This is a genomic window from Flavivirga rizhaonensis, assembly GCF_004791695.1.
Taxonomy (GTDB): domain Bacteria; phylum Bacteroidota; class Bacteroidia; order Flavobacteriales; family Flavobacteriaceae; genus Flavivirga; species Flavivirga rizhaonensis.
In genome coordinates this window covers 1-197,078 of record NZ_SRSO01000006.1, presented here as the reverse complement: position 1 = coordinate 197,078, position 197,078 = coordinate 1, and the positions used below count along the sequence as shown (strand labels likewise).

General features: G+C 33.0%; 182 protein-coding genes, 1 tRNA gene, 1 pseudogene and 2 riboswitches. Of the genes and pseudogenes, 54 read left to right on the top strand and 130 right to left on the bottom strand.

Annotated elements, in window-relative coordinates:
* Positions 1-105: pseudogene (locus EM932_RS21485) on the top strand (ISAon1 family transposase); the annotation flags it as partial.
* Between the two features lie 442 nt (positions 106-547).
* Here the strand turns inward: EM932_RS21485 and EM932_RS06390 are convergent.
* The 27 genes from EM932_RS06390 to EM932_RS20850 all read right to left on the bottom strand — a co-directional run bounded on the left by EM932_RS06390 (position 548) and on the right by EM932_RS20850 (position 24,943).
* The gene (locus EM932_RS06390; protein WP_135876344.1) at positions 548-4,537 is read right to left on the bottom strand and encodes an nSTAND3 domain-containing NTPase; all 3,990 of its coding nucleotides are present in this window, start codon (positions 4,535-4,537) and stop codon (positions 548-550) included.
* 279 nt (positions 4,538-4,816) lie between these two features.
* Complete coding sequence (locus EM932_RS06385) at positions 4,817-5,599, bottom strand: hypothetical protein (protein ID WP_211344261.1); 783 nt, start codon at positions 5,597-5,599, stop codon at positions 4,817-4,819.
* Between the two features lie 84 nt (positions 5,600-5,683).
* Complete coding sequence (locus tag EM932_RS06380) at positions 5,684-6,883, bottom strand: 5'-methylthioadenosine/S-adenosylhomocysteine nucleosidase family protein (RefSeq protein ID WP_135876342.1); 1,200 nt, start codon at positions 6,881-6,883, stop codon at positions 5,684-5,686.
* Positions 6,873-11,630, bottom strand: coding sequence for a hypothetical protein (locus tag EM932_RS06375; RefSeq protein WP_135876341.1), 4,758 nt, complete (start codon positions 11,628-11,630; stop codon positions 6,873-6,875). The genes EM932_RS06380 and EM932_RS06375 overlap by 11 nt, the downstream gene beginning before the upstream one ends.
* Before the next feature lie 241 nt (positions 11,631-11,871).
* Positions 11,872-12,384, bottom strand: coding sequence for a D-Ala-D-Ala carboxypeptidase family metallohydrolase (locus EM932_RS06370; protein WP_135876340.1), 513 nt, complete (start codon positions 12,382-12,384; stop codon positions 11,872-11,874).
* A 149-nt stretch (positions 12,385-12,533) separates the two neighbouring features.
* Positions 12,534-12,839 carry a hypothetical protein gene (locus EM932_RS06365; RefSeq protein ID WP_246040934.1) on the bottom strand — a complete coding sequence of 102 codons (306 nt, stop codon included), beginning with the start codon at positions 12,837-12,839 and terminating at the stop codon, positions 12,534-12,536.
* A 36-nt stretch (positions 12,840-12,875) separates the two neighbouring features.
* Positions 12,876-13,301, bottom strand: coding sequence for a hypothetical protein (locus tag EM932_RS06360; protein ID WP_135876338.1), 426 nt, complete (start codon positions 13,299-13,301; stop codon positions 12,876-12,878).
* Positions 13,302-13,721, bottom strand: coding sequence for a hypothetical protein (locus tag EM932_RS06355; RefSeq protein ID WP_135876337.1), 420 nt, complete (start codon positions 13,719-13,721; stop codon positions 13,302-13,304). It lies immediately after the preceding gene.
* Positions 13,722-13,979: 258 nt separating this feature from the next.
* On the bottom strand, positions 13,980-14,303 hold the full coding sequence (locus EM932_RS06350) for a hypothetical protein (RefSeq protein ID WP_135876336.1): 324 nt from the start codon (positions 14,301-14,303) through the stop codon (positions 13,980-13,982).
* Positions 14,300-14,548, bottom strand: a complete 249-nt coding sequence (locus EM932_RS06345) for a hypothetical protein (RefSeq protein ID WP_135876335.1) — start codon at positions 14,546-14,548, stop codon at positions 14,300-14,302. The genes EM932_RS06350 and EM932_RS06345 overlap by 4 nt, the downstream gene beginning before the upstream one ends.
* Before the next feature lie 2 nt (positions 14,549-14,550).
* On the bottom strand, positions 14,551-15,033 hold the full coding sequence (locus EM932_RS06340; RefSeq protein ID WP_135876334.1) for a peptidoglycan-binding domain-containing protein: 483 nt from the start codon (positions 15,031-15,033) through the stop codon (positions 14,551-14,553).
* Positions 15,030-15,506: a peptidoglycan-binding domain-containing protein gene (locus EM932_RS06335; RefSeq protein ID WP_135876333.1), complete on the bottom strand. Its 477-nt coding sequence runs from the start codon at positions 15,504-15,506 to the stop codon at positions 15,030-15,032. Before EM932_RS06335 ends, EM932_RS06340 begins: the two co-directional genes overlap by 4 nt.
* Positions 15,507-15,515: 9 nt before the next feature.
* The gene (locus tag EM932_RS06330; RefSeq protein WP_170179742.1) at positions 15,516-16,043 is read right to left on the bottom strand and encodes a hypothetical protein; all 528 of its coding nucleotides are present in this window, start codon (positions 16,041-16,043) and stop codon (positions 15,516-15,518) included.
* Between the two features lie 10 nt (positions 16,044-16,053).
* A complete protein-coding gene (locus EM932_RS06325; RefSeq protein WP_135876332.1) occupies positions 16,054-16,548 on the bottom strand; it encodes a hypothetical protein in 495 nt (164 codons plus the stop codon).
* Positions 16,545-17,000 carry a hypothetical protein gene (locus EM932_RS06320; protein ID WP_135876331.1) on the bottom strand — a complete coding sequence of 152 codons (456 nt, stop codon included), beginning with the start codon at positions 16,998-17,000 and terminating at the stop codon, positions 16,545-16,547. The genes EM932_RS06325 and EM932_RS06320 overlap by 4 nt, the downstream gene beginning before the upstream one ends.
* On the bottom strand, positions 17,001-17,186 hold the full coding sequence (locus tag EM932_RS06315; protein WP_135876330.1) for a hypothetical protein: 186 nt from the start codon (positions 17,184-17,186) through the stop codon (positions 17,001-17,003).
* A 1-nt stretch (position 17,187) separates the two neighbouring features.
* On the bottom strand, positions 17,188-17,679 hold the full coding sequence (locus EM932_RS06310; RefSeq protein ID WP_135876329.1) for an N-acetylmuramoyl-L-alanine amidase: 492 nt from the start codon (positions 17,677-17,679) through the stop codon (positions 17,188-17,190).
* 15 nt (positions 17,680-17,694) lie between these two features.
* Positions 17,695-18,129 (bottom strand): TIGR02594 family protein, encoded by a 435-nt coding sequence (locus EM932_RS06305; RefSeq protein WP_135876328.1) that lies wholly within the window; start codon positions 18,127-18,129, stop codon positions 17,695-17,697.
* Positions 18,126-20,252 carry a YncE family protein gene (locus tag EM932_RS06300; RefSeq protein WP_170179741.1) on the bottom strand — a complete coding sequence of 709 codons (2,127 nt, stop codon included), beginning with the start codon at positions 20,250-20,252 and terminating at the stop codon, positions 18,126-18,128. The genes EM932_RS06305 and EM932_RS06300 overlap by 4 nt, the downstream gene beginning before the upstream one ends.
* Entirely contained in the window at positions 20,245-21,003 is a 759-nt protein-coding gene (locus EM932_RS06295; protein ID WP_135876326.1) for a hypothetical protein, read from the bottom strand. The genes EM932_RS06300 and EM932_RS06295 overlap by 8 nt, the downstream gene beginning before the upstream one ends.
* Complete coding sequence (locus tag EM932_RS06290) at positions 21,003-21,470, bottom strand: hypothetical protein (RefSeq protein WP_135876325.1); 468 nt, start codon at positions 21,468-21,470, stop codon at positions 21,003-21,005. The genes EM932_RS06295 and EM932_RS06290 overlap by 1 nt, the downstream gene beginning before the upstream one ends.
* A gap of 10 nt (positions 21,471-21,480) precedes the next feature.
* The gene (locus EM932_RS21305; RefSeq protein WP_262709942.1) at positions 21,481-21,612 is read right to left on the bottom strand and encodes a hypothetical protein; all 132 of its coding nucleotides are present in this window, start codon (positions 21,610-21,612) and stop codon (positions 21,481-21,483) included.
* 58 nt (positions 21,613-21,670) lie between these two features.
* Positions 21,671-22,426, bottom strand: coding sequence for a hypothetical protein (locus EM932_RS06280; protein WP_135876323.1), 756 nt, complete (start codon positions 22,424-22,426; stop codon positions 21,671-21,673).
* Position 22,427: 1 nt separating this feature from the next.
* Positions 22,428-23,060 (bottom strand): hypothetical protein, encoded by a 633-nt coding sequence (locus EM932_RS06275; protein ID WP_135876322.1) that lies wholly within the window; start codon positions 23,058-23,060, stop codon positions 22,428-22,430.
* Positions 23,050-23,691: a hypothetical protein gene (locus EM932_RS06270; protein WP_135876321.1), complete on the bottom strand. Its 642-nt coding sequence runs from the start codon at positions 23,689-23,691 to the stop codon at positions 23,050-23,052. Before EM932_RS06270 ends, EM932_RS06275 begins: the two co-directional genes overlap by 11 nt.
* A gap of 100 nt (positions 23,692-23,791) precedes the next feature.
* Positions 23,792-24,709, bottom strand: a complete 918-nt coding sequence (locus tag EM932_RS06265; RefSeq protein ID WP_135876320.1) for a hypothetical protein — start codon at positions 24,707-24,709, stop codon at positions 23,792-23,794.
* 60 nt (positions 24,710-24,769) lie between these two features.
* Positions 24,770-24,943: a hypothetical protein gene (locus tag EM932_RS20850; protein ID WP_170179740.1), complete on the bottom strand. Its 174-nt coding sequence runs from the start codon at positions 24,941-24,943 to the stop codon at positions 24,770-24,772.
* A 532-nt stretch (positions 24,944-25,475) separates the two neighbouring features.
* On the opposite strand from EM932_RS20850, the gene EM932_RS06260 reads away from it, so the two are divergent.
* The 5 genes from EM932_RS06260 to EM932_RS06240 all read left to right on the top strand — a co-directional run bounded on the left by EM932_RS06260 (position 25,476) and on the right by EM932_RS06240 (position 30,835).
* Positions 25,476-26,813, top strand: coding sequence for an ATP-binding protein (locus tag EM932_RS06260; protein ID WP_135876319.1), 1,338 nt, complete (start codon positions 25,476-25,478; stop codon positions 26,811-26,813).
* A 527-nt stretch (positions 26,814-27,340) separates the two neighbouring features.
* On the top strand, positions 27,341-28,225 hold the full coding sequence (locus EM932_RS06255; protein ID WP_135876318.1) for a phospholipase D-like domain-containing protein: 885 nt from the start codon (positions 27,341-27,343) through the stop codon (positions 28,223-28,225).
* A 105-nt stretch (positions 28,226-28,330) separates the two neighbouring features.
* A complete protein-coding gene (locus EM932_RS06250; RefSeq protein WP_135876317.1) occupies positions 28,331-29,164 on the top strand; it encodes a hypothetical protein in 834 nt (277 codons plus the stop codon).
* A 175-nt stretch (positions 29,165-29,339) separates the two neighbouring features.
* Positions 29,340-30,155, top strand: a complete 816-nt coding sequence (locus tag EM932_RS06245; protein ID WP_135876316.1) for a hypothetical protein — start codon at positions 29,340-29,342, stop codon at positions 30,153-30,155.
* A 44-nt stretch (positions 30,156-30,199) separates the two neighbouring features.
* Complete coding sequence (locus EM932_RS06240) at positions 30,200-30,835, top strand: DUF2441 domain-containing protein (RefSeq protein WP_135876315.1); 636 nt, start codon at positions 30,200-30,202, stop codon at positions 30,833-30,835.
* Here the strand turns inward: EM932_RS06240 and EM932_RS06235 are convergent.
* Positions 30,832-31,641, bottom strand: coding sequence for a hypothetical protein (locus EM932_RS06235; RefSeq protein ID WP_135876314.1), 810 nt, complete (start codon positions 31,639-31,641; stop codon positions 30,832-30,834). The genes EM932_RS06240 and EM932_RS06235 overlap by 4 nt on opposite strands.
* A 271-nt stretch (positions 31,642-31,912) precedes the next feature.
* Here EM932_RS06235 and EM932_RS06230 point away from each other — a divergent pair, with 271 nt between their 5' ends.
* On the top strand, positions 31,913-32,869 hold the full coding sequence (locus EM932_RS06230; RefSeq protein WP_135876313.1) for a hypothetical protein: 957 nt from the start codon (positions 31,913-31,915) through the stop codon (positions 32,867-32,869).
* Between the two features lie 688 nt (positions 32,870-33,557).
* On the opposite strand, the gene EM932_RS06225 is transcribed toward EM932_RS06230, so the two are convergent.
* Positions 33,558-34,502 (bottom strand): AraC family transcriptional regulator, encoded by a 945-nt coding sequence (locus EM932_RS06225; RefSeq protein ID WP_135876312.1) that lies wholly within the window; start codon positions 34,500-34,502, stop codon positions 33,558-33,560.
* A 360-nt stretch (positions 34,503-34,862) separates the two neighbouring features.
* Positions 34,863-35,048, bottom strand: coding sequence for a hypothetical protein (locus EM932_RS21460; RefSeq protein ID WP_407925213.1), 186 nt, complete (start codon positions 35,046-35,048; stop codon positions 34,863-34,865).
* A 463-nt stretch (positions 35,049-35,511) separates the two neighbouring features.
* Here EM932_RS21460 and EM932_RS06215 point away from each other — a divergent pair, with 463 nt between their 5' ends.
* The 9 genes from EM932_RS06215 (at position 35,512) to EM932_RS06175 (ending at position 46,613) form a co-directional block, all read left to right on the top strand.
* Positions 35,512-35,730: a hypothetical protein gene (locus EM932_RS06215; protein ID WP_135876311.1), complete on the top strand. Its 219-nt coding sequence runs from the start codon at positions 35,512-35,514 to the stop codon at positions 35,728-35,730.
* Between the two features lie 292 nt (positions 35,731-36,022).
* Positions 36,023-36,394 (top strand): DUF7793 family protein, encoded by a 372-nt coding sequence (locus tag EM932_RS06210; RefSeq protein ID WP_135876310.1) that lies wholly within the window; start codon positions 36,023-36,025, stop codon positions 36,392-36,394.
* A 256-nt stretch (positions 36,395-36,650) separates the two neighbouring features.
* Positions 36,651-37,178: an RNA polymerase sigma-70 factor gene (locus EM932_RS06205; RefSeq protein ID WP_135876309.1), complete on the top strand. Its 528-nt coding sequence runs from the start codon at positions 36,651-36,653 to the stop codon at positions 37,176-37,178.
* Positions 37,179-37,242: 64 nt separating this feature from the next.
* Complete coding sequence (locus EM932_RS06200; RefSeq protein WP_135876308.1) at positions 37,243-38,418, top strand: FecR family protein; 1,176 nt, start codon at positions 37,243-37,245, stop codon at positions 38,416-38,418.
* A gap of 171 nt (positions 38,419-38,589) precedes the next feature.
* Complete coding sequence (locus tag EM932_RS06195) at positions 38,590-39,777, top strand: T9SS type A sorting domain-containing protein (RefSeq protein ID WP_135876307.1); 1,188 nt, start codon at positions 38,590-38,592, stop codon at positions 39,775-39,777.
* 240 nt (positions 39,778-40,017) lie between these two features.
* A complete protein-coding gene (locus EM932_RS06190; protein WP_246040932.1) occupies positions 40,018-43,239 on the top strand; it encodes a SusC/RagA family TonB-linked outer membrane protein in 3,222 nt (1,073 codons plus the stop codon).
* Between the two features lie 18 nt (positions 43,240-43,257).
* Positions 43,258-44,691: a RagB/SusD family nutrient uptake outer membrane protein gene (locus tag EM932_RS06185; RefSeq protein ID WP_135876306.1), complete on the top strand. Its 1,434-nt coding sequence runs from the start codon at positions 43,258-43,260 to the stop codon at positions 44,689-44,691.
* A 79-nt stretch (positions 44,692-44,770) separates the two neighbouring features.
* The gene (locus EM932_RS06180; RefSeq protein ID WP_135876305.1) at positions 44,771-46,120 is read left to right on the top strand and encodes a TlpA family protein disulfide reductase; all 1,350 of its coding nucleotides are present in this window, start codon (positions 44,771-44,773) and stop codon (positions 46,118-46,120) included.
* Positions 46,121-46,133: 13 nt separating this feature from the next.
* Complete coding sequence (locus tag EM932_RS06175) at positions 46,134-46,613, top strand: protein-disulfide reductase DsbD domain-containing protein (protein ID WP_135876304.1); 480 nt, start codon at positions 46,134-46,136, stop codon at positions 46,611-46,613.
* Between the two features lie 1,346 nt (positions 46,614-47,959).
* On the opposite strand, the gene EM932_RS06170 is transcribed toward EM932_RS06175, so the two are convergent.
* The 7 genes from EM932_RS06170 to EM932_RS06140 form a co-directional block, all read right to left on the bottom strand.
* Complete coding sequence (locus tag EM932_RS06170) at positions 47,960-48,241, bottom strand: DUF6520 family protein (protein ID WP_135876303.1); 282 nt, start codon at positions 48,239-48,241, stop codon at positions 47,960-47,962.
* Positions 48,242-48,371: 130 nt separating this feature from the next.
* Positions 48,372-48,656, bottom strand: a complete 285-nt coding sequence (locus EM932_RS06165; RefSeq protein WP_135876302.1) for a DUF6520 family protein — start codon at positions 48,654-48,656, stop codon at positions 48,372-48,374.
* Positions 48,657-48,712: 56 nt separating this feature from the next.
* Positions 48,713-48,973 (bottom strand): DUF6520 family protein, encoded by a 261-nt coding sequence (locus EM932_RS06160; RefSeq protein WP_135876301.1) that lies wholly within the window; start codon positions 48,971-48,973, stop codon positions 48,713-48,715.
* A gap of 239 nt (positions 48,974-49,212) precedes the next feature.
* Complete coding sequence (locus tag EM932_RS06155) at positions 49,213-49,485, bottom strand: DUF6520 family protein (RefSeq protein WP_262709940.1); 273 nt, start codon at positions 49,483-49,485, stop codon at positions 49,213-49,215.
* Positions 49,486-49,570: 85 nt separating this feature from the next.
* Positions 49,571-50,020, bottom strand: coding sequence for a MauE/DoxX family redox-associated membrane protein (locus EM932_RS06150; RefSeq protein ID WP_135876299.1), 450 nt, complete (start codon positions 50,018-50,020; stop codon positions 49,571-49,573).
* Positions 50,021-50,224: 204 nt separating this feature from the next.
* Positions 50,225-51,223, bottom strand: coding sequence for a helix-turn-helix domain-containing protein (locus EM932_RS06145; protein ID WP_135876298.1), 999 nt, complete (start codon positions 51,221-51,223; stop codon positions 50,225-50,227).
* 328 nt (positions 51,224-51,551) lie between these two features.
* A complete protein-coding gene (locus EM932_RS06140; RefSeq protein WP_135876297.1) occupies positions 51,552-52,469 on the bottom strand; it encodes a hypothetical protein in 918 nt (305 codons plus the stop codon).
* A gap of 502 nt (positions 52,470-52,971) precedes the next feature.
* Here EM932_RS06140 and EM932_RS06135 point away from each other — a divergent pair.
* The 4 genes from EM932_RS06135 (at position 52,972) to EM932_RS06120 (ending at position 55,224) form a co-directional block, all read left to right on the top strand.
* Positions 52,972-53,448 (top strand): sigma factor, encoded by a 477-nt coding sequence (locus EM932_RS06135; protein ID WP_135876296.1) that lies wholly within the window; start codon positions 52,972-52,974, stop codon positions 53,446-53,448.
* A gap of 349 nt (positions 53,449-53,797) precedes the next feature.
* Complete coding sequence (locus EM932_RS06130; protein WP_135876295.1) at positions 53,798-53,989, top strand: hypothetical protein; 192 nt, start codon at positions 53,798-53,800, stop codon at positions 53,987-53,989.
* A 73-nt stretch (positions 53,990-54,062) separates the two neighbouring features.
* Positions 54,063-54,413, top strand: a complete 351-nt coding sequence (locus EM932_RS06125) for a hypothetical protein (RefSeq protein WP_135876294.1) — start codon at positions 54,063-54,065, stop codon at positions 54,411-54,413.
* Positions 54,414-54,945: 532 nt separating this feature from the next.
* Positions 54,946-55,224, top strand: coding sequence for a hypothetical protein (locus EM932_RS06120; RefSeq protein WP_135876293.1), 279 nt, complete (start codon positions 54,946-54,948; stop codon positions 55,222-55,224).
* Positions 55,225-55,261: 37 nt separating this feature from the next.
* Here EM932_RS06120 and EM932_RS06115 read toward each other — a convergent pair whose 3' ends face one another.
* From EM932_RS06115 to EM932_RS06020, 20 genes are all read right to left on the bottom strand, one after another.
* Positions 55,262-56,185, bottom strand: coding sequence for a zonular occludens toxin domain-containing protein (locus EM932_RS06115; RefSeq protein ID WP_135876292.1), 924 nt, complete (start codon positions 56,183-56,185; stop codon positions 55,262-55,264).
* Positions 56,172-57,116, bottom strand: a complete 945-nt coding sequence (locus EM932_RS06110) for a hypothetical protein (RefSeq protein ID WP_135876291.1) — start codon at positions 57,114-57,116, stop codon at positions 56,172-56,174. The genes EM932_RS06115 and EM932_RS06110 overlap by 14 nt, the downstream gene beginning before the upstream one ends.
* 4 nt (positions 57,117-57,120) lie before the next feature.
* Positions 57,121-57,573, bottom strand: a complete 453-nt coding sequence (locus tag EM932_RS06105) for a hypothetical protein (protein WP_135876290.1) — start codon at positions 57,571-57,573, stop codon at positions 57,121-57,123.
* A 178-nt stretch (positions 57,574-57,751) separates the two neighbouring features.
* The gene (locus tag EM932_RS06100; RefSeq protein WP_135876289.1) at positions 57,752-58,246 is read right to left on the bottom strand and encodes a hypothetical protein; all 495 of its coding nucleotides are present in this window, start codon (positions 58,244-58,246) and stop codon (positions 57,752-57,754) included.
* A 4-nt stretch (positions 58,247-58,250) separates the two neighbouring features.
* A complete protein-coding gene (locus EM932_RS06095; RefSeq protein ID WP_135876288.1) occupies positions 58,251-58,496 on the bottom strand; it encodes a hypothetical protein in 246 nt (81 codons plus the stop codon).
* 2 nt (positions 58,497-58,498) lie between these two features.
* Entirely contained in the window at positions 58,499-59,080 is a 582-nt protein-coding gene (locus tag EM932_RS06090; protein ID WP_135876287.1) for a hypothetical protein, read from the bottom strand.
* Between the two features lie 9 nt (positions 59,081-59,089).
* Complete coding sequence (locus EM932_RS06085; protein ID WP_135876286.1) at positions 59,090-59,437, bottom strand: hypothetical protein; 348 nt, start codon at positions 59,435-59,437, stop codon at positions 59,090-59,092.
* 9 nt (positions 59,438-59,446) lie between these two features.
* Positions 59,447-59,773 (bottom strand): hypothetical protein, encoded by a 327-nt coding sequence (locus EM932_RS06080; protein ID WP_135876285.1) that lies wholly within the window; start codon positions 59,771-59,773, stop codon positions 59,447-59,449.
* The gene (locus EM932_RS06075; RefSeq protein WP_317129357.1) at positions 59,773-60,792 is read right to left on the bottom strand and encodes a DUF7192 family protein; all 1,020 of its coding nucleotides are present in this window, start codon (positions 60,790-60,792) and stop codon (positions 59,773-59,775) included. The genes EM932_RS06080 and EM932_RS06075 overlap by 1 nt, the downstream gene beginning before the upstream one ends.
* Positions 60,793-60,926: 134 nt before the next feature.
* Positions 60,927-61,877: an AAA family ATPase gene (locus EM932_RS06070; protein WP_135876355.1), complete on the bottom strand. Its 951-nt coding sequence runs from the start codon at positions 61,875-61,877 to the stop codon at positions 60,927-60,929.
* Complete coding sequence (locus EM932_RS06065) at positions 61,877-66,118, bottom strand: strawberry notch C-terminal domain-containing protein (protein ID WP_135876284.1); 4,242 nt, start codon at positions 66,116-66,118, stop codon at positions 61,877-61,879. Before EM932_RS06065 ends, EM932_RS06070 begins: the two co-directional genes overlap by 1 nt.
* Positions 66,111-66,533, bottom strand: a complete 423-nt coding sequence (locus EM932_RS06060) for a hypothetical protein (protein WP_135876283.1) — start codon at positions 66,531-66,533, stop codon at positions 66,111-66,113. Before EM932_RS06060 ends, EM932_RS06065 begins: the two co-directional genes overlap by 8 nt.
* Positions 66,530-69,214, bottom strand: a complete 2,685-nt coding sequence (locus EM932_RS06055; RefSeq protein WP_135876282.1) for an N-6 DNA methylase — start codon at positions 69,212-69,214, stop codon at positions 66,530-66,532. The genes EM932_RS06060 and EM932_RS06055 overlap by 4 nt, the downstream gene beginning before the upstream one ends.
* A 292-nt stretch (positions 69,215-69,506) precedes the next feature.
* Positions 69,507-69,872, bottom strand: a complete 366-nt coding sequence (locus EM932_RS06050; RefSeq protein ID WP_135876281.1) for a hypothetical protein — start codon at positions 69,870-69,872, stop codon at positions 69,507-69,509.
* 54 nt (positions 69,873-69,926) lie between these two features.
* Positions 69,927-70,520 (bottom strand): C2H2-type zinc finger protein, encoded by a 594-nt coding sequence (locus EM932_RS06045; protein ID WP_135876280.1) that lies wholly within the window; start codon positions 70,518-70,520, stop codon positions 69,927-69,929.
* A 3-nt stretch (positions 70,521-70,523) separates the two neighbouring features.
* Entirely contained in the window at positions 70,524-71,684 is a 1,161-nt protein-coding gene (locus EM932_RS06040; RefSeq protein WP_135876279.1) for a glycosyltransferase, read from the bottom strand.
* Between the two features lies 1 nt (position 71,685).
* The gene (locus EM932_RS06035) at positions 71,686-71,967 is read right to left on the bottom strand and encodes a hypothetical protein (RefSeq protein WP_246040928.1); all 282 of its coding nucleotides are present in this window, start codon (positions 71,965-71,967) and stop codon (positions 71,686-71,688) included.
* A complete protein-coding gene (locus tag EM932_RS06030) occupies positions 71,967-72,446 on the bottom strand; it encodes a hypothetical protein (RefSeq protein WP_135876278.1) in 480 nt (159 codons plus the stop codon). Before EM932_RS06030 ends, EM932_RS06035 begins: the two co-directional genes overlap by 1 nt.
* 5 nt (positions 72,447-72,451) lie before the next feature.
* On the bottom strand, positions 72,452-73,654 hold the full coding sequence (locus EM932_RS06025; RefSeq protein ID WP_246040926.1) for a hypothetical protein: 1,203 nt from the start codon (positions 73,652-73,654) through the stop codon (positions 72,452-72,454).
* Positions 73,655-73,888: 234 nt separating this feature from the next.
* Positions 73,889-74,203: a hypothetical protein gene (locus tag EM932_RS06020; RefSeq protein ID WP_246040924.1), complete on the bottom strand. Its 315-nt coding sequence runs from the start codon at positions 74,201-74,203 to the stop codon at positions 73,889-73,891.
* Between the two features lie 378 nt (positions 74,204-74,581).
* Here EM932_RS06020 and EM932_RS06015 point away from each other — a divergent pair, with 378 nt between their 5' ends.
* The 4 genes from EM932_RS06015 (at position 74,582) to EM932_RS06000 (ending at position 77,964) form a co-directional block, all read left to right on the top strand.
* Positions 74,582-75,280: a hypothetical protein gene (locus EM932_RS06015; protein ID WP_135876276.1), complete on the top strand. Its 699-nt coding sequence runs from the start codon at positions 74,582-74,584 to the stop codon at positions 75,278-75,280.
* 131 nt (positions 75,281-75,411) lie between these two features.
* Positions 75,412-76,161 (top strand): MerR family transcriptional regulator, encoded by a 750-nt coding sequence (locus EM932_RS06010; RefSeq protein ID WP_135876275.1) that lies wholly within the window; start codon positions 75,412-75,414, stop codon positions 76,159-76,161.
* 74 nt (positions 76,162-76,235) lie between these two features.
* Entirely contained in the window at positions 76,236-76,598 is a 363-nt protein-coding gene (locus EM932_RS06005; protein ID WP_135876274.1) for a hypothetical protein, read from the top strand.
* Positions 76,599-76,602: 4 nt separating this feature from the next.
* The gene (locus tag EM932_RS06000) at positions 76,603-77,964 is read left to right on the top strand and encodes a tyrosine-type recombinase/integrase (protein WP_135876273.1); all 1,362 of its coding nucleotides are present in this window, start codon (positions 76,603-76,605) and stop codon (positions 77,962-77,964) included.
* 116 nt (positions 77,965-78,080) lie between these two features.
* Here the strand turns inward: EM932_RS06000 and EM932_RS05995 are convergent.
* The 6 genes from EM932_RS05995 to EM932_RS05970 all read right to left on the bottom strand — a co-directional run bounded on the left by EM932_RS05995 (position 78,081) and on the right by EM932_RS05970 (position 82,451).
* Positions 78,081-78,153 (bottom strand) — tRNA-Met (locus EM932_RS05995).
* Positions 78,154-78,254: 101 nt separating this feature from the next.
* Positions 78,255-78,323: a hypothetical protein gene (locus EM932_RS21455; protein WP_407925214.1), complete on the bottom strand. Its 69-nt coding sequence runs from the start codon at positions 78,321-78,323 to the stop codon at positions 78,255-78,257.
* A 104-nt stretch (positions 78,324-78,427) separates the two neighbouring features.
* Complete coding sequence (locus tag EM932_RS05985; protein ID WP_135876272.1) at positions 78,428-79,510, bottom strand: bifunctional 3-deoxy-7-phosphoheptulonate synthase/chorismate mutase type II; 1,083 nt, start codon at positions 79,508-79,510, stop codon at positions 78,428-78,430.
* Between the two features lie 20 nt (positions 79,511-79,530).
* Positions 79,531-80,382, bottom strand: a complete 852-nt coding sequence (locus tag EM932_RS05980) for a prephenate dehydrogenase (protein WP_135876271.1) — start codon at positions 80,380-80,382, stop codon at positions 79,531-79,533.
* A 99-nt stretch (positions 80,383-80,481) separates the two neighbouring features.
* Positions 80,482-81,627: a pyridoxal phosphate-dependent aminotransferase gene (locus tag EM932_RS05975; protein WP_135876270.1), complete on the bottom strand. Its 1,146-nt coding sequence runs from the start codon at positions 81,625-81,627 to the stop codon at positions 80,482-80,484.
* Positions 81,624-82,451 (bottom strand): prephenate dehydratase, encoded by an 828-nt coding sequence (locus tag EM932_RS05970; protein ID WP_135876269.1) that lies wholly within the window; start codon positions 82,449-82,451, stop codon positions 81,624-81,626. Before EM932_RS05970 ends, EM932_RS05975 begins: the two co-directional genes overlap by 4 nt.
* Before the next feature lie 516 nt (positions 82,452-82,967).
* Here EM932_RS05970 and EM932_RS05965 point away from each other — a divergent pair.
* The 4 genes from EM932_RS05965 (at position 82,968) to EM932_RS05950 (ending at position 87,851) form a co-directional block, all read left to right on the top strand.
* Entirely contained in the window at positions 82,968-83,441 is a 474-nt protein-coding gene (locus tag EM932_RS05965; RefSeq protein ID WP_135876268.1) for a carboxypeptidase-like regulatory domain-containing protein, read from the top strand.
* Between the two features lie 53 nt (positions 83,442-83,494).
* On the top strand, positions 83,495-84,391 hold the full coding sequence (gene gldA / locus EM932_RS05960) for a gliding motility-associated ABC transporter ATP-binding subunit GldA (RefSeq protein WP_135876267.1): 897 nt from the start codon (positions 83,495-83,497) through the stop codon (positions 84,389-84,391).
* A 164-nt stretch (positions 84,392-84,555) separates the two neighbouring features.
* Positions 84,556-86,646: a phosphate acetyltransferase gene (gene pta, locus EM932_RS05955; RefSeq protein WP_135876266.1), complete on the top strand. Its 2,091-nt coding sequence runs from the start codon at positions 84,556-84,558 to the stop codon at positions 86,644-86,646.
* A 2-nt stretch (positions 86,647-86,648) separates the two neighbouring features.
* Positions 86,649-87,851 carry an acetate/propionate family kinase gene (locus tag EM932_RS05950; RefSeq protein ID WP_135876265.1) on the top strand — a complete coding sequence of 401 codons (1,203 nt, stop codon included), beginning with the start codon at positions 86,649-86,651 and terminating at the stop codon, positions 87,849-87,851.
* On the opposite strand, the gene EM932_RS05945 is transcribed toward EM932_RS05950, so the two are convergent.
* The 17 genes from EM932_RS05945 to EM932_RS05865 all read right to left on the bottom strand — a co-directional run bounded on the left by EM932_RS05945 (position 87,822) and on the right by EM932_RS05865 (position 105,413).
* Positions 87,822-88,568, bottom strand: a complete 747-nt coding sequence (locus tag EM932_RS05945) for a head GIN domain-containing protein (protein ID WP_170179739.1) — start codon at positions 88,566-88,568, stop codon at positions 87,822-87,824. The genes EM932_RS05950 and EM932_RS05945 overlap by 30 nt on opposite strands.
* 10 nt (positions 88,569-88,578) lie before the next feature.
* On the bottom strand, positions 88,579-89,679 hold the full coding sequence (locus EM932_RS05940) for an acyloxyacyl hydrolase (protein ID WP_135876264.1): 1,101 nt from the start codon (positions 89,677-89,679) through the stop codon (positions 88,579-88,581).
* Between the two features lie 45 nt (positions 89,680-89,724).
* On the bottom strand, positions 89,725-90,681 hold the full coding sequence (gene metF / locus EM932_RS05935; protein WP_135876350.1) for a methylenetetrahydrofolate reductase [NAD(P)H]: 957 nt from the start codon (positions 90,679-90,681) through the stop codon (positions 89,725-89,727).
* A gap of 127 nt (positions 90,682-90,808) precedes the next feature.
* Positions 90,809-93,460, bottom strand: a complete 2,652-nt coding sequence (metH, locus tag EM932_RS05930) for a methionine synthase (RefSeq protein WP_246040938.1) — start codon at positions 93,458-93,460, stop codon at positions 90,809-90,811.
* Positions 93,461-93,537: 77 nt separating this feature from the next.
* Entirely contained in the window at positions 93,538-93,819 is a 282-nt protein-coding gene (locus EM932_RS05925; RefSeq protein WP_135876262.1) for an antibiotic biosynthesis monooxygenase family protein, read from the bottom strand.
* Between the two features lie 7 nt (positions 93,820-93,826).
* Positions 93,827-94,849 (bottom strand): homocysteine S-methyltransferase family protein, encoded by a 1,023-nt coding sequence (locus tag EM932_RS05920; RefSeq protein WP_135876261.1) that lies wholly within the window; start codon positions 94,847-94,849, stop codon positions 93,827-93,829.
* 56 nt (positions 94,850-94,905) lie between these two features.
* A riboswitch (SAM riboswitch) is annotated at positions 94,906-95,017 on the bottom strand.
* A 77-nt stretch (positions 95,018-95,094) separates the two neighbouring features.
* A complete protein-coding gene (gene cysM / locus EM932_RS05915) occupies positions 95,095-95,985 on the bottom strand; it encodes a cysteine synthase CysM (protein ID WP_135876260.1) in 891 nt (296 codons plus the stop codon).
* Positions 95,972-96,712, bottom strand: a complete 741-nt coding sequence (gene epsC / locus EM932_RS05910) for a serine O-acetyltransferase EpsC (RefSeq protein WP_135876259.1) — start codon at positions 96,710-96,712, stop codon at positions 95,972-95,974. Before epsC ends, cysM begins: the two co-directional genes overlap by 14 nt.
* Before the next feature lie 17 nt (positions 96,713-96,729).
* The gene (locus EM932_RS05905; RefSeq protein ID WP_135876258.1) at positions 96,730-97,779 is read right to left on the bottom strand and encodes an NAD(P)/FAD-dependent oxidoreductase; all 1,050 of its coding nucleotides are present in this window, start codon (positions 97,777-97,779) and stop codon (positions 96,730-96,732) included.
* Between the two features lies 1 nt (position 97,780).
* Positions 97,781-98,422 (bottom strand): precorrin-2 dehydrogenase/sirohydrochlorin ferrochelatase family protein, encoded by a 642-nt coding sequence (locus EM932_RS05900; RefSeq protein WP_135876257.1) that lies wholly within the window; start codon positions 98,420-98,422, stop codon positions 97,781-97,783.
* Between the two features lie 4 nt (positions 98,423-98,426).
* Complete coding sequence (gene cobA, locus EM932_RS05895; protein ID WP_135876256.1) at positions 98,427-99,236, bottom strand: uroporphyrinogen-III C-methyltransferase; 810 nt, start codon at positions 99,234-99,236, stop codon at positions 98,427-98,429.
* Positions 99,237-99,290: 54 nt separating this feature from the next.
* Entirely contained in the window at positions 99,291-101,399 is a 2,109-nt protein-coding gene (locus tag EM932_RS05890; RefSeq protein WP_135876255.1) for a HEPN domain-containing protein, read from the bottom strand.
* 115 nt (positions 101,400-101,514) lie between these two features.
* On the bottom strand, positions 101,515-102,762 hold the full coding sequence (locus EM932_RS05885; RefSeq protein ID WP_135876254.1) for a sulfate adenylyltransferase subunit 1: 1,248 nt from the start codon (positions 102,760-102,762) through the stop codon (positions 101,515-101,517).
* 161 nt (positions 102,763-102,923) lie between these two features.
* On the bottom strand, positions 102,924-103,829 hold the full coding sequence (gene cysD / locus EM932_RS05880; RefSeq protein ID WP_135876253.1) for a sulfate adenylyltransferase subunit CysD: 906 nt from the start codon (positions 103,827-103,829) through the stop codon (positions 102,924-102,926).
* A gap of 112 nt (positions 103,830-103,941) precedes the next feature.
* Complete coding sequence (locus tag EM932_RS05875) at positions 103,942-104,562, bottom strand: phosphoadenosine phosphosulfate reductase domain-containing protein (protein WP_135876252.1); 621 nt, start codon at positions 104,560-104,562, stop codon at positions 103,942-103,944.
* Between the two features lie 11 nt (positions 104,563-104,573).
* Positions 104,574-104,831 (bottom strand): DUF2061 domain-containing protein, encoded by a 258-nt coding sequence (locus EM932_RS05870; RefSeq protein WP_135876251.1) that lies wholly within the window; start codon positions 104,829-104,831, stop codon positions 104,574-104,576.
* Positions 104,832-104,999: 168 nt separating this feature from the next.
* The gene (locus tag EM932_RS05865; RefSeq protein ID WP_135876250.1) at positions 105,000-105,413 is read right to left on the bottom strand and encodes an RrF2 family transcriptional regulator; all 414 of its coding nucleotides are present in this window, start codon (positions 105,411-105,413) and stop codon (positions 105,000-105,002) included.
* 439 nt (positions 105,414-105,852) lie between these two features.
* On the opposite strand from EM932_RS05865, the gene EM932_RS05860 reads away from it, so the two are divergent.
* Positions 105,853-106,377: a DUF5004 domain-containing protein gene (locus EM932_RS05860; RefSeq protein WP_135876249.1), complete on the top strand. Its 525-nt coding sequence runs from the start codon at positions 105,853-105,855 to the stop codon at positions 106,375-106,377.
* 210 nt (positions 106,378-106,587) lie between these two features.
* On the opposite strand, the gene EM932_RS05855 is transcribed toward EM932_RS05860, so the two are convergent.
* From EM932_RS05855 to EM932_RS05840, 4 genes are all read right to left on the bottom strand, one after another.
* Positions 106,588-107,760: a trans-sulfuration enzyme family protein gene (locus EM932_RS05855; protein ID WP_135876248.1), complete on the bottom strand. Its 1,173-nt coding sequence runs from the start codon at positions 107,758-107,760 to the stop codon at positions 106,588-106,590.
* Positions 107,761-107,910: 150 nt separating this feature from the next.
* Entirely contained in the window at positions 107,911-111,312 is a 3,402-nt protein-coding gene (gene thrA / locus EM932_RS05850; RefSeq protein WP_135876247.1) for a bifunctional aspartate kinase/homoserine dehydrogenase I, read from the bottom strand.
* A gap of 87 nt (positions 111,313-111,399) precedes the next feature.
* A complete protein-coding gene (locus EM932_RS05845) occupies positions 111,400-112,674 on the bottom strand; it encodes an O-acetylhomoserine aminocarboxypropyltransferase/cysteine synthase family protein (protein ID WP_135876246.1) in 1,275 nt (424 codons plus the stop codon).
* A gap of 181 nt (positions 112,675-112,855) precedes the next feature.
* Positions 112,856-112,978: riboswitch (SAM riboswitch) on the bottom strand.
* Between the two features lie 130 nt (positions 112,979-113,108).
* A complete protein-coding gene (locus EM932_RS05840; RefSeq protein WP_135876245.1) occupies positions 113,109-114,659 on the bottom strand; it encodes a hypothetical protein in 1,551 nt (516 codons plus the stop codon).
* Positions 114,660-114,808: 149 nt separating this feature from the next.
* Between EM932_RS05840 and EM932_RS05835 the strand changes: the two genes are divergently transcribed.
* Both EM932_RS05835 and leuB read left to right on the top strand, forming a co-directional pair.
* Positions 114,809-115,984 (top strand): 2-isopropylmalate synthase, encoded by a 1,176-nt coding sequence (locus EM932_RS05835; RefSeq protein ID WP_135876244.1) that lies wholly within the window; start codon positions 114,809-114,811, stop codon positions 115,982-115,984.
* A 49-nt stretch (positions 115,985-116,033) separates the two neighbouring features.
* Positions 116,034-117,152 (top strand): 3-isopropylmalate dehydrogenase, encoded by a 1,119-nt coding sequence (leuB, locus tag EM932_RS05830; protein ID WP_135876243.1) that lies wholly within the window; start codon positions 116,034-116,036, stop codon positions 117,150-117,152.
* A 183-nt stretch (positions 117,153-117,335) separates the two neighbouring features.
* Here leuB and EM932_RS05825 read toward each other — a convergent pair whose 3' ends face one another.
* Complete coding sequence (locus EM932_RS05825; protein WP_135876242.1) at positions 117,336-118,241, bottom strand: NAD(P)/FAD-dependent oxidoreductase; 906 nt, start codon at positions 118,239-118,241, stop codon at positions 117,336-117,338.
* A gap of 117 nt (positions 118,242-118,358) precedes the next feature.
* Here EM932_RS05825 and EM932_RS05820 point away from each other — a divergent pair, with 117 nt between their 5' ends.
* Entirely contained in the window at positions 118,359-118,739 is a 381-nt protein-coding gene (locus EM932_RS05820; RefSeq protein WP_135876241.1) for a Fur family transcriptional regulator, read from the top strand.
* Positions 118,740-118,762: 23 nt separating this feature from the next.
* Here EM932_RS05820 and EM932_RS05815 read toward each other — a convergent pair whose 3' ends face one another.
* The 17 genes from EM932_RS05815 to EM932_RS05740 all read right to left on the bottom strand — a co-directional run bounded on the left by EM932_RS05815 (position 118,763) and on the right by EM932_RS05740 (position 135,584).
* Positions 118,763-119,782: an alpha/beta hydrolase family protein gene (locus tag EM932_RS05815; RefSeq protein WP_170179738.1), complete on the bottom strand. Its 1,020-nt coding sequence runs from the start codon at positions 119,780-119,782 to the stop codon at positions 118,763-118,765.
* An 88-nt stretch (positions 119,783-119,870) separates the two neighbouring features.
* Positions 119,871-120,695, bottom strand: coding sequence for a helix-turn-helix domain-containing protein (locus EM932_RS05810; protein WP_135876239.1), 825 nt, complete (start codon positions 120,693-120,695; stop codon positions 119,871-119,873).
* 450 nt (positions 120,696-121,145) lie between these two features.
* A complete protein-coding gene (locus EM932_RS05805; protein WP_135876238.1) occupies positions 121,146-122,012 on the bottom strand; it encodes an alpha/beta hydrolase in 867 nt (288 codons plus the stop codon).
* 266 nt (positions 122,013-122,278) lie between these two features.
* The gene (locus tag EM932_RS05800) at positions 122,279-122,710 is read right to left on the bottom strand and encodes a carboxymuconolactone decarboxylase family protein (RefSeq protein WP_135876237.1); all 432 of its coding nucleotides are present in this window, start codon (positions 122,708-122,710) and stop codon (positions 122,279-122,281) included.
* On the bottom strand, positions 122,704-122,838 hold the full coding sequence (locus tag EM932_RS21300; protein ID WP_262709939.1) for a hypothetical protein: 135 nt from the start codon (positions 122,836-122,838) through the stop codon (positions 122,704-122,706). The genes EM932_RS05800 and EM932_RS21300 overlap by 7 nt, the downstream gene beginning before the upstream one ends.
* 61 nt (positions 122,839-122,899) lie before the next feature.
* Complete coding sequence (locus EM932_RS05795; RefSeq protein ID WP_135876236.1) at positions 122,900-123,466, bottom strand: TetR/AcrR family transcriptional regulator; 567 nt, start codon at positions 123,464-123,466, stop codon at positions 122,900-122,902.
* 313 nt (positions 123,467-123,779) lie between these two features.
* Entirely contained in the window at positions 123,780-125,054 is a 1,275-nt protein-coding gene (gene argH, locus EM932_RS05790) for an argininosuccinate lyase (protein ID WP_135876235.1), read from the bottom strand.
* 403 nt (positions 125,055-125,457) lie between these two features.
* Positions 125,458-126,522: a M20 family metallo-hydrolase gene (locus tag EM932_RS05785; RefSeq protein ID WP_135876234.1), complete on the bottom strand. Its 1,065-nt coding sequence runs from the start codon at positions 126,520-126,522 to the stop codon at positions 125,458-125,460.
* Position 126,523: 1 nt separating this feature from the next.
* A complete protein-coding gene (gene argB / locus EM932_RS05780) occupies positions 126,524-127,300 on the bottom strand; it encodes an acetylglutamate kinase (protein WP_135876233.1) in 777 nt (258 codons plus the stop codon).
* Between the two features lie 180 nt (positions 127,301-127,480).
* A complete protein-coding gene (locus EM932_RS05775) occupies positions 127,481-128,419 on the bottom strand; it encodes an N-acetylornithine carbamoyltransferase (protein WP_135876232.1) in 939 nt (312 codons plus the stop codon).
* Between the two features lie 31 nt (positions 128,420-128,450).
* Positions 128,451-129,212: a glutamate 5-kinase gene (proB, locus tag EM932_RS05770; RefSeq protein WP_135876231.1), complete on the bottom strand. Its 762-nt coding sequence runs from the start codon at positions 129,210-129,212 to the stop codon at positions 128,451-128,453.
* A 2-nt stretch (positions 129,213-129,214) separates the two neighbouring features.
* The gene (locus EM932_RS05765; protein WP_135876230.1) at positions 129,215-130,411 is read right to left on the bottom strand and encodes a glutamate-5-semialdehyde dehydrogenase; all 1,197 of its coding nucleotides are present in this window, start codon (positions 130,409-130,411) and stop codon (positions 129,215-129,217) included.
* A 216-nt stretch (positions 130,412-130,627) separates the two neighbouring features.
* Positions 130,628-131,773: an aspartate aminotransferase family protein gene (locus EM932_RS05760; protein ID WP_135876229.1), complete on the bottom strand. Its 1,146-nt coding sequence runs from the start codon at positions 131,771-131,773 to the stop codon at positions 130,628-130,630.
* A 1-nt stretch (position 131,774) separates the two neighbouring features.
* Positions 131,775-132,569 (bottom strand): pyrroline-5-carboxylate reductase, encoded by a 795-nt coding sequence (gene proC / locus EM932_RS05755; protein ID WP_135876228.1) that lies wholly within the window; start codon positions 132,567-132,569, stop codon positions 131,775-131,777.
* Between the two features lie 167 nt (positions 132,570-132,736).
* A complete protein-coding gene (gene argC, locus EM932_RS05750) occupies positions 132,737-133,720 on the bottom strand; it encodes an N-acetyl-gamma-glutamyl-phosphate reductase (protein WP_135876227.1) in 984 nt (327 codons plus the stop codon).
* A gap of 74 nt (positions 133,721-133,794) precedes the next feature.
* On the bottom strand, positions 133,795-134,970 hold the full coding sequence (locus EM932_RS05745) for an argininosuccinate synthase (RefSeq protein ID WP_135876226.1): 1,176 nt from the start codon (positions 134,968-134,970) through the stop codon (positions 133,795-133,797).
* Positions 134,967-135,584, bottom strand: coding sequence for a GNAT family N-acetyltransferase (locus EM932_RS05740; RefSeq protein WP_135876225.1), 618 nt, complete (start codon positions 135,582-135,584; stop codon positions 134,967-134,969). Before EM932_RS05740 ends, EM932_RS05745 begins: the two co-directional genes overlap by 4 nt.
* A gap of 758 nt (positions 135,585-136,342) precedes the next feature.
* Here EM932_RS05740 and EM932_RS05735 point away from each other — a divergent pair.
* The 7 genes from EM932_RS05735 to EM932_RS05710 all read left to right on the top strand — a co-directional run bounded on the left by EM932_RS05735 (position 136,343) and on the right by EM932_RS05710 (position 142,925).
* The gene (locus EM932_RS05735) at positions 136,343-136,987 is read left to right on the top strand and encodes a hypothetical protein (protein ID WP_135876224.1); all 645 of its coding nucleotides are present in this window, start codon (positions 136,343-136,345) and stop codon (positions 136,985-136,987) included.
* Between the two features lie 256 nt (positions 136,988-137,243).
* Positions 137,244-138,182 (top strand): sensor histidine kinase, encoded by a 939-nt coding sequence (locus EM932_RS05730; RefSeq protein ID WP_170179737.1) that lies wholly within the window; start codon positions 137,244-137,246, stop codon positions 138,180-138,182.
* A 5-nt stretch (positions 138,183-138,187) separates the two neighbouring features.
* On the top strand, positions 138,188-138,949 hold the full coding sequence (locus EM932_RS05725; protein WP_135876222.1) for a LytR/AlgR family response regulator transcription factor: 762 nt from the start codon (positions 138,188-138,190) through the stop codon (positions 138,947-138,949).
* A gap of 124 nt (positions 138,950-139,073) precedes the next feature.
* Positions 139,074-139,895, top strand: coding sequence for an IS982 family transposase (locus tag EM932_RS05720; protein WP_135876221.1), 822 nt, complete (start codon positions 139,074-139,076; stop codon positions 139,893-139,895).
* Positions 139,896-139,999: 104 nt separating this feature from the next.
* Positions 140,000-141,193 carry an SLC13 family permease gene (locus EM932_RS21175; RefSeq protein ID WP_246040922.1) on the top strand — a complete coding sequence of 398 codons (1,194 nt, stop codon included), beginning with the start codon at positions 140,000-140,002 and terminating at the stop codon, positions 141,191-141,193.
* Positions 141,135-141,839, top strand: a complete 705-nt coding sequence (locus tag EM932_RS21170; RefSeq protein ID WP_246040920.1) for an SLC13 family permease — start codon at positions 141,135-141,137, stop codon at positions 141,837-141,839. The genes EM932_RS21175 and EM932_RS21170 overlap by 59 nt, the downstream gene beginning before the upstream one ends.
* Before the next feature lie 63 nt (positions 141,840-141,902).
* Complete coding sequence (locus EM932_RS05710; RefSeq protein ID WP_135876220.1) at positions 141,903-142,925, top strand: S1C family serine protease; 1,023 nt, start codon at positions 141,903-141,905, stop codon at positions 142,923-142,925.
* Between the two features lie 62 nt (positions 142,926-142,987).
* On the opposite strand, the gene EM932_RS05705 is transcribed toward EM932_RS05710, so the two are convergent.
* The 13 genes from EM932_RS05705 to EM932_RS05645 all read right to left on the bottom strand — a co-directional run bounded on the left by EM932_RS05705 (position 142,988) and on the right by EM932_RS05645 (position 159,819).
* Positions 142,988-143,419 (bottom strand): hypothetical protein, encoded by a 432-nt coding sequence (locus tag EM932_RS05705; protein WP_135876219.1) that lies wholly within the window; start codon positions 143,417-143,419, stop codon positions 142,988-142,990.
* 67 nt (positions 143,420-143,486) lie between these two features.
* Positions 143,487-144,146, bottom strand: a complete 660-nt coding sequence (locus EM932_RS05700) for an ion channel (RefSeq protein WP_135876218.1) — start codon at positions 144,144-144,146, stop codon at positions 143,487-143,489.
* A 5-nt stretch (positions 144,147-144,151) separates the two neighbouring features.
* Positions 144,152-145,378: a phospholipase effector Tle1 domain-containing protein gene (locus EM932_RS05695; protein ID WP_135876217.1), complete on the bottom strand. Its 1,227-nt coding sequence runs from the start codon at positions 145,376-145,378 to the stop codon at positions 144,152-144,154.
* Between the two features lie 6 nt (positions 145,379-145,384).
* Positions 145,385-145,999, bottom strand: coding sequence for a hypothetical protein (locus EM932_RS05690; protein ID WP_135876216.1), 615 nt, complete (start codon positions 145,997-145,999; stop codon positions 145,385-145,387).
* A gap of 12 nt (positions 146,000-146,011) precedes the next feature.
* Positions 146,012-149,122, bottom strand: a complete 3,111-nt coding sequence (locus tag EM932_RS05685; RefSeq protein WP_135876215.1) for an efflux RND transporter permease subunit — start codon at positions 149,120-149,122, stop codon at positions 146,012-146,014.
* A gap of 24 nt (positions 149,123-149,146) precedes the next feature.
* Positions 149,147-150,238, bottom strand: a complete 1,092-nt coding sequence (locus EM932_RS05680) for an efflux RND transporter periplasmic adaptor subunit (protein ID WP_135876214.1) — start codon at positions 150,236-150,238, stop codon at positions 149,147-149,149.
* An 11-nt stretch (positions 150,239-150,249) separates the two neighbouring features.
* A complete protein-coding gene (locus tag EM932_RS05675) occupies positions 150,250-152,580 on the bottom strand; it encodes a TolC family protein (RefSeq protein ID WP_135876213.1) in 2,331 nt (776 codons plus the stop codon).
* A gap of 578 nt (positions 152,581-153,158) precedes the next feature.
* Complete coding sequence (locus EM932_RS05670; protein ID WP_135876349.1) at positions 153,159-153,956, bottom strand: 3-keto-disaccharide hydrolase; 798 nt, start codon at positions 153,954-153,956, stop codon at positions 153,159-153,161.
* Between the two features lie 165 nt (positions 153,957-154,121).
* Positions 154,122-155,174, bottom strand: coding sequence for a sugar phosphate isomerase/epimerase family protein (locus tag EM932_RS05665; protein ID WP_135876212.1), 1,053 nt, complete (start codon positions 155,172-155,174; stop codon positions 154,122-154,124).
* Between the two features lie 93 nt (positions 155,175-155,267).
* Positions 155,268-156,413, bottom strand: coding sequence for a Gfo/Idh/MocA family protein (locus EM932_RS05660; RefSeq protein ID WP_246040919.1), 1,146 nt, complete (start codon positions 156,411-156,413; stop codon positions 155,268-155,270).
* A 7-nt stretch (positions 156,414-156,420) separates the two neighbouring features.
* Positions 156,421-157,596 (bottom strand): MFS transporter, encoded by a 1,176-nt coding sequence (locus EM932_RS05655; protein WP_135876211.1) that lies wholly within the window; start codon positions 157,594-157,596, stop codon positions 156,421-156,423.
* Positions 157,597-157,620: 24 nt separating this feature from the next.
* Entirely contained in the window at positions 157,621-158,577 is a 957-nt protein-coding gene (locus EM932_RS05650; protein WP_135876210.1) for a sugar phosphate isomerase/epimerase family protein, read from the bottom strand.
* Positions 158,578-158,787: 210 nt separating this feature from the next.
* Complete coding sequence (locus EM932_RS05645; protein ID WP_135876209.1) at positions 158,788-159,819, bottom strand: helix-turn-helix transcriptional regulator; 1,032 nt, start codon at positions 159,817-159,819, stop codon at positions 158,788-158,790.
* Positions 159,820-159,982: 163 nt separating this feature from the next.
* Here EM932_RS05645 and EM932_RS05640 point away from each other — a divergent pair, with 163 nt between their 5' ends.
* From EM932_RS05640 to EM932_RS05615, 6 genes are read left to right on the top strand one after another with little or no spacing between them, the layout of a single operon-like run.
* On the top strand, positions 159,983-161,707 hold the full coding sequence (locus tag EM932_RS05640; protein WP_135876208.1) for a GMC oxidoreductase: 1,725 nt from the start codon (positions 159,983-159,985) through the stop codon (positions 161,705-161,707).
* A gap of 4 nt (positions 161,708-161,711) precedes the next feature.
* Positions 161,712-162,344: a gluconate 2-dehydrogenase subunit 3 family protein gene (locus tag EM932_RS05635; RefSeq protein ID WP_135876207.1), complete on the top strand. Its 633-nt coding sequence runs from the start codon at positions 161,712-161,714 to the stop codon at positions 162,342-162,344.
* Between the two features lie 17 nt (positions 162,345-162,361).
* Entirely contained in the window at positions 162,362-164,047 is a 1,686-nt protein-coding gene (locus tag EM932_RS05630; protein WP_135876206.1) for a GMC oxidoreductase, read from the top strand.
* Between the two features lies 1 nt (position 164,048).
* Positions 164,049-164,654 (top strand): gluconate 2-dehydrogenase subunit 3 family protein, encoded by a 606-nt coding sequence (locus tag EM932_RS05625; protein ID WP_135876205.1) that lies wholly within the window; start codon positions 164,049-164,051, stop codon positions 164,652-164,654.
* A gap of 13 nt (positions 164,655-164,667) precedes the next feature.
* A complete protein-coding gene (locus EM932_RS05620) occupies positions 164,668-165,474 on the top strand; it encodes a 3-keto-disaccharide hydrolase (RefSeq protein ID WP_135876204.1) in 807 nt (268 codons plus the stop codon).
* Positions 165,475-165,505: 31 nt separating this feature from the next.
* A complete protein-coding gene (locus EM932_RS05615) occupies positions 165,506-166,426 on the top strand; it encodes a hydroxypyruvate isomerase family protein (RefSeq protein ID WP_135876203.1) in 921 nt (306 codons plus the stop codon).
* Positions 166,427-167,011: 585 nt separating this feature from the next.
* Here EM932_RS05615 and EM932_RS05610 read toward each other — a convergent pair.
* From EM932_RS05610 to ilvD, 14 genes are all read right to left on the bottom strand, one after another.
* A complete protein-coding gene (locus tag EM932_RS05610; RefSeq protein ID WP_170179735.1) occupies positions 167,012-167,950 on the bottom strand; it encodes a lactonase family protein in 939 nt (312 codons plus the stop codon).
* Positions 167,905-168,045 (bottom strand): hypothetical protein, encoded by a 141-nt coding sequence (locus tag EM932_RS20845; RefSeq protein ID WP_170179734.1) that lies wholly within the window; start codon positions 168,043-168,045, stop codon positions 167,905-167,907. Before EM932_RS20845 ends, EM932_RS05610 begins: the two co-directional genes overlap by 46 nt.
* Before the next feature lie 125 nt (positions 168,046-168,170).
* Positions 168,171-168,683, bottom strand: a complete 513-nt coding sequence (azu, locus tag EM932_RS05605) for an azurin (RefSeq protein ID WP_135876201.1) — start codon at positions 168,681-168,683, stop codon at positions 168,171-168,173.
* 55 nt (positions 168,684-168,738) lie between these two features.
* Positions 168,739-170,331, bottom strand: coding sequence for an NADP-dependent glyceraldehyde-3-phosphate dehydrogenase (locus EM932_RS05600; protein ID WP_135876200.1), 1,593 nt, complete (start codon positions 170,329-170,331; stop codon positions 168,739-168,741).
* A 253-nt stretch (positions 170,332-170,584) separates the two neighbouring features.
* Entirely contained in the window at positions 170,585-172,858 is a 2,274-nt protein-coding gene (locus EM932_RS05595) for an alpha-amylase family protein (protein ID WP_135876199.1), read from the bottom strand.
* 86 nt (positions 172,859-172,944) lie between these two features.
* Positions 172,945-175,668, bottom strand: coding sequence for a glycoside hydrolase family 2 protein (locus tag EM932_RS05590; protein WP_211344260.1), 2,724 nt, complete (start codon positions 175,666-175,668; stop codon positions 172,945-172,947).
* A gap of 12 nt (positions 175,669-175,680) precedes the next feature.
* On the bottom strand, positions 175,681-177,198 hold the full coding sequence (locus tag EM932_RS05585) for an alpha-L-fucosidase (protein ID WP_135876198.1): 1,518 nt from the start codon (positions 177,196-177,198) through the stop codon (positions 175,681-175,683).
* Positions 177,199-177,247: 49 nt separating this feature from the next.
* Complete coding sequence (locus EM932_RS05580; protein WP_135876197.1) at positions 177,248-178,765, bottom strand: alpha-L-fucosidase; 1,518 nt, start codon at positions 178,763-178,765, stop codon at positions 177,248-177,250.
* A gap of 3 nt (positions 178,766-178,768) precedes the next feature.
* Positions 178,769-180,220, bottom strand: a complete 1,452-nt coding sequence (locus EM932_RS05575; RefSeq protein ID WP_135876196.1) for a sulfatase family protein — start codon at positions 180,218-180,220, stop codon at positions 178,769-178,771.
* A 189-nt stretch (positions 180,221-180,409) separates the two neighbouring features.
* Positions 180,410-181,675 carry a threonine ammonia-lyase IlvA gene (gene ilvA, locus EM932_RS05570; RefSeq protein ID WP_135876195.1) on the bottom strand — a complete coding sequence of 422 codons (1,266 nt, stop codon included), beginning with the start codon at positions 181,673-181,675 and terminating at the stop codon, positions 180,410-180,412.
* 68 nt (positions 181,676-181,743) lie between these two features.
* The gene (ilvC, locus tag EM932_RS05565) at positions 181,744-183,219 is read right to left on the bottom strand and encodes a ketol-acid reductoisomerase (protein ID WP_135876194.1); all 1,476 of its coding nucleotides are present in this window, start codon (positions 183,217-183,219) and stop codon (positions 181,744-181,746) included.
* Between the two features lie 16 nt (positions 183,220-183,235).
* The gene (gene ilvN / locus EM932_RS05560; RefSeq protein WP_135876193.1) at positions 183,236-183,769 is read right to left on the bottom strand and encodes an acetolactate synthase small subunit; all 534 of its coding nucleotides are present in this window, start codon (positions 183,767-183,769) and stop codon (positions 183,236-183,238) included.
* Positions 183,770-183,782: 13 nt separating this feature from the next.
* Positions 183,783-185,516, bottom strand: coding sequence for a biosynthetic-type acetolactate synthase large subunit (ilvB, locus tag EM932_RS05555; protein WP_135876192.1), 1,734 nt, complete (start codon positions 185,514-185,516; stop codon positions 183,783-183,785).
* A 49-nt stretch (positions 185,517-185,565) separates the two neighbouring features.
* Positions 185,566-187,245 (bottom strand): dihydroxy-acid dehydratase, encoded by a 1,680-nt coding sequence (ilvD, locus tag EM932_RS05550; RefSeq protein ID WP_135876191.1) that lies wholly within the window; start codon positions 187,243-187,245, stop codon positions 185,566-185,568.
* A gap of 599 nt (positions 187,246-187,844) precedes the next feature.
* On the opposite strand from ilvD, the gene metK reads away from it, so the two are divergent.
* The 4 genes from metK to EM932_RS05530 all read left to right on the top strand — a co-directional run bounded on the left by metK (position 187,845) and on the right by EM932_RS05530 (position 191,915).
* Positions 187,845-189,098: a methionine adenosyltransferase gene (gene metK, locus EM932_RS05545; protein ID WP_135876190.1), complete on the top strand. Its 1,254-nt coding sequence runs from the start codon at positions 187,845-187,847 to the stop codon at positions 189,096-189,098.
* Positions 189,099-189,492: 394 nt separating this feature from the next.
* Positions 189,493-189,819, top strand: a complete 327-nt coding sequence (locus EM932_RS05540; RefSeq protein WP_135876189.1) for a hypothetical protein — start codon at positions 189,493-189,495, stop codon at positions 189,817-189,819.
* Positions 189,820-189,822: 3 nt separating this feature from the next.
* Positions 189,823-190,572 carry a zeta toxin family protein gene (locus EM932_RS05535; RefSeq protein WP_135876188.1) on the top strand — a complete coding sequence of 250 codons (750 nt, stop codon included), beginning with the start codon at positions 189,823-189,825 and terminating at the stop codon, positions 190,570-190,572.
* A gap of 476 nt (positions 190,573-191,048) precedes the next feature.
* A complete protein-coding gene (locus EM932_RS05530; RefSeq protein ID WP_135876187.1) occupies positions 191,049-191,915 on the top strand; it encodes a 3-keto-disaccharide hydrolase in 867 nt (288 codons plus the stop codon).
* On the opposite strand, the gene EM932_RS05525 is transcribed toward EM932_RS05530, so the two are convergent.
* Complete coding sequence (locus tag EM932_RS05525) at positions 191,916-192,710, bottom strand: universal stress protein (protein WP_135876186.1); 795 nt, start codon at positions 192,708-192,710, stop codon at positions 191,916-191,918.
* Between the two features lie 60 nt (positions 192,711-192,770).
* Between EM932_RS05525 and EM932_RS05520 the strand changes: the two genes are divergently transcribed.
* The 5 genes from EM932_RS05520 to EM932_RS05500 all read left to right on the top strand — a co-directional run bounded on the left by EM932_RS05520 (position 192,771) and on the right by EM932_RS05500 (position 196,969).
* Complete coding sequence (locus EM932_RS05520; RefSeq protein WP_135876185.1) at positions 192,771-193,274, top strand: GNAT family N-acetyltransferase; 504 nt, start codon at positions 192,771-192,773, stop codon at positions 193,272-193,274.
* Positions 193,271-194,605, top strand: coding sequence for an MATE family efflux transporter (locus EM932_RS05515; RefSeq protein ID WP_135876184.1), 1,335 nt, complete (start codon positions 193,271-193,273; stop codon positions 194,603-194,605). Before EM932_RS05520 ends, EM932_RS05515 begins: the two co-directional genes overlap by 4 nt.
* 308 nt (positions 194,606-194,913) lie before the next feature.
* Positions 194,914-195,369 (top strand): 6-pyruvoyl trahydropterin synthase family protein, encoded by a 456-nt coding sequence (locus EM932_RS05510; protein WP_135876183.1) that lies wholly within the window; start codon positions 194,914-194,916, stop codon positions 195,367-195,369.
* Between the two features lie 368 nt (positions 195,370-195,737).
* Positions 195,738-196,490, top strand: coding sequence for a UDP-2,3-diacylglucosamine diphosphatase (locus tag EM932_RS05505; RefSeq protein ID WP_135876346.1), 753 nt, complete (start codon positions 195,738-195,740; stop codon positions 196,488-196,490).
* Between the two features lie 44 nt (positions 196,491-196,534).
* On the top strand, positions 196,535-196,969 hold the full coding sequence (locus tag EM932_RS05500) for a hypothetical protein (RefSeq protein WP_135876182.1): 435 nt from the start codon (positions 196,535-196,537) through the stop codon (positions 196,967-196,969).
* The last annotated feature ends 109 nt before the right edge of the window (positions 196,970-197,078 follow it).

Sequence of the window (197,078 nt, the reverse complement as noted above, 5' to 3'; positions counted from 1 at the left end):
TCGGCGGAATCTTTCAATGCTAAAATTAAAGCCTTCAGGGCTCAGTTCAGGGGTGTCAAAAATGTAGAATTCTTCCTCTTCAGATTAACTAGGATTTTTGCCTAAACACAACTTTTGCACATGATCCTCAACCATCTTGAAATGCAATATCTGTATCCATTTAATAAAAAAGGCTTCACATTTCTGTAAAGCCTTGTTTTTACTAGTAGCGGGAACTGGACTCGAACCAGTGACCTTCGGGTTATGAGTCGGTTTAATGATTTTTAAACACCCTGTTTATCAGTTATTTATAAAATACAATACTTTTCAAATAGCAACATATTACATTATTTCTATACTAGCAAAGTGTACTACAAATATATTTAGGTATTCGTTCCTTAATCTTTCTAAGCTATTTGCTTTTTAACAAACATCCTTAAACTTTTTGAAAATGATAATTTCGTTTATTTCAGAACTAAATGACGTTCCAGTTAATATTATTGCAAAATTAAAGTGAAAGAAAACCCATCTTAATAAATAGAAATTAATCGATGAATTCAATATCGTATTAGATGTAATATTTATCGATTAGTTTTTGGGAAAATGCATGGTAATTATCTGTTAAGGTATTTTGAACTTCTTCCAAATCATTTGACATATTGATCAGGTTTTCTTGCTCAAAAACATCATTTATTTCTTTGTATAATTTGTCATTATCCAAATTTGATTCTAATAACTTTAAGCTATTTTTTGCAGAACTAATTCTATCTTTCAGAATACAACTTACATTAGAAACATAGTCGTTTAATATCAATTCACCAATATCATCTTTATCTGTCGATTTTAAATGATTTATTTGATTAATAAACTCTTTCAGGTTCGAAACTTCACCCATTACACTTTCATAATCCTTGATTCCATCAATTTCTTGATTCCAAAAACTCAATTTTAAATTTTCAATTATATTATCATCTATGAAATACATGAAATTAACATAAGAATTCCAGTCATCATCAATCTCTTTATCTAAATTGTGCAAATAAATCTCTACTCCTAATTGGTTTAAAGCATTGCCCATAAATAAAGGAATATAAATAACTGAGTCAACATTTAGCTCTACAATAATACCCTTTAAGCTAAAATAGTCAGAGTTTAATGATTCTTGAACAAGGCTTCTTGCAAATAAAATAGATGCCAAATAAAGCTCAGAATCAACTTCACAAGTTAATATCATTTTCTTTTGAATATCATCTGTTATTTCTATTGTATAAGACAATCCTGTTTCATCAAATATTTTTTGTCTTACCTTCTTTATTCTTTTAGTTAAGTTTGTTTTAGTATCTGCAAAAGCTTTATTTACATTTTTAAAAACTTTGAGATTAACCTTACCTTTTTGATTTAAAAATTGCTTCCAACAAAAGAAAAGTACTTTAATATTTTCCATTTCAATTCTCTCAACTTTTCTTCTAATTGAAGAATCAAGATATTTCTCGAAATGGTTGTTGAACTCCTCATTAAAATTGGAATATTTTACTACTGCATTTTTAATATTATAAGTTATTTGATTTGGGTTATAGTCATCTATAATTTCATTCCCAATTCTAATTTTATAAACTGAAAGTATATTTTCACCTATCTGGTTTAGAAAATTTTCTAATGAAAAAAAATAATCTCTTTGAGCATCTCTATAATTTTTATACCTATTAATAGAAATTCTCTTGTTGAGAAGTTCATTGCTTGAATTTGTTTCAACCTCCATCATTGAAGCTTTTGTTTGACCTTCAGATATGTATCCCCATTTATCTGAAATGCTTTTAGGCAACTGTACAGTTCTTAAGCTTTTAAGTTCTTTTTCAATTTTGGTTATTATATCTCCAAATAACGAGTAATCATCTTTTCTGAAGTATTGAATAAAACTCTTTATTAGTTCTCTGCTTAAAGTATTATATATCGTTCTTTGGTTGTGAATTAAAGCACTATAATCAGACCAATTATCTGGGCGGTATTGATAAGAATACAAACTATTTAATAAAACATTTATCTCAACTAAATACGGTATTGGCAAATTTTTCCTCTCAATGTTTTTAACCGAGGGGTCGTAAGGTAATTCTATTCCAAAAAAAGCTTTCCCTGTTCCTCTTACACTATATTTATTTTTAAAAGGGAAAACGTTCCGTAGAATATTTATAACGTTTGTAGGTGTTGCATGAAAGAAATTCTCTTCGGCTTTGTCTTCTTCATATTGAAAAGGGTCGAAGAAATATAGACACTCTAATTCATCATCATTGCTTAAAAAAATAATATTATATTTTTCTCTAAGCTCCTTAACTATAATATTGGTAATTTCCTCAATAAATTCACTTGAAGAATACTGATATACCTGAATACCTAAAAGTAATATTGATAAATCTTCTATAGAATTTAGCTTATCTTTTATTAAATCTCTAATCTTGTTCTCTTCAAGTTTTACTGTAACTTTTTCAGTTAAATTCAAGTGGCCAATGTAAAATAAAAACTCTCCTAAATGCTTCAGGCTATCTTTACTGATTTCTGATACTTGACAAGATTTACAATTGATTAACCATTTTAACAAATACTCATAAACATCAGCCTTAGGGGTGAATTTTAACTGAATCTTTCTTATATCTTCATTTACTTCATCTGGAATGTATTGTTCAAACAGATTATGAAAAGCTCCATCCGATACACCAGAATAATCATAAGGAATCATAAAAGTCCAAAAGCCTCTATATTCATTATACAATTGGTCATATAATTCTTTATTTTTTATAAAAATAAAATCATAAACGCCTTTCCACAAAAGAGCTTTACCAGTGTTTAAGTAGCCAATCCAATTAACAAATTTACATTTACTCAAAGCACCTAAAAGCTCATCCATTTTTAATCCATTTTCAAAACTATTCAACAAAAAGGAGTGTAAATCTTGCTCATTCACTAATGGAATAGAGTTTTTGATATAATCTGTTATTTCTAAATAGTCATTGTCATTAAAAAATATTTCACTTAAAATCTTTGAACGAATTGGATGTAATCCAGTTAGATATTTTTTATCATCATCAAACTTTAATAAATATTCTTTTTCGAGTAATTTCACAAATGAATTAGACAATCCTTTATTAACATTTAGCAAATTGATTATTTTCTTATAATCAATTTTGGAATTAAAAGAATCTGCCAAACAAACATATCTTAATATCTCCAACTCAATAGACTTGCTTTCATTTTCGAGTCTATTAATTTGGTTTTGTAATCTTATTTTTAACTTATCCCCTTGGTTAATTAGATAAATATATTCTAATAGCATTCCCTTATTACCAAACTTTATCCATGATTCTTCAAAATCAGTAAATTTTAAGTCTGTTCGATATTCAGACAACAATTCATAAATAACTTTAGCCTCTTCCCTATTGAAATTTAACTCAATGTCGTCAAAGTCAAATTCGTCTCCTAAAATTGTTCTATTCCAGTCCTCTTGTCTTATAGTAATCAAGAATTGCAAATGAGTTTTATTTGAGAGCTCTTTTAGTACATCATTCCAATATTCATTTTGGGGCTTTACATCTAAATAGACCATAACTGGAAACTTTAGACCTTTACTCAAAGAATCTAAACTATTTATTGTCTGCTGGACTTCATAGAGATTATTAGAAATCTTAAGTTCATATACAATACTTGAATCTATGTAATCGTGCAAATACCTATAAGCTAATGTACTTTTACCCTGACCAGAAGCTCCATGTATGAATACAACATTATTTTTTTTAAAACACTTATTTATATCATTTAACTTATCACTTCTTAAAACATCTAAATTTGCTAATATGTGTTCATATTTCGCTGAAATTCCATAAAAAAATCCTTCTCTTAATTTCTCTATATTTTCATTTTCTATATTCTTTGTTTTAATTGGAATTATTGTATTGCCATAATGACTATGAAATGCATTTTGTTCAGTAAGGAATTTGCCTATTCTGTTGAGGTCATCTAATAAGCTTAACGAGTCTATTTTAATCTGATTCTCTCCAGATTTGTAAATCCAAAACAGTAAAAGTTCCAAAGCAACTTTTGGGTCGGTGAAAATATTAAGAACTTTTAATCTATCTAAAATTGTCTCTTCTAAAATTGACTCATCAACTATCTCGGGCTCTACATAACAGTTAAGTATCTGTTTAATTGAATCTTCATTAAAGTTTTTCTTCTTAAGTTTTTTACCTAACCTGTTTTTATCAATTAACTCATCACTTACATCTCCAAAGGATACTATCTTAATTTTTACATCTTTATTATTCTTGATAAGCTTTAACGCCCTCTTAAAGAATGAATCCTTAGAAGAGAACAAATCAGAAAAATTCAAGTTTCCTTGTTTATTTTTTACTTGAATAGATTCTAAATAATCACCTTGATTATCCAAGATATCCAAGTCTTCATATTCACCCTCCACACAAAAAGTATAATCTTTCGCATAATCTGTTAATATTCTAAATAAGGAATATAAGAACTGAGTTCTATAACCTTTTAAAGCAAATTTTGCTCCCATAATTTTTCATCACTAATTATAGGTAAATTACATATTTACCATTAATATTTCTATTACAAGTTATAGATAGTTTTTAATAATTTATTTACCACAACTCTTCACCTAAATGGATAATCTGGCAAAAGCGAACTAGTTATTCTGGATTAAAGTGAGCATAGTAATAATTATTACAAATCCTTTTCATAGCTCTATTGGAATGAGTTTTTAAGTGGCTTAAATATTTCCGTTTTGAGTGGTTCACTTTGACGTTTTTTACAACCAGTATAAGCATTTTTCATTCTATATATTCCCATCAAAATCATTAACTTGCTTTACTTTATTTTCAATATCTATCTTAAATAAGTTAAAACCAATTCCCATTGCCACCCAAGGATTTCCGTGACCATCCCAATTATAGTTATCCTGATTATTGATAAAATCTAAGCCTGAATATAAGCCAAATTGTACATTTTTATACTGATACATAAATCCTGTTAAAAATGTTACAGTAGAGACATCTGTTGACTCTCCCTCTTCAATGCCTTTGGCATTGTCAGGGTTAAGACCTACGGTACCTATTCCTGCTCCTAACTGCCAATTTAAACTAAAATCTTTAGAAAATTTATCTAATCTAATATTAAGTGTCGAATTAAAATTGAACTCAGTATCAAAAGCAAATTCTTTTTGTGGTCTAGCTTTAAATGGTAATGTTAATAGCCCTATAGATATTTTTGAGTCATTTTCATCTTCTACAACTTCTGCAAATTTATCGTAATCTGTCTTACTAATAGTGAAAATTTTATTGTTGTAGGCTTTAGCATTATTAGTTCCTTTATCAAAATATAAAGGCATTAACTCTACACTTCCACCAACTATACTAATTACATTGTATTTATAAGCTCCTATATGAGTAGGCGTTGTACCGCCATTATCTGCATTGGGTAATAGTGCTATTTTAGCATTTCCACCTCCATCAATTTCAATAGCAACTGGAACTATAAGTTTTACTGTTGTTTTTGTTTTCTTTTGGGCTTGACAATAAAAAAACATGAAGCAAAAAATTAGACATAATAAATTTTTCATAATATTTGGTTTTAATTGGTTACTTAATAAAATTTGATTTGGGATTTAATTCATTGGTATTTTTAACCTAAAAAAGTTGAGTAGTTATAGCAAATCGTTTATAATAACATATTCAATAAACTTCGCACTTGTCCAAGCAGCATACGTTTTGGCATCATCTGTTTTTTCTTGCGTGTTATCCATAACAGATTTTACGATTATAGGTATAGATTGACCATTGTTTACTATTTCGCAAGCTCTAGCGATACCATAGCTTTCCATTTCTAGCCCTATAGCTTTTCTATCTACAGTACTAATGTTTTCAACAAAATATCCTTCTTTATTAATCACGCTTCTTACGCAAGCTATAGGTTCAAAATGAATATTTACAGGTGTTTTTCTTGTTTGATTTTCGTCTTCTATAAATCGTTTAATATTTTTTTGCTCTCGTATAAAACTTGTGACGTATGCATTATTTGTATTGACATTTTCTAATTCTTTTTCAAATTCATCATCATCAATTTTCCCTTTATCTATGGTAAATACTTTTTTTGATACTATAATATCCCCTATTTTAGTATCATCTGGTTTGCCTCCTAAAACACCTGTCATAATTACAAATTTTGGTTTAAAGGTTACAATCATTTCTGTTGCTAAAATGGCGGCGTCCATCATCCCTGTTTCCTGTTGTGATGCATAAGCTACTTTTTTAGTTGGACTATTTTTAAAATGACCATATTCTATTAAATGTTTATCATTGTCTACTTTCCCCTCTCTTTTAATCATAGGAAGCACTTTTTCCATTTCGTCTTCTTCTAATGCTGTAATAATTACATAGTCTATTTGCGGATATTTAGCATTACAAACTTTTGTGTTATCTGAATTAACTATTGAGGAAATAATTTCTTTTTTTGTGTAAACATTAAAATTCTCTTGTTCTAATTCGTCAACTATCTGATAGTATTGTTTAACTCTAAACACCTCATCAATATCAGATTCAATCATTTCTTTTTTAATTATTCCTCCAGAACCATCTGATATATATAGTGGATCAATTAATGGGTGTTTTTTTTTAATTTTCTCGGCTAAGAACTTCTTTATTCCTTTTATTTTTTCTGTGTAAAAAATATGTACAACAACAAAAACAAGTTCTTCTTCCCTTAGCTGATTCAGTTTTCGAGTAAATGACTCTTCACTATCAATCCTCTCTATTTTTTTAAAAGAGGATCTACCTAGAAGTTCCAAATTAGCCTGAAAATGTGCTTCTTCATCAAATACAAATAATACGATTTCTTCAGTGGTCATAGTCAAAATAAATTTTTTGAATAAATTGGTTATTGTCTCTATTTACAGTGTAGCTATATTTAAAATTAAAAAGTTCAGAATTTGATAATAACTTAAGATTGTTTAATCCCTCGTTACTACTAAATTCGTCCACACTTTTTGATATTGTATTAATTATGGTTATTTGGAACCTTTCATTACCTTTTGTAGACTTCACTACAGTATAATTAATATCAACAACACTTTCTTCTTCACTATACTTATTTAAATTATTATATAATTCTTGTAAAAGAAGCTTGTTAATATAAGGCTCAGGAATATTTATTACGATGTCTTTATAATGACTACTTTCTATCATATTTACCGTATTATTTAATTCACTAAACATAGACTTAATAGATTCTTTTAATTCATAAAGAGTTATAGTTGGTTTATCAAATAGAGTTCTGAAATCAGACTCTAAACCAAAAAGAGAATTAATCTTTCCTATATATTCTATAGCTGTATCAAAATTTTCTTTATTTAAACCTCTTTGATGAATATTAGATATAAAATCATCTAAATAGGTATACATTTCAATTAAACCAGAATAATTATTCTCTATTTGATTGAGCAAAATGTAGTATGGATAAGGTTTAAAAAAATCTGGAAAACTTCTGTAAAATGAAATAATGTGATTCAAGAAATCGTGTTTTAGTGCCCACCAATTTTGATTCATTGCATTCGTAGTGCTTTCTTCTAGGTTTTTAGTGAACAAAATTGCTTTTTTAGCATTCCTCAGTTTTGCTATAATTTTAGAAACATTTTGATTAAAAGATCTTTGTTCATCGTGTATTTGGGGTTGTTCATTTTCCCAATACACATTTTTAATTTTATCTTTTTGAGCCTCAAAACTATCTTCTCTTGGGAGCGTATTTATAAAGGAATAGAATCGTCTTAATTCTGCTAATCTTTTTTTCTCTAGTTCTTCTTTATCTAGTGTATCGTATAGAAATTTTCTAAGCTCTAGAAAGCTATCTTTTGTTTCTACTTCTTCTCTCGACAAAGGGAAGTAACTTAAAATTTTATAGAATAAGTAGTTTATAGGATCTGTTCTTTTAAAAGCATTTTCAGAGAAGTTTAAAAGTTGAACAAAGTTATTGTTATCTTTTTTTAGTTTGGTTATTAAAGATTTATTCTTATAAACTATAAAGAATAAATGAGTGATGTCTTTTCTATCCCATTTGTAATATAAATTTTCATTTATATCTATTTCTTTTGTGAAGATTATTTTGACAACAAAACTTCTAATTAATTCAGCTATATCGGGTAATAATTTCTGTATTTTTTCGAATAGGAATGGTTCATATAAAAATATTGAGCATATTAGTTCAATATCTTTATTGTATTCTTTGTTTTTAAAGTCGATTTCTTTTTTTATTAAGTCATCAAAAAACTTAAAGTTGTCTTTGTAAAATCTAAATTCGGCTATTTTACCTATATGGTTTCGTACTAGAAATAAGTTTTTCTTATCTATTTCGTTGCTTATTTCTTTTCTTGGGAAATATTTGTAATCCTTATAATTTTTTAAATAGCTAATTTGCTTGATTTCCTTGTTTATTGTCGTCGCAATATTTTTTATGGCTGATGGGATATTTCTTAATTGTGTTATTCTATCTAACCAAATACTTTCTTTAAGGATCGGATTTTTATAAATAGAATATGTGGAAATTTGCCAATGACATCCAAAGTATATTTTTAGTGGTATAGAATCTCCATTAAAATTTTTAATCTTCTCTAATTTAGAGAAGAACTCTGCTCTTTGGTCAGATACTCGTGCTAAAATTATAATAATAATAATTTCTTTTACTTCTAAAAAACTTACTTCATCTATTAGCTGTAATATGGAGTCTCCTGAACAAGCTGCATCATCTAGAATAAGTAATTTTTTGTTTTTTGTAATGTTTTTATAGAAGTCTGAGAGATGAGGAAATCGCCATCCATCTTTAGTCGGGAATCGTTCTATTTCAAAGTCTAAAATTTCTTGATTTTCTAAAATATTAGATTTTAAAAAATCAAAATTCAATTTTTCTACTGCTGATTTTTGAGGGTAAAAAATAACGCCTATGTCCGCTTTATCTTGTTCTGGTATTTTATTAAATATAGTTTTAAGTAACTCTTCTCCTTTTTGGGAGAGAATACGTTCCATATCAAAAAAATAGGGATGTATAGAGTTATTAAAATTCAGGTATTTAATTTTTAAATCATCATCATTACAATATTCAATAAATTCATTTGTAGATATTAGAGTTGATTTATTTCCTTTGGCATTATCTAATAGTATGGGTTGATTATTAAACGGATTTATTCTTGTAATAATTAATTCTTCTACATTTTCAATCTCGCCTTTCAAATATTTTTTAATAGGGTATTCTTTTAAAGAAAGTACTTTGTATTTTACATTGCTATTTATAACTGAAAAACTTTCGTCTATAGAGTTTACAAAAACGGCAACTGTAGATAAATTAGAATTGTAACTTTCTTTTAGTTCGGTTATAATTTTATTGGTTAAGTATCCTGTAGCGATAACATCGCATACTAGAATGTATTTTTCGTTTTTTATAAGTTGCTCTTGATTGTCGTGTTCTGAAAGATTTTTATGATAGTTTTCAATAAAAATAGACTTGTTATCACTTATCAATCCTTGATTAATAAACGATTTTAAAATCTGATTACTACTTGAGGTAACTGCAATAAATTTGTAATCATCAATAGCATCTACTTCTTGTTGTATCTTCTTAAATAAAAAATTTGACAGTAAATTCCTTTTAAGTTCATTTGTTAAAATAGCATCTAGCTTTAAGTATTCTTTGGTATAATAATTACCGCCACATAGAAAAAAATCATTTTGTTTTTTTACGCTATTAGAGGATTGGTCTATTATAGGTTTTAATAGACTTTCAATTTGCCCATCTTGGAAGGTAGGTTTTGCTTCATTATAGAACTTGGCTATCCTACTCTGTTCTGGGAAAATTGATATTACATTTCCATTTTCATCATAATCACTCAAGTTTCCTACTACGCTGTCGGGTTCTTTAAAGTCTGTTCTTCTTAAGTCAATTTCATAATCTTTAAATAATAGTTTATCAAGTTTTACAATATCTTCTTCATTATAGACTCCCAACCAAAAAATAGAGACTTCATCACTACTTTTGTTATATGAGACAAATGGCAAGGGGTGGGTTTGATAGGAGTCCATTTCTTTTAAAATATCATATAATTCATTTTTTAAATTAGTTAGATAATGAATATTTGGAGGGTTAAGTATGATAACATTTTTACCCAAATTAATATCATAATCTGATGCGAGATAAAAAATTAATACCTTGGAAATTCTTGAATCTATCTCCCATCCTTGAAAATCAATAAAAAATAATTTCTTCTCATTATTTAGTAATTTCTCTTTTAGCTTTTCTATACTTTTTTGATAGAGTACACTTTTAGAATAGTTTTTATCTGATATTTCATTAATTATAGAAAATAGACTTAAATAGTCTTGAGGAATTTTTGAAGAATAATTTAAACTTTCTGTAATTGGTTTTATAGAAGTTGTATCATAGGTTTTTTTATCTTTTAATTCTGGTATGTAAATGGTTATAAAGGTTCCTGGGAAAAACAATGTTCCATTTCCAAAAGTAAAAAAGGCTTCTTCAAAGTCCTTATTTTTCGAAAAATCATACCCTATTCTTCCATAGTTGCTCCTAATAATAATGAGTCCGTTATATCTTTTAACAATGGATAAAATATCAAATAATCCTCTTGGAATAAGTTTTTCTATATTTTTATATTTATCGTAAATAGGAAATTTTGAAGTATTGTGCTTAAATGCATATTTTAAAATTTCGTTTTCGTCCTCAAATAACTCACTTTCTTTTTTACCTTTTAGATATTCGTTTTTAATAGTGTTTACAATACCATTTCCAAAATCTAAAAAGGAAAACTGAATGTGATTTTCATTTTTAAACTCTCCTTTCTCGTTTATAAAAAAAGCTTTGGATTCTTCTAATTCTTCTTCATTGAAGTTCTTTTCAAGTAAATACTGAGAGTCTTTTGCAACTTTATAACGAAGTGCTAAACTTAAAAAAGCCCAATTTTTTTCTGTTTTAAAAAAAGAACTTCCAAAATGGTCTAAGAAGTTTTCATAGAGTTCTTTTGTTATTATTGCACTAATTGTTTTACTTGTAAATGGATGATCACAACCATATTCTTTTACTTTTTTTGTAATAGCATCATTTAGTTCATAAATTGGAGAAATTTCATTTTTTAGTATTTTGTAGTCTTTAAAACCTTCAATTTTATTTAAAGTGATAAAGGGAGTTATTCCGTATCTACCATACAAATCATTATTTAACTCTATACCATGTTTATCTTTTAATCTTTTTAGTTTGTTATTACTCTCTATTAAAAAATAATTATCAATCGTTTTACCATCGGGTAATATTTGATATACTTTCCACACTTCGATTAATTGAACTATATTTTCAACTGCCCTTTTGGTTATTTGATTAAAATCATCTTTAAAAAGTTTAACCTTAAATTCTATGTTTTTCTCTATGAAATATTTCCAAACACTTGTTAGTAATAATAAATTTTGATTTGAAATTCGTTCAGTATTGCTTAAATCGAACAGGTAAGTCTTTTCTGGACTTGAAATTATATTATTGTATATATAACTAACAAAAGAGTCAATATTCTTTTCAGAAAACTTAGAAAGAAACTTATAAGGCATAGTAAAATTTAATTTTCAATTAGCTAAGTGGGGAGGGTTGCTAATCTTATTTTCTAAAAATAGATATATATAAAAAGATAACCAACTAAAATGTAGGATATTTATATTAATTAGTTTTACGAAAAAACTTTCTCGAATGAAAATTTTTATTTTCTGGATAATTTGGTAAAAGCACAAATATCATAGTATTTTCACCTAAGTCTATAACTCAAAAAAGATAGACGCTTAAAAATTTCAAAACTCACACAAAAGGGTTTATCTCAGGCTTACTACCTGAAGGATACCCCCAAGCTACGTTTTGGGATTTTAAAGCATCAATATCCAAATGAACAAAGGTTTTACCAACGCCAATACGCTTAAAACCAATTTCCTTTGCTGCTAAAACCAATGTATTACGAATAGATTTTGTTGGCGCTTTAATATCAACAGCTTTGCAGCTAGGGATTTTATGGGATGAATTAGATACACCGCCAACTTTAGTATTCCAGTAGTTGCTGCGGACTCCAGAGTTAATCCAATCGAATATGGGATAGCCTGTTTTTATAGCAAGTTGCTGAAGCATCAACAATAATTGCTTATCAATACAATTACCAGAACCAGGTGTATCAGGACTATCAAAAACAGATAGATCAATAGGAGCTGTTTTTTTTACCTTCCCCTTTTTACTTAAATGATGTACAAAAGCAATACCGATAAAAATAAAAATAGCAGTTCCAAATCCTAAATAGATATGTTTATTTTCTTTAAAACCCATTAATTTACTTTACTACAAGTACAAGACTTTTTCTGCTCCTTTTTTTGATAACGACCGTAAATATCAATGCTTATTCTAGCAATACTAACTAGTAGAAATGCCCCGAAAATTACATTCATAGTTATACTTCCTTTGTCCCTTTTCATTGTTTATTTTTTGAAGTCATTGATTTCTTTTTCCAGTTGTCCCACGTATTTGTTCAAATCAGTAATACGCTTTCTTTGGTTGCCAATAGTGACCATCAATTCCTTGTTTTTGGCTTCAAGTTCAGAAATGCGTTTTTCCATTTTTTCAGACCACTGCACCCAATTTTCTACAACCTGACTATTGGCTTGAATATCCAAGCTTCGTATTTCAGCTTTTTTTAGGCGTTGTTCAAACCTGAATTTTATTAGCAATTCAATGATTTTCCAGAAGCCTGTCGCTCCAAGAATGATTACAGCGATCTTCATCATATCCATAGTCTTTTTATTTTATAGGGTCTAAAGTTTTTACGAAATATTTGGAGAAGAGCTAAACTGCAATGGTAACTCAGCTAAATATGGATTTATGTTAAAAATTATTTCATCGTTAGGGTCAATCAAAGCACCTTGAATAGTAACCCTTCCTTCTAAATCCATTGAATAGAAAAAAGATTCTCCTTGCAAACTTAAAAGCGTCCCAGGGGAACTTAAACCAGCTTGGTAGAGTGGTTTAGGCAAATTAAGTAGCCAGTTTGAAAATTCACCAGGACCACTAGTTTTTTTTAAGCGAATATCTTTGCAAACAATAAGGTTTTTATTGATCGAAGTATAAACGTTTCTTCCTGGAGTATAAAAAATACCCGGGTGTATATGTTCTGGTAGTATAAATAAAATTTCTTCTGTATTACCATCCCCATTTGTAATGTCACTTTGATATCCTGCTATGTGTCCCATTTACTTTGTTATTAAAATTCCTGTCATAATTAAAAGCCCACTTCCCAATAAAAGTTTATGGAACTTACCTCGTTTTATTTCTTTGTCCTTTGTTTTTAACGATTCGTTTAACAAGTTCAATGCTTCGTTTTTATTTTCATTGATTAGCTCCAGATTATGAACTTTTTTGGTAAAGGAGATATCAATACTGTCTTTTTTGAACAACAATGATTGCCAACGCTTATTTTCAATCGTCAATCTATCAATGATTGAATCTTGATAGATATTTATCTGCAATTTTTTAGCAATAAAACGAGATTGCTCTATTGAAAAACAAAAACGCTTGTCCGTCTTAATTTGCTGTACTATCGGTTTTAAATTTTGAGAAAAACACATATAGCTCATCATCAGAAAAATGATGAATAGTCGTAATTTTTTCATTCAGGTTTTGGTTTAAGTTTAAAATGGTCTGTTTATCCTGAAGAATTAAATTAGAAAGGCTGTCCACTTCATACTGGAGGCTGTCCAATTTTAGATCGAGTTCTTCATTGTCTTTCAATAATAGTTTATTAGTCTTTTGAAGACTATTCAGGTGTCTTAAGTTATATTTTTCTTCAGACGGTACTATGACGAATATCAAAATCAAAAAGCCTCCGATAACCGTAATCAACATTATTATAAGTTTCAAGTATTTCATTTTTATATGGATTTATTAGGGTTAAAGAATTTATTGAGAATTGTCTCTAAAATAAGTTTGTGAAATACCATTGAAAACACAAAGGATTGCAATAAGCGTTCTACCTTTTCGATGGTATATCCTCTTATGAAAAACAAGAAAATTCCGTAGATTAATCCGATTAATAAAACTCGGTATCTTGTCTGTATTTTTATTTTTAAAACTTTAGATAACCAATCTGTTATTTTGTATTGATTTATACTGTAGGCAATAAGAATAAAGGTTAAGATATAAGCCCAATCTAAACTGCTTAGATAATCCAAAATTTGTTGTGAAATGTCTGTCATTTGATTTGTTTTTTTAGGGTTTCTTTAATGTTTGTTACGTCTGCATTGAGTAATGAAAGTTGATGGTTAGGAAACCAATTTTTTGTTAAATGAGCTGCGAGAACAATTGCAGCTCCAGATGCCAGAACCACCAAGGCAACTTTGATTAATGTTTGGTTTGTGATATTTATAGTTACTTCGGTTTTAAGACCTTCATCATCAACCAATGCATCTAGGTAACTTTTAAGGTTTTTCTTAACTGCCATTATTATGGGTTTTTTGGGCTTGATGATTCATTCAATTTTAAATTTTCAAAAAGCGCTTGATCTACTTCTTCGACCTTTAGGTGTTTTTTTACACGTTCTTCTGTTTTGGCATCAAACTTCCCTGTTACAATACCCGCCCATCCATAGTTTCTCAATAAGTAGATCTGTAATCTTTCCACTCGTTTTCCTTGGCTTCCTAATCGTAATGGAAATTCATCTGCAATAGGTTGTATCACAGGGCTTGATACTTGTAATGCTATTACTTTCGATACTGCCTTCTTTTCTGAAACCACAGTCTTAGGAGACGGCTTTCTAGTATCCTTATTTTTAGTACTGTTATCAATATCTTTTGTTTTAGGGAGTTCAATTTCCGTTTCACTTATTGTATGCTTTTTATCTTTAAACAAATGATAAGCTATAATTCCAATGCTTAAAAAACTTCCTAAAAAAAACCCAGTGCGAACAATAGTCTTTCTGCTTATCATCTCTTAATTGTTTTTGTAGCTTTACGCATTCCATTGATATCATTTTCTGTAAACACAGATTTTCCCAATCTCTTTTTAGCAGCCTTTAATGTCAGTGCCCCAAATTTTCCGTCTACACCATCTTTATTAGTTCCAGTTTTCCCTAGATTTTCCTTATAGATTTTGAGATAACGCTGTAATATTATCACATCCCGATGCTGACTACCATATTTAATAGGATAACCAGAATTGGAGTATTTTGGCTTAGTAGATATTCCTGTTCGTGACAATTGTTGTTTTGTATATTTAGATGCCGTAGTACCTGATAGCGTAATGGGATCTGAAATAACATTGTCGCTAGTAGTATCCTTTTTCTTTTTTAAATAGTACCATGTTAATCCTGCACCAACAATAACCACTATTGTGCCACCAACAATGATTAGGTCTTTATTTTTCACAAAGAAACTCTGCGGATTTTGAGTGGTTGTTTTCATTGTTTAGAGTTATTGAGTTTGGTAATTGGGTAGGCGCTTTACAAAACGATCCACATATTTGTTTATCTCACTTTGACTTAAAAAGCTGGATAAATATTGCCACATATCCATTTTATAGGAGCCCCAAAAAGCTCTGGATAGACTAGCTACTTGTGTTTTGTCTCTCAGTTTTTTTGAAAAAATATCTTTTACAGCATCTTCATCATCGTTGATTATACCTTTGGCATTTTTTAAGATTTTGGCATACTTTTTAGCTGTATTAGAATCAAGTAAAACAATTCTTTTAGGAGCGATCCACTTTTGAACGTCCTTCACATAATTCATATCAAACGGGTTGTCCCAATTAGGTTCGGACTTAGTTGTACCCACATTCCCTTGACCAACTTGCACGCCATTTCCTAAATCACTCCCTTGGCTTATGGTGGTTCTTGAAGTATTCTTTTTTCGCTTCCGCGAAAGCATAAAAAACACACTTACTCCCAATACGGCAAATCCTGCACCGCCTATCATCCACCATCCTGTTTTTGAAATTGTCATAATTATAAGTTTATACCGTTCTGTAATTGGGTAGCTGTTGAACAATCTTCAATACTTCCTTTATCTCTGCTGCATCAAACCGATCTTTAAGCGTATCTATTAAATTTTTAGAATGGTTGTCTTGATACGATTTTGCTACTTGAGATACCTGTACTTTATCCTTTAACTTTCTAAAAATACCGTACACTTTATCCTCATCATCACCTCCCTGATACCAAGCGCCCCAAGCCTTGTTAATTTCGTCTGCATACTTAGATGCCGTACTTGTTTTCAAGACTAAAACTTCTTTATTTACTTTCTGTAACACCTTTGATAAATAATGAATATCAAATGCATTTTCAGACAGCAGACCATTTGTTGCGGGATTCATTTTAGTTTGAATAATTTTAAACAAGGCACTGGCTATTTTATCTCGTTTTCGCTTACGCAAAGAAAAATAGGTGCTGCCAACAAGTAATAGTCCAACACCTGAACCAGCTATTTTATATATCATTGTTGCCTTCATTTGCTCAAAAGTTTTGCTGTATGACCTAGTCTACCTATTGGTGTCAATTGTGTTAAATCTGTGATATCAGCATTTTTAGTAGTATTTCGAAGCATTACTAAAAAGACAATGAGCACAACCACTAGAACTATTGGAATTCCTATAAATAGTACCTTTGTTAAATTTTTTCCTAAACCAAAAAGATTTCCACCTATTTCTGAAATGTCTGCAATACTTCTGGTAGCCATATTAGATACATCTAGGTTATTTTTAAGCATCCATTTATTAAAATTAGGACTCGTTGTACATGTAGCGGAACCAGTACTTTTCCAAGTTAAAAGCCATAACATTTTTGCATTATCTTGGTCAACTTCTCTTTTTAATTCTTTAAAATAGCTCGTCCAAAAATCACAAGGATCTGTTGCCTCTGGAATTAAAAAACTTCGATTATCTACTTCAACTTGTATAGCCATTTAGCTTTCTAAAATTTTTTTTGCCTGTTTTTTGCTTTCTGTTTTTGAAAAATTGTTCACCTCAAGAAAATCAAGCAATCTTTTCTTTAATCTGGCTTCTTTTTGTCTGGATTCTTTCTTGTCATAGTTGATATATATTTGTCTACCAAGCCAGAAACCAATACCTAATGTGATTATCGTTTTCATTCTATTTCTTAAAAATGTTTTGTTCAGGAACGCCCATTTTCTCTAACCATTCCGCTACATTAAACCCTGGGTTTTCCTCCATACTTTTTGATTCGATTTCATCCATGCCTAGAACAATAATATTTGGAAACCGCAGTATATAGAATTTAACTACTGCTTCAAGAGTGCTAATTTGGTGTTCGGTACGTGAATCTTTACTCCAAGTTTCTTTTAGCGTTCTACCACCTACGTAAGCTATATGTTTTGAAGTTCCTATAATGCCGCCTTTTCCTTCAGAAATTCCCCATAGATCAACTGATGTTGGGCTAACTTCATTAAGGATAGTTTGCAATGTTCCATCATGTAATACCAGATAATCGAAACCAGGACGGTTCCAACCAAATCCACCATCTCTAATCGATGATGTGTGTTTTTTAATGATTTCCTCTTTTCCAAAAACTTTGACTTCGCTGGTGTTGGTACTTTGAATGATTAAATAATCTGCTTTTTTCATTTTTTCTCTTTTTTATTAAATTGTTTTTAATTGTCTGAATTCCAGTAACCGATAACTGGGGTATTTTTGAATATTAACTTGATTATTTTGATTGCCACTTAGACAAAAAATTTCCTTTTTGTCCTCTGAAAAACCAATAAAAAAACCTACGTGTCCTTTCCAGCTATTCTTACTGCCTCTCCAAAAGACAACGACATCCCCAATCTTGGGTTCACTTGTTTTAAGACCTACGGTGAGCCAAGAACGGGCTGTTAACTTTCCGCTTCGTTCTTTGTTAGCCTTTAGGGCTACCCAATTGATAAAAGCCGAACACCAAGCAGTCTCATCTGTAACTACCCATGTATGACCAATTTCTTTAAAATAGTTTAGGATTATTGGATTGTGGTTACCTCCAATAATTTCAGTAACTCCATATTGACTTAAAGCGATATTAATCATGTTATTATTCATAGTTTAGAGGGTTCTTGTTTAGTTTTTAACCAACTTTTTGGAATGCCTTTACTCATTTTTACCCCAAATGATTTTCTCGATTTTTCAGGTAACAGATTGTACATTTCAAATTGCTTGTAATACAGTAAGAGGCTTATGGTCTGGTTTGAAGCGATCTTGAAGCACCATCCATGTTTCCGATCTATAACAACGCCTTCGATGTCGAATACTTCAGATATATTGTCGAAATTTTTTGGGTTATGATAGTTGCCGAAAGACAATGATTTGCAGCTTTGCTTTCCTGAAATGGATGCATCCAATAATTGAAGAACTTTAAACCTTTCTTCGCCTGAAGCAATGACCTTTAGGTGCTTGAGAATTGCGGGATTATGTTGAAAGTTTTCTTGGGATTCATAATATTCTTCATTGACGGATATGTTTGTTTCATACCTGAAACCAATCAAATGCAAAAGGTTCTTTGAAGTATCGGTATTGAAAATAAAATTCTCTGTGGTGTGAGAGGCTAGTCCAATATTTATATCACTGTAATTGAGTGTGTCAATAACTACGTTTTCACTATTAATTATGGAATAGGTTTCGTCGGCTCGATTTCCCACATATAGTAATTGGCTTTTAGCATTGTATGTTATCCCATAAGGTTGGTTTCCAACATTAATACTTTCGTCTTGAAAATCGTAAGGATTTATAACCAATATAGTCCCAAATATTAAAGCACTGGCATACATATTTTTAGTGATGGGGTGATACACAATAGATCCAAGCTTAAATCCGTAATTTAATTGAATAATGAGAACATGATCCTTATTAAAAACACCAACACTATCATTTCCTGAATTAATGATAAACACATCCCCATTCTCGTAATTGATAGCCATATTAACTGGCTTTGAAACTGGTAAAATTGAGTCAACAATAATTCCGTTGATATCAATTACAGATATAGTGTCGGATAGAAAATTGGCAACATATATATATTCATTAATTGGATTGAAGGCTATATCAAGGGGACGAATACCAACATTTATAACAGTCACTATTTCATGATTAAGCCCAATTATCGTAACTGTATTTGAGACAGAACCCACAACATAGATCAGACCATAGTTGGAACTAGATTGAATGGTATTGACAGTAATGGCTACTGGCGAAGTACTTCCTGGTAAGTCGATTGCATCAAGTTGAATGGTAGTTATTGTATTGCCGTTAATATCCAAAACGGAAACGGAGTCCGAAAGTTGATTAGCGACATAAATAAAGCCATTAGCGGGATTACTTATCACACCTTGGGGATGTACGCCAACTTCTACCGAGTTTTTTTCAAATTGTGTAACATCAATATCAGTCGGAAATTCTTCAGTTATTGGCTCATTAGTACTTGCGTTCCAAAGTTTAATAGTGCGTTCTTCATTTGAACTATTTTTAACTGTTACTTGTGTTACGTCGAAGTCATTTTGCAGTATCTTATAATAATCATTAAGATTTTCACTGTTATCTTTTTTTTCAGGATCTATTTGATGACTTTTTGTAATCGAATCCCCTGTAATTTTTATAGCGTTTAATTTTTTGGTTTTCTGCCGTTTTGTTGTTTCAAGGGCAACATCTATAACACCTTCTTTTGTTCCCCAACGTAGAAGGGATTTTTTATATGTAGGTGTTTTTTGTTTTGATGAGTTCTTATATTTTGTCTCATGGTCGGCAACATCAATAATACCCTGTTCAGTTCCCCATTGATGAAGTAATTTTTTATATGTAAGCGTATTTTGTTCTGATGTATTCCCATGTCTTGTCTTATCATCGGCAACATCAATAATGCCTTCTTCAGTTCCCCAACGTTCTAGTAGAGATTTATGTTTTGAAGTGTTCTGGTGTTTTACACTTGGGTAGGCAACATCTATAACGCCTTGTTTAGTTCCCCACCGATGAAGTGATTTTTTAAATTCAGGAGTTTTGTGTTCAGATGAGCTTCTAGCACTCATAAAATTGTCCTCTTTTCCTTGAATGACTTTTTTTATACTATTTGTCTCAATATCTTTCTTCTTCTTCTTTTTAGATTTTATAAAGAGAACTGTTCCAATAGAAATAACTGTTAGTGTGGCTAAGCCTATGTATATTCCTTTACGCATCCGCTTTATATTTATCAATAAATGCAATAACATCCTTGGTACGTTGTATTTGAGATTCCCCTACAACTTCAGGATGTTGACCAAAAACTTTGGTCACGGCATAAACAGCTTCAATGGTTGGAAAACCATAATCGAGATATTGTTTAATACCGCATAAATCAGCCGTTTTTTGACTTCGCGTATTTAAAAACCAATGGCATCCTTCATGTGCCAAAATTGCTACCCTTATAGGAATAGAATAAGATTTGAACATGCGTTGAGAAATCTGCACTCTAGGCATTTTACGATGTGTTCTTGCGGGCGTAATCAACTCCTTTCCAAAAGCATCTGTGATAGAGGGCAAGTATTGAAACAAAAATTCGTGATTAGGACTATCATAAAATCCAGTTGGCACGTATCCCGCTTTTTGAGCAAACTGAATGGCAAATTCCAGAAAACGGTGCTGTTCGTCAGTTGCCCAAACTTTCCCAGAAGGCATTTTTTCAATTTCAAAATTTTGAATTTTGAAATCATAATCATCACCTGTATCTTTATTATAAAGTTCCAGTTCCAATAACTGCGGAGATACTGGTAACGGAATTTTTAGTTCACGTTTTAGTTTTCCTTCTATAAAAGTGGATTTACGTCTAAAATAATACGTGTTTGGGTGATCGGGATCGTACACCCGCATTCCCAATTGAAACGGATGGTATGCCTCGATATTAAGTGTAATAGTGAGCCTCTCTTTATTTGATGGAATTGGAATAATCATTACCTATATTGTTGCATTCTGAGTTTCTTCTTTTTATTGGCGTAAACTATTACTCCAATAATTCCTATAAATACCACACTACCTACAATTATATACTTGATAGGGAATTGTTTTTTATCTGGAAGTGGATCATCGTTTGAAGCCCCAACAGAAATAGAGTAATCTTCCGATACTTCGTTGTTTGTTAAGGGATATTTTGAAACAGTAGTTGGTTTTGTAATGGTATCTATAGCTGCTCCCAATGCCGTTGCTCCTCCAAGACCCTGATATGCCTGACCAAGTTTTGAAAAGAAAACTTTTCGCTTCGCTTTCCTTTCAATACGTTTTGGAGCAGAACGCCTTTCTACTTTTTTGGCAGCCCTTTTTGCTCTACGAGCCTTACGTTTTTTCCTGCTTCCAAAGAATTCATCATAGTCCTCTTCTCCCAATTGTCTTTGGATTATAGCTTCTGTTTCTCCTGTAATCATTTATTTTTATTTAGATTATCACTAATACTCGCAATGTGCTACCGTTGGGATCAAACGAAACAGCTTGATACCCTTTACCGACAAACGGATAACCTTTTGCTTCTCCAGGAGCAAGTGTAACACCATTGACTATGGCAGGCACAGCCCCTACATTTTTTACGGAACCGTATAAAAATCCTGCTTCCAGTTGTCCAATTTGATTAAAGTCCTGTTCCTGTATTTGTGCTAATATGTCCATTGCCTCTTTTGTTCTTGACTAATTTGTAAATTCCATATAATGCTCCGATCCCTAAAACAACGCCTCCATAAATTTTAGTAGCTCGCCATAATTTTGCATGACGTGACATTTCAGTTTGTCTGGTTTTAGGTTTTTTCTGAACGTCTGTATTAAGATTATTTTTTGACAGGTCCATTTTCTTAATGGCACTATTTTTTGTTGTAATATGATCCACATTAGGAATGATGGGTTTTGTAAACCTTTTAACCTGCGGTTTTTGTCTAACCAATACTTTTCTATTTTGAGGACGAGACACAGTTTTAGGCATCGGACGCAAAACATTTACTGGAATTTTTGGAGACGTTTTGCTTCGTTTTAATATGGGTCTATATGTTGGATGTTTTTTTTTGGGAATGCTACGAACAATTCTTGGGTATTGCTTCTGTTTGAGCAAACTCTTTGAGCGCAAAACATTTGTCGGAATTTTGCGAGAACCTTTAAATTGCCCTATTGGTGGTTTGTATACGACTCTTTTTCTTTTGACAACTTTACGTGCGACTCTTGGATACCCTATTCGTTTAGGAATACCAGTAGCCCTATACCTACCTGACTTTTTTGTAGTAAATCTTCGTGGTGGCACTCTTCTTCTAACTGTATTTCTACGAAATGAGCGTCTGTAATCATCAAACGCTCCTTCGTTATAAACATCATAATCGGTAAGCGCGTATGTGTTTATCATACTATTGAAGCCGTTGGTTTGAATCTCGAAACCTTTGGTTTGAACTGCTAGACTTCATCGTTACAACTGCTACTAAACCTATAACTACTACTGCACCACCTATTACAAGCATCATATTAGTCTTTTTCTTGGCTTCCGCTTCTTTTTTACGTGCTTCAGCTTCACGACGACGACGTTCTTCTTCTTCTCTACGCTTGCGTTCTTCTTCTTTACGTGCTTGTTCTTCACGCATACGTTGCATACGCATTTCCATATCTCTTTTAACTGCCGCTGCTTGTGCTGCTGCTTGTGCTTGTGCTGCTCCAGTGTTCGATCCGCTAGCAGGACGCCTTTTCTTTTTAAAGAGTCCACCTATCAAGCTCCCTCCAATTTTTAAAAGACTTCCAAAAAATTGATCCTCTTGTTGTGATGTGAGTTTATTAATTAGACTTTCTAAATCTTTTGAAAAAGCAGCATTCCCTGCTTTCAATTGCCTTACAACTTCATTGATAAGTTGCCCTTTTGTTGGTTTTACTTGAAAAATGATGTTATATTCTGTAAGTAAATCCTCTAAGGGTTTAGAATGGTTAAGAATCAAGTAACTTATATTATCGATTGCTTGATTGTATTTGATTTGATCTGTTTTATTTGCCATTATTAAAATTGAATTTTAAACCATGTCCAACCAAAGCACCAGCAACAAAGACTGCTCCCAAAAGGAGTAGTTCATTTTTAGTGATTCTGAAATCTTCGGACGATTCTTTGGGTTGATCTTCTTCTTTTTTTGATATTTCTTTACGATTACGCAACTCGTTCCAAACCATCTGTACTTCTTGAGATAAGATTTTATTGTCTGGTTCTTTATTCGATTTGTCTACAATCCCTTGATAGTACTTTTCTAGCTCAGTATCATTATAAGTATTTAATTGACTCAAAAAAGTAGCTTTATCCCCTGAACCAGTATAATTAGAATGCCCACAAGAAGCACAATAATTTTGCTCGTCGTTATAAGAATTGTTGTTGCACGCTTCACAAAAGTTGTCTTCTTTAGGAAGATTAAGCTTAAGAATAACTGACTTATCAGGATGTATATGAATTAATTCTTTGATGACTTTACGTCCCTTCTTTTGCACAAGCTCTTTAATAGCTGTAACTAAATGCTGTGGATTTTTAGGAGGTTCAAATCCGTAATTATAAAGCAGTTTTGCAGCTTCATCCTTATTGTGAAATACGATGTAGTCTATCCTGTTTTGTGCAAGTGGTATATTTCTTTTTGTATGTTTCATAGTAACTTGGCTGTCATAAAAACAGCCAGAGCTTGGTTAAAAAAACCTCGACTCTGGCTGTCTGGAATTAGGTAAGCAAAGTCAGTCTGCCTGTTTGGGCTTAACGTCTTCTTCGTCTCACAAGTCGAGAAACGGGTCTTCTTGAAGTTGATGCTGGTCGACGTACAATTCTTCGACGATTCCTAGTTGGTCGAGTGCGTTTTCTAAAACGTCTCACGGGTCGTTTGGGACGAAGCCCAAGAGCCGTGGGACGACTACGTCTAAGCAAATCCAATTGAGGTAGCCCCGTTGTTCTTGGAGCACGTGATAACTCAGCAACATTACCCCCTTTAAGAAGGTTTCCAATGTTTGCTCTTGCTTTGATTGTAAAGGTGAATACGGCAGTAACGCCATCTTCAATCATTAAACGTAGTGAATCCTGTCCAGTAACATCCATCTCAAAGTTATCATCATCAATCAGAGATTGTGAGAAGTTTTGAGGTGATGTTGCATTACGAGGCTGGTAAACCCTAGTAGTTTTTGAACCCGATGCGGTTCTGCGATCAATACGCAGTACATTATCAAATTGCAACGGATTACTTACGGAGTATTTCATTCCCGCAATTTTAAACGGATTTGATTTACTTTCTTCTCTAACCTCCTTATGACTAGATTCTTCAACTACTACTGTAACTCCTGCTGGTTGTGCCGATTCGGCATTACCACCAAAAACAACAGCTTCGGCTGCTGCACCAGATGTATTGGCAACGACCACGGTAAGTGTCCTGTCGTTAGGGTCGATTTTACCGATAGACGTTTTTGAATAATCGTCATACATATCTTCATCATATCCTCCTTCGTCTATAAAACCATCATACTCGTCTTCGTACTCCTCATCATAGCCGTCTTCTAAACCGTCAAATCCAGTCTCGAAATCGTCTTCCTCATCATCATACATATCTTCATCGTTATCAAAGTCATCATACTGGTCTTCAGCAGCATCTTCGTAACGCATCAATTCGTCATTATAATCGCTCATTTTTTTGTCTTTTAAAATGATTTATAAAATTTTGAAAGCACATTTTTGTATCTCTAAATACTATACTTTCTTAGTTGTCGGGGCGACAGCTTTCTTTTGTTTTTCAGCTATCTTTTTTGCCTTCATTTTTTGAACCATTGGAGCTACCAAAAAAGTTCCTAGTGCGATACCAGCAATTCCGGCTCCTACACAATATAAAATGGGTGTCCAGGCGATGTCATTTTCTTTTGCCATTAGTGTTGTTTGTTTATTCTTAAAACTTGTTAATCTGGCTAGGTCTCTAAACCTTGAACCTTGTTCGATGACGAATTTCTATAATATTAGTAAGTAGACCGCAGTATAAAAAGGGAGTTCGGTTCACGAATGTTTTTTAAATAAGAGCTAAACATAACGTTATGTTGCATGTTAGTATAAGGGAGTAAAATACTACCCTTGAGTAACTCAAAACATAAACTATTTTTTATTTAGTGCCTGGTCGGAAACAGGTGAGTTTTATAAAAAGAGTTATTTTTGATAAGATTTGTATTTACTTTTTATAAGGTGATGCCTTAGCATCAGGCGATTAAAAATAAATGCAAAGATTGCAAAAAGAAACTTTTTTAATTTTGCTGTGTTTCCGACCAGACACTATTTAGGCTTATACATTTCAGAAATAATAATTATACCAGAATGAAAACAAAAGAAACTGGAATTTCATCACTCCATTGAACCTTTAAATCTTTAAAATAATAATTACCTTTGAGGTATATTTAACAATAATATAGGTATGCTTGAAAAACAAAACATAGAGTGGAAAGAATCTTGGAGAAATGAATATTTTGAATGGATTTCTGCTTTTGCTAATGCAGAAGGTGGAAAGCTATTTATAGGCATAAATGATAAAGGAGAGGTTGTTGGTGTTGATGATTATGAAAAACTACTTGTAAATTTACCAAACCAAATTAGAGACCTGCTAGGTGTTATTTGTGAAGTAAACCATCATAGTAAGGATGACTTAAATTATATAGAAATAGTTATAAATGCTTATTCTGTACCAATTTCATATAAAGGCAAATATTATATTAGAAGTGGTAGTACAACACAAACTCTAAACGGCGCTACGCTTAATGATTTTTTACTAAAAAAAGCAGGTGTTAATTGGGATGAAGTTATAGAACCTAAAGCTTCAATTAAAGATATCGATTTAAATGCAGTTGAAGTATTTAAAAAGAGTGCTACTTCAAGTAATAGATTATTTTTTTCAAAAAGTGATACGGATACTGAAGCTATTTTAAAAAATCTTCGCCTTATAGATAATGATGGTAACTATAAAAGAGCTGCTATATTATTATTTGGAAAAGACCCTTTAGCTTTTTGTACTCCAGCGTTTATTAAAATTGGTAAGTTTGGAGATACAGGCTCCGAATTATTAAATCAAGATGAAGTTGAAGGAAATGCATTTGAACAAGCAGATAAAGTCTTGGAGGTTTTGGATAAAAAATATTTCACTAAATCAATTAGTTATGAAGGAAACCAAAGAATAGAAACTCCTGAATATCCTTATGCTGCTATCCGTGAAATTTTATTAAACGCCATTGCTCATCGAGTTTATGAAACCTCTGCTATCACTGTAAGAATTTTTGAAGACAGGTTAGAAATATGGAATATAGGAGAATTACCAGAACAATTATCTACTGAGGATTTAAAAACTACACACAACTCATATCCTAGAAACCCGCTTATAGCTCAAGTATTTTACAAAGGTGGGCTTATTGAGTCTTGGGGGAGAGGAACCATTAAAATCATTGAGGAATGTAAAAGACATGGGCTTTCTGAACCACACATTGAAGAAAAAGGTGGAGGAGTTTCAGTAACTATATTTAAGGATATTTATAATGATAAATATCTTTCTAAATTAGATTTAAATGAAAGGCAAAAAAATGCTATTCAGTACATAAAAGAGAATGGGTTTATTACTAGTGGCTTATACCAAGATAAGCTTGATGTTCCAAAAAGTACAACAAGAAGAGATATTGATGAACTTTTAGAACTAAAGATTATAAAAAGTGAAGGTATCGGTAAGGCTACAAAATATTTTATATGCGCAGAGGGTTATAGGAGTTAATAATGGACCGTAAAGTGGACCGTAAAAATCCTTATATACTGCGGATTTTCGCAAAAATGAACCGAAAGTCGAACCGAAAACTTTTTATGATAATTAACCGCATGATTAATAATGTATGCACTCCAACTTGGGAGGCATAAACCCCTATAAAATTAATTACCTTTTAAATATTACAAATATTAAACATTTAGTCGTACAATGGTCTAATAGCTTTATCTCTTTGCTCCTAACCAATCATATTTTACGACTCTTAAAGGACAATACTTTGCAATAATAAAAATTAAGCGTTATTATTGATTTTTAAATATCTAACTTAACCTAGTAACTGTATGAGTTTTTCAATCAGTGGCAACTACTTATTATAAAAGTTAGGGAGTTATAAACGGGTTTGGATTATAAACCTATTTGATTCTACTAAAAAATAATATATTGCAGTTATAAAAGCTATAGCTGTAGCTTCTTATGGAAAAGTTGTAGTTGTATAGTTGTTGTGCGACATAAACCACGATTACGAAAACAAACGAGAAATGACAAAAATTACAGCACATTTTGAGAATCATAAAGATGTAATTGAATTTGAAACTTCTACTGCGAAAAGTGAGGTTTTGATAGCCGTAGCTTGGATTAATTTTAAAGAATACTATTCATTATTTGAGACAATTTTAAAAAACGATTGTAAACTTAAAATACTTTGCTCTGACAATCGACAAAATAAATCTCATATAAAAGAAATCATTGAATTAAGAAAAAAAGGAGCATCAATACAACTTCTTGAAATGCCAAATACGTCAAATTATATGCATCATAAATTCGCTATAATTGATAGAAAAAACATAATTAATGGTTCTTTTAATTGGTCACCAAATGCTACAAGAAGTTTTGAGAATCTAATTGTAATTAATGATAATAAAACTATCGCAAAAGAATTTAGAGATGAATTTAAAAAATTGGAGTTAATTGGAAAAGAAACAATTCGAAGTCTACGCAAAAAAGTAAAATGTACTGAAAAAGAATGTTCAGGAGAAATGCTAAATATTCTTGTGTTAAGTGAAAAGTCGAGCAAGTATTTTGAGACAAATGCTGATATAATAAAATTTTGTAACGAATGTAATGAATACTCGACAATCGAAAGTTGTTTATCCGACACACAGTTTGAAATGCTATTGGATAGCTATCAAGGCTCAATGGATGATTTTGAATCTGAATACTTAGATGATTTGATTAGTGAGCATTTGAATCAACATATAAATAATAATATATTAATTCACGCTATCGGAAAAGTTACTTCTGGACTTGATTATTATGATGACGATTTTACCAACACTAATATTTTATGGAAAAATAAATTTGTTGGTAACAGAGTATTAGATGTTTACGAAAATGAAGATTTTGATGTACTCTACAGCAACTAATATTACGTTGCACAACAAGCCGTATAAAAATAATGCTTAGTTTAGTGCTTAATAAAGAGTCCGTGCGCTTTCCATACAAGACTGTTAGCCTTAAATTTGACAAACATGCCAAGTAGTTGTTCAGCAAAAAGATCAGGTGATTTAAAGTTTTCAATTTCACCATTAAAATTCTTAAAGTTTAATCTAAATTTCATGGGGTCTGGAACTTCTATATTCGATGAAGATTTAGACTTTAAGAAACTAGAAAAAAACAAATTATATCGAATGGTTTGGGCTTCAAATACATTCATTGGAAAACACTGGCTATTGGGAAAGTTTAAAATCACATTGAATAAAAACAATCAATCATTTGGACTACTAGACAATTCAAAAGTTGTAAATAATAGAACTCAAGCAATTAATACTAACCATTTCTATTTTGACTTTAATTTTCCAAGACTATTCAACTTGAAAATGTCAAATATTGACCCCATAATTAATTCAGCAATTGTATTTGATATTCCACCAACTCATGAGTCAGTATTTACACTTGATGAAAAGAGTCAAAGTTCAAAATTCAAATTGTCAAAAAATAATTCTTTAAACCTATATTTTGATTATTGTGAAGTAACAGCATATCCTGAAAGGAATATTAAAATTGAAGTTCTCACCATAGATAAATTATCAAAAAACAAATTTCAAATTAAGTTTAAATACGGAAACCTCACAATTGAAAATGTTGTAGCATCTTACTTTACTGTAATGCATGAAGAAGGGTTAAAAATTTCTAATGATTATGGATTTAGAAAGTTAAAACCGAAGGAATCATTTATGAATACAGTTGTTCTTGAATATACGGGTATTAAAAAGAAGGTTAATATCCCATTCTTTGCTGGAATCTATAAACCAATTGAGCATAAAGGAGCGGACTCTAAAGTAGTTGAATTAAATGTCGAATAAATCTATGGTTAATAATGGCTATAGTTAATATGGGTTTTAGTGCTTAACTCAAAGCTTGGGGCTTAAAACTAGGTTAGCCAAATCAAAAGATTTGGCTAAGTGCTAATTTGAAAGTTCAATTCTTTTAAATCCCATACTACGCATAGCCAAACGTTATATGAATCTAAATAAAACAATGGAAAAATTTATTGAATTTTTAACTTGGCAGAACTTTTTTACTGGAGCCGGATTTGTCTTCGGAATAATTACTCTTATAGCATATTTAGATCAGAAATCAACAAATAAAAAGCAAAGTGAAATTCTTGATTTTGTCAAAAATGAGAACAATAAACAGGCGATAATAGAATTGGAAAAAACTAAAATAAATCTTGAAAGTGAAATTAATGAGAAAATTCCTGGATTAGGCAAGAGAGCAATCCTTGAAGAACAAATGGAATTTTATGAAAAAATTGTTGCTGAAAATTATAATGAACTTAAAAATATTAAATTAAAACTTGATAACGATTCACTTAATAGAGAGAATTTAAGTCCCACAATCAAGAATTATGTTCTTAGTGATTTATATCCAAAATATTACTCTAATGAGTTGAAAAACAAAACAAGAGACAGAATTATAATTTTCATTGCTTTAGTAGTTCTATTTGGAACATTACTTCCATTCGGGTTTGGTGCTTACTTAATTATCCCATTTGGATTTTACTTAATTTATGAAGTATTAAAATTGTCCATACTAAATAGTGATTCCAATGAAATACATAATAAGATTTTTAAAACTGTTTTATTTATATTACGAATTGCATTATTAATTATATTATTTTTTTCTATTTATTTCTTAGTAAGCGAATTTTCTCAGATAAAACAAGAAATTAAAGCAAGTCATGTAATTATATCAATCTTTGCGATAATTGGAATTGTCATTTTCACACTAAGTTCTTCAATAATAAATAGGGTGAGGAAATCTATCTCGAAGGAATTAGAAGGCAGTATATAAGGCGTGTATAATTAAAATTGGTACAAAACCGTTAGGCAAAACTCATGGAAACATATTTTCACATAGACACTTTAGGTCATAATTGGAGAAAAAATGATATGATATTCGTTGGCAATAAAACAAATAATTACTGGAAATCATTTGTAAAAAAAAGCGACCTAATAGAAATAAATGGCGAAAATCATGAAGTTTTTAAAGTTACTAAAGCCGCTTACGAAGCTTATGCAAAGATACATCCTGCTCCTTTAAAAATGAATGGTTATCATTTTAATATTTTGAATTCCTTAAAAGAATCAATTGACAGTCTAGGCAATTCTATAAAACTAAATCGTGAATTAATTTTTGAGTCCATTAGAAAAGAGTTCTATCCCGAAAGTCCAAGTAGAGAGAAATGTATTTGGTTAATACCTTATAATAATGACTCACTGCTATTTTGGAATAAAATTTTAAATTCAAAAATTCAAAGTAAAATATTCAAGGTACACGTTGATGGAAAAATTCATAGAGCTTCTCAAGAGTGGCTTATTGGAGGCACAATATCAGTGAATGAATGGAGCTATCTTGCACATAATTATTGGAAAGGAACAAATTCTGGAAATATTCAAGATGAAATCTTATTTACTGGAACAATGAAAATAATTGAGGAAGTTACTTTACCTAACAAAGACGTGCATAATTAATTATCAACTAAATTTTTAAGATATCCTATAAGAATTTTAGGAGGGATTTTTTTTGTTTCTAATTCTCTATAAATTTGAGGCCAAGAACTATTGTCTTTCCACGTAATTCCATGATTTTGAATTAAAAATTGCAATACGGGAATATTATTTTGCTGCAATTGTTTTGTCAAATGAACCGTAATCCTATCAAAATGCTGTAATTGCCACAAAGAAACTTCAATATCCCTATTCAATGCATTAAATTTTTTTGCTAAATCATGTGCCAAATTTTCATATTCCACTCTCAAGGGGATAAGACGTTTTACTAATTCATCATACTCTACAAAATTAGACATTAAATGGTCTTCAACAGTACTTCTGCAAGTAGCATATACTTTTACGTTTTTCTGCCAATATTCATACAGAGTATTAAATAAAATATTTTGAAAATCTTCTTGAATATGGAATGGTTCGCCATTTTCTAATCGCTTTGGAAATTGACCTTGTCTTAAAATTTGACAGGGAGGTAAATATCTGTTATCATTTGGAATTTGAAAATTATAAGAAACCATATTAATGTATTTGATTTCTTGAGAACGATTAATAATTGAAATAGTCAACTTGCAAACTCCGGGTGCAGAATTTGAAATATATCCTGTTCTAAATTCAAAATCTGGATTATTTTCAACAAAAGAAGATTTAAATTTTTTTTTCTTATTTTTTTCTCTCCACTTCTTAATTTTTTCCCTGATGTTAAAAATATTATTAGCAATCGCCAAAATTGCGGCTGTAACCGATAGAATAACCAACAATACCTTATAATCCATAATTAATTATCCTTTAAATAGATTGATTAAAAGTTAAAAGTAATTTCCAAAAATAATGATTTTGGAATTTTAAAATTATACTATTTTTATCTAAAAACAAGAAATAACAAAAAACTGGCTACACCGTGTCCAATTAATTGCTTGGTTCTTTCTTACTTACAAAAATCCTCGCGCATTTCTATTCGGTTTGTATTTACTAAATTAGGTGCTTAAACACGCAACTAATAATACAAAACCGTTAGGCAAACACATTAACCATAAGAAACCCGAAATGAAGTGTATAATTTGCGAAAAAGATGCTAATGCGAAAGGTTCACATATCGTTCCTGCAAGTTTAATTCAAAATTGTATAGGAAAACACTATTCAGAAGAATCCTATGAAATAGACTCTAAAAATGCTACAGTAGATGTGTATTATGGGAGAGATAATCTTAAAAACACAAATCCAGAAATAAAAAAGCATCATCACAAAGAAGATAATATTTTATGCCAAAAATGTGAGGATAAACTAGCGGAATTAGAATCAAAATTTTCCAGAGAGTTTTTACAGAAATTTAGAATTGATAAATTCAAAAATAACTTTGAAAGTTATAAACTTGCAACAGAGTTTGAAATACTTGAGCCAAACAAATTAACAAATCTTGAAATTCACGCTTACATATACTCAATAATTCTTCGATTTTGTAGAGATACAGAAATCAACAATGGCTATAAATTTCTTCTTGAAAATGAATTGTTACTGATTAAGGAATTTGTTCATGGTTTTCTTTACGAAATTGATAATGATTATCATTCCGTTTCTAACTTCAAATTAGTTCTTGTCTTTAATAAATATTCGGATAAAGGCTCCTATTTATGTTCTTCGAATGAGTTTTCCAATCCATACATTTTCTTTTTCTGTGAAGTCATAGTTCAACTTTTTACAGAAGAAATGTTAGATAAAGCCAAATTTTTATTCAATGGATGTATAAATTCAATTCGAGAAGCAAAATGTAAATTAATCGTTGGTCCAGAAGATTTTTACAACGACTTGACTTTGCACATGTCACATATCTTAGGAACAGATTTTGCCACAAACGGAACAAAGAAACTTTGTGGTCTAAACCAAAAACCTTACGATGAAAATTTGTTAGAAATAACAAGACTTATTAAACAATATGAGCTGAATGGAATTAAAGATGCACCTCTAAAAGCATTGGAAAATCTAACAAAAAAGTACAGTGGTTAACATTTATACTAACCAAAGGTCTGTTTTTATTTAGAAACTCGCCAACCATAAAATTCAGCGTTTACAAGAAAAATAAAAATCTAACTTTGTTATAAATATTTTTTTATACAAACCGTCTCTAAAAACTACAACAAATCTACTAAAATTAATATCCTCTGAATTAAAACAATCATTATCATATTGAACATCGTTAATACGATCAAAATACCCAATAACATAAATGTACTCATTTGGTTAGTTTTTTAGTGGTTAGTATTTGTTTTTTTAATAGAATTGTTCTACCATTTGCTTTAGAAAAACAAAGCTGAATAATAAAATAAATTAAAACATAACCGTAAGGGATTAAGACATGACCGTAAGGGATTTAACTCACTAAAACTTCGTAATTGATTAATAAAGAGCCTTGAGACTTATAAGAATCGTACAAAACTGTTAGCTCTCAAAAACTGTTACCCATTAAAAGATAGAAAAGGTATAAAACACAAATAGCAGTAATCTTATAAAAAGGAGAAGTGTAGCTTATATCAATTTAATTATATAATACGACATCTTATGGTTCATTTGGTATTAGTTCTATTACAAAAATTCCCTAGCTCACCCAATCTGCGTAAGCAATAACAATGGAGGATTTAATTTAATACAAATGGAAAAAGTTTAAATCACTTCATTGTACAAAAGACTATTTCCCCTATTTTGAGGATTGTTTTCGGAATATATTTGGCGAAGATCCATACCTCTTTTTAAAAGCTCTGGAAAAATGAGAAGCGCTTTTAAACCCATACGTATAAGCTATGGTTTTTATAGATATTTTACTATGTTGCACTAACACATAGGCATTTCTTAAACGTTCCCGTTTTAAAAAACGATATACACTAACCCCATACAATTGTTTAAAGCCATATTTTAATTTGAATTCATTAGTATTTAATTGACTGGCAAATTCCTTTAAGGAAGGAAGCTCTTTTTCCAGATTATTAACAATGATATCACGACCCTTTTGTATTTTTTTAATATCCTGATAACTTATTATAAGCCTTTGCTTTTTAGGTGTAGTTTTGTTTTTAACCACAGTCAGTTTTTGCTCATCCTCCAGTTCGTTTTGCTCTCTGGAATGCAGGACAATGGTAACCAGTGTTTTTCTTTTTTCTGCTATGTCGTTCTTATAAGTAGTTACATAGCAACAAGCAGGAAGCAGTAGGCTTTGTGATATTTTAAAATCCAGTTTCAAAGAGGTATCACAAAACCCTTTTTGTTGTAATTCTCTCCAGGTATCTTGCCACTCAGCTTTAGACGCTTTTGTTAAAAAAGTATCAAAGGATTTTTCAATAATGTCAGCATAGAGAAGGGATAATATGGTACAGGCATTTTTATTGACCATTTGGATAACACCCTCATGATCTAAGAGAAAACTCATCTGCACAATATGTTTAATAACACCAGTCCTGTTTACATAGCCTTGATGCAAAAAAGACTCCTGTATTTCTTCTGCCAACATATTTAACGCAAGAGTCAACGCTTCTATATCGTCATTTTCTGAAGAGAGTTCCAATCGACAAAAGAGATTGCCACTAGCCATTTCCAGTAGCATTTTATTTATCTGCCCTATTCGTTCGTTCTTATTTTTTGCACACATTTTTTTATTTTATATGTGTATTAACCAGATTCCTGTTTAAGTTATAGTTGTTTTTTTTTATGCAACTACAGTCATGTTTCCAATAGGGCAAATAGGAGAGAAAAAAAGAGAACCCTTTTTAAATCTGTTCTCTTTTAATATTTTTTTTGCTCAAAAAGCTATTATTTGTCATTAATTAATTTTCTAAATAAGCAACTTTGTTTTTTTTCGCTTGTACAAGGCGCTTATATAGTTCTGCAGTTTTTTTCAATGGGGTTTATAGCACAAAGATAATGTTGTTATTACAGCTATGATCTTGGAAGGTATTGCTCATTATATTAAAAACAGCTTCATCCAAAAAATTTTCAATGGCTTCTTTGGTTACCCCAAAGCTTGGGGGCTCTGTTCTAATTTTTCATCTTCAATAGTTTCGCTCTGCTCTAAAATAGAAATAGATTGTTGGCTTACACCAAGCCTCTCTACTAAAATTTCTTGTTTCATACCTCGTAATCCCTTGATACGAATTACTTTACTACGTATATTATTGAGTTTTGTTGCTGTTTCCATATCTCAAATATAATAAGTTTTTTAATACAATTTTTTATAGCATGTAAAAACAATACTAACATTAGTATGATATAAGTCCTTTTGGTTGAATACATTGGACTATTGTTTTTATTTTATAGAAAAACAATAGTTTATGAATGGAAACAATTCTTAATTTAAACACAACAAATGACTGAAAGCCCTGAAAAAATAAGCGATAGTGAATAATTAACTTTAAAAAAGGTTAAGAAATTAAACAAATAAACCACTATGGACTGGAAGTCCATAGGTTCGTTTTGGCAGACTGAAAGTCTGCTTCGTGAAATATGGTAAAACTGAATTAGTGTGAATTCGTGAAATTCGTGTCAAAAGTTTATAGAAGCTGAAAGCGACATGCACTAAAGTACATAGTTTTAACTCCATTTGAGACCAATAAAACTTTGATATATTGACACCAATTGACGGTATTAACGAAGGATAGTACTTGAATGACGCCCGAATTAACAGGTATACGGAATTGTTCGGCACTTTAAAATCAACACCACATGTATGCATTCTCGCATTAGATGGAGAAGTAGAGAGCACACTAAATATTAAAAACAGAGAATTAGATATAAAAATGGTATTGGAATTTGCTAAAAATCTTATTTCAATGGAGGAAGATTTTTATTTAGATGACATGCAAAAACTCTTTTTCACTTAACGAAAAAGACAAATAGACCTACAAAATAAAGACATTCAAAACTTACGAAAATCATAAGGTTTAAAGGGGCTTGCCATAATAAAATGATTTAATTAAGTTTTTTTTTATTAAATTCATAATACTCTTTTATCCTTATACCAAAACACCTAGCAAGCTTTTTTTGCTTTTTTTATTACGCCATAACGATACTACAAAGCATAAAAAAATATTTAGTTAAAAAAATATTTACTATTTTTCGCCTCTCACTAGAGAGTTTAGCCTCATTTCCAAACATAAAATAAACCTACAAATTATGTTACATTATGAAAATGAATACGTCCAATACTGGCTTAAAAACAAAATAGTACACATTACTTATAAAAAGGATGTTACAATTGACTTGAATGGTGGGATTCAAATAGTAAAAGATAGGCTAAAGCTTCACCGAGATGAATTTTTACCTGTATTATGTGATATTCGCGGTATTAAAGAAATTAGTAAATCGGCTAGAGATTACTTGGCAAATGAAGGTTCTACTTTAGTAAAAACGGTGGCATTAATTATTGAACCGCCAGTATCAGAGTTATTATCAGAGTTCTATTTAAGAACTAGCAAGCCGCTCATTCCAACCAAGTTATTCGAAGAAATTCCTATGGCATTAATTTATTTAGATGAGTTTTTATAGTGAACTATTGGTTTAAACTTTTAGCATGAAGCATACAAACGAAGAACAAATAAAAAATCAAACCGAGTTTCTAGCAAAACTCCCAGAGGATAAACGCAAATATTTCGCTCAAAATTTCCGCATTGGTAACGCTCAATTTCTATACCATAAAAGAGTATTAAAATTAGAGATTGATTTACAAATAGTTATATTTAATTCTAAATTTTCATATTGCAAGTAGACATTAACATAGAAAATTATAGACTAAAATAGAAGTATGATAGAGGAAAATGACAGACTAAGTTTAGGAGTATTTGAAAAAATTTTCAATCGCTTATATTCACCTCTATGTCTCTTTGCTAACAAATATGTTAATGATGTGAATTATTCAGAGGATATTGTTCAAGAGGTTTTTGTAAAAGCGTGGGAAAAGGGACTCTATTTTGAAGATTTAGACAAAGCAAAAGGCTTTTTTTATGTTGCTGTAAAAAATGCATCATTAAACTTTTTGAAGAGTCATTATTCAAAATCTGTTAAAGCTCATCCTCCTGAAAATTTAGAAATATTACAAACTGAAAATTACTTTATTAAAGAAACTGTTATCCTAGAAGCATCTGCTTTAGTTGAAAAAGCAATTGAGGCATTACCTCCTAAATGTCGAGAGGTAATGAAATTAAGCTTTGAGGGCCTCACTAATCAAGAAATAGCGAATAAATTAGGTATAAGCTTTGAAACGGTAAAATCGTATAAAAGTGACGCCTATAAAAAACTCAGAAAAGACTTAGCTCACTTAAGAATTAAATAATTTTTTAGTTCCACTACCCCCGATTTGTATTTCCAATTGTTATTATAGTATACAAAAACATTTTATGTCCAGTTTTGATAAAATCAAATTACTCTCGAGTAAAGTTGCCGACTCCATATTTAAAGGAGAAAAAATTGAGGAATTAGAAAAATCTAAAGATCTTACAGATGATGAAAAAAATTATGTTCTCTCAAATATTCTCGATAAAAATAAAAAGCAAGAACGTTTTGAGTTTACAAGCAAATTAAATAAACAAAGAGCTTGGGAGAACTTCATGGAAAGCACCAAGCAAAAAACTAAAACTAAGCCTAAGGTTAAACCAATGTATCGGTATTATGCAGCAGCGGCATCTATAGCGGTTTTATTGGGTATCACGTTTTTCTTAAATGATAATATTGGGAGTCTGCAAAGTAATGAAACAATCATTGTCGACAACAATATCGAAACAGGAACAGATAAGGCAACACTTATTTTGGAAGATGGTTCTAAAGTTGCGTTAGAAAAAGGGACAACTTACCAAACATCAAATGCAAACAGTAATGGCGAAGAAATAGTGTATAGCACAAAAGCCAAAGCTATCAAAGATATGATGTATAATACGTTAGCCATTCCTAGAGGCGGGCAGTTTCATATACAATTATCAGACGGTACTAAAGTTTGGTTAAATTCCGAATCCCAATTAAAATATCCAGTTGCCTTCGTTAAAGGCGAAACCAGACAAGTCGAGCTTGTTTATGGTGAAGCTTATTTTGATGTCTCACCAAGTACAGAGCATAATGGTGCTAAATTTAAGGTGTTTCATAAAGAACAAGAAATTGAAGTGCTTGGTACAGAATTCAACATTAAAGCTTACAAAGATGAAGCCCATATTTATACAACACTTATTGAAGGCTCGGTAGCTGTAAACACACAGTATTCGAATAAAACATTGGTGCCTGGGGAACAGTCTGTTTTAAATACACAGAACAATACAATAGCTATATCAGAAGTAGACACGTATAATGAAATTTCTTGGAAAGATGGTATTTTCAGATTTCAAGGTAAGCGTTTAGAGGATTTGATGAAGGTATTGGCACGTTGGTATGATATGGAGGTTATATTTGAAAAAGAAGCTCACAAAAATATAAAATTTAAAGGAGTCTTAAAGAAAAGCCAAAGCATTGAAGAAGTGATGTCAATTATCGAGTCAACGTCTATCAACAATTATGCTATCAACAATAAAACGATTACAATTAAATAAGTAGAGCTAAGCGTTAACACATGACCTTGTGTATCGCTAGAACGAAGACCCCAATTATAATAATAAATATTGTATTTAAAAAACGTGCCAAAAGGTACGGAAGGAAAGAACACCATAAATTGAACAACTGACAATTCTAATAATAACTAATTAATCCAAAAAAATTTAATCATGAAAAAAATTACAATTTTAATAGTCACACTAACACTATGCCTTAATATTATTAATGCACAAACCATTTTTGATTGGGAAGACGCTGTTCGTAGTGTCGATGAACAAAGCACTACTGAAACTATTGATGGTATTGTTTTGACTACTACTAATGATGATGGAAATGGTTTAGTCATTCCTACCAATTGGGGAGGTTGGATGGGCACAATAGACAACCTTGTTTATACTGGTGGAAGCACCACTTCAGTTACATTTGCATTTAATCAACCTGTTGTGGTTAATTCTATTTTACCTATAGAGGTTTCTACTCAAAATGTAGACTATACGTTTACCCCCTCACCTTTAGGGGTTAATACAGCGAAAACAGTATCACTAGTTGGTGGCGCGGCACCAGCAGGGGGAACGGTTGACTTAAATTGGATTAACGTCACGTCCTTTACGGTAACTGCTTCGGCTTCGTCAATGGGGTTTGACCATTTATCGGTTTTCCCTATTAATGCACAAACCGTTTTTGATTGGGAAGACGCTGTTCGTAGTGTCGATGAACAAAGCACTACTGAAACTATTGATGGTATTGTTTTGACTACTACTAATGATGATGGAAATGGTTTAGTCATTCCTACCAATTGGGGAGGTTGGATGGGCACAATAGACAACCTTGTTTATACTGGTGGAAGCACCACTTCAGTTACATTTGCATTTAATCAACCTGTTGTGGTTAATTCTATTTTACCTATAGAGGTTTCTACTCAAAATGTAGACTATACGTTTACCCCCTCACCTTTAGGGGTTAATACAGCGAAAACAGTATCACTAGTTGGTGGCGCGGCACCAGCAGGGGGAACGGTTGACTTAAATTGGATTAACGTCACGTCCTTTACGGTAACTGCTTCGGCTTCGTCAATGGGGTTTGACCATTTATCGGTAAATTCTTTTATAACTTTATCAACCCCTAAAGATTATATAACTCAACAAAAAGCATTAGTGTATCCTAATCCAGTACAGAATATATTAACTATTAAAAATGTTTCTGATTTAAAATCCATCAACTTATATAATAATTTAGGACAATTAATAATACAAACTAAAAGCCAAAATATTGATGTTAGCAGCCTGTCAAAAGGACTTTATTTTTTACAAATACAAACAGACCATAGCACAGAAACCAAACGGATTATTAAAAATTAGGATAGAGCTTTTAAAAAAACTACATATAAAATGAAATCCCGATGAAGGTGATTACCAACATTGGGTTTCATTTAAAAAAGGAGAAAAACAGTTCGCACCTTGCAAAGTTAGAAACTGAATTCCCCTTATCTGTATTAATTAATCAAAACTACTAACTAATTAATATTACACTAATTTATGGAAATAAAATTAAAGCTCGCTCATTTCTTTATTAGAAAAAGGCGATTAATATTATACCTTATGAGAGCTCTTATGTTATTATGTTGTGTGTCCGTATTTGGTTTAGCGCCTAACAATCTTATATCTCAAAGTTCTAAAATTACAATTGATACAGATAAAGTTTTAACAGTAGATGAAGTCTTTGACCTTATTATGAAGCAAACTAACTATAGTTTTGTATATGAAGAAGGGATCTTTAATAAATCCCAAAAAATAAACGTTAAAAAAGGAAATATTCGTACTTATAAATTACTTCAAGAAAGTTTATCAGGTGGTGATTATACTATTATAGTAACAGCTAACAATAATATTATAATCAAAGAAATCACAAGGGCCAATAAGCGGCTTCAAAAAAAAATATCTGGTAAAATTATCGACGAAAAAGGGCTTCCAATACCAGGCACAACAATATTAATAAAAGGTACAAAAACAGGTACAGCATCGGATTTTAACGGATTCTACAGCTTATTAGTACCCGACCCTGCCAATGTATTAGTATTTTCATCTTTAGGTTTTGAAAATCAAGAAGTGACAGTAGGTAATCAAACCACTATTAATATAACTTTAAAAGAAAGTATAAGTCAGCTCGAAGAAGTCACTATTAATGCAGGGTATTACAATACTTCTAAAAGGGAAACGACTGGAAGCATTGCCAAAATATCAGCAAAGACCATCGAAAAACAACCCGTAAATAACCCTATAGCAGCCATGCAAGGGCATATGGCGGGTGTTAATATTAGGCAGACATCAGGAGTACCTGGGAGTGGTTTTGACATCGAAATCAGAGGAAAAAATTTTTTAAACGGTGGTACTACCCCTTTATTTATAATAGATGGTGTGCCTTACGGATCACTATCTTTAGAAGCTATAGGGTCTTTAACTCACGATAAAAATGTCAGCCCTTTAAATGCTATTAATCCGGCGGATATAAAAAGTATAGAAGTGCTTAAAGATGCAGATGCTACAGCTATTTATGGGTCTCGTGGGGCTAATGGCGTAGTACTTATTACCACTAAAAAAGGAACCTCTGGTAAAACAAAGGTGATGGTAAATGTAATTAACACTTTTAGCAAAGTCACCCGTTTAATGGATTTATTAAACACAGAACAGTATTTAGAACTACGCAAAGAGGCACTTAATAACATTGGATTTGGTTTTGCAATTAACAACCCTGATTTCAATTCTGAAATTCCAGAAGTTAATCTTTGGGATCAAAATCGCTATACCAATTGGCAAAAGGTGTTAATTGGTAATACTGCCTATCGTAACAATATACAATTATCTCTTTCGGGTGGTAGCGAACAAACCCAATTTTTATTCAGTGGTGCATATCAAAAAGAAACCACAGTGTTTCCTGGAGATGCCAACTATAAAAAAGCATCGTTGCGTAGCAATATAAACCACCAATCCAGCAACCAGCTTTTTAAAATCAATCTGTCGACGAGTTATTCTATTGAAAATAACCAACTTCCTTTAGCAGATTTTACTTATTTAGCCAATACGCTTGAACCAAATGCCCCAGCCTTATATGATAATGAAGGAAACCTTAATTGGGAGAACAACACCTTTAATAATCCTCTTGCATCTTTAGAACGAGAATATCGGGCAAAGACTAATACGCTCATAGCAAATACAGTATTATCCTATCAACTACATACAAATTTGGAGCTAAAAACGAATTTAGGTTATAATAACTACCAGTTGGAATCTTATATTACTTATCCAAGTACTGCATTTAATCCGAGCAGAGGATTTGATTCAAGTTTATCATCCCACACCACTAATAGCAGTGATCGTCAATCATGGATCATAGAACCACAGCTTAATTGGCAGAAACAATGGGGGGACATAGACCTAAAAATATTAATTGGAAGTACCTTTCAAAAACAGACTACCGAACAATTAGTACAACGGGGAACAGGTTTTTCGAGCAACAACCTTATACTCAATTTTTCTGCAGCAGAGACCATTGAAGTGCTTCAAAATAACAACAGCGAATACCGTTATCAAGCCTTTTTTGGAAGAATTAATTTTAATTTTAAAGACAAATACATTTTAAACTTAACAGGGAGAAGAGATGGGTCTTCTCGTTTTGGTTCAAACAAACTGTTTGGAAATTTTGGGGCTATTGGAGGAGCTTGGATTTTTTCAGAGGAAGTTTTGTTTAATGACAATAGTATAATAAGTTTTGGAAAAATAAGAGGTAGTTATGGCACTACAGGCAGTGACAATATAGGAGACTATAAATTTTTAGACACCTATGATGTTATTGGTTATGATTACAATGGAATTAATGCACTGGAGCCAACTGGAATTTTTAACCCAAACTATGGTTGGGAAGAAAATAAAAAACTAGAATTTGCTTTGGAACTAGGCTTTTTTAAGGACCGAATACTGCTAAACCCAGCATGGTATCAAAACCGTTCCTCAAACCAATTGGTTGGAATTCCTTTAGCAACCACAACGGGTTTTAATAGTTTAACAGGTAATTTTGATGCGACTGTAGAAAACACAGGGTTTGAGTTAGATGTACGTACCATAAATATCCAAAAAAAGCATTTTAATTGGTCAACGACGTTTAACCTAACCGTACCTAAAAACAAACTATTAAAATTTCCAAATATAGAGAATTCGGCCTTTGCTAATACATATAGAATAGGAAAACCTTTAACAGAAACACGGTTCTTCCACGCTTTAGGCGTCAATCCAGATACAGGGTTCTACGAATTTGAAGATTATAATAATGACGGTAGCATAACAACTTTGGATGATAAAAATTGGTTTGAAGATTTGGCTCCTAAATTTTACGGAGGACTAGGTAACACGCTAACGTATAAAAATGTATCTCTAAATTTTTTCTTTCAGTTTAAAAAGCAAAAGGGTAGGAATTATTTGGCAGCAAGTCCAGCTGCTGGGTTTAGATTTAATGGTCCAATACAGCTCTTAAATCGCTGGCAAGAACCTGGAGACATTGCGCCGATACAGATTGCAGGTTTTTATAGTGAAAATCAAAGCGCAAGTAGCGCAATCATATCCGATGCTTCCTTTATTCGACTACGAAATATAGCATTAAATTATAAAGTACCCACAACATGGAGCTATGGTATGGATATAGATCTTTATTTGCAAGGACAAAATTTATTAACCATTACTAACTATGAGGGAGCAGACCCAGAACAACCTGTGAATAGAGTTCTACCACCATTAAAACAAATCTCTTTAGGGGCAAGGCTAGGTTTTTAATTTTTAAAAAAACATATCATGAAGCTTAAAAAAAGCAGTAAGTACACAAAGGGATTAGAATACAATACCTTTTGCAAAATACTAGGTACCATTAAAATATTAATGTTTTCTTTTTTGTCTTTCTATTTGGTGTCTTGTGAGTCATTTTTGGAAATAGATCCGCCTATAAACAAATTGGTATCGGAAACCGTATTTGAAGATTCTGCAACGGTAGAATCTGCTTTGGCAAATATCTATTATAAAATGCAAGCACAGGGCATGGTGTCAGGTAGTTCTGGGCTAAGTATTTTAATGGGCACATATTCAGATGAGTTGGACTATATTGGAACTAATGAAGATTATTTAAAAATTTATAACCACAATATTACTGCATCAAATGAGACTATATCCAGTTGGTGGAGCCATGCTTATAATCTAATTTATGCAGCCAATGATATTATTAAAGGGGTAGAAAATTCCAGTGCTTTAAACGTGGATGACCAACAAAAGTTTAAAGGAGAAGCATTGTTTGTTCGCGGCTATTTACATAGTTTATTGGTAGGATTGTATGGGGATGTCCCGTATATCACTACAACTAATTATATAGAAAACAATACAGTTGCTCGTATGCCTGTGAATTTAGTTTATGAAAATATTATAGCAGATCTTACTTTATCTTTAAGTTTGTTGGACGATGCCAGTGGAGAACGGATATATCCCAACAAATCAGCCGCCAACGCTTTATTATCAAGAATCTATCTGTATACTGAAAATTGGACCTTAGCAGAAACCATAGCGACTAATGTTATTGATTCACATGTATTAGAGGCAGATTTAAGTAAAGTATTTCTTAAGGATTCACCAGAAACCCTTTGGCAGTTTAAACCTGGAGATAGTCCAAGAAATACCCAAGAGGGACAACAATTAGTTATTAAGGTTGCCCCTACCACTGAAGGTTACACGCTTACCGATAACCTATTGGCTACTTTTGAGCTTGGTGATTTACGACAATCGAATTGGGTTGGAAGCGTTACTAGTACCGATGGTCTTACCACATTGTATTTTGCACATAAATACAAAGAAACTCTTATTAGTACCACCCAAGCCTCATTAGAATATTCTATTATTTTTCGTTTGGCAGAGCAATATTTAATACGTGCGGAGGCTAGGGCACATATGGGTGATATTGACGGAGCACAGGAAGATCTCAACATCATAAGAAATAGAGCAGGTTTAGGCAATACGACGGCTACCACCCTGAATAATTTATTAGATGCTATCCTTCAGGAACGTCAAGTAGAATTGTTTACCGAACACGGGCAGCGTTGGTTTGATTTAAAACGAATGAAAAAAGCCATCGAAGCACTAACACCTTTAAAAGCGAACTGGCTAAATACACATATATTATTCCCTATTCCAGATACAGAGTTATTAGCCAACCCATACCTTAAACCACAAAATTTAGGATACTAAGATTTAAAACTAATAAGATGTCCAACCAGACAAATATTATTATCCTGAGCTTACTGAAAAACAAACAAAAACATAAAAAATGAATTTAAAAACAATAACAAGTTTTCTTATGTTGCTATCATACGTTGGGTTTACAAATAGTGTTTGCTCACAAAACAATAATACTAATACAAAAACTCCACTGGAAAACATAGCTGATGAAAAAACACAAGTTGAAAAAGATTGGGAGCATTTGAATTACATAAAAAACATGTTTACTTCAACTTATGAAGAAGCTGAGATCGTTAAAAAAGCAAATGTTTTTGAGTATTTAAAATATGTGGACGAACTTAAGTTAAACAGAAATAGGTTAGTAGAAGATTTTTTGAACAAGTACCCTAATAATTCACATTATGAAAAAGCCTTAAGGTTTTTTTTAAGTTCTCCTTTTAGACCTTTGTTTATTGCAGAAAATATGCCCGAAGACCAATCCCAATTTCTTTTAAAATTTCAAAGAACAAGTTCATCAAAAGAATGGGCTCAGGCACGTCGTGCGTTACCTATAGACGAACAAGCTAAAGAACGATGGTTACAATATGGAAATAAATTGATAGAAATAACTTTAGCTTCCAACGCATCAATAGATCGTAAATTACTTGTATCTATGGGTCTTATAAGCCGAGATTATATGTTAGCAAAAGAAAGGTATTTTTGTCTACCAAAAGAACCTATGGAATCTGATTATTGGGAGTCTATTGATACCTATTACTGGGCTTCTTTTCGGCAACGCCTCTATAAACTTATAGACACCTACCCAAACTCTGAGCGTTTGTCAAGATATATCCCGTCTTTTTTGAATAACCTTAAACAGGTTTCGCCTAAACTAGCAAGAACCTATATGAAGGAGTTTTTTATAAAAACAGGTAATAGTAGTCCTCTGTCTGATCGTTTGGGGGTTAAGGCTTTACATAAAGTTTTAGCGAATAATTTGGAAGCAGAGGAAACATTAGAGAAAAAATCTTCTGAAGAACCGTTGGAAATGGTATTTACATCAATGGGTGGTAAAGAAATAAACCTAAACAATTTGAGAGGTAAAGTCGTATTAATCGATTTTTGGTCCATTAACTGTGCGCCTTGTCTTAAAGAAATGCCGCATTTAAAATCGTTGTATGACAAGTATCGTAACCAAGGGTTTGAAGTGATTGGGATTGTAGCACATGGGGATAAAGCTAAGGAACTTGTAGAAGAAATTATAAAGAAAAAGAATGCCACTTGGCCACAGCGTTTAGATAATGGAGCAGATGCATTGGTAAGCTTTCACGCTTTATATAACATTACAGCATTGCCTACAGTTTGGTTGTTAGACAAGGAGGGGAAGATTGTAGATAGAAATGCAAGAGGTGAACGATTAGAGCCCTTAATCCGTAAATACTTAGGTTTAGAGAATTAAAAAATAAACACCTATGAATATATTAAAACAAATAGTACTGTACTGTTCCTTGTTAGTTTGTATAACGGCAACCGCTCAAATTTTGGAACCCGCCAAATGGCAATGTAACCTATCAAAACAAAATATAAAACAAGGAGATATTGTCGAACTAATCTTTAACATTAAACTAGATACTACCTGGCATTTATATAGTAATATTCAAAATTATAAAATCGGTCCTTTGCCCACAACTTTTGAGTTTGAACCGAATGGTAGTTATCAGCTTATAGGGGAAGTAATACCCATTGATACCAAAAAGGAATATGATAAGGTGTTTGAAGTTCATGTGAATTATTTTGAACATAGCGCAGAATTTCGACAAAAAGTAAAAATACTTTCTGTAAGTCCAGTGATTAAGGGGTATTATGAATATCAAGTATGTAGCATTGTAGATGGTAAATGCATTTTAGGAGACGATGAGTTTGAGTTTAAAATTAATACGAACTATAAATAGACGCAAATATGCAAGATGTAATCATAGTAATCACCATTTTGTTGGGTATCAATATACTATTACTTCTGTTTTCAGTAAATAGAGAAACAAGGTTGGATACCAAGACTTTTCTTTACAGTGATTTTAGGATCAAAAAAGAACATAGTAGTCATCATATGATTGAAGATACAGACATAGTGCTGAAAAACGATAAACCCCAAGAATCAGTATATTTTTTAAATATTAATCACACTGAGCGACCTGTGCTGAGCGTAGCCGAAGTAAGTCGAAGCGCGGTTTAGACTGAATTTTTAAACAATAAAAAAACAACAAGATTTAAATGAGCGCAATATAACAATGCAATGTCAAAAAGGGAATAGATATGGTTTTTAAGATTAATTAGGTTAGAGTAGTTAAAAATTTAAAATCATCTTTTCCCTTTTAACAGATGGACGAAAAAAGTTATATAAAATAATAACAAACTTATTTTTTTCATAATAATGTCTTTGAATTAGTCACTTATACAAAGAATTATTTTAAGTTGCACGGCATTTTTTTATTAGTGTCAATGGATGTCGTGCATTTTTATTAATCTTTTTGTCATTCCCGTAAAATCGAAAGATTCATGAATTCATTATTATAAAATAAAAAACAATGAATAAAACGTGAATCTCAATAATATTAGTTTGTGCTAAAAGCTTTTAACTAACGTGATAGTGGTCATTTCGACCCAGAGAGAGAAATCACATCATTATTGAAACCCTAATAGAAATGTGATGAGATATCTCAATTGTTCCTCATTTCGACATGACAAAAGAAATATAAACAATGAATATTAAAACAAAAATCCATTATTTAAACTTTTAGGTGTCAAAATATCCACTCCAAACTCCATAAAATGTAAATACATAGCGAAAAAGGAGGTTTCAACAAATTTAAAGTACATATCACTGCCCTAACTTCACATCCTTGGCGTCTATATGCTGATGAATCTGCATTGGAAGGTTCAGCTCCAGTGTTTGTGAGTTTCGATAATAATCCTTCTATCCAATTAATTTATTGGTAACCCTAAAGAAGTAGGCATATTTAGAGAAGAATTTAATAAGGAGTACAATGCGAAAACCTGTTATTATTCTACAGTATTAGATATTGTATAAGAAGTAAAAATATATACACATCCCATTACTTTAAAAGAGGGAACTGTTTTATGCACCATGTACAGAAAAAATGCTTATCCTTTAAAGAGAAAGTGAATTTCAAATTGAATTAACCCACGATACATTGTAAATGAGATAATTTAACAAGGTGTAGAATAATAACAGATTTTTTGTCTTTGATGTTTTATACTTGTCTGATACCAAGAGAATTTAGTTAACAATAAGTTTTAATTCATTATTTTGTACCAAATCAAGATCGGAAGTTGAATACAATTGATAATGGAATGGTCCTACTTGTATTTTACATAAATCACCAGTTCCAGTTATCGAACAAGTTAAACATGTTATTGTTACTTCTTGAACTCCTGCGATATTTGGATCGTCATAATAGGCTACTCTAGGGATATCACTATTAACAGTAAAAGAGCATAATGCACTGGCAAAAATAAACACAACTACTGGTAAAATCACTTTAAACATCTTTAATTTCATAATTATAGATTTTAATAATTTTTCCTACTCTTTTGTTCAGGTTTTCAGACTCCCTGTTATTTTACTTTGGTTTCTAAATAGAATTTAATTAATAGAGAAATCACTTTAAACGGATATTTTATAGAATAATTTAACAGGGATCAATTCTCCTTAATTCATTATTTGGAATAGTATCAAGATCAGGAGTACAATACAATTGAAATTGGAATGGCCCCACTTGTATGGTACATAAATCTCCAGTACCAGTTACCGAACAAAGTTCACAATCTATTGTTGTAGATTGTATTTCAGGGATATAAGGATCGTCATAATAAGCTGTTTTAGTAACATCACGATTAGTAGTAAAAGAACATAATGAGATAGCTAGCATAATCGCAAACACATGTACAATGACTTTCTTTTTTTTAGATTTCATAATTTTTTGATTTTTGAATAATTTATTTCTACTCTTTTTTGCATTAGTACTTGCTCTCAATAAACCTTTTTTAATTCATTGTCTGGGATTAAATCAAGATCATTCGTTAGGTACAACTGGTATCTATATGGCCCAACTGTTACTAAACAGTACTGACCAACTCCAGTTAATGAACAATCTGTTAATACTTCATGAACTTCAGACACAAAGGGATTATAATAATAACCTGTTATTAAATTATCTCTATTTTTAGTAAATGAAGACAATATGAGGGCAAATACAAAAACATATACCTTTAATAAAAATTTAGACTTCATAATATGGATTTTTAATAATTTTTTTTACGGGTTTTCGAATTCCTCTAACATCATTAAACGAAGATATGCCATATATTATCGTACTGATAATACACTTTATGGGGTCAGTATTCATATACCCTATAAACACTGATGTATTTAAACAACACTAATGTATAAATTCCCTTTTTTTATTTCAAAATAGTGGTTCAATAACAAAAAAAGTGTCCGCAAAGCGGACACCTTTTCTAATTAATCTATTAAGGAATAACCACTTTCAATTCATTATCTTCGATAGTATCAAGTTCATCAGTTGCATATAATTGATAAGACTCGAAAGGACCTATAACTTTAAGACATAAAGCACCAGTTCCAGTTAAAGCACATTCAGTTTCTTGAGTTTCAATCCCAGTAATATTTGGATTATCATAATATCCAGTTATCGTTACATCATTAACAGTAAATGAAGATAATAGGATTGCAAACATAAAGGCAAATAAAGGTAAACCGATTTTTAAAAATTTAGATTTCATAATATAGATTTTAATAATTTGTTCCTACTCTATTTTACAGGTTTTCGGATGCCCCTGAGATCATTGCGCAATGATATATGGTGTTTTATCCTGTTGTTGGATAAATGATTTTATGTTTTTTTTGATAGGAATGAACTTTAATACCCGTAGCTGCCATTATAACAAAAAATAGGTTAAAATAGATATGTGCTTTCCATCCCATTTTATTTAAGATCCCACCACAGGAACAAGGAATATCTTCTCGTGGCACAAAATTTAATATGATAAAAAGATAAATTGTAAATAGTGACATAAGAATTAAGGAAGCATAAAGCCCCCACGCTTTAAATTTTGGGATAACCAAAAGGAAGGCGATAATAATTTCTATAGTTGGAATAAACCAAGCCACCACATTTGAAAAATCACCTAATAAGGGGCTTTCTCCTAACTGTCGTTTAAAATTAACAAAATCGAACATTTTGTTGGTAGCTGCATATACAAATAATACAACAAGTAGCAGACAAATAATTTCCAGTAGTATATTTTTAGTTTTCATTTAATTAATAATATTTATTTTTCCGTTTGTACTAATTTTAAAATCACGAAATAATCACTTGATTATCAATGATTCAAAATTAGGAAACAAAACTTTTCTGTAAGGGATAGAAAATTGTACGAGAGGGAGAAATGCTTATCTATAATGAAAAACAACTTACCCGAGAGGGATTCTGATACTTGAAATGAATATTTTAAAAACGTATTATACGTTTTTAAACCCCTTCTCTACTTTATTAATATGAGATTGTTTTCTTATATCTCTTGGGGTGTAGTTATATTTATTCTTAAACGCTATTGTAAAATGGGAGACGTGTTTAAATCCGGTAAGGGTTGCGATTTTTTTAATAGGGACATCGCTATTTTTCACAAGTTGAAGTGCCTTGTTTAAGCGTTCGCTTTTAAAAAAACCATAGGGGCTTTCTCCGTATATGAACTTAAACCCGTGTCTAAGCCTTGATTCATTTGTGCCAATAGATTCAGCCAACTTCTTTAATGATGGAAGTGGATCACTAAGATTTTCTTGGATGTATTCATGGACTTGATTAATTTTTTCTAGGTCTCCTGGCTTTAAAGTTATCTGATATTTATAGTTTTTACGCTTTGGGGCAGCATTATTTATAGTGCTGGTAGTTATTTTTTTATACAGTTCCCCTTTCTTTTTTTCGCTATCCTTCTCAATTTCTACAGATGTAATAAATATTTTTTCATCTGAACCATTCTCACCAAGTAGTTTATCAACCAAGCAGTTCATTATAATAATGGAATCTTGTTTGGTTTTAAAGGATAGTTCTATAAATTCATTGTGGAGTTTACCCTTTTTTGACAGCTCAGACTTTAAATAGTCCCATTCTAATTTTGATTTATCGGTTAGTAACGAATTAAAAGGTTTAGCCTTTAGCTCATTTTCATTAAAAGCCAAAATTTTTTTTACACTAGGGTTAAACGCTACCATACTATCATCCCAATCCAATATAAAAATTGATTGAATTCGGTAGTTATAGGTTTCCGTTTGGTTTACAAAACCGTCATGGTAAAAAAAAGTGCTTACTTTATCCAAAGTTACATTAATAAGCCGAGCAAGGGTTTCTATCTCATCTTTCCTATGTGTTGTTTTCAATCTTATCGTTAAATTACCACTGGCAAACTCCATAAGCGCATTATAAATATGGGTTAATTTCTTTTTATCATAATCAGTATGCATAATTTTTATTTATCTGTTTTATGAAACTTTTAAAAAAGGTGTTTGGAACTAAAAAAAGAGACACCTTAAATGGATGTCTCTTTTTTAAGAATAATGAATTTTAACAACATAGATCTGCTAAGTTTCTTTATCATTTCTTATTACAAAGGTTACTAATAAAAATTATTTCTAACGTATAAATAATTGTCTCTAAAGGATTAAAGTTGGTTCGCTTTTTTGTTAAATAATCTGATATTCTATTTCTATACCTTTAATTTTAAGCACCATCCACGCATTTTTTTAATTTCCTTGTTATTCTATATAAGAAGACTATAAACTCATAATATAATTATAACCAGCCCTTACATTCAGTGATTAAAAATGAGTTGATTTTTTCTTTTTCTTTTTGGTTAAAATTTAAAGTTTTTCCTTTAATCTCAAAAATGGTTCTTATTTTTAAAGTCCAATTGTTTTTTATTTTCTCAAATTTTTGAATATTTTGTAATAATCCGTTGTTAGTATATGCTAGTTCGGTGATAAATTCCTTTAAATCATTGTTTCTTTTCATTTTAGTATAAACAGCGTCTAACTGCTGTTTTATATCCCTTTTTATAGCATACATGTATCGTTTAGTAGTTTTAACCTCCCCATCAATATTTTGGCTGTAAATTATTTTATTTTTTTTAAAAACTTCCTTTAAAACACTCACAGTTGTATCGTTAGGTTTTGGATAATTAAATAAATAATGCAACGTAGTCACTGTATCTTTTTGCCTTGAAATTACGTCTTTCCAATTACCCAAATATTCTTGTTCTATAACTTCATTATGCTTATTGTATTTAAGTAGATTTGTTGCTTTTGTCGAATCATGAAGCCGTAGCCATTCAAATTTATAGAGGTTATTATTGTTGTCGTAAAAATAATTACAGTTGGTATGGTTGCTCTCTACTTTTGTTATTTTTGATTTGTCATGTTTTTGGTATTTATAATTCCAATAATAGCGCACAAGATTGTTGGCATAGTCTTCTTCATTTCTGTAACTCTTTTTAGATACTAAAATGCTCGATTTAAAATTAAAAACACAAGTAGGAAATCCGTACCTTATATCTTGTGTTATTCTTCCATTAGTATCGAAAAATTTCGTTTGTATGCGTTCGGGTTTATTAAAATTATCATAATCAGTGAACCAGATCTGATTAACTTCTATTTGCGAAAAAGACTTATTATTAGCCATAAGCACCAATAATATATAGATAAGTTTTTTCATTTTTAAAATATATTTGTTTACTATAAATAGTAACAAGAAAATTAAAAAAATGGGTGGGTTAGTATTTCATATTCTATATAATTAGGAATATTAAAATAGACACGTATTAATCTAACCAAAAAACTTATAAGATGTAGCCATATAAATAGCTTCTAACAATCACATAGTTAAGATAACTGTTATGTACAGGGCACAAAAAAAAGAGGCAACCATTTAAGATGCCTCTTTAGTAAATATCTATAATAAGAAAACAATACGGAATACTGCAATTCCTTATTTATCATTTTCCCAACTACAAAGATTGTAGATTAAAATTAGTTTTAAAGGATAAAAACTTATCTCTAAGGGATAAAACGCTTTTAATGGGATTGTAAAATTTACCTCTAAGGGATGAAAACTTATCTTAGAGGGATTTTATAATTACATTTACTAAAAATCCTACATTTTATATAATAATTCACTTATATTTAGGGTGCTTTTAGTTAAATTAACTCCCAATATCATGACAAGTGAACCAAAATCAAAATTTAAAAATTACAAAAATCTTTATAGAATCTTATATCCTCAACTTAGTGCAGTTGCAAATCATTATGTTAATAATATAGAGGAATCTAATGAAATTGTACAGGATGTATTTCTTAACGCATGGGCTGATTACTCAGGGTTAGAAAATGAACACGATATGACAGATTTCTTTTATGATGCCGTTATAAATGCATGTGTAGACACTATAAAAGATGAACAAAAGTCAAAATTTAAAAGTTATAGAGAGCTTTTTAAAATCCTACATCCACAGCTAAGTGCCATTGCATATCAATATGTTAAGGATTTCGTGGTGGCTAAAGAAATTGTGCAGGAAGTATTCCTCAATGCATGGGCTGATTACTCCGAATTTGATGATGAAAACGATAAAACAGTTTTCTTTTATGATGTTGTGGTAAATACATGTGTTAACACTATAAAAGAGAAACAGATATAAGCTCTATATCATTTACTAAACCTAATAAGTAGCCATTGAAAATACCCCCTCTGAGATCATAGAAATTTTATTAAGTAATTTTCCAAAAGAAAAAGCCGATGCTATAAGGCGAAGTATAGAAGATTATGAGTAAAAAATAGCAAAAAACATCCATATCCTCACAAATTCAAAAAGAAAACCCATAAACAATCAAAAAGAGGTCGCCTAGAAAATTACTTTTTAGGTGACCTCTTTTTTGTGAATTGCCATGTTTTTTTTAAATACCGATTCTAAACCCACCCACTAAATACTTTTTCTTGTTATTACAACAAGTGTCGTTAATTACAAAACCGAACAAACACATTAGTGAATGGATGATACAATTAGATTTAAGCTAGAAAAAAACGGAGGGTTTTATCAAACAAACTACTTAATGATTGTAGAAGGAGGCTTCAAATTTAGAATTGAAATGGAAGAAGGAAAGCTAAAAATTACTAAAATTGATTCAAGTAATAATGTGGTGTCTGCTTCAGGGGTTCCTAATCCAGTTTACATTCAATAATTCTAAAATAGTTTCGTGTCTATTAAAAAACGTATTATAAAAACAACTTGACATTATGAAAATAAAAATTTTTATGCTATTCACATTAATCTTTGCAAGCGCTTATTCCCAAACGTTAATTGATTCTACGCAAATAACAAAAAAAGTTCAAGCTGACCGTGATTGGGAGAGTTTAGAATATGCAATGACCAACTTGTTAACGGATGCCTATAAAAATCAACCTACTCAAAGGCTGATAACCTCAGGCGTAGTATCTTATAATGATGACCTCATAAAAGAGGTATCGCAATTATTTGATACGTTTAAGAAGCTATATCCAAAAGATAAACGCAGTGCTAGTGATGTACAGATCTGTTTTAACAGCTCTGTCGAACCTTACTTTTTACCAAAAACACAACATATAATCCCTTATAGTCATAAATGACGTTCAATAATTAACGCATCTGCCAAAGACGATAAACGTTAATCCGTTACATTATAGGCGCTCCTTGTTTCTGTAAATTGGTGTTTGTTAAATAGCAATGGCAATCACGTTATATTTTACATGGGTAACACAAGCAAGCCTTATATAATTGAGACGATTAAGGACGGATAACAACCCATACAACGATTCCGAAAAATCATGTCGGGGGGACATGCCAGAATCAGGTATAGGTTAAAGCAGTACAGCAAAATAGTGAGAATATCATTATAAAAAAATCATGGGAGCGAATTAATTAATAGTTGAAGCCTTCCTATACAAAGTTCCGGATATACGCTGACTCTCATCAGTGATGCCGGAACTGCGTATTTGATTGGTTTTTTATTATTCCTATAAAAACACTACGTATAACTTCATGCGAATATATAATTGTAAACGTCAAGAAAAATAATAATTGGGTGGTTAATATTGCTCTGATGCGTAGGTAGAAATAATAATTAGAAACCGTTTCCATCCAAAAAAGTTAAAAAACCAAATGGACACTATGTTATGCGTTATTATTTTTCAAGATGACAGGGCTTTTGAATCCTTTCTATGTATATTAAGAATTATAAGAAAAGCAGGAGGACAAACCGTTGGTCATAGCATGCAAAGTGAAAGTCTTATCATTAAAATTGAAAGTGAAAATCCCGATGCATTTCATAGACGATTTAAAGTACTTTATTCATTCAATTATAGATGGATATACATAGATGATTTTATAGATGGAGCATTAGATAATGTGGTTTGGGAAAAGCTTTACGGCATTATTTAATACAACCTTGAAAGTGAGAGTAATTTAACATATAAAATCAAATAAAAGGGCTAATGTTCCCATTTTTGTGAAACCTTAGTTTATCAGAAATCATTTTTATTATGGCTTCATTTTTGGTTTGATAAATACAGTTTCCTTCAAAATCCTGCTCATTCATTAGCATTTTAATTTTGCGACTTTCTTCTTGGTCGATATAGCGCTTCGCAGCCCGAATAAAAGCTGAACGACTACATCCGAGTATGCTTTGCTCGCGCATATTAATGTACACGAAAAAACTCTTTTGGATTTTGTATTGTTGTTCCGTAATTTTTCCATTTGCAAAAGCATTTGAACACAATTCGTATTGCTCGTCCACTATGAGTTGGGCAATACGAACCATTTCGTACTTGGGAATACGATCACGATAGCGCGTAACATCATCCACCTGATGATGTAAGCGTAACCAGGTGCAGTTTTGCCACTCTGAGGTTGTTATTTTTGCTACCGATTGATGCGTTAGCAGAATATCGATACCCTTGTGACGCACGGTACACAAGGCACCTATCATCGACTGTCCTTTTGCACCTGTCATATAATGGTCGATGTCGTCAAGGACAACCAGACCATTTTTAAAATGCTTCATTATTTTAGTTATGACTTCTTTTTTTTGGTCGTTATCCATTGGTGAACCATCGGGATTGAACGGACGTATTCTACGGGATGAGACTTTTGTAAAGGCTTTTAGATGATCTGGGCTTACCGTTCTAAACTTCGGGTAATCGTCGTCGTTTGTATCAAAAGCCAAAACTTTACGCCCTTTTTTTCCAACTGCAAGGTGATTCATCATATAGTGTTTGATCTCCAGCTTGTTTCGATATGTTTTTCCAACACCTGTCTCACCACAAACAAGCATAATCATGGGTTGGCGTTCCTGATCTTCCTTTATATGAATCGCGCCAGGATTAGATTTACTTTTCTTCATTCGTGTCCGTTTTTTTGTCTTCAGCAACCTCAAGTATCGAAACATTGGAAAATTCATCATCCACTTCTTCAACTTCAACATCTTCTATGATGGGTTTGGGTTTAGGTGTTTTAATAGGTTCAGGTTTCGCCTCGACAACTTCCTCTACTTCTTCATCTATTGCTTCCTCTACTTTTTCCTCTAAAGGTTCAGAATATCCCTTTTCTGCTCTGATGATATCCAATATGCGCTGTTCCAAAAGATTGTTTTCTGCCCGAACCTCCATGACCACTTGCCCTTTTTTGATAAGTATGGAAGCAATTGCACCTAGCAGTTGTTGTTCTGGGGTTAGCTTCTTTGCTTTTTTACGCAGCACTTGGGCAAGCAATGGGCGTAATAACGCCATATCCTCTGCATCGAGTTTTATGCGTTTGACATTCTTCTCATTTTGGTCGTCTATAACCTTTACGATCTCCTCGAACTCGTAAAATTCTTTATGCTTGGTGATTTTTACAAAGAAACCACCTCCAACAGCCAACATATTATTGGTCATCCCCAAAATGGCATTGGCAGCTTGATTAGCTTGTGCCAATGGTACTTCAAAATCTTGGTCAGTTATTGGCTCCTCATTTTCATAGCCTTCTCCATTAATGTCCTGCTCTGGAGCATCCAAAGGCTCATTAGCTTTTTCCTGTTCAACAGATGCTTCCACTTCGCTGCGAAAATCAGTGGTATTGTTAGCATTTAAATCGTCAATGGTCTTAGGCTCTTTTTCAGGTTTCCATACATTCCAGTTCTTAGGCTCCTCATTAACACTTTCACCACCTATATCTTTTTCGATTACGGGTCGGTTAAGCGGGCTATCGTTCTCCTTTTGTATTTGTTCAAATGGGATGTCATCAGAACTTGTGGTCAATGCTTCTTTTATTTCTTCAGTTGTTTGGTTCTGCATGGTGCTAGTTTAATTTTGCAATAAAATTGATCGTATTGTTTTCCAAGGTTTTGAACTTTTCTACAAAAGTTTTGTAGTACTGGGGAATCGATAAAATTTCATCACATTTATGGTAGTTATAAAGAATGGCTCTTTTGGATTGTTTGAAATTCTCGCCAATTTTGGCATAGCTAGTTTTGGTGTATTTCTTGAGTAAATAATAGCAAGCCATACGTGCCTCTCTGTATTCCTGAATGGTACTTGAATAAAAGTGTTCTTCCTGTAGATTGAAAACTTCTATAGCTTGAGAAATGATAAATACCAGAAGTAGTTTTACCTTTTCTGAATCCTTTGACTGTAGTTCGGTATTACCAGAAAGATTGTCAATTACTTCTATGGTTTTGTTCAGACCAAACTTGCCTATCAAGGTATCGATACTCTGCTGTAAGTCGTGATAATCGTATACTGTTCGCTTCATTTGGCATGTGCATAATTTGTTCTGTGCCAAGCTAATGAATATAGGCTTACAGTAATTTTACAATTGTTTCATGCTATGTTTTCAGAATGTTTATATTTCCAATATGTGCCATTAAATGAAATTAGTGTTATACCAATTCCATTAATTATAAAATGGCGCATTATAATTAATTTGGTATTTACTTTAACTCAATTCTATATCGATACTTGAATGTAGAAATTCTTATAACACGATACTTGCCTATGACGGTATCCCAACCTAATGGTGCTTGTAATCCCAAATCACGCAAAGTGGTACGTCCTATAGTATCGGTAAGCCCCTTTTGTACGAGTTCGTCCAATATTGATTCATCGCTTAATTTTTTGGACTTTTTAGATTTTATCTTAATGTTTACTTCTTCGACCTTTTCCGTTGTGGGAGATTCTTCATTGGCTTCATCAACTAGCTCATTGTTACTGAGCGTATCGGCATACTCCTCATCAAGATCTTCCATAATCTCCAAATCCAGTGCCTCTAGTTGCTCTAGTAACTCATCCTTTTCACAATCTGAAACAGTTTCAAGCAATTTATACATGCGGTCAAAAATGGCAATCTTTTCTTGGATAGGTTGTAAAAGTGATTTTATTATGAGATTATTCTTGTAGAGAAATATATGGTGTTCAATTTTTTTCATAGTGTTATGCCGTTATTGGACTTTTTTTTGAGTGCTTTGCAAGCGAGTTTTCCACAATATTTGATAATGCTGCTGTGGCAAGTGATGTTACAATGATGATGCCCATAGTTTTCATGAGTTCGGCTCCTTTAGGCACTTGAAACTTAAACTTCTCATTTTTATCATTCTTGCCTAAGTTGTAATAAAGGAAGGCTTCAGCAAAACCTATAATTAGCCCAGCACTTGTGATAATTAGGACTTTTTTATTCATAGTTATTTTTTGATTTTTTCTTCAATTTCATCGTACTTGTCCTTAATAGCTTCTACACCTTCTTTAACATGAATGGTATTAATTCTAAAGGCGTTTATAATTTCACGATAACCACGAAGTAATATCTTCTCAGCTTCTTTTTGAACCTCCAAATTTTCTTTAAGGTTTGGTGGAATTAAATTGCCAATAGAAATAAAGTGTTTTTTGATTTTTTCGTGACGTTTGGGCTTTGGTTTTTGGGGTTTACCTTTTCGCTTTTCCTCATTGTACTTACGTATTTTGATTCGGCATTGTTTAATCCCCTCACTTAGCGCATCAAGTTCTTTTTTTGTGTCCTTGGATAGCTTTTTTTCCTCTTTTCCCTTTGGTTTTGGTTCAGGATTTTTTTTCTCTTTAACAATAGCATCTGGAGCCAGTTTTTCTACCAATGAAAACACCTTTTCAATGTTGTCTTTTGCTATTTTGTTAAAAGTCTCTTTATCCGTAGCTTCATTATAGTCTTCTAATAAATCTTTGACCGCTTTTTGAAGTGTTTCTGGTTTTACTGCATCCAGTTTAAGTTTTTGTAGTTTTTCTATTGTCATGATCTAGTATTAAGCTGCAATTAATAATTCAAGTTCCAGTTCCAAAAGTGCCAAGGCTCTTGATCGTTCCTTTTCTTGAATCTCTAAAGTTTCTTCAGAAGAAGATACTTTCTGTTTCTTTGAGTTAGTTTGTTTAGGTGCTGCTGATTCTTGTTTTCGATTTAAGATTTGATACAGAAGCGTATCTGCTTCCTGTACTTTTTCATCAGATTTTGTATAGTTGTTCGAGGTGTTTTTAATGACTTCCCATGCTTTGACTAAATCTAATTTGCTTCCTGTGTGTTGCAGGATTTCATCTTGATTTTTTATGGCAAATGTGTTAAGTTCCTTTGGTTCGATGTCTTTTGTTTTATACATAATCTTAATTTATAGTTTATGGTCGATTGCAAATTGCTGATTGTAAAGTGATTCTAAACTCCAAAAAAAGGCGTTTGCTTCCTCTTGATTTGAATAGTGTATTGAACATAACTGAGGCGTGCCGTCTATTTTAAAGCATTCGTAGCGATAATATTGCAAAGGCTTGTCGATGTTGGAAATGTCAATGGTTGTCCAACGTAAGATTAGTGTGTTTTCTCGCATTGGAGATACCATAATTTGAAAATCCCTGCAATTTTCCTGACATCCTCTGTTTATTTCAATAGCCCTATCCATGATGTTTTGGATTACGTTTGATTTTAGTACTTTTTTCTTCATCAGGCAGCCAACTGTTTTTTATAATTCACGATAATCTGTGCAACTTCCTTTACGGCTGAATCCATTGCGTAACTTTGCTCAAACACAAAACCTTTCGGGTTTAGAGTAGCAACAAATCCATTGCCCATATCTGCGGTGATACGCCCCAATCCACTCGGAATGGTCAGACCAAAATAATTGCTCAATGCTATGAGTGCTTTAAAGCCGCGATACCTAAAATAGCGAGGGTCTGAACTGATAAGCAACAACTGGTTCTTGTCCAGTTTGTCCTGGAACCGTTTTACACGTATGCAAGCCATTGTTGCTTGATTTAAGAATGATGTTCCTAAAAGAACATTCACTTCTACCGAAATACCTCGTAGTTCCATAAACGCTACTAATTCAGAACATGCAAGTCCCACATACAAAAGCTCGTCGCCTTTTATACGGGCATTTGCTCCCGCCATAATATAGAGCTGCAAGGACGGGTAGGACATTTGCTTGTCCTTGAAATAGGCATACACACTCTTGACCGACGTTTGAATTTGATGATTTTGAAGTTCGATATTCATCTGGCTCACGTTAGTATCAATAGGTGTATTTGTATTAATGGGAAAATTTTTGAACATGGCCATTGAAGCACGTTCAAACGAAAAAACACCTAAGCCACGATCATTATATGCTATTTTTGGCTTTGGCAATACGGCATCTTGTAAATGTTCTAAATATTTTGTGAGTTTGTCTTTGATTTTGGGTTGTATCTTACGAAGTAATGGCATTCCCAAAAACGTGCGGTGATTGTCTAATGCTTCAATACTTTTCGGGGTAGGTGTTCCGAACCAATCTGAATTGGAATTTATATAGTGCTGCGAACCCTCTTTCACTGTTACCCATCGGGATTTGTTCTCGACGGATAGCCTTAGTGTTTCTTCATCTACAAACTTATTAAAGGCAAGCACACTATCAAATAAAAGATAGTTGTACTTGCCTTTTGAGAGAGAAGTGCTATTATGTTTCTTAGGGAGTCCCATGTACTTCATAAAAGTAATTTATGAGCTTCTGATTGTTAGGGTTCAAAATTGTGGTTCGGTACGTTACCTTTGAGAGGTGACAAGTCATTTTAAGAGGTTGGTATTATGAGTATATGGTTTTTTCGTAATTTTTTTGGACTTCATTATCCAATCCGTCTTTTATATTCCTTTATAAATTCTGGTTTCATCACACTGCCCTTGTATTTGTTCATTAAGCCTTCAAGATTGACTTCACTCTTGATGTGTTCTGCTTTCTCACGGTTCATTGCTAAAAAATAGCTTTCTAAAGCATCTTTCAGAGTCTTTCCATTTGGGATTTTATGTAAAGTTTTTCCAAACTCATCTTTCATTCCTGTTTCTCGCTTCATCTCCAGTTCATAGGCACGTTCCAAGTTCAGCATGGTACGAAGTGTCATAATATCTTCAGTATCGTCGTCACCAGCTTCTTTCCCTTCGTATTTCAGAATGGATTTACGGATATCTAAGCAGATATTTACAACGACTGGATAGACTAATTGACGCTCCAATGATTCATTAAACCCGATGCGATAAATAGAACCACTAAATCTATCTAAAAGAGAGGCATCCTGTTTATTGTTCCCTACGTAATTTCCACTAGCTCCTTTTCCTATCACGTTACCCGTAGCAATACAGCCAAAGTTTTTATGCTTTACAATGGGGTCATTTTTACCATTAAAAATAATGGCATCTTCTTTGGCGCTCTTAGCCAGTGCATCGTTAAGAAGTCCTGCGGTATTGGCATCCAATTTCGGCATCTCGTCAAGGATTAAGATTTTCCCATCTCTCCATGCTTCTATCAATGCGCCTTCTTTATATCCTGAAATGGTTTGCCCTCCTTTGATGTCAATTGGAGATGTCCACTGGTTGCAATTAACAATAGTAAAAGGTAATTCTTTTCCATCATTTTCTGCACGACCAAATAAGGCATAGGCAATCTTTTCTCCCAAAGTTGTTTTCCCAGTTCCTGCACTCCCTACAAGATATGGATTGTTGCCAACACTGAGATCATCAATAATCTTCATAAACTGTGGGATTTGTTGTGCTTCAGGAACATCAAGTTTCATATTGTTTATCATATTTTGGCAATTTGTAGTTGAGCAATCAATTCATCAATTACAGTTATATCTGCTATGGCATCTTCATAGAAAACACGCCCCAATGCTTGTGGTGTATACGTTCCAAAAACAAACTCGGAATTACCATCCTCATGAGGATTGTTTGTGATAAAATAGCCCAAAGTCTCTATCGCCTCATGTAGTGGCAATTTCCTGCTTCGTTCTACAACCTTATTGAAATCATTTTTTAGTTCGGTTTGTACAATAATCTCTTTCCAAATTTGGTACGGCTCCTCAACGTTTTTAAAAATGGGGATTAACGAATAATTATACTTTTCTTTATCTGTAAGTGCCCTGTTATAAATGACAACACCAAATTCGTAGGTGTCATTTGGCTCATCATAACTAACAAATCCAGTCGTTGGATTGCTACCTTGTCCATACACCCTACCTAATTGGTATTTAAAAGTTCCCTTTTGCTGTTTGGTCTTTGCTTTCCAGTCATCTTGATTTTCGACTTCCCAATCTTCCAGTTCACGAGCTGTCCCCAAAAATTGCACCCCAAAAGCATCCAATCTGTTTAAAAACAACTGTAAATTATCTGTGTGCAAGGCTCCAGTCATGTCTCCTGCATTTTGTACAAAGTTTGGTAATTCATCTGGGGATTGACCTTCATCATGCTTTAAAAAACGACGTAAGCTCTCATCGATGATCGCTCCATATAATTCTTTTTTAACTAGGAATACCTGAAAATAATTTTCGCTTATCCGCTTGATGCGAAACTGTAACTTATGGTCATCAAATTGGTCATCCACCTGAAGTTTATCAATAATGGTATAAGCTTCTGAAATGGGAAGTACAGCACTATTCTCGCCGTCTTTTCCATAACTACGTGACATAAGAATGCCGCTTTTGATAGTGCCGTCCTTGGTATTGTATTTAATGAGTTTGTTCTCAGTGCCTATTTGATTAGAAGCACTTACTATATTTTCAGTTAAAATATGTCGTCTTTCCCTTTTTGATGATGCTTTTTTGATAAGTGCATTCCATTCCAAATTGACCATTTGTACATCTTCCACTTTGACCTCCTTACTTTCCGTAAAAATGAGACTGATAAAGCTCTGCTCCGCTGGTTGCAGACTATAGGTTATAACCTTACGGGAATCTGTAACTGCAAATTTTAAACTTATATTACTTAGGGTATAGGGGTTTTTGGATTTCCCGATACTTACTCCAATAAAAATCCCCCAAGAGGCTTCTAGGGAAGTCCCTATAAATGGTACTTTAACCACATCGCCTATATGCCAGAAATTGATATAGCGTAGTATGGTGCTATTTATATTTTCAAGCCCTGCAATATAGGTTGCCGTTTGGGACACCTTCTCATTGATAAGTTCCTCTAGCTTTGTCCAATCAGACGTAATTTTTTCATTCTCTTTTTCTGTCTCACCACTTCCACGTTCAGGTAGCCCGTCACGATCTTTTTTAAGCTTCTCAATGGTTTCCATACGCTTTGCCTTTCGCTGCTCTATGAGTTTTGGATAGGCTTCACTGATCTGGTCTTCCAGTCTATTACGCACCTCTACGGGCTTTTCACCTCCAAGCACATCCTGTAGTCGGGCATCAATTTCCTGTTTGGTAAAAGGGCGCTTTAGATTGTTTATAACGGTTACGTCTCTCACCGTATCTTTTCCGAAGGGGGTTACACCTCCTTGTCCCTTTTGAAACAGAAACCGTTTTTTAATTTCGGCATCTAAAGGCAAAAACTCAGTTTCCAAATCGTAAGTACCTTGTTGTTTTTCCAGTTTTATTTGAGCATCATAACGTTCTAACAGTTCGTTGTATAAAGCGTCCTGATCTTCTACCTTTAAGAGTCCCGCACGTCCTGTAAGTTGTCGTATGGTTCCTTCTTTAGACTCGTTGCGGTCACGGTCACCGTCCCAATTTTTATGATAGGACGGATAGCCTAGTGTCTCCAACATTTCGGGGTTTTCGTCAATCCAACTCCAAGCAACCACATCGCCATACTTGTTAAGAAAATCGGCACTTTTAAGCGTGTCGTCATTGGTTTTTTGCGACCCTGTGGTATTAGCATCCAATGATTTTAGTTTTGCCTTGAGCATAGTCATTAAACGTTTTTCCATAGGAATATCGCTTGTGATATAATAATATTCTGGCAACACCATTTGCCCAGTTCTATTGATACGCCCTCGCTTCTGGACTTCTGTATTGATATCTAATTCAAATTGATGTACGATCATGGCACGTTGCCTTTGATCCTTAAAATCTTTACTTGCATGTGCGGAAGACCCTGTACTACCACTTTGGTTTATAAGTAATACATCATAATCACCATTGTTAAACAACCTGAAAGACCTTTCCGCATTACTTCGGAACGCCTGCACAACGGTTTCATCATCTTCAAAACGAAGTCGTTGATTACGACCAGTAACTTCAGCTACTTTAAAATAGTTATCCTTATGACCTCCTAAATGCTTTGGTTTTCTTGACTGCTCGATAAGATGGATAAGTTCATCTATTGGGGAAATATTAAGCCCGGTGCTTTCCATTAACATCTTTTTTTTGATGTCCTCATAAATATCGATCCCATTCTGTGGTAGTTCATGTAATAGGACACGTTCCCTTGTCTTGCTCCCGTCGATAGCTGTATGACTGTAATAGAAAAGACTGTCAAGCCCTCTAACCAATGTCCGAACAAAATCCGTTTCATCATTAGGTACAATATCCCCACTAACCAAGTTCATTTCCTTAAGAAATGCACCCATAGTGGATTTAAAGGCAATGACCACTTTTTTATCTTCTTTGAGAAGCTTAATGGTGTGTTCTGCCACCTCTTTAACCTTGAGAGCGAACAACATTTGGTCAACAATATTGAACACCCTTGAGAAATAGGGGGACTGCTTTACGCCTAAACCTCGCGGTTTTTGTTTTACACGCTCTCCTTGTGATTTTGCTTCGTGATGAACGTCTTTTAGTATTGGTGTGATAAATTCCTGTTCAAACTGTACCACTTCGTTCATCAAAGCAATAATACGGTTAACACTTTCTCGGTTCTTGCTCCGTTGGGGTTCCTGACCCAATACAATGTAATCCACTTTAATACCCTCATTTGAGCGTTGTCTGCGAATGAGTTGCCCACTTTCAGAAAGATTGGAGGCTACTATCTCTTGCAGTGCCAAACCACCGCTAATCATTGCTCTTACAAAATGGTCGTCTTTCAGACCTGTTTCTGCAATGGCAGTTTTTTTAGCATAAAAAGGCATGACCTCTGGATATTTAGCAAATGTGGCACTTAAAAAACAGCAGGCTTTTGTTTGTGGAAGTACTTCTCGCATCCATTTTCCTATAATGGAATTATAACCACCAGCCATGTGTGATTCGTCCAAAATAAATATAACTTTCTTATAGCGCTTACTTCCTTCCATGCCATTGGCAGTTATATCCTCTAACCATCTTCGCTTATAAGGATGTGCTGATTGTATTTGAGAATAGGTACAGAAGATCATATCATAGCCTATAGGTAAGTGATCTAACGTTTCTGGAATTTTTATGAATGGTACTTTTTCTGGGTCAGGTAGTTTCTTACCAATTTTTTTATGCCATTCTATAGATTCACGACTTTCAGTTGAATATGCTACCTCATTTACAAGAAGCTCAAATTGCGCTTTACTACTCATAGGTGAAAAGACTACATGCCCATTGGCATCTTTGATTTTAGCATCCGTGTCGGTATTTACAATAAATGGATTGATATTCGAAAAACCAATAGCCTTTAAATCCCGATACATATCTGTAAAAAGGTCAGGCTTTTTTGTAAAGAAAACGGGAAGGTAACCCTGCATAACCGCATGTCGTATCACCGCAGCAGCCTGCCGACCTTTACCGATTCCCGTTTGATCTGCTATTATTAGTCCTTGTTCGTTCTCAAACTGTTTTAAATAAAGCCCCACGGCATCCACTTGTTCTGCGCCTAGTCCTTTCCATAGTTTTTTGGTCGATTCGTATTTAAGTGCGTTACGCACATAATTATCGATGTTTCCTTTTTCCTTTACAATACGATTTAGGGATTTTTGTACCTCAAACGCCATGTTTCTTGGAATAAGGGTATCCATCACATAGGGTGCTTTGGACTTAGGGATATATGGTACAAGCGCTGTTTCTTGTTCGGCTAACTTAGCCACTTCTTCTGCGCTTTGTTTAAATTCATCCTCTTCTATCTCTATTACTGTATCAGTCATTTTTGAATTGTGCTAGTGCTTCTAAGTAACTACGAAGCGTGGTTTCTGAATAAATTTGTATGGCTTCATCTTTACTAATACCGCCATGCATCAAGGAATCTTCAGGCAAGGTTTTATCGAATTTATCCCAACTTTCTTTTAATGTCCATAAAGCGCATTGCAGTTTATCCGTGTGGATTAAAAAGGCTACAATTTCTTCGATTGTTCTACCATCCGTATAGGTGATTTCCAAATAGTTTTCAATGAGAGCAATGGTATTTTCACCACTCCCTACGGCATGGTCAACAAGTTGATCTATTTCAAAGTAAATGGCTGCTTCATGATCTTCAAACCGCTCAAAAGGGACCGAATTTGTGACCATAAACAGTTTGGCACTGTTATCATTGGGCATGAGTTGATTGTTGTAATATATCATGTCTTTGCAATTTTAAGTTGTTGGATAATAGTGTTGATTGTGGGTTTGATATGTGACTTTACACGCTTCCAGAGTTCGGAAAACGTTTCTACTATGGTTTCTAAATATGGTGCTTGCTCTTGGGTGGGTGCTACGCCACCTGGTTGCGTTTTACGTCCTCCAATAAGAATGAGCATTGTTCTTTCTACTGCACCTTGCCTGTTGTAGAGTTTGTAACTGTTCATATTGATAACATCATCCACTATATAGTGACGGTAGAGCCAATTAAAGAATGGGCGATATTTGGCAAGCAAACCATCCGCACCAAAATAAATATGCCCCATGATGATGATAGCTGCTCTACCATGATCTGTCATGGTGTAAAGGGCAAACCCCGACATAAGGTGTTCCAGACGAATATTGTTTGCTACACCCAAATTGTTTTGAAAATACTTTTGTGAGATACGTTCTTTATCAAATTTTGATACTTCCCACTTAGCAAATGGTGGATTAGTCACTACAACATCGTGTACTTTATGCATAGTTTCTGGAAATGGTTCTGCTGCATTTTCGGTGGTGATCCTACCAAATTTCTGATACTCCAAAGAGTGCTTTCTATTGGTGTCGATCTCATTAACGTGGGTAATTCTTGGATTTGCCCCCATGACCAATAAGCCATTCCCCGCACTTGGTTCAAAAATGAAGTCGGCAGTTTTCATTTGGGTATATTCGGCTATGATAGCCCCAATGGGACAAGGTGTGGAATACTGTTTATAAAGTTCCTTGCTACTGTCTGAATACGCATAGGTAGGTTGTACATTGTTCCAAAATTGTTCCATTTTACGCAGACGATCTTCGAATAGAATAGGTTCCCTGTAAATCATTTTGTACCATAGTAGCCATGAAAGTTCGACGGCTTCCCACAACATTCCTAAATTGGGAGCGCCTGTTTCTTCCTTAAGTATCTCAATTTTTTTCTTTGATAAGCGTTTGGATTCCGTATAAGCAATGTGCATTACCGCAACGACTCGGTCTATATAATCTTTTTGCTTCTTTGTTTTTTTCTTTTTGGTTTTTGTCTGTTCCTTTGATTCTTCAGGTACTTCGTCTTTATTGAGATAATCTAAAATCACTTGTTTAGACTTTTCTAATCGTTCTATTTGCCAACTTATATCAGAATAAATTTCTTTAGATTTTTTATCGGTCTTCGGTTTTCCTGTTTTTGAATTGATGACCTCCAGACGTTGCTCCACAAACTCCATCAGCTTTTCATCTATAATAGCAATACCTTTTGCCAGATCTGCAATAGGTCTAGCGTGTTCAACAACTGCCCACCATTTATGCTTGTCTTCATGTGCTTGAACTTCTACCCCCAAAGGTGAAACACTTTTATATCCAACATGAATGTTTACATAGGGATAATTGAGATCAGTAGGAAACCCTATGTCTTTAAAAGCTTCACGACCACGACTTTCCCATTCTTGTAATACAGTAGAGCGATTTACATCAATACCAAAGTCTTTGGGATGTGCCATTTGTGATAATTGGAATAGTTCTAGCCCAGAAGCTTTATTAATGTTGTCATCGCTAATTTTATATAATTCTGGAAACTTAATCTTTAAAAAATCTCTCTCATTAACATATAATCCTCCAGATTGAAATGGTTCTCCAGCTTGGGCTGGAACCAATACATTTTTGACTATATGATCTCTGGAAAAAATGTCCTTGGCAATGGATTTACCTTTTGGTTTTTTTTTGGTTTCTAGTATTGTAGTACCATCCAAAAGTTGGGTTAACTTACTCATAGATGCAATGGCTATTAATCGTGAGGGTGCATCGAGATCGTCAACCCAATCTTTAAAGAGTTGGATGGATTTTAATAATAGTGTCTTGAAATGAATGTCATTTTGTTCTTCAGCTGCTTCTTCTAAATCAAAGAGTGTCGTTCCAATGATAGTTTCAGATTCGCCTTCTAAGGTTTCTTCAAGAGTTAGTAATTCTCCAATGACTTCATTAAGTGTTTCTCTTAATTTTAAGGTTTCAATTTCTTCTTCCTTAACAATGGGCTTTTTTAACTCTGTAGTTTCAGGAGTTTTACTTTCTTCAATTTTCTGTTTTTCTTCTTGTTTGGGGGTATACTTCTCTTCGTTTTCAGGCTCTGATACTTCCTCGTTAAGAATTAGTTTTGTTTGTTTATGACTGTTTGCTAAAGAAGGAGTTTCTGAAATTATTTTCCCTTCCTTAAAAAGGGAGCGAGCTTTTCGCTTATAGTTTCTAGGAAATACTTCCAAATGTTTAAAATCACCCCCATAGGTTTCCATTGCAAAACGCGAAGCTATTTCGGCAGCCACCTTCTTATAGGAATCAAACAGTACATAATCCTGAGTTTCTGCTTTTTCTTCTCCCTTATAGTAGATAGTTACAACACTGAATTTGTCGGTGTCAATATTTTCTAAAGAAGGGCTAAAGGATGGTTGTATCTCAACTGTTCTCCAATCGTCTCCTTTATCAAGAACTTCCTTTAAGGACTTGGTAAAATGGTTATAGGCTGGATGGTTGGCTACATACCACATTTTTGGATTGGATAAAGACTCCTTAAAGCCTAATTCCCTAATAAGGAGAGCCAACTCTTTAATAGGCTCTTCGCTAAAGCGTAATTCTATCCCATTTTTTACTCCGTTATACGCAATTGATAATCTCATCTACGGTATTTGAAAAAACGCCTTCTTAAAGAGGTGTTTTTGACTTTATTAATGATAAATATAGGTGGAGTAAGGAAGGGTGTAAGCGTATAGAATTGTAGTGCGGTACGAAAAACGACATGCCTTTACGACACAACTGTATTTAATTTTAGGTTCTTAATAAAAGACTATGCCAAAATCAGAAAAGGAGATAGAGCAACAATGAGCTAGAGAAGCTACAAGGAATTTGAAAAAGATATTATTAATTTCTAAAGCAAAAAAAACATTTAAGTAACACCACAAGGTTGTAATTTCAAAACCAATACTTAATCGTCTTATTATCTTTTAACATATAACCCCCACCTCTTTCGGATATTTTTTTTATATGAGCATTTAAAGCTTTCATGTTGCTATGGGTTTTAACGTATTCTTTGGTAGTAAATTTGCGAACATTAAACCAGTTATCAGGGATAATAAATCTGTCATGTATTCCTGAATAGTTTTTGTCTTTATAAAGAAAAATTCCTTTTGCAGTTCCCGGTTTTGAATAGCCACTTCCTTTAATACCTTCTCTGTTCATACCTATTTCACCAGTAACTTCTCTTGTCCCATCAAAATAGATAGCAGGTGTTCCTAGCTCAAAAGAATCCATTTTTTTAATTTCTTTTATATAGTTCATAATTCTGTAATTAATAAATTAAATCTCTTGTAATTAGTGGTGTAACAGAAGTATTTAAGAGTATGACATTTCAAATCGTCTCTTATTCTCTTGTTCCCATGACGCTTCATATTGGTCGGGCTGCCATTCTCCCTTTTGCTTATGACCGCTAATATGTCCGTTAAGTTTTTTTGCATTAACAAATGACTCACTGCACTGGGGACATACATAGGGTTGCGCTTCAAAGCGGATACCCGCTTCTATGGCTGCGCTCATCCGCAAAGATTCTGCGGTTGCTTGCGGTTGCTCTGCGGTATCTTTGTGGTTATGCGCTTTGTCTTTGTGGTAGAACAAATGAGAAAAGCTAAAAATAGTAGCAGACAACATGATACAGATCAGGACGGAACTCCATACACTTTGTGGGTAAAATTGATATACCAGATTGTGTGCAAGCGTTCCAACAAAATAGGCGTATGCTGTGCGTGTCCATCCCTTAACGGTAAAGATGAGAATAGCTAAATCTACACCAATGGCATAACACCATCCAAACCAAGGGTCAGCATAATGGCTGTTTATTTTAAACACATAAATAGTATGCGCTATTTGAGGGATCAAAAGGACTGTTAGTGCCAAAATACCAAAGGCTTCGTTTAAGATGAATTTTTTCATTGTTTAAATAAATAGGTCTGTTATAAGCTCTATATTACGGATATTGAAACCGTGTGACCTCCAGACCTTCTTTAAAGCATTCCTGCTCAATTGCTCTCTATAATCTGAATCTTTGATAAGTAATTCAATAGCCTCAAGCCATTCAGCTTCTGTATTTGCTAAGAGACCTGTTTCACCTTCTTTAAGAACTAGCTTAGCAGAATGGTTTATCGAAGCAATAACAGGGATACCAAAAACTGAAAGCTCCAGAAACTTTGTATAGGATTTATGTTTATTAAACATATTTTTTTCTGTTGGAAGTAGTGCTATATCCAATGAAAGTTTGTGAAGTACATTAAAGTAATTTAAAAAGCTCACCGACTTTTCAATGGTAAAATCTATATCTTTAAAAAGTGTTTCGGTTTCCGAGCGTTTTTTATTCCAACCAAAAAAGATAAATTCTACTTTATCTTTATATGTGCTGTTAATTTTTTGAAGTACTCCCTTGAGACTTAAAATAGCAGAACTTGGTTTGCCTATAATTCCAATGCGTATTACTTCAGATTTTCTTGATGGCATAGGTAGTATATCTTCATAACCAAATCTGGATACCAAACTTGGCAAACATTCCATATAAACGTTGCTGTCTTCATATTTTTTTTCCAAAAGCGTAGCGTAGTAATCTAGTAAATGGATGTTTGCTCCTGTAGCAACATCCATTTGTGCTAGAGAAATAAGTAAAAACTCTTTATGGGTTGATGTGATTTTTGCAGACCTTGGATGAGTTTTGGGTATTTCGTGGTAATTATAATCTAAGTCCATTACCAATTGAATATTAGGATTTAAAGCCCGTATCGCCTTTATCAAATAACTGATATCGGAAAGTACAGGTGGAAAAATGATATAATCCGCCCAAAGAAGAAGTCTCTCATCGATACGTGTTTCATAATTTTCAAAATTCTTATTGAAATCCCAATTTTCAATATTTGTGATAATGGCAGAGTGGGTTGCTGTCTTATTCATTTCTAATGCTGGCAATATCATTCGGTAAAAACCTGAAGTATTTAAACAGGGGGAAACGTATAAAAGGTGTATTTTATCATCCTTATGTTTATATCTTGGGTAGCGTTCTTCAAATTTTGTTTTTGAGTTTAGAAAAGATTGTAACTCTTTTATAGTTTGCATATCAGTCTGTTTTTGGATCAATGCTTATTTGAACTCCTTCATAATATTTATCAATCAACGTACCCGTTGCCTTATCATAAATTTCAATAGTTCCTGCTAATGGACCATATTCTTTGATTTTTTTATGGAAGCGGGAAAGTCCAGTCTGCTTATCAATAGTTTTTGAATACTTGTGCTTCCAATCCAATGAATACATGGTACGTACATTTCCGTCTTTGAACCAGACAATCATTTTGCTGAAGGAATCCTGCCCTAGTTTCCAACCTTTTTTATTTTTTTCCATTATTTAAAATATTTAATTAGTGATGAAAGTGAAATTTCTTTTATGAATTTAGAGTTGTTGAATGCCCTGATAACTACCAGATCATCCTTGACATTTATCCAGATTTTGGTATCTTCTTTATAGACTTTGTTCGCTGCTGAAAAATCTTTTAGATACTCTTTAATACTTACTGTTATTTTGTTTTGAACATCTAAAAAGGTTGATGCTCCCTGATCCAGAAAAAAGTCGACCAGCTCATCAACAGCAATAGCCCTTATTGGTCTATTTTGCCTATATAAAAATGCCCTTAGCTTATCATTTTGCTGAAACAGTCTTACATAAAGTTGTTCTGGTATTATTTTTTCTCGTGCAGCAACTTTGCGAGTATGATTTATGATATTGTTGCTGATTTTCTTTTCGTAACCAAAAATATCTACGGATAAATCGGCTAAGGCTTCTTTAAGTTTTATTGATATATTTTTATTAAGTGCTTGAGACATATTCTTTATGTATTTGTATATAAATAGTGTTGGGTGGAAGGACTCATTATCGAGGCATGAAATTCTTTGAGCAATAAGGGTTTCCCCAGTTTACCAATTCTGTTTTCACACTCCCGAAAGAACTCCAATCTTGGCTTTTGTTTAGAAGTATCCTTCTTTTCATTGTTAAGAAAACGCTTAATTTGAGCATGAAGAATGAGTTTCATTTTAATCTCTTCTTGCCGTTTTTTATGTTTGTTCCACCAAATTCTTGTACCTGTAAATCCAGCAGTGTTTTTAGGGTCAAAATACCTGTTGGGTAATTGTACATATCTGTTTTCAGGGTCTTTATCAATAAATTTTTTGACTAGAGCTATGCGCTCAACATAAATCTGATGGACTTTAGATAGGTTTTTATCTGCAACGGGTAGATACCATTGAAGTATCAATTTTTCGGCAATTTCTTTTTGCTTTTCTGTAAGATGTGTATCGGCATATAGCGTGTTTCGGGCTAGTTTCCATAGGGAATTGACATATACAGAAAGGGAAGCGGAGCGGATCTTATCAATTTTGGACAATTCTGCGCCCTTGGTTTGATTTGTGACCCGCTTAATCCGCACTTTTTCCCCTGCATCCTCAATTTTTTGCGCACTTTTTTTCCCTGTGTATCCTGTAAAGTTGTTACCAGTAACGTTGCGTGACTCTAGAAAGCTTGTGAGTGGTAACGAACTCCTAATATTTTTGTTGCCAGATGTAGGCGGTAGTGTTACATTCTTTAGCTTATCTACCCCTATTAATAAATTATTTATGTAACCAGTGTTACTAGAATCTGTATGGAGACAAGTTGTCGAATGTTTTTCTTTAAAATACTGTTTTTCAATAACTTCTATCTTTTCTGGACTGCTCTCCTCTTTTGGGGTATCAACAGCTTTTCCACATTTTGCTAACAGAATTGTTGGATTTAGCCAAAGCTCATATCCTGAGTTGGAACCGTGCCAGACTTTGTGCGTGATAATATTGGCATCTTGAAGTCTTTTTAAATGTCGTTGTATAGTACGTGTACTGGCATTTGCCATCCTGGCAAGCTGTACATTATTGGTTTTTAATGGTGGAAGGTTGTCCACATCCAGAGCTTTAATATTATTAGCCTTTATAAGGGAAAGACCATATATTTTAATGATGTCTCTGGCAGTAGAAGCTATGGCTTGTCGTATTCTACACGATAGCAAATCGTTAGCTTCGTTGTGTTGTTTTATGTGATGGTCAAGAGCTTTAAATGCAATTGAATAATTAACTATAATCATTTGGTGAACTGTGATGAAACGTCAAAGTTTTTTCTTTGTCCGTTTCATAAGTCTGTTCTTGGTGCTTTTTTAGCATCGCAATTTCCTTTTTGATTTCCACAACTAGGTCAAGAAAGGATTCTTCCCTGTTGGATGTAACAATCTTCATCGCTGGAGTTGTTAAAGATTCATTGAAGTTTGAGGGGTAATTTCCATTGAATCCTTCAATTGTCTACCTTTCTTAAGACGTGATTGACGCTGGTTCTCTTTTTCTTCAACCAACTTCAAGCAAGCATCATAAATATGCTCCGCACTTGAAGGACGTATTGCCTTAAGGTTAAAAAACTTGGACACAGTAGGTCTTGATTTCCCTGATTGTTTAGCCACCTGTGCTATAGGGTCATCGAAAAGGAGGTACATTTTTGTGGTAATTTGTCGAATTTCTTCCAATTGATACATAAATTTCTGTTTTTTTTTGTTATTTACTGACAACATTCTGTAAAAATTGTGTAAATTTGGCAACAATATTATGTAAATGTTGTTTATTTGTCATCAAATATATATTAAAATGTTGTCAAATTTATAATATTTTGATTAAAATTTTATAAAAATATTTTATTAAGTGAAAGCGAAATCAAACAAAAAAACATCGTAATGCGCTGAAAATTAGAAAAGTATCATTAGAAAAAGTGATCTAAAAGACAACAATATATGTAATGAAATAGATGTAAGTTTATTTTAATAGTGGGTAATACAATTAAAATGTTATCAGATTTATAACACTTTAATTAAAAAATTAAGAGAAATCTTTTAACAAAAAAAACAGAATCGAACAAAATTACTGAGTAAGAATCTGAAAAGGAACTAGATACTATGAAAGATAATGATTTATACGCTAAAATAGATAAAAAGTTTATTCAGGCAGTGGATAAAATAGTTGGTATTAATAAGGAAATTGGTATAAAACCAAGCAATGATAGTAGTATAGGCAAGTTGATTTACCCGTCAAACCGAAGTATTATTTCTTCTGTACGAGGAAAATCGAAGCATATTCCTCATACGGCGCTCATTAATTTGGCAAAAGAATTCAATTTGGATATGAATTATTTTTATTATGACGGATTAGAATTAAATTATGCCCCAAATACCTCTGAAGTTAATATCTCTGCTGAAAGAAATGCTGTAGTGAATAATGGAAATAACAATACCGTTTTCAACGCAGGAAAAGGGAATATTAAGGGAATCAATACGGCAAAAAAAGGATCTTCAAATTCGGTAATGGCGGTTGATACAATGATTAATAATTTTACATCCAAGTTAGATAAGGAGTATGCCGATCAATTTTTTGTGATACTTCACAAAATACATGAGGAAAATAATAAAGTATTGGGGGGACTTGAGAGGCTGCTTATCGAAAAAACTACTCAAATGAAAGCCATTGCCGCTGAACATAAAGAGGATACAAAATCTTTACGGGAAGAGTTAAAAGAAGCAAACGAAAGAGCCTTTAAGGCACAAGAAAGCGAAAATGAAATACTCAAAAAATATTTTTCTGAGTTTAAAAGAAACTAATTTTTGTTGTGCCTAATCCGTTTAAGCCGAAACACAAGTAGTTTCGGTTTTTTTTGAATTAATTAAAAAAGGTAATTGGCTGTTTACCTTTTTTATTGTAAGTTTGCAAAGGACATACTCGAAAAACAGTCATGAATAAGCAACATCCCGATTATACCAAAATAGCCCAGTTATTAAATCAGCAAATTTATAGCCCTAAATATATAGTTGGAGTTACAAAACAATTGCTGACCTATTGGCAAGAAAAGGGACTCCTAGAAGACAAGCGGAACCAGGAAAAGGGTTGGAGTAAATTTAGCTTACTGGATATACTATGGATGTCTATAATATTGGAGCTTCGTAGTTTTGGTTTACCTAACGATAAAATTAAAAAAGTAAGAAACGCATTTTTTGAAAAGTCAACTTCTGACAAAAATCCAGAATTAAATCAACTGATACTAGCAACAATTCATGTAATAACTTATGCGACACCTATCTTTTTAGTTATTGATGCACAAGGAAACGTATCACTACTTAATGATTATGATTATGTTAATAATCTAAAAGAAGGAACCATTAAAAACCACATAGTTGTAAGTCTTAACCAAACGGTAAATGAGAATATTGAGCCCCTTTTTTCGGAACCAAATTTCAACACTTTTACAGGTCTTAGCAAAGACGAAATTCAAGTACTTCTAATTATTCGAGGAAAGAATTTTCAATCCATAAAAATCACTAAAAAGAATGGAGAGATTGATATGATAGAAGGTACAGAGCGAATTAGTGAGCAGAATCGAATTATTGATATACTGAAGCAGCATGACTACCAGGATATCGAACTCAAGCAAGCAAACGGCAAGTTGGTTTACATTACTAGAACTGTTAAAACAAAAACAAAATAATTAAGGAGATACACTCCTAAACCGTAGAAAGATGTCTTGACCTAAAAAAGAGGAGAGTCATTAATAGAATTAATGTGTTACAAGATAATAACTCTGAAAAATTTATTGACCTAAAAACCCTATCAAAACTACTTCTTTTAAGTGATATAAGGTCTGCACAAAAATGGTGCGAAAGTAAAAATATTGAAATTCAAATTATTGGCAAAAAACAATTGGTTTATAGTTTCTTGGTAGATATGGAACTCGATAAAAAATTGGTTTCCGAACTAAAAAAAAAGTACCCACAAAGATGGGAAGAACTATACCGGTGTTATAGAGACAATGATAGAATCGGTTACCTTTTATTAATTGATGAAGATCCCGAACTTGATTTTAGGTCATTAACGCAACGTGCCATTCCTCAATCACGCTTTTCTAAAAATCTAGCAAAATCCTAAGATTATGAAAAGAAAGAAACTACCTCCTAGCGGTAAGCACAAAGGAATGTACATTTTTTGTTCAAAATGCATGAAACATTTTAGTTGGACTCAAAAGAAAACAAAGATCAAGGAAGGTAATCTAACCAATGTTGAACCTGAATGCGGTGAAAACAAAAAGAGGCTTTCAAGTTGTAAATTCATGCATAGACAACAGTATAAAGCACGAATCAATGTTCCTGGCACCAAAAGCAAAATGACCAGAACATTTGATGTTGACAATTACAATGATGCTGTGATTAAAGCCATTGAATTTGAAAACGAAATGCTAAGTGATTTCAAACCAACAGAAGTCAATTCTGCTAGTAGGAACATCAGAAATAGACATTACTTATTTGATTCAGAGGTTAAATATCTCGATTTTTTGGATAATGTCGGTGTTCCTGAACATCAAAAGGTAATCAGAACGGACAAACATATCAAAGAAGTTCAAAAAAGTTTGGAATTATTCAACGAAGCATTATCGCTTGCTAAGATAAATAAGAAAATGATACTCCTAAATCAAATAAGTGATGACCATGTTGGCTACTTCCATTCTTATCTTTTAAACAATAAGGGATACGCAAATAAAACCTATAATAACAAAATAAAAGCTCTAAGAAGTTTTTTTAAATGGACGATTGACAATTTTGATTTAAAAGTCGCCAATCCATTTGATCGTGTTAGAAGTCGTTCCGTTTCTATTCGTAAAGACACCATCACCAAAAAAGAATTTAAAGATTTGTTAGACATCATATCTCCTGAAAATGGTCACACTACCACAGGAATAAAGAATCCCAAAGCCAGGAACAGGTACAAACCCTATTTAAAAGATGGTATAGAGTTGGCACTACATACAGGAGGGCGCAGGGAAGAAATTGTAGAATTGAAATGGAATATGATTCAGACTATTGAAGATGAGCCGATCTATATTGCAATAAATAATTACAAGGTAGAAAGGCAACTCGGTGAAGGTTTTAATGATAATGTGATCCCTAAAATCATCCCTATAACCAGAAGTCTCCTTAAACTTCTTCATAGAATGGGGTATGAAACTAGAAAAGGACGGGACGAATACCTCCTCTCACCAGATAGAGCTCAAACATCGGCGTATGCAATAATGGACAATTTATCAAAAGGATTTTCCCATTTCTACAACCAGTTAAATACAGGGCGAGAACTTCATTTAAAGTCCTTGAGAAAAACGTATTTAACCTATTTGAATTCTGCGCTAAGTGGGGACACTAAAAAGCTATCATCACACTCAACCGACGACATACTTTCAAAACATTATATTGATGAGAAGGTCATTAACAAAGCGGTAAAAAATGTTGATATTTTTGGCTAAAAAATGTACAAAGTGTACTAGTAAAGTGTACTAATTGGAAAATATGAACAAAAGAGAGCACAAAACGGAAAGAATAAAAACAAACAACTCCTTGATAATCAAGGAGTTGTTTTTAGTAGCGGGAACTGGACTCGAACCAGTGACCTTCGGGTTATGAGCCCGACGAGCTACCTACTGCTCTATCCCGCGATATAGACTGCAAATATACAATCCTTTTTAAGTATAACAAGCATAAAATAAAAAAAATTATTGTTCGATGCTACTTGCCTGAAAATCTATTAATTCTGAATTTAAGAGATAATTGAATAGGGGTTACAACAATAAACTTCACAATCTTCAATATAAGATTGTTGAAAAATAGAGTTATCAATTAAGATAGGGATCTTCTTCCAACAATATGGACATGTAAAAAAGTGTTCTAACTATAAAAAAGCCTCGTGATTGCGAGGCTTTTTTATAGTTTTTAACCATTAATTATCTTCTCTTGATGATTAATTGACTCTTGGTGAATGGCTTTAAACATTCTTAAGACAAATTCTTCACTAAGTCCATGGTCTTGTCCTTCTAAAACCATTTTACCTAAAATCTCATTCCAACGCTTAGATTGTAATACGGCAACATTTTTCTGTTTTTTAAGGGCTCCAATACCATCAGCAGCTACCATTCGTTTTCCTAATAGACCAATAATCTGGTTATCTACAATATCAATTTGTGCTCTTAAATTATCTAATGCACTGTTATACTCAGCTTCTGCATTAGTTTCTTTTCTAATTTTAAGGTCTTTCATGATTTGCACCAAAGAACTTGGCGTTACTTGTTGTGCAGCATCGCTCCATGCATTTTCCGGATCGTAATGTGTTTCGATCATTAATCCGTCAAAATTTAAATCTAAAGCAGTTTGAGATATATCAAAAATCATATCACGATTACCTGTAATATGAGATGGATCATTAATTAAAGGAATATCTGGGAATTTATTTTGAAATTCAATAGCCAATTGCCACTCAGGAATATTTCTATATTTGGTTTTTTGATATGTTGAAAACCCTCTATGAATAGCTCCAATGTTTTTAACACCTGCCTTGTATATTCTTTCAATACCCCCTAACCATAAAGACAAATCGGGGTTTACTGGATTTTTTATCAATACAGGCTTATCTGTTCCTTGTAAAGCATCTGCAATTTCTTGCATGATGAATGGGCTTACTGTAGAACGTGCTCCTATCCATAATAAATCTACGTCATGCTCTAAAGCTAATTTTACATGAGCAGCATTAGCTACTTCCGTACAGATTTTCATTCCTGTTTCTGTTTTTACTTTTTGTAGCCACTTTAAACCTAATGCACCAACACCTTCAAACATTCCTGGTCTTGTTCTTGGTTTCCAAATACCAGCTCTAAAATAGCTAACATCTGTATCTTTTAGCTCATGCGCTATTTTTAATACTTGCTCTTCTGTTTCAGCACTACAAGGTCCTGCAATAACCAAAGGATGATCTAAATTCAATGCATCCAACCAGTTTCTCATTTCTTTTTTATTCTCCATTTTACTTAATATTTAGCCGATTAAGCTATTCCGTTTAAAATTTGTTTTATATGATTCGTATTTTTCATTTCATTATAAACTTCTTCAAAATCATCTTTTTCCATAAGTTCTTTAAACTGATTTAGGTTATCGATGTATTCCTTTAAAGTTTCAATGACATTCTCTTTATTTTGTTTAAATATAGGTGTCCACATTTCTGGAGAGCTTTTTGCCAGACGGACAGTGGAAGCAAACCCACTACCAGCCATATCAAAAATATCACGCTCGTTTTTTTCTTTTTCTATTACCGTTTTTCCTAACATAAATGAACTTATATGTGATAAGTGCGACATATATGCAATGTGTTTATCGTGTGCTTCTGGATTCATGTAGCGAATACGCATTCCTATGTCTCCAAAAAGTTTTAACGCTTTTTCTTGAAGTTTGAATGTTGTTTTTTCGACTTCACAAACAATATTTGTTTTACCTATAAACAAATTAGGAATTGCAGCAGAAGGTCCAGAATGTTCGGTTCCAGCAATAGGATGCATTGCTAAAAAATTTCTGCGCTTAGGATGATTTTCAACAACTTTACATATATCTACTTTGGTAGATCCAGCATCTACAACTAGTCCCGAATCGGAGATCTTATCTAAAATACTTGGCAATAACTTTACCGTAGCATCTACAGGTATGGATATAATAACCAAATCGGCATTTTCAATATCATCTAAAGTTGCTTTTTTATCAATTAAATTAAGTGATAAGGCTTCATCGAGCGTAGCTTGTTTTCTACTAATACCATGAATAATAGCTTCTGGATTATTCTTTTTAATATCTATAGCAAGACTTCCCCCTATTAACCCAACTCCTATAATGTATATATTTTTCATTCCAATCTGTCTCTTTGAGGTATCTTCCCAAAGGGAAGAATTATTAATTATTATTACTTTTTATCAGTTTAACTGCTAACTAAATTTCTACTATCAATACTATTTAATTCTTTTTATGGCTTCTTCTAAAACTTCGTTCGATGCGCATAAAGAAAAACGAATGTACCCTTCTCCTTGGCTTCCAAAAATGGTTCCAGGCGTAATAAATATATGATTGTTTTTAAGTATCGAATCTATATACGCTTCTGCTTTCACATGAGCTGGTAATTTGGCCCATACAAAAAGTCCTGTGGCATTTTTATCGTAAGTACAGTTTAAAGCATCTGCTAATTTCCAAACTAAATCGCGACGCTGTTTATACACACTATTTAAAGTAACAAACCACATTTCTGAGCACTTTAGAGCTTCTATGGCTCCTTTTTGGATACCATAAAACATCCCAGAATCCATATTACTCTTCACCTTTAAAATATTGCTAATATGCTTACTGTCTCCAACTACCATTCCTACACGCCATCCTGCCATATTAAAGGTTTTACTTAACGAATTAAGTTCTAAACAAACATCTTTTGCTCCTTCAACACTTAATATACTTTTTGGTGCTTCATTTAATATAAAACTATACGGATTATCGTTAACTATCAAAATATCGTGATGCTTAGCAAATGCTACTAATTGTTCAAACAAAAAAGTATTTGGCTGAGCTCCTGTAGGCATATGCGGATAGTTTACCCACATCAATTTCACTTTACTCAAATCTAATTGCTCTAAAGCTTCAAAATCTGGCAACCAATTATTTGCTGCATCTAATTCGTAAAAAACAGGTTTCGCTCCTACTAATTTTGTAACAGATTGATATGTTGGGTATCCTGGATTTGGGATCAAAACCTCATCACCTTCATTTAAATATGCCATAGAAATATGCATAATGCCTTCTTTACTTCCCATAAGCGGTAAAACATCTGTTGTAGGGCTTAAGGATACTGAAAAGTGTTCTTTATAAAATTCCGTTATAGCTTCTCTTAATTCAGGCAGCCCTTGGTAACTTTGATACTTATGTGCATTTGGTGCTAACAACCCTTCCTTTATAGCTTCTACTACTTTTTGTGGTGGCTGTAAATCAGGACTTCCAATACCCAAATTAATGATAGGCTTTCCGCTAGTTATAAGAAAGTTCACTTCTCTTAATTTCTTTGAAAAGTAATATTCTTCTACCGTTTGTAATCTATTTGCTGGTTCAATCATAATTTGGCCTTTTTATATTCACCCAACACTTTAAATCCTTCCCCCATAATATCAATTATAGATTTTGATTTTTTAAAATCTATATAGTTTTCAAAAGTAACATCAACAAAAAAAGCATATTTCCAAGGTGTTTCAATTATTGGTAAGGATTGAATTTTAGTTAGATTCAATTTGCAATCACTCATCACATTAAGAATTGCTGCCAAACTACCTCGTTTATGATCACTTTCAAATTTAACCGAAGCTTTGTTAATGTCATTTTCAGACACTTCAGAATTTGTTCGTTTTACAATAACGAAACGCGTTTCATTGTGCTTTATCGTTTGGATACTCTCTGCTAGAATATCTAACTCAAATATATCTGCTGCCAGTGTGCTTGCAATAGCTCCTATACCTTTAAGCTTTTTTTCTTGAATACGTTGAGCAACCTCTGCAGTATCCTTATCCTCTACTAGTTTAATGTGCGGATATTGCTTGAAAAACTCTTTACATTGTAACAATGCCATGGGATGCGAATACACTTCTTCAATATCCTCAATACGTTGTCCCGGCAATGCCATTAAGTTATGCTGAATATCTAAATAATGCTCACCAACAATGTGTAGACCATAGGTGTCTATTAAAGCATAATTAGGAATAATAGACCCTACTATAGAGTTTTCCAGAGCCATAATGGCCGCATCACATTCTTTAGTTATTAAAGATTCGACAACCCTATCGAATGTTAAACATTCGATAGCATCGACAGGCTTTTCAAAAAATTGCTGTGACACAATATGATGAAAAGATCCTCTTACTCCTTGTATGGCTACCGTTTTTATCAAAATCTAATTTTATTTTATTAAGACCTCAATCTTCATTGAGGTTGTTCAACTAAAAGTTGAACAAAAAAAAGTCCCGATTTCCATCGAGACTCATATTAAAATTTATAGTTATAAATTATACATACAACGCCTCGTCCCTTTTGCTAAAAAAGAAATAAAACCAGTTGTTAAAATATGTATAATATACTGTTGTTGTCATAATTATGGGGCTAAAGTAATTAATATTTTAAGAAATCAAAATTGTGCTATCAGTTTTTTTTGAATTTTTTAAAAGTTTTAAAGATTATTAAATATTAAGCTCGTTTTTTTATCGAAACGCAACACATTTTAAGTTATACCAAAATATCTTTAATAATTCTTAGTGTAAATATTTTTACAAAAAAATAGCCTTTTAATAACAGATAAAGCTATTACAATAAAATCTACTCGATTTTAATAACAATTGATTAACTATCTATATATCAACTATTAACACTCCGAAACTACATTTGTTTTTTAATTAAAAACATCCTTATAATGACATTAAATCTCTCAAAAACACTTTTCTTTTTTAGCTTCATTTTTATCAACAATTTATTTGCAAACACCTTTGTAGATAAAAACATTACAGGCGTAATAACTGATATTAACAACATCCCTTTACCCTATGCTTCTGTAGTAGTTGATGGTACAAGTTTAGGAACTAACTCAAATCTTGATGGCGTTTTTTCTATTTATTTACCCGATGGAAACTATACATTGACCATTTCTTACCTCGGCTACCAAGACGAAAAAAAAGTAATTCCAGGAGAGTCATTCTATCTGATGGAAGCATACTTTGCACCGGACATGATGAGGCTAAACTATACGTTCTGGAATTTCCTAAAAAAGGATATACTTTACAATGGAAAAAAACAATCCCAGTTGGGTTTCATGGCCAAGGAATTGCGTATGAGAAAAATAAAAATGGTGAATACGTTTATGGTATTATTAAAAAAGAGAAAAAAGTAATTGTTTCAAAAATTAACTGATTTTATGTTTATTTTTGAAACAAATAATTTTTTATGTCTATTGAAGTAGTTGGGGTTTCAAAACTTTATGGTGAACAGAAAGCTCTAAACAATATATCGTTTAAAGTCAACAAACCAGAAATTGTTGGTTTTTTAGGTCCAAATGGTGCTGGGAAATCGACCATGATGAAAATATTAACCACTTATATTAATCCTAGTGAAGGTGGTGCTAAGGTAAATGGATATGACATAAAAGAAAATGCTAAACATGTACAACAAAGTGTTGGATATTTACCCGAGCATAATCCATTATATCTAGACATGTTTGTTAAAGAGTACCTAAACTTTAATGCTAGTATTTACAAAGTTTCTAAACAACGTATTGATGATGTTATCGAACTTACTGGCTTAACACCAGAAGTTCATAAAAAAATAGGACAGCTTTCTAAAGGATATCGCCAGCGTGTTGGTTTAGCCAATGCCTTATTACATGATCCTGATGTTTTAATATTAGATGAACCGACCACTGGTTTAGACCCTAACCAATTGGTTGATATTAGACATCTAATAAAAACGATTGGAGAAACTAAAACCGTATTTCTATCTACACATATTATGCAAGAAGTGGAAGCGATGTGTGATCGTGTGATTATAATTAATAAAGGGGAGATAGTTGCAGACAAAAAACTAAGCGAGCTACATGATGCCAAAGAACAAATTGTTATTGTTGAATTTGATTATCGTGTTGAAGATGCTTTTTTGCTAAAACTTCCAAAAGTGAAAAATGTAGCAAATACGCATGGTTTTGTTTATGAGATTACTTTTAATGCTTCTGAAGATATGCGATCTTATGTTTTTGATTTTGCTCACGATAATCAATTAAAAATATTGCAGCTTAATCAAAAGAACGCTAGTTTAGAGTCACTTTTTAGAGATTTAACATCAAAATAGACACCTTTTTTATATTGATAAGTTTTAAATGGAAAGTATGACAAATATCATCCTTAGCATAATATGAAGGTATTAATTTTGTTGTATAATATTTTATAACACAATATATCGTTACTTCACCTATACAGTAAGTAATAAGCTATCTTGTAACACTAAAAAACACTATGAGTAAAGGAATTTATGTAGCAACTATCGAGCCTAACAGTGGGAAATCTGTTGTTGTTCTTGGTTTGATGCGTATGCTTTTGGGAAAAACTGCCAAGGTTGGATATTTTAGACCAATTATTGAAGATCTTGAAACGGGAGAAATGGATAATCACATCAATACGGTAATGTCCCATTTTGAATTAGATGTTAACTACAAGAAAACATTTGCATATACAAGAAATCAAGTACTCGATTTATATAACCAAGGAAAATCTGGAGAAGTTTTAGATGAAATTATTAAAAAATATAAAAATCTTGAAGAACATTTTGATTTTGTTTTGGTGGAAGGCACCGATTTCTCTCATGAAAACTCAAGTCTGGAGCTAGATATTAATATTTTAGTATCTAAAAACCTTGGACTTCCTGTTATCATCGTTTCTCAAGGAGATAAGAAAGAGCTTAAAGAGATTGTAGATAGTGTTCAATTAGCGCATGACACTTTTAAACAAGATGTTGATGTACTTTCAATAATAACTAATAAAGCAAACCCTGATTATATTTCTACGCTTAAGGAGCAATTGAAAACGCGTATAAGTAATGATACAGATATTACAGTTATACCAAAAATCCCTAACCTAAGCAGTCCTACTGTAAAAGAAATTTCGAGAGCTTTAGGTGGTGAGGTTCTTTTTGGTCATGACATGCTGAATAACCTCACCGAGAGTTTTAGTGTAGGTGCCATGCAATTATGCAATTATTTGGTGCATCTTAAGGAAAATGCATTGGTTATAGCTCCTGGTGACAGAGCGGATATTATTCTAGGGGCTTTACAAGCTAATATCTCTAAGAATTATCCTAAAATTGCAGGAATTATTTTAACAGGAGGGCTTATCCCTGAGGAACCTATTTTAAAACTTATTGAAGGACTCTCCAGCATTGTTCCACTTATTAGTGTAAAGGGAGGTACTTATAATGTAACCAGCAGTATTGGCAATATTAAATCTAGAATATATGCTGAAAACACAGAAAAAATAACCACATCTATAGCTGTTTTTGAAAAACATGTAGACACTGATAAGCTGGCAGATAAACTTATTACTTTTGAATCTGAAGTGTTCACTCCTAGAATGTTTCAATACAATTTATTGCAACACGCTTTAAATGATAAAAAGCATATTGTTTTACCAGAAGGGTATGATGAACGCGTATTACGTGCAGCTGCAAGGTTAACTAATGCCCATGTTGTAGAGTTAACACTTTTGGGTGAAGAAGATAAAATTAAAGATCTTATTGAAAAATTAGATATTCCTTTAAATACAGATGAAATAAATATTGTATCTCCCACAAAATCACCTCATTTTGAAGATTACGTTAGTACTTTTTATGAGCTTAGAAAACATAAAAATGTAACTTTGGAAATGGCAAAAGATACCATGACTGATGTTTCTTATTTTGGCACTATGATGATTTACAAAGGGCATGCAGACGGCATGGTTTCTGGAGCTGTACATACTACACAACATACCTTGCGTCCTGCTTTACAATTTATAAAAACAAAACCGGGTGTAAACCTAGTATCGTCTATTTTCTTTATGTGCTTAGAAGACAGAATTTCTGTGTTTGGAGATTGCGCTATTAATCCAAACCCAAATGCACAACAGTTGGCAGAAATAGCAATTTCGTCCGCTCAAACAGCAAAAGAGTTTGGTATAAATCCTAAAGTTGCTATGCTTTCTTACTCTTCTGGTGCTTCTGGAAAAGGAATTGATGTAGAAAAAGTTAGAGAGGCAACCGATATTGTAAAAGCACAAGCTTCAGATTTAAAAATTGAAGGCCCCATTCAGTATGACGCTGCAGTAGATATGCGTATTGGAAAAACCAAACTACCAGATTCTGAGGTAGCTGGACATGCTAGTGTTTTAATTTTTCCAGATTTAAATACAGGTAATAACACCTACAAAGCTGTACAACGTGAAACAGGTGCATTGGCTATAGGCCCTGTTTTGCAAGGATTAAATAAACCAGTAAACGATCTTAGTAGAGGTTGTACTGTTGATGATATTTACAGTACCGTTATAATCACTGCTATTCAAGCTCAAAATCAATAAGCATGCAAGTATTAGTTTTAAACTCTGGGAGTTCCTCCATAAAATTTCAATTATTTTCAATGCCAGAAGAGCGTATTTTATGTTCTGGGCTTATTGAGCGTATTGGTTCTGATGATGCTATTTTTAAATTCAAAACTGAAAATGACACTATTGAATTTGTAAGCCCTATTTTAAACCATAAAGATGGATTAAAATTATTATCAAAACAGCTTTTAGATAAAAACACGGGCATTATAAAATCTCCAAAGGATATTTCAATAGTTGGTCATAGAGTGGTGCATGGTGGTATCCATTTTAATAAAACAACTCAAATTACCGATGTTGTAAAAGAAAAAATTAAAGAACTATCATCACTTGCTCCTTTACATAACCCTGCTAATCTTGAAGGCATCGAAGTTGCTGAAGACATATTTTCAAATGCAAAACAAGTTGCTGTTTTCGATACGGCTTTTCATCAATCTATACCGGAATATGCATATAAATATGCGATTCCTAATGAATTTTTAACTGATCATCATATTCGTTTATATGGTTTTCATGGTACTAGTCATAAGTATGTTTCAGAAAAAGCCATCGATTATTTAGGTAAAAAAGATTCTAAAATTATTACCATTCATCTAGGAAATGGTTGTAGTATGACGGCTATAAAGGATGGTAAAAGTATTGATCATTCCTTAGGATTTTCTCCTGTTAGTGGCTTAATAATGGGAACACGTTCCGGAGATATTGATCCTGCTATTATCTTTCATTTAGCAAATAAACTAGACTACAGTTTGGACGAAATAAATACACTACTACAAAAAAAGAGTGGTATGCTTGGACTTACTGGTTTTAGTGATTTAAGAGATATTCAAGAACAGGCTACTCAAGGAAATAAGGCATGTCAACTGGCTTTAGAGATGAATGTGTATCGTATAAAAAAGTATATTGGTAGCTATGCTGCTATTCTAAACGGGTTAGATGCGATCGTATTTACTGCGGGTATTGGAGAGAACTCACAATTAATGAGAACACTTGTTTCCAAAGATTTGGAGTTTTTAGGTATTTATTTAGATGCTGAAAAAAACAAAATTAGATCTAAAACGACACATGCTATTAATACAGATGATTCTAAAGTAAAAATTTTAGTGATTCCAACGAATGAAGAATTGGAAATTGCTAAACAAGCCACTAAACTATTCGAAAATCAAGCGTCCTTTATATAGTTGATTAACCTCAACTATTGGTGGGTGATTTACAGAAATCACATTACCTACTCCAGAAATAGTACCTTTAATTTCTTGTTGGGGGTTTACAATCATATCGTTAGAAGATCGATTCCATAATTTTACTTTTTGAGCGATAAGATTTCGACCTTCAAAACGTGAGGTTCCTGATGCAAAAGTAAGATTCAGGTTTTCAGTTTTACCCGAAATAAAACAATTAGATAAATTATTAAAGACTAATGCAAAGGAGGTATTATCTATCTGTAATCTAAAATTAGCGTTTGTAAAAGTATCTGGATTTCCAAAATCTTCTGATAGAATCGTTAAACTTGGATAAGTCAAAACACCATCTGAGCTTATATCATACTGTGTAGAGCTCCTAATTTCTATTATATTTGGGGATGTCACATAAATCTTAGTAACACCATAATCTCTTACATAATTACAATTGTTACTGTCGGTTAATGTTAGCTTGCCATCTAAAACAACTGCTTCTACATCATTCATTAAATTTTCACCAGTTTCAACAATAACTTGCTGTTGAATACCTTCCTTAATTACGAGTTCAATATCACGATTGACTAATATTTTATCAAAAAAATCTACTACTATTTCTTGTTGGATAATGCGCCCCGTTTTCTGGAAACAATCTCCTGAGTTTTCACTATCGCAAGCTATTGTCAAAAACAAAACTAATATGTAAACTATTCTTTTCATATTATGTCATTTATAATCTAACACCAACCCCAAATTCTATCGCCTCAGCTTTGGCTCCATGTGATTTTAGTGTCAATACTCCAAACCACTTATCGCCAAAATAACGTTTTAAACCAACCCTAAAATAAGTGCGCCCTTCAAAATCGTACGGATAATAAACATAATATCCCAACTGTGTAATAAGTGACGTTTTATTAATGAATAATTCATGACCAGCAAAAACACCTACTCTTTTATAATCTTCATTTCCAGATAAATTATCTTCAGGATAGGCAACCGATCTATAATAAATATGTTCTTTTAAAAATCTTGAAAAGAAAACATCGGCTCCTAACTGCAACGCACTTTTTACATTTACGCGCTTATCGGCATAGGCAGAAAAAATATAAAAAGGGAATTGTCCACTATCAACCGTATCACTTTCATTAACACCACTTCTAAAAGCAATATTATATTTTATGGGTTGTGTGAATTTTTCTTTATTTTCATTATCTAGTGTTGACACATATTCGGGTTCTACCTCATCTAAATTATAAGTCACTCCAATATTTAGAACCATGTTATTAATACTCGTATTTGGAGCTCTTACATTACCATTGGAATAGTGAATAAATGATAATCCTGCTTGTAATCCAAACCTATCTATAATACGCTCTTTTTTGTAATTAAGCATCAAGAGTGTACTACTCATAATTTTAGTACCAAAGGCTATATTTCTAAAATTTTCTTCTTTATCATAAGGGTTGGTCGTTAAAGCCAAACCTTGACCAATACGTAGCATTAAATGACGTTTTAAAAAGTAGAAATTGTAATGCGCATATAGTGAATAATTATTCCCTAAAACATCGTTTTTTAGATTTTGGTAGGCAAAAGACACACCATAATCTGGATAATTATAGTGCTGTTCCCAATCGTTAAACCCGTAGGTTTTTTTATTCCAACCTAAAATAACCCCTTCTGGATGTCCTTTAATTAAATGTAGTATATCGTTATTATGTAACGCTATATTTCCTTTAGCATAATTTACGTCTATATAAGACGTATGCTCCCTATCTTGTGAGAAAGAAACACTGAACACTGTACAAAAAATACAGATTAAAAATACCCTCATTAATAGATTAATAGGTTTGTTTGAAGGGCAAAAATAACAGAATTATCAAAATAACTGTGATGCAATGGCTTTTATATTATCACTTTTACCCATAGAGTAATAATGTAGTACTGGAACACCTGCTTTTTTAAGTTCTTCAGATTGCTTTATAGCCCATTCTACACCCACTTGCCTTACTTGTTTATTGTCTTTGCATTTTTCCACTTCATCAACTAAAGCTTCTGGCAAATCTATTTTAAAAACTTGGGGAAGTATTTGTAAATGACGTTTTACTGCTAAAGGCTTTATTCCTGGAATAATAGGGATATTAATTCCTGCTTTTTTTGCTTTGTCAACAAATTCAAAATACTTTTTATTATCAAAAAACATCTGTGTGACTACATAATCTGCACCCGCATCTACTTTTTCTTTAAGGCGTCTTAAGTCTGCTTGTATAGAAGGAGCTTCCATATGTTTTTCAGGATAACCAGCAACACCTATACAAAAATCTGATTTATGATTTGTCTCAACAACATCGTGTAAATACTTGCCACAATTTAAATTCTGAATTTGAGCTACTAAATCTGTTGCGTAGTGATTCCCTCCTTTTGAAGGTTCAAAATATTTTTGATGACTCATGGCATCTCCACGTAAAGCCATGACGTTCTCTATACCTAAATAATGACAATCTACCAATAAATATTCAGTCTCTTCTTTAGTAAAACCACCACATAACACATGTGGCACCGTGTCCACATTATATTTATGTTTTATAGCCGCACAAATACCGACTGTTCCTGGACGCATACGTGTTATTTTTCTATCTAATAACCCGTCGCCTTTATCAATATAGATATACTGTTCTCGGGAAGTTGTTACATCAATAAAAGGTGGTTTAAATTCCATTAAAGGATCTATATTATTATACAATTCCTGAATGTTTCTACCCTTTTGTGGTGGAATAATTTCGAACGAAAACAATGTTTTTCCGTCAGCTTTTTTAATATGGTCTGTTACTTTCATGTGCCTCCCCAACCCCTCCAAAGGAGGGACTTTCAATGGGCCGTATTTAATTAATTTTTTAATTTTTTAATTTTCTCAATTGCATCAATAATACTTGTACCTCCCCTTCGGGGAGGTTAGGTGGGGATTACTCCTCTGCAAGATTAGGGTGCAACCACTTTCTGGCTTTATCTTTTCCAATACCTTTTCTAGTGGCGTAATCGGTGACCTGGTCATCTGTAATTTTACCTAAACCAAAATACTTCGCTTCTGGATTTCCGAAATAATATCCTGAAACCGCAGCTGCTGGCCACATAGCCAAGCTTTCTGTTAATGTCACTCCAATGAGCTTTTCAACATCTAATAACTCCCAAATAGTTTCTTTCTCTAAATGATCAGGACATGCAGGGTAACCTGGTGCTGGACGAATTCCTTTGTAGGTTTCTTTTATCAATTCTTCATTAGATAAATTTTCGTCTGATGCATAACCCCAATGTTTCGTACGTACTTGTTTGTGCAAGTATTCTGCAAATGCTTCGGCAAATCTATCTGCAATGGCTTGTGCCATTATGGAGTTATAATCATCTTCTTTTTCTTTGTAATAAGTTGCTAATTCTTGTGCTCCAAAAATACCCACACAGAATGCACCCATATAATCCGTTTTACCTGTTTCTTTTGGTGCAATAAAATCAGACAAAGCTATATTAGGAATGCCCTCCCTTTTCTTCAATTGCTGACGCAAGGTTCTAAATACAGCAATCTCACGACCTTTTTTCTGAATAGATATATCGTCATCATTGATAGTGTTTGCTTCAAACAAACCAAAAACAGCTTTTGGTTTTAACAGCTGTTTTGCTACAATTTGCTTAATCATAGCTTGTGCATCTTCATACAATTGTGTAGCCTGTTCCCCAACAACCTCATCTGTTAATATTTCTGGGAATTTACCGTGTAGATCCCATGAGATAAAGAAAGGTTTCCAATCTATGAAAGGTAATAATTCTTTTAAACTTAGTTGTTTTAACTTTTGAATCCCTAACTCATTAGGCTTTACAATTTCAGACGTTTCCCAATCTATACTGTATTTTTTATTTCGGGCTTCTTCTATAGGTATATAAGATTTCTCTTTGCCTCGTTTTAAAAATTTCTCGCGAAATTCATCATAATCCTTTTTAAGCTTTGCAACATACTCATGAGACGTTTTTTTATTCAATAAATCTCCAACAACGGTCACCGCTCTAGATGCATCGTTTACATGCACTACTGCATTTTTGTATTGAGGATCAATTTTTACTGCTGTATGTGCCTTTGATGTTGTTGCTCCACCTATAAGTAATGGCACTGAAAAATTTTGACGTTCCATTTCTTTAGCTAAATACACCATTTCATCTAAAGATGGTGTGATTAAACCTGATAAACCAATGGCGTCAACATTATGTTCTTTAGCTTCAGAGATTATCTTTTCTGGTGGCACCATAACTCCCAGATCAACTATTTCATAGTTATTACAGCCTAAAACAACGCTCACAATATTTTTCCCAATATCGTGTACATCACCTTTTACGGTTGCCATTAATACTTTTCCTAATGCTTCTTGTTTTTCGCCTTTTTCAGCTTCAATAAATGGGTTTAGATAGCCTACAGCTTTTTTCATAACCCTTGCCGATTTTACTACTTGTGGCAAGAACATTTTTCCTGCTCCAAACAAATCACCGACCACATTCATACCAATCATTAAATGACCTTCAATAACGTCTATCGGCTTTTCAGCTTCTTGCCTAGCTTGTTCTACATCTTCAATAATGTAAGCATCAATTCCTTTTACTAAAGCATGTGTAATACGTTCTTGAAGTGAATTTTCTCTCCATGATAAATCTACGGTCTTTTCTACTTTAGACCCTTTGACAGTTTCAGCAAAATCCAATAAACGCTCGGTAGCATCATCTCTTCTGTCTAGAATAACATCTTCAACGTGTTCTAATAAATCTTTAGGAATATCATCATACACCTCTAAAAGCGCTGGGTTTACAATTCCCATATTCATACCAGCCTGAATGGCATAGTATAGAAATACAGAGTGCATCGCTTCACGAACACCGTCATTTCCTCTAAATGAGAACGATACATTACTCACCCCTCCACTAACACTTACGTTTGGTAAATTTTCACGTACCCAACGTGTTGCTTCTATGAAATCGATGGCATTTCTGCGATGTTCTTCCATTCCTGTTGCTACAGGAAATATATTTAAATCGAAAATAATGTCTTCCGATGGAAACCCTACTTTGTTTACTAAAACATCATAAGAACGCTTAGATATTTCAATACGTCTCTCATAATTATCTGCTTGACCAACCTCATCAAAAGCCATCACGACAACAGCAGCTCCATAACGCTTGATTTGTTTTGCTTCCCAGATAAACTTCTCTTCGCCTTCTTTTAAGGAAATAGAGTTTACCACACTTTTTCCTTGTACCACTTGAAGTCCAGCTTCAATGATTTCCCATTTAGAGCTATCTATCATGATGGGTACACGACAAATATCTGGTTCGGCAGCGATTAAATTTAAAAAGCGAACCATGGATTCTTTTCCATCAATAAGACCATCGTCCATATTGATATCTATTATTTGTGCACCTCCGTCTACCTGATGACGTGCAATATCAAGCGCTTCATCAAACTTCTCTTCTTTTATTAATCTTAAGAATTTACGAGACCCTGCAACATTAGTACGTTCTCCAACATTAATAAAATTACTATTTTCGTTAAGGACTAGTGGTTCTAATCCTGATAAACGCATGTATTTCTTCCCTACTCCAACCTCTCCCCAAAAGGAAGAGACTTTTTTAATTGGATCTTTATCGTTTTTATTTCTCATTATTTATAATGTTCTACAATTGGGAATAGTTCGTAAAAATGATGTAATAAAGCTTTCCATGTTTGATATTCATTCGATTTTCTGAACCCTATTTCATGGTCTTCAATCGTTTCCCAATTGACTAATAATATATATTTATCTTCTTGTTCGACACACTTTTTTAATTCGTGGGATATATATCCTTTCATTGATGAAATAATATTCTGTGCCTCTTGAAAACTATTTTCAAAATCTACAGAAAGTCCTTTTTTAATATTTAATATGGCGACTTCGAGTATCATGATAATGCTATTCATTAGACCCTTCGACTGCGCTCAGGGTGACAGCTTGTCTTGGTTTATATTTAGATGCTAAGTCTGCAATGACTTTAATATGTTCTGGACTTGTACCACAACAACCTCCTATAATATTTATTAAATTCTTTTTTAAATATTCTTCTATTTGAGCCCCCATTTCTTCTGGTGTTTCATCATATTCACCAAAAGCATTTGGCAACCCTGCGTTTGGATGTGCAGAAATTGCAAAATCTGTTTTAGAAGCAATTGCTTCTAAATGTGGTTGTAATAAATTAGCTCCCAAAGCACAATTAAAGCCTACAGATAATAATGGAATATGCGATACCGAAATTAAAAATGCTTCTGCCGTTTGACCAGAAAGTGTTCTTCCTGATGCATCTGTGATAGTACCACTCAACATAATAGGAATATCAATGCCTCGTTCGTCTTTAACTTCTTCTATAGCAAATAAAGCTGCTTTAGCATTTAAAGTGTCAAAAACAGTTTCTACCAATAACAAATCAGATCCTCCATCAATTAAAGCTTCCACCTGTTGTTTATAAGCTTTACGTAACTCGTCGAAAGTCACTGCTCTATAACCAGGATCATTAACATCTGGAGACATACTTGCCGTACGGTTTGTTGGACCAATTGATCCTGCTACAAAACGCGGTTTATGGGGCTCTTTTGCTGTAAATTCATCAGCGACTTCCCTAGCTATTTTTGCAGATTGGTAATTAAGTTCGTATACTAAATCTTCCATTTGATAATCTGCCATAGCGATTGTTGTACCAGAAAAGGTATTAGTTTCTACAATGTCTGCACCGACTTCAAAATACTTAGCATGTATTTCTTTAATCGCTTCTGGTTGTGTAATGGATAGCAAGTCATTATTACCTTGCAACGGCGTTGGGTAATCCTTAAAACGACCCCCTCTAAAATCGGCTTCGGTAAATTTATAAGCCTGCAACATAGTACCCATGGCACCGTCCAACACTAAAATACGCTCTTGTAAAGCTTGTTGTATATTCGACATTTTGATATTTTTTATTCTTTATCATATGTCATCAAGAAAAGTAAAAGAAACACTTTCCGTTATCTTTCTAATATTTTTAAACATTAGTAGAATTTAGCACCTTCTTTAACAGATAAAGGGTTGCCAAGGCTTCAACGGGTCTATTCCCTCTGCCTTTCTTGATAACAATAATTAATACGTTTATGAACTGAGGACAAAAATAACAACTATATTTTTCTTATCCTTATAATTTATTAAAAAATATATTATTCGAATAATGGTGACGATAAATATCGATCACCTCTATCACAAATAACAGCAACTATAACGCCTTTGTCAATAGTTTTTGCAATTTCTAAAGCACAATAGACAGCTCCTCCACTGCTCATCCCTGCAAAAACACCTTCTTCTTTAGCTAAACGTTGGGTCATTGCTTTTGCATCTTCTTCATTAACATCCACTACAACATCAACCTTAGAACGATCAAAAAACTTTGGAACATAATCTGGTGACCATTTTCTAATACCAGGAATCCTAGCTCCGTCTGCTGGTTGTGCTCCTACAATAGTTATATTTTTATTTTTCTCTTTTAGAAAAGTTGACGTTCCCATAATGGTCCCAGTTGTTCCCATCGCAGATACAAAATGCGTCACTTCGCCTTCTGTATCTCTCCAAACTTCTGGACCTGTTGTTTTATAATGTGCTTTCCAGTTATCGTTATTTTCAAACTGATTTAAAAGCGTATATCCTTTTTCATCTCTTAATTTAAAAGCCAAATCTCTAGAACCTTCAATACCAACATCTGCAAGCGTTAAAATAACCTCAGCACCATAAGCTCGCATTGTTTTAACACGTTCTTCGGTAGAGTTCTCTGGCATGATTAGCACCATGTTCAACCCTAATAACTGAGCAATAAAGGCTAAAGCAATACCTGTATTCCCGCTAGTAGCTTCAACCAAGGTTCCTCCTTTTTTAATATCACCTCGTTTTAATGCTTCATTAATCATATTAAAAGCGGCACGATCTTTTACACTTCCTCCTGGGTTATTTCCTTCGAGTTTAAAAAACAATCGAACGTTTTTATTTTCAATAATATGACTCGCCTCTACAATTGGTGTATTTCCAATTTGATCAAGGATGCTTTTACCGTATGCCATTCTTTTTGGGTCTGATTTTAATTTCAGTTTGATAGGTCACTAATGAATCTTCTGGAACAGATTGTGTAATCCAAACGTTGGCTCCTATAGTTGAATTAGCTCCAATCACAATATCACCACCCAAAATAGTAGCATTTGCGTAAATAGTTACATTATCTTCTATGGTAGGATGTCTTTTTGTGGATGCCAGACTTTTAGCCACTTGAATTCCACCTAAGGTTACTCCTTGGTATATTTTAACCTGTTTACCAATGATAGATGATTCTCCTATTACAATTCCTGTACCGTGATCTATATAAAACGACTCACTTATAGTAGCTCCTGGATGAATATCTATTCCTGTAATACCATGAATATATTCACTCATCATTCTAGGTAAAATATACACACCAAGTTTATACAAGGCATGACTTAGTCTATAAATAGAAATAGCATGAAAACCTGGATAAGCTAAATATATTTCTTCCAAGCAATGAGATGCTGGATCGTTATTTTCAAAAGCAATAGCGTCTAAATCGAGTTCTTTCCTAATCTCTGGAAGCTTCCCTTTAAATGTTTTCCAAATGGCTTCTCCATTTTCTATCTTTAATGTTAAAAGTATTTCAAGGAATGTTTTTTCTAAATAATCACCATGAATCGCTTCTTGTTCGCAATCAAATAGCGAATAAAACAATCGTTTTGTGAATGTTTTAACCGTATCTTTTAAGCAAACGTTATAGCTTTTCATGTTGAATATATTTCTAATTAAATAGATTGAACTACTGCTTTTGGTGCTTCTTTACGAGTTCCATCAAAACCATCAATACCACTAACCGTTGTATATTTTAATACATATTTTTTACCTGGATTGATAATTCTATAAGCTGCCTGGCACATTAACGTTGCTTCATGGAAACCACAAAGAATTAATTTTAATTTCTCAGGGTATGTATTCACATCTCCAATAGCAAAAATACCAGGGATATTTGTTTGATAATTCAAAGAGTTATCAACTTTTATAGCATTTTTTTCTATGTCTAACCCCCAATTAGCAATAGGTCCTAATTTAGGAGATAATCCAAATAAAGGAATAAAGTGATCTGTTTCAATTTTAATAGTTTCTCCGTCTTTAGCCACAGAAACTGCTTCTATTTTTCCATCACCATGAAGTTCTTTAACCTCTGCAGGCGTGATTAATTTTATTTTATTTAAGAGTGTTAATTCTCTAACTTTCTCAACAGAATCTAAAGCACCTCTAAATTCGTTTCTTCTATGAATCAATGTTACTTCTGAGGCTACATCGGTTAAAAAGATACTCCAATCTAAGGCAGAATCCCCACCTCCAGAAATCACGACTTTTTTATCTCTATAAAATTCAGGATCTTTAATAATGTACTCAACACCCTTATCTTCGTAATCTGTAATACCTTCGATGGCTGGTTTTCTAGGTTCAAAAGACCCTAATCCTCCTGCAATGGCCACTACAGGCGCATGGTGTTGTGTTCCTTTGTTAGTTGTAACAATAAAAGAACCATCTTCTTGCTTTTCTATAGTTTCTGCACGTTCACCCAATGTAAAGCCAGGCTCGAATTGCTTGCCTTGCTCTAAAAGATTTTTTGTTAAATCTCCTGCTAAAATTTCAGGAAACCCAGGAATATCATAAATAGGTTTTTTAGGATAAATCTCAGAACATTGCCCGCCTGGTTGTGGTAGTGCATCAATTAAATGACACTTAAGTTTTAATAAACCTGCCTCAAAAACTGTAAATAATCCAGTTGGACCTGCACCTATTATAAGTATATCTGTTTTAATCATATTACGATTCTTTTTTTGCAATTAATCCTTTGGTAAATTCATTAAGCGTTTCTACTTTTTGCTCGAAATCACCTTTTATTGTTTTTCTATATTCATTTAAATTCTTAACCAAATCGTCTACATTTTCAGGAATCACATCCTCAAAAAACTGACGCAATCTTTTGGCTGTTGTTGGCGATTTTCCATTTGTTGAAATCGCTACTTTCACATGGCCTTTTGTTACGATGCCTCCCATATAAAAATCACAATATGGTGGGTTATCTGCGACGTTTACTAATTTAGCTTCTGCTCTACAATCTTTCCAAACTTCTATATTTACTTCGGGTACATCAGTCGTAGCTACAACAATATGCTTTCCTTGTAAATAATTTTTATTATACACATCCTCTACCAACGTAACATCTCCTTTCTTTGCAAGTGCGATAGTGCCGTCTCTAAACATAGGTGACACCATAGTGACTTGTGCGTCTGGACTCGACTTTAGTAAAAAAGTCAATTTTTCTTCAGCCACAAAACCACCACCTACAATAAGTACGTGTAAGTTTTTAGTCTTTAAAAAAATAGGATATAAATTATTCCTTTCCCCCTCCGCCCCCAAAGGAGGAACTGAGTTAGGTATATTTATCTTATCGTCTTCACCCATTATATTACAATTCTTGATTAACTTCTTTATAAATAGAGGTTAATATAGCACGTTCTTTAACAACATCTCCTATAACAATAATAGCTGGATTTGTTAATTCTTTTTCTGCTACAATACTACGAATTGTTTCAATAGTACCAATACCAACATTTTCATTATCTCTAGTGCCATTTTGAATAATCGCAATAGGTGTATCTTGTTTGTTTTCTTCTGAAAAAATACGAACAATTTCGGTCAACTTACCCATTCCCATCAAAATTACTACAGTAGCTGTTGATTTTGCAGCTAAAGCAACATCTGATGATAATTGGTGGTTTTTAGTTGTTCCCGTAATCACCCAAAAACTTTCTGAAGCGTTTCGTTTGGTTAAAGGAATCCCTTGATATGCTGGTACTGCAATAGCAGATGATATGCCTGGAACTACAAAGGTTTCTATACCAAACTGTCTTACGTAGTCGATCTCTTCTGCCCCTCTTCCAAATATAAATGGATCGCCACCTTTCAATCTCACAACATGTCCGCGACTTTTAGCTTTACTAACTATAAGTTCATTTATTTGTTCTTGCTGAAATGCATAGCACCCTTTACGCTTGCCTACAAAAATAAGTTCCGTCTCGCTTGATGCATATTTTAGCAGCTCCTCATTTATAAGAGCATCGTACAGTATTACATCTGCAGATTCTATAGCTTTAATAGCTTTAAGCGTTATTAAATCCTCATCGCCTGGTCCAGCTCCTACAACCGTTAAACGCCCCCTAACCCCCAAAGAGGAAAAAGAATTCTCTATATCTTTATTTTCGTTTTTTTTACTCATTTTTATAAAAACCTCTGTAAAAAAGATTCTTCATTACATTTAGAATGACACTTTCTAAACAGCTTTTTTCTGAAGTTTCTCGGTTTCAGTTTCTCTGTATGTTCTTACTTTTTCCAAAAACAAGTTTGCATTCTCGATATACCTAGCAGCAAACTCTTCAGTAGGTGCAAATTTATTAATTTGATATATCAATTCTGAAAAAGAGGTGCCTAAATCTATATCTCCGCTTGCTACAAACAATTCGTCAAATTGACTTACGATACCTGCGTGTGTATTTGTTTTCTTATTTTCTGCCAATAACAACGCTTTTGCGGAATTAACTAAAGAGCTATATGCATGATAGATAGCACTTGAATATACTTTATTATCAAAAGATTTTTTAGCGTTATCAATCTTTTCTTCACTTTCTAAAAATAATGTTGCGATTAAATCGATAACCACACCAGCACATTCACCAATACCAATTTCCTTAACGTATTTCTCTTCTTCACCCCAATCGATAAAATCGTCTTGAGTTAAATTAGTAACATCTTGAAGGTCGTTTAAGAAATCGTAGAAATACTTTTCTCCTTTTTCTTTATAATAGTCTACAAATTGCTTTCCATTTGAGTTTGCTTCAAAATCATTCAAAATACGTCTTAAAGCTTCTGGACCTCTTTTACTTGGTACCTTAACCACCTTATCTGCAAACACACCACTACCATCTCCTAAATTACCCCCACCTAATAATACTTGTAATGCTGGCGCTACTAATTTGTCTGGTGTACGAACAGACATCCCTTGAAAACCAATATTAGCCATATTGTGTTGACCACAAGCGTTCATACATCCACTAATTTTAATCACTAAATCTTCATTGCTTAGATATTGTGGATATTCCGATTTGATAACACGTTCTAATTCATCTGCAATTCCAGTACTACTTGCAATACCTAAATTACAAGTATCTGTTCCTGGACATGCCGTAATATCTACCGCTTTGTTATAACCTGCTTCTACAAATCCTAGTTTTTCTAATTCATTATAGAAAAATGGCACTAATTCTTCTTTTACAAAAGGAATAACAATGTTTTGACGCAATGATAGTCTTATTTCTCCAGCTGCATATTTTTCAACCAGATCTGCTAACAATCTTGCTTTATCTGTATAAAAATCTCCTAAAAGCACTTTGATACCAATCGCTACATAACCATTCTGTTTTTGAGGAATCAGGTTAGTTGATTTCCAAGTTTCAAAAGCTTGTTGGTCTTTTATTTCGACTTGTGGAATCTCATTTATTTCTACTGGTATTGAAGCTTCATATACATCTGCATCAATAGCAACCGATTTAAACTCAATCGCATTTTGCTCCTCTTCTACTAATGTTTTAAAGGCTTCTAATCCAATATCTTTTATTAAAAACTTCATACGTGCTTTGGCGCGGCTTTTACGCTCACCATGACGATCAAAAATTCTTAAAACACCTTCCATTACTGGAATGATTTTATCTGTTTCCAAAAAATCATATAACACATCTGCATGACGTGGTTGAGAACCTAATCCACCACCAAGCATCACTTTAAATCCGCGTACACCATTTTCAATCTTTGCTATAAAACCTAAATCATGCATGTATGACAATCCTGTATCTTCATCTGAAGAAGAGAAAGACACTTTGAACTTACGTCCCATTTCCTGACAGATAGGATTTCTTAAGAAAAAACGAAATAAAGCATCTGCATAAGGCGATACATCAAACGGTTCATTAACGTCAATTCCAGCCGTTTCAGAAGCCGTTACATTTCTAACCGTGTTACCGCAAGCTTCTCTCAGAGTAACTGCATCACGTTCTAACTCTGCCCAAAGCTCTGGCGTTCTGTTTAAATCTACGTAGTGAATTTGAATATCCTGACGTGTTGTAATGTGTAAACGACCACGAGAATATTCATCAGATACTTCCGAAATTCTTCGTAATTGATTGCTCTTTACTTTTCCGTAAGGCAATTTAATACGAATCATTTGTACACCTTCTTGACGTTGTCCATAAACACCACGTGCTAAACGAAGGCTTCTAAACTTCTCTTCGTCTATTTTACCATTATGAAAAAGCTCAATTTTATTCGCTAATTCTATAATATCATTTTCAACAATCGGATTTTCTATTTCTGTTCTAAAACTTTGCATGTTCCCATCCCGACCTTCCCAAAGGGAAGGAGCTCTTTACTGGGTTATTTTTTAATTCGACTTTTTATTTTTCATTTTATTTTAACACCTAATTCTCCTTTGGAGGTTAGAGGGGTTATTGAATGAAGCCAGCTCCAACCGTGTTATTTGTTTGAGGATCGATTAAAATAAATGATCCATTTGTTCTGTGATTTTTAAATTGGTCGTAAAAAATTGGCTTATTTAATTTGAAAGTTATCGAAGCAATATCGTTAACTCCTAATCCTGATACTTCTGTATCTATTCCGGAATAATCTGGATGTATTTTATGATGAATAGTATCTACTTTTGCTAATACTTTATTAATACCGTGCTGTACTATGTATTTAGAGCCAGCTGTTAATTGTGTTGAGTCCATCCAACAAACATTTGCAGTAAATTGTTTGTCTATAGTTGGTAAATCACCATCTTTAACGATCATATCCCCTCTACTCACATTGATATCATTTTCTAAAGTGATGGTTACCGATGAACGTCTTGAAGCCGTTTCATACTTTTCATCATAGAAATAGATATCTTTTATTTTAGATTTTGTTTGTGATGGCAACACAACAATATCATCTCCAACACTTAAATTTCCGCCATACACTTTCCCCGCATACCCTCTAAAATCGTGAAATTCTTCAGTTTTTGGACGTATTACATATTGTACTGGAAATCTTGGTGTTCCGATATTAAAAATATCTGCCTTATCTATTTCTTCTAAATGCTCTAATAAAGTCTGACCTTCGTACCAAGGCATCTTATCAGTTTTATTTACAACATTATCTCCTTTTAAAGCACTAACAGGAATAAAAGTTATTTTTTGATCCTGATAGTCTCTTTTGTTCATCAATTCTGAAAAATCTGCTTTAATTTTATTGTAGATTTCTTCAGAATAGTCTACTAAATCCATTTTATTAATGGCAACAACAATATCTTTAACCCTCAATAAGTTATTAATAAAAAAGTGACGGTTTGTTTGCTCGATCACTCCTTTTCTAGCATCAATTAAAATGATAGATGCTTGAGATGTTGAAGCGCCTGTTACCATATTACGTGTATATTCCACGTGACCAGGTGTATCAGCTATAATGTAACTTTTCTTAGCTGTTGAAAAGTAAATATGAGCGACATCTATCGTAATTCCTTGCTCTCTTTCTGCTACCAAACCATCGGTTGCTAAAGAAAAATCTAAATAATCGTAACCTCTTTGCTTACTTGTTTTTTCAATAGCTTCTAACTTATCTGTAGTTAATGATTTTGTATCATATAGAATACGCCCAATCAAGGTACTCTTACCATCATCTACACTTCCTGCTGTTGCAATTTTTAATACTTCCATAAGCCTCTCCCCAACCCTCTCCAAAGGAGAGGGAGTTTGTTCGGGTTATATTTTAAAATTTGTTTTAATTCTTCTATTATTTTATACCTACAAGGTTTTTAATGTCTTGCAGAATTATATTAGCAAGACTTGCTAGTTCCCCCTTCTGGGGGTTAGGGGGCTTAAAAGTACCCTTGTTGTTTACGTTTTTCCATGGCTGCTTCAGAACGTTTATCATCTATACGCGCACCACGTTCCGAAATAGTAGAATCTCTAATTTCTTGTACTACCTTAGAAATAGAAACTGCATCAGACAATACAGCTGCTGTACAACTCATATCTCCTACCGTTCTAAAACGCACCAACTCTTCTATCACTTCTTCATTGTCATCTCTATAAACAACACCATCTTCTGCAGACCAGATCATACCATCTCTTAAAAACACTTTACGTTTATGTGCAAAATAAATTGATGGTATTTCTATACCTTCTCTCTCTATATAAGACCAAACATCTAATTCTGTCCAGTTTGAAATTGGGAATACACGAACATTTTGTCCATGCTCAATATCTCCATTTAACATATCGAATAGCTCTGGACGTTGGTTTTTCTCATCCCACTGTCCAAAATCATCACGTACAGAAAAAATACGTTCTTTTGCTCTTGCTTTTTCTTCATCACGACGTGCTCCTCCAATACATGCATCAAACTTAAATTCTTCGATAGCATCTAAAAGTGTTGTTGTTTGAAGTTGGTTTCTACTTGAATATCTACCTGTTTCTTCTTTTACTTTTCCTTGATCGATGGAATCTTGCACATGTCGCACAATAAGCTCTAATCCTAATTCCTTAACCAATCGATCTCTAAATTTTATGGTTTCAGGAAAATTATGCCCTGTATCAATATGCATTAAAGGGAATGGAACCTTAGCTGGATAAAATGCTTTTACTGCTAATCGCACCAACGTGATAGAATCTTTTCCTCCTGAAAATAACAACACTGGTTTTTCAAACTGTGCCGCTACTTCTCTCATGATGTATATCGCTTCGTTCTCTAATGAGTTGATATGTGACGTATCTTTATTCATAATTAGCCCCTCCTAGCCTCCCCGAAGGTGAGGAATTCTTACTCGGGTGAAGTAAGAAAATTTGTTGTTTTTATTTTTACTCTTTATTTCTGTTTACTGTGACTGTAAACTGTTATGCGTGTAAACCACACTCTCGATTTTCCAAGGCTTTCGTTGGGTCGAAATATTTAAATTCGTTTGGTAAATTATTCTCTTCTAAATAGCTATCTAATTTTTCATCAGACCAATAGTAAAATGGGCTCACTTTTAAGACGCCATCTTTACTCAAACTAAAAATTCCAATACTGTTTCTAAATGCTGTTTGTCCTTGACGTAGATTTGTAAACCAAACGTTTGGTTTGTGTTCTTCCATTGCTCTTCTAAAAGGCTCTAATTTTACTTGTTCAGTAAACAAAGCATGTTCTGGAGCATCAATACTAGGAATTCCCATAACAACATCGCGATGTGATGATGTTTGTTTTGGTACATATAAAAAGACATTTAAATCTAAATCTTTAATCACCTGTTCTGCATGTCTATATGTTTGAGGTGTATTATAACCCGTATCGCACCAAACCACCGGCACTTTTGCTTCTACCGAACTTACCGCATATAAAATAGCAGCTTCGTAAGGTCTGAAATTAGTTGTTACTACCGTTTTATTATTAAGCTCAAAAGCTTTTTTAATAATGTCTATTGGCGATGCATTTTTAAATGCCTCATTCAATTCTTGTATTTGATTTTCTGTAAACATCTTCTGTTTATTTATTTTCCCCATTTAATCTTATTCCAAACTCTTTCATGGAAGAAGTATAACACCATTTTAGTCAAAAAATCTACAGATGCTATAAGTGAAGCCACTGTTATTTCTTGAGTTAGCACATAAGAAACGACCAATGTATCTAGAGTTCCTATAACCCTCCAACTTAAAGCCTTAGCAACACTACGAATAGGTTTTTCGCCAACACTATCGGCTTTATAAGTAGACTTTTCTTTGTTTTTTAATAACATCTGTGCTATCATTTGTTGTTGTATTATATTAATCCTATCGATTTAATAGGAATTACAAAAATAGAACTTTTTATAACATGACAAAAATTATTAACAACTTATTTGGAATAATGGAATATTTTTAGGTTAGTTAACCTAAATTGAAAAGAAAATTGATTTATTTTATGAAATTTTCAACGATTAAGATCCAGATAGATCTTCTAAGGTATTATTTCTTAATACTTTTAGAGTATTATCACGTACTTGGATCATCAATTTATGAACACTGCACTCATGCTCATCTGGACAGTCGTCGCATTTTTCATAGAAATTTAAGCTTACACAAGGCACCATAGCAATAGGCCCCTCTAAAACACGCATAACATCTGCCATTTTAATCTCAGAAGGTTCTTTTATGAGGTAATAACCTCCGTGTTTTCCTTTTTTTGAGCCTAGAAAGCCAGATTTTCTAAGTGTAAGCATAATACTCTCTAAAAATTTTTGTGGAATATTTTCACTCTTTGAAATCTCACTTATTTGGACAGGAACATCACCTACACTTTTGGCTATATAGGTTAGTGCTTTTAATCCGTATTTCGTCTTTTTAGATAGCATGCTGCTAATATACTTAATTTATGGCTTGTTTGTTGAGTAAAAAACCTCAATTGTATGAAGGTCTCTTATGCTCTAGATTTTTAATAATAAATCAGGTTTTTAACTTATATAGATTTTTTTACTGGTTTTTTCGAAATAGATTAATTTTAGATTTATTATCCATTTATTAATTGTAAGAGAGTTAAGTTAATCATAGTATTTTCTGGATGTTCGCAGTTATTCACAATTTTCTATCTACCTACTCATTTTATTACCAAAAAGTATCTGCTGGAAACAAAAGGAAAATCTAAAGAACATTGGATGAATAAATCTAATTATTTTCCTCGTCAATTGTTTTTAGATACATTGTAAAAACATTATTTAAAAAATAATCTAAAATTTCGCGCAACTATTTTCAATGTTTTGCATCTACAATGTTAAACGCTAAAGTTTATTAAACATGAAAAAAACGAATATCCTAATGAGTAGTTTGGTCGTAATTGCACTTTTAATTGTTGGTTGTAGTGATGATGACGATTCAAATTGCACCCAAGACTTAACCGGAGAACTGAGTAATAGTGAAACTGCATTTGCCCACAAGTGGGTTTTAGCAGAAATTGTTTCTGAAAAGGAAATAGATTTAACCGATGATAGCGAAGACAACCCAAACACCAATTTATTTGAACAATACGGAGCATGTGAAAAAGATGCCTTCTATAATTTCAATAGTGATAGAAGCTACACATTTGAACAGGGAGTAACGGCATCAAATTGCAGTAACAAACAGACATCAACTGGCACCTGGAAATTAACAAATAATACCTTATTAACCTTGGTGAGTTTTTGTAACATGCGAGTAATTAATATTGAGATTAATACGGATGACACTTCGTTCTTTATAGAAGATAATTTCAATGTTACTGATGTAAAAGGTAATCGTATTAATAGTAATATCACGTTTACTTATAATAAAGTAGCTATCTAACTAATTCTAACAAAAAAAGTCCTGAGTTTATAACTTGGGCCTAATAAACTAGAGTAGAGGAGGCTGTCTGAAAAGTGGTTAATCTTGTCATTCAGAGCAACGCGAAGAATCTTATTTCACTCATAATCAGAGTCATATATTTTAAAGAGATTCTTCATTCCATTCAGAATGACACTTTTTAGACAGCCTCTTTTATTCAATAAATTTAAATTACCCTAAGGCCTGAGACAAATCCTTTATAATATCATCTACATGTTCCAAACCAACAGACACTCTTACCAGACCATCAGTAATACTTACCTCTAGCCTGTCAGCCTCAGACAATTTACTGTGTGTTGTTGATGCTGGATGTGTTACAATAGTTCTGGTATCACCTAGATTAGCAGATAGCGAGCATAATTTAATAGCATTTAAAAAACTACGCCCTGCTTCAATACCTCCTTTGGTTTCAAAGGCAACTATATTTCCGCCTAGTTTCATTTGCTTTTTAGCGACTTCATGTTGCGGATGTGATTTTAAAAATGGATATTTCACCCAATTTACTTTTGGATGATTTTCTAAAAATTCAGCCACTTTTAAGGCATTTTCGCAATGTTTATTGACTCTTACAGCAAGCGTTTCAAGACTTTTAGACAAAGTCCACGCATTGAATGGAGATAAGGCTGGCCCGGTGTTTCTGGCAAACAAATAAATCTCTCTAACTAAATCTGCATCACCTACTGTAACGCCTCCTAAAACACGCCCTTGACCATCCATGAGTTTTGTCGCCGAATGCACTACCAAATGCGCACCATATTTTATAGGCTGCTGAATATAAGGAGTCGCAAAACAGTTATCTATAATTAAAATCAGATTGTGTTTTTTAGCAATATTACCTAACAACTTTAAATCAATAATATCGATCGCTGGGTTTGTTGGCGACTCGGCATATAGAATCTTTGTTTTTGATGTGATACAACTTTCAATAGTTTCTGGTTTATTAATATCGAAATAGGTCGTTTCAATATTCCATTTAGGTAAATATTTTGTAAATAATGTATGGGTAGAACCAAAAACTGAACGAGCAGATACAATATGATCGCCACTGTCTAACAATGCAGCAAAAGTTGAAAATATAGCAGCCATTCCTGTTGCAAAGGCATAACCATCCTCTGCACCTTCCATACGACATACTTTCTCTACAAACTCAGACGTATTAGGGTTTGTAAAACGACTATAGATATTTCGTTCTTTCTCTTCTGTAAAAGATGCACGCATATCTTCAGCATCTTCAAATACAAAACTTGAGGTTAAATATAACGGACTTGTATGCTCTAAAAATTCGGTACGTTCTAATTGCGTACGAATGGCTTCTGTTTCAAATTGTTTTTTTTCTTTGCTCATTTTATTTTTTTGTTTGACTATTAAAGTCAGATTCCCTTGGATTTCTGCTCAATGTCATTAAATATCTGCGTCACATTGAGCGCAGTCGAAAAGCTTAAAAAACGAAAGGCTCAATAATGTCTTCGACTGCGCTCAGACTGACATTTATTTTTAATTTATATGCTTAGACAACCTCAAAATATCTCCAAAAACACCTCTGGCTGTTACCTCTGCTCCTGCTCCTGCACCTTGAATAACAATGGGTTGCTCACCATAAGATTCTGTGAAAATCTCGAAAATTGCATCCGATCCTTTTACATGACCCAATGTACTGTCCTCTGGAATAGATACTAATTTCACTTCCAGATTCCCTTTATCTTGAGATAAATCGCCAAATAAATCACCTACATATCTTAATACATGACCTTCTTTCTGTTCATCTTTTATTTTTTGGAATGCTTCATCTAAAACATCTAACTGTTTTAAAAATTCCTGAACTGAAATATTCTGATAAGCTTCCGGAATTAAATTCTGAACGGCTACATCTTCAAATTCATTTTGCAAATCTAACTCTCTAGCTAATATTAATAACTTTCTGGCAACATCATTTCCGGAAAAATCTTCTCTTGGATCTGGCTCTGTAAAACCTTTATCTATAGTTTCCCGAACAATCACACTAAATGGTTTATCCTGAACTGAAAAGTTATTAAATAAATAGCTTAATGTTCCTGAGAAAACACCACGTATTCTGGTAATATTTTCTCCGGATTCATGCAATAATTTAATCGTATCAATTAATGGTAATCCTGCGCCAACTGTAGTTTCATACAAATACTGTTTATTATGCTCATCTAATTGCAAACGCAGTTTCGTATAAAACTCATGCGAAATGGTATTCGCTATTTTATTTGATGATACCAAATCGAAACCAGCTTCAACCAACGGGATATAGTTTGAATGAAAATTTGAACTTGCTGTATTATCTACAGCTATTAAGTTCTCTAAATGATGCGCTTTTGCAAAAGCAATAATATCTTGGATGGAACTTTCTTGTGATGTTGATTCTATAGCATCCTCCCAATTATTATCAACGCCATTTTTATTTAAAAGGAGTTTTCTTGAATTAGCAATGGCGAATACATTCAAGTTAATACCTTTTCTTTTTTCTATATCATCTTTAGACTTTAAAATCTGATTAATTAAAGCACCTCCTACTAAACCATGTCCAAAAATGGCAATATTTATCTTTTTTGAAATTCCGAAAACCTCACCATGAATCACGTTCATAGCTTTATGCAATTGATTCTTTTTAACTACCAAACTTACATTTCTGCCTGTTACCGTATTATTAAATAGTAAAGGTGTAATCTGGTTTTTAATCAATGCATTAAATGGTTTATGAAACGAACTTAATTCAATTCCTATAATGGATATTACAGACACATCATCTATGATTTCAATCTTATTGACGTCTTGTGAGTAAAAATCGTTTTCAAATTCACGCTCTAGAGCAATAACTGCTTGAGTCGCTTGTTCTGCATTTATAATTAATCCAATACCTCTTTCTGATGATCCCTGGGAAATAATACTCACGCTAATATCATGAATACTCAACGCTTTAAAAATTCTGGCATCTACCCCGATCTTACCTAATAAGCCACGCCCTTCTAGATTTAACAACGCTACATTGTCTAAAACTGACAGAGATGTTACTTCTTTAGAGCTTGGTTTTGCAGTAATTAAAGTGCCTTCGTCATCCGAATTAAACGTATTTAAAATACGCAGATTAATGTTCTTTTCCACTAAAGGGATTATGGTTTTAGCGTGTAAGACGTTTGTTCCAAAATTAGCTAACTCATTCGCTTCACTAAACGATAATTCCCTAATTTTTTGCGCATCGGCTACCAAATCTGGATTTGCCGTATAAATACCATTTACATGGGTGTAGTTTTGCAGCTCTTCAGCATCCAAATAATTGGCTAATAAAGCAGCTGTATAATTACTTCCATTTCTCCCTAAGGTAGTCGTTTCATTTTTCGAATTAGACGCTATAAATCCTGTGACTATATTAACGGTATCACCATTATTTTGCTTAAAATAATGGCGAATATTATCTTTAGTTAATTGTGAAATAGGTTGCGCATTACCAAAGGCATCATCCGTTTTAATTAATTGTCGGGAATCAGTAGCTTTTGCTTTAATGCCCCTTTTATTAAGCAATTCTGAAAGCAATTTAATAGATAGCAATTCGCCTTGAGCCAAAATTTCATCTTTCGTTTTTTGGCTACAATCACGTAATAAACTAACACCTTCAAAAAGTTTATCAAGAATTGAAAACTGTTCAGAAAAATCTATGGTTTTTAACGGTTCTTTTTGGTACGTTTTAAAAGCTTCCAATTCGTCTTGAAAAGATGCTCCTTTCAGAGCTTTATTTAAAATATCTTCCAGTTCGTCCGTAGCATTTCCCCTTGCTGAAACTACAACGGAAATCCGCTCACCGTTGTTAACCTTATTTTCAACAATAGAAATAACTTTATTCAAGCCATCTCCATTTGCTAAAGATTTTCCTCCAAACTTTAATACTTTCATTTTTCTTTTTTTAGAATCTGGCACAAAAATGCCTTCTATAATTTTTTCTAGTTGTTCATATTCCATTAAAAAAGCATCATGTCCATGTACCGAATGTATTTCGTTATAAGTTACATTGGGGTGTGTCAATGCTAATTGTTTATGGGTTTGCCTGTTCTCTTCTGCTGTAAAAAATAAATCGGAATCTACACCTACAATATGAATGTTGGCATCGATGCGTTCCAAAACATTAAAATCGTTGGCTCTATTTTTAGTAACATCGATCGTTTTTAATAATTGATTCATCAATTTATAAGCCGACAGTTGAAAACGTTCTTGCAATTTTTTGCCATGATGTAATAACCAACTTTCTACATTAAAAATCTTTAAATCTTCATTTTTAGAACGGTGAAAACGTTCTTTGAATGATTCTGGAGTACGATAACATAACATGGCATGCATTCTGGCATCGTGTACTGGGTTTCTCGAATTTAACAAAAACTGTTCTTGTATCTGGCAATTGGCAATTAACCAATCTGTCGATTTCCAATCGGTTGCTACAGGTATTAAATGCTCAGTAACATCTGGTTTAATCACAGCCATTTCCCAGGCAATACCACCTCCCAAAGAGCCTCCTATAATAGCGAAGAGCCTTTCAATATTTAATTCTTTAAGACCTATTAAAAATAATGTTGCAACATCTCTGGCAACAAAATCTTTATAGTTATCAATTATAAATCCATCAAAACCATTTCCAGGAATGTTAAATGCTAAAACGGTGTATAATTTTGTATCAATGACTTTATCATCGCCTACCAAATCTTTCCACCATCCATCATTTCCAGCTACATTGCTATTCCCCGTTAAGGCATGATTTACCAAAACGATAGGTGCAGAACCTAAGGATTTACCAAACACCTGATAACTCAACTTTATTTCAGTGTTTTGTGTATTACTTTCTGTAGTAAAATCTTTAATTATGATATGTGGTAATGTATCTTCCAAATACTTCTTTATTTTAATTTAGACCTGTCAGGTTTTAAAAACCTGACAGGTCTAAAAATATGTTCTTTTCTTGACTAATTTTAAAACCTACAAGGTTGCGAAAACAGCTTTTAAATCGGCTTTTAAATCTTCGATGTCTTCTAACCCTACAGATAACCTGATAAGATCTTGTGTTACACCTGCAGATTCTTGTGCTTCATCATTTAACTGTTGATGTGTTGTACTCGCTGGATGAATGATAAGCGACTTTGTATCTCCAATATTAGCCAATAATGAAAATATTTTTGTTTTGTCTGCTACCGTCTTAGCAGCATCATACCCGCCTTTTGCTCCAAATGTAACAATACCACTTTGTCCTTTAGATAAATATTTATCGGCTAAAGCTTTGTATTTGCTACTTTCTAAACCTGGATAGTTTACCCAAGCAACTTCATCTTGTTGTTCCAACCATTTTGCGAGCTCTAATGCGTTTTCACTATGCTGCTTTATTCTTACTGTTAACGTTTCTAAACCCTGAATAATATTGAATGCATTTGTTGGACTTAAAGCACCTCCAAAATCTCTTAATCCTTCTAAAATTAATTTAAAAGTATAAGATGCTGCTCCTAAAGCTTCGTTATAAACTAATCCATGATATCCAGCTGAAGGTTCCGTAAATTCAGGGAATTTTCCGTTTGCCCAATCAAAAGTACCTCCATCAATAATAGCACCTCCCAATGACGTTCCTTGGCCTCCAATATATTTAGTAAGTGAGTGAATTACAATATTTGCTCCATGCTTTAATGGATTCAATAACGCTGGTGTTGCCACTGTATTATCGACAATAAAAGGTACACCTGCTGCTTTAGAGTGCACAGCAATAGCTTCTAAATCTAAAACATCCAATTTCGGATTCCCTAACGATTCTACAAAAAAGGCTCTCGTATTATCTTGTACGGCGTCTTTAAAATTATCTGGGTTGGAAGCATCTACAAATGTCGTCGTAATACCTAATCTTGGTAATGTTACACTAAGTAGGTTGTAAGTTCCTCCATATAAACTGCTAGATGCTACAATGTGGTCTCCAGCTTTTAAAAGCGTTAATAGTCCTGTTGAAATAGCAGCAGTTCCCGAAGCAAATACTACGGCTCCAATGCCCCCTTCTACAGCTGCTAAACGCTCTTGAAGAATTTGATTCGTCGGGTTATTAAGTCTGGTATATATAAATCCTAATTCTTTTAATGAAAATAGGTTTGCAGCATGATCTGAATTATTAAAAACATACGATGTTGTTTGATAAATAGGAACGGCTCTTGCACCTCCGTTTGTTGTTACATCGTGTCCTGCATGTAATGCGTTTGTTGCTAATTTTTGTGTACTCATTTTTCTAATTTTTGAATTAATTGATTCTCGCCTATGCGGGAATGACATTTTTAAAGGTTATCTAAATGAAAATATTTAGAAATTCTTTACGATTAAACCAAAAGCCAAATATGCTACGAATAGCGTGCTTATATAGAAAAATGTTAAAAAGAAAATTAAAATTACTGAAAGTAATTTCGTTTGGTTATCTATCCGTATAATCCTGAAACGAGTTCAGGACGGGGTAGAATTTAGCACCTTCTTTACGTATAAAGGGTTGCTAAGGTTTCATTGGGTCTAATCCCTCCGCCTTTCTTGATAACATCTCAATAAGTGATTGAACTTTGTATTTGAACTTATCTTAGTTTTTTCTTTTAAACCAACATTAGTTCACTGCAAATATTCGTTCAGAAAAAGTTAAAAACCTAATTTTTTTTGAAAAATTTTATAAAAATTTATTTTTCGCCCAGTTTTCTATGAAATTTATCACTAATAACCAAGTCTATTGGTCTGTTTTGAATTTTAGATTCTAACCACGAAATAATATCCAAATATAAGAAAGCACGGCTTTGGTAAGGATCATCTTCATATTGCTTTAGTTTTTTATGAAGTTTGATAAATTCTCTTTTCACTTCATTAGGATAAATATCACCCAAGCCTCTCAAAAATTTAATAAATTCTTTTTGCACTTCATATAAGTCTTCCATTTTAATTAAAAACTTATAAGTACTTCTTATTAAAACATCAAGGTTATAATCCAGACCTGCTTCATAATGCGCTACAAGATTTAAAATTCTTGAAAAGCATAATAAGTCTTCACGCATTTGAAGGGATTTGTTACTTATTATTTTTTCTAAATAGTAAATGCACTTTTTATTCTCCCCTGCACCAAAATACATACTCGCAATTTTATAATAGAATACCATGATGTGGTGTTCATCAATACGATCTTTGTAATTTCTTAAACGTTCTAAGATCTCATCTATTAATGGTAAACCATCTTTAAAGCTGCCATCGATAAAATGTAGATTAAACTTATTATTATAAATATATAAGAAAGCTAATCCGTCCACATTATCATCTACAGGAAACCATTTTTCTTTTGTAACGGCTTCTAAATTAAGAAGTGTTTCTTTAAACTTTTCATACTGCCTTAAATAAAATAATGCTTCGAGTAAATAATGATTTCCCTTTAAAAAAAAGACTGGATTCAAAATAATCATATCTTTATTTTTATAAAATAAATCTACCCATTTGGAAGCGTACTTATAGCTAGCTAAAAAATCTGATGTTAAAAAACTATACCATAAATAAGCTTTGTATAGCCAAAGTTTTTCTCTAAAACCTAATTTATTAATATCATATTTTGGTAACCTATCATTAAAATAATTAGTAACTCTCTGATTTTCTTTATCATTTTTTATATAGCCTGTTTTTAAAAACAAACCATATAATTGAAGTGATAAATTAGACAATTTACTAGCTATAACATTTTGCTGACTCAATTCTTTTGCTTGTACAGATAATTCATCTGCTCTGTTATTAAGACTTCTGGTTATATATTGAGATTCTATTATTTTTTCTAATTCTACGATTTCATAAGCAATGTTTTTTTCTTCATTGGCTATAGCTAAACTTTTAGCTTTATCTAATATTTTTAAACTTTGTTTGTAAAGCCCCTTATGATATAAAATAGTAGCAAAATCTAACTGTTCCCGAATCTGAATTCTAATATTTTGATGAGACGGGTTTAATCTTAAACTAATTAAAATTTGTTTATATAAATGCGCCTTTAAATTAGAAAGTTGCTGTTTTTTTACGATTCCCTTTTTAAGAATGGTAGCCTCATCGTAAACGGAAAGTTTATCAAGAATATTAAAAAGTGTCAAGAATTTTGAATCTTCATTTACCCCTAAACGTCCTACATAAAGTTTAAACTGCCTCTTTTCAGATTTAGATAGCGACTTTACTAAAACAAACAAATTATCTTTTTGCTCTCTTGTCATAGTTGTAAAAACAACACTAAAATGCTGATTATTAATTATTTAATTAGACAATCCAAAGGTTAAACATCGTAAAAACGAAAGCTTCAATTCTGGTTTTAGGAAACCAAAATATAAATTCGTAATACAATAAGAAAATATATTTAAATAAAATGTCTAATAATAACGTCCAAATTTTTGATACTACGCTACGAGATGGTGAGCAAGTCCCTGGCTGTAAATTAAATACTGAACAGAAGTTAATCATTGCAGAACAGCTAGATAATTTAGGAGTTGATATTATTGAAGCTGGTTTTCCTGTATCGAGCCCTGGCGATTTTAAATCGGTTGAGGCTATTTCTAAAATTGTAAAAAACGCAACTGTTTGTGGTTTAACACGATCTGTTGAAAATGATATAAAAGTAGCTGCTGAGGCATTAAAATATGCTAAAACACCAAGAATTCATACTGGTATTGGAACTTCAGAGTCTCATATAAAATTTAAGTTTAAGTCTAACCAAGAGGACATTATAGAACGTGCTGTTAAAGCGGTTAGCTATGCTAAATCTTTTGTTGAAGACGTAGAGTTTTATGCTGAAGATGCTGGTAGAACAGATAACGAATATTTAGCACGTGTTTGCGAAGCGGTTATTAAAGCTGGCGCAACTGTTTTAAACATTCCAGACACTACTGGGTATTGTTTGCCACATGAGTATGGTGCTAAGATTAAATACTTAAAAGAGCATGTAAAAGGGATTGATAAAGCTATTTTATCGTGCCATTGTCATAACGACTTAGGTTTAGCAACTGCCAACTCTATTGAGGGTGTTATTAACGGTGCAAGACAAATTGAATGTACTATTAATGGTATTGGAGAACGTGCTGGAAACACGGCTTTAGAGGAAGTAGTAATGATTTTAAAACAACACCCATATTTAAATCTAGATACTAGAATACAAACTGAGATGCTTTACGGTATTAGTCAATTGGTTTCAGATAGCATGGGTATTTACACACAACCTAACAAGGCTATTGTTGGTGCTAATGCATTTGCGCACAGTTCTGGAATTCATCAAGATGGCGTTATTAAAAATCGTGAAACTTACGAAATTATAGACCCTAAAGATGTTGGTGTAACAGAATCGGCTATTGTATTAACAGCTAGAAGTGGTAGAGCCGCTTTAGCATATAGAGCAAAAAATATTGGATACGAATTAACAAAACTTCAGTTGGATGAAATTTATATAAATTTCTTAAATTTTGCCGACAAAAAGAAAGAAGTTAATGATAGTGATATCCATCAAATAATAGAAAACAGCAAAGTATATCACGAAATTACTTCTGCTTAGAACGAGGGATTCCCGCCTTTGCAGGAATGAACAAAAGTAAATAATTGAAATGAAATTAAATATTGCCGTTTTACCAGGTGATGGTATAGGTCCAGAAGTCATAGAACAAGCCGTCAAGGTTTTGAAAGCTATTGCTATGGAGTTTAACCATATATTTACTTTCGAAACTGGATTAGTAGGTGCTTCAGCAATAGACAAAACAGGAGATCCATTACCAGAAGAAACCATAAGCATTTGCGAAAACGCAGATGCTATTTTATTTGGTGCTATTGGTAATACAAAATATGATATGGATCCTAATGCAGAAATACGACCAGAACAAGGTCTTCTAGGCCTTCGTAAAGTTTTGGATTTATATACTAATATAAGACCTGTTATAGCTTATGAAGATTTGTTAAACAAATCCTCTTTAAAGAAAAAGCAAATTAAGGATACTAATATTCTTATATACCGAGAACTGACAAGTGGCATTTATTTTGGAGAAAAAAAGTTAAGTGAAGATGGCAATACTGCATCGGATATTTGTGAATATACACGTTTTGAAATTGAGCGTATTGCTCATTTAGCATTTAAAGCAGCTCAATCCAGAAAACGCAAATTAACATTGGTAGATAAAGCCAATGTTTTGGCAAGTTCTCGTTTATGGCGAAAAGTAATTCAGGAATTAGCTCCAAAGTATCCCGACGTAAAATTAGATTATCTTTATATAGATAATGCTGCAATGGAACTTATTATTAATCCAAGACAGTTTGATGTTATTTTAACCGAAAACATGTTTGGAGATATTTTATCTGAAGAGGCCAGTGTTATTGTAGGTTCTATAGGTTTATTAGCTTCGGCATCTTTTGGCGACAAATATGCTATGTTCGAACCTATACATGGTGCTTATACAAAAGCTGCTAATAAAGGAATTGCTAATCCAATTGCATCTATTTTATCGGCTGCTATGTTATTAGATCATTTTGAGTTACATGAAGAAGCAGATTTAATTAGAGAGGGTGTTGATAAATCGTTAAAGCTTCATATAACAACACCCGATTTAAATACAAAGTACGATCATATAACCACCACTAAAGTTGGTGATTTTATAGAAGATTTTATAAATAACCCAGAAGAAACTAATTTAAATTTTACAAACATACATTTAGGACAGTCCACAATCATTTAATTATTTGAGTTAGTCACCAAATTAAAATTATTGGGATTTACGAAAAGCACATCTAAACGGTGTGCTTTTTTAATTTATATCATTAAAAAAATAATACGCTCTATTTCTATATTCTCTTTACTCATTATTTGCTTATCGAATATAAGTTTAGTGTTTTTGAGAGTCCATAAATTTCAAAGCATTTTAAAACGCTTCATCAATGATTTCTTTATTAGCTATAGCTCCTGCAGAAGTCCCCATGGCTACTGCATTTGACACAGAACGCTTAAATGTTGTATTATCACCACAAGCATATATACCTTGAACAGTAGTCCTTTGAAAAGGATCTACTGAGATATATCCTTCCTCTGTTAATTCACAACCTAGTGTTTTTGGAATATCTGACTGTTGAACAAAAGATGTTCTAGCGTATATGGCTTTTAATGACCTTTTTGACCCATTTTTAAAAATCACATTTTTAATTTGACCTTTAATTTGCTCAAAACTATCAATCTCTTCTTCAACTATTTTTATATCATGTGCCTCTAATTTTGTTGTTTGTTCTTCAGTCAAAGTTGATTTTCCGTTAGTAAAAAGCGTAAGATCTTTTGTCCAATTATTAATCATTTTAGAAAATTCAAAACCATACTCTCCGTTCCCTAATATACCCGTTTTTTCATGTTTCACTTCATACCCATGACAATAAGGGCAATGTATAACAGAAATACCCCAACTTTCTGAAAAGCCTTCTATGTCTGGCATAATATCTTTAACTCCTGTAGCAAAAATTAATTTCTCTGACGTGAATCTATCTCCTGATTGTGTTTCTATTTCAAAACTATTTTGAGTTTTTACACCGTTAGTTGCAAATCCATTATAAAACCTCACAGATTCATATTTTTCAACCTGCTCTCTCGCCTTCATTGTAATATCTTTTGGGGTTTGACCGTCTTGAGTTAGAAAATTATGCGAATGTGGTGTTTGTCTGTTACAAGGTTTCCCGTTATCTATAATCAAAACATCTCTCAACGATCTACCTAATGCCATAGCTGCTGAAAGCCCTGAGTAACTACCTCCAACAATAATTACATCAAAATTATTATTTGTCATTTTTACTATCTTTAAGTTTTTAATTTTGTAGAGACTAATAAAAAATTTACTCTACAATAATTTTTCGATAAAAATACTAAAAAACATATTAATGCAATAAAGTCGCATTAAATAATTATGAAAAGAAGGAAAACGCAATCACAGGAAGAAATTTTGGAGATCTTAAAAGACTCCAATTCAGCTTTAAACCATGACATGCTGCAAGCTAAATTAACTACAAAGATTGATAGAGCAACTATTTATCGCGTTTTGAACCGATTTAGTGATGATGGTTTGGTACATAAAGTTATTGGTGATGATGGCAAGCAATATTTCGCCTTCTGCTTAAATTGCGATAAAGAAAAAAAGCAACATAGTCATAATCATTTTCATTTCAAATGTCTTAAATGTGGCAAAGTGGAGTGTCTTAAAAACGAAATTGACGTGTCTTTACCAAAGGGATATACTACAGAAGCTTTCAATGGGTTAATATCTGGTTATTGTAGTAATTGCTCATAACATTTTAGCTACGCTTCCTCTTACTAATCTAATAGTGGCCTGATGAAATCTTGTACCCGTTTCCAATAATTTTCATCATTCCAAAAGCCATGAATTCCTTCATCATAAAAATAAGAATCAACAGGTTTTTTATTCGCTTTCATGTTTTCTACTAATATTTTCGCGAATTCTACAGGTACAAATGGGTCATTTTTATCATGATGTAATTGTACCATTGGTAATTGCTTAATGAAGTGAATTGGAGATATAGATATAAACTTCTTTCTAGCTTCTTTTTCTGTTATTTTTCCAATTAATAAATCATTAAAAAATAGCAATTTAAATTGTTCTGAATATAATAAATATAACTTTTTCATATCAGTAGGCGTCGCAACTACAATTGCTCTTTGTATTCGTTTATCTCGTGAAGAAGCTAATAGCGCTACTGTTCCTCCTCTGCTTCCTCCATAAATCGCTATAAGGTTTTCGTCTATCTGACTAAACGTTTTAATACTCACATTTAAAAATGATAGCGCATCGGTTGTTGCTCCATCAAATGCATCTCCAACGTTTCCCTCAGACTGATATTTTTTGTCATCAATTATCATCTGTTGCCCTCTAAATGATGGTATTACAACAATAAATTTCTTATCCAACTCTTCTCCTAAGAAACTCGGAAACTGAGCTGCATTATGATTAAAATCCTGAGTGATATCAAATTGATTGTGCATGCCATCTCCGCCTGTTGCGAAAATAATTACTGGTAACTTTTTGATGTCGTTTCGGTTTGGAATAATCACTGCTCCATAATGTTTATTACCATGTACTTTATGAGAAAGTATGTATAATGTATTTGTATTAGAAAGTAGTATTGAATCTTGAATAACGACATTTTTAGGAGATAAGTCTTGTTTTTTGAGCTCAAAAAGAACTTCTTGTATTTCTTCGGAAGAAGGATCTGTTAAAATTTTTCTTATCAGGCTTTCTTCATTTTTGCTTTTTTCTATTCGTCCATTGCAAACAAAAGCGGAAAGTGTAAACAGGGTTAATATTAGTTTTTTCATGAATTTATTGTTTCGATTTAAATGTTTCTTCAAAACAACAAAATGTATCATTTGAAAGCGTCCCAATATGAGGGATGGAACCTATTTTCTAATTCTTATTTGGAATAGTTTTCTGAAATTCTGTGGGTGTAATTCCAGTGACCTGTTTAAATACCCTATTAAATGTCGTCTTTGAATTGAAACCAGAATCAAGCGCTATCCCTAATAAGGTAAAATGTTTACAAGCGGGATCGTTCAATTTATTTTTTACCTCTTCAATTCTGTAACGATTCACAAAGTCGTAAAAGTTATTATTTAAGTGGTTATTCAAGATAAACGAAATTAAATTAGGGTCAGCTTTAAGATACCATGCAAACTCAGTAAGATTTAAATTTTCATTTAAGTATATTTTTTCTACAATCATAAGTTGAGTTATTCTTTCAATATAATCCTGTATATTTTTTTCTGTAAGATGAGTAAAATTCTTATTCTTTGTTTTTCCTTTATTCTGATTTATAAAGATAAAATTTCCACGCCCCAAACCTTCTAATCCTATCCAAAAGGTGAGGTATGTTAAAACAAGCATTAAAAAATAAAGTATCAGAACAATAATAAAATGTAATAACTGAAATCTAAAAAACAATAAAAATACAGTGACAAAAGGCACCCAAACTATCCATAGTAAACGATAATAAACAATTAATTTTCTTAACCATTTAAGCGTTATTTCTTTAAGATTAGAGAAGTTTTTCAACACCCAAATTTCGTGATTATTGATAATCTTAAGAGAAAGACGCAAATAATAAAAAATGGAACCAGCAGTCCATATATAAAACAATGGTGTTAAATAAAAATATGGTGGTGTGTTGTAAAAGAGCTGATTGTACCTAATACCATAGGTTATCATAATTATTTGTACACCAATTTCAGCCATTAATGGAAAAAAGTGTTTAATTATGTATGCTTGAAATATTGAAACCTGTATCGGTATAGGCTCTTGTATAAAAAAATATTAGTGGACCAACGGCTGTTAGATACGAATAGGGCATCCAAAGTAAGAAAGGGGAAAAATTGTCAAGATTAGTATCCAAAACCATTAAATAGGTTAGATGTAAATTGACAATACATATTGTTATCGCTAAAAATCTATTTGCTAAAAGCCTATCCCTTTTCCTAAAAAACAGAATTCCTGCTAGTATGAAATTTTGAATCAATCCAGAAATGATAAAAAAGTTTACCAAATTTAAATTGAAATATATTTCTTCTTTTACCAATTGGTGAAATCGTTATTAAGTTTGCTCCAATAGCATTTAACATTTCAATACAGAAGCAAATTCTGCATAAGACACTTATATATTAGGTGTTAAATTAAGTTATTTTTTTATTATTTCTGGTGAAATGTATTCGATACAAATTCTAAAACCTCAGGAAGTGATTCTCTCCAATACGTCCAGGTATGTCCGCCATTTCTAATTCGAAATTCATGATGCACTTTCTTTTTTCGAAGCGCGATATGTACCAAGCTATTTCCTTCGTATAGAAAATCGTCATCACCACAATCGATATACCATTTTACAGATTCAACCTGTTTTTTAGTCATGGATTCTATGAGCGGTAACGCACTATGCGTTGAATAATATTTTTCTGCATCGGCATCACTGATTTCTAAGTTATAATACTGTTTTGCCATTTTTTTTACTTCATCAACAGTTAATGGCCCTGTATAAGCACTTAACGGACATGCCGACGAAAATAATTCGGGATGATGTAATGCATACATAAAAGAGCCTCCACCGCCCATAGACAATCCTGCAACGGCTCTATAGCGTTTTTCTCTTTTTATACGATAGGTCGTTTCTACATAAGGCATCAATTCTTCAAAAAAATAATCTTCGTAGTTCCAGTCGCCTCTTGCGTCATTAAAATAGCCTAAACGTTTCGTTTTTGCATCAGGCATAACGATAATCATAGGGGTTGCTTTGCCTTCTTTTATGGCTTTATCTGTAATATGTAGCACTTCTCCAAACTGCACCCAACCTGTTTGATCATCACCTGCACCATGCAATAAATATAAAACAGGATAATCTCTTTGAGACGTTTCGTAATCTGGTGGTAGATAAATGGCAAAATTTCGATCGCCTTTTAAAATTTTACTGGTGTGAGATAATTTATCGAAGACCTTTCCTGTTTGTGCAAAATTTGAGAAAGAGAACATAAAACAGAAACTAAGAAGTACTAATCGTTTTTTCATTTTTAAACCTAATTATTCGTTTATTTAACTAGGTTCTAATTTACTTAATATTAATTGCAATAATACTTTATTCAGAAAATTTAACACACGTTTTTCTATACAAAATATATGATCTATTACTTAAATATTTATCGTACATGATAAACATTTAAAAAAGAGGAGACCTTAAAGAGTGTTCTTTTCAAAGAGATGCTTCACTTCGTTCTGAATGACACTTTTTAAGGTACTCTCCTATTTATTATATTACTTAATGGAACAAAATTGGACTAGTTCTTTTCCCAAACTCTACCTTTAAAAGCATCGTCAATAGGGGTATTAAAAATATGATTGAAGTAATTACTCATTGTTTTTACTCCAACACCTGAAATCACGGCTAAAATATGGTTTTGGGTATACCCTGCACTTAAAAAATTCTCAATATCTGTTTCTGTAGGTAAGCCACGATTCATTGTTACTGACTTTGCAAATAAACTTAACGCTTTAAGTTTAACATCTGGAATATCAGAATTGCTTCTAATGGCATCGGTAACCTCAACAGGCACATGTGTCATATTATCTCCTACAAAACTATGTGCTGCCATACAATAAGTACAGTTATTTACATAAGCGATCGATAAAAACACAACCTCTTGTTCCTGGGGTGTAAAACCAGAATTCGCTCTAAACGAATTATAGGCTGCTACATAGTCATCTAACAAGCCATACCTGCATACATATTAGGGATTAATCCTAATTTATTTTGGGTCGTTTTTAAAATTTCACTAGAAATAGCATCGGCTGTTTCAATTGTTTTAGGTTCTAAATTTATCATTTTAATTGTACTCATGATTATTATTTATTTAAATTATTATTACTAAGCAATTGCTTAGTTTTATATTTAAAAAAGTTTAAAGGCTTTCGAAAGCACTCTCAATAAAATCTTCTAATTGTTGCTTTTCAAACATTTTAGAGGCCACAGATAAACCTTGTAAGGAAACCATTAAATAATTGGCTTGCTTTGCTATTGTTTCTGAATCCTTTTGTTTATCAGTTTCTAATTTTTTTATGATGTGTGATTTAATATCGGTAGCAAATTTTATAATTTCGGACATGATTACCGTATCGGCATGTTCTCCTAACTCGTTTACTGTATTGGTCAATAAACAACCTTTGTTAGTCTTTGTATCTTTAGAGAACTCAATAAAATTGTAAAAGTATTCTTTTATGGCTTCTACGCCATTAGTAGACTGTTTGAGTTTATCGACAAGGGCTTCTTTTGCCTTCTTTTTATAGCATTTAACGCTCTCTAAAAAGACGCCTTGCTTGTTCCCAAAACTGGAATACATAGAAAATTGGTTTATTCCCATTTCTTTTTCTAACATACGAACAGAAGTGGTTTCATACCCATTACGCCAAAACAAGTTCATGGCCTTTTCTATAACTTCTTCTTCAATATATTCCTTTTTTCTTGCCATTATTTCTAATTAACGTGAGTTAATCTATTTTATAGAAAAATCTACTAATATTAGCATTTGTCACCTTGAGCATTACTGAAATGAAAATATATTTTTATTGAAAGTAGCTTGTGAAACAAGTCGAAAGGTTTTAAAAATCAATAACTCTTTATAGATTTCGACTGCGCTCAACCTGACATATTAACGTAATCGACTTATTTTTAACCAAACATAGAATCATCATATCGAATTTACATTAATTACAAAACAAAACTAATCAATTGCTTAGAAATAACCAAACATTATATTTAGTGTTCACTTTTAACTGGTTAAATTAATCAGGAAACTTAGCGCGAATTTTATCTAAACTTAAATTATGAATACTCCCAACATGAGTATGATGCTTAGAGGTATCAGGAACATAAGTACCATCTTGTACTTCTCCACCAATTTTCTGGTAAGCTTCTCTAAAGCTTTGCCCTTCTACAACCAATGTATTTATATTATCTACCGTAAATAAATATTTATACAAATCGCTATTGATATCTACATCTTTTACAATGATTTGTTGGATGGAATAATTAAAAATATCCAGAATATCTTTTACTTCTTCAAAAGCTGCAATAATGTTCTCTTTTAATAACTGAAAATCTCTATGATATCCACTTGGTAAATTATTGGTTATTAAAATCATTTCGCTTTGTAAGGCTTGTATTTTATTACACTTTCCTCGAATTAATTCAAATACATCGGGGTTCTTTTTATGAGGCATGATACTACTCCCCGTAGTTAATTCATCTGGAAAGGAAATAAATCCAAAATTCTGACTCATATACAAACAGATGTCCATAGCGAAACGAGACATCGTATTACATAGGCTCCCTAAACTGGCTGCTATGGTACGCTCACTTTTTCCTCGGCTCATTTGGGCGGCTACTACATTGTATTTTAAGGTGGAAAAGTCCATTTCTTTGGTAGTTAATTCTCTATCGATAGGGAATGAACTTCCGTAACCTGCAGCTGAACCTAATGGATTCTGATCTACTGTTTGTATGGCGGCATTTAGTAAGTATACATCGTCTATCATTAATTCTGCATAGGCAGAGAACCATAATCCAAATGATGATGGCATGGCCACTTGTAAGTGCGTATACCCTGGTAATACTTTATCTTTATGAGTTTCTGCTAATTCAAGAAGTGTGGTAAAGAAGGTTTTTGTTTTTTCTTTTACTATACCCAGATTCTCTTTATAATACAAATGCAAAGCCACCAAAACCTGATCATTTCTAGAACGTGCTGTATGGATTTTTTTACCTACTTCTCCTAAAGATTTTGTGAGTTCGAATTCTATTTTAGAATGTACATCTTCAAACTGAGGATCGATAACAAAGGTTCCGTTTTCAATCTGAGTTTCTAAAACCCTTAATCCACCTAACAATTCAACCAATTCCTCAACGGTGATAATGCCAATTTTTTGAAGCATTTTAGCATGTGCTTTAGATGCTATAACATCGTACTTCGCAATATGGATATCGATTTCTCTATCGTTCCCAACAGTGAATTGTTCTATTTTTTTATCTATTGATATGCCTTTGTCCCAGAGTTTCATCTTCTATACTTTTTTGTCATTCCCGTGAAGACGGGAATCTTATTATATTTACTAGTTTTTTAGTGGATTCCTGCCTTCGCAGGAATGACAGAATTGTTTAAACTATTGTACAATTCAACATAAATCTTGACTTTTTAATATTTAGAACCAAGACTTGAACTGAACTATTATCAAGTCTATTTTCTAGATTCTATGTTCTTAACTCCTTTTATTATTCTTATAATTTTAAACCAATATTTATATTTAACTATGATTAAATATTTGTTCTTGATTCTATATTCTTATTTCTTTTTTATTCTTCTTAATATTTATAATCAAGAGAAAAAGACCGCTTCGCTTTTAGAACTAAGACTGTTAATGAACTACATTTATGTCTTGTTTCTTGGTTCTATATTCTTGTTTCTTACAATACCTTTTCTAACAATTCAATATATATTTTCACCCCTTCTTCAATCTCATTTACATAAATAAATTCATCTGCCGAATGCGAACGTGTACTATCTCCTGGTCCTAATTTTAATGACGGACATGATAGCACTGCTTGATCCGATAATGTTGGTGACCCATATGTTGTTCTACCTATAGCGATACCTGCTTTAACCAAATCGTGGTCTACAGGAATACTTGACGAATTTAACCGTAAGCTACGAGGTGTAATATTTGTACACGGTGACTGTTCTTGTAATATTTCTGCAATTTCAGCATTGCTATAAGCATCGTTTACACGAACATCAATCACTAAATCCAAATGTGCTGGTACTGCATTGTGTTGCTTTCCTGCATTAATTTGCGTTACTGTTAGTTTTACATCTCCTAAGGCTTCCGAACCTTTTTCAAACTTAAAATCTTTAAACCACTGTAATACGTCAATAACATTATAAAGTACATTATCATCGTTAGGGTGTGCCGCATGACTTGGTGTTCCCGAAACTACGGCATCAAAAACAACTAAACCTTTTTCGGCTATTGCTAAATTCATCAGTGTAGGCTCTCCTACAATGGCTACATCAACTTTTGGAATAATAGCTAACATACTATTTAATCCGTTTGGTCCACTGCTCTCTTCTTCCGCGGAAGCGACTATTACTAGGTTATATTTTAAATCCTTTTGATTATAGAAATGAGTAAATGTGGCCATTAATGATACTAAACATCCACCGGCATCATTACTCCCTAAACCATATAATTTGCCATCTTCTACAATGGCTTTAAAAGGGTCTTTGGTATAAGCACTGTTTGGTTTTACGGTATCATGATGTGAGTTTAGCAAGAGTGTTGGTTTACTTTCATCAAAATACTTATTAATGGCCCAAACGTTATTTTGCGTTCTTTTATAATCAATTTCATAACGCTTAAACCAATCTTCTATATGCAATGCCGTTTGGTCTTCTTCTGAAGAGAATGACTGTGTTTCTATCAGCTTTTTTAAAAGTGATATGGCATCGTTTGTTAATTCCTGCTGCGTCATGTTATAAAGTTATGGTTGTAAAATTATCATTTTCTTGGGTTAACATCGATGTATTTCCCATATTAATTGTACTTACTCCATTATTTAATGCATCAAAACAATTTTCTAGCTTTGGCAACATACCATCTGCTATAATACCTTTTTCCAGTAACTCGCTATATGTCTTTGAGTTGATATGTTTTACTACCGAATTCTTATCATTGATATCTTCTAAAACGCCATTTAATTCAAAGCAATAATAGATAGATGTTTCATACAAATGGCTCATGCCTACAGCTACCTGAGACGTAATAGTGTCTGCATTGGTGTTTAATAATTGTCCGTTACCATCGTGTGTGATCGCACAAAAAACAGGCGTGAAATCGGCTTGAATTAATTTATCTATAGATTCGTGAGCGACTTGTTTAACATCACCAACAAAACCAAAATCAATCTCTTTTACAGGTCTTTTATCTGATACTATACTATTAATATCGGCACCAGTTAAACCTATGGCATTGGTATTTAAAGCTTGTAATTTGGCAACAATATTCTTATTAACCAGACCGCCATAAACCATCGTGATCACTTCTAAAGTTTCCGCATCGGTAATACGTCTACCGTTTATCATTTTAGATGCTATTCCTAATTTAGATGCCACTAATGTGGCGCGTTTGCCTCCACCATGTACTAAGATTTTCTTTCCTTCTAAATTAGAAAACAGTTTTAAAAAGGCTTTTAAAGACGTTTCGTCTTCAATAATGTTGCCTCCTATTTTTACTATGGATAGTTTTTCCATTTTATTTTTCTTATTTAGGTCTCGACTGCGCTCAACCTGACATTTCAACTTTAATTTACCTTGATCGGAGTCAAAAGACTCGAAATATAGACACTTCGACTTGTTTCGCAAGCTACTTTCAATAAAAATATATTTTCATTTCAACAATGCTCAGTGTGACATACGTGACCCGATAATATGTTATAAATTTTCTAATAATTTTTTAAGCACTAATTGCGCTGCGTAGGTTCTGTTATTTGCTTGTTGAATAACTAATGAACTATCACTATCTAAAACAGCATCTTCTACTACCACATTTCTTCTTACTGGTAAGCAGTGCATAAATTTAGCGTTACCTAGTTTTTCTTTGGTAATCATCCAATTAGAATCTTCGCTTAAAATTTTTCCGTAATCTGAATAGGAACACCAGTTTTTGGTGTATACGAAATCGGCATTTGCAAAGGCTTCTTCCTGATTGTAAATTACTGGTGTATCACCAATAATTTCAGGGTTTAAATCGTAGCCTTCAGGATGGGTAATTACAAACTCAACATCCATTTTTTGCATAGCTTGTATAAAGCTATTTGCTACTGCATGAGGCAAGGTTTTAACATGTGGCGCCCAACTCAATACGACTTTTGGCTTTGCTACTTTAGCATGTTCTGAAATCGTTAGTGCATCTGTTAATCCTTGTAATGGATGTCCTGTGGCACTTTCCATATTTACAATAGGAACGGACGCATATTTAACAAAGGATTTTAAAACCTGCTCGCTTTCATCTTTTACCTTATCTGTTAACGTTGGAAATGCTCTTACAGCAATAATATCACAATACTGCGATACCACTGCTGCTGCTTCTTTGATGTGTTCTGCAGTATTACCATTCATAACGGTACCATCGCCAAATTCGATGCCCCATGCATCCCCAGACACATTCATAACAATCGGATTCATGCCTAAATTCAATGCCGCTTTTTGCGTACTTAAACGGGTACGCAAACTAGAGTTGAAAAATAATAACCCCATGGTTTTATCTTTCCCTAACGCTATGTGTTTTAAAGGGTCTTGTTTTAAAGTTTTTGCTTCGGCAATCCATGAATTAATATCGTCTATGTCGTGTATGGAGGTATAGTTTTTCATTGTTTAATTGTTATTTTTAGACCTGTCAGGTCTACATTATTTTGGTAAACGGTACTTTGTTTTCAAAAGCATTAACTATAAAATTATCTTCTAATCCGTTTACAATCCATGTTTCTATTTTTGATTGTTTTGCTACTGAAATGGCATCTATTTTAGATTGCATGCCACCTGTACCATGAGTAGATTTAGAATTTACTACTTGATTCTTTAATTGATTAAAGTCTTCAACGAGTTCTATGGTTTTTGGGGTTCCATTTTCTATGGATTCTTTGGTATAAATACCATTTGTGTTGGTTGCTATTATAAACAGATCGGCATTTAAAAGCGAAGCGGTAAGGGCTCCTAATTTATCGTTATCTCCAAACTTAATTTCATCAGTAGCTACCGTATCGTTTTCATTAATAATAGGTATATAATTATTATTAACGAGTACATTTATGGTATTTACGATGTTTGTTTTACTTTCCTGTTTTTCAAAATCTGAATAGGATAATAAACACTGTGATGTTAGCAATCCATATTCTCTAAAAATCTCCTGATAAATTCTTATAAGATGTGGCTGGCCAATAGATGCGAGGGCTTGTTTTACAAAAACGTCTTTTTGCTTGCTTTCCAGCTTTACAAATTGTTTTGCCACAGCGATCGCCCCAGAACTTACAATAATAAACTCACAGGTATCATGTAATTGTGCCATTTGGTTGGCAATATCCTCTATCTTACCTCTAGAAATGTTATTGGTTTCTTTGGTAAGTGTATTAGACCCAACTTTAAGTAATATTCTTTTCTTTTTCATGGTTATCTTGTTTGTCCATTGCCATGGACGTACCATTTATTAGTTACCAAATGCTTTAAGCCTATAGGCCCTCGTTGGTGTAATTTATCGGTGCTAATAGCTAACTCACCACCTAAACCTAATTGTCCGCCATCTGTAAAACGTGAGGATGCATTGTGATACACAGCAGCAGTATCTACATTCTCCATAAATAATTTCGCTTCTGCTTCATTGGTTGTTACAATGACAGATGAATGTCCACCAGAATATTTATTTATCATGGCAATAGCTTCTTCATTGGAAGTAACCTCTCCAATAGCTATTTTATAATCTAAAAACTCTTCAAACCATACGTCATCGGATGCTATTGAACTTACCTCATCAAATTCACAAATAATTTCATCTCCTAAAATTTCAACATTAAATGCTTTTAATTTAGAAATGAGACTTTCTATAAAGTCTTTTTTATTAGGCAAGTCTTTATCTATTATAACTTTATCAATAGCATTACATGCTGATATTTTAGCTGTTTTTCCATTCACTATTAAATTTAATGCTATTTGCTGATCTGCTTCTGGATGTACATATACAAAGTTATTACCACGACCACTAATTATCACTGGACAGGTAGCATGTTGTTTTACAAACGCAATTAAACGTTCGCCACCACGCGGCACAATCAAATCGACTTTCTGTGTCGGTTTTTCTAAAAAGGCTTGTGTTTCTATTCTATTGAATTGTAAATACTCCACCCAATCTGTTGAGGCTTCATTTTCTTTTAAAGCTTGATGCCATAAGGCAACAATTTTCAAGTTTGATTTTAATGATTCTTTACCGCCTTTAAGTAATATTTTATTACCTGATTTAAAGGCGATACCTGCTGCTTCAACAGTGACATCTGGCCTGGATTCGTAAATAATTAACACCGTTCCAAATGATGCTGTTTTATTATAAACCTGCATCCCGTTATCATGTTTAAAACTAAAGCGTTCTACTCCTACTGGGTCTTCTTGAGATGCTAAATGTGTTACTGAAGCAATCATTTCATCTACCTTGGTATCATCCACTTTTAGCCTGTCATACATTGAAATATCGTTGCCTTCGTAAGCTTCTAAATCAGCTTTATTAATAGTAATAATATTATTTCTTTCTTGTTCTAAAAGCACTGCCATTTTAAGTAATACGGCATTTCTTTTTTCTATGGATAATAAGGTATTCATTTTTTTAGTTTTCAGTTGTTCCAGTGTTCAGTTTACAGTCTCAGTGTTCAGTCTCGCTATATTCGTTAGCTACTTGTGTGATTTCTCCTTTTAGTCGAAATGACGAATCACTCTACTTTATTCTTTTAGTAACGTAGTAATGACTTACTATTATTAATATTACTTTGTCATGTCGAAATGAGGCACGATTGAGACATCACATATCGCTAATTCTTTTTATACCGATGCTTCAATTTCTACCAACGCTTTAGTCAAGGCTTCAAAAAATTGATCTACATGTTCTTTCTTAATAGTTAATGGCGGTAATATTCTTAACAATTTCTTGTTGGATGCGCCTCCAGTAAATATCTTATGATTATATATTAATGCTTTGCGGAGGTCTCCAACTTCAAAGTCGAATTCCAAACCTAGCATTAATCCTCTTCCTTTTATGTTTTTTATCTGCGGAATCGTTTTCGCTTTTTCAATAAAATACTCAGAAATAATATTTGTGTTTTCAATAAGGTTTTCTCCTTCAATGGTTTTTAAAACTGCTAAACCTGCTGCACACGCTAAATGATTCCCTCCAAAGGTTGTTCCTAACATGCCATGTTTAGATTCGATATCTGGATGGATTAAAATTCCTCCTATTGGAAAACCATTTCCCATACCTTTCGCCAGAGAAATAATATCTGGTGTCACGTTATAATGTTGAAATGCGAAAAATTTCCCTGAACGTCCATAACCGCATTGAATTTCATCTGCTATAAACATCGTATTATTGGCTTTACAGAGTGCATCTACTTGTTCGAAAAACGCTGTAGTTCCTTGGTCTAAACCTCCAACACCCTGAATAAACTCAACAATTACAGCGCAAACATCTCCTTTTTCTAATTCTCTTTTAACACCTTCAATATCATTTAAAGGCAAGATCGTTACAGCTTGTTGTGCATTTATTGGTGCAATAATATTTTTATTATCGGTTGCCGCTACTGCTGCCGATGTTCTTCCATGAAATCCATTGCTAAACGCCACCACACGCTTTTTACCTGTTTTGAAGGAAGCTAATTTTAAAGCATTTTCATTGGCCTCTGCTCCAGAGTTACATAAAAACAACTCGTAACCTTGACACCCAGATAGGGCTTCAAGTTTATCTGCCAGTTGTTTTTGTAATGGATTTTGAATGGCATTGGAATAAAACCCTAAAGTATTAACCTGATTGGTAATTGCCTCCACATAATTTGGATGTGCATGCCCGATAGAAATTACTGCATGACCTCCATAAAGATCTAAGTATTCGGTTCCTTCGTTATCGTAAACGAGAATGTCTTTCCCAGAAACGGGAGTAACATTATATAATGGATAAACGTCAAATAGTGGCATTTTAATTCTTTTTAATTTGATTAATTTTTTCAAATGATGATACAATACCTTGTATTAAAGCAGAGCTTAAACCTTGATGTTCCATAGCGTTCAACCCTTCAATAGTACATCCACTAGGTGTTGTTACACGATCAATTTCCTGCTCTGGGTGTCTACCTGATTCAATTAACAGACTAGCAGATCCAAAACACGTTTGAACTGCTAAATTATGTGCTTCGTGTGCTTCGAAACCTAATTGAATGGCTCCTTGAGTTGTTGCACGTACCAAGCGCATCCAAAATGCGATTCCACTAGCACAAATAACTGTTGCTGCTTGTATTTGTTCTTCTGGAATGACCATAGTAGTCCCTAACTGATTGAATATATCCTTTGCCAATTCAATTTTTTCCTGACCTTTATCATTTGCTGAAAGACAGGTCATGGATTTTCCTATTGAGATCGCTGTATTCGGCATCACACGAATAATATTTTTATCACTTCCAATAACGCTTTCTATTCTAGAAATCTCGAAACCAGCGGCTACTGAAAGTACAACATGATCAGCTCTTATAAGCGGCGTAACACCCCTCAATACATTTTCTATATGTCTTGGCTGCAACGCAAAAAGGACAATATCCGATTTTTCAACTGCTTCAGAATTGTTACTTGTAATGGTAACATAAGGTTCATCTTTAAAAGCTATTACTGCCGATGTATTTTTATCACTTAAATACAACGATGTAAATGACTTATTTTTTATTAGTCCTTTAGCGATTGAACTTCCTAAATTTCCTGTTCCTATTATAGCTATTTTCATATTTATACTTTTTTTCATTTCCGCAAAGGCGGAAATCTATTTATCACTATTCCTTAAATCCTCCCCTAGCCCCTCCGAAGGAGGGGAACGCTTACTCAAACGTTTTTCAAAACCTATACAGGTATAACCTCAAACTATTCCTCCCTTTTGGGGAGCTTAGGTGGGGATTAAAAATAAGTACCCTTCAATTGCAAACCTTCAGTTTCTTCTAATCCAAACATTAAATTCATGTTTTGAATAGCTTGACCGGAAGCTCCTTTTAACAGGTTATCAATTACGCTTGTAATCAACAACTTATTATTGTGTTTATGTAAATGTATGATACACTTATTCGTATTTACCACTTGTTTTAAGTGAATGGTCGCATCTGAAACAAAAGTAAATTTGGCGTCTTTATAAAAGTCTTTATACATCGAAATGGCTTCCTCAACAGTTCCTTCAAAATCCGTGTAAAGGGTTGCAAAAATACCTCTTGAAAAGTTTCCTCTATTTGGCATGAACAAAATCTCTGAGGAGAAATCATTTTGTAATTGTTTTACAGATTGATTAATTTCTCCTAAATGCTGATGCGTAAACGGCTTGTAGTACGAAAAGTTATTATCTCTCCATGTATAATGGGTTGTTGCCGACAATGACGTTCCTGCTCCTGTGGCTCCAGTTACAGCATTAATGTGCACATCGCTATTCAACAAATTCTTTTCTGCTAACGGTAATAACCCTAATTGAATGGCGGTTGCAAAACAACCTGGATTGGCAATATAATTAGCAGATTTCACAACTTCTTTTTGCAATTCTGGTAAGCCATACACAAAATTTTTATCATCAAAAACCTTATCTTTTTCTAATCTGAAATCATTTCCTAAATCAATGATTTTTGTTTTATCTGAAAATGTATTGTTTTCTAAAAACTTTACTGAATTTCCATGACCTAAACATAAAAACAACACATCAACATCTGGATTAACGGTATCAGTAAATTTCAAATCTAAAGACCCCACCAAATCTTGATGGATATGACTAATTTTATTACCTGCGTTAGAGGTACTAAATACAAAATTAATAGTTGCTTTTGGATGCGATATTAATAACCTTACCAACTCTCCTGCTGTATAACCAGCACCTCCAATAATACCAACTTCTATTTTTTCCATTTTTATACGATTTATTGTTGTGTTTCTCAGACCTGTCAGGTTTTTAAACCTGACAGGTCTCAAGTCTCAATAACTTACGAGTTTACTTGTTGATATATTTTATTTTGGTTTCCAACAATCTTGATAAACCCTTTGGCTTCATCTGCTGTCCAACCCTTATTAACTTCACCATAGCTTCCAAATTTGGCATTCATTAAATCATGTTCTGACACAATACCATCTAATGAGAAATGATATGGTTTTAATGTCACGGTTACATCTCCACTTACTTGTTCTTGACTGCTTTGCAAAAAGGCTTCTATATTTCTCATTACTGGATCTAAATACTGTCCTTCATGCAAATGCATCCCATAAAAGCTTGATAAATATTCTTTATGTTGAAGCTGCCATTTGGTAAGTGTATGTTTTTCTAATAAATGGTGTGCTTTTACTGTGATTAAAGCTGCAGCTGCTTCAAAACCTACACGTCCTTTTATACCTACGATGGTATCACCTACATGAATGTCTCTTCCTATGGCATATGCCGACGCAATATTATTTAATAATTCAATATTAATTTCTGGTGCGTTTTCTTGACCATTCAATGCGACAAACTCCCCATTTTTAAATGTAAGCGTTACTTTTTCTTCACCTTCTTTCTCTAATTGAGACGGATAAGCTTCACTTGGTAATGGTTTTTCAGAGGCTAAGGTTTCAGAGCCTCCAACACTGGTTCCCCAAAGCCCTTTGTTAATGGAGTATTGTGCTTTCTCCCAAGACATGTCTATACCATTAGATTTTAAATAATCTATTTCTTCTTGTCTGGTTAATTTCTGATCTCTAATAGGTGTGATGATTTCAATTTCTGGAGCCAGGGTTTGAAAAATCATATCGAATCTTACCTGATCGTTTCCTGCGCCTGTACTACCGTGTGCAATGTATCCTGCATCGATACTTTTTGCATATTCTACAATCTCGATAGCCTGAATAATTCTTTCTGCACTTACAGATAGTGGATAGGTATTATTCTTTAAAACATTACCATAAATTAAATACTTCACTACTTTTTGATAAAATGTAGCAACTGCATCAATATTCTTATAAGTTGCAACACCCATTTTATAAGCGTTACTTTCTATATGGCTAATTTCTTCTTTTGTAAATCCACCTGTATTGACGCTTACGGCATGCACTTCATATTCTTTAGATAAACTAACTGCACAATACGATGTATCTAATCCGCCACTATATGCTATTACTAATTTTTTCATTTTTTATCTTTTTTTAAAAACATGGTTTCTTTGATGTGTTTCAACCTTTTAAAAACCTTTTCTTTTATTTTTTTTGATTCCTTTTTTTCTTTTGACTTTCCGTCATACAACATACCTGTACACAAACACATTTTTCGATTGGTACGTGTTAAAACATCGTAATTCTGACAGGTCTGACAGCCATCCCAAAATGTTTGATCGTCTGTTAACTCTGAAAATGTCACTGGTTTGTACCCTAAATCACTATTCAATTTCATAACAGCCAACCCTGTTGTGATACTGAATACTTTGGCATCGGGGAACTTCGTTCTGGAGTGCTCAAATACTTTATGTTTTATTTTTTTAGCAAGCCCTTTACCTCTATAATTAGGGTGTACTATTAAACCTGAATTAGCGACAAACTTTCCATGCCCCCAAAGTTCTATATAGCAAAACCCTGCAAATACGTCGCCATCTATAGCAATAACGGCATTACCGTTTTCCATTTTTGTCGAAATATATTCAGGCGTACGTTTAGCTATACCAGTACCTCTAACCTTTGCCGATTCTGCAATGGTTTCGCAAATAATTTCTGCGTATTTAATGTGTGATTTATTGGCAATTACAATCTCCATGTATTTGGATCTATTTTTTTATTTGAATTTTAACCTTTTTTGATTACTGAACTGGACTCACCTAAGTTCAAAAATTGAAGTACACCCTTACGGGCGACAAGGAAAAATACGGCGCATAATTTGTGTGTTAATTAAGAAATTAACTGGATTTTGAAATGCTATAAAAAATATTTTGGACACTATGAAAAAATTAAAATTACGTTTTGGTTTTGCTAACAGGAAGACTAGATGCAGCGACGGCGATTGCGCGCGGGCAAACCAGGAACAGAACAACGTATTTTATTTTTTAAACTTTTCATACCACAAATCTAAAACTTTATTTAATACGACTTGTAAAAACGAATCGTTTTTTCATGAAAATTATTAATTTCTCTATATTCTTATGCTTTTGTTTTAAATAATTCAATGATATCCAAATTATTTAAAAACTTGCCTATTCATAATTCCACATATACGAACTCCTTTTTTCTAAGTTGTTATAATGTATCTGCAAACTCACTTTTAACTTCGGACACTTCACTTTAGATTTTAGACGCTTCACCTAAAAAACTAAAAATCAATTCTATGTCCCTCTATACATTTGTACAAGAATTAAAACATTAACGTCATGAAAAATTTAAAATCAATTCTAAAGAAATGGCCTATTATAAAAGAGTTTATACATATAAAAAACTCAGAAGATTACAACTCAGAAAGACTAAATCAAGTCAATAGAAGTAATAACGATATACCTATGTTCATTTAAAACACGAGAAATCATGAAATCAACTAGCAAAATACTCGGAACACTAATTTTAACGATTATGCTTACCAGTTGTTCAACTGTAAAAGTTATTAATACTTGGAATGAATCTACAACACCAAATTTAAAAGATAAATGTATCATGGTGATAGGCAGTACAGACGACAATATTGTTAGAAGGCAATTTGAAAATGATCTAATTGAAAAACTAGAAAAGAATGGCATTTATGCTATGGGAAGCTCGACCATATTTCCGAAAATTGACACGTCTGTAAAATTGAGCGATACTGAGATTCAAAAAATCACATCAGATCTTAAAAATAGAGGCATAGAAATGATCATGGTGACTGTATTAAAAGACACTCAAGAATATACAAAAACAGAAACAACAGGTGGAACATCCGTAAGATCATTTCCTGGGATATGGTACCATAGGGGTTTCTATTACTACTACAATAGTTTTTATATAGAATCAGAGCCAATGAATACGATAACATATACAGGCAAAAAATACATCTTGGAAACTGTTGTATACGATTTAACTATGCCTGATAAGCAACAATTAGTTTCTGTTATCACAACTGAAACTGACAATCCCAAATCCATAGAAACCATATCTAAGGATTTTTCAAAGAGAATAGTACATGAGTTAGTTAATTAGTTTCATTATAGTTTGGTTGGTTGGTTGACTGCCAGAGAGGATAAAAATTATTTTATGTTACTCTGGCAGTTTTTTAACGGCTGAATTGACTCTCTAGAAACATAACTCAACAATTGTCTTAATTTTAATTATATTAGTTATGATCTACATAAACAAAACGACAACTATTTTGACTACCAAATATATAAAGCAACTCGTATTAATAAGTATTGCATTACTTATATCGACGCTCTTGACTTTGCCTAGAATTTTAAACATGTTAGGCATTGTAGATGACTTATCTGACGCTTTCACTCCAGCTTCATTAAAAGATGCGTTACTTAGATTTTTATCTTTCGCTTATTTTTCATGGATGTTCCTGCAATTCAATGCAAACACTAAATATTTCTATTCAAATTTCCCTAAACTAACTAGAGGTTTAATGACAATATTAATAAATATTGCTTTATACCTTGCTTTGATACACTTGTTCTTTTTTTTATATTCAAAACTAGTTGGATTGTCTATGCCTGCTCAGGAAAAAGGCTTAGCTTACTTTGTATATTTTATTGTATTATTAATAACGGTCTTTATTGCTAGAATTCTAAGATATCAAATGAGCCTTAAAGAAAATATGATAGCACAAGAAGCTCTAAAGCAACAAAGCTTGCAAAACGAATTAATGGCCCTAAAAAATCAAGTTAATCCTCACTTTCTTTTTAACTCATTAAACTCTTTAAGTGCTTTAGTTAAGGAAAATAAAGATGCTACCAATTTTATAAACAAGCTTTCTTTTATGTATCGATATATATTACAAAGTAGTGAACGAGACTTAGTATCATTAGAAGAAGAACTTCAATTTTTAAAAAGTTATATCCACTTAATTAAAACAAGATACCGAAGCCGTTTCAACATAAATTACAATATTGATGAAAATTTACTAAAAAAAGAAGTTCCCGTTTTAGCATTACAATTATTAGTTGAAAACGCTGTAAAACACAATGAAATTTCGAAAGAACATCCACTGAGTATATGTATATACTCAGATGAGACATATATAATTATTGAAAATGAAATCAGACCTAGAAAAACCTTAGTAGCAGGCACAGGAAATGGATTAGTCAATCTTAACAAACGCTATTATGCTCTCAAAAGGCAACATATTTCGATAAGCAATGAGAATAATATATTTAAAGTAAAACTTTCTCTAAATTAGTAATCATGAAGGTAATTATTGTAGAAGACGAATTAGCAGCAAGTGAACAACTTACTTATTTAATAAATAATATAGATCCCAGTATAGAAATATTAACTGTTCTGGATTCTGTAAAATCAGCTATCGATTATTTCTCTAATCCAACAGAAGCTGTATTGGTTTTTATGGATATACATCTTGCCGATGGTATTTCTTTTGAGATTTTTGAACAGGTAACCATAAATATTCCCATAATATTTACAACCGCTTATGATCAATACGCGATAAAAGCTTTTAAGGTGAATAGTATTGATTACCTTTTAAAGCCAATTAATGAGGAAGAATTAAGCAGTTCTATAAAAAAGTTTAAAACTAAGGCAAACATTGACACAACCTCTTATGATAACATTCAACAATTAGTACAACTAATGAAATCTAAAAGTCAAGTTTTCAGAACAACATTTTTAGTACATCAAAGAGATGAATTAATTCCAGTTAAAGTAGAGGATATCGCTTACTTTTATATTGAAAGCAGTATTATAAAAGCTGTTACACTCAAAAATCAAACCTACATTTTAGATAAAAAACTAGAAGACATTGAAAACGAATTAGACCCCTTTAAATTTCACAGAGTGAATAGGCAAGTTATAGTTAACAAAAATGCCATTAATAACATCAAATTTTACTTTAACGGTAAGCTAATACTCAATGTTAATCCACCATTTAAAGAACGAATAGTGATAAGTAAAGCAAAATCATCTGAAATTAAAGAATGGATTAACAGTTAAATCCTTAGCAATTATTAGCATCGAGGAATTATAAAAAAGTTTTAATAAATAACTCGAGTTTCCTAAAAAAGGAGCATAATAAGTTTTAGTATTTTAGAGTTGCGAAACAAAACACCAACTCAAAATGCTCCATGACAAAGTTATAGGAATCTATTGTATAGTAGATGATATTTTAAAAGAAATGAACCACAAGGAACACAACAACAGGACATTTAGCGATAGTCAAGTGTTATCAACAGCCATAGTTTCCGCTATGATCTTTAACGGTAACCAAACCCAAGGGCTGTCCTACATGAAAAGTCACATGTTTGAGCGTACGATTAACAAAAGCGGTTTCACAAAACGCCTGCATATGCTAAAAGAATTACTGATGACCATTTTCTTGGGTATTGGCAGGTTTTTCAAATACGTGCATTGTGAGATGGAATACATTATTGACTCCTTTCCTGTAAAGGTCTGCCATAATATCCGAATAAGCCGTTCAAAGTTATTGAAAGGCGAATCTTATCGTGGGTATAACGCATCCAAAAGAGAGTATTTTTATGGTTTGAAGGTACAGTTGATTACCACAAAAGATGGGATTCCTGTAGAAATGTACTTGGTAAGTGGAAAGGAACACGATTCGCAGATCCTCCAGCGCATGCACCATGACTTGCCAGCAGAGGGTGCTTTGTACGGAGATAGTGGTTACACGGATTATGAACTGGAAGATCTATTTAAAGAAACACAACAGGTTTATTTGCAGATAGCCAGAAAAACTAACTCTAAAAGAAAGGACAAACCTCACATGGCCTATATAAAGGAATCCATGAGGAAAACTATTGAAACTTCCATTAGTCAGATTTGTAGTATGATGCCTAGACATATCAATGCTGTGACTACCAATGGATTCATCATAAAACTAATATTGTTTGTCATGGCTTTCCAAATCAAACATGTCATATAAATTATTGGAAACTCAAGTTAAATAGTTACTTAAATTTAAATTATTAAGGTTCTACCTTATAAAGTAATGAATTTCATTAATTTTATTAAAAAAAAGAATTATTCATGTTTATACTGTTAGTTATTTTAAGCATAACCATTGTGCTTTTTATTTGGGGAAAATTCACACCAGATATTGTTGCATTAATGTCCATGTTAAGTTTATTTTTATTTGGCATTTTAGATTTAACCGAAACATTAAGTGGTTTTAGTAACCCAACGGTAATCATGATTGCTTCCCTATTTATTATTGGTGAAGGTTTATCACAAACTGGATGGACAGCATTAGCTGGACAAAAATTTGTGAAATGGGCTGGTAAAAGTGTTCCAAAACTGCTCGTGTTAGTTACTTTAGGATCTGGTGTTTTATCTGGTTTTGTAAGTAATACTGGTACCGTAGCTACACTACTTCCTGTTACAGTTTCAGCTGCATATAAAATGGGGACACTCCCTTCTAAATTACTAATGCCTGTCGCTTTTGGGTCAAATACTGGCGGTTTATTAACATTAACGGGAACACCTCCAAATATTATTGCTAGTAATGCATTGGTAGAAAATGGGTTTGAATCATTCTCATTTTTTGAGTTTGCTCTTATTGGTCTACCGTTACTACTCATTTCAATTTTATATTTCCGTTTTATTGGTTATAAATTATTACCTAAAAACACTACTGAAAACCAACATGTAAATATTGATTCTGAAATGCATCAATGGATTGAAAACTATAGTATTGATGAAAATATTTACCGCTTAAGAGTCCGTTCAATGTCTCCTTTACTAAATACCACTATAGGTGAATGGGACTTCGATAATAAATACAATGTTTCAATAATTAGATTAAGAAGACGATTTCCAAATATTGTAAAAGGTGTAAAACCTTATGTTGAATTTCCAACTCCAGATACGGTTTTACAATATCATGATATTATTACTGTAAAAGGAAAAACAGAAGATGTAGATAATATAATTCTGAAGTTTAAACTCAATTTAATTCCTTTTAAAAGTAATAATGATGATTTAAAAGATGAGTTCATAAATCAAGAGGTAGGTATGGCAGAAATGATTGTGACACCTAAATCCCTTTTTTTAGGACATAATATTCCAATGGGGTTATATTTAGAACAAGCTGGTATTCAATTATTAGCAGCCTCCAGGAACAACAAACCGTTAAAAGATAAAAATGTTGCTGTAAAAGCTGGAGATGCATTTATTATTAGGGGGTACCTGGGAACGTATAGAACATTTAAAAAGTGTTTATAAAAACCTTGTGATTTCTGGAAGCCCAGAAAGTATGGCTAAAGATGTAAATAAATTAACCTACAAATCATATATTTCATTAACTATGCTTTTACTAATGATTGTATTATTAGTCTTTAAAATTGTTCCTGGAGTAATTGCAGCTATGGTTTCTGCGGGTGTTATTTTATTAACTGGTTGTGTCCCTATAGCCAAGGCATATAAGGATATTAGTTGGATAAGTGTGGTTATGATTGCGGCTATGATACCTATGGGTATTGCACTTCAAAAAACGGGTGTTGCAGAACTCGCTGCCAATAGTTTGGTTTCTAATTTAGGAAGTATTCACCCTATAGCATTATTAGGGGGTATCTTCTTACTAACTACTGGGTTTAGTCAAACCATCAATAATTCTGCAACAGCTGTACTAATGGCTCCTATTGCTATTATTGCTGCAACTTCTCTAAACCTATCCCCAGAACCTTTTATGATTGTAGTTGCTATTAGTGCTTCAACTGCTTTTTTAACCCCAGTTGGTACAACTACAAATGCTATGGTTATGGCTGCAGGCGATTATAAATTTATGGATTATGTAAAAGTTGGAGCACCTTTACTTCTTTTATTCTTTATTATATCTTTGATTTTAGTTCCCTTTATTTGGCCATTTTGATTTAAGATTTATTTCTTAAAATTTACCATTCATATTTTAATACTTAATATATCATTACTAACTATGAAAAAAATAATTATTATACCTCTAATATGTTTGTTTGCTATAAATTATACAAATGCTCAAGACCTATCTTCTATCTATGAAAAAGTAAGCCCAGCTGTAGTCGCTATATACACTCAGGAAAATAACATTGTTACGCATCCAAACAATGTGTCTCAAACTGTTACAGATAATGGATTGGGTTCTGGTTTTATGGTTTCTGATGAGTATATAATCACAGCTGCTCACGTCGTTAACGTCCCTGAAACTTTGGTCGTCCAGTTTTATGATGGAGAAACTATAGATGCAAAAGTGGTTACATCTTATAAAAGTGCAGATATTGCACTCATTAAATTAGTAACCCCTAAAAAAAATGCAACTACAGTTAAATTTGGAGATTCTAATCAACTAAAAATCGGGCAGCGTGTATTTGTAATCGGAGTCCCTTTAGGCGTTGGTTTTTCTCTATCCTCTGGTTATGTTAGTGGTTTTAAGGGACAAATATTAGGAAAAAACCCTTTTACTAATACTGAGTTTATTCAAACGGATGCGGCTATAAATCAAGGAAATTCAGGCGGCCCCATGTTTAACTTAAATGGGGAAGTTGTAGGTGTTGTTAGTCATATTACTTCTAAATCTGGTGGGTCAAATGGTATTGGTTTTGCCAGTTCTTCTAATCTTGCAGCTCACTTGTTATTGAATAATAAGATGCCTTGGTTTGGTGCAGAACTTTATTCTTTATCAGGAAAAGAAGCTAAATTATTTAATCTGCCTCAAACTAGCGGTCTATTGGTTCAACGTATTGCTTCGAATTCATTATTTGATAAAATGGGCGTAAAAAAAGGCGATACGGAAATAATTATTGGAAAGAAAAAACTAATTATAGGTGGTGATATTATTTTATCTTTTAACAATATTACCTACGATATTACGGATGATGCTTTAATTAAAATAGCAGGTTTCGCGAAGAACCTAATAGATAATCCTAAATTTGAAATGACAGTTCTACGTGAAGGACAAATTATTACTTTAAAATCTAAATAATACATTTTATACCAAAATTACATTGCTATAATTTCGGTATAAAATGAAGGCTTTAAAAAAGTCTATTTTTCAGTATTTTTCAATTTCTTTTTCTGGTTAACACTATACATAATCTTACCGAAGGTTTCAAGGTGTATTACATACTGTTCTGGAGTAAGGAGTGCTTTCATTTTTGTATTCATAGCATCATGCAACTCATTGAATTTTTCAGTCATTTCCTTTTCTGTATAGTTTTTATCCTTGTCATCAAGTCTAGACATACTATGCGTATAAAATAGAAGTGTATTGTAATATTCCTCTCTTTTTTCTTCAGACAACTTCATTTTATTTACTTCCTCATAATAAAAGCGTTGAAGATTGTCATTTTCCTCTGAAGTAAAAATTTTCACTTTATTCTTCTCTTTTTCTTTCTGCTCCTCTGTTATTTTCTGAGAAAACCCGCTAGTCGCTATTAAAATTAAACAAAGTGTTAAAAATTTTGTAGATAGATTCATGGTTTTATATTTAAATTGTTTTGTAATATTTATAATAATTTCCTTAGTACTTAAAATCTTTTGAAGATCATTTTTTAATTGATATTTGATTAATATATTTCCCAACTACAATAGCTGTTATTACAACTAAGTAAATCTGCCCCATTAAACCAATTAAAATAGCAGCCTTATGAGCTAAAGCGTTAACAGGTAAAATATCTCCATACCCAATGGTTAGTAAAGTAATATAGCTGTAGTACATTAAGTTTTCAGTTATTGAAACCCCTTCAATTAAACCTGAAAACGAATTCGGATATGCTATTTCTATACTCAAACATATAAAAAACCCAATCAATCCAAGTGAAATATACCCGCTAATTAGTCCAAAAATAACATGTTTGTCTACTTCTTTTGAATTCCATACTTGTTTTATAGTTTCTAATGTTAGCAGTAAATAGAATAAGAAAAAGATAATTAGATGTAATGCACTAAATAGTTTTTTATACTTTATTTTCGAAATGTCCACGCCAAAACATATTATTGCAATACATAATAACACGATGATGCTCCACATTTTGCGTTTGCTAGCTGAGAACAGAACGACTCCAGCAAATAGATTTAAAATAAAAAGTACTGGAGATATATAACTCTCAAACCAATCTGAGGTAAACAATAAGGCTCCAAATAAAATGGACAATTGAGCGAATAGTAATAACCGAAATCTAAATTGATATAGTTTTTCCAACATAATTTTTATTCAATAACAGTAAAACAATCCGATTTTTTTATATAATTATAACCTCCTATTTCATTTTTATCAAAACACTCACTAAATAACTTTATTAAATTAATTTCATAGGTTTTCAATGAGGTTTTCAACCTTTCTAAAACAGATTTATGTATTTTTAGTTTATCTTTTTTATACCCATTTGTAGAGGCCAACGACGATAATTTCCTTTCCCTCTTGGGTAAAAACAATCTATAAAAACCTTTTCCAGTATCATTGGTAACGTCTAAACTGTTTTCATAAACACTTGTATTTTCAGGCAATAAATTATAACCTTTAAGTTCACTAATCATCCAATTTAAAGATACTCCGCTTATATAAGTATTTCTTGCGCCTCCACCAACATCTGAATGATTTCCAAAAAACCAAACTTCATTTGCTATATTTTCTGGATTTACTTCTGGACATGAAGACACTAAAGCACCATGTGTAAAAAGCACAGGGGTGAAAACAGAACTTCTACTGTCATTAAGAGATAAAGCATGTGATACTTTTTTTATATTACATAATTGATCTACATATTTATTTTTTGGAGTATAATACTCTTCCTCATATTTAGGAATTCCGAGCGCTTCAACAGTATCCCACAATCCCATAAATTCAATTTTATAATCTTCTGGGTTTATGGGCTGTTTTGTCACTTTAAAAACAGAAGCTCTTCGAGCTGTTATATCCTTATCACTTTTATGCGCTTCATAAATTTTCCTAATAAATTTTAAACGCTTATTTTTAGGTATCTCTTTAACATCAACAATACCTGCTACATAAATTAATCCTGCTAAAATTCTGGAAGCGTAAGCGCCTCTACTAAAGCCAAAAATATAAATTTCGTCATGCCTTTGGTGATTATAATTCTCTGCTAAATAAAGATACGCATTACACACTTCCCTTTTAATACCAGATCCAGTAACAATACCAAGAATATCTGCTCCGTTACCAACACCTCTAAGATATACTGCGCTTATATTTGGGTTATTTTGCAATGTCGTTAAATTATATAATTTAGATACATTCGTATAGCTCCTTTCATTATTCGCAGTTCCATCCAAAAAGATGGCTAGTTTCATTGGCGTATTATCTTTTTTTATTGGATTAAAAATAGCAGGACTTGTAACGCCACATCCAAAAAACAAAAATGATATAACTACTATAGTATAAGAAACGTGTAAACATCGAAATCTCTTTTTTACCATAAAACTTTAATTACTCTTAAATTGGTTTCCTACTATTTTAGAAAAACTTTTAAGAATCTTTGCCCCAGATTTAGGGTCTGTAACATCAATTAAACAAACATTTACTAACTGGTTGTCATTTTCTAAAGTAAGATCATAGGTTAGTGCTTCTAAAACATAAGTAGTCGATTTTAATTCTGACATAATAGGCAAATTCTTAGATCCTGAATCACTCATCAATTCAAAAGAAGATTTTTCATTATAATCTTTACTTATGTCATAATCACTATTTTTCGTCTCTATAGTATTTTTCAATGACATTAAAACAATACCGTTCACGCCTTCTTTTTCAAATACTTTTAGAATCATATCAACATCTTCCTGAGTTCTATTGTCATCCTCAACGATACCTGGGAATTTCTCATACATCTCTATAACATCTATTCCATGACTTCTTAATTCTCTGGCAATTGCCGTTTCATAAGATTTTCTAACCTCAAAATCTGAATTTTTAGCGATAACTAAAATTCTATTATCTAAGGTTTTTTCAAAATCTGAAGACTTCCAATAATCCAATAATTTAACACTAGAGCAACTAGGTAATAGAATAAAGAAAAGGATAACGAATCTAAAGTTCTTCATTATAAGAAATATTTAATCTAATAAGTCATCATTAAACTCATATCCCGAATAATTAACTTTATACATGACGCTGTAAAATGCTGGGATAAACAACAATGTAATTACCGTTCCAAACAATAAACCAATCATAATGGTTACAGCCATAGGCTCCCACATTTCACCGCCACCAAGATATAAAGGCACTAAACCTAAAACGGTTGTAAAGGTAGCTAATAAAATAGGCCTGAATCTTTGTAAGCATGCCGCTATGATAGCATCTTGCGGTTTACGTTTTAGTTCGCTTTCTTCAATTTCTATTCTGTCAACAAGTACAATAGCATTATTGATTACAATACCAGCTAATGAAATAACGCCTAAAAATGCCATAAAACCGAACGGTACACCAAAAATTAATAACCCTAATACCATACCAATAACACCAAGTGGAATTGTACATACAATCATGACCATTTTTCTAAACGAGTTAAACTGAATAATTAGTAACATAACTATAATGAATGCAGATAATGGTAAGTAACTTGCCACTGCTCCCATATTCTCTGCTGAACTTTTAGCGTCACCTCCTAATTCATAACTATAGCCTTTTTCCCAAATTTCTTTTTGCTCGTCAAGCCACGGCGTAATAGTTTGCGTTACTTCTGATGCGTTTCCGGTAGTTGTTAATTCACTTGAGACTTTAATCGTTCTGGTTAAATCTACACGCTTTATTTTGGAGTACTGCCATTCTGGAACGATAGTAGCGACTTGTAACAGTGGCACACTTTTTCCCGAACTTTGAGCATAAATATTCAATGTTTCTAATGAAGATAACGATTGCTGTTTACTTTGGTTACTCTTCATTACTATAGGAATGGATTTATCTCCTTCTCTATATTCCCCCGCTTGAAAACCATCTAAAACAGTTTGTAATGAAGTTGCAATGTCTTGATTGGTCACACCTGCTATTTGTGCTTTATTAGGGTCTATATCTATAACAAATTTCTTTCCTTTTGGTCCCCAATCGTCCTTAATATTCTTTGTTCCCGAAATAGTAAACAATTTTGCTTTGATTTCTTCAGCTATACTTGCCAATTTATCGGGATTATCACCTGAGACTTCTATTTCTACTGGTGTTCCGCCACCACCAGAACCAAGTAAACCTACTTTAATATCTGCATTAGGAAAGTTTTCAAAACTATAAGCATCTAACTTTTCAACCATCTCATTATTCACTAAAAAAGAAGACGTATTTATTAAGATATGAGCGTAGTTTGAATTTGCTTCATCTGCATTATATCCTAAATCATAGGCTGATGGCCCTTCACCAATATAAGCCGACCAATCTACTATACCATCTGGTTTATCTTCATTTACTTTTAACTCAGTTTGCATAAAGTTCTCTAGCGCTTTAATAACCTCTGTTGTACTTTCAATCTTAGTACCTTCAGGTAGATTAACATCAACGGTAATCATATTACGATCACTGTCTGGGAAGAAAACAAAACCTAAAAAACCGAACCCATAAATAGAGAGAAAGAACATAAAAACGATTAAAACCAGTACCGATTTCTTCCAGGATAATGCTAATAGAATCAGGTCTTTATATTTGTTCTTTAGTCCGTTAATTAATTTATCCAGGAAACTTACTTTGCCTTCTTCTTTTGGCTTCACTTTTAAGAAGAACACGCAGAACAAGGTAATAATGCTTAAAGCGATTAACCAAGATGATATTAATGCAATAGTGATTACGACAAAAATGGGCCCCATAATATCTCCCATGACAGATTCTGCCATAAAGAAAGCTAAAAACGCTGCGGAAGTCGTTAAGGTTGAAATTAACAATGGGGTAAATAATTCTGAACACGAATCTATTGCTGCTTTTTTAACTGGAATGCCTGCCTCCATTTTCACCATGACAGATTCGGCGACAACAATGGCATTATCTACCATCATTCCTAGTGCCATAATTAATGCAGCTAATGAAATTTGATTTAATCCAACATCAATTAACCCCATGATCATAAGGGTTGTAATCGTTACAATGGGAATTAAACTAGCTATGACCAACCCTGTTCTTATACCTAAAAAGAATAGCATAACTGCCAATACAATAGCTATAGCCTGTAATAAGTTGCCTATAAAATCACTAATCTTTAAATCGATATATTGATCTATGGATGCTAAGCGAGACACGTCTAAACCAACGGGCAATTTATCTTTCCATGCTGCTAATACCACATCTATTTCTTCACCTAACTTGATAATATTAGCGCCTTTTTTTAACGAAACATGCAGTGAAATAGCATCTTTACCATTGATGCGCACTTTTTGTTTTGGCGGATTGATGTATCCTTTTTTAATAGTAGTCATATCTTTTAAAGCGACTACCTGTCCATCTTGACCAACGGGAATTAACATGTCACGGATAGACTCAATATCATTAAAATTTCCTGTGGGCTCTAAAATAATACGCTCTGCTTCTACATTAATGGTGCCTCCTGAACTTAAAATATTTGTGCCAGCAATAATGTTTTGTAATTTATTAGCTGTTAAACCATAGGTTTTTAATCTGGTATTTTCAAATTCTACAAATACACGTTCATCTTGTTCTCCATTTAATTCAACTTTTGCAGCATCTTCCAATTTAATTAAATCATCCCTTAAATCGTCTGCATAATCTTTCATTTCGGAATAGTCAAACCCATCAGAAATTAAACCTACCGCAATACCAAACACCTCACCAATACCGTCATCTTTCAATTGTGGCTGTACATTATTTGGCAGACCTTGAACAGAACTTAATTTACGACGTAAACGATCCCAAACAGGCTGTAACTCTTCTGGTGCTACCTCCATTTTAAGTTCTACCTGAACTACAGAAAGCCCTGTACGTGATGTACTTTTCACCACTTTTAATTCTGGTAGCTCCTGAGCTACTTTTTCGATTTTATCACTAACGAGTTCCTCAACACGTTCCGGGCTTGCACCAGGAAACGATGAAACAATGGATGCGACTCTAATAGTATAAGGCGGCATACTGTCCCTTGATAGGGAAGTATAAAAAACAGCACCCATAACCATAACAACAGCCAGAATACTTAAAACAACACGATTACGATTTATTGAAAATTCAGTAAGATTCATAATTAATATTTTGGTTGGTAGTTATTATTTTAATCTTACGTCTTGACCATCAAGTAAAGTTTGTAAACCCGCAGTAGCTATTTTATCGCCATTAACTAATCCTTTTTTCACCTTAAAACCGTCTGTCGTTAGTTCGCCTAATTCAATGTAGCGTTTATTTACTGTTCCGGTGATTTTATCTTTAGTTGTAATTAAAAAAACAAAACGCCCTTTTCCATCTTCACCAACTGCTTTTACTGGGATAATTAATGATGTATCAGATGTATTTGTTGTTTCTGAGAAATTAAAAGTAACATCAGCAGCCATACCAGGCTTAATCTCGGGATCTGGTATATCTAAAAATATCGCTGTATTATACGTTGCAGCTTCTGGGTTAATTATTGGAGCAACTTCTGTAACAGTGCCATCAAATACTTTGCCCTCAATTGCCGAAAACTCTAATTTAGTTTTCATACCAGCTGCAGCTCTATTCACAACATTTTCCGGTAGTCCTACTTCTATTTTTATGTCTTTACCAGCATTAAGAATAGCAAATACATGCCCCGCCGCTACACGCTCTCCCACTCCTCCATCGGTATCGGCAATCAAACCATCTTTCGGTGCTTTAACAACACCATAACTTAATTGTGTCGCCTGAATACTTTTATTGCGCTTTGCCGATTCATATTGATCTAAGGCTGTTTGATAAGAATTCTTGGCTGCTTCATAATCACTCAACGAATTACTTCCTTTTTCATATAACGATTTAATCCTATTTAAATTAGATTTGGCGGTATTCATAGAAGATTCTGCGCTTTTTAATGCCGACACACTTTGCTCATAAGCTAAGCTTGCTTCCACATTATCTAATCTGGCAATAACATCACCCTTCTTTACTTTTGAGCCTTTCCAATGATTCACCTTAGTAATAATACCTCCACTTCTAAAACTCAAATTAATAGCATCTCCTGCTTTAGCTGTACCACTAAACGTTCTTATTTTATGAGCGTCAACATCACCAACTACGGCATACTTTACTGGTCGTAAAACCACCTCTTTAACTTGTTTCTCTTCTTTACAGGAAACAAAGGCAATTAAACTCAAAATTGTTATTAAGGTATATCTTTTAATCTTCATAATGCTGGTTGTTAGTTTTTACTCAAAATATATTGATTGGCTTCTTGAATGAATTGCTGATTTTCTGCTTGTGTATGCGTCAAAAAGAAGTAGCCTATAGCGCGTTCTAATTGCATGGAAGTAATTAAATAATTATAGTTTGCTGTAGATCTTGCTAACTGAGCTTGCAAGTAATTTGTTTGCGCATCAATTAATTGAATAATTGGTACCGCTCCTTGTTTGTAAGCATTTTGTGTAAGATCTAAACTTTCTTTAGCGGTTTCTTCAGATACTTTAGAGATTTCAATATTCGCGATTTCACTAATCAAATCTAAAATAATATCATTAACATTTTTCTCTATACTTAATTCAATATTGTCCTTTTCAAAACCTAATTGTTCTTGCTGAATTACAGCTGTTTGACGATTTATATTTCTTTGATTTTGATTGAATATTGGTAAGGACAAATTCAATCCGATATTATAAGTGCCATCTGGCGCAGTTGGAAAACCTGCAGGAACAGTTGCCCCTTTTCCAGATTGAGAGATTGCCAAATTGTATTGTCCTTGTATTGCTACCGTAGGGATAAAACGACCATAATCATTTAAATCGTAAGTCCGTTTAGTGACATTTAAGTTATAAGCAATGCTTTTTAATTCCGGAGCATTCTTTTTAGCTTGCTGTATTAGAAACTCAATTAAAGCTGGCTGTATTTTTGGGTCGTCTAAAATCTTATAAAAATCCTCATATTTATAGTTTTTAAAAACACCTTCAGAGAGCACCGCATCATTAATGTCTATATCCTTATTTATAGGCGAATTCATCAATTGATTGATCGTAAAAAAAGCCTGCTGTAATTGATTCCCTGCTTCAATAAGACTTTGTGTGTTTTGTGCTAACTGACTCCTAAAACGTAATACATCTGATTTACCGGATGCGCCTCCTTCAAAATTTTGTTCTGCTAATTCTAAATTACGTTTTGTGGTTTGTAAGTTTTGATTCTGAATATTAGTATTCGTTTTTAATATTAAAGCATTAAAATAAGCAACTGAGGCATTTAATATAGCATCTAATTCGTTCGCATTATAATTTTCTTGTTCTGCTTTTTGTAATTCATCTTTAATATCAATATTCGCTGAAGCACTTTCAGAATAAATCAATTGTTCCAAAACAACATTTCCAGATGTTGAAAATTCTGGATTACTCCCATTTGAAATTTCTGCTACTTTAGGATCTAAATAAACACCACTCACTCCAGCAGTAACGTTTGGTAAATAACCACTTTTAGCTGTTTTGACATCTTGACTGCTTAACTCGATACTCTTTTTACCTGAAGACAATCCCAAGTTTTTATCTAAAACACCTCGCATGATATCTAATATAGACAATGCATTTTCAACTTTAGGTTTTGTAGTACTACCAATAAAATCTGCTGAGCCTAACATCGCATATCGCAATGGAAAACTAATACGTTTTGCTGTATCGTAATTAATCGTGATTTTGTTTTTATATTCAAGGAACAATGGTAACTCGGAAGCATTGGTACCATTTGATATCGCCTCAACATTTAAAGCGATACGCCTGAAAAATTGATCTAAATTGGTTTGTGGTTGATTTGTCGCTAAAATGCCTCGTTCTACATCTTTAACTCTATTGGCTGAAAATGAGGGTAATTTCTTGCCATTAATTATTGAGGTTAATTGATCGAATTGTGCATCGCTAAACTCAAAACCACCAGCTAAATAAACGGCATCCAAGCCATTTAAATCGGAATCATTCAAACCACTTTCAGATAAAGGGATTAAACGATATTGTTTCCCTTCTTTCTGAAAATATGGAATAAATATAGTTTCCAATGGAAGTGCATCTATAATATAACTATCTATTATAATCCCAATATTCTTATAATCGTAAATCGTTTTAAAGGCATCCAGGTCTTTCTTGTAAGACAACGGAGCGATAATATATGTAATGTTGTTAATCCCAGATGTTTTTTGTTCTGGCGGTAGATTTATAAAATCTGAATTAATGGAGCCAAAAACAATAACAGGTTTGGTATAACTTTCTTGTTGACTCAAAACAATATTATCCATGATTCCAAAAGCTAAAATAATATCTACATCACTATTAACCAATGATTGATAATTAGCTTTTGCTGTTTCTAAATTATAATTGTTTGAAAGTACATTTTTAAAGTTTACTGTTTTACCTTGACCTAAAACTGCTTTAATTTCAGTTTTTAATTGTTCTAATAAAGGCTGTACTTCTGGTGTATCTTTATCGGTTAAAAGACCTATGTTTATGGTTTGAGAATAATTTAATTGAAAAATAAGTACAAAGAAAAATACAAGGGATTTTTTCATTTATTTATAATTAGGTTGTAGAAACGTCACTTCTACTTTAGTGTTTTTTGAATGATAATATAGTAAAAGTTTTCATTTTTAACAATTTATACATTCATCTTGTGTTTGTCAAAAAACAACTTTTTAATTACAGGTATTATATTTAGATCATTTCTTAAAAGAATCTAATGATTAACACCTAGGGCAAAAGTATTTATTTATGTAGGGGCAGAGAAAAAAAAGAAACAAAGCGACTTAAATGGTATTTGAAACGACTAAAACAGCATTCAAACTAAATTGCAAGATAGTTAACATTGATGTTTAAGGACATGTATGTCATCCAGAACACTATCGAAAACAAAATATATTTTATTTGAAGATATAAAGCGTAGCTTGTGAGGAGGAATCTCATCCTTCTGAAATTTCTCATTGCATTCGAAAATGACAACTAATACCAATTCTTGTTTGGAATAACTAAGTGAACTTCAACATCAAGTTAGCGATCACTTACCAATTCACACGACAAAACGAATCACTATCAAATACCTCATCTAATTCACTAATTTTTTATGGATTGTGTAGATGATATTTTTAAGACCCTAATCCAACTCCCTAACCCAAATATTTCGATAACTTACGCCACTATTATCACCATGATCCTGAAGTCTTAATGCGCCTTTTCCATGTGGATTATTTTTAGGCCAGCCTATATATGGTGTAGTCCCTTTTATTTCATAATGATCTTGAATTAAAATACCATTATGCAACACAGTAATGGTTGCTGACTTTGTTTTTTCTCCTTCTGGGTTGAATTCTGGAGCATGATAAATAATATCGTAGGTGTTCCATTCCCCTGTTGGCAATGAAGCTTTTGCTAATGGAATGGATTGCTTGTAAATAGACCCTACCTGTCCATTAACATAAGTGTCATTATCATTATTATCTAATACTTGCACTTCGTAACGTTCCTGAAGAAAAACACCACTGTTACTTCTATTTTGTCCACTAGCCCTTTTCTCAGGAGAAGATCGCCATTCGATGTGCAGCTGGATACAGTCAAACTTTTGCTTTGTTTGAATATCTCCAGATTTATCTTTAACCGTCATAGAACCATCATCATTCAAAATCCATTGAGCAGGGCTACCATCTTTTGTATGCACCCAGTTATCTAAATTTTTACCATCGAATAATACAATAGCATCACTTGGTACGCCATCTTGCCCCGTAGGGTTTACTGTAGGCGGTACAGGCTCATAAAATTCTGTATCTTTAGGATCTGTTGGTTCTTTTTTAAGGTCTACTTTCTCCTTAGTTTTTACTGGCGTTTTATTTTCCTTATCATCAACACATGCAAAAACACACACTCCAGCCAGGACGATTAAAACTGTTTTTCTAATATTCAAAATTTATAGTTTTTAAGTTTAGTTAAAGACTTCGGCTGTGTTCAAGATAAACCTTCTAGAAATCTCAAAAGGATGAGATCCCTCCTCACAAGCTACGCTTTATATCTTCAAATAAAATATATTTTATTTTCAATAGCGTTCGGAATGACATCATTCAAATTACAGTCCCAGTATATTCTTCAACTGTTCTTCATCAACATCGCCCCCAGCAAAGTCATCAAAACTACGCTCTGCCGCTTCAATAATATGCTTTTGAATAAAAGGCGCTCCTTCTCTCGCACCTTGTCCAGAGGATTTTATACAGCATTCCCATTCCATAACAGCCCAGACATCACATTCATATTTTGTTAGTTTTGAAAAAATCCCTTTAAAATCTACTTGCCCATCCCCAAGCGATCTAAACCGTCCTGCACGATCTTTCCAATCGGCATACCCGCCATAAACCCCTTGTTTTCCAGTAGGGTTAAATTCCGCATCTTTTACATGAAACGCCCTAATACGCTCATGATAATAATCGATAAAGGTTAAATAATCCAATTGTTGCAATACATAATGACTTGGGTCATATAAAATATTAGCCCGTTTATGATTACCTGTGGCTTCTAAAAATCGTTCATAAGAAATCCCATCATGTAAATCTTCACCTGGATGGATTTCGTAACACACATCAACACCTTGTTCATCAAAATGATTTAAAATAGGAAGCCACCTTTTAGCGAGTTCTTTGAATCCCATTTCTACTAGTCCATTTGGTCGTTGTGGCCATGGATACATGGTATGCCACATTAAAGCTCCAGAAAACGTAGCGTGTGCATTTAAACCTAATCTTCCACTTGCCGTACCCGATTTTTTAACAAAGTCTATAGCCCATTCTGTTCTTGCTTTTGGATTATTTCTAACATGTTCGGGTGCAAAACCATCAAACATGCTGTCGTAAGCAGGATTCACAGCTACTAATTGCCCTTGTAAATGTGTAGATAGCTCTGTGATTTCCAACCCATAAGATGCTACTTTTCCTTTTAACTCATCGCAATAAGTTTGGCTTTCTGCAGCTTTTTCCACATCAATCAAACTAGACTCCCAAGTTGGAATTTGAATGCCTTTATACCCTAAATCTGCTGCCCATTTACACATCCCATCCAGAGAATTAAATGGCGCTTCACTTCCTGCAAATTGCGCTAAAAATACAGCAGGTCCTTTTATTGTTTTCATAATATTACTCTTATCTTAAAGCCCCTCCTAACCTTCCCAAAAGGGAGGAACTGAGAGCTCATATTCAATATGATTTTCCTTTGATTCTTGTTTTTAAATTTTTGTCCAAGCCGCATTATTCGTGTCACTTTCTACTGCAGCATAAATAAACTTCATACCACGAACACCATCTTTTGCTGTTGGGTAATCTGGCTTTTCTATCGTTTCTCCGTTTAAGACTGCCATTAAATGGGTTACGAAATTTTTATAAATAGTAGCAAAAGCTTCCAAATAACCTTCTGGATGACCAGCGGGGATTCTAGATACATTCAATGCTTCTGGATATAGATCGTTTCCGTTTGGTGTAAAGATTTTAATAGGATTTTCAAGCCAACGTGTAATCAATTGATTTGGGTTTTCCTGGTGCCATTCTAAGCTCCCTTTTTCACCATATAGTCTAATGGCTAAATTATTTTCTTCTCCTAAAGCAATTTGAGAAATCGACATGGTTCCTTTTGCTCCATTTTCCATACGAAGTAATAAATTACCATCATCGTCTAGAGTTCTACCTTCCCCAAATCGACCTAAATCAGCAGCTAGTTCATCAATTTTTAAACCTGTAATATATTCGACCAGATTTTCAGCATGGGTTCCAATATCTCCTAACGCACCACCTATTCCAGAACGTTTAGGATCCACTCTCCAAGCTGCTTGTTTATTCTCTGTAGATTCTACTGCCGTAGACAACCAACCTTGTAAATATTGAACTTGTATTTTTCTAATGTTTCCTAAATCACCATTAGCTACCATAGCTTTGGCTTGCTTTACTAATGGGTGTCCTGTGTAATTATGTGTTAGCGCAAATAATTTTCCGCTTTTAGCAACAATCTTTTCTAAGGCAATGGCTTCTTCTAATGTTAAAGTCATTGGTTTATCACAAACCACATGAAACCCATTCTCTAAAGCTAGTTTTGCTGGTGGAAAGTGCATATGATTTGGCGTTACAATAGCCACAAAATCCATTCGGACATCAGCTGGAAGTTCTTTTTCTTTTAAAATCATTTCTTCATAACTCCCATAACATCTATCTTCAGGAAGATATAAAGCTTTTCCAGATACTATCGATTTTTCTGCACTACTACTAAAAGCACCACATACCAAATCTATCATTCCATCAATGGATGCTGCTTTTCTATGCACATCTCCAATGAATGATCCAGTGCCTCCACCAATCATTCCCATTCTTAATTTTCTATTCATATTTTAATTATACTTCTGCTCTTTGATTTCTTTTTTTCATATAGATATTTAGCCCCAAAAATGCTACAATTAAAATGGCAGGTAGAATAGACATCGTTCTTAAAGCTTCATTAATACCTCCTTCACCATCCATAAGTCTTCCCATAACAGGTAATACTATTGATACAGAAAACATACCGGCACCTCCCATAACAGAAAGCCCTAAAGCGCCTGTCTCTGGTAAATATTCTGCAACGAAACCAAGCATTGTTGGCCAGAAAAAAGTAACTCCTATAGCAAAAACAGCCGCCGCGACAAAAGTCATCCCTCCACTTGTTACTGTGAGCATCCATAAACCTATAAAGGTGAATATTGCAGAATATAACAGCATCCCAGAAGGTTTTAATTTATGAACCACCTTACCAGCAAATAATCGTCCTAAAGCCATAATACCATTTATAAAAGCTAATACTAATAATGGTTGTGCTACAGATTCTTTTAACAAAGACTCAATACGTTGAGTTGTCCCTAACTCAGAAGCTGCTGTAAGAAACATACAAGCTACCATAAAAAGAAACAAAGGATTTAAGACACTGGCAAACATTTTCTTATTACTTACTCCTAATTGAACACGTTCAGTCACAGGAATTTTTTGACCTATAAATAAGACCCCATAAATTATTAATGGAATAAATAAAGTTCCTACCATAAATTGCCAGCTTTGCTCCATAACATCCATTGTTAACCATCCTAAAAGTGCTCCAATTACAATACCTCCTGGAAACCAGACATGAAACCTATTCAGCATTTTAGTTTTCTCATTTGGATACATGGATGCTACTAACGGATTTAAAGCCGCTTCAACAAAGCCATTACCAATACCAACAAATAACGTTGCAATAAATAAGGACGTCATAGAATCTGCCATAATAGTTAAAACGATGCCGACTGCATGCGTAATAAATGCCATCCAGGTTATTTTTTTAATGCCAAGTAAATCAACTAAAGGACCACCTATTATCATAGCTATAGTAAATCCAAAAAAAGCAGGTGCAAAGGCATATCCTATTTGTTCAAGGGTAAGACCTACACCTTCCGGACCAAATACAGTTTCTAAACGTGCACGAATAGCAAAAGTCATTGCCGTAGTAATCAACGCAAGACAACTTGCCAGAAAAAGCCTGTTTTTATTAATATTCTCCATTATATATTTAGTTTAATTAGTTTCTCAAGAAAGTTGTTTCCCCACACGAACCAACAAATCTCTGGTTAGTTCGATTCCTTTTTCTTCAGGTAGTATATCACCTTCATATTCAACACCAACAAAACCAGTATAACCTGATTCCTTAACCATTTTCATCATTTTATAATAATTTATAACAGTATCTTCTCCTTTTTTATTAAAATTATAAGATTTTGCGCTTACTGCTTTAGCATAAGGCAACAGTTCTTTCATGCCTTGATATCTATCATATTCCTCAACACAAATTCCATCTTTGTCTTTTTCTATGCAGAAATTTCCAAAATCCGGTAACGTTCCACAATTTTTATTTTCTATCTGAGAAAACACGTCGGTCATCCACTTTCCATTTGAAGAAAAGCCCCCATGGTTCTCAACCAAAACATTAATTTTAGAACCCTTTGCAAAATCTGAAAGTGTATTTAAAGAATCGACACTTGCTTTTACTGCTTCATCTTTATTGAGACCTCCTGCTAAATTAACTCGAATCGCATGGCAGCCTAAAAAATGAGCCGCTTCAATCCATTTATAATGATTTTCAATAGCTTCTAATCTTTTACTAGTATTGGCATCTGCCAAATGACCTTCTCCATCAATCATTATCAGGACATTTTGTTGGCCTTCATTGATAGCTCTTAAATTCATCTCTTTTAAATAAGACATGTCGTTTGCTTTATCTTTAAAAAAGCCATTTACATATTCTAATCCTTCAAAACCAAAACTTCGGGATTTTGAAGCAAAATCTAAATTATTCATTTTATTTCCGAACAAAGCTCTATGTAAAGACCACTGTGCCAGAGACATTTTAAAAAACAATGATGCATCCTTAGAAGTACTATTTAATTGTTTTTTCTCTTTTTCTGAATTTTTACATGTATATAAACCAAATAGTGACAAGGCGACACTTGCAGAAGTTGTTTTTGTCACAAAATCTCTTCGTTTCATAAAGGTTGTTTTTAAGTGAGATTATGAATTATACCCATTGCCAATTAAATTTACCGTATAAAGAAAAAGTCATCATTTTTTTTACAGTAAGTTCAATCAATAAATTGGTATTGTAATGATTATGTGAATATATATATTTGAATTTAAAATATTGTGTATATTTATTCAGTGAAAGAATTTAAACATATCAAAATTTCTTTTTGATTGAAATCAAGCAAATTGAAAATTATTAATCGCATACTTTAATCTATATTCATTAGGCGAACATTTCTCATGCTTTTTAAACACTGTAGCAAAATATTGACTCGTTGTAAACCCACACATATAAGCTATTTCAGCAATAGTTAAATCTTTATTTCCTTGAAGTATTTCTTTAGACATTTCTAAGCGTTTCATCATTAAATAGCGCATAGGAGTCAAGTTCGTCAATCGTTTGCAATGATGTGTAAATCGTGTCAATCCCACTCCTGCAGATTGTGCCATCAACTCAATTGTCCAATTTTCCGAAAGACTTTTTTCGAGTTCTTTTAAAAAGAATTTCACGCTTCTAGAGCTATCTGTGAGCGATTCATTTAAAACAATATCATCTGTATTCAATAAATCGAGCAATAAAATCAATAAATAATTTACAAGTAATCTTATTCTAGAAGCATTATTACCTTTTACATCCGTGTTTACTGCTTTATTTATTCGCATAAAACAATCTCGAACGCGTTGGTCTGTTTTCCAAATAGATTTTTCATTCTGCCTTAAAATAGTAGTAAGTCTTGTTAAATCTGAAGGCGTTAAGGTTATCCAATCCGGCCAAACCCAGTCTTGATGTGGCCTACGAACACCCAAATCTATAATCACCCAATAAAACTTTCCCATGCCTATATATGGATTCCCTACTTTATGGGCTTCCCATGGACGGGTAATTGTTAAATGATTTGGCGTTAATAAAACTTCTTTGTTTTCTTGAGAATACGGCATTGTACCTGATTCTAAAAAATGAAATTCTATACCCTCGTTTCTATGCCAATCCAAACCCCAATCTTGTGGTTCGTTAGCATCCCAATATCCAATGCTATTTAGTCCGAGTGTATTTTCATCTAATCTATCACCTGGATAAGTGTGTCGTGCAAGCGCTTTAAATTTTAATTTTTTACGCTTAAAAGCATCAATTAATGGCAAACAAGTGTCGGCATGGTAAACAACCCCATCGGCTTCATAAGGTTCAATTTCTTGTATGTTTATTTTCATTGAAATAATTTGAACATCAATATCATGCAAATTAGTTAATTTTCCAATAATTAGAAATTTAAATACTATTTTCTCTGTTTTTAATGAATAAGATTATCAAATTATAGATTTCAACACTTATTCATTAGAAAAACATTTGCATATAAATATACCAAACACAATAATGATTGAAGACGTAATAACTGAATATCCAACAACCTATGACGCCATAGTTATAGGTACAGGAATTAGTGGAGGCTGGGCTGCCAAAGAGCTTTGCGAAAATGGATTAAAAACATTGGTTCTTGATAGAGGTCGTATGGTAAAACATATTGAAGATTACCCAACCATGCATATAGATCCTTGGGACTTTAAATACAGAGGAAAGCAACACGAAAATGACCTAATAAATCAGCAAACACAAAGCAGGTTATGGGGCGGATCCCTTACCAGACCAGCAAGCAAGCATTGGTTTGTAGATGATTTAAAACATCCATATAATGAAGTGAAAGACTACTTATGGATACGAGGCTATCACGTTGGTGGTCGCTCCATCATGTGGGGAAAACAGAGTTATAGATGGAGCAAAATGGATTTTGAAGCCAATAAAAAAGATGGACATGGCGTTGATTGGCCCATTCGTTATAATGACATAGCACCTTGGTATGATAAAGTCGAAGAATTTATTGGAGTCTCTGGTCAAAATTTAGGGCTTTCTCAATTACCAGACGGAAAACTTTCCGATCCTATGGAATTAAATTGTGTTGAAAAAGATTTACAAAACACTCTAGATAATGAATTTGATGATGATAGAGTATTAACAGTTGGTAGAGTGGCACATTTAACCGGAAATGCCATGCATGAAGGTAGATCTAATTGCCAATATAGAAACAGATGTATCCGAGGATGTCCTTTTGGAGGCTATTTTAGTAGCAATTCTTCAACATTACCAGCAGCAGAGCGAACAGGGAATATGCATTTACGCCCCAACTCCATTGCTTATGAAATTGTATATAGTGAAGTATCTGGCTTAGCCACTGGTGTAAAAGTTATAGATGCTGAAACTAAAGAAAAAATATTTTTTAAAGCATCTATTATTTTTAATTGTGCATCAACATTAGCAACAGCATCTATTTTACTCCAATCAAAATCTAAAAGATTTCCTAACGGATTAGGCAATGATAGCGGTGAACTTGGTCACAATCTTATGGATCATCATTACGCGGTAGGCGCGTCAGCTGAAGTTGAAGGGTTTGACGACAACTATTACAAAGGAAGAAAACCCAACGGTTTTTATATACCCCGATTTAGAAATTTAAATGATAAAACAGATCAAAAAGAATTCGTCCGAGGCTATGGTTACCAAGGCAGTGCTAGTAGAACTAATTGGCAGCGTGCTGTATCTGAATTAAGCTATGGAAAAGAATTAAAAGATGAACTTTTAAAACCAGGGCCCTGGCAAATAGGAATGACTGGTTTTGGTGAATGCCTGCCTTACCATGAAAATAAAGTATCTTTAAATTATGATATTCTAGATGAATGGGGCTTACCGACTTTAGATATAGATGCCGAGTTTAAAGAGAATGAAATGAAAATGAGAGAGGACATGAGGGATCAGGCCGTTGCCATGTTAAAAGCTGCAGGCTATAAAAATGTTCAGGGCTATTTAGGAAAAGCTGTCCCAGGAGCCTGTATTCATGAAATGGGTACAGCAAGAATGGGTCATGATCCTAAAACATCCGTTTTAAACAAGTACAACCAAATACACACTGTACCAAATGTTTACGTAACAGATGGCGCTTGTATGACATCATCTGCTTGTCAAAACCCATCATTAACTTATATGGCATTAACAGCAAGAGCCGCTAACCACGCAGCAGCAGCATTTAAAAAGAATAAAACAAGTTAAGGTTATGAATAGAAGATCCGCATTAAAAAACTTGACTATGAGTTTGGGCTATACCGTAGCTGCTCCAACACTATTCAATATGCTTGCTTCTTGTACTGCTAACGCAGAAACATGGAGCCCTGTATTTTTATCTTCTGAAGAAAAATATATGGTCATACATTTAGTAGATATCATTTTACCAGCTTCAGATAATACACCAGGAGCACTTGATGTTAATATTCCTCAGTTTTTAGATTTAATGTATCATGACATTGAAAAAAAAGAAAATCAGGAGTTGTTTAGAAAAGGTGCGAATATTTTTGCTAAAAAACTTACGAATAAATTTAATTTGAATGTTTTAGACGGAAAAAAAGAAGATTTTGAAAAATCGTTATCGTCTTATTTCAATGTTTCAAAAGAAGAAACCGAAAATATATTAAAAGAGCAAAGGCTTCCTTTAACTAAAGTTGATGATAGTAAAATGGAAAACTATATTCTATATAAATTCTTATTATCAGTTAAATATTATACCTTATTCGGATACTTTACTTCTGAAAAGGTAGGTGAAGACGTTTTAGCCTACGATCCTATTCCTGGTAATTACCAAGGTTGTATTTCCATTAATGAAGCAACAGGTGGTCGCGCCTGGTCTTTATAAATTTTAAAATGTAATAAATGACAGATTCTTATGATGCCATTGTAATTGGTACTGGTATTTCGGGTGGTTGGGCTGCCAAAGAGCTTTGCGAAAATGGATTAAAAACATTGGTTTTAGAACGTGGGCCAATGGTTAGACATATTGAAGATTACCCAACTATGCATCTAGACCCATGGGATCTTGAATTAAGAGGAAACGTATCTGCAGAGGAAAAAGCACAACAATTAAAACAAAGTAGAACGGGTTATACAACAAAGGCAGAACAGAAGCATTGGTTTGTTAACGACTTAAAGCATCCTTACAATGAAACGAAACGTTTCGATTGGATGCGAGGGTATCATGTTGGGGGTCGCTCTATTACTTGGGGCAGACAAAGTTATCGGTTAAGCGATTTAGATTTTGAAGCCAATAAAAAAGACGGACATGGGGTTGATTGGCCCATTCGTTATAAAGATATTTCGCCTTGGTACGATTATGTGGAATCATATATAGGAGTAAGTGGCGAAAAAATAGGATTACCTCAACTACCAGATGGGATTTTCACTCCTCCAATGGAACTTAATTGTGTTGAAGAACACTTAAAAAACAGTCTTGCAGAAAATTTTGATGACAGATTACTCACGATAGGTAGAACCGCACATATAACTGGAAATAAAGGTTATGATGGTAGAAGCAAATGTCAATTTAGGAATAGGTGCATGCGAGGCTGTCCTTTTGGTGCTTATTTTAGTAGCAACTCTTCAACATTACCAGCGGCAGAACTTACTGGTAACATGACACTAAGACCAAACTCTATTGTCCATGAAATTATTTATGACCAAGATTTAAAAAAAGCAACAGGTGTTAAAGTCATTGATGCCGAAACCAAAGAATCGATGGTTTTTAATGCTAGTATCATTTTTTGCTGTGCCTCATCAATGGCATCAACATCTATATTATTACAATCTAAATCCGATAGATTTCCAAACGGATTAGGTAATGATTCGGGAGAATTAGGGCATAATATTATGGATCATCATTTAGGTGCAGGAGCTTCAGGGAAATTTGATGGATTCATTGATAAATATTACAAAGGAAGACGACCAAATGGTATTTACATTCCAAGATTTAGAAATTTAGGTGATCATAAAACCTATAAAAAAGATTTCTTAAGAGGTTACGGCTATCAAGGTGGCGCAAGTAGAAAAGGTATTTCTGAACATGTTGCAGAATTAGCATACGGTGCAGAATTCAAAGAAAAAATACTAGAACCTGGAGAATGGCAAATGGGATTAGGAGGCTTTGGCGAATGCTTACCTAACCATGATAATAAAATGACACTTGATTATGAAAAACTAGATGAATGGGGATTACCTACCATTACTTTTGATGCCGAATGGAAAGAAAACGAACTTAAAATGCGGGAAGACATGATTCAACAAGCTTCAGACATGTTGAAAAAAGCTGGTTTTAAAGACATAACAACATTCAACGAGTTAGCGGCTCCTGGTATTGGTATTCATGAAATGGGAACTGCCCGTATGGGAAGAGACCCTAAAACTTCCATTTTAAATAAACATAACCAAATACACACAGTACCCAATGTATATGTAACAGATGGTGCTTGCATGACCTCATCTGGATGCCAAAACCCATCGCTTACCTATATGGCTATAACAGCCAGAGCAGCCAATTATGCAGCAAAACAATTAAAAAGTTTGTGATATGAATAGAAGAGAGGTATTGAAAGGATTAGGACTCACACTAGGTTACACTATTGCTACGCCTAGTATTATGAGCTTGCTTCAAAGTTGTAACACAGAAGTTAAATTATGGATTCCTAAATTATTATCTGTCGATGAAGGCATCGTTTTAAAAAATTTAATAGATATCATGCTTCCGAAAACAGAAATTACACCTGGAGCACTCGATGTTAATGTACCTGAGTTTATAGATTTATATGTTTATGAAGTTTATGAGGATGACATGCAATATAAATTCAAAAAAGGAATTAGCACCATTATAAAAGCCCTAAATATTCCTGAAGAAGGGGTTTCTTTATTAGAGCATAAAGATTATGATGCTTTATTAACTAAATATTTAAAAGTCTCGAAAAAACAAAGACTTATTTATGAAAATGAAAATGACAAAAAAAATGAAGATGCCACTATTTTTAATGCACTTATAGATCTAAGGAATACATCCGTTTGGGTCTATAAAACCAGCCAACAAATTGGAGAACATGTTTTAGCATACGACCCTATACCAGGAACTCAAATAGGTTGTGTTTCGCTTGAAGAATCAACTGGTGGCAAAGCATGGTCATTATAAAATTTACAAAAATATGAGGAATTATTCACGCTTAATTTATATTATACTTGTTTTACTTGTAGTAAGTTGCAAAGAAAAACCAAACACCAAAGACACTAAAACTGTAGAAGTACCAGAAAAATGGATTTCTTTATTTAATGGTAAAGATTTAAACGATTGGACTGTTAAAATTAAAGGACATCCTGCTGGTGTTAATTACAAAAACACCTTTGTAGCTAAAGATGGTTGTCTTAAAGTTAATTATGATGAATATGATGATACATTTAATTCCACATTTGGTCATATATATTATAAGAAGGTGTTTTCAAATTACAAATTACGACTGCAATATCGTTTTACAGGAAAACAACTGAGCGATGGCGCATCATGGGCAACTGCAAATAGCGGTGTGATGATACATTGCGAAGACCCTAAGAATATTGGATTAGACCAAAATTTCCCTATATCAATTGAAGTTCAACTTTTAGGAGGCTTAGGAGTTGGCGAACGTCCTACTGCTAATTTATGCACTCCAGGAACACATGTTGTTTTAGATAATAAAATTGCAACAGACCATTGTTTTGAATCTTCTTCAAAAACGTATCATGGAGACCAATGGGTTAATCTTGAAATTGAAGTTAGAAATGATTCTATTATTAAGCATTTAATCAATAACGAGGTTGTATTTACTTATACAAAGCCACAAATAGGTGGGGCGGTTGATTATAATGAACAATTTTGGAAGCGCAAAGAAGGAGAACCTTTAAAAAAAGGATATATTTCTTTGCAAAGTGAAAGTCATCCTGTAGAATTTAAAAATATTGAACTCTTAGAATTATAATATTTATTCAATACCTGAACAGTCTACTAAAATGAAAAGAAGATTATTTATTAAGAAAAGTACAGCTACCGCTTCATTAATAGGCATGAGTCTTTCAGGTGTGCATGCCTTGAATAAACTACATTCGAATACAAATAAGAATACCTTCAAATTAAATTTCGCACCTCATATAGGCATGTTTAAACATCATGCAGGCAATAACCCTATTGATCAATTAAACTTTATGGCAGATCAAGGTTTTACTGCTTTTGAGGATAACAACATGAAAAATCGCCCTGTTGAAGTCCAAAAAAGCATGGCAAAAACCATGGTTGACAGAAACATAACCATGGGCGTATTTGTTGCTCATAAAATTTATTGGAAAGCGCCTAATTTAGCAAGTGGAAATATCGATAAACGACATGAATTCTTAAATGAAATAAAACAATCTGTTGAAGTTGCAAAACGTGTCAATGCACAATGGATAACTGTGGTACCTGGTCATGTAGATTTAAAACAAAATATGGCTTACCAAACAGAGCATGTTATTGAAACTCTAAAACAAGCATCAGCTATTTTAGAACCTCATCAAATAACTATGGTATTAGAGCCTTTAAATTTTAGAGATCATCCTGGATTATTTTTAACAGAATCGCCTCAAGCATTTCAAATTTGCAAAGCAGTAAACTCACCATCCTGCAAAATATTATTCGATATTTATCATCAACAAATACAAGAAGGAAATTTGATTCCTAATATTGAAGCTTGTTGGGATGAAATTGCTTATTTCCAAATTGGAGATAACCCAGGTCGCAAAGAACCTACTACTGGAGAAATTAATTATAAAAACATATTCAAATACATTCATTCCAGAGGATATAAAGGTGTTTTAGGTATGGAACATGGTAATTCCATAGATGGTATTGAGGGTGAATTGGCAGTCTTAAAAGCTTATAGAAGTTCTGCTTCGTGACATGCTGGAATATAAATAGTAAGTATCGTGAAACTGAATTCGTGAAATTTGTATCTATAGTTTTTAAAAACTGAAAGCTAATACCATTTCTTGTTTGGAATTACTGTAAAATAACGTCAGTTCGATTTAATTTTTTCATAAAAAACAACATTAAATCAATGATTTTCAAGTGTTTGTCATTTCGACAGAGAGAAGCATGAGCCTTTCGACTTTAGTTTATACTGAGCGGAGTCGAAGTGCTCAAGATAAACTTTCGAGAAATCTCATAAGGATGGGATTCCTCCTCAATAGCTACGCTATATACGTTCAAGTAAAATATATTTTACCCTCCGTAGCGTTCGGAATGACATAGTTTCTTTATTAAAACAATTAAACAACTGATTGTTAAGTTTTAATATATCGAGTTCACGTTAATATAATGATTTTTTGCTTTATACAAAATATAAAAATAAAGCATAGCCTCAGTTACGGTTTCTTTTTATATTGAAGTAGAAGGTGAAAAAGGATGTTTTATTACGCTTATTTCAAATGAGAATTGGTATAAATACTCTACAAGCATGGCTATTCGTACAAGAAAGTATCAAACTAAAATTTCAAACAGGAAATAGATTTCGATTCTTTATTTTCTTGAGCTTTGTTTAAGAGTCCAGCCTGCTCATTAATTGCAAACACTACGATGGTATCAGAATCTTGGTTAGCGACAAGTAACCAGTTACCAGAAGGAGAGAGTGTAAAATCTCTAGGAGTTTTACCAAAGGTAGATTGACTACCAACAAACTTTAAAACCCGAGTTTCTTCATCAAACTCTAAAATAGAAATCGTATGATTACTTCGATTTCCACAATAAATAAATCGCCCTGTTTTAGATATTTTTATGGCTGAAGAAGATGCTTCTCCAAAATGATCTATAGATAGCGATGATGTGTTTTGTATCCAGGCGAATTTTCCATTGTTATTTTTCAGCAAACTAACAGCGCCCGTTAACTCATTCATAACAAAAGCATAATGGTTGGATGGATGAAAAACCATATGTCGAGGACCTCCTCCTTTTGGTATTTCAATTTGATGATTTTCCTGCAATTGATTATTATCTGTAATTTTATAAACCATGATTTTATCCATACCTAAATCAGGGACATATATTAAGCCATCATGAATATTGTAGCTAATCATATGTGCGTGTGCTGATTCTTGACGTAATGCATTTATACTAAATCCTACATGAATAATTTCTTGACTTGCTGATTTTGGAATGCCATTTCTGTCAAGTGGATAAACTAAAACACTTCCAGTTTGATAACATGCAACTACTAGAAGATCCCTATCCTCAATTTTCAACAAATGACATGGAAGTCCCCCAGAAATAACTTGTTCGTTTATCAATTTAAATTGACCATCAATAATTGAATATGTACATAGTTTTGGATTTTTTTCTTTGGTTACTTCTTGAAATGAGTAAAGCAGGTTTTTTTCTTCATTCAAAGCAATATAAGCGGCATTTTTACTTTTAAGTTTATAAAGCAATTGAAGTTCACCATAATGGTCATGTAAATGCCTTCTCCATGCCCCTCCAATCCGTCTGATACAACCTCTGAATATGATCCTGCGAATAATTTCATTTTGACTATTATTTCTTAACTTATATCATTTTACTTACTCCATAAACAAAAAACACCATTTATGTTATTAAATGGTACTTTCTTAATTCTTAATGTTAAACTCTAAAGTTTATACAAATAGTTTCCTATTCCACAATAAACTTACCTTTCATCATAGTATAATGCCCTGGAAAACTACATAAAAATTCATATTCACCAGCAGCTGGTGCATCAAACTTAATTACTGTAGTTTCTCCTGCTCCTATTAATTTAGTATGAGCTATAATATCTTTTGAACCTTTTGGAATATATTCATTATCTGCAGATGTAGCAGCCTTATTCCCAAAGGCACTTAAATTAACCCCTTGTTTCAATAGCACAAAATTATGCCCCATTATTTTCTTGTCTAATTTCCCAATGTGCTTAAGTGTTAATATCACTTTTTGACCAGCTTTGACTCTAATTTCATTCTTGCTAAATTTCATTAAATCATTAGAAGTAATTACCACATTATTAGAGTCATCCGTTTCAGTGTTCTTAGAGGTGGTTTCTTTATTTTCATAACTAAACCCTTCTTTCTTTTTTTCTTCTTTACCTCCGCAAGCAACTATTACTAAAACCGAAAAAAATGATAAAATCAAATACGTAAATGCCTTCATACTTTTAAAAAATATTGTTAGTCGTAAAAATAATAAAATATAATGAATACGTGTTTTATAAAATATAATCTGTACTTATAAAGTTAGATGTCTTTTTCTCTAGTAGTTCTCTTAAAATGGCAATATTATAATCGTTATCTTTTGATGCTACAAAGGTTCTTATTGAGAATGAGCGTAACGCATCATGAACACTCAAAGTACTAAATGCTGAATCTTTTCTACCTGTAAAAGGATATACATCTGGTCCTCTTTGACAAGAGCTATTTAAATTAACGCGACACACCAAGTTTACCAAAGTATCAATTAATGGCGATAGTGTATTTATATCTTTACCAAACAAACTCACCTGTTGTCCATAATTAGATGCTGCCATATCATCTAATGGTTCTTCAATATCCGTAAATGGAACAATAGGCACCAATGGTCCAAACTGCTCCTCATTATATATCCGCATACTTTTATCAACAGGATATAAAACTGCTGGGAATATAAAATTCTCACTAATTTCCCCGCCTTTACCATTCAATATTGTCGCTCCTTTTTCTAGAGCATCACCTATTAATTCTTGAATATAAGCAGGTTTATCTACCTCTGGAAGTGGTGTTAATTTAACGCCAGATTCCCACGGATTGCCAAATTTAAGAGCATCTACTTTTGCTGAATATCGTTTATTAAAGTCATCTACAATAGATTCATGTACATATAACACCTTTAAGGCTGTACAACGTTGCCCATTAAAAGAGAGTGTCCCTGCAATACATTCGTTCACTGCTAAATCTAAATCGGCATCTGGCAAAACGATCGCAGGGTTTTTGGCTTCTAAACCTAATACTAAACGCAATCTGTTCTTTTTTGGATGATTATTTTGAATGGCATTTGCAGATTTACTATTACCAATTAATGCTAATACATCAATTTTACCCGATTGCATAATAGGGGTTGCTAATACTCGACCGCGACCATAAATAACGTTTACAACACCTTTTGGAAAACTATTTTGAAAGGCTTCCAATAATGGGGAAATTAATAAAACACCTAGTTTAGCTGGCTTAAAAATAACCGTATTGCCCATAATTAATGCAGGAATAAGCAATGTAAATGTTTCATTTAATGGATAATTATATGGTCCTAAGCACAAAACAACACCTAATGGTCCTCTACGAATGTGAGCATACACGCCTTCATTCTTTTCAAATTTTGCTGAATCTCTATCAATTTGCTTATAGGCTTCAATAGTATCGTATATATAATCAATCGTTCTATCAAATTCTTTTTCTGAATCTGATAAATTTTTACCTATTTCCCACATTAAAAACTTAACAACTTCTCCTCGCTTGGTTTTCATTTGCTCAACAAATTTTTCCATGTAAGCTATTCTATCGACCACTTTCATTGTAGGCCACAAACCTTGCCCCTTATCATAAGCCATAGTTGCCGAATCTAATGACGCTAAAGCTTCTTTTTCTCCCAATTGCGGAATGGTCCCTAATAGTGTTGGTTTATATTTTGGGGTTGAAGATATGGTTGAATACACTTCGGCAGTATCTCCATCCCATTGTTTTAATTGACCATCTACCAAATACGTATTTTGATGCAAAAGGGATTTTATTTTATAAGCTTCTGGGATTTCTAAAAAATTTGTGTTCATGTTGTTAAAAATATAGCTTCATTGAAGAGCTGCGTTTGATTAAGTATACAATAATACCAATTTAAGTATAAAATATCGCATGTCGACTCGTTCTTTATTGCGATAGAAATTAATTTTATTTTATAACGAATTCAAAGCACAACTGGTATAACATGAAATATAACACTTATGCACAAACACCTCTTTTACCGATAAAGCACTGTTTTTCAAAGTGATTAGAATCAAAAAATGCTCTAATAAATTTAATCTAATTTTAGTCTTTTTCTAAAACTTCAACAAAATAAACATCTAACGGTTTGAGTGTAGGCGTTGCACTAGTAGGAATACCATTTATTATGTCGTTACAACTTATATTTGTACTCCCATTTAGTTTAATGGCTAATTGCGCTTCAGATTTCCCTACATTTACAACGGACAACACATTGTTGCCTTTTTCATTTTTAATAACTCGCCATATGCATCCTTTTGTGCCCACTGCATTTGTTTCAGCAATTGTAATTTCCGGAAGTGCTTTTCTTTCTTTCAGAATAGCTAGTGCTTTATGTTTAATTTCGGCTATATCGTTTAGTTTAATCAACGTCCCATTGGCGTTCTTTAAATTAGGTAAAGGATTACCATATTCATTTTTCGCTACACTTTTATTATCAACAATTACCGTACCTCCGTTGTTGAGATACGATTGGATGGCATCTAACTCTTCTGGCGTTACAAATGGAGTTTCGGTAATAACAATAACATCCCAATTATCATGATTCTGTTTATTTAAAATATCTTTGGTTACAAATCCTAGTGGTACGCCTTCAAAATGTAAGGCTTCATAGGTTTTAAATACATCGTCCATATGTTCCTCCTTATTTATAGCAGAGGTTTTGGAGTAAAACAAACGCAAGGGTTTACGCTGTCTTTGCATAGCCATAATTTCTTCGGAATACGTATTTAAATCAATTAACGTTAGAGCAACTTCATTGGTAACTCTAGGTTGTTGATTATTAGAACCAGCATATCCTTTTAGGGATTTTTTACGTATAGAACCATCTTCTTGTCTTGGCCAGTACCATATTTGACTTGCCGTCATACCATAACTATGAGCCAACCAAAATGATGCTCGTGAAAACTTAGGATCCAGATATAAATCTCTAGACCTTACGGTAGACAGATAATGCAATTCTGAATTGAAATTTATTTTGTTAGGGCTTACAGACTTCATGAAATCGAAGCCCATACAGAGTTCACGCCATTTGAAGGCATAATGTTTTTCCCAACCATTTGGTTTTCCCCATATATATTTATGATCTGCTCCAGAATCATTACCAACTATGGTGCTCATATCAGTTAGAGCCTCTAAGTCTATACCATGAATTCTTTTATTTTCGGTCCAAAGATTAGGCATAATTTTTATATGCACTTTGGCTTCTGGATCATGTTTTTCTATTTCAGATTTTAAAAATGTAAACCAATCTGTAACCCTATCCATATTAAATGACGCCCAATCGTACCAAATTGGTGTTCCTTTTAAGGTTATATCAATTGGTATATCTATTGAAACCGAGCTAAAATCTTTAAAGTTTGTTTCCCATAAATTATTTAATGCCACAATACCTCCATGCTTTTTTTCTAGCCATATTTTAAACTTATCTATGGTATATTGAGAAACAGGGCCCGATGCCCAAGGGAGCTTTTTCTTTTTAGGATCTTTATGTGTGAAAAAATGTGGTTCGTTACACAACATGTAACCCAATTTTGTATAATTTTTACCAGCCATTTTCGGCACAGCCTCCATAAATAATTGCTGTTGTATTTCTCTGGCTCCCGGGTGATCAATATCGTAAGCCGTATAGGTGTCTTCACGCATTTTAAAGTTTTCGCCATACTGTGATGTAGCCCATTTAGGTGTATTTTTATGGTCTAAGAAAACAAAGCCAATAGAATTATTTGGTTTGGCATCTAGCTCATCAGCTATCCTTTTATGAATTCCGCCATTATATGCACTAAGGGTTCTAGTAGATATACCCGTAACGCTTAAATTACCATGATAGTCTGTATATTTTTTAGTTTTTGGTTTCCAACTGTAATCTGCCAAAAACACAGGTCTGTTATTAAATGTTATTTGATCGCCTTCTACTTTTACCTTGGTCCAATCTACATTTGGACTTTCTTTTCTGGTGATTTTACCCTGAATGAGCATTTTTAAAGTTTCTAAAGACTCATCCAGCATTTTGATAACATCGTTTCTTTCAAAATCAGCCAAATCCTCAGCCAATTTTTGAGCGTCCTTCTTATATAATTTTACTAACTCAAATATAGATGCGTTTTCTTCTACATTCTTTTCATCCCATTTAGCAAAATCTAAAAATATTTTTGCGGTTCTAACGGTAGTTTTTTCTTTTAGAACGTCAATATCTTTTTTCTCAGCTTTTTTAATAAGCTTCTCAAGTTCAAAAACTTTCTTTTTTGCCTTTCCTTCCAATGATTGAGCCCCACAAGTCAAGCTAAAAGCTAAGACTACAATAATTATAAAATATTTCATGCTTTTCTTAATTCACTAATTATCCATAAGTTCAAAACTGCAATAACTACATTAGACCTTCTGAAAGATGAACAAAATATATTTTATTATCTATTTTCGTCCGATTCCTTTTGGTTTTTTTCTTCAATTTTTAGTTTCATATTGATCAGTTCCTTTTCTAACTGTCTAATTTTATTTTTTAATTCATCTTCTGAAGATACTTTAACATTTCTGTTTAAAGACGCCAATGAATTGTTTTCTGAACCGATTTCGCTATTTATAAACACATCCTTTGAAAGTACACTTTCTATAACTAATTCTCCAGGCAATGGGGAATTAATACCCTGATGTACAAGGGATGCTTTTATTCTTATTTTTCCTGCTTTGGTGGTAGAACGCACTAATAAAGGGGCTGTACCCCAGCTTAATCGTTTTGGATTGGCTTCAATAGACGCATCTCCTATGATCTCTCCTTCACCAAAAACCTCGAACTTAACTGTATTTTCATGTAACCTTTTAGTGTTTCCTTTTTCATCTACCATTGAGACTACAACTAATACAAAATCCGAACCATCAGCTACTAACGGGATATTTTGACTCTCTAATGATAGTTTTAACTTTGTAGGATGTTTACCTGAAACCCTAGTAAAACTAGTTACTACCTTCCCGTCTATAAGCCCTTCGGCAACGATGCTTGCGTTGTGTTTTTTACGTGCGCGATGCATCCCTTTTAAATCAAAAAAATCATAGATATCCTTAAACACAACATAGGGATGAGGCATTGCCTTTTCACCAACAATCTTGGTTATGTTTGGCTGGCCTTGTGGTGTTAGTATATGTTTGTAAACCGATTTGTTTACTTTTTTCTGAATTATTTTTTCGCCTTCAAAAAGTGTCAATCTTACCTCTTCACAATTGGTAAACACAGTAACATCTGAATCAGAAAAAGGAGTCATTTCATGAGCAATAAAAACCATAGGTTCATTAGTATCTGAAACATCTCTTTGACTCTCAAACATATGATACGAATACTTTTTTTGACGAAAAACATCGGTTAAACCTCCAAAAAAAGGATCTGGATTATATCCTCTTTGGTGGTCAAAGGCGTGCCATAGTGTACCACCAACAAATTGTCTAGGTGTGTTATAAAGGGTTTCCCATGTTGTATAATCATCCGCATCTGTAAAGGCATAATATTTTGCTTGTATTAATTGTGCGCGCTCACCCCAGCCTCTAGCTGTTCTACTTGTAGAATTTTGAGCATTAAAGTCATCAACATTATCTCCAAATTCCCTACAGAAATAAGAGCGCTTTTCACTACCATCAAACTTCGCATTATTATCATGAGAATATAAAACATCATAATGTTCTTGCCCGCCCGCTCGCTTATCACAAACAGTAAACGCTCCTTGATAAGGATACTCTTCGTGAACTATGTCATGTGCTTTTTTTGCAAAATGCTCAGGATACTTTGTTTCGTTTAGAATAGGTTCCCACATGATTACTGAGGCATAATTACGATCTCTGCGAACCATTTGTGCTATATCCTCATAAACACGCTTTTCAAATAGGGGTATATCACTCCAAAATTGCCAACCTGGAGTTGCGTTAATATAAAAAAGACCTAAAGCATCACAGGCATCCATAAATGCTGGGTCTGCAGGATAATGTGCTGCTCTAATAACGTCGGAACCACCATTTTTTAATAATACAGCATCTCGCCATTGTCCATTATTAGAAATGGCATAGCCAACATAACCATGGTCTTGATGACGATTGACTCCCATTAGTTTTCTTGGATAGGCTTTGTTGTTTAAATACAATCCATCTTCGCCTTTAAAGTCTATAATACGGATCCCAAATTTTGTAGCTACACCATCTAGTTTCTCACCATTTGCTGCTGTTAAAACAACTTCTAAACGGTATAAATCTGGAGACCAGGGTGCCCAAAGTTTTGGATTGCTAATATTAAAAGTTTTTGTAACTACTGAAGATTTACCTTTACTAAGGGTTACATTTTGACTCGCTTTTGCAACTTCTTCTCCTTTTTTATTAAGAATACGAAGGTTTGCTTTTATTTTGGTAGTCTTTGAAAAATCATTTCGAATATCAACTTTTGTAAAAACGGTAGCTGCTGTTTCTGATATTTTTTGGGTATGAATAAACACCCCACCACCAGCTACTTTATTCGCTTCATTAGGATTGGTAACATATACATGATGAGTTGCCACCAACCAAACATCACGGTAAATTCCTCCAAAATATGTGAAATCTAATCTGTTTTGAGGTTTCCCTGGTGGATAACTGGCATCGTCACTATTATCTGCCCAAACCGCTAAAACATTGTCCCCATCTTTTATTAAATGGTCGTTAAGCTTAACGGTAAATGGCAAGTAGCCTCCATAATGTTCTCCTATTTGAACACCATTTAACCAAACTTTACATTTACCCATAACGGCCTCAAAATGTAATTTCAGAATCTTATTTACTGTATTTTTATCTAGCTTAAAATGCTTACGATACCATGCCGGACCTTGGTAATTACTACTGCCACTCACTTCGCTAGAATTATACTCTAAACCATGAGGCGTATTCACTAAAGCCCAATTAGAATCGTCAAAATTTGTTGCTTCAGCGCCTTTAACATCACCTTTGGTAAAACGCCAACCTACATTAAAATTAAAAACATCCCTACCGCTATTTTTTACTTCCCAAAAACCTGCTTTAGAGAATTCTGGTTCTTGAGCATAAACCATAGAACTGAAAACTATAACAAAGCCAATGATGACAAAAAATAAACTCTTTTTACTATTTGTTTGAATCTCCTTCAAAATAGATGCTTTTTAGTCTTTAAACTTAATTTTAAATGCAAATGCTGCTTCGCAAGGCTTCTCTCCATCTACTTCTATTACTAGGCCTGCTTCAGTTTGTTTCCAATCTATTGCATTTTTTCCGCTTATAAATGCTATCGAAGCTATTTCTCTAGTCTCATGAGGGTTATTGCTTGCTAACGATTTTATGGTAAATACACCACTCTCATTCCAACCTAAAGCAGTAGCATATAAAACATCTCCTTTGGTTGTAAATCTAATATCTTCGTATCCTGATGTTTTATTATTTCTCTCAGAATGATGTCCCATACTTACTTTTGTTGGACCTTCTCCGTATATTTTCCATGGACGTGTTTCATAAATTGCTTCACCATTAACAGACAACCATTCTCCCATTTTTAAAAGAATATTTCTTGGTTCATCTGAAATAGTTCCATCTGCTTTGGGTCCAATGTTTAGAAGTAAACAACCATTTTTACTTACTATATCAATCAATTCATCTAATAAATAATCGTAAGATTTGAACTGTTCATCTTTTACATACCCCCACGCAATTTTACCAACAGACGTATCCGTCTGCCAAGGATACTTATAAATATGATCCATTCTACCACGCTCTATATCCAATACAATTAAGTCTTCTGGAAACGATTTGTTTTTCATGTTTTTATCTTGAAAAACAACTTCTTTATTCCACTCTAACCCTTTGTTATAGTAGTAAGCCAATATTTCTTTATGAACGGACTCAAAACCAGGTTTGTCCAAACCAAAATCAAACCATAGTAAATCTGGCTCATATTGATCCACAATATCTGTAGTTCTGTTCCACCATAAATCTAAGAACTCTTGTGAAGGCTTTGATCCCTTTTTAACTTTTTCCCAATACAAATCTTTGTACTGTGGGTCATTGGTATCCCAACTAGGATCTTTATGACTAAAATACTGTCTGTTTAATGCAAAATGCGAAGACACACCAAATTTCATTCCCTCGTTTTCGATCGCGTTTTTTAACATCCGCATGACATCTTTTTTGGGTCCCATATTAACGGCATTCCAACGGGTAACATTGGAATTGTACATGGCGAATCCATCATGATGCTCTGCCACAGGAACTACATATTTGGCACCAGCTTGTTTAAATAGTTTTGCCCATTGCGTAGCATCAAATTTTTCTGCTTTAAACATGGGAATAAAATCTTTATAACCGAATACCGAAGGGTCTCCATATGTTTTCCGATGATAACTGTAAGGGTGTTTGCCTCCTTTTGTCCAACTTTCTTGATAAATCCCTTTAGGATATTTTGCACTACTATAAGCAGGGACAGCATAAGGCCCCCAGTGTAAGAATATCCCAAATTTAGCATCGCGAAACCATTCTGGAATTTTATAACCGTTCCTTATAGATTCCCATTCGGGTTTGTATTTTTGAGGTACTTCTACCGTTTTTTCTTCTTTTTCCTCTGTTTTACAGCTAACAGCCACAAACATGGTTGCTAAAACTAACAAAACATATCTTCTAAATGGTTTCATCTTTGATTGAATTATAAATGACTATTTTTTGTTCCTTGTGTTATAGATGTTATTCTTTAAATTTTATTTTGAATGAAAATGCTGCTTCGCAAGGCTTCTCTCCATCTACTTCTATTACTAGGCCTGCTTCAGTTTGTTTCCAATCTATTGCATTTTTGCCGCTTATAAATGCTATCGAAGCTATCTCTCTAGTCTCATGAGGGTTATTGCTTGCTAACGATTTTATGGTAAATACACCACTCTCGTTCCAACCTAAAGCAGTAGCATATAAAACATCTCCTTTGATTGTAAATCTAATATCTTTGTATCCTGAAGTTTTATTATTTTTTTCCGAATGATGTCCCATACTTACTTTTGTTGGACCTTCTCCGTAAATTTTCCATGGACGCGTATTGTAAATAGATTCACCGTTAACAGACAACCATTCTCCCATTTTTAAAAGAATATTTTCTGCTTCACTTGGAATAGTTCCATCTGCTTTGGGCCCAATGTTTAAAAGCAAACATCCGTTTTTACTTACTATATCTATCAATTCATCTAATAAATAATCGTACGATTTGTATTTTTCATCTTTTATATATCCCCAAGAAATCTCACCTACAGATGTGTCTGTTTGCCATGGGTACTTATAAATATTATCCATTCTACCGCGTTCTATATCCAATACAATTAAGTCTTCTGGAAATGATTTCCTTTTCATGTTTTTATCTTGAAAAACAACGCCTTTATTCCACTCTAATCCTTTGTTATAGTAGTAAGCCAATATTTCTTTGTGAACGGATTCAAAACCAGGTTTGTCCAGACCAAAATCAAACCATAGCAAATCTGGCTCGTAGTTATCAATAATATCAGTAGTTCTATTCCACCACAAGTCTAGAAATTCTTGTGATGGCAGTGATTTTCTTTCAATTTTTTTCCAATATAAATCTTGGTACTGTGGATCATTGGTATCCCAACTAGGATCCTTATGATTATAGTATTGCCTATTTAATGCAAAATGTGAAGACACACCAAATTTCATTCCCTCATTTACTGTAGCTTCTTTTAACAATTTCATGACATCTTTTTTGGGTCCCATCTTAACGACATTCCAACGTGTAACATTGGAATTATACATGGCGAATCCATCATGATGCTCTGCCACAGGAACTACATATTTAGCCCCTGCTTGTTTAAAAAGTTTTACCCATTTTTTAGCATCAAAATTTTCAGCTTTAAACATGGGAATTAAATCTTTATAACCAAATTTTGAAGGGTCACCGTAATGCTCTCGATGATAAGTATAAGGCTTCATTCCACCTTTTGACCAACCCTCTTGATAAATCCCTTTTGGGTATTTTTCGCTACTATAAGCAGGGACAGCATAAGGTCCCCAATGTAAAAAAATACCAAATTTAGCATCGCGAAACCATTCTGGAATTTTATAGTTGCTTCTTATAGATCCCCATTCGGGTTTGTATTTTTGAGGTACTTCTACCGTTTTTTCTTCTTTTTCCCCTGTTTTACAGCTAACAGCCAAAATCATGGTTACTGTAATTACCAAAATGTGTATCCTAAATTGTTTCATCTTTTATTTAATGATATAGGGTTTTTTGTTGTTTTGTAATCCAGGTTCGTTATATTTTTCTAATTGTTTAAATAATTCTGTTTGCATCATTTTAGCAATATTTGCATAGGCTTTATCATAATAAAAATTAGTTACCTCGTCTGGATCTTTTTCTAAATCGAACAAGTAAGGTTTTTCTTTTTTATCGATAACTAATTTATATCGATCGTTTGTGGCAGCAACCCACCAACTATTGGATTTTCTTGTGTATACTATTCTGTCTGAGGTTATTTCTTTTTCCTTATTCAGAAAATCTTCCGAAGTATCTAAACCATGAAATTTTGCATCGGTTTTTATATCCATTATAGATAAAATAGTAGGTGCAAAATCTACATTAGTATATGCTGTATTTATTATTTTACCTGCTTTAATTTTATTTGGATAGCGAATTACAAAAGGAATTCTTGCAGAAGCCTCGTAAGGTATGCCCTTATTACGTCTGTTATGCTCAAAAAACATATCACCGTGATCTGAGGTAAAAACAATTATGGTATTGTTTGATAAATTATTTTCATCTAAAAACTTAAGAATACGCCCTACACTATCATCAATATGTTTAACCATACCAAAATATTGTTTTAATGATTTGCCATCAAATTCTTTCGCTTCTAGCTTACTCTTTTTGTTGCCTAATGCCCATTTAGGCTTTATAGCTGTATATTTGGCGGCCATGGTTTTTGGTGCTTTTACATCCATGTGATTATACATGGTATTGTATGGTGGGCGTGCATAGTCTGGAGTATGCGGGTCTGGTATTGAAAGCATTAGGCAGAAGGCCTTATCTTTATCACGTTCAAGTATTTCAAGTGTTTTATCGGTGAAATAATCTGTTAAATGAATAACTTCATCTTTAGGTAATTTAGCCAGCATATGTTGATTGACAGCTTTTATTCCGTTTTTAGAGATATGAAAATAAGGCGCATGCCCACCTGTCATCATATACCTATTATCGGTAAAACCTCCATTATCTTCTACATTAAATTCATATTTTGAATGACCTGCTAAATGCCATTTACCTACGTATGAGGTAGCATAACCTTGGTCTCTCAATATTTTTGCAAAGGTTACAGCATCTTTATTTAGATGAAGTCCATTTTCAGGTGCACCAGCAGCTTGGGGATACAACCCAGTAACTAATGAGGCACGAGACGGCGTACACACAGGAGATGAGGCATAGTAACTTGTGCAAATAGCACCTTCATCGGCTAACTTATCTATATATGGAGTATCTACATTATTGCCTTTGCCCCAGACAAATGCTTGATCTTCTGGTAATAATTTTTGGTAGCAACTTAATGTTCTAAAACTATGTTCGTCTGTATGAACTATAATTAAATTAGGCTTTTTTTGAGCTAAGCAACCGGTTATTACTAAAAAAAATATGATTGTGGTTAAAGGTGATTTTTCAAACTTCATTTATTTAATTTTAGATGCAAGAGATGTATAATTAAGACTTTTAAAAACACGCGAAGTGTGCGTTTAATAATAAACAACAAAATTATATTTAATATTTGTGTATTTTGTATTTATGGATTTATTTATTGTACTAGTCAGTAAATATATAATGCCATTTTGAGTATAAAATGGCATTATATATTACAGGGCCTAGACCAGAAACTGAAACAAATCTGGCTTGTCATTTAAATAATCACCATAGAAATTATGACGTTTCATTTTAGTAATTAAAGGCGCTAAATCCTTAGAAGATTTTAATTGAATCCCAACGACAGCAGATCCATTTTCACGATTTGTCTTTTTAGCATATTGAAAATATGTGATATCATCATTCTCCCCTAAAATATCAACGACAAACTCTTTTAAAGCACCTGCACGTTGCGGAAATTTCACTATAAAATAATGCTTTAAATTCGCATATAATAAAGCGCGCTCCTTAATTTCAGAAGTTCTGGTAATATCATTATTGCTACCACTTACAACGCAAACTACATTTTTACCTTTAATGGCTTCTGTATAAAAATCTAAAGCCGAAATACTCAATGCCCCAGCTGGCTCAACTACAATAGCATCTTTATTATAAAGCTCCAAAATAGTTTCACATACTTTACCTTCTGGCACCGTAATCATATCATGCAAGTTCTCTTTACAAATTGAAAACGTTAAATCTCCTACACGTTTTACTGCTGCACCATCAATAAATTTTTCAATATGGTCTAATTCTGTGTTTCTATTGTTCTTTATAGACACCGACATGGAAGGTGCGCCTTCTGGCTCAACACCTATAATTTTTGTATGTGGAGATACTATTTTAAAAACAGTTGATAGACCCGATGCTAAACCACCTCCACCAACAGCAATAAACACATAATCTATTGGTGCTGTTGTTTGCTCCAGAATTTCTAATCCAATAGTTGCCTGCCCTTCTATTACTTTCTCATCATTAAATGGATGGATAAAGGTTTTCTTTAACTGCTCACACTCTAACATAGCCTTATGATAAGCATCATCAAAAGTATCGCCAATAAGTTTGATGTCTATAAAATCTTCACCAAACATTTTAACCTGCTGCACTTTTTGATTTGGCGTTGGTGCCGGCATATAAATAGTCCCTTTTATCTTTAATAATTTGCAAGATAAAGCTACCCCTTGCGCATGGTTACCTGCACTGGCACAAACCACACCCTTTTGGGACTCTTCTATGGTAAGTGAACTAATTTTATTAAAGGCCCCTCTAATTTTATAAGAGCGTACTTGTTGCAAGTCTTCACGCTTTAAAAAGATATTCGCATTATATTGCTTTGAATACCTTAAGCTAGGGCCTAAAGGCGTAACTGCCGATACTTTTTTAATAGTATCGGCAGCTACTCTAATATTATTAATACTAGGAAAATATGTTTTGTCCTCCTTGTTCATAATATATCTTTATGAGACCTGTCAGGTTTTTAAAACCTGACAGGTCTGAAAAACTATAATTTCATTTACTAAACTATTGGCTTCATAGCTGTCATAGATGATCTTAAAAACTCACCTACTTTTTCAACGGGATGATCTCTTAAAACCTTATTGATTTCAATAAGTTTAGCATTATCTACACCTGTACCATTATCTTTAGCATACGCTTTACCAATAACATCTGCCTTGATATTCTTCATGAAACTTGTTAATAAAGGTTTACATGCATGGTCAAATAGGTAGCAACCGTATTCAGCTGTATCAGAGATTACACTGTTCATTTCATATAACTTCTTTCTTGCAATCGTGTTTGCAATAAGTGGTGTTTCGTGTAAAGACTCATAATAAGCAGAAGCATCAATAATTCCAGATTCTGTCATCGCTTCAAAAGCCAATTCAACACCTGCACGAACAAACGCTACCATTAATACACCATTATCATAATATTCTTGCTCTGAAATCTCAACATCTCCAGCTGGTGTTTTTTCGAAAGCAGTTTCTCCAGTTGCAGCTCTCCAACCTAATAGGTTTTTATCATCATTAGCCCAATCTTCCATCATTCCTTTAGAGAAATTCCCTTCCATAATATCATCCATATGTTTTTGGAATAATGGACGCATAATATCTTTTAATTCTTCAGATAATTCGAATGCTTTAATTTTAGCTGGGTTAGACAAACGATCCATCATGTTGGTAACACCTCCATATTTAAGACCTTCTGTTATTGTTTCCCATCCGTATTGAATTAATTTTGAAGCGTATCCTGGTTCAATTCCTTCTTCAACCATTTTATCAAAACAAAGGATAGATCCAGTTTGTAACAAACCACAAAGAATGGTTTGCTCACCCATTAAATCAGACTTTACCTCGGCAATAAAAGACGATGCTAAAACACCTGCTCTATCACCTCCAGTTGCAGCTGCATAAGCCTTTGCTTGGGCCCAACCTTTCCCCTCAGGATCGTTCTCCTCGTGCACAGCAATAAGTGTTGGCACACCAAAACCACGCTTATATTCTTCACGTACTTCGCTACCTGGAGATTTAGGTGCTACCATGATTACGGTAAGATCTTTACGAATTTGCATGCCCTCCTCAACAATATTAAATCCATGAGAATATGATAATGTTGCTCCTTTTTTCATTAAAGGCATCACAGCACTAACGGCATTTGTATGTTGCTTGTCTGGTGTTAAGTTTAACACTAAATCTGCAGTAGGGATTAACTCTTGATAGGTACCAACCGTAAATCCATTATCCGATGCGTTAACAAAAGATGCACGTTTTTCAGAAATTGCAGCATCCCTTAAAGCATAAGAAATATCTAAACCAGAATCTCTCATGTTTAAACCTTGATTAAGACCTTGAGCTCCACATCCTACGATAACTATCTTTTTACCTTTTAAAGCGTTTACTCCTTCTGAAAACTCTGAAGCATCCATAAATCTACACTTTGATAATTGATCTAGTTTATCTCTTAATGAAAGTGTGTTAAAATAATTTCCCATTTTAATTTTATTGTTATTATTGGTTATTAAATGCTAAAAGCATTTCTGTGATTTTCATTTCTTCTTTAGTTACTGAAATACGTCCAGATCGCACAAATTGCATAATTCCAAAAATATTTAAATCCCTGCGAAGTGATTCTATTTCGTTTCTTCTACCAGATTTTTCCAAAACAAAGAACTCTTTGTTTACAGTGACTATTCTGGCATTACTTTCTTTAATTATATTCTGAATCTGAGGTTCGTTAAATAATAAATCAGATTTTATTTTAAACATACCCGATTCCTGAAAAATAGTTTCTTCTTCTGTATGATAATAAGCACGAATAACTTCAATTTGTTTTTGAAATTGCCCTATAATTTTTTGAGCTTGAGCTTCAGTAATGTTTACAACAATGACAAATCTGTTTACGCCTTCTATTTCTGATTGAGACGTTGTTAAACTTTCAATATTGATATGCCTGCGTTGAAAAATTGCAGAAATACGATTTAATAAACCGATATTATTCTCAGTATAAATTGAAATCGTGAATGATTTTATTTCTTCGTTCATTTCTTTTCTAAATTTAGCTTAAACGGATATCTGAAACGGATGCTCCTGAAGGAATCATTGGGAATACATTATCTTCTTTTTCTACACACACTTCTAAAAAATAAGACTCTTTAGAAGCCATCATTTCTTTAATAGCATCTGCTAATTCCTCTCTTTTAGTAACACGTTTTCCATCTATATGATATCCTTTAGCAATAGTAACAAAGTCAGGGTTTGTCATTTCTGTTGATGCATAACGTTTATCAAAAAACAACTGCTGCCATTGGCGTACCATTCCTAAAAACTCATTATTCAATACCACGATTTTCACAGGTACTTTTTGTTGAAATATAGTGCCTAACTCTTGGATATTCATTTGATAACCACCATCACCAATTATAGCTACTACTTCGCGTTCCGGCGCTGCCATTTTAGCTCCAATAGCTGCTGGCAATGCAAATCCCATAGTACCTAAACCGCCCGAAGTAATATTACTTTTAGTTTTATTAAATTCTGAGTAACGACAGGCAATCATTTGATGTTGACCAACATCTGATACGATAGCAGCATCACCTTTACTTTGTACATTTATTTCTTTTAAAACTTCACCCATCGTTAACCCTTCTTTAGTTGGGTGCAGGTCATCTTTAATCACTTTCTCAAATTCTATAGCATATAAATCTTTAAATTCTTGATGCCATGCTCCATGAGAATTTTCATTTAACAATGGTAATAATTCTGTTAAACTGTCTTTAGAGTTACCCAATACCGCTACATCTGCATATACATTTTTATTAACCTCAGCTGGGTCAATCTCAAAATGAATCACCTTTGCTTGTTTAGCATAAGTATCTAAACTCCCCGTAACACGATCATCAAAACGCATTCCGATTGCGATAAGCACATCACATTCGTTGGTTAATTTATTTGGGGCATAGTTACCGTGCATTCCAACCATACCAATGTTTAAGGGATGCGATGTTGGTATAGCCGAGGCTCCCATAATAGTCCAAGCGGCAGGAATACCTGTTTTTTCAATAACTGCTTTTAATTGTTCTTCTGCTTCACCTAAAATAACACCTTGTCCCCAAACAATCATTGGTTTTTTTGCGGCATTAATTAATTTGGCAGCAGCCTTCACTGATTCTAAATTGGTTTTTGGTGTTGGAATATAACTTCTTACCCCTGTGCATTTTTCATATTTAAAATCAAGTTCTCCAAACTGAGCATCTTTTGTAATATCAATTAATACGGGACCTGGACGACCGCTTTTAGCTATATAAAATGCTTTAGCTAAAACTTCCGGAATTTCTGATGCTTTTGTGACTTGGTGATTCCATTTGGTAACGGGTGTGGAAATACCAATAATATCTGTTTCCTGAAATGCATCTGTACCCAGTAAATGGGATGGGACTTGTCCTGTAATACATACTAATGGTGTAGAATCGATTTGAGCATCAGCTATTCCTGTAATTAAATTAGTAGCTCCGGGACCAGATGTCGCCATAGCTACACCTACTCTACCAGAAATTCTTGCAAACCCCTGAGCTGCATGTGCTGCACCTTGTTCATGGCGTGTTAATACGTGATGAATTTTGTTTCTAAATTTATATAACTCATCGTAAACTGGCATGATAGCACCTCCTGGATACCCATAAAGAATATCTACATCTTCTGCTATCAAGCATTTAATAATAGCTTCACTACCTGTAATTCGTTCTGTTTTACTTAGCACTTCCCGTGTTTTATTTGCTGTTTCTGTATTCATACTCATTAAATTGAGATTTCCGCCTTCGCGGAAATGAAAAAATATCTATTTAAAATTCATCAGTAACACAACCTTTAGATGCTGATGACACTGACCTTGCATATTTATATAGAACACCTCTATCAAACTTTAATTTCGGTGCTGTCCAATTTTGTTTTCTTTGTTGTAATTCTTCCTCTGAAACTTCTAAAGAAATACTATTTGTTTCGGCATCAATTGTAATCATATCACCATCTTTAACAAATGCAATGGTGCCCCCTTCTTGAGCCTCGGGTGTAATATGACCTACAACAAAACCGTGTGTTCCACCAGAAAAACGCCCATCTGTAATTAAAGCGACATCCTTACCTAATCCTGCGCCCATAATAGCAGCAGTTGGTTTTAACATTTCTGGCATTCCTGGTCCTCCTTTTGGTCCTTCATAACGAATAACAACGACATCTCCTTTTTCTACTTTACCATCACGGATACCATCGTTTGCATCATACTCACTATCGAATACTTTAGCTTTTCCAACAAAGCTCAAACCTTCTTTCCCTGTAATTTTAGCAACACTTCCGTCTTTTGCTAAATTTCCATATAACATGCGTAAATGTCCTGTTGCCTTAATAGGGTTTTCTAAAGGCTTTATAATATCCTGTCCTTCTGAAAGGTCTTTAACATCTAATAAGTTTTCTGCCAATGTTTTTCCTGTTACAGTCAAACAATCGCCATGTAATAATCCTTCTTTCAACAAATATTTCAAGACAGCTGGAATACCTCCTACTTCATGTAAATCTTCCATTAGGTATTGTCCGCTAGGTTTTAAATCTGCCAAGAATGGTGTACTATCACTAATATCTTGAAAGTCTTTAAGTGTAAAATCTATTTGAGCTGCTCTTGCTATGGCTAAGAAGTGTAATACTGCATTAGTTGATCCTCCTAAAATAGTAACCAAACGAATGGCATTCTCTAAAGATTTGCGTGTCACAATATCTGATGGCTTAATATCTCTTTCAAGTAACAAACGCATCGTTTCACCCGCTTTTACAGACTCTGTTTTTTTCTCGTCGCTTCCTGCAGGATTAGAACCATTATATGGTAATGACATTCCTAATGCCTCAATAGCCGACGCCATAGTATTTGCCGTATACATCCCACCACAAGCACCTGCACCCGGAATAGATTTTTTCACTATACTTTTAAATTCACTTTCTTCCATAGTTCCCGCAACTTTGCTGCCCCATGCTTCAAAAGCAGAAACGATATCTAATTTTTTTCCTTCATGACAACCAGAATCTGTTGTCCCTCCAAAAATTAAAATAGAAGGTCTGTTTAAACGAAGCATGGCAATTAATGCACCTGGCATATTTTTATCACACCCCACTACAGTAATTAAACCATCGTAACTCATTCCTTGTACTACCGTCTCCATAGAATCTGCAATAATATCTCTTGAAGGCAAAGAATAACGCATCCCAGGTGTTCCCATTGAAATACCATCACTCACACCAATTGTATTAAAAATTAATCCGACCAAATCTTCATTTTTAGTACCTTCTTTAGCTAATTTTGCTAAATCATTTAAATGCATGTTACAAGGGTTTCCTTCGTAACCTGTACTGGCAATACCTACCAGAGGTTTAAAAAAGTCTTCATCAGAAAAACCAATCGCATATAACATGGCTTGTGCTGCTGGTTGTGTTGAATCTTGAGTTACTGTTTTACTGTATTTATTAAGTTCCTTCATCTTTATTACAGATAATTTTATGCTTTTCCTTTTTTTGATTTAATATTTTAATGATTTAAGAATTCTTTTAAAAATTCTGCGACCTTCCAAAATAATATTCGAAATTAATTTATTTAGGTTTTTAGTTACATTATTTTTTGGTTTTTCTGGTTAAATCCACAATACCAAAAAACCACATAATCAACTGTACAACAACAATTTAAACTATTATTTTTATGACGTCCAAAATTTAAAAAATATGCAATAAAAAAGCCTCCCGATTAGGAAGGCTTTTAAAATTTATATATATATATAGCGCTTCCTATCGTTGTGAAATAATCACAATGACAATAATAGAAACGATATTTAATATTTGCTTTTTCATTTTGTTGATACAAATATTTACAATTAAAATGTAATAACCAATTTATTTTTAAAAAAAATAAAAACAAATCATCATTTCCTTTTATTTTTTTACTTTTGCCAACACAAATAACAGAGGAAAGATTTGACTGATTGCAACCTCTTTATGTTGAACTTGTTTCTGCATAAATAAAAATGCTAAAGGCAGTGTAAACTTCCTTCGACGTATCGTCAAATCCTAATATAAAAGACAACTTATGGCTTATTTATTTACTTCGGAAAGTGTTTCTGAAGGACACCCAGACAAAGTAGCAGATCAAATTAGCGATGCTTTAATTGATAATTTTTTGGCTTTTGATACAGACTCAAAAGTAGCTTGTGAAACTTTAGTTACTACAGGACAAGTGGTACTTGCTGGTGAGGTAAAATCTAAAACATACTTAGATGTACAAAAAATTGCAAGAGAAACCATAAACAAAATTGGTTACACCAAGGGAGAATATATGTTTGATGGCAATTCTTGTGGAGTCGTTTCTGCTATTCATGAACAATCTGACGATATTAATAGAGGTGTCGATAGAGCAAGCAAAGAACAACAAGGAGCAGGTGACCAAGGTATGATGTTTGGTTATGCAACTAATGAGACTGAAAACTTTATGCCTTTGGCTTTAGATTTGTCGCATAGAATCCTCATTGAACTTGCCGAATTAAGAAGAGAGAATAAAGATATTACCTATTTACGCCCTGATTCTAAAAGTCAGGTAACTATTGAATACAGCGATGATAATATCCCGCAACGTATTGATGCTATTGTAGTGTCTACGCAACACGACGATTTTGATGAAGATGAGACTATGTTAGCCAAAATCAGAAAAGATATTGTTGATATTTTAATCCCTCGTGTCGTTGCTAAGCTACCTGAACAAATTCAGATTTTATTTAATAGTGATATTAAATACCATATAAATCCAACTGGAAAATTTGTTATTGGTGGACCTCATGGAGATACCGGATTAACAGGAAGAAAAATTATTGTGGATACCTACGGTGGAAAAGGTGCTCACGGTGGAGGTGCTTTTTCCGGAAAAGATCCTAGTAAAGTAGATAGAAGTGCTGCTTATGCAACGCGTCATATCGCAAAAAACTTAGTGGCTGCTGGTGTTGCTGATGAAGTTTTAGTACAGGTGAGTTATGCTATTGGTGTCGTAGAGCCTATGGGAATTTTTATTGATACGTATGGAACCTGTTCTTTCAATATGACCGATGGTGAAATTGCTGAAAAAGTTTCTAAAATCTTTGATATGCGCCCATTTGCCATTGAAGAACGTTTAAAATTACGCTCTCCTATGTACAGCGAAACAGCTGCTTATGGACATATGGGACGTAACAATGAAACGGTCACTAAAACATTTACGCAGCCTAATGGAGAAGCGACGACCCTAGATGTAGAGTTATTCACTTGGGAAAAATTAGATTATGTTGACAAAGTAAAAGAAGTATTTGGATTATAACCCAAATACTTTATATATTTTTATTGAGACCACTTGTTATAAGTGGTCTTTTTTATTTTATACCATTTGACTTTGTAAAAAAAATTCAACTAACTTCGTTTAACGTTGTATATAAATCATTAAAACGGATTCATATACTTGATAACATTGTGTGCAATTTAGAGACAGTTGTTAATAGAATGGTTGAAAACTCAATTTAATTCTTGTAAATATAAATATTTCTATCTTATCTTTAAGAACGATTAAAATAATAAATCTCTTAATTCCGTTACTCTATCATAAAAAAGTAACTCTGTAATTAGAATAATTTGTATTTAGTGTAAATATGTCATATTTAGTGTTTTGGAACAAGTTTTGTATATTTAATAAATATATAGCAATAAATTTTAAGAAAATGAGCAACAAGATAAGAAGAAGAGCATTCAAAATTAACAAAGAAAGAGATAGAATTAGACTTAGGCGTTTACGTGCATTGGGTTTGATAACTGGTAATTCTTTAGCTAAAATTGAAGACTCTAAAAATCTGAGTAGTTTAGGCAGAGTAGCTGCCTATGGTACTTTATTTGCTCATAAGAAGGCTAAAGAAATTTCTGATGAAATGATTTTTGTTCGAGATGGTAAAGTCATTAGACAAGTTAAAGGAAAAAAACCTCAAATCCTTGAGCAATTGTCAACTCGTAAGGCTAAAAAAGGAGACATATTATACCTTCAAAATAGCTAATTAATGTATGAAAAGAGATTGCGTATGTTTGCTGGACCAAATGGCTCAGGAAAAAGTACAGTATATCGTGCATTAAAAGGGAAATTTGATATTGGAACATATGTTAATTCTGACGACATCGAACAAGATATAAAGAATTATCAAACTCTCGATATTTCTAAATATGGAGTTAGCAAAGAAATAACCTCTGAAACATTTTCGGCTTTTATTGGAAGCCATAGCTTATATAAAAAGGCTACAGATGATGGTTTTTTAATTGATTTAGAATTTAAGAACGGAAAAATAACAAATCCAAATTCTGAAACGCATTCTTATGAAGCTTCAATATTAGCTGATTTCATACGAAATCAATTAATAGAAAACGGAAAAAAACTTACATTTGAAACAGTAATGTCTCATAAGTCAAAAATAGAGACATTAAAAAAATCACAAGATCTAGGGTACAAGAACTATTTATATTTTATCTCAACTGAAAGCGTTGAAATAAATAAACAACGAGTATCTGAAAGGGTAAAGAGTGGTGGTCATCCAGTTCCTGTTCACAAGATTGAGGATAGATACTATAAAAGTTTAGAATACCTTTTAGAAGCGATTAAATATACTTACAGGACATTCATTTTTGATAATAGTGGAAATAAATCTAAGCTTATATTAGATATTTACAAAGGAGGGAAAATTACTATAAGAGAAGAAATAATTCCTGTTTGGATTGATAAGTACTTATTAAAAACTGCACACAACACTGTATCCTAAAATTAATTACTAGTGAAAGCCTACTTACGAAAATCCTCGTGGATTTTCTGTTCGGTTTGTATTTGCTAAATTTAGTGCTTAAATCACGCAACTAAACTTATATAAACACGTTAAACGAACCTTTCAAAATCATTTGCTAAAAGCCCATTTAATGTAGAATTAAATATCCTAGGTATCTATTCGTGAAAATGAAAATTGCCTTATCGTAGCATTCCTTTTCTATTTTCTTATCATAATGGACAAATATAGACGAGATGCATGACAACGTCAATATAATTGTGCTAAATCCTTCTCGAGACTATCTCTGTTCTCTGTCTATTCATCATGCTAGAAGCAGCAATCTTTTCCTATCGAAACTATAATTTGGCAAAAAGCTATCTTGCTATTTAATCATTATACTTTTTTGTCCTTATAGAAATTAACATCTGTCAAAGCTTATTTACCTATCTTTAAATGATAAAAAATAAGGCTAGATCATGCGACACTTAACGATACTCCTTTTAATCATTATTACGTTTTACTCGTGTAAAAAAGAACCAAATTGGACGCCTTTATTAGATAAAGAACTCTCTCAATGGGATAACTATTTAAGTTTTCGTTATCCTGAAAATTATAAAGGAGAAACTCTTAAAGACGAAAATGGAAACCCCATGCCACCTATCGGGTTGAATCAAAACCAACATCATGTATTTACGGTCATTGAAGAAAACAATGAGCCTGTTTTAAAAATTAGTGGAGAGATATATGGCTGCGTTTTTACAAAAAAAGAATATGCTAATTATCACCTTAGACTAAAAATGAAATGGGGTGAAAAAAAATGGCATCCTAGAAAAAACCTCCTCAAAGATTCGGGGATATTATACCATTCTATAGGGCCTCATGGTGCTGAGTGGTGGAAATCATGGATGCTCTCTCAAGAATTTCAAATTATGGAAGGGCATATGGGAGATTTTTGGAGTCAGGCGAATTCTGCAATTGATATCCGTGCGTTCACTCCAGAACACATAATGAACCCAGTTGCAGATGAAAGTCAGAGTTTTTTACCCATGGGTAAAGGCGAAAAGATTCCTGGTTATTGTATGCGAAGTGCTAATTTTGAAAAGCCACACGGAACATGGAATACTATAGAATTAATTTGTTTCGAAGAAAAAAGCATCCATATCGTTAACGGAGAAATAGTTATGATCCTTAAAAATTCTAGATATGTAGAAAATGATAAAAAAATTCCTCTGATTAAAGGGAAAATTCAAATACAAAGTGAAGCCACAGAAGTGTTTTATAAAAATATAGAAATTAGAGACTTAGAATCGCTCCCGACAGAATATGCAAAATATTATGATTAATTATTTCAACCCTCTTAAAACTAAAACAGGTATTGAACTTGAGAAGTCTTTTTTCAAAATAACATTCTTTTCCCATTTTTTAGTAAAAAACCCTCTTTTCCGCCTAACAACACAAAGCATATCCGGATTATAAGATTGTAAATGCTGTAATACGCCATGAAACGTAGTTGCATTCTCTGTCTTGATTATATTATCTACAGTATCTAATAATTTTTGTTCAACATTAAAATCACCTTCATTATAATAAGGTGTTTTAACCAATAACATATTAACTAAAGCCTTAAAATTATTTTTAACACTTAACAAAGGGTCTAAGGCATCATTCTTTCTTATTATTGCAGATTTTATAGCTAATAAAATATTACTAAATGGTTTAAACTTGTAACCTTCAGGTACGATTAATGTCGGTATTTGAGTTTGCTTTATAATTTTCCCAGAAGTTTTCCCCAAAAACACCTCTTCCCTAATAGAGTTCGTTCTGGGTTCTACCAAAATTAAATCAATATTGGCTTTTTTACTTACCAATTCGAGCGTACTAATCAATTTACCTTTTAAAGTCTTTTTAACAACCTTGACATTTTTAGTGTCAATCTGAGAGACTAAATCATTCAGAAAAGCTTTACTTTCTCTCTCAATTATAGGGTCTATTTTAATCATGGTTCCTGCTTTAGTATAGACATTATACACTTGCACAATAAAAAGTTTTGCCCCAAAAGATTCTGCAAAATCTACAGCATATTGCAAATGACTTAAAGCGTTTTTGGATGACCCAATAGGAACTAAAATATTCTTCATGATAAATATAGTTTACTGACTAAATTTTTGACGATATTTATGCAAAAGTAAAACATTTAAATGATTCGTAAAGGAACCCTTTCTGATATTGATAATATTATAGAAATCACTAAGTCTTGTGCTGCATATATGATAAGGAAAAACATTTATCAATGGAATGAACATTACCCTAATAAACAAGCCTTTATAAAAGATATTGATCGTAACGAATTATACGTTTTAGAAATTGAAAATTCCATCATTGGATGTGTAACCATTTCTACATTTATGGATAAAGAATACATTCCAATTTTATGGCTAACAGAAAACACAAACAACATTTACATACACAGGTTAGCCATACATCCAACACATCAAGGAAAAGGATATGCGCAAGAACTTATGACTTTTGCTGAAACATTTGCTAAAAAGAGCGGCTGTGTTTCAGTAAGATTAGACACCTTTTCTCAAAACCAAAGAAATCAAAAATTTTATGAGCATCGCGGTTATAAACGCTTAGGAAATATTTATTTCCCAAAGCAAAGTAAACATCCTTTTTATTGTTATGAATTAATAATACCATGAGTAGCGACATTAGTATAAAACATATAAACAAATTAGCAATACCAGCATTAATTTCTGGGATATCCGAACCTATCTTATCATTAACTGATGCCGCTATTGTTGGAAACATAAATTTAAATGCCACCGAATCTTTGGCTGCAGTTGGTATTGTTACTACATTTTTATCTATGCTAATTTGGGTATTGGGACAAACACGAAGTGCTATATCTTCTATTGTATCACAATATGTTGGAGCCAATCAACTCGAAAAAGTAAAAAACTTACCAGCACAGGCTATTTTCATTATTACATCTTTAAGTATTTTAATTATAATAAGCACCTATCCTTTCGCTCAAAACATTTTTAAACTATATAATGCCTCCGATCTCATTTTAGACTATAGTGTAGATTATTATAAAATTCGAGTTTTTGGGTTTCCATTTACATTATTTACTATCGCTGTTTTTGGTGCTTTTCGAGGTTTACAAAACACTTATTATCCTATGATAATTGCTATTATTGGCGCTTTATTAAATATTGTTCTCGACTTTATTCTTGTCTTTGGTATAAAAGGTTACATCCCTGCTATGCATATAAAAGGAGCAGCCTATGCCAGTGTTATTGCACAACTAATAATGGCGGTTTTTTCGGCGTATTATCTGCTAAAAAAAACATCTATCCCTTTAAAAATAAGTTTTCCTTTTAACAAAGAAATCAATAGGTTTATAATAATGATCCTTAACCTATTTGTTAGAACGTTGGCTCTTAATGTTACATTATACTTTGCAACTCGCTTTGCTACAGGCTACGGTGCCGCATATATTGCAACGTATACAATTGCTATAAACTTATGGTTTTTTGCAGCCTTTTTTATTGATGGCTATGCAAGTGCTGGTAATATTTTATCAGGAAAATTATTTGGTAGTAAGGAGTACTGCTTACTCCTTAAATTAAGTAATAGATTAATTAAATATGCTATAGTTATTGGAATTGTATTAGCATTAATCGGTGCTATTTTCTATTATCCAATAGGTCGCCTTTTTTCTGAAGACCCAGATGTATTAGCCCTTTTCTATGATTCTTTCTGGATCATACTTGTTATGCAACCTCTATGTTCTTTAACATTTATTTTCGACGGCATATTTAAAGGTCTGGGTAAAATGAAATCTTTAAGAAATGTATTGTTATTTTCAACGTTTATTGTCTTTGTACCAATTCTTTTTTGGTTAGATAGCCTAGACTATAAACTACACGGTATATTTATTGCACTTACTTTTTGGATTCTTGCCAGAGGCATTCCTTTAATTATAAAATTTAGAAAAATATTTATTCCGCTCTCTCAAAACCATTAACTTTGCCATACAGTCAGTATAAAAATAAATATGCTATTACTAACCCGCCTTTTTCAACAAGTTAATATAGAAGAAAAAATACAAAACGCTCCCGACAAAGGTTACGAAATAGGCGTTTTTATTGGTTCAATGTTACCGTTTGTTGTTCTCGTTTTGATTGCATATTCAATTTATAGATATAACAAAAAGAAGAATCAATAAAAAATCATTATGGATATCATGTCATTTATAAGTGGAAACGGATTATTTCTACTTTTAGCCTTAGTTTTAATAATTGTTTATATTGTAAATAGAAGAAAAAGAAGATAATGAGTCACAACATTCGCATCACAAAACAATTTTCTTTCGAGACCGGACATGCGCTTTACGGGTACGATGGCAAGTGTAAAAACGTACATGGTCATAGCTACAAACTATCAGTAACAGTTATAGGGCAACCTATCACAGACAATACCAATGTAAAATTTGGGATGGTTATCGATTTTGGGGATTTAAAAAAAATCGTGAAAGAAGAAATCGTTAATGTATTCGATCATGCTACCGTATTTAATAAAAATACACCTCACGTAGAACTTGCCAAAGAACTGGAAGATAGAGGTCATAATGTGCTTTTAGTAGATTACCAGCCCACTAGTGAGATGATGGTTATCGATTTTTCGAAAAAAATAAAAAAACGTTTACCAAAACATATTTCGCTACACTCATTAAAACTTCAAGAAACCGACACGTCTTTCGCAGAGTGGTATGCTTCTGATAATAACTAGAGAATTCCTTTCTAGTTTTCAGTTGGCAGTGTTCGGTGTTCAGTTAGCAGTTTTTAGCAATCTACTAAATTAAAGAACAACGAGAATGAGGTTAAAATAAAACCTAGCAAAAGTGAAAGACCCAAATTCCGATAAATCGGAAAAGTCAAAATCCAGAAATAATGAGTGAAGGAATGAAGATGCGAAGCAAAGCTTCATGCACGCAATTCCGAAAACGAATGGTGCTTTAGCAATTTCCTATTTTTGACATGATTTTTTGGTTCGTTTTGTATCAAGACAAAATGAACAGAAATAATGAAAATATTAATACTGAAGTTTATCAAAGAAGCAATCAAAAAGCAGGAATTAGTTATATTTACGCCATGCAAATTCAAATTCCAAAAGGAAAAAAAATATACTTTGCCTCCGATAATCATTTAGGAGCACCAACCAGAGAAGCATCACTTCCTCGCGAAAAAAAATTCGTAGCCTGGTTAGATGAAGTAAAACAAGATGCCGCTGCCATATTCCTTTTAGGTGATTTATTCGACTTTTGGATGGACTATAAAAAGGTGGTTCCAAAAGGTTTTACCAGAACACTTGGTAAATTAGCCGAAATCTCAGATTCAGGGATACCAATCTATTACTTTGTTGGTAATCATGATTTATGGATGAATGGCTATTTTGAAGAAGAGCTTAATATCCCTGTTTATCACAAACCAAAAGAATTCACATTTAACAATAAAATATTTTTTATTGGTCACGGTGATGGTCTAGGCCCAGGAGATAAGGGCTATAAACGTATGAAAAAGGTATTTACAAATTCATTTTGTAAATGGTTATTCAGATGGTTACACCCAGACTTAGGCGTAAAAATGGCACAATATTTATCGGTTAAAAACAAACTTATTTCTGGCGATGAAGATGCTAAATTTTTAGGTGAAGACAACGAATGGTTAGCACAATATTGCAAGCGAAAACTCGAAGACAAACACCGTGATTATTTTGTGTTTGGACATCGTCATTTACCTCTAAACATCGATCTTAAAAACAATTCAAAGTACATCAATCTTGGCGATTGGATTAAATACTATACTTATGGTGTTTTTGATGGAGAGCACTTTGAGTTGAAAGAATATTAATTCTTATTCCCATACAGCTTCAATCTATAAATTGAATACACACTATGACACCCTTTAAAAAAGTAGAAAAAAGATTTATCCCATTAATAATAGTTGGATTCTTAATTTCATTTCATTTAAAAACTTATTCTCAAGAGAAACAAAATAACATAGAGGAATTAGCTAATAAGGAATTAAATATTACAAAAAGTGAGGTAAAAAAACAGCCTTTATATTTAATAAATAACAGAGAAATCTCTAAAGACCTAATCACAATGTTAGATTCTATGGCTATTAAATCTATAGAAATTTTAAAACCAGAAAAAGCTATAAAAAAATATGGAAGAAAAGGTAAAAACGGCGTTGTTGAAGTTTCTATAAAACAGCAAGGGAAGTTTTCTGAAAAACGTCCGGCAGTGCAAGTAAAACAGACTACTCTTAGATCTTTTTTAATAGATACAAAAAACAAGCATAATACTACAAACCTGAGTTCGGCCTAAGAAACTCATATTTATAGTATAGAAAAAGCAGAATATTTAGTAAATTAAAGTGTTGAATTCTAATTAACTAACATTATTCTGCTTATGATTTCTAAAGATAAAATTACTG

Coding starts and splice junctions, on each gene's coding strand:
- EM932_RS06390 (WP_135876344.1), bottom strand. CDS start 4,537: ATGGGAGCAAAATTTGCTTTAAAAGGTTATAGAACTCAGTTCTTATAT.
- EM932_RS06385 (WP_211344261.1), bottom strand. CDS start 5,599: ATGAAAAATTTATTATGTCTAATTTTTTGCTTCATGTTTTTTTATTGT.
- EM932_RS06380 (WP_135876342.1), bottom strand. CDS start 6,883: ATGACCACTGAAGAAATCGTATTATTTGTATTTGATGAAGAAGCACAT.
- EM932_RS06375 (WP_135876341.1), bottom strand. CDS start 11,630: ATGCCTTATAAGTTTCTTTCTAAGTTTTCTGAAAAGAATATTGACTCT.
- EM932_RS06370 (WP_135876340.1), bottom strand. CDS start 12,384: ATGGGTTTTAAAGAAAATAAACATATCTATTTAGGATTTGGAACTGCT.
- EM932_RS06365 (WP_246040934.1), bottom strand. CDS start 12,839: ATGATGAAGATCGCTGTAATCATTCTTGGAGCGACAGGCTTCTGGAAA.
- EM932_RS06360 (WP_135876338.1), bottom strand. CDS start 13,301: ATGGGACACATAGCAGGATATCAAAGTGACATTACAAATGGGGATGGT.
- EM932_RS06355 (WP_135876337.1), bottom strand. CDS start 13,721: ATGAAAAAATTACGACTATTCATCATTTTTCTGATGATGAGCTATATG.
- EM932_RS06350 (WP_135876336.1), bottom strand. CDS start 14,303: ATGACAGACATTTCACAACAAATTTTGGATTATCTAAGCAGTTTAGAT.
- EM932_RS06345 (WP_135876335.1), bottom strand. CDS start 14,548: ATGGCAGTTAAGAAAAACCTTAAAAGTTACCTAGATGCATTGGTTGAT.
- EM932_RS06340 (WP_135876334.1), bottom strand. CDS start 15,033: ATGATAAGCAGAAAGACTATTGTTCGCACTGGGTTTTTTTTAGGAAGT.
- EM932_RS06335 (WP_135876333.1), bottom strand. CDS start 15,506: ATGAAAACAACCACTCAAAATCCGCAGAGTTTCTTTGTGAAAAATAAA.
- EM932_RS06330 (WP_170179742.1), bottom strand. CDS start 16,043: ATGACAATTTCAAAAACAGGATGGTGGATGATAGGCGGTGCAGGATTT.
- EM932_RS06325 (WP_135876332.1), bottom strand. CDS start 16,548: ATGAAGGCAACAATGATATATAAAATAGCTGGTTCAGGTGTTGGACTA.
- EM932_RS06320 (WP_135876331.1), bottom strand. CDS start 17,000: ATGGCTATACAAGTTGAAGTAGATAATCGAAGTTTTTTAATTCCAGAG.
- EM932_RS06315 (WP_135876330.1), bottom strand. CDS start 17,186: ATGAAAACGATAATCACATTAGGTATTGGTTTCTGGCTTGGTAGACAA.
- EM932_RS06310 (WP_135876329.1), bottom strand. CDS start 17,679: ATGAAAAAAGCAGATTATTTAATCATTCAAAGTACCAACACCAGCGAA.
- EM932_RS06305 (WP_135876328.1), bottom strand. CDS start 18,129: ATGAATAATAACATGATTAATATCGCTTTAAGTCAATATGGAGTTACT.
- EM932_RS06300 (WP_170179741.1), bottom strand. CDS start 20,252: ATGCGTAAAGGAATATACATAGGCTTAGCCACACTAACAGTTATTTCT.
- EM932_RS06295 (WP_135876326.1), bottom strand. CDS start 21,003: ATGATTATTCCAATTCCATCAAATAAAGAGAGGCTCACTATTACACTT.
- EM932_RS06290 (WP_135876325.1), bottom strand. CDS start 21,470: ATGATTACAGGAGAAACAGAAGCTATAATCCAAAGACAATTGGGAGAA.
- EM932_RS06280 (WP_135876323.1), bottom strand. CDS start 22,426: ATGATAAACACATACGCGCTTACCGATTATGATGTTTATAACGAAGGA.
- EM932_RS06275 (WP_135876322.1), bottom strand. CDS start 23,060: ATGGCAAATAAAACAGATCAAATCAAATACAATCAAGCAATCGATAAT.
- EM932_RS06270 (WP_135876321.1), bottom strand. CDS start 23,691: ATGAAACATACAAAAAGAAATATACCACTTGCACAAAACAGGATAGAC.
- EM932_RS06265 (WP_135876320.1), bottom strand. CDS start 24,709: ATGAGCGATTATAATGACGAATTGATGCGTTACGAAGATGCTGCTGAA.
- EM932_RS20850 (WP_170179740.1), bottom strand. CDS start 24,943: ATGGCAAAAGAAAATGACATCGCCTGGACACCCATTTTATATTGTGTA.
- EM932_RS06260 (WP_135876319.1), top strand. CDS start 25,476: ATGCTTGAAAAACAAAACATAGAGTGGAAAGAATCTTGGAGAAATGAA.
- EM932_RS06255 (WP_135876318.1), top strand. CDS start 27,341: ATGACAAAAATTACAGCACATTTTGAGAATCATAAAGATGTAATTGAA.
- EM932_RS06250 (WP_135876317.1), top strand. CDS start 28,331: ATGCCAAGTAGTTGTTCAGCAAAAAGATCAGGTGATTTAAAGTTTTCA.
- EM932_RS06245 (WP_135876316.1), top strand. CDS start 29,340: ATGGAAAAATTTATTGAATTTTTAACTTGGCAGAACTTTTTTACTGGA.
- EM932_RS06240 (WP_135876315.1), top strand. CDS start 30,200: ATGGAAACATATTTTCACATAGACACTTTAGGTCATAATTGGAGAAAA.
- EM932_RS06235 (WP_135876314.1), bottom strand. CDS start 31,641: ATGGATTATAAGGTATTGTTGGTTATTCTATCGGTTACAGCCGCAATT.
- EM932_RS06230 (WP_135876313.1), top strand. CDS start 31,913: ATGAAGTGTATAATTTGCGAAAAAGATGCTAATGCGAAAGGTTCACAT.
- EM932_RS06225 (WP_135876312.1), bottom strand. CDS start 34,502: ATGTGTGCAAAAAATAAGAACGAACGAATAGGGCAGATAAATAAAATG.
- EM932_RS21460 (WP_407925213.1), bottom strand. CDS start 35,048: ATGGAAACAGCAACAAAACTCAATAATATACGTAGTAAAGTAATTCGT.
- EM932_RS06210 (WP_135876310.1), top strand. CDS start 36,023: ATGTTACATTATGAAAATGAATACGTCCAATACTGGCTTAAAAACAAA.
- EM932_RS06205 (WP_135876309.1), top strand. CDS start 36,651: ATGATAGAGGAAAATGACAGACTAAGTTTAGGAGTATTTGAAAAAATT.
- EM932_RS06200 (WP_135876308.1), top strand. CDS start 37,243: ATGTCCAGTTTTGATAAAATCAAATTACTCTCGAGTAAAGTTGCCGAC.
- EM932_RS06195 (WP_135876307.1), top strand. CDS start 38,590: ATGAAAAAAATTACAATTTTAATAGTCACACTAACACTATGCCTTAAT.
- EM932_RS06190 (WP_246040932.1), top strand. CDS start 40,018: ATGAGAGCTCTTATGTTATTATGTTGTGTGTCCGTATTTGGTTTAGCG.
- EM932_RS06185 (WP_135876306.1), top strand. CDS start 43,258: ATGAAGCTTAAAAAAAGCAGTAAGTACACAAAGGGATTAGAATACAAT.
- EM932_RS06180 (WP_135876305.1), top strand. CDS start 44,771: ATGAATTTAAAAACAATAACAAGTTTTCTTATGTTGCTATCATACGTT.
- EM932_RS06175 (WP_135876304.1), top strand. CDS start 46,134: ATGAATATATTAAAACAAATAGTACTGTACTGTTCCTTGTTAGTTTGT.
- EM932_RS06170 (WP_135876303.1), bottom strand. CDS start 48,241: ATGAAATTAAAGATGTTTAAAGTGATTTTACCAGTAGTTGTGTTTATT.
- EM932_RS06165 (WP_135876302.1), bottom strand. CDS start 48,656: ATGAAATCTAAAAAAAAGAAAGTCATTGTACATGTGTTTGCGATTATG.
- EM932_RS06160 (WP_135876301.1), bottom strand. CDS start 48,973: ATGAAGTCTAAATTTTTATTAAAGGTATATGTTTTTGTATTTGCCCTC.
- EM932_RS06155 (WP_262709940.1), bottom strand. CDS start 49,485: ATGAAATCTAAATTTTTAAAAATCGGTTTACCTTTATTTGCCTTTATG.
- EM932_RS06150 (WP_135876299.1), bottom strand. CDS start 50,020: ATGAAAACTAAAAATATACTACTGGAAATTATTTGTCTGCTACTTGTT.
- EM932_RS06145 (WP_135876298.1), bottom strand. CDS start 51,223: ATGCATACTGATTATGATAAAAAGAAATTAACCCATATTTATAATGCG.
- EM932_RS06140 (WP_135876297.1), bottom strand. CDS start 52,469: ATGAAAAAACTTATCTATATATTATTGGTGCTTATGGCTAATAATAAG.
- EM932_RS06135 (WP_135876296.1), top strand. CDS start 52,972: ATGACAAGTGAACCAAAATCAAAATTTAAAAATTACAAAAATCTTTAT.
- EM932_RS06130 (WP_135876295.1), top strand. CDS start 53,798: ATGGATGATACAATTAGATTTAAGCTAGAAAAAAACGGAGGGTTTTAT.
- EM932_RS06125 (WP_135876294.1), top strand. CDS start 54,063: ATGCTATTCACATTAATCTTTGCAAGCGCTTATTCCCAAACGTTAATT.
- EM932_RS06120 (WP_135876293.1), top strand. CDS start 54,946: ATGGACACTATGTTATGCGTTATTATTTTTCAAGATGACAGGGCTTTT.
- EM932_RS06115 (WP_135876292.1), bottom strand. CDS start 56,185: ATGAAGAAAAGTAAATCTAATCCTGGCGCGATTCATATAAAGGAAGAT.
- EM932_RS06110 (WP_135876291.1), bottom strand. CDS start 57,116: ATGCAGAACCAAACAACTGAAGAAATAAAAGAAGCATTGACCACAAGT.
- EM932_RS06105 (WP_135876290.1), bottom strand. CDS start 57,573: ATGAAGCGAACAGTATACGATTATCACGACTTACAGCAGAGTATCGAT.
- EM932_RS06100 (WP_135876289.1), bottom strand. CDS start 58,246: ATGAAAAAAATTGAACACCATATATTTCTCTACAAGAATAATCTCATA.
- EM932_RS06095 (WP_135876288.1), bottom strand. CDS start 58,496: ATGAATAAAAAAGTCCTAATTATCACAAGTGCTGGGCTAATTATAGGT.
- EM932_RS06090 (WP_135876287.1), bottom strand. CDS start 59,080: ATGACAATAGAAAAACTACAAAAACTTAAACTGGATGCAGTAAAACCA.
- EM932_RS06085 (WP_135876286.1), bottom strand. CDS start 59,437: ATGTATAAAACAAAAGACATCGAACCAAAGGAACTTAACACATTTGCC.
- EM932_RS06080 (WP_135876285.1), bottom strand. CDS start 59,773: ATGAAGAAAAAAGTACTAAAATCAAACGTAATCCAAAACATCATGGAT.
- EM932_RS06075 (WP_317129357.1), bottom strand. CDS start 60,792: ATGAAGTACATGGGACTCCCTAAGAAACATAATAGCACTTCTCTCTCA.
- EM932_RS06065 (WP_135876284.1), bottom strand. CDS start 66,118: ATGACTGATACAGTAATAGAGATAGAAGAGGATGAATTTAAACAAAGC.
- EM932_RS06060 (WP_135876283.1), bottom strand. CDS start 66,533: ATGATATATTACAACAATCAACTCATGCCCAATGATAACAGTGCCAAA.
- EM932_RS06055 (WP_135876282.1), bottom strand. CDS start 69,214: ATGAGATTATCAATTGCGTATAACGGAGTAAAAAATGGGATAGAATTA.
- EM932_RS06050 (WP_135876281.1), bottom strand. CDS start 69,872: ATGAACTATATAAAAGAAATTAAAAAAATGGATTCTTTTGAGCTAGGA.
- EM932_RS06045 (WP_135876280.1), bottom strand. CDS start 70,520: ATGAAAAAATTCATCTTAAACGAAGCCTTTGGTATTTTGGCACTAACA.
- EM932_RS06040 (WP_135876279.1), bottom strand. CDS start 71,684: ATGCAAACTATAAAAGAGTTACAATCTTTTCTAAACTCAAAAACAAAA.
- EM932_RS06035 (WP_246040928.1), bottom strand. CDS start 71,967: ATGGAAAAAAATAAAAAAGGTTGGAAACTAGGGCAGGATTCCTTCAGC.
- EM932_RS06030 (WP_135876278.1), bottom strand. CDS start 72,446: ATGTCTCAAGCACTTAATAAAAATATATCAATAAAACTTAAAGAAGCC.
- EM932_RS06020 (WP_246040924.1), bottom strand. CDS start 74,203: ATGTTGTCAGTAAATAACAAAAAAAAACAGAAATTTATGTATCAATTG.
- EM932_RS06015 (WP_135876276.1), top strand. CDS start 74,582: ATGAAAGATAATGATTTATACGCTAAAATAGATAAAAAGTTTATTCAG.
- EM932_RS06010 (WP_135876275.1), top strand. CDS start 75,412: ATGAATAAGCAACATCCCGATTATACCAAAATAGCCCAGTTATTAAAT.
- EM932_RS06000 (WP_135876273.1), top strand. CDS start 76,603: ATGAAAAGAAAGAAACTACCTCCTAGCGGTAAGCACAAAGGAATGTAC.
- EM932_RS05985 (WP_135876272.1), bottom strand. CDS start 79,510: ATGGAGAATAAAAAAGAAATGAGAAACTGGTTGGATGCATTGAATTTA.
- EM932_RS05980 (WP_135876271.1), bottom strand. CDS start 80,382: ATGAAAAATATATACATTATAGGAGTTGGGTTAATAGGGGGAAGTCTT.
- EM932_RS05975 (WP_135876270.1), bottom strand. CDS start 81,627: ATGATTGAACCAGCAAATAGATTACAAACGGTAGAAGAATATTACTTT.
- EM932_RS05965 (WP_135876268.1), top strand. CDS start 82,968: ATGACATTAAATCTCTCAAAAACACTTTTCTTTTTTAGCTTCATTTTT.
- gldA (WP_135876267.1), top strand. CDS start 83,495: ATGTCTATTGAAGTAGTTGGGGTTTCAAAACTTTATGGTGAACAGAAA.
- pta (WP_135876266.1), top strand. CDS start 84,556: ATGAGTAAAGGAATTTATGTAGCAACTATCGAGCCTAACAGTGGGAAA.
- EM932_RS05950 (WP_135876265.1), top strand. CDS start 86,649: ATGCAAGTATTAGTTTTAAACTCTGGGAGTTCCTCCATAAAATTTCAA.
- EM932_RS05945 (WP_170179739.1), bottom strand. CDS start 88,568: ATGAAAAGAATAGTTTACATATTAGTTTTGTTTTTGACAATAGCTTGC.
- EM932_RS05940 (WP_135876264.1), bottom strand. CDS start 89,679: ATGAGGGTATTTTTAATCTGTATTTTTTGTACAGTGTTCAGTGTTTCT.
- metF (WP_135876350.1), bottom strand. CDS start 90,681: ATGAAAGTAACAGACCATATTAAAAAAGCTGACGGAAAAACATTGTTT.
- metH (WP_246040938.1), bottom strand. CDS start 93,460: ATGCGTTTATCAGGATTAGAACCACTAGTCCTTAACGAAAATAGTAAT.
- EM932_RS05925 (WP_135876262.1), bottom strand. CDS start 93,819: ATGATACTCGAAGTCGCCATATTAAATATTAAAAAAGGACTTTCTGTA.
- EM932_RS05920 (WP_135876261.1), bottom strand. CDS start 94,849: ATGTCGAATATACAACAAGCTTTACAAGAGCGTATTTTAGTGTTGGAC.
- cysM (WP_135876260.1), bottom strand. CDS start 95,985: ATGGCATACGGTAAAAGCATCCTTGATCAAATTGGAAATACACCAATT.
- epsC (WP_135876259.1), bottom strand. CDS start 96,712: ATGAAAAGCTATAACGTTTGCTTAAAAGATACGGTTAAAACATTCACA.
- EM932_RS05905 (WP_135876258.1), bottom strand. CDS start 97,779: ATGATTAAAACAGATATACTTATAATAGGTGCAGGTCCAACTGGATTA.
- EM932_RS05900 (WP_135876257.1), bottom strand. CDS start 98,422: ATGGGTGAAGACGATAAGATAAATATACCTAACTCAGTTCCTCCTTTG.
- cobA (WP_135876256.1), bottom strand. CDS start 99,236: ATGAGTAAAAAAAACGAAAATAAAGATATAGAGAATTCTTTTTCCTCT.
- EM932_RS05890 (WP_135876255.1), bottom strand. CDS start 101,399: ATGCAAAGTTTTAGAACAGAAATAGAAAATCCGATTGTTGAAAATGAT.
- EM932_RS05885 (WP_135876254.1), bottom strand. CDS start 102,762: ATGGAAGTATTAAAAATTGCAACAGCAGGAAGTGTAGATGATGGTAAG.
- cysD (WP_135876253.1), bottom strand. CDS start 103,829: ATGAATAAAGATACGTCACATATCAACTCATTAGAGAACGAAGCGATA.
- EM932_RS05875 (WP_135876252.1), bottom strand. CDS start 104,562: ATGTTTACAGAAAATCAAATACAAGAATTGAATGAGGCATTTAAAAAT.
- EM932_RS05870 (WP_135876251.1), bottom strand. CDS start 104,831: ATGATAGCACAGATGTTATTAAAAAACAAAGAAAAGTCTACTTATAAA.
- EM932_RS05865 (WP_135876250.1), bottom strand. CDS start 105,413: ATGCTATCTAAAAAGACGAAATACGGATTAAAAGCACTAACCTATATA.
- EM932_RS05860 (WP_135876249.1), top strand. CDS start 105,853: ATGAAAAAAACGAATATCCTAATGAGTAGTTTGGTCGTAATTGCACTT.
- EM932_RS05855 (WP_135876248.1), bottom strand. CDS start 107,760: ATGAGCAAAGAAAAAAAACAATTTGAAACAGAAGCCATTCGTACGCAA.
- EM932_RS05845 (WP_135876246.1), bottom strand. CDS start 112,674: ATGAGTACACAAAAATTAGCAACAAACGCATTACATGCAGGACACGAT.
- EM932_RS05840 (WP_135876245.1), bottom strand. CDS start 114,659: ATGACAAGAGAGCAAAAAGATAATTTGTTTGTTTTAGTAAAGTCGCTA.
- EM932_RS05835 (WP_135876244.1), top strand. CDS start 114,809: ATGTCTAATAATAACGTCCAAATTTTTGATACTACGCTACGAGATGGT.
- leuB (WP_135876243.1), top strand. CDS start 116,034: ATGAAATTAAATATTGCCGTTTTACCAGGTGATGGTATAGGTCCAGAA.
- EM932_RS05825 (WP_135876242.1), bottom strand. CDS start 118,241: ATGACAAATAATAATTTTGATGTAATTATTGTTGGAGGTAGTTACTCA.
- EM932_RS05820 (WP_135876241.1), top strand. CDS start 118,359: ATGAAAAGAAGGAAAACGCAATCACAGGAAGAAATTTTGGAGATCTTA.
- EM932_RS05815 (WP_170179738.1), bottom strand. CDS start 119,782: ATGAAAAAACTAATATTAACCCTGTTTACACTTTCCGCTTTTGTTTGC.
- EM932_RS05810 (WP_135876239.1), bottom strand. CDS start 120,695: ATGGCTGAAATTGGTGTACAAATAATTATGATAACCTATGGTATTAGG.
- EM932_RS05805 (WP_135876238.1), bottom strand. CDS start 122,012: ATGAAAAAACGATTAGTACTTCTTAGTTTCTGTTTTATGTTCTCTTTC.
- EM932_RS21300 (WP_262709939.1), bottom strand. CDS start 122,838: ATGAGTACAATTAAAATGATAAATTTAGAACCTAAAACAATTGAAACA.
- EM932_RS05795 (WP_135876236.1), bottom strand. CDS start 123,466: ATGGCAAGAAAAAAGGAATATATTGAAGAAGAAGTTATAGAAAAGGCC.
- argH (WP_135876235.1), bottom strand. CDS start 125,054: ATGAAACTCTGGGACAAAGGCATATCAATAGATAAAAAAATAGAACAA.
- EM932_RS05785 (WP_135876234.1), bottom strand. CDS start 126,522: ATGACGCAGCAGGAATTAACAAACGATGCCATATCACTTTTAAAAAAG.
- argB (WP_135876233.1), bottom strand. CDS start 127,300: ATGGAAAAACTATCCATAGTAAAAATAGGAGGCAACATTATTGAAGAC.
- EM932_RS05775 (WP_135876232.1), bottom strand. CDS start 128,419: ATGAAAAACTATACCTCCATACACGACATAGACGATATTAATTCATGG.
- proB (WP_135876231.1), bottom strand. CDS start 129,212: ATGAAAAAGAAAAGAATATTACTTAAAGTTGGGTCTAATACACTTACC.
- EM932_RS05765 (WP_135876230.1), bottom strand. CDS start 130,411: ATGAATACCTTATTATCCATAGAAAAAAGAAATGCCGTATTACTTAAA.
- EM932_RS05760 (WP_135876229.1), bottom strand. CDS start 131,773: ATGCCACTATTTGACGTTTATCCATTATATAATGTTACTCCCGTTTCT.
- proC (WP_135876228.1), bottom strand. CDS start 132,569: ATGAAAATAGCTATAATAGGAACAGGAAATTTAGGAAGTTCAATCGCT.
- argC (WP_135876227.1), bottom strand. CDS start 133,720: ATGGAAAAAATAGAAGTTGGTATTATTGGAGGTGCTGGTTATACAGCA.
- EM932_RS05745 (WP_135876226.1), bottom strand. CDS start 134,970: ATGAAAAAATTAGTAATAGCATATAGTGGCGGATTAGATACATCGTAT.
- EM932_RS05740 (WP_135876225.1), bottom strand. CDS start 135,584: ATGGAGATTGTAATTGCCAATAAATCACACATTAAATACGCAGAAATT.
- EM932_RS05735 (WP_135876224.1), top strand. CDS start 136,343: ATGAAATCAACTAGCAAAATACTCGGAACACTAATTTTAACGATTATG.
- EM932_RS05730 (WP_170179737.1), top strand. CDS start 137,244: ATGTTAGGCATTGTAGATGACTTATCTGACGCTTTCACTCCAGCTTCA.
- EM932_RS05725 (WP_135876222.1), top strand. CDS start 138,188: ATGAAGGTAATTATTGTAGAAGACGAATTAGCAGCAAGTGAACAACTT.
- EM932_RS05720 (WP_135876221.1), top strand. CDS start 139,074: ATGCTCCATGACAAAGTTATAGGAATCTATTGTATAGTAGATGATATT.
- EM932_RS21175 (WP_246040922.1), top strand. CDS start 140,000: ATGTTTATACTGTTAGTTATTTTAAGCATAACCATTGTGCTTTTTATT.
- EM932_RS21170 (WP_246040920.1), top strand. CDS start 141,135: ATGCATTTATTATTAGGGGGTACCTGGGAACGTATAGAACATTTAAAA.
- EM932_RS05710 (WP_135876220.1), top strand. CDS start 141,903: ATGAAAAAAATAATTATTATACCTCTAATATGTTTGTTTGCTATAAAT.
- EM932_RS05705 (WP_135876219.1), bottom strand. CDS start 143,419: ATGAATCTATCTACAAAATTTTTAACACTTTGTTTAATTTTAATAGCG.
- EM932_RS05700 (WP_135876218.1), bottom strand. CDS start 144,146: ATGTTGGAAAAACTATATCAATTTAGATTTCGGTTATTACTATTCGCT.
- EM932_RS05695 (WP_135876217.1), bottom strand. CDS start 145,378: ATGGTAAAAAAGAGATTTCGATGTTTACACGTTTCTTATACTATAGTA.
- EM932_RS05690 (WP_135876216.1), bottom strand. CDS start 145,999: ATGAAGAACTTTAGATTCGTTATCCTTTTCTTTATTCTATTACCTAGT.
- EM932_RS05685 (WP_135876215.1), bottom strand. CDS start 149,122: ATGAATCTTACTGAATTTTCAATAAATCGTAATCGTGTTGTTTTAAGT.
- EM932_RS05680 (WP_135876214.1), bottom strand. CDS start 150,238: ATGAAGATTAAAAGATATACCTTAATAACAATTTTGAGTTTAATTGCC.
- EM932_RS05675 (WP_135876213.1), bottom strand. CDS start 152,580: ATGAAAAAATCCCTTGTATTTTTCTTTGTACTTATTTTTCAATTAAAT.
- EM932_RS05665 (WP_135876212.1), bottom strand. CDS start 155,174: ATGAAAACAATAAAAGGACCTGCTGTATTTTTAGCGCAATTTGCAGGA.
- EM932_RS05660 (WP_246040919.1), bottom strand. CDS start 156,413: ATGAATAGAAAATTAAGAATGGGAATGATTGGTGGAGGCACTGGATCA.
- EM932_RS05655 (WP_135876211.1), bottom strand. CDS start 157,596: ATGGAGAATATTAATAAAAACAGGCTTTTTCTGGCAAGTTGTCTTGCG.
- EM932_RS05650 (WP_135876210.1), bottom strand. CDS start 158,577: ATGAAACGAAGAGATTTTGTGACAAAAACAACTTCTGCAAGTGTCGCC.
- EM932_RS05645 (WP_135876209.1), bottom strand. CDS start 159,819: ATGAAAATAAACATACAAGAAATTGAACCTTATGAAGCCGATGGGGTT.
- EM932_RS05640 (WP_135876208.1), top strand. CDS start 159,983: ATGATTGAAGACGTAATAACTGAATATCCAACAACCTATGACGCCATA.
- EM932_RS05635 (WP_135876207.1), top strand. CDS start 161,712: ATGAATAGAAGATCCGCATTAAAAAACTTGACTATGAGTTTGGGCTAT.
- EM932_RS05630 (WP_135876206.1), top strand. CDS start 162,362: ATGACAGATTCTTATGATGCCATTGTAATTGGTACTGGTATTTCGGGT.
- EM932_RS05625 (WP_135876205.1), top strand. CDS start 164,049: ATGAATAGAAGAGAGGTATTGAAAGGATTAGGACTCACACTAGGTTAC.
- EM932_RS05620 (WP_135876204.1), top strand. CDS start 164,668: ATGAGGAATTATTCACGCTTAATTTATATTATACTTGTTTTACTTGTA.
- EM932_RS05615 (WP_135876203.1), top strand. CDS start 165,506: ATGAAAAGAAGATTATTTATTAAGAAAAGTACAGCTACCGCTTCATTA.
- EM932_RS20845 (WP_170179734.1), bottom strand. CDS start 168,045: ATGAAATTATTCGCAGGATCATATTCAGAGGTTGTATCAGACGGATTG.
- azu (WP_135876201.1), bottom strand. CDS start 168,683: ATGAAGGCATTTACGTATTTGATTTTATCATTTTTTTCGGTTTTAGTA.
- EM932_RS05600 (WP_135876200.1), bottom strand. CDS start 170,331: ATGAACACAAATTTTTTAGAAATCCCAGAAGCTTATAAAATAAAATCC.
- EM932_RS05595 (WP_135876199.1), bottom strand. CDS start 172,858: ATGAAATATTTTATAATTATTGTAGTCTTAGCTTTTAGCTTGACTTGT.
- EM932_RS05585 (WP_135876198.1), bottom strand. CDS start 177,198: ATGAAACCATTTAGAAGATATGTTTTGTTAGTTTTAGCAACCATGTTT.
- EM932_RS05580 (WP_135876197.1), bottom strand. CDS start 178,765: ATGAAACAATTTAGGATACACATTTTGGTAATTACAGTAACCATGATT.
- EM932_RS05575 (WP_135876196.1), bottom strand. CDS start 180,220: ATGAAGTTTGAAAAATCACCTTTAACCACAATCATATTTTTTTTAGTA.
- ilvA (WP_135876195.1), bottom strand. CDS start 181,675: ATGAACAAGGAGGACAAAACATATTTTCCTAGTATTAATAATATTAGA.
- ilvC (WP_135876194.1), bottom strand. CDS start 183,219: ATGGGAAATTATTTTAACACACTTTCATTAAGAGATAAACTAGATCAA.
- ilvN (WP_135876193.1), bottom strand. CDS start 183,769: ATGAACGAAGAAATAAAATCATTCACGATTTCAATTTATACTGAGAAT.
- ilvB (WP_135876192.1), bottom strand. CDS start 185,516: ATGAATACAGAAACAGCAAATAAAACACGGGAAGTGCTAAGTAAAACA.
- ilvD (WP_135876191.1), bottom strand. CDS start 187,245: ATGAAGGAACTTAATAAATACAGTAAAACAGTAACTCAAGATTCAACA.
- metK (WP_135876190.1), top strand. CDS start 187,845: ATGGCTTATTTATTTACTTCGGAAAGTGTTTCTGAAGGACACCCAGAC.
- EM932_RS05540 (WP_135876189.1), top strand. CDS start 189,493: ATGAGCAACAAGATAAGAAGAAGAGCATTCAAAATTAACAAAGAAAGA.
- EM932_RS05535 (WP_135876188.1), top strand. CDS start 189,823: ATGTATGAAAAGAGATTGCGTATGTTTGCTGGACCAAATGGCTCAGGA.
- EM932_RS05530 (WP_135876187.1), top strand. CDS start 191,049: ATGCGACACTTAACGATACTCCTTTTAATCATTATTACGTTTTACTCG.
- EM932_RS05525 (WP_135876186.1), bottom strand. CDS start 192,710: ATGAAGAATATTTTAGTTCCTATTGGGTCATCCAAAAACGCTTTAAGT.
- EM932_RS05520 (WP_135876185.1), top strand. CDS start 192,771: ATGATTCGTAAAGGAACCCTTTCTGATATTGATAATATTATAGAAATC.
- EM932_RS05515 (WP_135876184.1), top strand. CDS start 193,271: ATGAGTAGCGACATTAGTATAAAACATATAAACAAATTAGCAATACCA.
- EM932_RS05510 (WP_135876183.1), top strand. CDS start 194,914: ATGAGTCACAACATTCGCATCACAAAACAATTTTCTTTCGAGACCGGA.
- EM932_RS05500 (WP_135876182.1), top strand. CDS start 196,535: ATGACACCCTTTAAAAAAGTAGAAAAAAGATTTATCCCATTAATAATA.